The 177,429-nt window shown below is 65.7% G+C and carries 168 protein-coding genes, 1 tRNA gene and 2 pseudogenes (1 of these 171 cut by a window edge); 79 read left to right on the plus strand and 92 right to left on the minus strand.

The window, feature by feature from the left end; translation table 11 throughout:
• The 19 genes from G539_RS0110715 to parA all read right to left on the minus strand — a co-directional run.
• Window positions 1-731, minus strand: partial view of a TraB/TrbI/VirB10 family type IV secretion system protein gene (locus G539_RS0110715; protein ID WP_029075204.1) — the 5' portion only. 412 nt of this gene lie to the left of the window's left edge; only the first 731 of its 1,143 coding nucleotides appear in the window; it begins with the start codon at window positions 729-731; its stop codon lies off the left edge, out of view.
• Window positions 728-1,687 carry a P-type conjugative transfer protein TrbG gene (gene trbG / locus G539_RS0110720; protein WP_029075205.1) on the minus strand — a complete coding sequence of 320 codons (960 nt, stop codon included), beginning with the start codon at window positions 1,685-1,687 and terminating at the stop codon, window positions 728-730. The genes G539_RS0110715 and trbG overlap by 4 nt, the downstream gene beginning before the upstream one ends.
• Window positions 1,684-2,373 (minus strand): conjugal transfer protein TrbF, encoded by a 690-nt coding sequence (gene trbF, locus G539_RS0110725; RefSeq protein ID WP_029075206.1) that lies wholly within the window; start codon window positions 2,371-2,373, stop codon window positions 1,684-1,686. The genes trbG and trbF overlap by 4 nt, the downstream gene beginning before the upstream one ends.
• Window positions 2,370-3,725 (minus strand): P-type conjugative transfer protein TrbL, encoded by a 1,356-nt coding sequence (trbL, locus tag G539_RS0110730; RefSeq protein WP_029075207.1) that lies wholly within the window; start codon window positions 3,723-3,725, stop codon window positions 2,370-2,372. The genes trbF and trbL overlap by 4 nt, the downstream gene beginning before the upstream one ends.
• A gap of 3 nt (window positions 3,726-3,728) precedes the next feature.
• Window positions 3,729-4,007 carry a putative entry exclusion protein TrbK-alt gene (gene trbK-alt / locus G539_RS0110735; RefSeq protein WP_029075208.1) on the minus strand — a complete coding sequence of 93 codons (279 nt, stop codon included), beginning with the start codon at window positions 4,005-4,007 and terminating at the stop codon, window positions 3,729-3,731.
• Between the two features lie 19 nt (window positions 4,008-4,026).
• Window positions 4,027-4,794 carry a P-type conjugative transfer protein TrbJ gene (gene trbJ, locus G539_RS0110740; RefSeq protein ID WP_029075209.1) on the minus strand — a complete coding sequence of 256 codons (768 nt, stop codon included), beginning with the start codon at window positions 4,792-4,794 and terminating at the stop codon, window positions 4,027-4,029.
• Window positions 4,791-7,235: a conjugal transfer protein TrbE gene (trbE, locus tag G539_RS0110745; protein ID WP_029075210.1), complete on the minus strand. Its 2,445-nt coding sequence runs from the start codon at window positions 7,233-7,235 to the stop codon at window positions 4,791-4,793. The genes trbJ and trbE overlap by 4 nt, the downstream gene beginning before the upstream one ends.
• 13 nt (window positions 7,236-7,248) lie before the next feature.
• Window positions 7,249-7,527, minus strand: coding sequence for a VirB3 family type IV secretion system protein (locus tag G539_RS0110750; RefSeq protein ID WP_029075211.1), 279 nt, complete (start codon window positions 7,525-7,527; stop codon window positions 7,249-7,251).
• Window positions 7,527-7,793 (minus strand): TrbC/VirB2 family type IV secretion system protein, encoded by a 267-nt coding sequence (locus tag G539_RS0110755; protein ID WP_245576868.1) that lies wholly within the window; start codon window positions 7,791-7,793, stop codon window positions 7,527-7,529. The genes G539_RS0110750 and G539_RS0110755 overlap by 1 nt, the downstream gene beginning before the upstream one ends.
• A gap of 98 nt (window positions 7,794-7,891) precedes the next feature.
• Window positions 7,892-8,887: a P-type conjugative transfer ATPase TrbB gene (gene trbB, locus G539_RS0110760; RefSeq protein ID WP_029075213.1), complete on the minus strand. Its 996-nt coding sequence runs from the start codon at window positions 8,885-8,887 to the stop codon at window positions 7,892-7,894.
• A 187-nt stretch (window positions 8,888-9,074) separates the two neighbouring features.
• Window positions 9,075-9,503, minus strand: a complete 429-nt coding sequence (locus G539_RS0110765) for a CopG family transcriptional regulator (RefSeq protein ID WP_029075214.1) — start codon at window positions 9,501-9,503, stop codon at window positions 9,075-9,077.
• Window positions 9,504-9,508: 5 nt separating this feature from the next.
• Window positions 9,509-11,494: a conjugal transfer protein TraG gene (locus tag G539_RS0110770; protein WP_029075215.1), complete on the minus strand. Its 1,986-nt coding sequence runs from the start codon at window positions 11,492-11,494 to the stop codon at window positions 9,509-9,511.
• A gap of 24 nt (window positions 11,495-11,518) precedes the next feature.
• A complete protein-coding gene (locus tag G539_RS0110775; RefSeq protein ID WP_029075216.1) occupies window positions 11,519-13,258 on the minus strand; it encodes a relaxase/mobilization nuclease domain-containing protein in 1,740 nt (579 codons plus the stop codon).
• Between the two features lie 243 nt (window positions 13,259-13,501).
• Window positions 13,502-14,215, minus strand: a complete 714-nt coding sequence (locus tag G539_RS0110780) for a lytic transglycosylase domain-containing protein (RefSeq protein ID WP_029075217.1) — start codon at window positions 14,213-14,215, stop codon at window positions 13,502-13,504.
• Window positions 14,216-14,284: 69 nt separating this feature from the next.
• A complete protein-coding gene (locus G539_RS0110785) occupies window positions 14,285-14,632 on the minus strand; it encodes a DUF736 domain-containing protein (protein WP_029075218.1) in 348 nt (115 codons plus the stop codon).
• A 69-nt stretch (window positions 14,633-14,701) separates the two neighbouring features.
• The gene (locus G539_RS0110790; RefSeq protein ID WP_029075219.1) at window positions 14,702-15,247 is read right to left on the minus strand and encodes a S26 family signal peptidase; all 546 of its coding nucleotides are present in this window, start codon (window positions 15,245-15,247) and stop codon (window positions 14,702-14,704) included.
• Entirely contained in the window at window positions 15,244-15,765 is a 522-nt protein-coding gene (locus G539_RS0110795; protein ID WP_029075220.1) for a DUF2840 domain-containing protein, read from the minus strand. The genes G539_RS0110790 and G539_RS0110795 overlap by 4 nt, the downstream gene beginning before the upstream one ends.
• Window positions 15,762-16,013, minus strand: a complete 252-nt coding sequence (locus tag G539_RS0110800; RefSeq protein ID WP_029075221.1) for a ribbon-helix-helix protein — start codon at window positions 16,011-16,013, stop codon at window positions 15,762-15,764. Before G539_RS0110800 ends, G539_RS0110795 begins: the two co-directional genes overlap by 4 nt.
• Entirely contained in the window at window positions 16,010-16,666 is a 657-nt protein-coding gene (parA, locus tag G539_RS0110805) for a ParA family partition ATPase (protein WP_029075222.1), read from the minus strand. Before parA ends, G539_RS0110800 begins: the two co-directional genes overlap by 4 nt.
• A 281-nt stretch (window positions 16,667-16,947) precedes the next feature.
• Between parA and G539_RS0110810 the strand changes: the two genes are divergently transcribed.
• A complete protein-coding gene (locus G539_RS0110810; RefSeq protein WP_029075223.1) occupies window positions 16,948-17,994 on the plus strand; it encodes an IS110 family RNA-guided transposase in 1,047 nt (348 codons plus the stop codon).
• A gap of 244 nt (window positions 17,995-18,238) precedes the next feature.
• On the opposite strand, the gene G539_RS24395 is transcribed toward G539_RS0110810, so the two are convergent.
• The 14 genes from G539_RS24395 to G539_RS0110875 all read right to left on the minus strand — a co-directional run bounded on the left by G539_RS24395 (window position 18,239) and on the right by G539_RS0110875 (window position 31,969).
• Window positions 18,239-19,402, minus strand: coding sequence for a replication initiator protein A (locus tag G539_RS24395; protein ID WP_245576854.1), 1,164 nt, complete (start codon window positions 19,400-19,402; stop codon window positions 18,239-18,241).
• An 18-nt stretch (window positions 19,403-19,420) separates the two neighbouring features.
• Entirely contained in the window at window positions 19,421-19,702 is a 282-nt protein-coding gene (locus G539_RS0110820; protein WP_029075224.1) for a helix-turn-helix transcriptional regulator, read from the minus strand.
• A gap of 143 nt (window positions 19,703-19,845) precedes the next feature.
• A complete protein-coding gene (locus G539_RS0110825; RefSeq protein ID WP_245576855.1) occupies window positions 19,846-20,340 on the minus strand; it encodes a DUF2285 domain-containing protein in 495 nt (164 codons plus the stop codon).
• A complete protein-coding gene (locus G539_RS27560; RefSeq protein ID WP_245576856.1) occupies window positions 20,267-20,608 on the minus strand; it encodes a transcriptional regulator domain-containing protein in 342 nt (113 codons plus the stop codon). Before G539_RS27560 ends, G539_RS0110825 begins: the two co-directional genes overlap by 74 nt.
• 125 nt (window positions 20,609-20,733) lie before the next feature.
• Window positions 20,734-20,994, minus strand: a complete 261-nt coding sequence (locus G539_RS0110830) for a DUF2285 domain-containing protein (protein ID WP_029075226.1) — start codon at window positions 20,992-20,994, stop codon at window positions 20,734-20,736.
• 93 nt (window positions 20,995-21,087) lie between these two features.
• Window positions 21,088-21,354 carry a helix-turn-helix domain-containing protein gene (locus G539_RS0110835; RefSeq protein ID WP_029075227.1) on the minus strand — a complete coding sequence of 89 codons (267 nt, stop codon included), beginning with the start codon at window positions 21,352-21,354 and terminating at the stop codon, window positions 21,088-21,090.
• A 247-nt stretch (window positions 21,355-21,601) separates the two neighbouring features.
• Window positions 21,602-21,766, minus strand: a complete 165-nt coding sequence (locus G539_RS27310; RefSeq protein ID WP_169516635.1) for a hypothetical protein — start codon at window positions 21,764-21,766, stop codon at window positions 21,602-21,604.
• A gap of 455 nt (window positions 21,767-22,221) precedes the next feature.
• Window positions 22,222-22,626 (minus strand): single-stranded DNA-binding protein, encoded by a 405-nt coding sequence (locus G539_RS0110845; protein WP_029075228.1) that lies wholly within the window; start codon window positions 22,624-22,626, stop codon window positions 22,222-22,224.
• A gap of 826 nt (window positions 22,627-23,452) precedes the next feature.
• Window positions 23,453-23,869: a hypothetical protein gene (locus G539_RS0110850; RefSeq protein WP_029075229.1), complete on the minus strand. Its 417-nt coding sequence runs from the start codon at window positions 23,867-23,869 to the stop codon at window positions 23,453-23,455.
• Window positions 23,870-24,034: 165 nt separating this feature from the next.
• Window positions 24,035-24,964, minus strand: a complete 930-nt coding sequence (locus G539_RS0110855; protein ID WP_029075230.1) for a DUF2493 domain-containing protein — start codon at window positions 24,962-24,964, stop codon at window positions 24,035-24,037.
• Window positions 24,965-25,292: 328 nt separating this feature from the next.
• Window positions 25,293-26,354 carry a DUF7146 domain-containing protein gene (locus G539_RS0110860; RefSeq protein WP_029075231.1) on the minus strand — a complete coding sequence of 354 codons (1,062 nt, stop codon included), beginning with the start codon at window positions 26,352-26,354 and terminating at the stop codon, window positions 25,293-25,295.
• Complete coding sequence (locus tag G539_RS0110865) at window positions 26,355-30,701, minus strand: strawberry notch-like NTP hydrolase domain-containing protein (RefSeq protein WP_029075232.1); 4,347 nt, start codon at window positions 30,699-30,701, stop codon at window positions 26,355-26,357.
• 184 nt (window positions 30,702-30,885) lie between these two features.
• Window positions 30,886-31,338, minus strand: a complete 453-nt coding sequence (locus G539_RS0110870; RefSeq protein WP_029075233.1) for a cupin domain-containing protein — start codon at window positions 31,336-31,338, stop codon at window positions 30,886-30,888.
• Between the two features lie 25 nt (window positions 31,339-31,363).
• Window positions 31,364-31,969: a TetR/AcrR family transcriptional regulator gene (locus tag G539_RS0110875; protein WP_029075234.1), complete on the minus strand. Its 606-nt coding sequence runs from the start codon at window positions 31,967-31,969 to the stop codon at window positions 31,364-31,366.
• A 354-nt stretch (window positions 31,970-32,323) separates the two neighbouring features.
• On the opposite strand from G539_RS0110875, the gene G539_RS24400 reads away from it, so the two are divergent.
• Window positions 32,324-32,641, plus strand: coding sequence for a PepSY domain-containing protein (locus G539_RS24400; RefSeq protein WP_084639934.1), 318 nt, complete (start codon window positions 32,324-32,326; stop codon window positions 32,639-32,641).
• A 730-nt stretch (window positions 32,642-33,371) separates the two neighbouring features.
• Here the strand turns inward: G539_RS24400 and G539_RS27420 are convergent.
• Window positions 33,372-33,776, minus strand: a complete 405-nt coding sequence (locus G539_RS27420) for a helix-turn-helix domain-containing protein (RefSeq protein WP_210162808.1) — start codon at window positions 33,774-33,776, stop codon at window positions 33,372-33,374.
• Window positions 33,777-33,782: 6 nt separating this feature from the next.
• Window positions 33,783-34,091 carry a cyclic nucleotide-binding domain-containing protein gene (locus G539_RS27425; RefSeq protein ID WP_210162809.1) on the minus strand — a complete coding sequence of 103 codons (309 nt, stop codon included), beginning with the start codon at window positions 34,089-34,091 and terminating at the stop codon, window positions 33,783-33,785.
• Between the two features lie 251 nt (window positions 34,092-34,342).
• On the opposite strand from G539_RS27425, the gene G539_RS27665 reads away from it, so the two are divergent.
• The 8 genes from G539_RS27665 to G539_RS0110925 are packed head-to-tail and all read left to right on the plus strand — an operon-like array spanning window position 34,343 to window position 46,477.
• Window positions 34,343-37,066: a nitrate/nitrite transporter gene (locus G539_RS27665; RefSeq protein WP_029075235.1), complete on the plus strand. Its 2,724-nt coding sequence runs from the start codon at window positions 34,343-34,345 to the stop codon at window positions 37,064-37,066.
• A 10-nt stretch (window positions 37,067-37,076) separates the two neighbouring features.
• Entirely contained in the window at window positions 37,077-40,826 is a 3,750-nt protein-coding gene (locus G539_RS0110895) for a nitrate reductase subunit alpha (RefSeq protein ID WP_029075236.1), read from the plus strand.
• Complete coding sequence (gene narH / locus G539_RS0110900) at window positions 40,823-42,343, plus strand: nitrate reductase subunit beta (protein ID WP_029075237.1); 1,521 nt, start codon at window positions 40,823-40,825, stop codon at window positions 42,341-42,343. Before G539_RS0110895 ends, narH begins: the two co-directional genes overlap by 4 nt.
• Window positions 42,340-43,026, plus strand: coding sequence for a nitrate reductase molybdenum cofactor assembly chaperone (narJ, locus tag G539_RS0110905; protein WP_029075238.1), 687 nt, complete (start codon window positions 42,340-42,342; stop codon window positions 43,024-43,026). Before narH ends, narJ begins: the two co-directional genes overlap by 4 nt.
• Before the next feature lie 13 nt (window positions 43,027-43,039).
• Entirely contained in the window at window positions 43,040-43,777 is a 738-nt protein-coding gene (gene narI / locus G539_RS0110910; protein WP_029075239.1) for a respiratory nitrate reductase subunit gamma, read from the plus strand.
• Entirely contained in the window at window positions 43,774-44,610 is an 837-nt protein-coding gene (locus G539_RS24410) for a peptidylprolyl isomerase (RefSeq protein ID WP_051231289.1), read from the plus strand. The genes narI and G539_RS24410 overlap by 4 nt, the downstream gene beginning before the upstream one ends.
• Window positions 44,607-45,890 carry a molybdopterin molybdotransferase MoeA gene (locus G539_RS0110920; protein ID WP_029075240.1) on the plus strand — a complete coding sequence of 428 codons (1,284 nt, stop codon included), beginning with the start codon at window positions 44,607-44,609 and terminating at the stop codon, window positions 45,888-45,890. The genes G539_RS24410 and G539_RS0110920 overlap by 4 nt, the downstream gene beginning before the upstream one ends.
• 17 nt (window positions 45,891-45,907) lie before the next feature.
• Entirely contained in the window at window positions 45,908-46,477 is a 570-nt protein-coding gene (locus G539_RS0110925) for a DUF2478 domain-containing protein (protein ID WP_029075241.1), read from the plus strand.
• Between the two features lie 259 nt (window positions 46,478-46,736).
• Here G539_RS0110925 and G539_RS26680 read toward each other — a convergent pair whose 3' ends face one another.
• Together G539_RS26680 and G539_RS26685 are read right to left on the minus strand one after the other, a co-directional pair.
• Complete coding sequence (locus G539_RS26680; protein WP_245576857.1) at window positions 46,737-47,132, minus strand: ArsR/SmtB family transcription factor; 396 nt, start codon at window positions 47,130-47,132, stop codon at window positions 46,737-46,739.
• A complete protein-coding gene (locus tag G539_RS26685) occupies window positions 47,092-47,604 on the minus strand; it encodes an ArsR/SmtB family transcription factor (RefSeq protein ID WP_245576858.1) in 513 nt (170 codons plus the stop codon). Before G539_RS26685 ends, G539_RS26680 begins: the two co-directional genes overlap by 41 nt.
• On the opposite strand from G539_RS26685, the gene G539_RS0110940 reads away from it, so the two are divergent.
• The 16 genes from G539_RS0110940 to G539_RS0111010 all read left to right on the plus strand — a co-directional run bounded on the left by G539_RS0110940 (window position 47,596) and on the right by G539_RS0111010 (window position 64,409).
• Window positions 47,596-48,888 carry an NAD(P)/FAD-dependent oxidoreductase gene (locus G539_RS0110940; protein WP_029075243.1) on the plus strand — a complete coding sequence of 431 codons (1,293 nt, stop codon included), beginning with the start codon at window positions 47,596-47,598 and terminating at the stop codon, window positions 48,886-48,888. The two genes, G539_RS26685 and G539_RS0110940, sit on opposite strands and share 9 nt — an antisense overlap.
• Before the next feature lie 36 nt (window positions 48,889-48,924).
• Window positions 48,925-49,128 carry a YgaP family membrane protein gene (locus G539_RS0110945; protein ID WP_029075244.1) on the plus strand — a complete coding sequence of 68 codons (204 nt, stop codon included), beginning with the start codon at window positions 48,925-48,927 and terminating at the stop codon, window positions 49,126-49,128.
• Window positions 49,129-49,226: 98 nt separating this feature from the next.
• Complete coding sequence (locus tag G539_RS0110950; RefSeq protein WP_029075245.1) at window positions 49,227-50,207, plus strand: efflux RND transporter periplasmic adaptor subunit; 981 nt, start codon at window positions 49,227-49,229, stop codon at window positions 50,205-50,207.
• The gene (locus G539_RS0110955) at window positions 50,204-53,404 is read left to right on the plus strand and encodes an efflux RND transporter permease subunit (RefSeq protein ID WP_029075246.1); all 3,201 of its coding nucleotides are present in this window, start codon (window positions 50,204-50,206) and stop codon (window positions 53,402-53,404) included. Before G539_RS0110950 ends, G539_RS0110955 begins: the two co-directional genes overlap by 4 nt.
• Before the next feature lie 120 nt (window positions 53,405-53,524).
• Window positions 53,525-54,088, plus strand: a complete 564-nt coding sequence (locus G539_RS0110960; RefSeq protein ID WP_425402352.1) for a TetR/AcrR family transcriptional regulator — start codon at window positions 53,525-53,527, stop codon at window positions 54,086-54,088.
• A 118-nt stretch (window positions 54,089-54,206) separates the two neighbouring features.
• On the plus strand, window positions 54,207-55,400 hold the full coding sequence (locus G539_RS0110965) for an efflux RND transporter periplasmic adaptor subunit (protein WP_029075248.1): 1,194 nt from the start codon (window positions 54,207-54,209) through the stop codon (window positions 55,398-55,400).
• A complete protein-coding gene (locus G539_RS0110970) occupies window positions 55,397-56,599 on the plus strand; it encodes an ABC transporter permease (RefSeq protein ID WP_029075249.1) in 1,203 nt (400 codons plus the stop codon). Before G539_RS0110965 ends, G539_RS0110970 begins: the two co-directional genes overlap by 4 nt.
• Before the next feature lies 1 nt (window position 56,600).
• Window positions 56,601-57,317 (plus strand): ABC transporter ATP-binding protein, encoded by a 717-nt coding sequence (locus G539_RS0110975; RefSeq protein WP_029075250.1) that lies wholly within the window; start codon window positions 56,601-56,603, stop codon window positions 57,315-57,317.
• 139 nt (window positions 57,318-57,456) lie between these two features.
• A complete protein-coding gene (locus G539_RS24415; protein ID WP_035830969.1) occupies window positions 57,457-57,774 on the plus strand; it encodes a PepSY domain-containing protein in 318 nt (105 codons plus the stop codon).
• Between the two features lie 313 nt (window positions 57,775-58,087).
• Window positions 58,088-58,783, plus strand: a complete 696-nt coding sequence (locus tag G539_RS0110985; protein ID WP_029075251.1) for a VIT1/CCC1 transporter family protein — start codon at window positions 58,088-58,090, stop codon at window positions 58,781-58,783.
• Window positions 58,784-58,785: 2 nt separating this feature from the next.
• On the plus strand, window positions 58,786-60,765 hold the full coding sequence (locus tag G539_RS24420; protein ID WP_084639938.1) for a heavy metal translocating P-type ATPase: 1,980 nt from the start codon (window positions 58,786-58,788) through the stop codon (window positions 60,763-60,765).
• 214 nt (window positions 60,766-60,979) lie between these two features.
• Complete coding sequence (locus tag G539_RS24425) at window positions 60,980-61,576, plus strand: DUF6448 family protein (protein WP_051231290.1); 597 nt, start codon at window positions 60,980-60,982, stop codon at window positions 61,574-61,576.
• Between the two features lie 42 nt (window positions 61,577-61,618).
• On the plus strand, window positions 61,619-62,101 hold the full coding sequence (lepB, locus tag G539_RS26690; RefSeq protein WP_084639939.1) for a signal peptidase I: 483 nt from the start codon (window positions 61,619-61,621) through the stop codon (window positions 62,099-62,101).
• 187 nt (window positions 62,102-62,288) lie between these two features.
• On the plus strand, window positions 62,289-63,647 hold the full coding sequence (locus G539_RS0111000) for an MBL fold metallo-hydrolase RNA specificity domain-containing protein (RefSeq protein ID WP_029075252.1): 1,359 nt from the start codon (window positions 62,289-62,291) through the stop codon (window positions 63,645-63,647).
• A 99-nt stretch (window positions 63,648-63,746) separates the two neighbouring features.
• Window positions 63,747-64,133: a hypothetical protein gene (locus G539_RS0111005; protein ID WP_029075253.1), complete on the plus strand. Its 387-nt coding sequence runs from the start codon at window positions 63,747-63,749 to the stop codon at window positions 64,131-64,133.
• A 36-nt stretch (window positions 64,134-64,169) separates the two neighbouring features.
• Entirely contained in the window at window positions 64,170-64,409 is a 240-nt protein-coding gene (locus G539_RS0111010; RefSeq protein ID WP_023513018.1) for an HP1242/YdcH family protein, read from the plus strand.
• Between the two features lie 158 nt (window positions 64,410-64,567).
• On the opposite strand, the gene G539_RS0111015 is transcribed toward G539_RS0111010, so the two are convergent.
• Genes G539_RS0111015 through G539_RS0111025 form a run of 3 tightly spaced genes read right to left on the minus strand, consistent with a single transcriptional unit; the run spans window position 64,568 to window position 67,863 of the window.
• Window positions 64,568-65,833: an MgtC/SapB family protein gene (locus G539_RS0111015; RefSeq protein WP_029075254.1), complete on the minus strand. Its 1,266-nt coding sequence runs from the start codon at window positions 65,831-65,833 to the stop codon at window positions 64,568-64,570.
• Window positions 65,834-65,851: 18 nt separating this feature from the next.
• On the minus strand, window positions 65,852-67,207 hold the full coding sequence (locus G539_RS0111020) for an ATP-binding protein (protein ID WP_029075255.1): 1,356 nt from the start codon (window positions 67,205-67,207) through the stop codon (window positions 65,852-65,854).
• Window positions 67,204-67,863, minus strand: a complete 660-nt coding sequence (locus G539_RS0111025; protein WP_029075256.1) for a response regulator transcription factor — start codon at window positions 67,861-67,863, stop codon at window positions 67,204-67,206. The genes G539_RS0111020 and G539_RS0111025 overlap by 4 nt, the downstream gene beginning before the upstream one ends.
• 104 nt (window positions 67,864-67,967) lie before the next feature.
• Here G539_RS0111025 and G539_RS24430 point away from each other — a divergent pair, with 104 nt between their 5' ends.
• The 5 genes and pseudogenes from G539_RS24430 to G539_RS24435 form a co-directional block, all read left to right on the plus strand.
• On the plus strand, window positions 67,968-68,405 hold the full coding sequence (locus tag G539_RS24430; RefSeq protein WP_051231291.1) for a PepSY domain-containing protein: 438 nt from the start codon (window positions 67,968-67,970) through the stop codon (window positions 68,403-68,405).
• A gap of 54 nt (window positions 68,406-68,459) precedes the next feature.
• Window positions 68,460-68,975 (plus strand): cytochrome b, encoded by a 516-nt coding sequence (locus G539_RS0111035; RefSeq protein ID WP_029075257.1) that lies wholly within the window; start codon window positions 68,460-68,462, stop codon window positions 68,973-68,975.
• A 266-nt stretch (window positions 68,976-69,241) separates the two neighbouring features.
• Complete coding sequence (locus tag G539_RS0111040) at window positions 69,242-69,709, plus strand: DUF2271 domain-containing protein (RefSeq protein WP_029075258.1); 468 nt, start codon at window positions 69,242-69,244, stop codon at window positions 69,707-69,709.
• 12 nt (window positions 69,710-69,721) lie between these two features.
• Complete coding sequence (locus tag G539_RS0111045; RefSeq protein ID WP_029075259.1) at window positions 69,722-71,929, plus strand: PepSY domain-containing protein; 2,208 nt, start codon at window positions 69,722-69,724, stop codon at window positions 71,927-71,929.
• A pseudogene (locus G539_RS24435) lies at window positions 71,910-72,857 on the plus strand (FAD:protein FMN transferase); the annotation flags it as partial. The gene G539_RS0111045 and the pseudogene G539_RS24435, both read left to right, overlap by 20 nt.
• A 327-nt stretch (window positions 72,858-73,184) precedes the next feature.
• Here G539_RS24435 and G539_RS0111055 read toward each other — a convergent pair.
• The 7 genes from G539_RS0111055 to G539_RS24440 form a co-directional block, all read right to left on the minus strand.
• Complete coding sequence (locus G539_RS0111055) at window positions 73,185-73,469, minus strand: hypothetical protein (protein ID WP_425402353.1); 285 nt, start codon at window positions 73,467-73,469, stop codon at window positions 73,185-73,187.
• Window positions 73,423-73,839, minus strand: coding sequence for a hypothetical protein (locus G539_RS0111060; protein WP_029075261.1), 417 nt, complete (start codon window positions 73,837-73,839; stop codon window positions 73,423-73,425). Before G539_RS0111060 ends, G539_RS0111055 begins: the two co-directional genes overlap by 47 nt.
• A 69-nt stretch (window positions 73,840-73,908) precedes the next feature.
• A complete protein-coding gene (locus tag G539_RS0111065; RefSeq protein ID WP_245576859.1) occupies window positions 73,909-74,613 on the minus strand; it encodes a hypothetical protein in 705 nt (234 codons plus the stop codon).
• Between the two features lie 7 nt (window positions 74,614-74,620).
• Window positions 74,621-76,795: a ParB/RepB/Spo0J family partition protein gene (locus G539_RS0111070; RefSeq protein ID WP_029075263.1), complete on the minus strand. Its 2,175-nt coding sequence runs from the start codon at window positions 76,793-76,795 to the stop codon at window positions 74,621-74,623.
• Window positions 76,796-76,960: 165 nt separating this feature from the next.
• Complete coding sequence (locus tag G539_RS0111075; RefSeq protein WP_035830975.1) at window positions 76,961-77,908, minus strand: hypothetical protein; 948 nt, start codon at window positions 77,906-77,908, stop codon at window positions 76,961-76,963.
• On the minus strand, window positions 77,908-78,861 hold the full coding sequence (locus G539_RS0111080; RefSeq protein ID WP_029075265.1) for an ArdC family protein: 954 nt from the start codon (window positions 78,859-78,861) through the stop codon (window positions 77,908-77,910). Before G539_RS0111080 ends, G539_RS0111075 begins: the two co-directional genes overlap by 1 nt.
• Window positions 78,862-79,036: 175 nt before the next feature.
• Complete coding sequence (locus tag G539_RS24440; RefSeq protein WP_084639941.1) at window positions 79,037-79,414, minus strand: XRE family transcriptional regulator; 378 nt, start codon at window positions 79,412-79,414, stop codon at window positions 79,037-79,039.
• Window positions 79,415-79,941: 527 nt separating this feature from the next.
• Between G539_RS24440 and G539_RS0111090 the strand changes: the two genes are divergently transcribed.
• Genes G539_RS0111090 through G539_RS0111105 form a run of 4 tightly spaced genes read left to right on the plus strand, consistent with a single transcriptional unit; the run spans window position 79,942 to window position 84,496 of the window.
• Window positions 79,942-81,153 carry a nucleotidyltransferase domain-containing protein gene (locus G539_RS0111090; RefSeq protein ID WP_029075266.1) on the plus strand — a complete coding sequence of 404 codons (1,212 nt, stop codon included), beginning with the start codon at window positions 79,942-79,944 and terminating at the stop codon, window positions 81,151-81,153.
• Window positions 81,150-82,868, plus strand: coding sequence for a ThiF family adenylyltransferase (locus tag G539_RS0111095; RefSeq protein ID WP_029075267.1), 1,719 nt, complete (start codon window positions 81,150-81,152; stop codon window positions 82,866-82,868). The genes G539_RS0111090 and G539_RS0111095 overlap by 4 nt, the downstream gene beginning before the upstream one ends.
• Window positions 82,849-83,340, plus strand: coding sequence for a M67 family metallopeptidase (locus G539_RS0111100; RefSeq protein WP_029075268.1), 492 nt, complete (start codon window positions 82,849-82,851; stop codon window positions 83,338-83,340). The genes G539_RS0111095 and G539_RS0111100 overlap by 20 nt, the downstream gene beginning before the upstream one ends.
• A gap of 25 nt (window positions 83,341-83,365) precedes the next feature.
• Window positions 83,366-84,496, plus strand: a complete 1,131-nt coding sequence (locus G539_RS0111105) for an SAVED domain-containing protein (protein ID WP_029075269.1) — start codon at window positions 83,366-83,368, stop codon at window positions 84,494-84,496.
• A gap of 166 nt (window positions 84,497-84,662) precedes the next feature.
• Here the strand turns inward: G539_RS0111105 and G539_RS26695 are convergent.
• The 7 genes from G539_RS26695 to G539_RS0111150 form a co-directional block, all read right to left on the minus strand.
• A protein-coding gene (locus tag G539_RS26695) for an IS630 family transposase (protein ID WP_156911931.1) occupies window positions 84,663-85,729 on the minus strand; the annotation gives its coding sequence in 2 pieces (ribosomal slippage) (window positions 84,663-85,243 and window positions 85,243-85,729; 1,068 coding nt in all).
• An 83-nt stretch (window positions 85,730-85,812) separates the two neighbouring features.
• A complete protein-coding gene (locus tag G539_RS24450; RefSeq protein WP_029075272.1) occupies window positions 85,813-86,175 on the minus strand; it encodes an XRE family transcriptional regulator in 363 nt (120 codons plus the stop codon).
• 1 nt (window position 86,176) lies between these two features.
• Window positions 86,177-86,545 carry a type II toxin-antitoxin system RelE/ParE family toxin gene (locus tag G539_RS0111125; protein ID WP_029075273.1) on the minus strand — a complete coding sequence of 123 codons (369 nt, stop codon included), beginning with the start codon at window positions 86,543-86,545 and terminating at the stop codon, window positions 86,177-86,179.
• Window positions 86,546-86,557: 12 nt separating this feature from the next.
• Window positions 86,558-86,860, minus strand: a complete 303-nt coding sequence (locus G539_RS24455; protein ID WP_029075274.1) for a helix-turn-helix domain-containing protein — start codon at window positions 86,858-86,860, stop codon at window positions 86,558-86,560.
• On the minus strand, window positions 86,853-88,277 hold the full coding sequence (locus G539_RS0111135) for a tyrosine-type recombinase/integrase (RefSeq protein ID WP_029075275.1): 1,425 nt from the start codon (window positions 88,275-88,277) through the stop codon (window positions 86,853-86,855). The genes G539_RS24455 and G539_RS0111135 overlap by 8 nt, the downstream gene beginning before the upstream one ends.
• Window positions 88,278-88,785: 508 nt before the next feature.
• Complete coding sequence (locus G539_RS0111145; protein ID WP_051231292.1) at window positions 88,786-89,472, minus strand: outer membrane protein; 687 nt, start codon at window positions 89,470-89,472, stop codon at window positions 88,786-88,788.
• A gap of 395 nt (window positions 89,473-89,867) precedes the next feature.
• Window positions 89,868-90,047, minus strand: a complete 180-nt coding sequence (locus G539_RS0111150; RefSeq protein WP_029075278.1) for a hypothetical protein — start codon at window positions 90,045-90,047, stop codon at window positions 89,868-89,870.
• A 434-nt stretch (window positions 90,048-90,481) separates the two neighbouring features.
• Here G539_RS0111150 and G539_RS27670 point away from each other — a divergent pair, with 434 nt between their 5' ends.
• The 5 genes from G539_RS27670 to G539_RS0111175 all read left to right on the plus strand — a co-directional run bounded on the left by G539_RS27670 (window position 90,482) and on the right by G539_RS0111175 (window position 94,384).
• Window positions 90,482-90,616 (plus strand): hypothetical protein, encoded by a 135-nt coding sequence (locus G539_RS27670; protein WP_281173896.1) that lies wholly within the window; start codon window positions 90,482-90,484, stop codon window positions 90,614-90,616.
• Window positions 90,617-90,996: 380 nt separating this feature from the next.
• Complete coding sequence (locus tag G539_RS0111160) at window positions 90,997-91,806, plus strand: universal stress protein (protein ID WP_245576860.1); 810 nt, start codon at window positions 90,997-90,999, stop codon at window positions 91,804-91,806.
• A 151-nt stretch (window positions 91,807-91,957) separates the two neighbouring features.
• A complete protein-coding gene (locus G539_RS0111165; protein ID WP_029075280.1) occupies window positions 91,958-92,653 on the plus strand; it encodes a CBS domain-containing protein in 696 nt (231 codons plus the stop codon).
• Between the two features lie 52 nt (window positions 92,654-92,705).
• A complete protein-coding gene (locus G539_RS0111170; RefSeq protein ID WP_029075281.1) occupies window positions 92,706-93,404 on the plus strand; it encodes a CBS domain-containing protein in 699 nt (232 codons plus the stop codon).
• Entirely contained in the window at window positions 93,401-94,384 is a 984-nt protein-coding gene (locus G539_RS0111175; protein ID WP_029075282.1) for a zinc-dependent alcohol dehydrogenase family protein, read from the plus strand. Before G539_RS0111170 ends, G539_RS0111175 begins: the two co-directional genes overlap by 4 nt.
• 50 nt (window positions 94,385-94,434) lie before the next feature.
• Here the strand turns inward: G539_RS0111175 and G539_RS0111180 are convergent, their stop codons facing one another.
• The 9 genes and pseudogenes from G539_RS0111180 to G539_RS0111225 form a co-directional block, all read right to left on the minus strand.
• Window positions 94,435-94,887 carry a PTS sugar transporter subunit IIA gene (locus G539_RS0111180; protein ID WP_029075283.1) on the minus strand — a complete coding sequence of 151 codons (453 nt, stop codon included), beginning with the start codon at window positions 94,885-94,887 and terminating at the stop codon, window positions 94,435-94,437.
• Window positions 94,888-94,935: 48 nt separating this feature from the next.
• Entirely contained in the window at window positions 94,936-95,631 is a 696-nt protein-coding gene (locus G539_RS0111185) for a response regulator (protein ID WP_029075284.1), read from the minus strand.
• Window positions 95,631-98,333 carry a sensor histidine kinase gene (locus tag G539_RS0111190; RefSeq protein WP_029075285.1) on the minus strand — a complete coding sequence of 901 codons (2,703 nt, stop codon included), beginning with the start codon at window positions 98,331-98,333 and terminating at the stop codon, window positions 95,631-95,633. Before G539_RS0111190 ends, G539_RS0111185 begins: the two co-directional genes overlap by 1 nt.
• Before the next feature lie 64 nt (window positions 98,334-98,397).
• Window positions 98,398-98,961 (minus strand): potassium-transporting ATPase subunit KdpC, encoded by a 564-nt coding sequence (gene kdpC, locus G539_RS0111195; protein WP_029075286.1) that lies wholly within the window; start codon window positions 98,959-98,961, stop codon window positions 98,398-98,400.
• A gap of 11 nt (window positions 98,962-98,972) precedes the next feature.
• On the minus strand, window positions 98,973-101,033 hold the full coding sequence (kdpB, locus tag G539_RS0111200) for a potassium-transporting ATPase subunit KdpB (protein ID WP_029075287.1): 2,061 nt from the start codon (window positions 101,031-101,033) through the stop codon (window positions 98,973-98,975).
• A 72-nt stretch (window positions 101,034-101,105) separates the two neighbouring features.
• Window positions 101,106-102,809: a potassium-transporting ATPase subunit KdpA gene (gene kdpA / locus G539_RS0111205; protein WP_029075288.1), complete on the minus strand. Its 1,704-nt coding sequence runs from the start codon at window positions 102,807-102,809 to the stop codon at window positions 101,106-101,108.
• A gap of 22 nt (window positions 102,810-102,831) precedes the next feature.
• Window positions 102,832-102,921: a K(+)-transporting ATPase subunit F gene (gene kdpF, locus G539_RS24460; protein ID WP_035830982.1), complete on the minus strand. Its 90-nt coding sequence runs from the start codon at window positions 102,919-102,921 to the stop codon at window positions 102,832-102,834.
• Window positions 102,922-103,700: 779 nt separating this feature from the next.
• A pseudogene (locus G539_RS24465) lies at window positions 103,701-104,599 on the minus strand (AAA family ATPase); the annotation flags it as partial.
• A 7-nt stretch (window positions 104,600-104,606) separates the two neighbouring features.
• Window positions 104,607-105,635 (minus strand): HAD family hydrolase, encoded by a 1,029-nt coding sequence (locus G539_RS0111225; protein ID WP_035831124.1) that lies wholly within the window; start codon window positions 105,633-105,635, stop codon window positions 104,607-104,609.
• A gap of 521 nt (window positions 105,636-106,156) precedes the next feature.
• Here G539_RS0111225 and G539_RS0111230 point away from each other — a divergent pair.
• Window positions 106,157-106,834, plus strand: a complete 678-nt coding sequence (locus G539_RS0111230; protein ID WP_035830986.1) for a L,D-transpeptidase — start codon at window positions 106,157-106,159, stop codon at window positions 106,832-106,834.
• A 10-nt stretch (window positions 106,835-106,844) separates the two neighbouring features.
• Here G539_RS0111230 and G539_RS0111235 read toward each other — a convergent pair whose 3' ends face one another.
• The 7 genes from G539_RS0111235 to G539_RS24475 all read right to left on the minus strand — a co-directional run bounded on the left by G539_RS0111235 (window position 106,845) and on the right by G539_RS24475 (window position 114,326).
• Window positions 106,845-107,126: a hypothetical protein gene (locus G539_RS0111235; RefSeq protein ID WP_029075291.1), complete on the minus strand. Its 282-nt coding sequence runs from the start codon at window positions 107,124-107,126 to the stop codon at window positions 106,845-106,847.
• A gap of 99 nt (window positions 107,127-107,225) precedes the next feature.
• Window positions 107,226-109,196 (minus strand): glycoside hydrolase family 127 protein, encoded by a 1,971-nt coding sequence (locus tag G539_RS0111240; RefSeq protein WP_051231293.1) that lies wholly within the window; start codon window positions 109,194-109,196, stop codon window positions 107,226-107,228.
• Between the two features lie 42 nt (window positions 109,197-109,238).
• Window positions 109,239-110,096 carry a carbohydrate ABC transporter permease gene (locus G539_RS0111245; protein ID WP_029075293.1) on the minus strand — a complete coding sequence of 286 codons (858 nt, stop codon included), beginning with the start codon at window positions 110,094-110,096 and terminating at the stop codon, window positions 109,239-109,241.
• Entirely contained in the window at window positions 110,096-111,031 is a 936-nt protein-coding gene (locus tag G539_RS0111250; protein WP_029075294.1) for a carbohydrate ABC transporter permease, read from the minus strand. Before G539_RS0111250 ends, G539_RS0111245 begins: the two co-directional genes overlap by 1 nt.
• A gap of 66 nt (window positions 111,032-111,097) precedes the next feature.
• Window positions 111,098-112,297, minus strand: coding sequence for an ABC transporter substrate-binding protein (locus G539_RS0111255; RefSeq protein ID WP_425402354.1), 1,200 nt, complete (start codon window positions 112,295-112,297; stop codon window positions 111,098-111,100).
• A gap of 106 nt (window positions 112,298-112,403) precedes the next feature.
• Entirely contained in the window at window positions 112,404-113,456 is a 1,053-nt protein-coding gene (locus G539_RS0111260; protein ID WP_029075296.1) for a LacI family DNA-binding transcriptional regulator, read from the minus strand.
• Window positions 113,457-113,651: 195 nt separating this feature from the next.
• Entirely contained in the window at window positions 113,652-114,326 is a 675-nt protein-coding gene (locus G539_RS24475; protein ID WP_169516637.1) for an exopolysaccharide biosynthesis protein, read from the minus strand.
• Window positions 114,327-114,540: 214 nt separating this feature from the next.
• On the opposite strand from G539_RS24475, the gene G539_RS0111270 reads away from it, so the two are divergent.
• Together G539_RS0111270 and G539_RS24480 are read left to right on the plus strand one after the other, a co-directional pair.
• A complete protein-coding gene (locus G539_RS0111270) occupies window positions 114,541-116,907 on the plus strand; it encodes a DUF3772 domain-containing protein (protein WP_169516638.1) in 2,367 nt (788 codons plus the stop codon).
• Between the two features lie 74 nt (window positions 116,908-116,981).
• The gene (locus G539_RS24480) at window positions 116,982-117,587 is read left to right on the plus strand and encodes a CAP domain-containing protein (protein ID WP_029075298.1); all 606 of its coding nucleotides are present in this window, start codon (window positions 116,982-116,984) and stop codon (window positions 117,585-117,587) included.
• A gap of 44 nt (window positions 117,588-117,631) precedes the next feature.
• Here G539_RS24480 and G539_RS0111280 read toward each other — a convergent pair whose 3' ends face one another.
• Window positions 117,632-118,525: a LysR family transcriptional regulator gene (locus tag G539_RS0111280; protein WP_029075299.1), complete on the minus strand. Its 894-nt coding sequence runs from the start codon at window positions 118,523-118,525 to the stop codon at window positions 117,632-117,634.
• A gap of 83 nt (window positions 118,526-118,608) precedes the next feature.
• Between G539_RS0111280 and G539_RS0111285 the strand changes: the two genes are divergently transcribed.
• Entirely contained in the window at window positions 118,609-119,649 is a 1,041-nt protein-coding gene (locus tag G539_RS0111285) for a YeiH family protein (protein ID WP_051231295.1), read from the plus strand.
• On the opposite strand, the gene G539_RS24485 is transcribed toward G539_RS0111285, so the two are convergent.
• A complete protein-coding gene (locus G539_RS24485; protein ID WP_051231296.1) occupies window positions 119,612-120,712 on the minus strand; it encodes a GNAT family N-acetyltransferase in 1,101 nt (366 codons plus the stop codon). The two genes, G539_RS0111285 and G539_RS24485, sit on opposite strands and share 38 nt — an antisense overlap.
• The gene (locus tag G539_RS0111295; protein WP_029075301.1) at window positions 120,712-122,151 is read right to left on the minus strand and encodes a lipopolysaccharide biosynthesis protein; all 1,440 of its coding nucleotides are present in this window, start codon (window positions 122,149-122,151) and stop codon (window positions 120,712-120,714) included. The genes G539_RS24485 and G539_RS0111295 overlap by 1 nt, the downstream gene beginning before the upstream one ends.
• 143 nt (window positions 122,152-122,294) lie before the next feature.
• Between G539_RS0111295 and G539_RS0111300 the strand changes: the two genes are divergently transcribed.
• A complete protein-coding gene (locus tag G539_RS0111300) occupies window positions 122,295-122,588 on the plus strand; it encodes a sulfurtransferase TusA family protein (protein WP_051231297.1) in 294 nt (97 codons plus the stop codon).
• Here the strand turns inward: G539_RS0111300 and G539_RS0111305 are convergent.
• The 4 genes from G539_RS0111305 to G539_RS26700 form a co-directional block, all read right to left on the minus strand.
• Window positions 122,585-123,115 carry an NADPH-dependent FMN reductase gene (locus G539_RS0111305; RefSeq protein ID WP_029075303.1) on the minus strand — a complete coding sequence of 177 codons (531 nt, stop codon included), beginning with the start codon at window positions 123,113-123,115 and terminating at the stop codon, window positions 122,585-122,587. The genes G539_RS0111300 and G539_RS0111305 overlap by 4 nt on opposite strands.
• A 71-nt stretch (window positions 123,116-123,186) precedes the next feature.
• Window positions 123,187-123,453 carry a hypothetical protein gene (locus G539_RS0111310; protein ID WP_029075304.1) on the minus strand — a complete coding sequence of 89 codons (267 nt, stop codon included), beginning with the start codon at window positions 123,451-123,453 and terminating at the stop codon, window positions 123,187-123,189.
• A gap of 149 nt (window positions 123,454-123,602) precedes the next feature.
• Complete coding sequence (locus G539_RS0111315) at window positions 123,603-124,799, minus strand: CobW family GTP-binding protein (protein ID WP_029075305.1); 1,197 nt, start codon at window positions 124,797-124,799, stop codon at window positions 123,603-123,605.
• 16 nt (window positions 124,800-124,815) lie between these two features.
• The gene (locus G539_RS26700; RefSeq protein ID WP_051231298.1) at window positions 124,816-126,123 is read right to left on the minus strand and encodes a D-alanyl-D-alanine carboxypeptidase family protein; all 1,308 of its coding nucleotides are present in this window, start codon (window positions 126,121-126,123) and stop codon (window positions 124,816-124,818) included.
• Between the two features lie 378 nt (window positions 126,124-126,501).
• Between G539_RS26700 and G539_RS27040 the strand changes: the two genes are divergently transcribed.
• The gene (locus G539_RS27040; protein WP_245576861.1) at window positions 126,502-127,179 is read left to right on the plus strand and encodes an urease accessory protein UreE; all 678 of its coding nucleotides are present in this window, start codon (window positions 126,502-126,504) and stop codon (window positions 127,177-127,179) included.
• Between the two features lie 87 nt (window positions 127,180-127,266).
• On the plus strand, window positions 127,267-128,436 hold the full coding sequence (locus G539_RS0111330; RefSeq protein WP_029075306.1) for a M20 aminoacylase family protein: 1,170 nt from the start codon (window positions 127,267-127,269) through the stop codon (window positions 128,434-128,436).
• Here the strand turns inward: G539_RS0111330 and G539_RS0111335 are convergent.
• Window positions 128,394-129,413 (minus strand): TerC family protein, encoded by a 1,020-nt coding sequence (locus tag G539_RS0111335; protein WP_029075307.1) that lies wholly within the window; start codon window positions 129,411-129,413, stop codon window positions 128,394-128,396. The two genes, G539_RS0111330 and G539_RS0111335, sit on opposite strands and share 43 nt — an antisense overlap.
• A 262-nt stretch (window positions 129,414-129,675) precedes the next feature.
• Between G539_RS0111335 and ilvD the strand changes: the two genes are divergently transcribed.
• Together ilvD and G539_RS0111345 are read left to right on the plus strand one after the other, a co-directional pair.
• Window positions 129,676-131,532, plus strand: coding sequence for a dihydroxy-acid dehydratase (gene ilvD / locus G539_RS0111340; RefSeq protein ID WP_029075308.1), 1,857 nt, complete (start codon window positions 129,676-129,678; stop codon window positions 131,530-131,532).
• Window positions 131,533-131,703: 171 nt separating this feature from the next.
• Window positions 131,704-133,530 (plus strand): tetratricopeptide repeat-containing sulfotransferase family protein, encoded by a 1,827-nt coding sequence (locus G539_RS0111345; RefSeq protein WP_029075309.1) that lies wholly within the window; start codon window positions 131,704-131,706, stop codon window positions 133,528-133,530.
• A 33-nt stretch (window positions 133,531-133,563) separates the two neighbouring features.
• Here the strand turns inward: G539_RS0111345 and G539_RS0111350 are convergent, their stop codons facing one another.
• On the minus strand, window positions 133,564-135,066 hold the full coding sequence (locus G539_RS0111350; protein ID WP_051231300.1) for a M48 family metalloprotease: 1,503 nt from the start codon (window positions 135,064-135,066) through the stop codon (window positions 133,564-133,566).
• 3 nt (window positions 135,067-135,069) lie between these two features.
• Window positions 135,070-135,885 (minus strand): thermonuclease family protein, encoded by an 816-nt coding sequence (locus G539_RS0111355; protein WP_156911940.1) that lies wholly within the window; start codon window positions 135,883-135,885, stop codon window positions 135,070-135,072.
• A gap of 320 nt (window positions 135,886-136,205) precedes the next feature.
• On the opposite strand from G539_RS0111355, the gene G539_RS0111360 reads away from it, so the two are divergent.
• Window positions 136,206-136,282: transfer RNA gene (locus G539_RS0111360), tRNA-Arg, on the plus strand.
• A 336-nt stretch (window positions 136,283-136,618) separates the two neighbouring features.
• A complete protein-coding gene (locus G539_RS0111365) occupies window positions 136,619-137,305 on the plus strand; it encodes an outer membrane protein (protein WP_029075312.1) in 687 nt (228 codons plus the stop codon).
• A gap of 129 nt (window positions 137,306-137,434) precedes the next feature.
• Here G539_RS0111365 and G539_RS0111370 read toward each other — a convergent pair whose 3' ends face one another.
• Window positions 137,435-138,235 (minus strand): hypothetical protein, encoded by an 801-nt coding sequence (locus tag G539_RS0111370; RefSeq protein WP_029075313.1) that lies wholly within the window; start codon window positions 138,233-138,235, stop codon window positions 137,435-137,437.
• A gap of 253 nt (window positions 138,236-138,488) precedes the next feature.
• On the minus strand, window positions 138,489-139,193 hold the full coding sequence (locus tag G539_RS0111375; RefSeq protein ID WP_245576862.1) for a GntR family transcriptional regulator: 705 nt from the start codon (window positions 139,191-139,193) through the stop codon (window positions 138,489-138,491).
• A gap of 490 nt (window positions 139,194-139,683) precedes the next feature.
• Here G539_RS0111375 and G539_RS0111380 point away from each other — a divergent pair, with 490 nt between their 5' ends.
• The 8 genes from G539_RS0111380 to sugE all read left to right on the plus strand — a co-directional run bounded on the left by G539_RS0111380 (window position 139,684) and on the right by sugE (window position 148,695).
• On the plus strand, window positions 139,684-140,736 hold the full coding sequence (locus tag G539_RS0111380) for a sugar phosphate isomerase/epimerase family protein (protein ID WP_029075315.1): 1,053 nt from the start codon (window positions 139,684-139,686) through the stop codon (window positions 140,734-140,736).
• A gap of 21 nt (window positions 140,737-140,757) precedes the next feature.
• Complete coding sequence (locus G539_RS0111385) at window positions 140,758-141,900, plus strand: Gfo/Idh/MocA family protein (RefSeq protein WP_029075316.1); 1,143 nt, start codon at window positions 140,758-140,760, stop codon at window positions 141,898-141,900.
• 14 nt (window positions 141,901-141,914) lie between these two features.
• Window positions 141,915-143,435 (plus strand): sugar ABC transporter ATP-binding protein, encoded by a 1,521-nt coding sequence (locus tag G539_RS0111390; RefSeq protein WP_029075317.1) that lies wholly within the window; start codon window positions 141,915-141,917, stop codon window positions 143,433-143,435.
• Entirely contained in the window at window positions 143,435-144,403 is a 969-nt protein-coding gene (locus G539_RS0111395) for an ABC transporter permease (protein ID WP_051231302.1), read from the plus strand. Before G539_RS0111390 ends, G539_RS0111395 begins: the two co-directional genes overlap by 1 nt.
• Before the next feature lie 44 nt (window positions 144,404-144,447).
• Window positions 144,448-145,458: a sugar ABC transporter substrate-binding protein gene (locus tag G539_RS26200; protein WP_051231303.1), complete on the plus strand. Its 1,011-nt coding sequence runs from the start codon at window positions 144,448-144,450 to the stop codon at window positions 145,456-145,458.
• A gap of 106 nt (window positions 145,459-145,564) precedes the next feature.
• Complete coding sequence (locus tag G539_RS0111405) at window positions 145,565-146,413, plus strand: sugar phosphate isomerase/epimerase family protein (protein ID WP_029075319.1); 849 nt, start codon at window positions 145,565-145,567, stop codon at window positions 146,411-146,413.
• Between the two features lie 45 nt (window positions 146,414-146,458).
• Window positions 146,459-148,012 (plus strand): UxaA family hydrolase, encoded by a 1,554-nt coding sequence (locus G539_RS0111410; RefSeq protein ID WP_029075320.1) that lies wholly within the window; start codon window positions 146,459-146,461, stop codon window positions 148,010-148,012.
• 365 nt (window positions 148,013-148,377) lie between these two features.
• Window positions 148,378-148,695 (plus strand): quaternary ammonium compound efflux SMR transporter SugE, encoded by a 318-nt coding sequence (gene sugE / locus G539_RS0111420; protein ID WP_029075321.1) that lies wholly within the window; start codon window positions 148,378-148,380, stop codon window positions 148,693-148,695.
• A gap of 83 nt (window positions 148,696-148,778) precedes the next feature.
• Here sugE and G539_RS0111425 read toward each other — a convergent pair whose 3' ends face one another.
• Window positions 148,779-149,105, minus strand: coding sequence for an NIPSNAP family protein (locus G539_RS0111425; RefSeq protein ID WP_029075322.1), 327 nt, complete (start codon window positions 149,103-149,105; stop codon window positions 148,779-148,781).
• Window positions 149,106-149,344: 239 nt separating this feature from the next.
• On the opposite strand from G539_RS0111425, the gene G539_RS0111430 reads away from it, so the two are divergent.
• The 6 genes from G539_RS0111430 (at window position 149,345) to G539_RS0111460 (ending at window position 154,456) form a co-directional block, all read left to right on the plus strand.
• A complete protein-coding gene (locus G539_RS0111430) occupies window positions 149,345-149,734 on the plus strand; it encodes a c-type cytochrome (protein WP_029075323.1) in 390 nt (129 codons plus the stop codon).
• Window positions 149,735-149,938: 204 nt separating this feature from the next.
• Complete coding sequence (locus tag G539_RS24505) at window positions 149,939-150,781, plus strand: cytochrome c oxidase subunit II (protein WP_035830993.1); 843 nt, start codon at window positions 149,939-149,941, stop codon at window positions 150,779-150,781.
• Window positions 150,782-150,875: 94 nt separating this feature from the next.
• Window positions 150,876-152,660 carry a cytochrome c oxidase subunit I gene (ctaD, locus tag G539_RS0111445; protein ID WP_029075324.1) on the plus strand — a complete coding sequence of 595 codons (1,785 nt, stop codon included), beginning with the start codon at window positions 150,876-150,878 and terminating at the stop codon, window positions 152,658-152,660.
• Entirely contained in the window at window positions 152,657-153,361 is a 705-nt protein-coding gene (locus tag G539_RS0111450) for a cytochrome c oxidase subunit 3 (protein WP_029075325.1), read from the plus strand. Before ctaD ends, G539_RS0111450 begins: the two co-directional genes overlap by 4 nt.
• A 39-nt stretch (window positions 153,362-153,400) precedes the next feature.
• Window positions 153,401-154,108, plus strand: a complete 708-nt coding sequence (locus tag G539_RS0111455; RefSeq protein ID WP_035831140.1) for a heme-copper oxidase subunit III family protein — start codon at window positions 153,401-153,403, stop codon at window positions 154,106-154,108.
• 9 nt (window positions 154,109-154,117) lie between these two features.
• Window positions 154,118-154,456: a cytochrome C oxidase subunit IV family protein gene (locus tag G539_RS0111460; RefSeq protein WP_029075327.1), complete on the plus strand. Its 339-nt coding sequence runs from the start codon at window positions 154,118-154,120 to the stop codon at window positions 154,454-154,456.
• Window positions 154,457-154,562: 106 nt separating this feature from the next.
• Here G539_RS0111460 and G539_RS24510 read toward each other — a convergent pair whose 3' ends face one another.
• The 3 genes from G539_RS24510 to G539_RS0111475 form a co-directional block, all read right to left on the minus strand.
• Complete coding sequence (locus G539_RS24510; RefSeq protein ID WP_035830995.1) at window positions 154,563-154,856, minus strand: BrnA antitoxin family protein; 294 nt, start codon at window positions 154,854-154,856, stop codon at window positions 154,563-154,565.
• A gap of 96 nt (window positions 154,857-154,952) precedes the next feature.
• The gene (locus G539_RS0111470; RefSeq protein WP_029075328.1) at window positions 154,953-156,122 is read right to left on the minus strand and encodes a cystathionine gamma-synthase; all 1,170 of its coding nucleotides are present in this window, start codon (window positions 156,120-156,122) and stop codon (window positions 154,953-154,955) included.
• On the minus strand, window positions 156,119-157,525 hold the full coding sequence (locus G539_RS0111475) for a pyridoxal-phosphate dependent enzyme (RefSeq protein WP_029075329.1): 1,407 nt from the start codon (window positions 157,523-157,525) through the stop codon (window positions 156,119-156,121). Before G539_RS0111475 ends, G539_RS0111470 begins: the two co-directional genes overlap by 4 nt.
• A 319-nt stretch (window positions 157,526-157,844) precedes the next feature.
• Here G539_RS0111475 and G539_RS0111480 point away from each other — a divergent pair, with 319 nt between their 5' ends.
• The 14 genes from G539_RS0111480 to G539_RS24520 all read left to right on the plus strand — a co-directional run bounded on the left by G539_RS0111480 (window position 157,845) and on the right by G539_RS24520 (window position 170,062).
• Window positions 157,845-159,137, plus strand: a complete 1,293-nt coding sequence (locus tag G539_RS0111480; RefSeq protein WP_245576863.1) for an ABC transporter substrate-binding protein — start codon at window positions 157,845-157,847, stop codon at window positions 159,135-159,137.
• A 184-nt stretch (window positions 159,138-159,321) separates the two neighbouring features.
• Window positions 159,322-160,209, plus strand: a complete 888-nt coding sequence (locus G539_RS0111485) for a carbohydrate ABC transporter permease (RefSeq protein ID WP_029075331.1) — start codon at window positions 159,322-159,324, stop codon at window positions 160,207-160,209.
• Window positions 160,206-161,072 (plus strand): carbohydrate ABC transporter permease, encoded by an 867-nt coding sequence (locus G539_RS0111490; protein ID WP_029075332.1) that lies wholly within the window; start codon window positions 160,206-160,208, stop codon window positions 161,070-161,072. Before G539_RS0111485 ends, G539_RS0111490 begins: the two co-directional genes overlap by 4 nt.
• A 148-nt stretch (window positions 161,073-161,220) precedes the next feature.
• Window positions 161,221-162,471, plus strand: coding sequence for an extracellular solute-binding protein (locus G539_RS0111495; protein WP_029075333.1), 1,251 nt, complete (start codon window positions 161,221-161,223; stop codon window positions 162,469-162,471).
• A 187-nt stretch (window positions 162,472-162,658) separates the two neighbouring features.
• Window positions 162,659-163,594 (plus strand): carbohydrate ABC transporter permease, encoded by a 936-nt coding sequence (locus tag G539_RS0111500; protein ID WP_029075334.1) that lies wholly within the window; start codon window positions 162,659-162,661, stop codon window positions 163,592-163,594.
• The gene (locus G539_RS0111505; protein ID WP_051231304.1) at window positions 163,594-164,433 is read left to right on the plus strand and encodes a carbohydrate ABC transporter permease; all 840 of its coding nucleotides are present in this window, start codon (window positions 163,594-163,596) and stop codon (window positions 164,431-164,433) included. Before G539_RS0111500 ends, G539_RS0111505 begins: the two co-directional genes overlap by 1 nt.
• On the plus strand, window positions 164,430-165,185 hold the full coding sequence (locus G539_RS24515; RefSeq protein WP_051231305.1) for a PIG-L deacetylase family protein: 756 nt from the start codon (window positions 164,430-164,432) through the stop codon (window positions 165,183-165,185). Before G539_RS0111505 ends, G539_RS24515 begins: the two co-directional genes overlap by 4 nt.
• Window positions 165,182-166,075, plus strand: a complete 894-nt coding sequence (locus G539_RS0111515) for an ROK family protein (RefSeq protein ID WP_029075336.1) — start codon at window positions 165,182-165,184, stop codon at window positions 166,073-166,075. Before G539_RS24515 ends, G539_RS0111515 begins: the two co-directional genes overlap by 4 nt.
• Window positions 166,072-166,815, plus strand: coding sequence for a GntR family transcriptional regulator (locus G539_RS0111520; RefSeq protein ID WP_029075337.1), 744 nt, complete (start codon window positions 166,072-166,074; stop codon window positions 166,813-166,815). Before G539_RS0111515 ends, G539_RS0111520 begins: the two co-directional genes overlap by 4 nt.
• Window positions 166,816-166,861: 46 nt before the next feature.
• Entirely contained in the window at window positions 166,862-167,647 is a 786-nt protein-coding gene (locus G539_RS0111525; protein WP_029075338.1) for a sugar isomerase domain-containing protein, read from the plus strand.
• A 315-nt stretch (window positions 167,648-167,962) separates the two neighbouring features.
• Window positions 167,963-168,166 (plus strand): hypothetical protein, encoded by a 204-nt coding sequence (locus tag G539_RS0111530; RefSeq protein WP_029075339.1) that lies wholly within the window; start codon window positions 167,963-167,965, stop codon window positions 168,164-168,166.
• A 93-nt stretch (window positions 168,167-168,259) separates the two neighbouring features.
• Complete coding sequence (locus G539_RS0111535; RefSeq protein WP_029075340.1) at window positions 168,260-168,673, plus strand: OsmC family protein; 414 nt, start codon at window positions 168,260-168,262, stop codon at window positions 168,671-168,673.
• 94 nt (window positions 168,674-168,767) lie between these two features.
• The gene (locus G539_RS0111540; RefSeq protein WP_029075341.1) at window positions 168,768-169,277 is read left to right on the plus strand and encodes a heme-degrading domain-containing protein; all 510 of its coding nucleotides are present in this window, start codon (window positions 168,768-168,770) and stop codon (window positions 169,275-169,277) included.
• Window positions 169,278-169,369: 92 nt separating this feature from the next.
• Window positions 169,370-170,062: an SH3 domain-containing protein gene (locus G539_RS24520; RefSeq protein WP_051231306.1), complete on the plus strand. Its 693-nt coding sequence runs from the start codon at window positions 169,370-169,372 to the stop codon at window positions 170,060-170,062.
• Between the two features lie 118 nt (window positions 170,063-170,180).
• On the opposite strand, the gene G539_RS0111550 is transcribed toward G539_RS24520, so the two are convergent.
• The 6 genes from G539_RS0111550 to G539_RS0111580 all read right to left on the minus strand — a co-directional run.
• Window positions 170,181-171,047, minus strand: a complete 867-nt coding sequence (locus G539_RS0111550) for an RNA polymerase factor sigma-32 (protein WP_029075342.1) — start codon at window positions 171,045-171,047, stop codon at window positions 170,181-170,183.
• Between the two features lie 196 nt (window positions 171,048-171,243).
• On the minus strand, window positions 171,244-171,837 hold the full coding sequence (locus G539_RS0111555; RefSeq protein ID WP_029075343.1) for a CarD family transcriptional regulator: 594 nt from the start codon (window positions 171,835-171,837) through the stop codon (window positions 171,244-171,246).
• A gap of 446 nt (window positions 171,838-172,283) precedes the next feature.
• Entirely contained in the window at window positions 172,284-172,622 is a 339-nt protein-coding gene (gene fdxA, locus G539_RS0111560; RefSeq protein WP_029075344.1) for a ferredoxin FdxA, read from the minus strand.
• A gap of 118 nt (window positions 172,623-172,740) precedes the next feature.
• Complete coding sequence (locus G539_RS0111565) at window positions 172,741-173,154, minus strand: RNA-binding S4 domain-containing protein (RefSeq protein WP_029075345.1); 414 nt, start codon at window positions 173,152-173,154, stop codon at window positions 172,741-172,743.
• An 18-nt stretch (window positions 173,155-173,172) separates the two neighbouring features.
• Window positions 173,173-176,325 (minus strand): helicase-related protein, encoded by a 3,153-nt coding sequence (locus tag G539_RS0111570; RefSeq protein ID WP_051231307.1) that lies wholly within the window; start codon window positions 176,323-176,325, stop codon window positions 173,173-173,175.
• Between the two features lie 789 nt (window positions 176,326-177,114).
• Window positions 177,115-177,429 (minus strand): transposase (locus tag G539_RS0111580; RefSeq protein ID WP_029075347.1); only part of this gene is annotated, 315 nt, incomplete at its 5' end.

A 177,429-nucleotide genomic window follows, 5' to 3' on the forward strand; every position in this document is an offset into this window, starting at 1 on the left:
GTCCCCTGCGGCACGAGCAGGATGCTGCCGGTCGGGCTGTCATAGATGTTCTCCGTGACCTGCGCGGTGATCTGGCCCGGTAGATCGGAACGGATGCCGGTGATGAGCGCGGCCGAGATGACCGCGCCGGCCTGAAGCACGAAGGGCGATGCCGGTGGCGTGACGCGATCCGGCGTCACCGTGCGCCGGTCGGCCGCCGCATTGAGGAAGGCGAGCTGCTTGTCCTGCGCGGTCGGCTGTCCCGCCGCGCTGGCGGGGTCGAAGCCGGTAAAGCCGGGCATGGCACTCGGCGAAGCGGCAGTCGTCGACCCCTGCCGGGACTGGAAGAAGACGGTGCTGAGGCGGGCGGCCTCTTCCTCGGCGCGACGGCGCTGCTCGGCCTCGTCGACACCGGGTGTCGGAACAACGGGCGGCATTATGGGCTGGCCGGCATTCTGCGCGCTAAGGATCGGGCCGCCGAGATCGCCGGGCAGCGCTGGCCCGAGAACGGGGCCGGTATAGTCGCGCGGCAGACCGGCAAGACCATCGGCGGGCTGACGGTTGGCGGTGGAATAGAGTTCTTCCCCGCCATCGCCGCCGGTGCGTGTTTGGAGCGCATAGATCAGCGCGCCACCGATCCCGACCAGGGCGACAGCCGTGACTCCGGCGAGCATCTTGCGTGACAGACGCGTGACGCGGGGGGCTTCGGCGCGCAGGCGCATGGGAGCTGCATTGGATTCGGCTTCGGTCATGATTGCGGTCTCCCGTCGGTGCGGACGATCCTGACGGTCTGCTGGCGGTCGCCGCTGCCAAGGCGTAGCTCGGCCGCGCCGAACAGGCGATCGACGATTAGGATGTGTTGATAGATGCGTGTATTAGCGATCTGCGCCTCGCCCTCGGGGCCGATGACGAAGATCGGCGGCATTTCGCCCTGCACGATGCCGCGGGGGAACTCGACATAGACGCGGCGGCCGTCGTCATAGACTGCGGCGGGCTTCCATGGCGGATTGCTGCTGCCGGTCAGGCTGTAGCGATAATTACGCGCGGCGACGGCCGGGATGACCGGCGTTGCCGGGGTGGCCTGACGGCCGCCGCCTGCCGGCTGCGGATAGGCCCAGGCGACGACCGGCATATAGGGCTTCTCGCCGGAGCGCAGCTCGACCATGTAGGTGCGCCGGTCGGTGGTGATGACGAGATTGGTGGTGATGTCGGCGCGCGTCGGCTTTACCAGCACATGGACCCGGCGGGCGACGCCGGAGCCGGATTCCGTGTCGCCGATGATCCAGCGGGCGGTGTCGCCGGCCGCGATCGGTCCGGCGCCGGTCAGGCTCTCGCCCGGTTCGAGCGCGATGTTGGTGATCTGGCCGGGCGCGGCATAGACCTGATAGAGCGCGCCTTCCGACCACGGATAGACCTGGATGGCGTTGTAATAGCCCTCGCGACGCGGCTGCACGCGGGCTGCCGCATTGGCATTTTCCACGCGCGCCGTCGGTGTCGCCCCTGCCGTGCCGCCGCGCGCAACAGTCCAGGCCGGCGGGACATGGATCGGCTTCAGCCGCTCATCCGTCACGGCGGCAGGAATGGCCGGAAGCGGCGGGACGCTGTTGTCGTAGCTGATTTCCGGCGGGCGGTTGGTAGCGCACCCGGCGAGCATGGTCGCCGAAAGGAGAACGGCCGCCATTGCGGGCTTGCGGATAGCGCTGCTCATTGGCCCATCTCCCGCGACCAGTTGATGGCGTTGACATAGATGCCGAGCGGATTGGCCTTGAGGCGTTCGGCGTCGCGGGGCGGCTGAAGCGCGATGGTCAGGATGGCGGTCCAGCGCTCGGTCGTGGCGAGCTTACCGTCCTCGTAGCGCCGTTCGGTCCAGGCCACGCGGAACGAATCCGGCGAGGCACGGATGACGCTGGAGACCTCGACGGCGATCTGCTGCCTGCCGACCTTGGCGAAGGGATCGTTGGCGCGGGCATAGTCGTTGAGCGCGCCAGCGCCGCGATCGGTCGTCCACTCGTAGGCGCGAAGCCAGTTCTGCCGCACGATAACCGGATCGGCTGGAATGGAGCGGACCTGCTCGATGAAGCGGGCCAGGTGCCATGCGATCTGCGGATCGGTCGGCCGATAGTCGGCTGTCGCCGGAGCCACCGCCTGCGAGTGGCCGAGATTGTCGACCTGCACCACCCAGGGCACCACGGTCCCGCGCGCCGACTGGATGACCAGCGCGCCGGCGAAGCCGGCGGAGAGGAACAGCGAGCCGAAGGCCATATAGCGCCAGTTCTTCGCCTGCACGCGGGCCGAGCCGATCCGCTCGTCCCAGACCTGCGCGGCGCGCTGATAGGGCGTCCCGGGCTGCGGCGTCTTGCCGTAATGCGCGGCGGGTCGTCTGAAGAGGTTCATGAGCGGTCACTTTCTGAGAGGTTGACGGAGGAGCCGGAGGCGTGGCTCTCGCCGGAGCGGACGGCGTGGGCGGTCGCCTGAACGCCGTGGGTCACGCGCTGCGAACGCTGCATTCGCTTCGCCCAATCGGGCTGGCCCTTGGCGGTGTGGGTGGCGGAAGCGGCGGCGGCTGCTGCATCGGCGGAACCGCCGACCGTACCCATGGTCGAAGACCCGCCGGTCGCGCCGAAGCCGCTCTTCACGCCATCGGAGAAGCTGGATTTGACGCTGGCCGAGGCGCGGCGCAGCGGCGACATGGCGGCGGAGCCTGCCGCGCGTGCGATGCCGCCGATGCCGGAAGCGGCACCCGCTGCGCCGGACTGGCCGAGCGAACCAAGGCTGAAGGCGGCGGATGCCGCGCCAGCGGCCGTTGCCCCGCCGCGCACGGCGGCGGCTCCGCCCGACAGCATTGCGGCTCCACCGCGCGCAGCGAGCATCGCGCCACCGCCCGCGGCCATGGTTGCGCCGGCGGCAGCGAGACCCGTGCCGACGGCAGCGCCAGCGCCGAGCTGCGGGCCGCCGCTGACCAGGCCGGAAGCGATACCGGGGCCGAAGATGCCGAGGCCAAGGAGAGACAGGGCAGCGAGCACGACGGCCATGGCGTCGTCGATGCTCGGGGTTACGCCTCCGAACCCCTGCGTGAACTGGCTGAACAGGGTCGAGCCGATGCCGATGATGACGGCAAGCACCAGAACCTTGATGCCGCTGGAAATCACATTGCCGAGCACCCGTTCGGCCATGAAGGCGGTTTTTCCGAAGAGGCCAAACGGGATCAGGACAAAGCCGGCGAGCGTCGTCAGCTTGAATTCGATCAGGGTGACGAAGAGCTGGATGGCCAGAATGAAGAAGGCGAGGATCACCAGCGCCCAGGCGAAGAGCAGGCACGCGATCTGGATGAAGTTCTCGAAGAAGGCGACCCAGCCCATCAGATCGGAAATGGATTCGAGCAGCGGCCGTCCGGCATCGAGGCCGGTCTGTGCGACTTTGCCGGGGCGCATCAGGTCTGCGGCCGAAAAGCCTGTGCCGGAGCCCTTGAGGCCGAGACCCGCAAAACTCTCGAAGACGATTTTTGCGAGATTGTTCCAATTGCCGATGAGATAGGCGAAGACGCCTACGAACAGCGTCTTTTTCACGAGGCGAGCGATGATGTCGTCATCCGCGCCCCAGCTCCAGAAGAGTGCGGCTAACGTCACGTCGATCACGATCAGCGTGGTGGCGATGAACGCGACCTCGCCGGACAGGAACCCGAAACCGGAGTCGATGTAGCGGGTGAAGACCCCAAGAAACGAGTCGATGACGCTCGCGCCGCCCATGGTTTACCGTCCTTCCGGAGCGGCCGGAGCCGGCTGACGACCGAGGAAGCGGTCGCGTGTCTCGGCCCAGACGCGCAGGCAATCGGTGTCGTCCAATGCCTTTTGTCCGAGCTGTTGGCAGCGGCGTTGGCCTTCGCGCAGCGGGTCGGTGTCGGTTTTTAGAATCCGCACCGGCGAAGATGCTGGCGCATCCTCCTTGCGGTCCAGCTCGATCACCGTCGCCGTGATGGCGACGGCGACGAAGGCGATTGCGCCGAGGCGTGCCAGCATCTTGCCGTCCATGACGATGCTCCCTTCCAGCTTAGTTGCGGTTGAACATCTGCGCGTTGCCGGGCTGGTAGCCCGAGCCTGGCGTCAGGAACCGGCGACGCTGCTCGCGGCCCTGTTCGGCGGCGGCGGCGCGTTCCGCATCGGTCAGCGCGCTTGCCCGGCCATTGGCCGAGATGACCGCGACGAGATCGGAAAGCTGCTGCGATTGCAGAGCGAGAAGCTGGTTGCCGGCCTGCGTCGCCTGCAATGCGCCGGTCGCGGACTGGCTCTGGCCGACTAGCGCCGACATCTGGCCACGGTTCGCGTCGATATTGCCGACGACGCCGGCCTGCACGCGCATAGCGTCCTGCAAGCCTCCGACCGTGTTCTGCCAGCGGTCGCGGGCATTGGCGACGAGCTGCTGATCGGTCGTCGACAGCGAGACATTGCCGTATTGCTGCTGGAAGCTCTGATCGATCTGCTGGACGTCGAAGGCGATGTTCTGTGCTTGGCCGAGAAGCTGTTGGGTCTTCTGGGCGTTCTGCTGCAAGGTCTGAAGCGCCGAATACGGCAGGCTGGCGAGGTTCTTCGCCTGGTTGATGAGCATCTGTGCTTCGTTCTGAAGCGAGGTGATCTGGTGATTGATCTGCTCCAGCGTGCGCGCGGCGGTCAGCACGTTTTGCGCATAGTTGGAGGGGTCATAGACGATCTTCCACGCATGGGCGGGCGTGGTCATGATCGGCGTGAGCACGAGCGGCGCGGCGGCAAGCATGGTTGCGGCGAGCGCCACGGCGCGCGAGCGGAAACGGCGAATGGTCATGGTCGGGACTCCTTTTCGGCTTGGGGGAAGTTCGGGATGAGATCGACGGCCCAGGTCACGTCGCGGGCGGTGAGCCACGCGGCGAGGAAACCGTCGCGGCCGTGCTCGGCGACGAGGTTGGCGATCAGGGTCTGGTCGGATTTCGAGGAGGCGGCGCAGAGCGCGAGGCCGACTTCGGACAGGCCTAGCTCGAACAGGCGGTTGCCGCGCCGGGACTGGCAGTAGTAATCCCGCTTGGGCGTCGCCCGCGCCAGGATCTCGATCTGACGATCGTTGAGGCCGAAGCGGCGATAGATCGCTGTGATCTGCGGCTCGATCGCGCGCTCGTTCGGCAGGAGGAGCCGCGTCGGGCAGCTTTCGATGATGGCCGGCGCGATGCTCGAATTGTCGATGTCGGACAGGCTTTGCGTGGCGAAGATGACCGATGCGTTTTTCTTGCGCAGCGTCTTCAGCCATTCGCGAAGCTGGCCGGCGAACCCTTCGTCGTCCAGCGCAAGCCAACCTTCGTCGATGATGAGCAGCGTCGGCCGCCCGTCCAACCTGTCGCCGATGCGGTGGAACAGGTAGGACAGGACGGCCGGAGCCGCGCCCGTTCCGACAAGCCCCTCGATCTCGAACGCCTGCACGGCAGCGCGGCCGAGCTGTTCAGCTTCGGCATCGAGCAGCCGGCCATAGGCCCCACCAACGCAATACGGGCGGAGCGCCTGCTTCAAGTCGTTGGACTGGAGAAGGACACTGAGGCCGGTGATGGTCCGCTCTTCGACCGGCGCGGAAGCGAGTGAGGTCAGCGCCGTCCAGATATGCTCCTTGGCCTCAGGCGTGATCGTGATGCCTTCGCGCATCAGGATCGCCACGATCCAGTCGGCCGCCCAGGCCCGCTCGTAGGTGTCGTGAATGCGCGCGAGCGGCTGGAGCGCGACGGAGAACTCGTCGCCCTCGGTCAACCCGCCGCCGAGATCGTGCCAGTCGCCGCCCATGGCGAGCGCGGCGGCCCGGATCGATCCGCCAAAGTCGAAGGCGAAGACCTGGGCTTGCTCGTAGCGTTGGAACTGCAAGGCCATCAGCGCGAGCAGCACGGATTTGCCCGCGCCGGTCGGGCCGACGACCAGCGTATGGCCGACGTCGCCGACATGAAGAGACAACCGGAACGGGGTCGAGCCTTCGGTCTTGCCATACAGCAAGGGGGGCGCACCGAAATGCTCATCCCGTTCCGGCCCCGCCCACACGGCAGAGAGGGGGATCATGTGGGCGAGATTGAGCGTCGAGACCGGCGGCTGACGGACATTGGCGTAGGCATGTCCGGGGAGCGAGCCGAGCCAGGCATCGACGGCATTGACGGTTTCGATCATGGCCGTGAAATCGCGGCCCTGAACGACCTTCTCGACGAGGCGCAGCTTCTCGTCGGCAAGACGCGGATCGGCGTCCCACACCACGATCGTGGCCGTGACATAGGCCATGCCCGCGACGTCCTGACCGAGTTCCTGCAAGGCAAGATCGGCATCGGCCGCCTTGTTGGCCGCGTCCGTATCCACGAGGGCGGACGCCTCGTTGGTCATCACCTCCTTCAAAATGGCGGCGATCGACTTGCGCTTGGCGAACCACTGGCGGCGGATTTTGGTCAACAGCTTGGTCGCGTCGGTCTTGTCGAGCAGGATCGCGCGGGTGGACCACCGATACGGGAACGCCAAGCGGTTGAGATCGTCGAGCAGGCCGGGCGTCGTCGCGGTCGGAAAGCCGATGATGGTGAGGACGCGCAGATGCTGGTCGCCAAGGCGCGGCTCCAGCCCGCCGGTCAGCGGCTGGCCGGCGAGCAGCGCATCGAGATAGACCGGCGTTTCCGGCACACGAACGCGATGCCGGTTGGTCGAGACGGTCGAATGCAGATAGGTCAGCGTCTCGCCGTCATCGAGCCAGTCGCATTCGGGCATGAAGCCGTCGAGCAGCGCCAGCACGCGGTCGGTGCGATCGGTGAAGGCGCGCAGGATCTCATGCGGATCGACGCCGCTGCGCTCGCGGCCCTCGTAGAGCCAGGTCTCGGCGCGGGCGGCTTCCTCGGCCGGTGGCAGATAGAGGAAGGTCAGATAATAGCCCGACACGAAATGCGCGCCGGCTTCCTCGAAATCCGCTTTCCTCTCGGCATCGACCAGACCGGAGGCCGGATCGGGGAAGTGGTTGTCGGGATAGGTCGCGGCTTCGGAGCGCTGTGCTTCCACGAAGATCGACCAGCCTGAGCCGAGCCGGCGGAAGGCGTTGTTGATGCGGCTGGCGACGGCGACCAGCTCGGCGGCGACAGCAGAATCGAGATCGGGACCACGAAACGATGCGGTGCGCTGGAATGAGCCATCCTTGTTGAGCACGACGCCCGGCGCGACCAGCGCGACCCAGGGCAGATAGTCGGCAAGGCGCGAAGCCGAGCGGCGATATTCGGCGAGGTTCATCATGGTTGCGCCTCCCTCAGACCGCGAGGAAAGCCGGAATGCGCAGATGCCTGCGCCCGACCTCGACGAAGAGCGGATCACGCTTGGCGGCCCAGACCGCCGCGAAATGCCCGACGGCCCAGATGAGTAGGCCGACCAGCCAGAGACGCAGGCCGAGGCCCACGGCCCCGGCCAGCGTCCCGTTGAGGATCGCGATGGAACGCGGTGCGCCGCCGAGCAGGATGTGCTCGGTCAGCGCCCGGTGGACCGGCACGGTGAAGCCCGGCACGTCCAGTTGCTCGAACGCGCCCGCCATCAGACCAGCGCCCCGCCGCCGAACGAGAAGAACGACAGGAAGAAGCTCGACGCCGCGAAGGCGATCGACAGGCCGAACACGATCTGGATCAGGCGGCGGAAGCCGCCCGACGTGTCACCGAAGGCGAGCGCCAGGCCGGTGGCGATGATGATGATGACCGCGACGATCTTGGCGACCGGGCCTTCGATCGACTGGAGGATTTTCTGGAGCGGTTCTTCCCACGGCATGGAGGAGCCGGAGGCATAGGCGGGCGGCGTGGCCGCCATCACAATGATGGTGACAAGCGCGGTCGAGGCTGCGAGGCGATCATAGGCACCGCGCAGGACCGAGGGTTTCGACGGCTTGGACAAGTTGATCGGTGGCTTCATGCGGGGTCTCCTGTGCTGGTGGGGATGGCCAAAGGGATGGTTTGGGTGACGCGGTAGTCCCCGTCCGGGCCGAGCCCTTCGACGCGGGCGAGCTCGGCGAGCCGGCGCGCGGAGCCTCGGCCGGAGAGGACGGCAACAAGGTCGATGGTCTCGGCGATCAGGGCGCGCGGGACCGTGACGACGGCTTCCTGAATGAGCTGTTCGAGGCGGCGCAGCGCGCCGATGCTTGTTCCGGCGTGGATCGTGCCGATGCCGCCGGGATGGCCCGTGCCCCATGCTTTGAGGAGGTCGAGCGCTTCCGCGCCGCGAACCTCGCCGATGGGGATGCGGTCGGGACGCAGGCGCAGGGATGAGCGGACGAGATCGGAGAGCGTGACGACACCCTCCTTTGTCCGCATGGAGACGAGGTTGGGCGCCGCACATTGCAGCTCGCGGGTGTCCTCGATGATGACGACGCGATCCTGCATCTTCGCCACCTCGGCCAGCAGCGCATTGGTCAGCGTGGTCTTGCCGGTGCTGGTGCCGCCCGCGACGAGGATGTTGGCGCGCGCCGCCACGGCTTCGCGCAGGGTCGCGGCCTGCTCAACGCTCATGATCCCGGCGGCCACATAGTCATCGAGGCTGAACACCGCCACGGCCGGCTTCCGGATGGCGAAGGCGGGTGCGGCGACGACAGGCGGTAGCAAACCCTCGAACCGTTCACCCGACTCGGGCAATTCGGCCGAGACGCGCGGGGATCGGGCGTGAACCTCCGCGCCGACATGGTGGGCAACCAGGCGCACGATGCGCTCGCCATCGGCAGGCGACAGGATTTCGCCCGTGTCGGACAGTCCCTCGGAAAGTCGGTCAATCCAGATGCGGCCATCCGGGTTGAGCATCACTTCGACGACGGACGGCTCCTCCAGAAACCGCGAAATCGCCGGACCCAGCGCCGTGCGCAGCATCCGCGCGCCGCGTGCGATGGCTTCCGGTTTTTGATGGCTGGCAGTCATATCGGCCCCGTTTGTTCACGAGGCGCGACAGACGATCCCCGGATCGGGGTCGATTAAAAGAGCCTGAAATCGGGCCGGTTCAACAAGTATCGGTCGTAGTAGTAGCGTGGCGTGCAAATACAGGAGAACGGCGGTGGAGCCCTGATCTTGATGTCGTTACGGCCTCACCAGATGACGCGCGAGATCGTCACGCCTCGGTGTCGGAGACGTCTTCAGGGATCTCCTGTCGCAGCTTCGGCCCTTTGACGAGGCGCCGGCCGAGCGCGGTGATGAACGCCTCATACCGCTCGGCCGACTTGGCGCGCGCTGCCTGCGCAGCAGGCTCCGGCAAGGCCGGCGTGGTCGTGATCCAGAAGCGGATGAACACCGCCAGGGTCTCGACGGCGATGCCGACGTCCCGCTCCAGGCGGCTCATGCGGCGATCGATCTGGTCGAGGCGCTTGGCGACGACGGCCTCGCGCCGCTCGGCATCGTCCGGCGACAGGAAGGATGCGATGGCGGCCTCGGCGATCATGGACTGCGATTGATCCCGGCGAGCGGCGAAATCCGCCAGCGCCCGCGTCACGTCGGGGTCCAGATAGACCGTGAACTTCGACTTTTTCCGATACCTGGCCATGGCGCTTACAGTTCCATGCCGTCATCGGGGTCGAGCGACACCTGGCGCGCGACACCCTGCATCTGACTGATCATCCGCCGATTGCGCATGGCATCTTCGTCGCTCTCGTCTGGAAGCTCGATCTCGAACTCGTTGGCGATGGGTTCCTTCTTTTCCGTCGGCTTCGCGCGGCTGAGTTCGGGTTGCAGCCGGCGTTCGGAATCGGTGGTGTCTTCCTCTTCCGATCCGTCCGCGGGCCGCGCGTCCAGCGCCTCCGGCCTCGCCGGGATCGGCAGGCTGCTCCAGTCGTCGGGCCGAGGCTTGTCGGGGCGTTTCAGTTGAGGCGGCGACAGCAGGCGCTCGCGGAAACGGGCATCCTCGTAGTAGCGCGCCTTCTTCGCGCGGATCGGCGGCGTGCCGGCGACCATGACGATTTCGTCGCTCGGCGGGAGTTGCATGATCTCGCCGGGCGTCAGCAACTGGCGGGCGGTTTCCGAGCGCGAGACCATCAGATGGCCGAGCCAGGGCGAGAGCCGATGCCCGGCATAGTTCTTCATCGCCTTCATTTCGGTGGCGGTGCCGAGCGCATCGGACACGCGCTTGGCGGTGCGCTCGTCGTTCGTGGCGAAGCTGACCCTGACATGGCAGTTGTCGAGGATGGAGTTGTTCGGGCCGTATGCCTTTTCGATCTGGTTCAGCGATTGCGCGATCAGGAAGGCTTTGAGGCCGTAGCCCGCCATGAAGGCCAGCGCGCTCTCGAAGAAGTCGAGCCGCCCCAGCGCCGGAAACTCGTCGAGCATGAGGAGCAGCCGGTGACGATCGCCCTTCGCCTGCAGGTCTTCGGTCAGGCGGCGGCCGATCTGGTTGAGGATTAGACGGATCAGCGGCTTGGTGCGATTGATGTCGGATGGGGGCACGACGAGGTAGAGCGTGGTCGGGAGCTTGTCGCCCACTATGTCGGCGATCCGCCAGTCGCAGCGCCGCGTCACCTCGGCCACGACGGGATCGCGATAGAGGCCGAGAAACGACATGGCGGTGGAGAGCACGCCGGAGCGTTCATTGTCGGATTTGTTGAGCAACTCGCGCGCGGCGCTGGCGATGACGGGGTGCGGTCCCGCTTCACCGAGATGGCTGGTCGTCATCATCGCGGCAAGCGTCGACTCGATCGGGCGCTTCGGATCGGAGAGGAAAGCAGCGACGCCGGCGAGTGTCTTGTCGTTCCCGGCATAGAGGACATGCAGGATCGCGCCGACAAGAAGGGAATGGCTCGTCTTCTCCCAGTGGTTTCTTTTGTCCAGGCTCCCTTCGGGGTCGACCAATATGTCGGCGATGTTCTGCACGTCGCGCACTTCCCACTCGCCGCGGCGCACCTCGAGCAAGGGATTATAGGCCGAGGATTTCGGATTGGTCGGATCGAAGAGCAGCACGCGGCCGTGGTGGGCGCGGAAGCCGGCGGTCAGCGTCCAGTTCTCGCCCTTGATGTCGTGGACGATGGCCGAGCCCGGCCAGGTCAACAATGATGGCACGACAAGGCCAACGCCCTTGCCCGATCGCGTCGGCGCGAAGCACAGCACATGCTCCGGTCCGTCATGGCGCAGATAGTCGCGGTCGTAGCGGCCAAGAACGACACCATCGGGATCGAGCAGCCCGGCGGCCTTCACCTCTTCCTTCTCGGCCCAGCGCGCCGACCCATAGGTGGCGACGTCCTTGGCTTCGCGCGCCCGCCAGACCGACATGCCGATGGCGACGGCGATGGCGATGAAACCGCCGGACGCGGCGATGAACGCGCCCTGGGTGAATATCTCCGGCGCATAGGCATCGTAGGAGAACCACCACCAGAAGAAGGCGGGCGGATGGTAGAACGGCCAGCCGAACAGGACGAACCATGGCGGCCCGAGCTGCGCCTGAAACCCGAGCTTCCAGGCGACATACTCGGTCGCGCCCCAGGTGGTGGAGAAAACGATGAGGAAGACGATCAGAATCTGTCCCCAGAGGATTTTGGTCGCGGACATTGCGATGTTCCTTGTCTGTTGGAGCTAGAGGCCGAGCCCGCGCTTGCGGCCGAAATCCCAATCGACGCCGCCGCCGTCGCGGGCGACGCCCGAGACATGGCGGCCGAGCTGCTTGTCGAGGGATGGCGACCAGGGCACGAGCTGGAAGCCGAGGCCGTCGTCGATCATGGCGAAGCGGCCGGAGGCGAGCGTCAGGCGCTGGCGGTAGGTGCCGGCGACATATTCCCCGCTCTCGGCCGGTTTGAACGGCTGGCCGGTCTCCTTCGCGAGCCTTCCGGCCACGGCATCGACTTCACGGCGGCGGAGCGTGTCGATCAGGTTGCGGTTGAAGATGATGCGGCGGCCTTGCTGCTCGGCCAATCCTTCACCGACGAGATGCTCCGCGCGTTGCCGCATCGCGTCCCGCACTTCGGCGCCGAAGCCGCCGTCCGACATGGCGACGGGTTCTCGGGCGATGGATTGCCGGTCGAGCCAGGTCGCGCCGGTGGCGCTCACCTGATGCTGGAGATCGAGATCGGAGCGGACGGCGAGCGCGACACGGCGATCGCCTTTCGCGTCCTCGTATGCGCGCAGCTCGACGATCGATCCCGGTGGGCTGTCGCCTGTGGCGTCGAGATGCGGCAGCCGGATGTGATGGGTGCGGCCGTCCACGCCGTCGACCACGGCGTAGGCCGTTCCCTTCAGCTCGTCGTCAAGGCCGCGCTCGACCAGGCGGCCGATGACGGGGACATCGAGGCTCTCGCCGGCGAGGACATAGCTGGCCGAGCCGCGCTCGATCCCGCGTTCGGTGAGCGCCCGGTGCATCCGCTTGATGATGTCGCCGCGCTCGCCGAGTTTGCGAAGCGTGGCTTCGGCCTCGGCCTTGATGAACCATTGCTGGTGTCCGACCTGTCCGGCGAGCCCACGGATTTCGAGGGTGCGCAGCCTGCCGACCTTCAGCGCATGAAACTCGTCCGGCTGCTGGCCGGGCTGCGGCGCGAGGTCGATGATGCCCGACCTGCCGGCGTCGCGGACAAGCTGCCGGTCGAGCTGCGTCCAGCGTTCGGCCTCGACCTGCCGCTCCAGATTGCGGTTGATCTCCAGATCGCTGCGCTGACCGAGCTCCTGGGTGACGAGATCCTGCGCGCGGGCGCGCATTCCCTCCTTGATGTAGTCGCGGGAGATCACGAGATCCTGGCCGTCGTCGGTACGGCCACGCAGGATGATATGGATATGGGGATTGTCGGTGTTCCAGTGATCGACGCCGACCCAATCGAGCTTCGTGCCGAGATCCTTTTCCACCTGGCCCATCAGCTCGCGGGCGTGGTCCTTGAGGTCGGCCATATCCACGGCGTCCTCCGGCGAGACGATGAAGCGGAAGTGATGCCGGTCGTCCTCGCAGCGCGCCGCGAAATCGCGGGCATCCACGTTGTCGCTTTCAGGACCGAACAGCCGCGCCTTCTCCCCGTCTCGGGTCACGCCGTCGCGGCGCAGATATGACAGGTGTGCGCCGAGCGGCGCGGCGCGCGCGCCATGGCGCACCACGCGGGTCTTGATGACCACGATGCGCGAGCGGCCGGTGAGCAGCCGATTGGCCTGAATGCTGGCGCGCTGGCCGCGCCCGAAGCGCGAGCGGTTGCCCGTCGTGATCTTGCCGGAACGGGAGACGCGGCCCCCGGCCTTCTGCGCGGCGGCGAGCGCCTGCGCAATGAAAGGCCGCGCCTGCTGTGCGCGGGTCGATCGGATACGCCCAGGCCGGACGCGAATATCGCTGTCATCGGCCATGACGCAGCCCCGCGCGGTGCAAAAGGCACAGGGAAATCAGTAAGATGGGCGCGCGGCGCACAGTGCGCGAAAGCGCGGCACGGTGCGGAACGCGCCGAAAACCCAAGCAAAAACAACCGACCGACCGAAGCGCACCGTGCGCCTTTTTATCTCGCCATCGTCCGGTTGTTGTGCCTGCCTCTGCCCCTGACGCCCTCCATGGCACGCCGGACCACGATTGCGCGCGAATGGCGGCTCGCACGCTCATGGGCGCTCTCCTTGGGCGGAGCGTGCGACGACAAGGGGCGAATCCGATGTTGCGGCCGGGTCGGTCGGCCTCGCCGTGACGGAGGATCGGCTATCGTCCGAACGCTCACTGGCCGACCGTGACGCGGCGGGGCGAGCGTCGGCGGAACGCACGACGAAGATCGCCGCATCGCGCCAGTCGGGCGGCGGATCGCCCCGCCGGACTGACGCTTCTGATGCGGCCGCACCGCCGAGAACCGGCACGAGCGCGGCGACATAGGCCCGCGTTTCGGCAGGCAACGCGCGGCCGGTGGAACGATGATCGTCATAGCGGCCGGGGCCTGCATTGTAGGCCGCGAGCATCGCGCCGACATCGCCATAGCGGTCCCACATTTCGCGCAGATAGGCCGCGCCCGCCAGGATGTTGTCGTGCGGGTCATAGGGGTCGCGGCCGAGACGGTATCGGACGCGCAAGGCGGCCCATGTGTCGGGCATGATCTGCATCAGCCCCAACGCGCCCGCCGACGAGATCGCGCGCACGTCGCCCGCGCTCTCGGCGCGCAGCACGGCGCGAATCCAGCGTTCGGGGATGCCGAACCGCTGCGCCGCCTCGGTGATGTGGGCGGCATAGGGATCGACGGCGGCCGGACGGGACACCGGGGCCGACTGTGCAAGAGCAGCGCCGGTCGCGCTCGTGGCGAGGATCAGGCCGGAAAGGAGAAAGAGAGCCATGCGCCGGGCGGCGTGATGCCGCCCGTGCGCACTCCGATGGCTCGTCGATGGACGGCGAGCGGGCATCGGTCAGTCCTTCTCGGCGCGGTCGCGCGGACGCGACCAATGCAGTGACCAGTCATTTCCGGCATCGTCGTCGCGGAACAGGTTGGCGCGGATCGGCTGCGGAAATGTCGGATCGTCGATCAGCAACGCGACATATTCGCCTGCCTTCTCGCCGGTGCGCTTCCAGCCCGCGCCGATCTCGGCGGTGGTCTCGTTGCTCATGGCATCGAAGACGTGAACGCGATAATCGGGCGCGTTTTCGGTGTCGGACGGCTCGGCCGGAACGATGATGATGTCCTGGACGAGCAGCAGCGTCAGAAGATTGCCGATGAAGCCGGTCTCTTCGCGTCTGAATTCACCAATCTGAGGCATGATTGCTTCCTTTGCGGTGGCGTTGAAAAAGCCATCGGCGAGCACCGCTCCCGCCGATGGGGGAAGCTGTCAGCGCGTCGGCGCGCGCCACTCGAACCGGCCGTTGCCGTCTTCGTCGGTCCACAGCGGGATCGCATGGCCGATGATCTGGTCGGTGGAAGTCAGGCCGAAGTAGCGACCGTCGAGGCTGTCGCGGACCTGCCAGTTCATGAGGAAGACTTCGCCGGTCTGGATGCGGCGGCAGCCGTGCCAGACCGGCAGTTCCCGTCCGATCCGGTCGCGCTCCAGCGCCGCGCCCATTTCGATCCCGTCCACGGTGATCGTGCGGCCGGTGCGGCAAACGGTCTGGCCGGAAACGCCGAGAACGCGCTTGATGAGCGGCACGCCCCTGGGCAGATAGCCGCGCTCGGCCATGAAGGCGGCGAGCGGTTCGGGGGCATCGACCGCGACAAGATCGGTGACGTCGAACGGCCCGTCAAAGTCGATCGTGTAGAAGCCGACAGGCGCGCTGGCCGAGGCGTTCCACATCAGCTTGACCGGCATCGGCGTGAGCGCCGGATAGGCGATGCCCATCGTGGCGAGCGCCATGACGAGGACGAGGCTGGCGCGCGTCATGGCTGGACCTTCCTGCGCAGGAGGAAGGCGCGATGCTGTTCGAGCGTGTAGGCGCGCGGCTGATGGGCGGCGGCCATCCGGTTGTGGACGTGCCGCCAGTGCTCCGGCGAAACGGCGTCCGCATCGATGCCGATCGCCTCGATCGCATCGACATGGCGCAGCACGTCCTCGACCTTCGGCCAGCCCTCGATCTTGAGCAGGATTTCGCCGCCCGGCCGCACGAAAGGCAGCGTCTGATACGCTTCGCCCGGCTCGACCGCCCGCACGATGTCGATGCGCGAGATGATCGTGCCGAAGTCGTTCGCCGCCCATCGCACGAAGGCGAAGACGGTGTTCGGCCGGAAAGAGAGAATGCGCTGGCGACGGTCGACGATCTGTTCGTTGGCCGCCTGGCCGAACCTGATCCAGTATTCGATCTTCTTCTCGATCCACGTCAGCTCGACGCGGGTCATGCGATCATGGGAGAGCGCGGACGGCATTGGGCCGCCGCGCGCGCGCGGGGCCGCGGTGCCGGTCATTCGGGGTCTCCTGGGTTCGGGGGAAATTCGCGCGTGAGCAGCTCGCGCAGCATGTCGGCGACGGTGACGCCGCGCCCGAAAGCCGCGATCTTGATCCGGCCGCGCAGCTCCGGCGTCACGTCGATGGTGAGCCGCGCCGTGTAGGCGGTCGCCTCGGATGCGCGCGGCGAGCTCTCGGCCGTCTTGATCCATTGCTCGGGATCGGCGGGGCGCTTGGCGAAGCCGCGCTTCTCGACGCGGGCCGTCATGACGCGGCTCCGTTGCCGATGCGCAGCCGCCCGATCTCAGATGCGAGTGCAACGATCTCGCGGGCGGCGGGCGAACGGCTGTCGATTTCCGAGGCGAGCCGCCCGGACTGCGCGGCGTCGGCGAAGACGATGCGCTGACCGATGGTCGCGGCGAGCACCGGCGGATCGTGATCGGCCAGCGTCTCGGCGGTCTCGCGCGCGATGACGGTGCGCGCGGCGCAGCGATTGAGAACGAAGCGGGCGACGAGCTGCGGCCGGTAGATGCGCGCTTCCGACAGGAGCGAAAGCATTTCGGCTGAAGCCCAGCCGTCGAGCGGCGAAGGCTGCACCGGGATCAGCACGAGGTCGGCGGCGAGCAATGCCGACCGCATGAGGCCGGCGACGCGCGGCGGGCCGTCGATGACGATGTGATCGACATCGCGCGCCAGCTCGGGCGCTTCGCGGTGGAGCGTATCGCGCGCCAGGCCGACGACGCCGAATGCGCGCGGCAGGCCCTCCCGGCTGCGCTGCTCGGACCAGTCGAGTGCCGAACCCTGTGGGTCCGCGTCGATCAGCGTGACACGGCGGCCAGGCCCGGCGAGTTCACCGGCGAGATGGAGCGCGAGCGTCGTCTTCCCGACGCCGCCTTTCTGATTGAGAAGCGCGACGATCATCGGCGTCCCCCCGGCGGATCGAGGGGAAGCCGGGGCGCGTCGGGATCGCCGGCCTGTGCGGTCGGGAGGCGCTTTTTCGCGGCTACGCTGAGGCTTCTGGCGGCGTCGCGGATGAGGTTTTCCACATCGCGCGCGCGCTCTTCAAAGTTAGATTCTTGGTTAGCCGGGGTACTGACTGGTGCCCGCTGGTCAGCGTTTCGGCTGTGGCGATGATGCCTTCGTGAAGCGATCGTGGAAGACGGTGCGCGGTGCTCCGTCGGGATCGGCGACGGAGGTGAACCATGGAGTTCTATGCGGGACTGGACGTGTCGCTGGAAGCGACGAGTGTTTGCGTGGTGAATGGCGAGGGCAAGGTCGTCCGGGAAGGAAAACTGCCGTCCGACCCGGATGCGATCGAGCTGTTCCTGGCCGAATGGGGCATCCATCTCAAGCGGGTCGGGCTGGAAGCCTTCTCGTTCAGCGCCTGGCTGTATGCCGCCCTCGATGAAAAGGGGCTGCCGATCGTCTGCATCGAGACCCGCCACACCAAGGCGGCGCTCAACGCCATGCTGAACAAGACCGACAGGAACGATGCGCGAGGCATCGCGCAGTTGATGCGCACCGGCTGGTTCCGGCCCGTCCACGTCAAGTCGCGCGAGGCGCAGGCGCTGCGGATGCTGCTTGCCGGCCGCAAGGCGCTGCTCGGCAAGGTGCTCGACATGGAGAACATGATCCGCGGCCTGATCCGGCCGTTCGGCCTGAAGGTCGGTCCGGTCTCCATCGGCAAGTTCGACGGGCGCGTGCGCGAACTGGTCGCCGGCCTTGCCGAGCTGGAGCAGATCGTCGAGCCGCTGCTGGCCGCGCGCGCGGCGATGCGCTTGCAGTTCGCTCGCATGCACCGATTGGCGCTGGCGGCTGCGCGCCAAGACAAGGCGGTGCGCCGGATGATGACGGTGCCCGGCGTCGGCGCCATCGTGGCGCTGACCTTTCGCGCCACCGTCGACGATCCGGCCCGGTTCAGGAAATCCGTGACCATCGGCGCCCACTTCGGGCTGACGCCTCGACGCTACCAGTCCGGCGAGACCGACTGGTCGGGGCGCATCTCCAAATGCGGGGACGCGATGACGCGGGCCATGCTCTACGAGGCGGCGATCGCGATCCTCACGCGCATCCCGAAGACCTTCAAGCTCAGGCTCTGGGGGCTGAAGCTCATGAAGAAGAAGGGGCTGAAGAAGGCTGCGACCGCCGTGGCGCGGGCGTTGGCCGTGCTCCTGCACAAGATCTGGGTCGATGGTTCGACCTTCCGATATGGCGTCGGCCTGAAGGGCGGCCGGATCGCTCGCGCATGATGGCAGCGTAAGCGATCCGGCCGCGCCCTTCCGGCGCGTCACCAGGTTCCGCCACGGCGGAGCGGCGTCTCCCGGGGAGACGGGGACACGGGCGAGATCGAAACTTGAGTTGCCGGCAACCTTCGGGCGAAACCGCACGGCGCTTGTTAGCCTGACCGCCTGGTCTCCAGATCCCGGAATGTGGCGGACACCATGCCGACCACGGACGTTAGCGAGTGCTCCTCGGAGAGACATGAGCCGCACCTCAGCGTGACGATGATGGAAGGGAACGGCCGCAGCGGCGGCAGACGGCGGCGTTCGCGCGTCCTGGAGGGCGCTCGCCGATGTCGTGTTCGGTAAAAGCGGCTTTACGGATCAGTCTGTCGGTGACAGATTGAAGTGGAGAGGCGTTGTCTCCACAGCCCACTGACTCACAACAACAAGTTAGAGTCAGTACGTTAGACTCTAAGTTAAGGGCGCGAATCCGCCTGCGATTTCCAGACGTTAAGGCCGGTTTGGGTTCCTGATAGCACGAGCCTCGGGTTCCCGATGGCACGATAGTCCGGGTTCCCGATAGCACGAGCCCGTCCACAGGTTTTCCACAGGCCGGGAGCGGCTCGAAAGCGAGCAGCGTGCGCCCGCCGATCTCCACCTCCAGCGACAGGACGTAGCCGGGTAGCGGCTGGCGCCGCACGATGTCGCGCATCTCGAACGCGAAGCGTTTGAACGGCGACAGGCTGCCGGATTTGACGTGGAGATGGCGCAGATCGAAACGCCAGCCGTCGCGCTGGCGGCCGCCGTGCTTGCGCACGATGCGGTAGAGCCAGCGGTCGAGACCGCCGGTGAGATGGAAATAGGCCGGGTCGATGGTGAGGATGAGCGCGTCATCGAGGACGGCTTTGTAGAACCAGTCGGGGACGATCAGTTCGATGCCGTCCGGCCGCCCATGGCGGTCGGTGCGCTCCTGCCATTCGTTGATCCATGAAAAGCGATGGCGGCGGCCTTCGGCCGGCTGGCGGATCGATGTCGAGATGGTGGTCGATTGCAGCCGGTCCAGCGCCGCCTTGAGGCGCTGATAGTCGCGCAAGCTGGTGCCGCGTCCGACATAGGTGAGGATTTCATAGGGCGTCGCGGCCATCAGCCTGGACGTGCGAAGCCCGTTGTCGCGGGCTTCGACGATCTGGCTGGCGGCCCAGATCAGGATGTCGGCGTCCCAGATCGTGGCCATGCCATGATCGGGAACGGCCTCGACGCGGATCGTGATGTCGCCGGCCGAAAAGTCGATCGGGGCCACGCGATGGGATTTGGAGAGGGAGAAGAAGGGATAGGCCATGAGATCCTGCGCATCTCGTGGCGCGAAGTCGCCGGGGAGCGCGCGAAACAGATCGAGCTGCCCACGCTCCGAAGAGTCACGACGCCGCACCACCATGAAAGGGTCCGGCCACGATCAGCGCGCGTATCGGCCGGCGCTCTGGCCGGTCGGCAGCGTCTGGCGCTTGGCGGGCAGCACGGAGCCGCGCGGATCGGAGGTCGAGGTGACGGCGCCGCGCTCGGCCCAGGTTTCGAGATCGTCGACGGCATAGACGACGCGCCCGCCGAGTTTGCGGTAGGCCGGGCCGGTGCCGTAGGTCCGATGCTTTTCGAGGGTGCGGGCGGACAGGCTGAGAAACTCAGCGGCTTCCTTGGTCCGCAGGTAGCGTGGCGGGAGCGCGGCGGTATCGGGTCGCATGGGGCGGGCCTCCGTGGGGTTGCTGGGGGCCGCTGGCGATCAGCGGCTGACAACGACCACGGTGGCGGAGAACCGTCGGCGGGATGGATGGGGGACTTGAGGTGGCCTAAATCTCCACCCCGGAGGCCATGGCGGCGCGGCGACTAGGAGCGGCGGCGCTGGCGAAGGAGTTGCAGATAGCCCCCGTTGATGAGGGCAAGGCCACCTTCGACGAAGGCAATGACGGCATCACGTAGCGGCGAAGTCTTCCAGGGCTCGGTGTCGACGCGCGCCGCGCCGTAGATTGCGATGGCGATCTCGCGATAGGTGGCGCCGTTCATATGGCCGTCGGCGGCGCGCAGCTTCAGGCGAAAGCGCCGCCGCTGCTCGGCGGTCATGCGCGTGTCGCGCGGTGGCGGGCGGCCGAGCCAGATGCGCGCCATTCGCGTCAGGGCGTCGATCCGGTCGAGGACGTCGGCATCGAACGGAACCAGAGCCGCGAGCTGGTCGTCTGGAACCGTGCCGGAAAGGAGAAGCACCGGGATGTCGTGCTCGGAGACAGACGCATAGGCGCCTTCGGGAGCATTACGCCCTACGGCGAACGCGTCGGCGGATGCAGCGGAGGCAGGCGGCAGAAACTCGGGTCGGCGCGTCAGCATGAGAACGGCGCCATCGCATGAGGGCGACCACACGACATTCTGGTCCAGCGCGGACAGGCCCGGCCTGGCAGCGAAATCGCAGCCCCCAAAGCTGTTCTGCATCTTTCGGAAGCGGTACGGCCTCGGCGGCCGTATTCGCTAGACCGCTGTAGAGTTCCTGATAAGGAACGTATCGGCGAAGGCATTCCCAAGCGAGACCTTCGACCGGCAAGCTATCGAAATAGTCATATCGGCTGTCGTCCCGCCAGTCGCTTGTATCTGGCCTCATCGTTCAACTCCTCGCATATTACGCGCACAAGTCGAACGGCCAGTTTTCCTATTTCATCTTAGGTGGCGGAAGGTCGGGAGACGACATTGCGCGATGTCGAAAGAGCATCGCGCGAGCATCGGCGATCAGCGCTGGGACTGGCGCAGAAGGTGCCGATAACCGGTGTGCGTCATCCAGCGGGCGCGCGCGAGATGACTGTCGTGGATGCGTCGACAGCGTTCGGGCTCGTGTGCGGGATCGAGACCGAACAGGATCTGCACCGCCTCTGTCCAATCGGCGCCATCGGCATCCGCGTCAAGCAAGCGCGCGTAGAGCTTGACGTGCGCCTTGTCGTAGGCGGTCAGTTCCTGCCCTGCCGGTGCGGTATCTTCGAATGTCTCGATCATCGTGCAGGCTCGATTACTAAGCGGCTGCTGCATCTAGACCAAGTTTGATCCAAAATGGAGCGATGGCAAGCGTCGACGGGATTTGCACGCCGATCAACGCGCGCCGTTGGATGGATTGGGTTTACTTCCGCGCTCATCGACCAGCAACACTCCTTGCCCTTTATCGGTGGACAGGAGGACGATGCCGGCAGCTTCCAAGGCCCTGCGCACCTGATCGCGCGTCGTCTCGTACACATCGAGTCCGCTTTCGGATTCGAGGCGTTTGAGCGCGGTCAGCGATATGCGGGCCTTGTCAGCGAGCGTCTCCTGTGTCCAACCCAGCAACGCGCGTGCGGCCCGTGATTGTCGGGCGGTGATCATACATGATCACCTCCCATTCAGACCTACGCGTACTCCAGAACTACGGCTATTTTAGTCGTTCTGGCTTCTTTTTGCCAGCCCAAAGGCGCTGCGCGGAACCCGCGATGACTTGCTGCCGGCGCAGCGATTCGCGAGGCCGGGTGGCGTCGGGAAGCCTATGAGGCGGCCCCAGCCCCGTCCCACACCGACGACCGCATTGGGCGGGCGGCGTCTGAAATAGATGGAGGGGCGGATGATCCGCCCCGTCTCATGCGAAGGGATCGATCTCGGAGACGATGGTGTCGTCGTCGCCGTCATATTCGGTGGCGGGCATCACGCTCATGGTGCCGTCGCCGGCGCGAAAGATGATGATGGCGACCATCAGGGTGGAGGCGAGGCTGGCGGCGTAGGCGTTGGCAGTTGCGAGGGTCATTGTCCGGCTCCCGATTTTGGCGGGGACCATTCCCCGCTCGACGGGCACCCGAAGTGTTCTGGGCTCGGCCGGGGTCATCGCGCAGGCGAAGACGAAGCGACCGCACGCTTTGCGTAGCGGACCCCATGAGGGTTGACCCTGGAAGGCCGGGGCCGGAACCAAGGTTAAGCCATAAGAGCGGGGTGGTTTCCGGCTGCCGGAGCCGGTTGTCCCTGCAATGCCATTGCCGGTGCTGCTCTGGCTCGCCGCCTGACGATCGCGATCCGGCCACCGCCGTTCGTGACCTGCGTGATGCCCGCCGCCGGATATGTGCCTGACGCACGCCCGGTTGTTCCGATCCCGCGCGTGAGACTGTGCGTAGCCCCGGCGTTGTGGGGCGATGCGAGTGGGGCGGCGCTCCGGCGCGAACATGAGAAATCCCGGCGGCTTTCGCCGCCGGGTCTGCCGCCGTCCGGTTAGAACGGGATGTCGTCATCCATGTCGCCCTGGTCGTCGCCGCCGTTCTCGGTCTGCTTCGCCCGGCTGAGGAAATCGACGGTCTCGGCGATGATCTCGCAGCCGTAGCGGTCGTTGCCCTGCTGATCGGTCCATTTGGTGTAGTGGATGCGGCCGCGAACCAGAACCTTCATGCCCGTATCGCAATATTGCTGGATCGTCTTGCCGAGGCCGTTGAAGGCGGTGATCCGGTGCCATTCGGTGTCCTGCACCCGGCGGCCTTCGCTGTCGCGGACGACTTTGCCGTCCGAGTAGCGGGGGCGCGAGGTCGCGAGGGTGAAGTGGGTGATCCTGGTGCCGCCCTGGGTGGTGCGGGTTTCCGGGGTCTGGCCGATGTTGCCGGCGAGGATGACGATGTTCTGCATTGTAGGTCTCCGTTGCGTCCGGAGGGACCATTCCCTCCGACGAGACCCGACCAAGGCCGTCGGGAGACTCCTGCATCGCCGCCTTCGGCGGCGGCTTGACCCCCAAGTTCCGGGTGGAGCGGGCAGCCGCGCCCGGCGCGGCAACACGGCCGGAAACCGCGGGGGTTGCCGGAAGGAAACAGAACGGACTTAGGGGATCAGTCAGTCGGAGGGATTGGTGCTTCCGTAAGCCCGATGGAGACCGGAGCCAGAACAGCATCCTTGCTGGCGGCAGATGACGACAGGGCCAGACGCACCGCCCTGATAGCGCACCGGCCACGTTCTCCTTCGCCTGCCGACCCGCGCCGTGGCTTCGCAGGCAAGCGAGAATTTCCGCCAGAATGACGCCTGCCGGATTGCCCGCACCGATAGCCGGATCATTGTGCCGCGGGATGAAGCTCGAGCCAATTCATTGCAGGAAAGGCATGAAGGTCTTCGCAGTGCAGTCCGTAGCGCAACGCCATGGGCTGACCGGCACCGCATCGCCCGCCGCGATCGCAGATCCCGACCGATCCCGACGCACCTGGCCGAACGGAGCGGCCGACACTGCGATGGCGGTTCAACGACGGCGATGACACTCTGTTCTGATCGGACGGCGGGAGGCCCGGCGGCGAAAGCTGCCGGGATGGTCATGGGAGCGATGGATCGCCGCCGCCCCGTGTCAGCGATTGAAGCCGAATGGCGGAAACGCGCCGCAGGCGTGGTTCCGGCGCAGCCGAAAGCGCGGCCCGAAGGGCGACACCCTTCCTTTCAGGCCCATGCCGCCAACATCACCGCAGCAGCGATGTCAGCGTGAAAGCGCAACCGTTCCGACCGCATTGAGGTTCAGCACCGCCGCGATGCCGATGACGATGCCGCCGATCCCGCCGAGGATGTTGATGGCGATGGCCGAGTCGATCATGTGCTTGGTCACGCCATGGACCAGCGCGAAGCCGGCGATGACGGCCGGAATGGCGAAGATGGCGAGCGCGATCAGCCGTAGCGCGGGATTCCTGGCAAAGCCGAGCACGGCGATCACCAGCACGATGGACCCGATGGCCGCACCGACGGCAACAAGGGCGGACATCATGAAGCCCGAGCCGGTCGCATAGACGTATTGGAAGGCGGTGATGCCGGTCATCACCGGCAACGCATAGATGGCGAGATGCCAAGCGATCACGCAGAAGGTGATGGTGAGCGAGATGGCGAGAAGGATCAGCGTCATGGAAACCTCCAGATGATCGGTTGAGGATCACGACAGGCTGCCGGGAGATACGCTCCGCCTGCGACTATGCTGCTTCGCCGGTTCTGCAAGGAAGCGTCATCAAAGCCATTTGTCTGCTGTGCCGTCAAGTATTGGCGGTTGAAACAACCGCCTTGCGGCGGCGCTTTACGCGCCGCCGTGCTTCATGACCGGGATGCCAAGCTTGCGGGCCTTATCGGCGAGGTTGTCCTGAATCCCGGTTCCGGGGAAGTGGATGACCCCGATCGGCATGGTGTCGAGCATCGCGTCGTTGCGCTTGAAGGGCGCGGCCTTGGCGTGCTTCGCCCAGTCGGGCTTGAAGGCGACCTGAGTGACCTTGCGGTTGCTGGCCCATTTCGCGGCGATGAGTTCGGCGCCCTTCGGGCTTCCACCGTGCAGCAGCACCATGTCGGGGTGCTTGGCGTGAACCTGATCGAGCTTGGCCCAGATCAAGCGATGGTCGTTGTAGTCGAGACCGCCGGTGAAGGCCACTTTCGGGCCGGGCGGAAGGAGCACCTCGTTCTCGGCGTGCTTTTTCGCGGAGAGGAAGTCGCGGCTGTCGATCATCGCGGCGGTCAGGTTGCGATGGTTGACCATGGAGCCTGTGCGCGGCCGCCAGACCGAGTGGGTGTGGCGCTCGAAGTGATCGGCGGCCTGGTCGCGCATCAACTCGAAGGCGTCGCGCCGTTCGAGAAGGGTCTGCCCCTCTGCCGTCAGGCGCTCCAGCTCGACGGACTTCACCTCGGAGCCGTCCTGTTCCCGCTGAAGGCGGCGCTGCGCGACTTCGTTGTCGTCCAGCTCGCGTTCGATCTGGTCGCCTGCGCGCTGGAAGAGGTTGACCGTGCCCCAGAGCAGTTCTTCGAGGTCAGGTTCGAGGCGGGTGTCCGAGAGCGCCACCACGAGGGCGTCGAAGATGTCGGCGATGCTGCCGGCCACGACATTGCCCTCGGGGAGCGGCCGCGGGTCGGGTTCGTCCTCGAAGGGACGGTAGCCGTAGAGCGCCAGTTCCTGAAGGACGTGATCGGTCGGGGAGGAAGCGTGGTGCGGCTCGTAGTCGGTGTCGTGGTGTTCGGTCATGGTGGTCTGCCTCCGGCTCGTGGCCGCGCCCATCGCGGCCTTCGTGGCGACGAAAGGCGGCGGGCGGGACGGACCTGCACCTGACGCGAAGCGGAAGGCCGGAACGCAGAGGAGGATGACGGGGGCCGGCGATTTTGCCTCGCGATGCAAAGCGTCCGCAGGACGCGGCGGAAAATCGTCGGCAACCGGCATTGCCTGTCCGGCACGGCTGACGCCCCGATCGCCCTCTCAGAAGGCCGTGGGTGTGGCCTCTCCGCGCCGGAGGTAGATCGCCATAGCTGAACCGGCCCGCGATCGCGCGTTGCCGCCGCCACCTGACCGTGATAGATCAGGCCGCCAGCAGCATGAAGCGGGCAATGTCCTGCGAGACAATCTGGTCCCGCAGCCGTGCCGCCAATGCGTCGTGGCCGAGCAGCCTGAGATCTTCGTTGAAGTCGCCGAGGCGTGGTGTGAGCACGACCGTCTCGATCCCGACCGCGCTCGCACGCTCTGTCAGGGTCGCCATCGCACCGTCGCCAGCCGGATCGTTGTCGCGGGCGATGTAGAGCCGCCGCAGCGTCGTCGGGAACAGGATGGCGCTGAGATGGGCCGCCGAGAGCGCCGCCTGTGCCGGCATCCTGGGCAGAACCGAACGGACGGACATCACCGTTTCGATGCCTTCGCCGGCCGTCATCACGTCGCAGCCCATGCCGAACCTGACGGCGTTTCCCAGGAGATCACCCATCGCACGCCGGGGCGTCTCGATCGGCGCACGGCCAAGACGCGCCTCGCTGAAGCCGTCGGGATCGAGCCAGGTGCGGTGCGCCCCCGTGATGACGCCGGCGAGGTCGGTGACGGCAGCGATCATCGCGGGCCATGTCTCGGTCGGTGCGTTCTCGTCGGCCCGATAATAGCAGCGGGGGTGGAAGCGCAGGCTTGCGGTTTCGTGCAAAGCCGTAATGGCGCGACCCCGCAAATAGGTTTCCACGAGCGTCCGCCCGATGGGCTTTGCCATGGCAAAGAGCCGCCGAGAGGCTTCGGGCGATCCTGTCGGCGCCGATGCCGGTCGCCAGTCACGGTTCCCCGGTCCGGGTTCAGGATGCGGCAGCGCCAGGAAGGACCGGGCCTCATCGGCAACGTCCTTGAAGTCGATCAGCCCGCAGCTCTCGCGGATGACGTCGAGAAGATCGCCATGCTCGCCGGTGGCGGAATCGGTCCATTTGCCGGCTGCGCCCTTGCCGGTTTCCGGCCCGGTCAGTCGGACGAACATGGACCGGCCCGGCGTGTTGCGCACGTCGCCGACCTGCCAGTATCGCCCGGCGCGATGGCCGGACGACAGATAGTGACTGCAAACCGCCTCGGCCTTCCGGCCGAGACGGATTGCGAGCTCGCCGGCATCGAGGCGAGCCATTTACGCTGCCTCCTTTTCGCCGATGCGCTCGACCGGCCAGCGTTCGAGCAGCTTTGCGAGTACGACCGGCCCGTTGGCGTCGACCGGCACGAACATCCTGAGCTTCCACGAGATGATTTCGTGGAACAGGCCATCGGCCGAGAGCCGCTCGCGCATGGTGTCGGTGAAGCCTGAGAGTTCGATCCGGTTCGCACCCATGACGCGAGCGCGGCGAAGCTGAAGGCCCTCGGCGAGATCGAGGATGGTCCGACCGTCCATCAGCGCCATGAAGGCGTCATCCGGCGTGAGCGCGGTCGCGCCGGTCGTGGTCGCATTCGCGGCCCAGGCCGGAGAGACCTTGCGGCCGATGATGCGCTCGCCGTCATCGGTCTGGAGGCGATACACCCGCGTCGACTCGTTCGGCAGGCGTTTCCAGATCGGCAGCAGCAAACCGGTGACGACATGGATCGTGTTGTCGGCAAACTCCGGCACCTCGGCGATCTCGGCCGTCCAGGCGGCGGCGAACGCATCCTGATCCGCTTCGATCCAGTGCGTCTCGCCCATCGTCTTCAGCGGGATGTTGTGCCCCTCCATCGGGCGCAGGAGACGCACGCGGCGCTCGATCTCACCGTCGTCGAGCATGGTGCTGGTGGTCGGCACCTGCACGGCGGCGCGGCCGGAACGCTCGTTGACGAGGAGTTTCGCGCGCCAGTCATCGAGGTGGCCGAGCGCGGCGTCCAGCGAGAGCGGACGATTGCGCTCGCGCTGGGTAATTGTAAGCAACCGCGTCTCGGCGCCTGTGCCCGGATGGACATAGATGGTCTTGCGATCGGTGACGATGAACCGCTCGGCGGTCAGCGTCTCCAGCCCGGCGTCATAGGTGCCACTGGTGATGGCCCCCTCGATGCGCGCCGTCAGCAATTGCTCGAAGGCGGTGAACAGGATGCCCTGAAGCTCGATGGTCAGCGCCAGCAGCCGATTGAGGAAGGTGGTGATCGGCGGCAGATCGTCCTTGATGCCGGTCGAATCCATCAGCTTCAGGCCGGTGGCGGACTCGAAGCGGTCGAGCGAGCAGCCCTCGACCTTGCCGCGCACGAGCAGGAGATAGAGCTGGCGCAGTGCATCGCGCGCATAGGGGCTTTCCAGATTGTCCTCGGGCCGGAACAGGCCCTGACCGCCGGTCTGGCGCTGGCCGCGCGTGATCGCGCCCAGCGTGTCGAGACGGCGCGCGATCGTCGAGAGAAAGCGTTTTTCGGCCTTCACGTCGGTCGCGATCGGGCGGAACAGCGGCGGCTGCGCCTGATTGGTGCGATGCGTGCGGCCGAGGCCCTGGATGGCGGCATCGGCCTTCCATCCGGGTTCGAGGAGGTAATGGACGCGCAGCCGCGTATTCCGCGCCGATAGCTCGGCATGGTAGCTGCGCCCGGTGCCGCCGGCGTCCGAGAAGATCAGCACGCGCTTGACGTCATCCATGAACGCCTGCGTCTCGGCGAGATTGGCGGACGCGGCGCGGTTCTCGACCACGAGACGGTCGCCCATGGAGCCGGCACCCGGCTTGCGGACGATCCGGCGCGAGCGGCCCGTCACCTCGGCCACCATCTCGGTCCCGAAATGCTGGACGATCTGGTCGAGCGCGCCGGGGACGGCCGGCAAGCTCGCCAGCTTCTCGATCAGCGCGGTGCGGCGGGCGACGGCCTCCCGGCTCTCGACGGGCTGGCCGTCACGGAAGACGGGACGCGACGAGACCTTGCCGTCACTGTCGGTGAAGGGCTCGTAGAGCTGCACCGGAAAGCTGGTTTCGAGGTAGGACAGGACATATTCGCGCGGCGTGATGTCCGCCCGGATATCGTTCCATTCCTCGGTCGGGATGTCGGCCAGCCGCCGTTCGGTCAGCGCCTCGCCGGTCGAGACGATCTGGATCACGGCCGAATGGCCGGCTTCCAGATCGACGGTGATCGACCGGATCAGGGTCGGGGTTTTCATGCTGGTCAACAGGTGGCCGAAGAACCGCTGCTTGGCGGACTCGAAGGCCGAGCGCGCGGCGGACTTCGCCTGCTTGTTCAGCGTGCCGGACGATCCGGTGATGTTGGCGGCCTCCATCGCCGCGTCGAGGTTGTTATGGATGATCGCGAAGGCCCCGGCATAGGCATCGTAGATGCGGGTCTGCTCCGGCGTCAGAGCGTGCTCGACCAGCTCATATTCCACGCCGTCGAAGGAGAGCGAGCGGGCGGTGTAGAGGCCGAGCGCCCGCAGGTCGCGCGCCAGCACCTCCATCGCCGCGACGCCACCGGCTTCGATGGCCTCGACAAACTCGGCCCTAGTCGCGAATGGGAAATCCTCACCGCCCCAGAAGCCGAGCCGCTGGGCATAGGCGAGATTGTGGACGGAGGTGGCGCCAGTCGCCGAGACATAGGTGACGCGGGCATTCGGGAGCGCGTGCTGGAGGCGAAGCCCGGCGCGGCCCTGCTGCGAGGCGGCGACATCGCCGCGTTCTCCCTTGCCTCCTGCCGCATTGGCCATCGCGTGCGCCTCGTCGAAAATGATCGCTCCATCGAAATCGGAGCCCAACCATTCGACGATCTGCTTGACGCGCGATAGCTTCTCGCCGCGGTCGTCGGAGCGCAGCGTGGCGTAGGTTGTAAATAGGACGCCTTCGCCGAGCGTGATCGGCCGCCCTTGCGGGAAGCGTGACAGCGGCGTGACAAGCAGGCGCTCCATGCCGAGCGCGGACCAGTCGCGTTGGGCATCCTCCAGCAGCTTGTCGGATTTGGAGATCCAGACCGCCTTGCGCCGGCCTTGAAGCCAGTTGTCGAGGATGATCGCGGCGGACTGGCGGCCCTTGCCGACGCCGGTGCCGTCGCCGATGAAGAAGCCGCGCCGGAAGCGCACGGCCTTCTCGGCATCGTCACGCGCGGCGGAGACGAGATCGAAGGTCTCGTCCACCGTCCATGCGCCGGCGAGATAGTCGGAGTGCGCTTCGCCCGCATAGACGAGCGTTTCGAGCTGGGCATCGGACAGAAGCTCGCGGATGTTGGTGGGGAGTTGCGGGCGGTAGCTCGGCTTCGGCGGCGCGACGCTCGCCATCGCCGCCGATTGCACGAGCTTGGTCGGGTGGGCCTGAGACCCGGAAATACGGATCGCCTGCAATCCGTATTCTTCGTAGATCGCGTCCGAGATGCGGCTGTCGTCGTCGGCCCCGACCTCGGCGTCGATAATCTCATAGTCGAGCGCGACGCCATCAGGCTCGGCCATCAGCGTGGCGGGCGCGGTCCTGGCGGCGCGGTTGAGATAGCCGCGCACGCTGCGCGCGGCGGCGGGCGCCGCGGCCTGCACGATGACGGACGGATCGACCGGCAGGCGCGGCGGAAGATGCGCGCCGATCCAGTCCATGAGCGTCGCGGCGTCCGGCGCGGTGCCCGGTGACGCCGGGAAAACCGTGGGATCGTCGGCGGGCAACTTGTCGATGACGGTGAGCCGCGTGGCGAAGGCCGTGCCGTGCTTGGCATAGACCGCGCCGTCGATTCCGGCCGAGAACACGACCCGGCCGCGCTCCTGCAGGCGGGTGAATGCGGCGGTCCAGGCCGGCGCTTCCGGGCCGAAGTTCGCTCCGGTGATCGTCACGAGACGGCCGCCGGGCGCGAGCCGCGCCAGCGCGGAGGCGACATGGCGGAACGCGGCGTCGGCCATGCGGCCATCGACATGGACCATCGCCGAGAACGGCGGGTTCATGAGCACGACGGAGGGCACGGCGGTCGCATCGAGATGATCGTCGATCTGCGCCGCGTCGAAACGGGTGACGGGAATCGCTGGAAAGAGAGAGGACAGGAGCGCGGCGCGCGTGTCGGCCAGCTCGTTGAGCACGAGCGAGCCGCCCGCGAGCTCGGCCAGGATCGCCAAGAGCCCGGTCCCAGCCGAGGGCTCCAGCACGCGGTCGGCGGACGTGATGGCCGCCGCGGTCGCGGCGACCAAACCGAGCGGGATCGGCGTCGAGAATTGCTGGAGCGCCTGGCTCTCCTGCGAACGACGGGTATGGGTCGGCAGAAGACCGGCGATCTTGCCGAGCAGCGGAAGCGCGGCGACCGGAGAACCGGCTTTGCGGAAAAGCGCCTTTCCGTATTTGCGCAGGAAGAGGACGGTTGCGACCTCGCACGCCTCATAGGCTGTCTTCCAGTTCCAGAGGCCCGTGGCGTCGGACGCGCCGAACGCGGTCTCCATGGCGTCACGCAGGATCGCAGTATCGACGCGCTGACCGCGTTCGAGGTGAGGCAGAAGCGCCGTGGCGGCCGCACGGACGGAGGCGGCGGAATCGGAAGGCGCGGCAAGCGGTGCTGCCGACAGCGTATCGGCAAGAGGGAACGGAGCGTTCATCGGGGCATCCTCGGGAGAGCGGAAACGGGCAAGCCCGCCAGCGCTCTCTCTCGGACCGGACGGGCTCAAACCCGTCCCGGCCCCTCTCTATCTCTTACGGATCAGGCGCATCCGTTTCGTCCATGCCCGCCACAATTGAACGAGCGCCCCATTCGATGGAAGGAGCGCTCGTGTCAGGCACCGGTCAGGACGCCATCTGCAAAGCTTCGATACCGTGACGCTGCATGGCAGCGCCAATACGGGCGAAGTCCGGTGCGGCCTGTGGCTCCGTCGTGCCGATCTCCCGGAAGAACGCCGTCATCGAGGGCTCGACCAGTACCAGCATGCGAGCGGATCGATCGCTCTCATTGACATAGTTGTGCGGCGCATAACCGTCGATGCGAACCGAGGTTCCGGCTCTCGCCGCAACGACCTCGGGCGGCTTGCCGGCGGCGAAGTGCCGAATGGTGATCTCGCCGTCGAGTATGTAGAACAGTTCCGGCGAGGCGTGACTGTGTGGCGGCGTGCCGGAACCCGGCGGAATCTCGACCTCGACCAGTTCGAGGTTCGCGCCCGCAGGTCCGCCGAGAAAGCGGATGCGGTCGGCGACAACCCAGCGGGTCTCGCCATCCTGCGCAGATGTTACCTGTATGCTCATTGCCAATATCTCCTGGCTTTTGATGTCATGTCCGCGGTGACGAGCCCGAGGCGACCGCGGACAGGATCGTTTCGAGCGCCCAAGAGGCGGTCTCACCGGCTTGGGCGCCGTCGAGACCGCCGTAGTCCTTGAGGACCTCCCAGGCGGAGGCCGAATAGAGAAGGTGTGCCAGCGCCTCGACCTTTCGGGCTTCGGCCGGCGGAAGGTTTTCGAGAATGGTGGCAAGCGCCCCTGCAAAGCGCAGGCGCCGGGCCGGGATCATGCTCGCCCGCATGGCACGCCCTGTTGGCGAGTGAAGCGAGGCCCGGATCGCCGCCTCATGCGCATCGAAGCGGGGAAAGGCGTCCTGGGGACCGGTGACGATATCCTTGGCGTTGTCCGGGGCGATGGACGTGCCGATCAGCGCGTTGAGCCAGGGCCAGAAAGCGGTCAGCAAGTCGTCCTTCGTCGGAAAATGGCGGAAGACGGTGCGTCTCTGGATGCCAGCCTCCGCGGCGATGGCGTCCATGCTGATCTCGTCCGGAACGGCCGATGTGCTCATCAGACGATAAAGAGCATGAAGGATAGCCTCGCGCGTTTCGCGGACTTTCTCCTCTCGCAGCGGGCTGTTGTAGCTGCGCGTCTCGGCCATGGCTGCCTCCATTGAATTAATGTCACTTCAAATGACACTAATATCGCCGTGAGTCAATTGATGGCATTGATAGTGACATCAAATATGCAACATCAAGAGTGCCCGGCGCGCGCTCGGACCGGAAGGGCTTAAACCCGTCCCAGCGATCCGTTGCGCCGCGCCAAGGGGCAGAGCCCCCAAGCAGTCGGCCCGAGGCGCCCATGCCAACCCATACCGACATGTATCAGAGAAACGGAAGCTGCCCCGGTCGCGCTGACGAAACGCTGACGACACTTCGTGTTGTGCTTCAGTGGCCCGTCAGTTCATCGACGCGTGATCTCCTTCGTGAACAACCGCAACGCAGGAGTTGGAAACATGAGAACGACATTCGCAATGCTAGCGCTGCTCGCGGCATTGCCGGCAACGGCGGCATTTGCCGGTGAGACATGCAATGTCCCACCCCAGCAGAGACAATCCTTCGAGGCCTTGGGGCGGCTTGCGGGCGACTTCGGATGGACCATCGACAGGATGAAGATCGACGACGGCTGCTACGAGCTACGTGTCACCGACGCCAGCGGAAACGTCCTCAAGGTGAAGATCGATCCCGCAACGCTGGAAGTGGTCGACGGCAGCGTCAAGCGGTTCGGCGATGGCAGCAATGGCACTGCAGCACAGGAAACCGAAGTGGACTAGCCGGGGAGACGGCGGAGATGAGCTCGGGTTCAGGGCCGCGTCTCGGTTTTTACGTGCGTGCGGCGGCAACTATCGCCGTCGTTGATCGGGCGATCTCAATCTCTCGCGATGCCAGGTTCGATCGCACTAGCTGCACAATCGCGCCCTCCACGCATGGCTCGCGGCTTCATCCTGATGAGCCATGCAGTGCGAGGATTTTGTGCTGCGGAGATCGGGATGATCTTGCAGCGTCGATGCCATCATACTGGCATGTACAGAACTTCCGATGGCCTTGGGCGACGATAACTGCGCAATACCGCTGATCGACACAACCAGATTGCTTGCATGCGCCGCGTTGGAGCGAGCCCTTTCAGAGGGGTTCAGGTAGAGGGAGAAATGACCAACCTCGCGTCAGTGGGGTAGCCCAAACGTGCCCGGAAAACCTAAATCGTTCATGAGAGCGAAGGAGTTCGCCGCGTCCCGCAAACGACCCATTGTAGAGCGTGGTCAACTCATCCTGCCGGACCTTGGCGGCGTCCCATAGCTCTTGCGGCAGGATGCGCAATTCCGGCGCGTCTTCGTGAACCCATTCGCTTTACGGGTTCAAACGGCAGGCATCACGCCTGGTGTCGGGGGTCTTGAACTTCTTCAGCCGGTTCCAAATCAGCTTTCCGCACTCGCGACTGCGCGCTTCTGGCTGATGACCTCCTCCGAACTGGCCTTGGACCGACGCCTTATCCCTTGGGAACGGCTAAGTTGCGGCAATCGTGGTCTTGATCTGTGGTCCGTCGATCAGCGGATCAGGTTCTGCAACCGCGGCCAGGCGTGTCTGGTCGTTTATCGTCACGCGTGTGCCCTGGATTGCTACGCCATGACCTTTCAGGGCCTTCATAGACCGGGAGAGATTTTCGGGCGTCATGCCCAGATGGGAGGCGAGATGACGTTTCTCTACCGGCAGAATGATCGTGTCTGTATCGCCGTTGCTCTGTGATTGGTAAAGGATATAAGCAGCGAGCCGTTCTTGTGAATTGCGCAATTTCAGGTTCTTGGCATGGCGCACGAAGGTGCGATATCCATTGGCCAATTCCCGCATGCCGGCCATTGCGAAATCCGGATCGCGCCGCAGCGCTACCCGGACGTCAGCGACGGGGATCATGATGATCTACGATCGTTCAAGGGTGCGCGCCGACATCAGATAGGCCTCGTCGCAGACGCAAGCCGCCAGGATAAACGTCGAAACCGGAGAAACGACACCCATTACGGTGCTGCGTCCGTTCCACGTCGCGTACAACTCGACAGACCCTTCGACTATGACGTGAAGGAAGTCGGCATAGTCGCCCTGCCGGATCAATTCCAACTGTTCCGGAAATGTCTGCGCATAGGCGATCTCCATCAAGTTGTCGAAGGTCGGTGTCATCATCTCGCGAAACAGAGGCAGACGACGTAGGCGCGACTTCTCATCTTCATGCATGACGTTTCCCTACACGCAGAGTGCTTGATATTTATCAAGCACTAAGCTGCGGATTGTCAATCGGGGCAAGGTCCATGGCCGATTATTTGGCCGAATATGTACGAAGATCCAAGGTGTTCCCTGCGACAAAAACGCCCTACCGAGTCCAGACCCGTCTCAGTTGACGAAGATCAAAGACGCGTGCCTTCGCGCATGTTTCATTGGCAATGAAATAGTCCATCCAGCCACCGGAACCGACCGGGAGCCAAGCCATGACAGACTATATCATGCCGAGCCGTCGCGATCAGCAAAGAGCCCTCTGGCTCAGCACTATCGCCTTCACGCTATGCTTCGCGGTTTGGACAATCTTCTCCATCATCGGGTTGTCCATCAAGGGCGAGCTTGGTCTTTCCGAATTCGAATATGGCGTTCTGATCGCCACGCCGGTGCTGACCGGCTCGATAATAAGGCTGATACTCGGAGTCTGGACGGAACGCTACGGCGGACGGCTGGTATTTTCGGCCCAGATGATCTTGACCGGTGCGGCGACCTTCGCGCTGACCTTTGCCGACAGCTACCTTACTTTCCTGCTCGCAGCGCTGGGCGTTGGCTTGGCGGGGGGCTCCTTCATCATCGGTGTCGCCTATGTCACCAAATGGTATCCGCAGGCGCGACAGGGCACCGCACTCGGCGTATTCGGCATGGGCAATATCGGCGCGGCGGTGACGACGTTCCTTGCCCCATTCGTGCTGATTGCCTGGGGCTGGCAAGGCGTAGCGGAGCTGTGGGCGACGGTCATCGCCGGTATGGGCGTCGTCTTCTATCTACTGGCCAAGGACGATCCTGATTTTATCGCGCGGCGAGCCCAAGGCATCGCTGCGCCGAGCCTTGCTGAGCAGTTCGCGCCGCTGAAGAAGCTTCAGGTCTGGCGCTTCTCGCTCTATTACTTCTTCGTGTTCGGCGGGTTCGTCGCACTGGCGCTCTGGCTGCCGTATTATCTCGTACAGGTCTATGGCGTGGATGTGCGCACGGCCGGTGTCGCCGCAGCCATCTTCAGCCTGGCCGCCAGTATCTTCCGCGCCTATGGTGGGGTGCTGTCCGACCGTTTCGGCGCCCGCGCTGTCATGTACTGGACGCTGGGTTTCTCGCTGCTGTTTCTGTTCATGCTGTCCTACCCGCCGACGGAGTATGTCATCCGCGGCAAGAACGGCCCGATCGCCTTTTCGACCGAGATGGGCCTGTGGCCGTTCGTGGCAACGCTGTTCGGACTGGGCTTCTTCATGAGCCTAGGCAAGGCGGCCGTCTTTCGACACATCCCGATTTATTACCCCAAGCATGTTGGCTCGGTCGGCGGCCTCGTCGGCATGATCGGTGGTCTGGGCGGCTTCGTCCTGCCCATCGTCTTCGGCGCGCTGCTCGACGTCACCGGCATCTGGACCTCGGCCTTCGTGCTGCTGCTGCTGATCGTCGCCGTATCGCTCGGCTGGATGCATCTTTCGATCCGGGCCATGGAACGGCAGGCGCAAGGCGCAGCCCTTGATCGGCTGCCGAATTTCCCGGAGTTGGCCGAGCTCCACGATCCCGAACGCACGGTCATGCCGCATGTGATCGAGGACTGGCGACCGGAAGATCCGCAATTCTGGAATGACAAGGGAAAGCGTATCGCAAGGCGCAATCTGTGGATATCGATCCCAGCGCTGCTGTTGGCCTTCGCGGTCTGGATGGTCTGGTCTGTCGTCGTTTCGCGGCTTCCGGCCATCGGCTTCGGCTTCACCCAGGACCAGCTGTTCTGGCTGGCGGCGTTGCCGGCGCTGTCGGGGGCTACGCTGCGCATCTTCTACAGCTTCATGGTGCCGATCTTCGGCGGAAGGCTGTGGACGACATTGTCCACCGCCTCGCTGCTGATTCCCGCCATGGGCATCGGTTATGCTGTGCAGAATCCGTCCACGCCCTATCTGATCTTTGCGGTGCTGGCGTTGCTGTGCGGGTTCGGCGGCGGCAACTTCGCTTCCTCCATGGCCAATATCAGCTTCTTCTTCCCGCGGGCCGAGAAGGGCAACGCCATGGGGCTGAACGCGGGACTCGGCAATCTCGGCGTCTCCGTCATGCAGTTCCTGGTGCCGCTGGTCATCACCGCGGGCGTATTCGGCGCCGTTGGCGGCGCGCCGCAGCAATTGTCGCATGGCGGCCAGATCTGGATGCAGAATGCCGGCTTCGTCTGGGTGCCCTTCATCCTGGCCTCGACGGCGGCGGCCTGGCTGGGGATGAACGATCTGGCCGATGCGCGGGCGAGTTTCCGCGAACAGGCGGTGATCTTCACCCGCGCGCAGAACTGGGTGATGTGCCTGCTCTATGTCGGCACCTTCGGGTCCTTCATCGGCTATTCCGCCGGTTTCCCGCTCCTGTCCGGGCTGGCGTTTCCGCATGTGAACGCGCTGCAATTCGTGTTCCTCGGGCCGCTGATCGGCGCGCTCAGCCGCGCCGGCAGCGGCTGGCTCGCCGACCGGGTCGGCGGCGGCCGCGTCACCTTCTGGGTGTTCGTCGGCATGATCGCCTCGGTGCTGGTGGTGATCCGCGGGCTCGAAAGCGCATCCTTCGCCATGTTCTTCGCCGGCTTCATGGCGCTGTTCTTCTTCACCGGGATCGGCAATTCCTCGACCTTCCAGATGATCCCGGTCATCATGCGCAAGGAGATTGCGCGCCTCTATCCCGACGAGGGCGCGGTCGAGCAGCGGCGGCGCTCCGAGCGCGAGGCGGCCGCCATCGTCGCGTTTACCAGCGCCATCGGGGGCTATGGCGGCTTCTTCATCCCGAAAGCCTACGGCACCTCGATAGGGCTGACGGGGACACCGTTGGCTGCGCTCTGGGCCTTCCTCGCCTTTTACGTCCTGTGCCTCGTCGTCACCTGGGCCGTCTACACCCGCCGCGGCGGCCTCCTGCACGATATTGAGCGCCGCCGCGCTATGCCAGCCGCCCTTCCAGCCGAGATAAATTGAGGAGACAGCCATGAGCCAGTTGATGGATCGATTGAACTTCCTGACCTCGCTGCGCAAGGATACCTTCGCCAACGGCCATGGCCAGACGACGATCGAGAACCGCGATTGGGAAGACGTCTATCGCCGGCGCTGGCAGCACGACAAGATCGTGCGCTCCACCCACGGCGTGAACTGCACCGGCTCCTGCTCATGGAAGATCTATGTCAAATCCGGCATCGTGACCTGGGAGACGCAGCAGACCGACTATCCGCGCACGCGGCCGGACATGCCCAACCACGAACCGCGCGGCTGCGCGCGCGGCGCCTCCTATAGCTGGTATCTCTACAGCGCCAACCGGGTGAAGACGCCGCTCGTGCGCGGCCGGCTGATGCGGCTGTGGCGCAAGATGCGCAGGACCATGAGCCCGATCGCGGCCTGGACCGCGATCCAGGACGATCCGGTGGCGCGCGAAAGCTATACGCGCATTCGCGGCAAGGGCGGTTTCGTGCGGGCGAGCTGGGACGAGGCGGTCGAGATCGTCGCCGCCGCGAATGCCTATACGACGAAGAAATACGGCCCCGACCGGGTGTTCGGCTTCTCGCCGATCCCGGCCATGTCGATGGTGTCCTACGCGGCCGGCACCCGCTATCTGTCGCTCTTGGGCGGCACCTGCATGTCGTTCTACGACTGGTATTGCGACCTGCCGCCCGCCAGCCCTCAGACCTGGGGCGAGCAGACCGACGTGCCGGAATCGGCCGACTGGTACAATGCCGGCTACCTGATCCTATGGGGCTCGAACGTGCCGCAGACGCGCACGCCGGACGCCCATTTCTACACCGAGGCGCGCTACAAGGGCACCAAGAGCGCCGTCGTCTGCCCGGACTATTCGGAAGCCGCCAAGTTCTCCGACATCTGGCTGAACGCCAAGCAGGGCACGGACGCCGCGCTCGGCATGGCCTTCGGTCACGTCATCCTGCGCGAGTTCCATCTCGACCGGCAGGTCGCCTATTTCGAGGATTACTGCCGCAAATATTCCGACATGCCGATGCTGGTGCGCCTCGACCGCCAGGGCGGCCGGCTGGTTCCCGGCCGGCAGTTGCGGGCCGCCGATTTCGCCGGCGGGCTGGGCGAGACCAACAATCCTGACTGGAAAACCGTCGGGATCGATGAAGTTTCCGGCAAGATCGTCGTTCCGAATGGCTCCATCGGCTTCCGCTGGGGCGAGACGGGGAAATGGAACCTCGAGCAGAAGGCCGGCAAGGACGACATCCGTCTCACGCTCAGCCTGATCGGCGAAGCGGATCACGACGAGGTCGCCGGCGTCGATTTCCCCTTCTTCGGCGGCGCGGCTAGCAACGGTTTCGAGGTCGACAGCCGCGGCGAGGTGCTGACCCGCAACGTGCCGGCGAAGCGCCTCAAGCTGGCCGACGGCGAGGAGGTGCTGGTCGCCACGGTCTTCGATCTCTTTTGCGCCAATTACAGCCTCGACCGGGGCCTCGGCGGCGCGCATGTCACGGCGGATTACGATGCCGACGTGCCGTTCACGCCGGCCTGGGCCGAGCGCATCACTGGCGTGCGCCGCGACAAGATCATCCAGGTGGCGCGCGAATTCGCCGCCAATGCCGAAAAGACCAATGGCCGCTCCATGATTATCATCGGCGCCGGCATGAACCACTGGTTCAACATGGACATGAATTACCGCGCGGCCATCAACATGCTGGTGATGTGCGGCTGCGTCGGCCAGTCGGGCGGCGGCTGGTCGCATTATGTCGGCCAGGAGAAGCTGCGCCCGCAGACCGGTTGGACGGCGCTCGCCTTCGCGCTCGACTGGGCGCGCCCGCCGCGCCACATGAACGCCACCTCGGCCTGGTACGCCCATACCGACCAGTGGCGCTACGAGACGGTCGGCGCGGCCGAAATCCTGTCGCCGACGGCCCCGGCCGGCGATTGGCACAAGCTCAGCCTGATCGACTACAATATCCGCGCCGAGCGCATGGGCTGGCTGCCCTCGGCGCCGCAGTTGAAGACCAATCCGCTCGAGGTCGGCCGCGCGGCCAAGGCCGCCGGCGTCGAGGCGAAGGATTATGTCGCCGAGAGGCTGAAATCCGGCGCGTTGCAGATGTCCTGCGAGGACCCGGACGCGCCCGAGAACTGGCCGCGCAACCTGTTCGTCTGGCGCTCGAACCTGCTCGGCTCCTCCGGCAAGGGCCATGAATATTTCCTCAAGCACCTGCTCGGCACCGATCACGGCGTGCAGGGCAAGGATCTGGGCGCCGAGGGCGGCGCGAAGCCGGTCGAAGCCGTCTGGCGCGACCAGGCGCCAGAAGGAAAGCTCGACCTCCTGGTGACGATCGACTTCCGCATGTCGACCACCGCCGTCTATGCCGACATCGTGCTGCCGACGGCGAGCTGGTACGAGAAGGACGACATGAACACGTCCGACATGCACCCGTTCATCCACCCCCTGCAGGCGGCGGTGGACCCGGCCTACGAGTCGAAGACCGACTGGGAAATCTTCAAGGCGATCGCGAAGAAATTCTCGGAAGTCGCGCCAGAGATCCTTGGGCTGGAGACGGATGTGGTGCAGTTGCCGCTGCAGCACGACAGTCCCGGCGAGCTGGCGCAAGGCCTGGTGCGCGACTGGAAACAGGGCCAGTGCGACCTGATCCCCGGCCGCACGGCGCCGGCCTATATCGCGATCGAGCGCGATTATCCGAACATTTACAAGCGCTTCACTGCCATCGGGCCGCTGATGGAGAAGATCGGCAATGGCGGCAAGGGCATCGCCTGGGACACGAAGGAGGAGGTGCATCACCTCAAGGCGCTGAACGGCACCGTGACCGAGGAGGGCGCGACCAAGGGCATGGCAAGGCTCGACACGGCCATCGACGCCGCCGAGATGATCCTGATGCTCGCCCCCGAGACCAACGGCGAGGTGGCGGTGAAGGCGTGGGACGCGCTCAGCAAGGCGACCGGCCGCAGCCATCGCCATCTGGCCGAGGTCAAGGAGGACGAGAAGATCCGCTTCCGCGACATCGCCGCGCAGCCGAGGAAGATCATCTCCTCGCCGACATGGTCGGGCATCGAGAGCGAGGAGGTCTGCTACAATGCCGGCTGGACCAATGTGCACGAATTGATTCCGTGGCGCACCGTCACCGGCCGGCAGCAGCTCTATCAGGACCATGAATGGATGCGGGCCTTCGGCGAGGGCTTCGTCACCTGGCGGCCGCCCTTGGACCTGAAGACGGTGGGCGAGGCGGCGAGACGGCCGCTGGCGGCGGGCGAGCCGCATGTGGTGCTGAACTTCCTCACCCCGCACCAGAAATGGGGCATCCACTCCACCTATACCGACAACCTCCTGATGCTGACGCTCAACCGCGGCGGCCCGGTGGTGTGGATTTCCGAGGTCGACGCCAAGAAGGCCGGGCTGGTCGACAACGACTGGGTCGAGGTCTTCAACCTCAACGGCGCCATCACCGCGCGCGCGGTGGTCAGCCAGCGGATGAAGGAGGGCTCGATGTTCATGTATCACGCGCAGGAGAAGATCGTGAACACGCCCGGCAGCCAGGTGACCGGCAAGCGCGGCGGCATCCACAACTCCGTCACCCGCATCGTGCTGAAGCCCACCCACATGATCGGCGGCTATGCCCAGCTTGCGTATGGCTTCAACTATTACGGCACGGTCGGCTCCAACCGCGACGAGTTCGTGATCGTGCGCAAATTGTCCAAGGTCGATTGGCTCGACCAGCCCGCAATCCAGACGACGGAGGCCGCGGAATGAAGGTACGTGCTCAAATCGGAATGGTGCTGAACCTCGATAAATGCATCGGCTGTCACACCTGCTCCGTCACCTGCAAGAACGTCTGGACCAGCCGTGAAGGCGTGGAATACGCCTGGTTCAACAATGTCGAAACCAAGCCGGGTATCGGCTATCCCAAGGACTGGGAGAACCAGAAGCGCTGGAACGGTGGCTGGAGGCGAACAAAAAGCGGCGCTCTGCAACCGAAGCAGGGCGGAAAATGGCGCATTCTTGCCAATATCTTTGCCAATCCCGACCTGCCCGAGATCGACGATTTCTACGAGCCGTTCGATTTCGACTACGACCACTTGAAATCCGCGCCGGAAATGAAGGCGTTCCCGACCGCACGCCCGCGCTCGAAGATTTCCGGCGAGCGCATGGAAAAGATCGAGTGGGGGCCGAACTGGGAGGAAATCCTCGGCGGCGAGTTCGAGAAGCGCTCGAAGGACTATAATTTCGAAGGCATCCAGAAGGAGATCTACGGCCAGTACGAGAACACCTTCATGATGTATCTGCCCAGGCTGTGCGAGCATTGCCTCAACCCGGCCTGCGTCGCCTCCTGCCCGTCCGGCGCGATCTACAAGCGCGAGGATGACGGCGTCGTGCTGATCGACCAGGAGAAATGCCGGGGCTGGCGCATGTGCGTGTCGGGCTGCCCCTACAAGAAAATCTACTACAACTGGTCGACCGGCAAATCCGAGAAATGCACGCTGTGCTATCCGCGGCTGGAAAGCGGTCTGCCAACCGTCTGCTCGGAAACCTGCGTCGGCCGCATCCGCTATCTGGGTGTCATGCTCTACGATGCAGACCGCATCGCCGATGCCGCGAGCGTGGAGAATGAGAAGGACCTCTACGACGCGCAGCTCGGCGTCTTCCTCGATCCGAACGACCCCCAAGTGATCGCGGCAGCGCGCGCCGAGGGCATCCCCGAGGATTGGATCAAGAGCGCGCAGAACTCGCCGATCTGGAAAATGGCGATGGAGTGGAAGATCGCCTTCCCGCTGCATCCCGAATACCGCACCCTGCCGATGGTCTGGTACGTGCCACCGCTGTCGCCGATCCAGAATGCGGCCGAGGCGGGACGGATCGCCGCGCAGGACGACATGCCGGACGTGCGCTCCTTGCGCATTCCGGTGCGCTATCTCGCCAATATGCTGACGGCCGGAGACGAGGCGCCGATCGTCTCGGCACTGGAGCGAATGCTGGCCATGCGCTCCTACATGCGCTCCAAGACCGTGGACGGCGTCGTCAATCTCGGTGTCGCCAAGCGGGTCGGCATGGTGCCGCAGCAGATTGACGAGATGTACCAGTTGCTGGCGATCGCCAATTACGAGGACCGCTTCGTCATCCCGACCACGCATCGCGAGCTGGTCGAGGATGCCTACGACCTCAGGAGCGGCTGCGGTTTCACCGACGGCAACGGCTGCTCGGCGGGCCATTCGGGTCAGTCGCTGTTCGGGGCCAAGAAGTTTCGCAGCCCGCAGGAGTTCATCGCATGAAGACCTTCAAGGCGCTGTCGGCCCTGCTCAGCTATCCGAGTCACGATCTTCAGGAGGCGATTCCGGTGATCCGGGCGATCCTCGCCGAAGGTGTCGTGACGCCAGCCGCTGCCACCGCCCTGGAGCCGCTGCTCGCTTCACTGGAAAACGGCGATCTCTACGATCTGCAGGAGCGCTACGTACTGCTGTTCGACCGTTCCCGCACCCTGTCGCTCAACCTGTTCGAGCATATCCATGGCGAAAGCCGCGACCGGGGCGGGGCGATGGTCGACCTGCTGGAAACCTACCGCGCCGGCGGCTTCGATCTGGCGGGACCGGAGCTGCCCGACCACCTGCCGGTGTTGCTGGAGTTTCTCTCGATGCGGCCGCTGGCCGAGGCGCGCGAAATCTTGGCCGATGCGGGTCATATCCTGATCGCGCTCGCCGAGCGGCTGGCGCGGCGGGAGAGCGTCTATGCCGCCGTTTTCGAGGGGCTGGTCAAGCTTTCCTCCGCCGATCCAGCGGCCGAGGAGGCACAGGCCCTGCTGGCGCAACAGGACGACAACCCGGAGGATCTCGCCGCCCTCGACGCGGTCTGGGAAGAAGCGCAGGTGACCTTCGGCCCGGACCCGAACGCCGGCTGCCCGGTCAGCCGCGACATTCTTGCCCGCATGGAGCCCGCACCGGCGCGGGCCGCTCGGTGAACAGGAGACCGCCATGCATAATTTCGTCTTCGGCATCTATCCCTATATCGCCATCACGGTGATGGTGATGGCCAGCATCGCCCGCTATGAGCGCGACCCCTTCACCTGGAAGTCCAAGTCGAGCCAGCTGCTGCGCAAGCGCCAGTTCATCGCCGGTTCGGTGCTGTTCCATGTCGGCATCCTGACGATCTTCGGAGGCCATCTCGTTGGGCTGCTCACGCCGATCCAGGTGTTCGATTTTCTCGGCGTCAGCCACGAGGCCAAGCAGATTCTCGCCATCTCCGCCGGCGGCATCGCTGGAATCATGACCCTTGTCGGCGGCACGCTGCTGTTACATCGCAGGCTGTTCGATCCGCGCATCCGCGCCAATTCCACGCTCGCCGATACCGGCATCATGGTGCTTTTGATGGCCCAACTCCTGCTTGGGCTTGCCACCATCATCGTTTCGCTCGGCCATCTCGATGGCACGGAGATGGTGAAGTTCATGAACTGGGCGCAGGCGATCATCTATATGCGCGCTGGCGCTGCGAACTTTATCGTCGACGTCAATCCGCTGTTCAAGGCGCATATCGCCCTCGGGCTGACCATCTTCCTGCTGTTCCCCTTCACCCGGCTCGTTCACATGTTCTCGGCGCCGGTGCGCTATTTGTGGCGGCCGGGCTACCAGATCGTGCGCTCGCGGCGCGGCGCCAAACCCGCGCCGACCGGGCTTACGCCACTGCCGGGGCCGCGCATGGAGCCGGGCGAATGATTATCCTGGATCGCACCGCCCGGCCGGAGCCGGTCACGGTCAACGGCGTGACCATCGCCCCCGAAGCCATTGCCGCCGAGGCGCAGAACCATCCGGCGCCCAAAGGTCAGCCCGGCTTTGCCTGGCGGGCGGCGGCGCGGGCGCTGGCGCTACGCGAGACGCTCCTGCAGGAGGCGCGCGCGCACGACATCGCGCCCGAGCCGATCGAGCTGGAAGAAGGGAAGTGGGAGACCGAAGAGGAAGCACTAATCCGCCAGCTGTTCGAGCGCACGATTGCCCCGGCTCCGGTCAACGAGGCGCCGCTGCGCGCGCTCTACGATGCGGCGCCCGACCGGTTCCGCGGGCCATCGCTGTTCGAGGCCGCGCATATCCTCTTCGCCGCTGCGCCCGGCGACGCCGCCGGCAGGGCGTCGGCGCGCCAGCAAGCGGAAGCCGTGCTGGCGAACCTGCAGCGCGACCCCCGCCGCTTCGCTGAGCTGGCGGGCGAGTTCAGCGCCTGCTCTTCCCGCGCCAATGGCGGGATGCTGGGCCAACTCGCCTCAGGCGATACGGTGCCGGAATTCGAAGCAGCGCTGTGTTCCATGGAGGAACAAAGCATCTCCGACGCGCCAGTAGAAAGCCGCTATGGGTTCCACCTGATCCGGCTTGACGCGCGTGTGCGTGGCGAGGTCTTGCCGTTCACGACCGTTCTGCCACATCTGCGCCAAGCGCAGGAAAAGGCAGATTGGGTGCGGGCGAGCCGCGCCTATGTCGAGGAGCTCGCGGCACGGTACCAGGTGGCGGGCGTCGATTTTGCAGGCCACCCCGCCGGGGAGGTGAAATTTTCGAAATGAACGACGCCCCCGCCCTGTCCGATCCCTTCCTTTGCGGCTGCGAAATCAAGCCTGAGATGGGCGCGCTGATTTCCGTCGACGCAGCTCTTCGCCGGGCTTTGGCGCTGGTCAAGCCAGTCGCGCAGGTGGAACGGCTGCCGCTGGAAAGGGCGCATGGCAGGGTACTGGGCGAGGCTGTGCGGTCGGGCGTCTCGCTCCCACTGTTCGACAGTTCCGCCATGGATGGTTACGCCGTCCGGCTTGCCGACCTTGCTGGCGAGGGGCCGTGGCGGCTGCGGGTGTCAGGGCGAGTGGCGGCCGGCGATACCGACAGCGGGCCGCTTCCGGCCGGCGCGGTGTTGCGCATCTTTACCGGTGCGGCCATCCCTCCGGGATGCGATGCGGTAGTCATCCAGGAGTTAGCACGGCTGGAAGGCGATACCGTCGAGATACAAAGGCGTCCCCGACCGAACGAAAATATTCGGCGCGCCGGTGAGGACCTGGTACTCGGTTCTGAATTTCTGCCAGTCGGCTGTCGCATAGGACCGCGCGTGGCTGCACTGCTCGCAGCGGCCGGTTGCAGCGAGGTGGTCGTCAGGCGTCGTATCCGGGTCGCCTTCTTCAGCACCGGCTCGGAATTGCGCGCACCGGGAACGCCGTTGGCGCCAGGGCAGATCTGGAACGCCAACCGCTATCATCTCCAGGGTTCCCTTGATCTTCCGTGGGTAGAGACAATCGACATGGGCGCCGTTCCCGACCAGCCCGACCGGTTGCGTGAAGCGCTGGAGCAGGCTTCCCGCGATGCCGATCTGGTAGTGACCACCGGCGGAGTCTCCGTGGGGGATGAGGACCATATGCCCGCAGTGCTCAACGCCGCAGGCGGCAAGATTCACGTTATGAAAGTAGCGATGAAGCCCGGTAAGCCGCTCATCATCGGCCTCCTCGGTTCGGCGCTTTACATTGGTTTGCCGGGCAATCCGGTTTCAGCTTTCGTCGCCTGGTATGTAATCGGAGCGCGTATCGCAGAGGCGCTGGCGGGTATCCGGAAGGCAAGGCCACCACGCTGCGTCGTGCGCGCGGACTTCGATCGCATCCGGAACCCGGGCCGTTGCGAGTTCCTGCCGGCCCGTCTCGGCAGCTATGACGAAGACGGAACCAGAAACGTGGAGATTACAGCCTCAGCCGTATCGCATCGGGTGGCGCTTCTGGCACAAGCCGATGGGCTGCTGCTGATCCCCTCGGAAACCCACCACATCCAGCGTGGCGATATGCTGGAATTTCTGCCGTTTTCGGACGGCTGAACCCGAGGGAGAACGCGATGAAGCTTGGCTATGTAACCATGCGGGGTCGCGGTCGGATCGACCTTCTTCTGGCCGACGTCGTCGACCGGCTTGAAGCGCATGGCGTGGCCCTGGCGGGCACCGTACAGACCAATATCGACCGAAGTGATCGCCCTCGGTGCGACATGGATCTGCGGTTGCTACCCGACGGTCCGGTGGTGCGCATCAGCGTTGACCGCGGTGCCCACGCGCGGGGCTGCCGACTGGATGCCGGTGTGTTGGAGCAATCGGTGCTGTGGGTTTCGAACGCTCTGGACGATGCCGAGATGCTGGTGGTCAACAAATTCGGCAAGCAGGAAGCGGAGGGCAAGGGTTTGACCGGTACGATCGCGGACGCTCTCGAACGCGGTCTTCCGGTACTCGTAGGTGTAAACGGTCTGAACCTGCCAGCCTTCTTAGAATTTGCCGGGGGAATGGCGCAGGAGTTGGCACCAGATGCGGCACTGATCGTGGACTGGTGCTTCGCCATCCTGACAGGGATAGGCTCGAAGAACGAGTTCAATCAGTTGGAGAGTTCGATGCGTTCGGCGCCGATCAGCTCCCGGTAATAAAAATACGGCTGGAAAGACCAGGACACAGGGCAAAGTATAAATCTAGGCCGCCGGCTTTCCGGGCAGGTTGATGTACAGCGCGCGGCCTCCTATCCCTACGGTCTGGCGCGATAGGTTGGTGGTTGGAACCCGAGACAGGCCTGCCCGGCGTATCAGTTCACCAAAACGCGAAAGCTCCCGGGCCATGAGTTCGCGCAAGATTTCTGGTGTGGGGTCGGGCGGCGCATAGCCGAAGCCAATTCAAAAGCAGCCGTTATCAGCATTTCTGTTGCAGCAATCGATCGATGCCATTCAACGAGCGCATGATCGAGGGATGGTCCGAAATACTGTAAAGGATGTGCCGTCCATCGCGGCGCGTGCGAACAAATCCTGCGTTACGAAGTTTCGCCAGATGCTGCGAGAGCGATGGTTGCCTGATATCGAGACCTATCCCGATTTCTTCTACCGAATGCTCTCCACCGGTCAGCAAGTAGTGAAGAATGAGCAAGCGCTTGTCGTTTGCGAGTAGTTTCAAGAAAGCTGCGGCTTCGTCCTTCCTCATCAACGCAACGCAAATGCGTTGAAGCTCTGGAAAGAAGGATGGTTGATCCGGCAAACCGGAATTGCCGGGCTCAAGCTGGGTTGCCGTTCGCTTGCTTCGCTGCTCCATCATCATTTCCTCCATTCGCCGGACCGCTTCGCGGCTGTTTGCCGCTGCCTGGTGGGCAGAACGCGTCGTGCAAAGCCTGCACGACAGTCAGGATCTCCGGTCGGACAATCGAGTAATAGACAGTCGTTCCCTCGCGCCGCGCCTCGACCAGCCCGTCCGCTCTCAACCGCATAAGTTGTTGCGACATCGGCACTTGTTCGATTGCCAGTCCTTGCCGCAGTTCGGCGACCGATCGTTCACCATCGACCAGCGCACACAGAACGAGCAGCCGCTGGGGGTGCGACAGACTGCGCATCAATTCGGCGGCCTTTTCGGCGGCCGGTATCATTTCTTCTACATTCATATCCTTGAATTTAAAACCTTTGAATGTTAGATGCAAGCCATAAAGCTTGGAAGCGTCTGAATTGAATGGTCTCCGGCAACCAGAAATGGGCAGACCGATCATAGAAACAGCGGAGCGAAAGCCATGACTCATATTGTCATTCTCGGCGCAGGCCTCGGTGGAATCATCATGGCCTATGAGATGAAACGCAAGCTCCGGCGTGACGATCGTCTGACTGTCGTCAATCTCGGCTCCAGCTATTCCTTCGTTCCTTCCAATCCCTGGGTCGCGGTTGGCTGGCGGCAGCCGCAGGACATAACCGTCGATCTCGTTCCCGTTCTGAAGCAGCATGGAATCGCACTCAGGCCCGAGGGAGCACGTCGGGTCCAGCCCGCGCAAAACCGCGTCGAACTCAATGACGGCTCCCTTCTCGATTATGACTTCCTGATCATTGCTACCGGCCCCGCCCTTGCCTTCGATGAGGTGCCGGGCCTGGGCCCCGATGCTCATACCCAATCCATCTGCCAGATCGGCCATGCGACCCAAGCGAAGACCGCATTCGACGCACTGGTGAAACGGCCCGGTCCCATCGTCGTTGGAGCTGTGCAAGGCGCCTCCTGCTACGGTCCGGCCTACGAGTATGCCTTCATCCTCGACACGGCGCTGCGCAATGCGCGGGTGCGGGATCAGGTTCCGATAACCTTCGTCACGCCCGAGCCCTATATCGGCCATCTCGGGCTTGATGGCGTTGGCGACACCAAGGGGCTGCTCGAAAGCGCCTTGCGCGAACGTCACATCAAGTGGATCACCAATGCCCGGACGACGACGGTCGAGCCTGGCAAGCTGATCGCCGAAGAGGTCCACGACGATGGCACCGTCAAGACAACTCATGAGCTGCCCTTCGCCTTCTCGATGATGCTGCCGGCCTTCCGCGGTGTGCCGGCGATCGCTGGTATAGAAGGGCTGACCAATCCGCGCGGTTTCGTCCTCATAGACAAGCACCAGCGCAATCCGGCTTTCCCGAATGTCTTCGGCATCGGGGTCTGCGTTGCCATTCCGCCGGTCGGCAAGAGCCCGCTCGCGGTCGGCGTGCCGAAGACCGGCTTCATGATCGAATCCATGGTGACAGCGACGGCCGAAAATATTGCCGCGCTGCTGAAGGGGGAGGAGCCCAGGGCCGTCGCGACCTGGAACGCGGTCTGTCTCGCCGATTTTGGCGATGATGGCATTGCCTTCGTCGCGCAGCCGCAAATTCCCCCGCGCAACGTGAACTGGGCGTCACGCGGCAAATGGGTCCATGCCGCCAAGATCGGCTTTGAGAAATACTTCCTGCTCAAGGTGCGGCAGGGCAAGGCTGAGACGTTCTACGAAAATCTCGTGCTCAACATGCTTGGCGTTGGGAAGCTGAAGGACATCCGCATCGAGACTACCGAGTAATTTCCAACCTGAGTTCTCAACATAGGAGTATTCAAAATGACGATCGATCGCGCCGTGCTGATGTTCGCGGGGTTCATGGTTCTGTTGTCCCTGGCGCTCGGCTTTTATGTCTCGCCCTGGTGGTATCTGCTGAACGTCTTCGTCGGCTTCAATCTGATCCAATCGTCGATCACCGGGTTTTGCCCGGCGGCGATCCTGTTCAGGAAGCTCGGCTGCCCGGCAGGCATCGCGTTCAAATAGCAGTCAAGTATTCCTGTTTGCCACCGTCGCGTGGAGCGCCGGTCTTCTTTGGAAGCAATCCCTTCATGTATCGACCGATCCCTTACCCTCGAGCGGCAATGCTCGCCCTGATCGTGGCTTTGACGAGCCATGGCGCATACGCTGCCGACTTCATCGTGAAAACGACGACTGTTCCGAACATGAAGGCCGTGTTCGGGCAGGTTGAAAGCCGTATCGTGCTGCCGGCGCGGGTTCGCACCGGCGGCTCGGTGCGCGAACTGCGCGTCAGCCAGGGGGATGAGGTCAAGGAAGGCGACGCCATCGCCGTCATCGTCGATGACAAGCTCTCGCTCCAGCTCGACGCCGCCCAAGCCAAAATCGATGCTCTCAGTTCTCAACTCGACAATACCAAACTGCAGCTCGAGCGGGCGCAGCAATTGAGGGCAAGCGGCGCCGGTACGCAAGCCAGTCTCGATCAGGCCAGAATGCAGTTCGAGGTGGCGACCAATCAGGTCGTGGCGGCTCGGGCCGACAAGACCGTTATCGAGCAAAGCACTCGGGAAGGCACTGTTGTCGCGCCCGCCACAGGCCGTGTCCTGACCGTGCCGGTGACGCTCGGCTCGGTCGTCCTGCCGGGCGAGGAAATCGCGCGCATTGCTCCTGGCCCCTACTATCTGCGTCTTTCTCTGCCGGAGCGCCATGCGGCCGATATCGTGCAGGGAGCAAATGTCACAGTCGGCGAGCGCGGCCTGAAACGGTCGCCGGATCAATCCGAAACGAGGCTTCCGGGTCGAATCGTCAAGGTCTATCCGGAAATCGTCGATGGACGTGTCACCGCCGATGTCGAGGTCGCCGGCATCGGCGATTACTTCGTCAATGAGAGGACCCTCGTATCCATCCCGGTCGGCAAACGCTCCGTGCTTGCTGTGCCGCCGGAAGCGGTGCGGACGCTGCATGGGATCGACTATGTACGTGTCGCTGGAATAGGGGGCGCGATCGATGTGGCCGTCATCATCGGCGAGCGCTTCGAAGATGACGGCCAGCCCCGCATCGAAATCCTCACCGGCCTTCATGACGGCGATCGGATCGTGCTGCCATGACGCCGCCAAGACTTGCTCTCGGTCTGGCCGGTGGCTTGACCCGTGCCTTCATTGGCTCGCCGCTAACGCCGCTCTTCTTGCTGGCCGCCTTCGTCCTGGGGCTGGTTGCACTGGTATCGTTGCCGCGCGAGGAGGAGCCGCAGATCTCGGTGCCGATGGTCGATATCCGCGTACAGGCGAACGGCTTGAAGACCGAGGATGCGGTCAAGCTCGTAACCGAACCGCTCGAGACCATCGTCAAAGCGATCGACGGCGTCGAACACGTCTATTCCCAGACCGAGGATGATGGTGCGCTCGTCACGGCGCGGTTCAAGGTCGGCACCAATGCCGATGCCGCGATCCTGCGGGTGCATGAGAAGGTCCGGGCGAACATGGACCGCATCCCCGTCGGCATTCCCGATCCGCTGATCGTAGGACGCGGGATCGACGATGTGGCGATCGTCGTCGTTACGCTGCGGCCAACACAAGGGAGCGCCGGGCACTGGACCGCCAACGGGCTGACAAGGCTGGCGCGCGAGCTGCAGGTCGAGGTCGCCAAGCTGCCTGATATCGGCCTCACCTATATCGTTGGCGAGCAGCCCGAGCAGTTCGAAGTCGAGCCAGATCCGGAAAAGCTCTCGCTCTATGGCATCACCCTTCAGCAACTCGCCGCCAAGATCGAGGGGGCAAACCGTTCCTTCCGCGTCGGCACGGTGCGCGAAGGCGGCCAGCAGCGCGCGATTGTTGCCGGGCAGACGCTGCAGGAGCTCTCCGAAATTGGCAACATCCTTCTCACCGCGCGCGACGGCAGGCCCGTCTATGTGCGCGATGTCGCAAAAACGGTCCTTGCCACCTCGCCGGCGGAGGCCCGTGTCACTGATGTCCGTTCGACAGCAGATGGGCTGCAAAGGGTTCCGGCGGTTTCTCTTGCGATCGCCAAGAGGCCAGGCACCAATGCCGTGGTCATTGCCGACGATATCGTAAAGCGTCTGGAGCAGACCCGCGGCCAGATCTTTCCGAAGGATGTCGAGATGACGGTCACGCGCGATTACGGCGAGACCGCCAACGAGAAGGCGAACGAGCTTCTGTTCCATCTTGGGCTCGCAACCGTCTCGATCGTCCTCCTGGTCGCCATTGCCATCGGCTTGCGCGAGGCGATGGTGGTCGCGGTCGTCATTCCGATCACCATCCTGCTCACGCTCTTCGCGTCCTGGCTCATGGGCTATACGCTGAACCGTGTCAGCCTGTTCGCCCTGATCTTTTCGATCGGCATCCTGGTCGACGACGCCATCGTCGTCATCGAGAACATCGCCCGCCACTGGGCCATGCAGGACGGCCGATCGCGCAGCGCGGCCGCTGTCGACGCCGTTGCCGAGGTCGGCAACCCGACCATCGTGGCCACGCTGACCGTCGTAGCTGCGCTCCTTCCGATGTTGTTCGTGTCGGGGATGATGGGACCCTATATGAGCCCGATCCCGGCGAACGCTTCGGCAGCGATGCTGTTCTCTTTCTTCGTCGCGGTGATCCTTACGCCCTGGCTGATGATGAAGCTCGGCCGGAAGGAGGCAGTGGGCGGACACGCTCATGCGGCGGCCGATGGAGGGCGTCTCGGCAGAATCTACGCGATGGTCGCGCGGCCTGTCCTGCGGAGCCGCGCCCGGGCCTGGGCGTTCCTCCTGGTCGTCGGCATGGCCACGATCGCGTCGCTTGGCCTTCTCTACACCAAGCACGTCACGGTCAAGCTGCTGCCCTTCGACAACAAGACCAACCTTCAAGTAATCGTCGACCTGCCCAAGGGCTCTTCGGTCGAGGATACGGACCGGACATTGCAGCAAATGGTGGAGCGGCTGGGCGACATGCCGGAGATCGTATCCTTCCAGACCTATGCCGGAACAGCGTCGCCCTTCGACTTCAACGGACTGGTGCGGCACTACTACCTGCGCGCAGAACCGCAGCAGGGCGACATTGTCGTCAATCTTCTACCCAAAGGCGTGCGCGGCCGTGCGAGCCATGCGATCGCTCTTGATATTCGCAAGCGCATCGAGGGCCTTGCGTTGCCGCAGGGCACAGTAGCGAAAGTGGTGGAACCGCCGCCTGGCCCGCCTGTGCTGGGGACGCTGCTGGCTGAGATATACGGACCGGACGCCGAGACGCGTCGTGCCGTCGCCGGAAAAGTGCGCGAGGCCTTCAAGAGCGTGCCCTTCATTGTCGACGTCGACGACAGCTACCACAATCAGCCGCAGCGCATGCGCGTCGCGATCGATCAAGACAATCTCGAATATTATCGGGTCGAGCAGTCCGACGTCTATGACACGTTGCGTTATCTCCATGGCGGCACCACGGTCGGCTATTCGCATCGCGGCGGTGGCCGTCAGCCGATCCCGATCCGCATCGCCCTGCCGAAGGGTGAGAAGGTCATTGACGAACGCGCGCTCACCACGCCCGTTCCGGCCAACGCGCTGCCCGGCGGCCGGGGTGTCGTCGAACTCGGCGACGTCGTGTCGGTCTCCGAGCAGCCGGCATCGTATCCTGTGTTCCGGCACAATGGCCGAGCGGCGGAGATGGTCATGGCCGAGCTTGCCGGTGCCTACGAGGCGCCGATCTACGGCATGCTCGCCGTCAACGATGCGATTTCCAAGGCGGATTGGGGCAATGTTCCGAAGCCGGTGATCGCGCTGCACGGCCAGCCCGATGACGAAACCCGCCCGACCCTGCTGTGGGATGGAGAGTGGGAAGTGACATGGGTCACCTTCCGCGACATGGGCGCGGCGTTTATGGTGGCGATCCTCGGCATCTATATCCTTGTGGTCGCGCAGTTCGGCTCGTTCAAGCTTCCACTGGTCATCCTGACGCCGATCCCGCTCACCTTCATCGGCATCATGCTCGGGCATTGGCTGTTCGCGGCGCCGTTCACCGCGACCTCGATGATCGGGTTTATCGCGCTTGCCGGCATCATCGTGCGCAATTCGATCCTGCTGGTGGATTTCATCCGCCATTCCGGGGGGCAGGGCAGGCCAATGGTCGATGTACTGCTTGAGGCCGGCTCCGTCCGCTTCAAGCCGATCCTGCTGACCGCGCTCGCCGCGATGATCGGCGCGGGCGTGATCCTGACCGACCCGATTTTCCAGGGGCTCGCCATCGCGCTGCTGTTCGGTCTCGTCTCCTCGACGCTTCTCACGGTGCTCGTCATTCCGGCGATCTATGTGGCGCTGAAATGATCGGCGCTTGCATAGCCTCTTGAAAAATGGTCTAAATTGTAAGATAGTAATTAATTACTATCTTTGGGGTAACCGCTGATGCCGCGCTCGACCAACCTCTCAGCTCCGGAACGACGCAGGGTGACCGTCGAGACCGTCATCGATCTGGCGGCCGAACAAAACCCTGCGGACATTACGACCGGAGCGATCGCGCAGCGCATGGGTGTGACACAAGGCGCCCTGTTCAGGCACTTCCCATCGAAGGACGCCATTCTTCAGGCGGTTATGGAGTGGGTAGCGGAGCGCCTTCTGGCGCGCATCGACAAGGCCACGTCCGCGACGTCCTCTCCGATTGACGCACTGGAAGCGGCATTCTTCGCGCATATCGAGTTCATCATGGAACATCCCGGTGTGCCCAGGATGCTGTTCGGCGAACTGCAGCGCGCGGAGCAGACCCTTGCCAAGCAAATGGCGCATACTTTGATCCAACGCTACGGCGAGCGTCTCGGGCGGCTCATCGCGGACGGCAAGGAGCAGGGTGAATTCGCCGACACGCTGGATGACAAGGCCGCCGTAGCGCTCTTTATCGGGGCGATCCAGGGTCTTGTCATGCAATCCCTGCTAGTTGGCGATGTTGCGCAGATACGTGCAATCGCCCCAGGTGTTTTTGCGTTGTATCGGCGCGCTGTCGAGGTGCCGAGATGATCGATCGGCATTCCTCGGCGACGAAATCTCCCGTTCGCTCGATCAAGGCGACGTCAGCAAGGCGCGTCACCCCCATCGCAGATCATTCAATGACGCAGATTTACCTGGAGGCAGGTCGATGAAACTGCCTTCATTGCAGCGCCGCACACTGCTGCTCATTGGCGTTGGAGCTGTGACCGCGGCCTTGTTTGGCTATGTGGTCTTGCGCTCCGGCCCTCTCGCGCCGGTGTCCGTTACGACTGCCGTCGTTGAAGCCCGTTCGATTTCACCGGCGTTGTTCGGCATTGGCACTGTCGAAGCGCGTTTCTCCTACAAGATCGGCCCCACCAGCGCGGGACGTATCGGCAGGATTCTTGTTGACGTGGGTGATCAGGTTCGATCCGGCCAGACCCTGGCCGAAATGGACCCGGTAGACCTTGATGCCCGCATCGCGGCACTTGAAGCGGCGATCGGCCGAGCGGAAGCGTCGATCAAAGTCGCCGAAGCGCAGGTGGTCGATACCAGGACGCGCAAGGATTACGCACTTGCTCAGGCGAAGCGGTATGAAGAACTCTGGAAGACCCGCGCCGTGAGTGAGGTCGCAGTCGAAACGAAGCGGCAAGAGAGCGAGGTGGCGCAGGCCGCTCTCTCGGCCGCTCAGTCCAATCTTCTCGCTTCGCAGCAGGATCTCCATCGTAACCGCGCCGACCGTGACGGTCTGGTCAAGCAGCGGGAGAACCTGGTTCTGCTTGCGCCGGTAGACGGTGTCGTTTCTGCAAGAAAAGCGGAGCCGGGAACGACCGTGGTCGCGGGCCAATCGGTGGTGGAAATGATCGATCCAAAAAATCTCTGGATCAATGCCAGGTTCGATCAGATTGCCGCGACGGGCTTGCGGCGGGATTTGTCCGCCACGATCGCGTTGCGCTCACGCGCCGGCGAAGGATTACCGGGAAGCGTTGCACGGGTGGAAGTCCTTGCAGATGCGGTGACGGAAGAAAATCTTGCAAAGGTGAACTTCGACACGCTTCCCGTGCCGCTGCCCTCAATTGGCGAGTTGGCCGAAGTATCGGTCGCCCTGCCCGAGATCGCCGCCTCGCCGACCATTCCGAATGCCGCGATCCAGAACGTCGGCGGCAAATTGGGTGTCTGGAAGATCGAAGGTGGGAAGATCCGGTTTACGGCAGTCCAATTGGGCGCTGCCGACCTGGAAGGAACCGTGCAGGTTACGAAGGGTCTGAAAATTGGCGACGAGATTGTCGTCTACAGCGCCTCGAAATTGCTCAGCACGAGCCGCATTCGTGTCGCTGACAATCCGGCGGAGCTCCTCAAATGATCAGTCTTGCCGGACGCGACATTTTGCATTCCTGGGGGAAGTTTGTCTTCACGGGTGTCGGTCTGGGTCTGCTGATCGGTGTGACCTTCACCATGGCAGGCGTCTATCGGGGGATGGTCGATGACGGCAAGGTGCTGCTCGACAATAGTGGCGCCGATATGTGGGTTGTCCAGCAGAACACGCTCGGTCCGTACGCCGAGTCCTCGAGCATTAACGATGACATTTACCGCATGATCCTGGCGATCCCCGGAGTCGAGCGAGCGGCCAACGTGACTTATCTTACGATGCAGGTCCGCAAAGGTACCTCCGACGTGCGATCCATGGTGGTGGGCGTTGCGCCAGGGGACATGGCGACACCTGGCCGACCGCCCTTCCTTGTCGCCGGGCGGCACATCACGCGCAGCCACTACGAGGCGGTTGCCGATGTCGCCACTGGTTTTTCTCTGGGAGACAGGATCGTTGTCCGAAGGAACCATTTTACCGTTGTGGGTTTGACGCGACGGACGGTGTCGTCGGGCGGCGACCCGATGGTCTTCATCCCGCTGAAGGACGCGCAGGAAGCGCAATTCCTCAAGGACAACGACTCCATTGTCCGTCAGCGTCGGCGCACCAGCGAGAATCCCGAGTTCAATCGGCCGGGCGTTCCCGGCTTGCTGGACGCCATCATCGCCTCGCAAAACAGCAACCCTTATGTGAATGCCGTTCTGGTGCGCACCAAACCGGGATACGACCAGGACCGGATCGCGACAGACATCGCACGGTGGAAGCGGCTGACGGTCTATACGCGCCCGCAGATGGAGGAGATCCTGGTCGGCAAGCTGATCGCCACCTCGGCCAAGCAGATTGGCATGTTCCTGGCGATCCTTGCCGTTGTCAGCGCAGCGATCGTCGCTTTCATTATCTACACCCTGACAATGGACAAGATACGCGAGATCGCGGTGCTGAAGCTGATCGGTACCCGCAATCGCACGATCGCGTCGATGATCCTGCAGCAGGCGATCGTGCTTGGGCTGATCGGCTTCGTCGTTGGCAAGATTACAGCGACCTTTGCAGCGCCATTGTTCCCAAAGTTTGTCCTTCTTCTTTCCGCCGATACGATCGTCGGCGTTATCGCCGTCATCGCCATATGCGCGCTCGCCAGCATCGTCGCGATCCGGATGGCGTTGAAGGTCGACCCTGCCGAGGCGATCGGTGGCTGAGATGGGCGGCGGGATCCTGATCGAGAAAATCCGGAAGCGATATGGCAGCGGCTCCACCGCCGTCGATGCTCTCAAAGACGTCAATATGCGGGTCGCGCCCGGCGAGGTCGTCGGTTTGATTGGACCGTCGGGTTCTGGAAAGAGTACCTTGCTCAAAGCTCTGGGGGCGGTCATCGACCCGAGCGGTGGACGCATGACTCTCGGCGACGAGCTGATCTATGACGATGGATGGAAGATCCGCGATCTGCGCGCGTTGAGGCGCGACAAGATCGGCTTTGTCTTCCAGGCGCCTTACCTCATTCCCTTTTTGGACGTGACCGACAATGTCGCCCTGCTTCCCATGCTTGCCGGCATCCCAAATCATGAATCACGCCAGCGCGCGCGAGAGCTTCTAAAAGCACTCGATGTCGAGCACCGAGCCGATGCGATGCCATCGCAGCTCTCCGGCGGCGAGCAACAGCGCGTTGCCATCGCGCGCGGATTGGTCAACCGGCCGCCTGTCATTCTTGCCGACGAGCCGACCGCCCCACTCGACAGTGCGCGCGCGTTGACCGTGATCCGGATCCTCAACGACATGGCTGTCAAATTCGGAACGGCGATCATCGTCGTCACGCACGACGAAAAGATCATCCCCACCTTCAGGCGCATCTACCACATCCGCGACGGGGTCACCCACGAAGAAGCAGGCGAAGGGCGCGGCTTCGACGCAGGCCCGTGAGAACGATTATCTTTCCGCTGCAACGATGGCGGTGTTTGCTGACCGGAAGCTGACGACAATTCCTACCGATCTTCAGTAGCCCGTCAGTCCCTCTGTGCATGATTTCCTCCATCGACAACACAGCCCAGGAGCATAAATCATGAGAAAGACATTGGCAGTGCTTGCATTGCTCGCGACGCTTCCGGCAACGGCCGCGTTTGCTGGAGAAGTGTGCGAGGTTCCGCCTCAGAAGAGGCAATCCTTCGAAGCTCTCGGGAAGCTTGCAGGCGACTTCGGATGGACCATCGACAAGATGAAGATCGATGATGGTTGCTACGAACTTCGGGTCACTGACACCAGCGGAAACGTCCTCAAGGTGAAGATCGATCCCGCAACGCTCGAGGTCGTCGATGGCAGCGTCAAGCGCTTCGGCGATGGCAGGGCCGTCGGCACGTCGCTGGAGACGGAAACGGACTAGCGGCGGTTGCGCAGCAAGTCGGCTTGGCCTCGAAGCTCTTCATCGAGGTACATCGATGGGCGATGCCGGGTCGCCCGGCGGGCGAGCGATCTTGGTGTTGATCGCAGACCCTCCGGGCCCCGGTCATCGCTCAACGGCCGGGGGCCGTAAAAGACGAAAGGGGTTCCAATGGCCGATCGTATCTTGAATCAATCTCGAATTAGAATAATTCTAAACTGATAGCCTTCTGCATTTTCCCACCATCACGGAACGAGGTTGCGTCGACGCGGCATCGTTCCCGTTGCACACACGATCACTGCCCGGAGCACTATCCATGCGCGCCCTTCACAAGGAAAATCATCTCATCGAACGCATAGGCTGGCTTCGGGCGGCTGTACTGGGCGCCAATGACGGCCTGATCTCGACGTCGAGCCTGATCGTCGGTGTCGCCGCGGCGACCAACGCCTCGCATGAGATTCTTGTGGCCGGTGTTGCCGGACTCGTAGCCGGGGCGATGTCGATGGCGGCGGGCGAATATGTGTCCGTCAGCTCGCAGGCCGATACCGAGGAAGCCGACATGGCGCGGGAGCGTCACGAGCTGGCGACGCAGCCGGAGGCCGAACTGGCCGAGCTCGCCGCGATCTACGAGCAGCGCGGCGTGGCCCCGGATCTGGCCCGGCAGGTTGCCGAACAGATGATGGCGAAGGATGCCTTCGAAGCCCATGCGCGGGACGAACTTGGATTGGCGAGCCATGTGATGGCGAGACCGGTTCAAGCCGCGCTGACCTCGGCGGTCACGTTTGCGGCGGGTGCGGCTTTGCCGTTGATCGTCGCCCTGCTTGCGCCGGCCGGAACGGCTGCATGGACCGTATCCCTTGCTTGCCTCATCGGTCTTGCCATCCTCGGTGCGATCGGGGCTCGCGCCGGTGGCGCCAGCATCTGGAAACCGACCATCCGGGTGGTGTTCTGGGGCGCGGTCGCGATGGCCTCGACCGCATTGATCGGCTCCTTGATCGGCCGGGCGGTGTGACGATGAAACGCGTGTCGTTCGATTTCCAGACCGTCATGTCGGCAATTGCGGTCCTCGGGATGATGCTGGCCGTCGCCGGGACCTGGCCGCCGGCGGAAGGCCTTTCCATTCTAAGATCTCCCGGTCTGGCGATGGTCTATTTGGCCGGAGGGCTTCCGGCCACCTGGAGCGCCCTGACGGCGTTGTGGCGCGATCATATCCTAGACATCGATCTGCTGATGGTCGTCGCGGCCGTTGCGGCGGCCATCGTCGGGGCGCCGTTCGAAGGCGCGGTGCTGCTGACGTTGTTCAGCGTGTCGACCACGCTCGAACATCAGGCTTTGGGACGCGCACGCCGGGCTGTTGAGGCGCTCATGGCGCTCCGGCCGGAGACGGCTTTCCGCAAAAGGGACGATGGCACCGTCGTGGAGGTTCCCGCTGCGGAGCTTGCCGTCGGCGATGTGGTGGTGCTGCGTCCGGGCGCACGTGTGCCGACCGACGGTGTGATCCTGCATGGCCGCAGCGGCATCGACGAGGCCAACATCACCGGTGAATCCATGCCGGTCTCGAAGGAGCCGGGCGACCAGGTCTTCGAGGCGACAGTCAATCTTGACGGGGTCCTTGACATGACCGTCACCAGGACGGTCGGCGACAGCACGATCGCGCGCATGATCCAGCTCGTCACCGAGGCTCAGGAAGCGAAGGCGCCATCCGAGCGCTTCAGCGCGTGGTTCGGCCAGCGTTATACCGTCGGCGTCCTGCTGGGCTCCGCTCTGGCCCTTGCGGTCTTCTATTGGCTTGGCCGCGACTGGGAGCAGGCCCTCTACAAGGCCGCGACGCTGCTGGTCGCCGCCAGTCCCTGCGCGATCGTCATATCGGTCCCGGCTGCGATCCTGTCGGCGCTCTCTGCCGCGGCGCGAGGCGGCGTGCTGTTCAAGGGGGGCGGTGCGCTCGAAATGCTCGCCGCTGTCGATACCTTCGCGTTCGACAAGACCGGGACCCTGACCAATGGACGTGCAGAGGTCACGCGCATTGTCGCCCTGGATGGTGAGGATCGCCGTTTCCTTTCGCTTCTTGCCGGACTGGAAGCGCATTCCGAGCATCACATCGCTGCCGCCATCCGTCGTGAGGCCCTGGTTCATGGCGTTGAGCCGGCAGTGGTCGTGGACGTGACGTCGCATCCGAGCGCCGGCATCGTCGGCTACGATGCCTTCGGCCCGATATGGGCCGGTAACGCTCACCTCGTCGAGGACATGGGCGCCTCCGTCGATGATCCGGCGTTCCGGGAACTCGCCGACAGTTCTCAGACCGTGGTCTATCTCGGGCGCGGTGCGACCGTTCTGGGGGCGGTCAGTGTTGCGGACGAAGCAAGAGCCAGCTCAGCCCCAGCGCTGGCCGCGCTTCGCACCGGTGGCGTCAACCGCATCGTCATGATGACCGGCGACCGCAGGCCGGTGGCGTTGCGCATCGGCGCGGAGCTCGGCCTTGCTCCCGACGAGGTTCATGCCGAGATGCTGCCGCAGGACAAGGTGCTCCAGGTCGGCGACCTCGCGCGTGATGGCAAGGTCGCTTTCGTCGGCGATGGCGTCAACGATGCCGCCGCATTGGCTCGCGCCGACGTCGGCATCGCGATGGGAGCGGCGGGGTCGGACGTCGCACTGCAGGCCGCCGACGTCGCCCTGTTGTCGGAAGACATGAAGAAGCTGGCCGATGCGCACCGGCTGGCACGGCGGACGGCCGTCATCATCCAACAGAATCTCGTCGTCGCGATCGGCGCCATGCTGCTGCTTGTGACTGGCGGTCTGTTCTTCGACCTGCCGCTTCCGCTCGCGGTGATCGGACACGAAGGCGGTACCGTTCTGGTTGTGATGAACGGTTTGCGCCTTTTGTCCGACAAGATCCGCAGCGGTGATGGAAGTGCTGCCGTTCAACGCCGGCCCGATCCTCCATCTTCTGACAGCGAGGCGCTTCGAACTCGGGCCGCATCGCCCACCTCGCCATGAACAGGTCCGGCGTGGAATGCTCGACGCCAGTTCGATTGCGGCCCCCGGGCTCACCGCCAATTGAAGGAGCGGACCGAGATACACCTTCCGATTAGTGCGTCTGGCGGCGGGCGCTCGCCGCAATTGTTTTATATCCCCTTCCACATTTGATCTACGACAACGTTGCTCGAAACGAGCTTGCATAGATTTGAGAACGCAATAGGAGACCTCAACCATGTACTTGCTGATCGTCATGCTAGTGGCGTTGGCTGCTTTTGCGGCTGTTGTTTTTTATCCTCGAAGAGTCAGCGCTCATTGCGACACTATGGACGGACCGACTGTCAAGGATGGAAAGCTGGCACTGGAGCGCAATGATCTCAACTATGCACTGAAGTGGATTGCGGCCGACGATACCGAAGAGTTGCGCAAGATTTTTGCCCAGAGCATCAAGGTGCGCGCGCTTGGACCAGATGCTGAGGATTTGGCTGACCGGTTCTTCCTGGAGAGCCTAGTAAGAATCCACCGCGCCGGCGAAGGCGCTCCCTTCGAGGGCCTGAAGCCCTCCGGCACGCCTGTCGATGAGAAGATCGTCGTAGCCGATAAGTGTGTAGAGACTGGGGTCCTAGGCCCGTTGATTGAGCTAGTCGCTCCTAACGCCGTCGATGAGTTGAAGCATCGGTTTGCAAAAGTGATGAGCCTCAAAAACTACGATCCTGACGACGTGGACGGCGGGCGCGCTTATGTTCAGGCATATGTAAGTTTTTTCAAGTTCGCGGAGGGTGAGGATCATGATCATCATAGACACGATGTTCATGGGTTACATCATCATTAGGCCGGTCGGCTCGCAGGCGCACTGTTGCCATCGCTATCCGCCGTGAGCACGACGATTGTCGTTGGGTTCGCCCTCATGCTCGGCGCCATCCTTGGTGCCACAGTACATCGCTGGATCTTCTTTGTTATAAGGATCCAATCTTGGTCAATGTGTCCGACGCTGATGCCGGGTCAATTCGCGCTGGTCACCCGTGTATATAGCGAAAGGTCGATTGCGCGGGGACACATTGTTGTTGCCGCTTCAGATGAGCTCGGCTTGATGATCATCAAGAGGGTTATCGGTACACCCGGAGACGTAATCGACATTGATGGAAGCGGTCGTATCAAGGTCAATAATCTTGTTCTCGTTGAACCTTATATCGAAACGTGGGCGGGGCCGGCTGGCACCTTCATCGTTCCGCCACAGCATGTTCTCCTGTTGGGTGATAATCGATCCCAGTCCATCGATAGCCGGCAGTGGCAGCGACCATTCCTCCCCGTGACAGCAATTCGAGGGCGTCTGGTTTTCAAAACTCGCCGTTGCTGAAGTCAGAAACCACCCGCTCCGCCAGGCTCTGCTGTAGATACCTACCGGAGGAACGCCTAACGCACCAACAGCTCACTTTCTCCCGCATCCGGAGGGCATGGCTCAGTTCAAAGAGGGGGCTTTCGGGCCGCAAATTGCAGGCGAAATCTTTTATTTTGGACATGGCCGAGATTTTGAAAGGTCGCAAATGTTAACATTAACTTCACTCGGCGCAGCAGGAACCGTAACCGGGTCGAAACATCTCCTGACACACGACGGCCACCGCATCCTTATCGACTGCGGGCTGTTCCAGGGGCTCAAGAACCTGCGTGAGTTGAATTGGGAGAAGCTTCCGGTTCATCCGGGGGCGATCGACGCGGTCATCCTGACGCACGCTCATCTCGACCATTCCGGATACCTGCCCCGACTCGTCAGGGACGGTTTTCGTGGCAGCATCTACGCAACGGAGGCGACGCGGGACGTTGCCGAGTTGATTCTAATGGACAGTGCCTTTCTGCAGGAGAAAGACGCCGAGTTCCTGAACAGACATCACCTGTCGAAGCATACCCCCGCCTTGCCCCTCTATGGTGCGCAAGACGCACGGCGGGCCATTGAGCAATTTTCGATCGTGCCATTTGGCAAGACTATTTCTCTGCCCAATGGCCTGACGCTGCGCTTCCGACACGCCGGCCACATCCTAGGCGCCGCGCACGCCGAGATTCATTGGGGCGGCCGCAGCCTGGTTTTCTCAGGTGACATCGGGCGCTACGACGATGCGCTGTTTCCCGATCCCGTATCAGATGGGGAGCCCGACTATATCATGGTCGAATCAACCTATGGCGATCGGGTCCATCCGGCGGAGGATCCGGCCGAGGCGCTCGGCGCGATCGCGGAACGCACCGTGAAGCGTGGCGGCACGCTCGTGATACCGGCCTTTGCCGTCGGCCGGGCCCAACAGCTTCTCTACTATTTCTGGAGACTGAAGCGGGCAGGGCGCATCGCCTCCACGCCAATCTTCCTCGATAGCCCAATGGCTATCGACGCAACAGAGATGATGTGCCGACACCCGCGCGAACATAAACTCGACCATGCGACATGCCGGGAAGCCTTCGGTATCGCCCAGTATACCAACGATGTTGAGGCTTCGAAGGCAATCACGGCGAACCGATACCCGAAGATCGTCATCGCTGCCTCCGGCATGGCGACGGGAGGGCGCGTGTTGCACCATCTCAAGACATTTGGCCCCGATCCGAGATGCACGATCCTGCTTTCCGGTTTCCAGGCTCCCGGAACACGCGGGCGTACGCTGGAGCAAGGGGCGAAGGACCTCAAAATCCATGGCAATTGGGTGCCGATCAATGCAGAGGTCGCACAACTGGACATGCTCTCGGCTCATGCCGACAGCAATGAGCTGATGCGTTGGCTCTCTGGCTTCAAGCGCGCGCCCCGGCGTGTGTTCATTGTCCACGGCGAGCCGGAAGCTTCCGAGGCGCTCCGTGTCCGGATCGAGCGCGAACTGCGCTGGCCGAGTGTGGTGCCACGGCAGAACCAGGAGTTTCACCTGTAGCGGCCGGCGTTGGATGACGGGTGCCTCGATCTCACTTGCGCCAGATCAAGAAAGTTCCTTTGCCAATGGCGTATCAGGGGGAAAATGAAGGATCGGATCGTGGTCAAGGCACAAGAACTACCCTCGAGTTTCCGCCATGTGCGTTTGGCTCTCGCACGCGGCAAAGATCATCCGGAGGGAGATCGGGAAGAAGGCTATGATCTTCTGGTTCCGCTCAACCACGAAGGGTTCCTTGATCCGCTCGAATGGAAGAAATCTCGGGACGCCTGTCGCGTCCGACATTTCCGGGATGGTGAGACGGTCCGCATCGGGCTGTTGCGGCGCAAGCCCGGCGGGCAGTGGTATTTCGATTACGAGCCGGGTGATCGGGACGACGAGATCGGTTTCCGCCTGGCCGAGGAGTGCTTCCGTCTTGGCGAATACATCTCGGTCGGGCGGGAAGGCGCGTTTGTCACCTATCAGGTCGCGCGCGTCGAAAAGCCCTGACGCCGGGGCGAAATTGCAGAAAAAGGAGAAAGAACCTTGTCGAATACACCTCACACTCTTGGCGACGAATTCCCAGACCAGATGGACGCCATTCATGCCCTGAAGGCGAAAAGCCCGGAGTTTGCGCATGTTTTGACGGAATATGACGCGGTGAACGACAAGATTCATCGGTCCGAGACACGTCTCGACGCCATTTCCGAAGCAGCCGAGGCCGATCTGCGCCGCCAGCGGCTGATGTTAAAAGACAAGATCGTGGCATCGCTCCGCAACGCGTGAGGGGACAGCGCGGCCGCGCTTGGCTGCCCCGCTTGCATTACCCGATTTCGGGGAGATCTGCGACGCCACTCTCCCCGAAACCGTCGCTTACAGCCGACCAGACCGGCCCATTAAGGCCCAAGTGTGGCCGCATGCCCGGCCGCAATCTCCCCTTCAATTCACGAACGGCCAAGATACAGAGACGCTGCCATGCCGGCCGCAAGGCCGAGCACGCTAAGGGCGCCGACGGGCCCGCCGATCCTTGAGCCTCCGACCCATGCCGCCATCACGGCTTTGACAAGTGTATTCATGGCCACGGCGATCAGGATCGCATCTGCCGCAAGACCGGGCTCGATCGAATGCGACGCCAGGCGGGCCATGGAGATCGAAATCGCATCCACATCGGCGATGCCCGAAGCGGCGGCTGTCACCAGGACGCCGGCATTTCCGAATGACTGTTGAAGCAGATGCGACACCACCATGACCACGGTGATGAGCGTCCCCATTTTCAGGGCAGGCACCAATTCCAGCGGGTTGGTGATCGTAAGGCCCAGCTGCTCAGAAGAGTCGCGACTCTGCATTAGTAGGAGCCCGGCGCCGATGGCGAGCACGCCACCGCCGATGAGCAACGGCCATTTGAGATGCGGAATCAAGCTTGGGTTCAAGGCCGTCGCCACGACTGCAACGCGGATGATCATGGTCAAGCCGGAAAGAAGCACGCCGCAGGAAAGCAGCGTGCTGGACTCCGGGTGCCGGCGGGCAAGCCTTGCCAGGGTCAAGGTCGTCGCTGTCGAAGAGGCGAGGCCGCCAGCAATTGCCGTCATCAGGACGCCAAGGCGGTCCCCAAACACGCGGACGGCGACGTAGCCGGCGAAGGAGACCGCGGCGATCAGGATGGTCAGCAACCAGATCTCATATGGATTGACGGTGCCCCAGGGATCGACCGGCCTGTTCGGCAGGATTGGCAGCATGAGAAAGGTCATGGCCAGAAGCGTCAGGCCCGACCGGATCTCATTCCAGCTCAGCGATGCGACCCAACGATGCAACGGCTCGCGCAGGGCAAGCAGCACAGCCGTGGCAACAGCCCCGGCGATGGCGGCTGCAAGGTCGCCGACGACGGCAAGCGTTCCCAACAGGAACGTGGCTATGCCGGCGATGACGGATGTCGCGCTGTAATTTCGTTCGGCCCGCGCTTCGAGCCAGTGGTAGGAGGCGAATGCCGCGGTGAACCCGAGGAAGACAAGACCGATCACAAGGCCTGAGTCGAATTGCCGGGCCAAAGCGCCGGTAATGCCGCCAGTGAGACCGGTCAGCGCGAACGTTCGTAGACCTGCCGCGCGCTGATGGTCTTCCTCGTTGCGGGTATGCCATCCACGCTCCAGGCCGATCAGCAGACCGATCGAAAGAGATACCGCAAGGCGGCTGAGCAGGGCGTCAGTGTCCATAGTCTCCGGAGTTGCCTTTCAGCATCTGGCATCGAATGTTGATGATGATTTGTCTATGAAGAACCTTGCCTCAAACCCGTCAATTCTGCCGCTCGCGGGAGATTGGAGTTCTATCCGTCCATTTGTTCCGGCAGCGATGGTCCGGGCGATGGCGAGTCCGAGGCCGGCCCCCCGCACCAGGGCCTGACCGCGCTCGAAGGGCTCGCTCAGCCGCGCAAGCACTGCGGGAGGCACGACCGGGCCGGCGTTCGTGACGCGCAGACAGCCGTCTGCCGACAAGGTGACGGCGACTGGCTCGTCCCGCACGCCATATTTGAGGGCGTTTTCGATCAGGTTCCGGGCCAGGATGGCGAAGGCGTCGGCGTCGATGCTTGAGAATACCGGAGCGTCTGGCAGCGTCAGGTCGATGCGCCCTGCCATCTCGACCTGCCCGTCGAATTCGCTCACGACCATCCGCAGGATGGCGCCGATGTCGACAGGCACTTCAGCGAAAAGGCGTCCCCCCTCGGCTCTCGCCAGTTGCATGAGTTTCTCGGTGAGGCGAGAAAGGCGCCGCAGGGCGGTCTGCATATCCTCGGCGCGCTCGCGCGTGGCGGTGTCCGGCGCTTGCGCGATCATGCGTTGCGCCTGTGCCAGTGCTGCCGCCACCGGTGTCCGCAGCTCATGGGCCGATTTGGCCGCCAAGCTGCGCTCGGCCTGCAAGGTGCGCGTTAATCGGTCGAGGAGGTGATTGACTGCTTTGGCGACGGGGCCAATCTCGGAAGGCAGGTCCTCCGCGTCGATGGGTGTCAGATCACCGCCGCCGCGCGCCTCGATCTGCGAGCGGAAGGTTCGAACCGGGGTCATGGACAGCCGGACAATGACCCAGATGCCGATCAAGCCGAGTGGGACAATGACGGCCAGCGGCAGGCTCAGCCCGAGCAACAATCGTCCGGCGGTTATCCGGCGATGCGACAGGGGCTCCGCGATGGTGATGGTCAGGTTCTGCTGGAGGGTCGCGTCGGAGTAGAGGCGGTGCGTCGGCGTCGTGGCAAAGCCCATCCCGGAAAACGGCGGGAATGCAGCGAGGTCGGCGCTGTGCGATCGCAGCAGAACCTTGTCTGACGCATCGCGCACGACATAGGTGAAATACTCATCATGCTGGCGGAGCGTGGCAACGCGCTGTTCGGTGTCATCGGCATCGCGCCCGATGATCTCGATCGCCGCAAGCGGCAGGATGCGTTGCGCCGTCTCTTCAAGGGCGCTGTCGAACACCTCGTCCATTTCATGGCGCAGCATCTGCGCGGTCACGACTGCGGCAAGCGCCCACAACACGGTTAGCCCCAGCCCCAGCCATAGCGAGAGCCGCCATTGCAGGCTCCTGGGCCGCATCATCTTGCTATTCCAAGACGATACCCGATGCCCCGCACTGTATCGATCGCGCCGTGGCCGAGCTTCTTGCGCAGTCTGCTGACGTGAACCTCGATCGTATTGCTCTCGACCTCTGCGCCGAACGCATAGAGCCGGTCTTCGAGCTGCGCCTTGGTCATCGCGATGCCGGGCCGCTGCAGAAATGCTTCGAACAACGCCCATTCGCGCCCGGTAAGCTCGACCGGGCGCGCACCGTGCATCACGGTCCGGGCGGCGAGATCGATGCGCAGGTCGCCGATCTCAATGAGAGGATTCGGGTTGCCGCTATATCGCCGCGCCACGGCATTCAGCCGCGAGGAGAGTTCAGACAGATCGAACGGCTTGATCATGTAGTCGTCGGCACCGGCATCGAGGCCCGCGATGCGGTCGGAGATCTGGTCGAGCGCCGTCAGGATGATGACCGGTGTCACACTGCCCTCGGCTCGAAGCTTTTTGAGAAAGGCGATGCCCAGTCCGTCCGGGAGCATAAGGTCGAGCAGGATAAGATCGTATGCCGCGCTTTGGAGATGTTCGCGCGCCGCATCGAGCCGTGTCACCCAGTCCACCGAGTGGAGAGCCGCGACCTGCTCGCGCACGGCCTTTCCGAGGATTGCATCGTCTTCGATCAGTAGAACTCTCATCCCAAGGTCACCCGTCTCGCCATCCTCCTGCCTAGCGTCCGATGCTGTCGGTTTGCTGAAGACCGCCCCATCGCTGCTTCAGGCGTTCGTCAGGAGAGCGTGCCATGGTTCCCCCCGAAAGCGCGTTGATCAGGAACAATGAAACGATGAAACATTTGCTGGCCGCGATCCTCGTTCTGGCGTTTTCCGGTCCCGGTATCGCCAAGGCTGACGACGACGATTGCCATGTCTCGATGGATCGATGGAAGCCGCGGGAAGCGGTCGAAACGATGGCCTCCGGTCAAGGCTGGACCGTTGCCAGGATCAAGATCGACGACGGCTGTTACGAAATCCGGGGAACCGACCGGAACGGCCTCACCTTCAAGGCCAAGGTCGATCCGGAAACCCTCGAAATCGTCAAGTTCCGGCACAGGGATCGCGATGACGACCGTCACGGATCGAGGCGTCAGCGGCTGCCGGCCTCGGAGAACGACGCCGCAGGCGGGACATCCTCCAACACCCTGCTCGGGACGACCGTGCGGCCCAAAACCACCATCAAGTAACAATCCCATCTCGCTGTCGCTCAAGCACTGCGACCGTCGCAAGGAGATTCCGCCATGCCTCATGATCCGGCCCGTTATTCCAGAAGCATGATCGTCATCCACTGGCTGACGGCCCTGCTGATCCTCGGGGCCTGGCTGACCTCGACGGGAGGCCGTCATATGGCCGAAAACCCGCCCTTGCTGCATTTCTCGTTCGGGTTGGCCGTGCTCGTCCTGGTGCTTCCGCGCTTGATCCTGCGCCTTGTGGGCGCAACCCCGGACGCGCCGCAGTCCAATGGCCGTCTCGCCCTTGCCGCCAAAGCCGGACATGCGCTGCTGTATCTGTTCCTCATTGCCCTGCCGTTGAGCGGCTGGTACGCCGCCTCGCGCCTCGGTGTTCCCGTTTCCTTCTTCGGCTTCCAGCTTCCGGCGATCACCGAGCGGGTGCAGGGCGCACCGGGCCTGATTGCGGACATTCATGAGAATGCCGGCACGATCATCCTCTACCTCGCCGGACTGCATGCCGCGATGGCGGTCTGGCACCAGTACGTCCTGCGCGACGGGACGTTGCAGCGGATGTCCCCGCGCTAACGCGGCGGCAGAATCACGCGCCCGAGCGGAGCGTGGCTGGCTGCCGACTTGTTCAGTCCCCGGAGCTTTCGCGGCTGGCCTGCCAACAGGCCGGCCGCTGCTCTATCTGCTGTGGACCTGACCGTGTCCGATGCTTCCTGACGAAGTGCTGACGGAAAATCCCGATGACCGTCAGGCAGCTCTCAGGCGGCGTTGCCAGAGTGACGAGGACGGGTCGGCGCTCTGTGACGACCCGGATATCGTTTCCTCGCAGAAGGCAAGCCGACATGAAATCGCTTCTCGCAGCTCTCGCCATGACAACCGCCCTCACGCTGCCGGGCCTTGCCATGGCCCGGCCGGTGACATTGACCACAACGCTGACCAACTATGGCGGCGACGGCGCCTATCTCGCGCTCTATGTCACCGATCCCCAGGGCAAATATGCTGGCACGCTCTGGGTCGCTGGCGGCAAGTCCAAATATTACGAGCATCTATCGGGCTGGTATCGCGCCACTGGCGGCCGCGCCGGTATCGACGGCATTACCGGCGCCAGCGTCGGTGCGGGGCGCACGCTGGAGATCTCGCTCGACCTTGCCGATGCGCTTTTCGACGCAGGTTACACGCTGCATGTCGACGCAGCCGTGGAGGACATGCGTGACAGCCCCAACGAGGTCGCCGTTCCCCTGACCACTGCGGGCGCAAAGGCGTCTGTTCGCGGTCGACGCTACGTTTCGACCGTTGCCTACTCCTTCTAGGCGGTGGACGACATGATCCGTGCCATCCATCGCTGGCCAGGCCTTCTGGCCGCTCTTTTTCTGCTGGTCTTGAGCCTTAGCGGTGCAGCACTCTCGCTGTTTCCCGCCGCCGAACGGTTGTCCGCCCCGCAGGCCGAGGCAGGGCTTTCCGTCGGGACGCTGGCCGGACGTATCCTCGCCATCCACCCTCAAATAGAACAAATACGTCGCGCGCCCTCCGGCAAGATCACCGCCTACTGGTTCGAGGATGGGGTGCCTCAGGCCGCCATCATCGATCCCGCAACAGGGCTGGGTGTCGCCTCCAGCGATCCGAATACCGTCGAGCAGTGGCTTACCGGTCTGCACCGGTCGCTCTTTCTCGGTGACGGCGGGCGTATCGCGGCGGCAGTGGGCGCTGCCGCCATGCTGGTCCTGGCTGTGTCCGGCACCATGCTCGTCGCCCGCAGGGCCGGCGGCTGGCGGCGATGGTTCGCGCCGATACGCGGGCCGCTCGCCGGAAGATTGCATGTCGAGATCGCGCGCGTCGCCGTCGTGGGCCTCGTCTTGTCCTCGGTCACTGCATTGTGGATGACGGCGTCGACATTCGATCTCCTTCCCGACGCGGCCACGTCTCCCGTTGCCCGGATCGAGGCGAGCGGCCGGGCCGGCATGGCCGCATCGCATATGGACCTGCTGAAACGGACACCGGTCACCGAACTGCGCAGCCTGGCGTTTCCCGATCCGGCCGATGCGACGGATGTCTTCACGCTCAAGACCGATCGCGGCACGGGCTATCTGGATCAGGGCACCGGCGTGCTGCTGGCCTGGAGCGACCTGACCGGATGGCAGCGTCTCTCGGAGACCATCTATATGCTGCATACCGGTCGAGGCGCGGCCGCCTTGGGCCTCGTGCTCGGCATGATGGCGCTCGGCGTGCCGGCGATGGCGGGCACCGGCCTCATCCTGTGGCTGGCGGGTCGGCGCGGGCGGCCACGAATTCACGGCAATGTAACGGCTGGACGTGCGGAAACGATCCTGCTTGTCGGCAGCGAGAGCGGCAGCACATGGAGCTTCGCTGCGACACTGCACGCCGCGCTGACGAAGCTCGGGCAGGCGGTTCACACCGCGCCGATGTCGTCATTCGATCCTGAGCGTTACCGGCATGCCCGGCGCGTTCTCATCCTTGCGGCAACCTATGGCGATGGCGATGCGCCCGCTTCGGCGCGGGAGTTCCTCGATCGCCTGCAAGCCCTGCCGGCCGAACCGGCCATTCCAGTGGCCGTGCTCGGCTTCGGTGACCGCAGCTTCCCGGCCTACTGCGCTTTTGCCCAGGTCGTTGCGAGGGCCGCCGAGGCGCGAGGGTGGAGCACGCTCATCCCATACGAAACCGTCGACCGGCAGTCGCCGCAGGATTTTGCCCGTTGGGGACGATCGCTGGGCGAGGCGATGGGGATCGGGCTGGAGCTTGTCCATCGGCCAGCCTTGCCGGCGGCCTCCCCACTGACCCTCGTTTCGCGACGCGAATACGGCGCGGAGGTGCAAGCACCGACAGTGATCCTGCGGTTCGCGCTGCCCAAAGTCCCCTTCTGGCATCGGTTGGCCGGGCGTGGCTTCGGTCGGTTTTCGGCAGGCGATCTTCTCGGCGTGCTGCCCGAGGGCTCGTCCGTTCCCCGGTTCTACTCGCTGGCTTCGGGACGGCGCGACGGCTTCATCGAGATCGTCGTGAAGAAGCATCCGGCGGGGCTCTGTTCCGGGCAGCTCTTCAATCTGGAGCCAGGATGTGCCGTTCGCGCATTCATCCGAACCAATCCCGGCTTCCATGCCGGCAGGAGCAAGACACCGCTCATCCTGATCGGAGCTGGAACAGGAATAGGGCCGCTGGCGGGCTTCGTGCGCGCCAATGCGCGCCGCCGTCCGATCCACCTGTTCTTCGGAATGCGTCATCCTGCCAGTGATTTCCTCTACAAGGACGAACTGACGCGCTGGCATCGCGAAGGACGTCTTCGCCGGCTCGTCGGGGCCTGCTCGCGTGGGCGGATGCCGCGCTATGTCCAGCACGCCCTTCTTGAGGACGCTGCCCAGATCGCGGCCCTGATCCGCGGCGGCGCGAAGGTCATGGTCTGTGGTGGGCGGGATATGGCCGTCGGCGTTTCGACGGCGCTTGCCGAGATTCTCGCGCCGGCCGGATTGACGCCGGCCCTGCTCAAGGCGGAGGGACGCTATGTCGAAGACGTCTACTGATCCGATGAGGCATGCGCTCAACGGACCCACCATGGGAACGCGCTGGTCCGCGCTGTTCTACACAGAGGCAGGGTTCGATCCGGAGCCGGTTCGGCACGCTCTTCAGGCGGAAATGGACGAGGTGGACGCGCAGATGTCTACCTGGAAGCCCGACAGCGCCCTGATGACGTTGAACGCCGGTCCCGTCGGCGACTGGATCGAGGTGCCGGCGCGTCTGGCAGACGTGCTGCGCTTGGCGCTTGAAATCGGTCGTGCGTCCGGCGGGGCTTTCGATATCGGCGTGGGCGATGCTGTCGGCGCCTGGGGTTTTGGCCCGCAAGCGGCCGACCGGGCCCTAATCCAGAAGGCACTCGCGACATCGCGCCAACCCGCCCATGCGGCGCTCGAGCTCAATCCTGTTCACGCGACGGTGCGAAAGCGCGCGCCGATCGCCATCGACCTCAACGGCATTGCCAAGGGATATGGCGTCGACCGGCTGGCCGCGATCCTCGGGCGCTTCAGCATAACTTCTGGCCTCGCGGGAATTGACGGCGAGATGAGGGCGCTCGGTCTGCGTCCCGGCGGTGAGCCTTGGAATATCGCCATTGAAAGTCCCGACACGGCCCGTCGAGCGCCGCACTCCATCCTCGCTTTGCAGGAGGCTGCGGTCGCTACCTCTGGCGATTACCGGCATTGGACTGTCGTGAACGGTCGCCGTCTCTCGCACACCATGGATCCGCGCCGTGGTGCGCCGCTGCTGTCGTCGCCCGCTTCGGTCACGGTCGTCGCGCGAACCTGCGCTGAAGCCGACGCCTGGGCGACCGCGTTGACGGTTCTCGGCCCGACGTCCGGGACCGAGCTTGCCCAGCACCTTGGCCTAGACGTGCTGTTTCTTCTGCGCGACGCCTCGGACGGAGTCAGACCGATAGCGACAGGGCCTCTTTTCTCGGCAGGCCAGGCGCTCCAAGTGTCGGAGGGTGAGAGGCAGGTCCCGCCGATTATGAAAGCGCCCGCCTGCAGGTTTGCAGGCGGGCGCGATGATCATGGATTCGTCGGCGACGATCATCCAGACATGGCGGGGCCGTATTTCAGGCTGTGAGGCTTCATCGTCCAGCAAAAGGAGCATTTCACCTCGTTGTCGCAAAAGAGGGTTCTAGAGGGATATGGAGTAGATGTAGTTCTCCGCTTCGTCGTTCTTGGCTCTGCACTGCAAGCGTATCGGCGGCCCGTAGTGTTTCTCTGCGCACCTGCCTGCAAGGTTGGGGCGACCTCACCGTTATACAAGGAAATCCAGCTCTCCGCGCGGCTTCCATCCGGCGAGGTAGGCGATCCAGCATGAGGCGGCCGAGCCGAATTTTGAGGGAGATGCCCAGGATTTCCGCGATTCGCTGGAAATCCCCGAGACGGTTTCATACCGGTCGTGGTCGAAACAGCCTTCACGATACGAGGCCCGCGCATTGTCCTTGGCGTCATCGGAAAGCTCGTCGAGCCGATAGAGGGTCGTTTCGATGATCTCAGGAATCGGGGGCGCCTCCATCGAGAACCTGGGCAAGCCAGCCATCGGTGTAGATCCAGGCGATGGTTTCGCCGGTGGCGAGATCGAGGACATGCGCGCCGCCGCCGAAGCCGTCGAGGCGCGGCCGCGAACAGGTGTTGGCATATTGGAAGCCCCAGCGGCCGGAGAGACCGAACGCCGCCGCGCACCGCTGGACGAACTGGATGACACGCGCGGGATCGCCGGTGGCATCGTCGCGCATCCAGAGCTGCGTGCCGCCATGCTCGGACTCGATCGAAAGGAGAAAGCTTTCCGATGGCGGGTCTTCGGCGGCGTTCTCGGCGGCGAGCGTGTTGTAGATTTCGAGCGCGCGAGCGGCATTGTCGGGCGTGCCCACGTCGAGCAGGCAGGAAAAGCGGGTGAAATATTCGGCCATGACTGGCTCCTGAAACGACGAAACCCGGCGCATGGCCGGGTCGAATGGATGAAAGAGCGTGGCGGAAAGTCAGGCGGCGAGCGGCAATCGCAGAAGCGCGGCGACCGTCTCGCGCCACGGCGCATCGACCAGCCGCGCTTCGAGTTGGCTGGCGCGGTAGCGATATTCGCGAGCCGGGCCGTGCTCGCCGCGACCGGCCGCGGCGAAGGCGGCGCCACGCAGTTTGCTGGCCTCGGTCACGATCTGGCTGGCCTCGGCGTCGGATGCGACCGGCTGCTGCCAGAGGATAATCCCGGCTCGGATCGTTCCGGCGAGCACGAGCCCCTGATCGCAATCCTGAATGACCATGATGCGCGGGCGAAAGCGCAGCATGTCGTCGGTTCCGGCGCGGATGTCGCCGCCTGCGAGACGGCGGCCGGCGAGCGACATGGCCTCTTCGGGCGACGGGCATTCGCCGATGACGAGGATATGGTCGAAACCATCGGCTTCATTGCTGCCGTCGTAGCTGGCGGTGCCGATGCAGGAGATGCGCAACGGGAATTTCTGTGCGCGCTGCAGGGTCGGCAGGACGTGGCGGGCGAGAATGGCGCCGATCGAGGCGACGCGGGATTGGCGGGAAAAGATCATGGGATTCACTCCGCGACGGTCGGCGGAAGCCTCTCCTCCACCTCGTAACCCGTCACGGCCAGGCCGTCCGGCCTCTGCCTCTCTCCACTCTGGAAGGTTGGCTGTGGCCAGCATGAAAAATGCGCCCCACCGGATGATGGGGCGCATGTTTCGATCAGTCGGCCGCGACGAGCGCGACGTGCTCGTCTTCAGCCTCAGCGGCTTCATCCTCGTCACCATCGCCTGCCAGGAAGTCCGGCAAGGTCTCGCCGTCACCGGCATCGCCAGCATTCGCGGCGTCACCGTCGACGTCCACCAGGCGCAGCGGCTCGGGCAGCCAGCCGGTTTCGGCCAGCAGGCGCTCGGCTTCCTTCGCCATGTCGCCCTTCTTCAGATGGCTGATGAGCTGGGCGGCGCGCTCGCCCGCACCTTCGCGGACGGCTTCGAGGATGCGCGGCTTGGTCACGCGGCCGAGATAGTTGTCGACCGTGGGCCTCCAGCCGGCGTCGGCCACCATGTCGAAGCCGGTAGCGCGGGCGATGCGATCGGCACCGGAGAGGCGACGATCTAGTCCGAACTGCGAGACGCCGGAACCGCTGTGCGGATTGGGCCGCTCGTAGAGGGCGTTGACGCCATAGCTGACGCAATGAGCCAACAACGCCATCCGGCTGGCGTCGTCGAGCGCGGCGATCCAGTCCCAGAGCGCACCTTCGTCGGAGGGCACATCGGCCTTCCAGGCGTCGAAGCGTTCGTCGATGGCCTTGGCCGAGGGCGTGTCGCTGAGATCACCGCCCTGCACACCGAAATGCTGCTGGCGCACGGAGATCTCCATGCAGCCGGTCGGCGCCGAGTAGTGATAACGCTGCATGACCATGCGGTGCAGGAGCGCCGTCATCGCCACATGCGGGTTGTTGGCGAGCGCGTCGTGGAGCGCGAGCGTGCGATGGGCGGTGAGTTCGATCACCAGCCGTTCGGGAAGCGGCTTGATGCTGTCGTCCTCCTCGTCCTCCGCATCGACCGGCTCGCCGCCGATGGTGATGACGGCGCGCTGCACGCCGACCTGGGCCGCGACCGCGCCGCCTTCGGCATCGGACTCGCCATCGCCGGCATCCTCCTCGCCGTCGACGGTGACGAGCGCCTCGTCCTCGGGACGAACGTAGCCGCGCGCAACGACAAGCTCGCCGGCGCGGTCGATGCTGATGAAGACGCCCGCGCGGGCGATCTCGGCAGCGTCATAGATGGCCGGGCGGTTCTCGAAGGTGCTCAGCGCGGCCTCGATCTCGCCGAGGCGCGTGTCGATGTCATCGGGCAACTCGTCGTAATCGGCGTGTTCCGCCTCGAGCCGCTCATATTCCTCGCGCAGCGCCTCGCGGGTGGCGCGTTCCTCCTCGCTCAGATCGGGGAACGTGCCGGTCAGGACGCGAAGGCCGCGATCATGGCCGTAGGGCAGATCGGTATCGACCTCGATCCACTTCCAGCCTTCGGCCGCGACTTCATCGGCGATGGCTTTGAGCTTGTCGGAGACGAGCCGGTCGAGCAGCGCGGGGTTTTCCAGCCAGCCTTCGTCCTCGTCGGAGAAGAGATCGCGCAGCATCACGCCGCCGGCCTGCTCATAGGCTTCGACTCCGACGAACTGCGCGCGCTTGTCATCGGTCGGCACGGTCGTCTCGGTGAGAAGATCGCGAATATTCCAGGGCTGGCGATTGTGCGAACGCTGGATCGCCTCCCAGACCTGTTCCTGTCGGGCATGATCCGGGTTGACGGTGAACGCCTCCAGCATCGCCAGAGTCATCTCGCTGCGTGCATAGGCGTCCAGCAGGGACTGCGCGACGCGGGCGAGCCGGAGCCGCTGGGCGATATAGCGCGGCGTGGTGCGATAGGCGTCGGCGACTTCCTCCTTGGACATACCGCCATCGACCATGCGCTTGAACGCCTTGAACTGGTCGAGCGGATGCAGCGCCAGCCGGATGACGTTCTCGGCGTAGGAATCGTCGACGGCCGAGGTCTTGGCATTGGCCTTCTTGACCAGGCAGGGCACCAAGCCATCGGCGGGGAAGCGGCCTGCCGCGACCAGGCGGGCGATAGCGCGGTAGCGCCTGCCGCCGGCCGGGGTCTCGAAATCGCCGGTCTCGGCGCCGGCATCGTCGAGGACGGCACGGACATTAAGGCCCATCACGAGGTCTTCGCGGCGGTCGATGTCCTGGGTCAGCTCATCGAGGCCCTGTTCGACGTCGATCTCGCGGACATTGCTGTCCGAAAGCCTGATACGGTTGAACGGAATGTCGCGCGCGCGCGAAAATTCGATCATTGGGGCGACGGCGGGGGTCTGCTTGCGTGCGGCCTTGGCCATGGTCTTCACTCCATGACGGACTCCGTGAGGCTCTCTCTCGGATCTCAATCCGTCACGAAGCGAAGCGCCGCCCTCTCACTCTAGGAGGGCAGCGCCACGCGCCATGCTCGCGGGATTGTCGCAGACGCACGCATCCGGCTTTCCGTATTTCCGGCTTTCAGCCGATCAGATTCCGCACATCCCCTCACATTCGTTCTGCCAGAGATCGAGCTGGCCGTGGCCGGCCGCCGTCGTCAGGTCCGCTTCCTCCAGCGGCACCGCAGAGCGGTGAAGATAGACTTCGCCACGAATGCCGCGAAGGCCAGTGCGGATCATGGCGTCGAGCGACACGGCGTCGTCCCACGCCTCGGGATCATTGTCGCGCAGGCTCCGCCATGCGGCATCCGAATGAAAGGGACAGCCTATGCAGGCGCTCTTGGGTGGCCGGGGATAGTCGTGGCGCTCCAGCCAGCGCAGGCAGTCGTGCCGGGTCATGCCCCGCTCGATCAGTGGCCAGCGGTTGACCTGCCAGTCCTCGAACGACGGCTTCATGCGCAGCGCCTCATCGAGTGAAATGCCGATCCATTGCTCGGAGACCGGCGATCCAGGCGAGCGCCGTCCGGCTATGCCGAGCAGATCGCGCACCTTCCGGCGGATCGGCACGATCTTGTAGGAAGAGGTGCATTGCCGGCGGATCATGCCGACGCCGATGCGCTCGGTTTTCAGAATGCGGGAGCCGACGGGAACGAGGTCGCCGTTATCGTCCTCATCATAGACGGGCAGCTCGGAGCCGGCGGGCGTGACCGTGCGGGTGAAAGCCGGGATCGAAGCCCATCGTTCACCGCGCGAAGCCGCAATGAGGTCTGCACGCAAATTCCCGGCTGACACGATATGGACGGGGAACGGCAGGACGTTGGGCGTTCTGAGCCAGGCGAGATGCTCATAGACCGCCTTGGGCTCCCAGCCGGTGTCGGCGAAAATCGCGCAATCCGGCATGGGGCCGATTTCACCATGAGCGGCCATCAGGGCGAGCGTGGTGGACTGGACGCCCGCACCGAGACTGAGCACGCGCAACTGTATGTCGGCTGCGAGGCAGGGATCGGGCACGAAGCCGGGGAAAGCGAGCGCGTTCATCACGCGGCCCTCCGCATATCGTCGGTGTCGGGAAGATGCTCGGCATCCGGCAGGAAGGACAAGAGCCAGTCCGCCGCCTTGCTCGCCTGCGAAGCGCAGCGGACGATGGCGCGATTGTCCTCGCGCAGAACTTCCAGCCAGGAGCCGATGTAGTCGGCATGGCGCACGGTCGGGACGATGCCGAGCGAAGCGCAGCAGAATGCCGAGGTCAATTCGGCCGTGATTTCCTCGACCGAATAGAGCTTCGAGCCGAAGGAGCCGGAGAGATTCCGGTTCAGCCGGTGCGCTGCGCCGCTGGCATGACCGAGTTCGTGCAGCGCCGTCCGGTGCCAGTTGATCGGGTCGAAATAGGCGGCCGGCGGCGGCACCTGCACATAGTCGAGAGACGGCACGTAGAACGCCCTGTTGCCACCGATGCGGAAGTCGATGCCGGTCGCCTTGATCAGCGCCTCGACCTGGGGCTCGATCATGCCGGGCGGCGGCGGAGGCACGATCGCCTCGATGTCGTCGGGCAGGTCGTCGCATTGCGCCGTATTGAACACCGTGAAGCGCTTGAGGAATGGGATCGCCTGCGCTTTCTCGCCGGCCTCGAAGGCGCGGCGCTTTTCATCCTCCGGCGTGAAGCGATCGGCATAGACGACGGTGGTGCCGCGCTCGCCCTTGCGGACATGGCCGCCGAGTGACAGCGCCTGCCGAAAGGTGAGCCAGCCCTGACCGGGGAAGCCATGTTCGACGACGGCGCCCCAGAGGATCAGGACATTGATGCCGCTGTAGCTGCGCGCGGTCGCGGCGTTCTTCGGCAGGCCGAGCGGGGCTTTGGCAGCCGAGGTTCCCCAAGGCTGCACCCACGGGACGCGGCCGGCTTCCAGCTCGGCGATGATCTTGTCGGTGATTTCGTCATAGAGGTTCGCCCGGTCGACGCCGGTGCAAGGGGTGCGATCATGTCTGGACATCGCGGTTCTCCGCGACGGGCGCCGGAAGACTCTCTCCCGGTCCTCAACCCGTCACGGAAAACCCGTCCGCACTCTCACTCTACAGGGGGCGTTGCGGGGTCTCCCCGCAGAAGGGGGTGTGCCGGCGACCTCGGCGCCGGCCAGGGGGAAGGCTTTCCCCCTTCACCTCAACTGCTCACCTTGTTCCGGCCTGCTTTCGACGGCGGGCCACAGTGCGAACGCCAGCGCTTTCGCCCATGGTCATGTCACCCAGGCTATGGAGATGAAACGCCGGATGCGATGGCAGCTTCACCGTGAGTTCGAGCTTGCCGCCGATGGCTTCGACATAGCTGCGTAGCGTCGAGAGATACATATCCGCCTGCTTCTCGATCTTGGACACCGACGGCTGCTTGATGTTGAGGGCCGAGGCGATGTCTTCCTGCGCCTTGCCGGCGATCTGGCGAAGCTCGCGCAGACTCTCTACCTCCTGCCGCAATTCCTGATAGCGCGCCTCGATAGCTGCCTGTTCGTCAGCAGGAAGCCCGGCGATGATTTCATTCAGGCTCCGTGCCATCTCAACGTCCCTTCTTTGCGGATTTCAGGCTTTCCACATGCTCGGAAAACCGGAGATCCGCTTTTGCGATGAGCTGCCGGTAGAACCGAGCGCAGATCGACCTCATCTGATGATATCAGTTCGTAACAGTAGACGCGCTCTCTATAGACAGGGTCACCTCCATCCACAGGCAAATGAAAATAGATAACATCAATAACTGCCGTGGCTTCCCGAGTGACGCGGTCTAGTTCTTCCATTTTTCTCTCGACGATGTGATCGATATTCGCCATTCCTTAAGAAGCGAGCAACTCCAAAGCCGCTAATGGCAAGACATATAGCAGCGCCCCCCTTGATCGGCCTTTGGCGCCAGCCTACATGTTATTGGTAGGCGGTAATTGCCGTGGGGGCACTATCCATTCTGCTTCGTTTGTCGCGACGCACCCGGTCCGGCTTTAGGCATAGCCGATCCGAGTTGTCGAACGACATGCGCCATCTGGCGCGGGCACCGGTGGTCGTGCTCATCACTGGGTCTGCAGGATGAGGACACGATGGTTACGATTACTAAGGAAGCCGAGGGCTACCTCGAGGCGCTGGCAGACGAGCTCACGATCTCACCCGCCAGATACGAGCAGGCGGTCGCTCGGTACGAGTCTTTAGGCAAGTGGCTGCATCGTGACGCTTCGAAGGTGAAACAGTACGACCCGCAGGTCTACTCGCAGGGTTCGTTCCGGCTGGGCACAGTCATCAAGCCCGAGGACGAAAACGGCCAGTATGACATCGACTCGGTTTGCGAGTTGACCGCCCTGAAGAAGGAACAGTTGACCCAGTATGCGCTTAAGGAACTGCTTCGGGTCGAGATCGAGGCGTATCGCACGGCACAGGCGATGGTGAAGCCGCTCGGCGAAGGCCGTCGTTGCTGGACGCTCGAATATGCCGACGGTGCCCAATTCCACATGGATATCGTGCCGGCGCTGCCAAATGGCGCGTCCACAAGGTTGTTGCTGGAGTCTCGCGGCCTAGACGCGCAGTGGGCCGGCACGGCGATCGCCATCACGGACAACAAGCACCCACTGTTTTATCAGCCTACCACCGAATGGCCCCGCTCCAACCCGAAGGGCTATGCCAACTGGTTCCGTTCGCGGATGGCTGTGGCTTTCGCGCGCAAGCGCCGCAAGCTTGCCGAAGCGGCCCAAGCCAGCGTTGAGAGCATTCCCGAATACCGGGTAGTCACCCCGTTGCAACAGGCGATCATGATCCTGAAACGGCATCGCGATCAGATGTTCGCGGAACGCAAGGATGTCAAACCGATCTCTGTCATCCTCACGACCCTGTCCGCCCACGCATACGAAGGCGAGGAAACAATCGGCCAAGCCCTCGTTTCGATCCTGGCCAACATGCACCGCTTCATCGACTTCGATGGCGTCCGGTCCTACATACCTAACCCGTCTGATCCACTCGAGAACTTCGCCGACAAATGGGCCGATCATCCGGAACGCCGGGCGGCGTTCTTCGAATGGCTGGAAGCAGCCCGGCGAGACTTCTTCTATGCAGCGCAGGTGACCAGTCGTCAGATGATCACCGACTCCGTTGCTCCCCGCATCGGCCGTGGCCTTGCCGAGAGGGCCAGGGATCGTGCGGCACCAAAGCCGGCTTCATCGCTCCTGCGTCCCGCTACGGCAGCATCCGCCGCCGCGGCTGCACCAACCTTCCCTGCGGCGGCGCGCGTTCCGGGCAAACCGGCAGGGTTCGGCGGCAGATGATCTGGTGGGTTTCGGATCCGGACCGGGGCCTGTCGGAGCGGCTTGCGATCGCTCGGCTCGAGCAGTCTGCCGACTGGCTTCAGAACGCACGGTGGCGCCTCGACGGCCTGAAGTTGCTCCTGGATTTTGAGATTGTCGAAGCCGAATCCAGGTGGCGTCTCGTGATGCACTACCCAGACTTCTTCCCTTCTATCCCGCCGTTGGTATTCAACGCGGACGGCGAGCGCCTATCCGGGCATCAATATGGTCTGTCAGGCGAACTTTGCCTGGAGTATCGACCCGACAACTGGGAGCTTAGTTGGACTGGCGCGATGATGATCGAAAGCGCCCATCGACTACTCGTTGGGGAGAGCGCGGAGCTGGCGGGTCACGGGGTTCCGTCAGCTCATGCCGTATCCGAAGGCCAGCGTCTTCGCGGGAGCTATCTCAGGCTGGTCATACCCGATGAACCATTGCGACTAATCCAGGCGATGGCTGATGGCCACACGGAGCCGATCGAGGTCGAAGAACACTATTATGGCGAAGCCGCGGTTGCCCATCTGACCGCCCTGGGTGGAGACGGTGATCGGATATGGCATCGGAGCAAGCCGGTCTCGACTGCATCCAACTACAAAGGCACCGCAGTTCGTATTCCACGGGGTCTAAAATTTCCGGGACCGGCCACCGAAAAGACCCTGGAGGTTGCCCTCAAGTCTGCGGGCATCACCACTGAATATCCGGCGTGGCCGCCTGGAACCTACCTGCTGGTAGATGACACAACCGCGTGGTTGGCGATGGTCTACCGCAAGGCCGATGGTGTCGTTCAGGATTACGGCTACGCCACGTTTGTTATCGATGCCGACCAACAGCGACTGCCCACCATGAACGCGGCGCTGGCCGACAAACGGATCGCGCTGATCGGATGCGGGTCACTCGGATCGAGAACAGCAGCAATGCTTGTGCGATCGGGTGCCCGGAAGCTCGAACTGTTCGACGACGACATTCTCTCTCCCGGCAACCTGGTGAGGAACGAGTTGGATTGGCGTGGTGTCGGGGCGCACAAGGCCAAGGCACTGCGGGCACGGCTGCTCGAGATTGCCCCCGAGGCGAAGATCACGGTGCAGATAGTGAACCTTGGTGGCCAGGAGAGTTCCGAGTGGACCGCCACCGCGCTGGAGACGCTTTCCAACTGTGACCTGATCATCGACGCTACGGCGGACGCGACTGTTTTCGGCCTCGCTGCTGCTGCCGCGAGATTCAAGGGCCGTCCAATGGTATGGGGCGAGGTGTTCGGGGGAGGGATCGGCGGAATCGTTGCGCGGTCCCGACCCGGTCACGATCCGGCTCCCGACGTGGCGCGCCGCCAAATCTTGACGTGGTGTGACGGCAAGGGCGTCGAGTGGGAGATGCCCTCTCGACAGATGGAGTACGGCATCCTGCGGGCAGATCAGGCCCCGTTGATCGCAGACGATGCCGACGTTTCCGTAATTGCCAGTCACTTAGCGCGGCTCGCGATCGACACGCTTCGCGGCGGGGGGAGCCAGTTCCCCGCACCGGCGTATGCAGTCGGCCTCGGGGAAGGTTGGATATTCACTGCCCCATTCGATACGCACCCCATCACCTATACCGGCACGGAAGGCTGGGACGCGGGATCGTCGCCCGACGAAGTGAAACTGAAAGAGCTCGTGACCCTCCTCTTCCCCGAACAGGCCCAAGATGCAGATCGCCCTGCCTAGCTCTGTTCGCAAGAAGATTTGCAAGGAACTGTCCTTATCAGGGCGCCGGGAAACCGGGGGGTTGCTGCTTGCCGAGCAACTCGACGACGAAGGGCGATTTCGGGTCGTGGACGTCACTGTGGACCCGAGGGGCGGCGAGAGCGCGTACTTCGAGCGTCGTCCGGAACTGCACGCACAGGCACTGGAAGCCTTCTTCGAGAAGAATGGCAACGACTTCAGTCGTTTCAACTACTTGGGGGAATGGCATTCCCATCCACGCTTTCCGGTGAGCCCCAGCACGACCGACATCAGGACCATGCAAGCGATGGTCGAGGACGCCGGAAACATCGACTTCTCGGTCTTGATGATCGTTCGGCTGCGGATGTTCGTGATGCTGCAGGTGGGAACGTACCTGTTCATGCGCGGCCAAAGTCCGCAACGCGTCGAGATGATCGACGACCCGGTGTCACGACCGAAAAGAAGATTCATCTGAAGGCGTCGGCAATTGGAGGGGCGACATGTCTAAGACTGCTATTCCACCAAAAGTTGCAAATGCGCTTTGGGCAAAGGCTGGGGGGCGGTGTCAGTTTCGTGGATGCAACAAGCTCCTGATCGGTGACTTGATCGCCGGCAAGCGTACGGGCAAGTTCGGTTATATCGCCCACATCGTCGCCGACGAGGCTGGAGGTCCCAGGGGTGATCCCGTGAGATCGCCACTGCTTGCGCAAGACATCGACAACCTGATGCTGATGTGTCCCGTCCACCATAAGGCGATCGATGTGGACTATCTGGCCGACTACCCCGAGGATGTCCTCCTGGCCATGAAAGCGGAGCATGAGGACCGCATCGAGATCGTTACCGACATGGATGTCGACCGTGTCTCCCATGTCGTCAGGTTCGCGGCGACTATTGGCCAGCGTGACTCCTTGGTAACAACCCGTTCGATCTTCAGCGCCATGCCTCCGGATCACCATCCCGCCGAAGGCCGGACAATCGACATCGAGTTGATCGGGTCGGAGCGCAAGGATCACGAAGAAGTCTACTGGACCGAGCAGAACGAGAACCTCGAGCGCCTTTTCGCCCGCAAAATCAAGGAACGCATCGAGCAGCGGGAAATTCGCCAACTCAGCGTCTTCGCGTTGGCGCCGCAGCCGTTGCTCATCCGTCTCGGGACGCTTCTTGGCGACATAGTACCGGTCTCGGTGCATCAAAAGCACCGCGAACCGGACACCTGGAAATGGCTGCCCGACCAGCCGCGCATTGCCTACAAAGTCAACGAGTATGGCGGCAGGAAGGACGTGCCGGTCGCGTTGAAGTTGGCCCTGAGCGCCACGGTGAATGACGACCGCATTACCTCGGTATTGGGCGAAAATACTGCCATCTGGTCAATTACCTGCGACCAGCCCGGCAATGACATCATGCGACGGAAAGACGACCTCGCCGCCTACAAGCATTTGCTGCGCGACCTATTCAACCGGATTAAGGCTTATCACGGGGAAGGCGTGTTGTTGCATGTCTTCCCGGTAGTGCCGGCGTCCGTAGCGGTTGAGACGGGGCGAGTATGGATGCCGAAAGCGGATCTCGCGATGAAACTCTACGACCAGAACCGAACTGCGCAGGCTTTTGTCCCGACGATCACGGTCGGCTAGTAACCAGCGGCAGGGGGCCGGCGCCTCCCTGCTAATATGCGCCCCGAAGAGGGCTGGAATTAGTTATTTGCCACCTGATCTCACGGGGAACCGCCAGCGACGAGCCCCCTCAGTGTACAGATTGTCCCCCATTCACGCCAAGCGCAAGGTCTTATACCAACGGCCCTCAGTTTTGACCGACATGAGCCCATTTCCGGGTGCCGATGGAAGCGATGACGGAGGGCTGCGCCGTGAGCTTGTTCCAGGCCTCGCAGGTGGCATCGAGGATATCGACATAGGTGCCGAAGACGCGGTTTGAGAGCCAGTTGGCGCGCAGATACTGCCAGATGTTCTCGACCGGGTTGAGCTCCGGGGAGCGTGACGGCAGGAAGACGAGGGAGAGGTTCTTCGGCACGATGAGTTTTTCGGTGGTGTGCCACCCGGCGCGATCAAGCAGCAGGACGGCATGCGCCCCTTTGGCGACGGTCGCAGCGACCTCGTCGAGATGGGCCTGCATGGCCCATGTATCGGCGAAGGGCATGACGAGAGCTGCCCCGACGCCACGAGCCGGACAGATCGCCCCGAAGAGGTAGGCGCTCTCGTAGCGCTGATCCGCGGGCTGGCGCGGCCTGGTTCCGCGTCGCGCCCATTGCCGAACCAGGCCGTTCTTCTGGCCGATCCGGGCCTCGTCCTGGAACCAGATCTCGATCCGCTTTCGTTTCGGGACATGGGCGAGGTGGGCCTTCAGCGTCGCTGCGAAGTTTTTTTATACATCTCGACCACCCGCTCGTCCTGAGCCGGGTGATGGGGCCGCGCGCTGATATGGGAAAAGCCGATCTGCTTGAGGAGCTTGCCGATCGTGCGCTCATGATAGACCACGCCGAAGCGTTCCTCGATCACCCGCTTCAGGTCGATCCGGCGCCAGCGGACTACGCCGTCGACTATGGGGTCGGGCCCGGTTTCGACGATGGTTGCGAATGCGGCGATCTGATCCGCCGAAAGCCGCGGCGCATGGCCTTTGCCACGGACGTCCATCAGCCCGTCGGGGCCGTGCTCGTTGAAGCGGTGAACCCAGTCGCGCAGCGTCTGGCGGTCCATGCCACCGATCCGGGCGGCCGCATCCCGGCTCATACCATCCAGCACGGCCGCCAGGGAGAGAAGGCGCCGGCTCTGCCTGGCGTGACGCGAGGCTGCCGCAAGGCGTCGAAGGGCTGCAGCGGTAAAATCACTCCTCAGGGAGACGGCGGCAGGCATGGCGCGAATCCTCCTCGCGCCAACGGAATCACCACAAAAGCTCCGTGGCTACCCTCTTGAGTCAAAACCCGAGGCCGTTGGTATTATGACTTCGTAGTGCCGCGCCTGGCCGATTTTGGACCTTCCGAGAGAGCAAGGTCACCAAGGTGCTGTATTGTGACCGGCGGTCGAGACGGCAACTTGACGATAAGCTCCAACTTCCCGCCGATTGCCTCCACATAGCCGCGCAGGGTCGACAGGTACATGTCGGCTTGCTTCTCGATTTTCGAGACTGAGGGTTGCTTGATCTTGAGGGCAGTCGCGACGTCTTCCTGCGCCCTTCCTGCGATCCGCCGCAGCTCTCGAAGACCCTCTACTTCCTGCTTGAGGTCCTGATAGCGCGCTTCGATCTCCTCCTGCTCGCCCGGAGGCAGACTGGCGATTATATCGTTCAGGCTCCGCGCCATTTTACTTTCCCTTCTTTCCGGGTTTCAGTTTTTCCAGATGTTCGGAAAACCTGAAATCCGCTTTGGCGACCATACGACGATAGAAGAATTTCTGACTTCCGCCGGATTTGTCGCCGGCGACGAGCAGGATTGCCCGTCGCTGCGGGTCGAAGGCGAAGGCTGCGCGCCATTCGCCGTCGGCTGCTTCAAAGCGCAGTTCCTTCATATTTGAGTGCTTCGAACCTTTGAGCGTGTCCGCATAGGGCCGGCCAAGCTGAGGGCCGTAATCGGCCAACAGCTTGGTGACGGCGATCAAGGCGATGCGAACGTCGCGCTCGTAGGCCAAAACCTCAGCTTCGAAGGCTGCATGGAATTGGACTTCCCACATGATATAGCTTTCAGGCTATGTTGCGTCAACGGGAAGGACCCGCGGCGCATGCGGCGAGGCCGATGTCGAACGTCGGCAGCTTTCCGCCCAGGCGTCGAGGTCGGTGACTGCATAGCGGACATAACGGCCGAACTTGTAGAACGCCGGTCCGCTGTCGAGGGAGCGGTAGCACTCGAGCGTATGGGCATCGAGGGCGAGATAGCGCGCCGCAGCCTCGGTATCGACGAAGCGAACCGGACCGGCGTCGTCCACGAATGTCGCTCGCTGCAACAGCTCGGTCGAAGGCCAGCTAGATCCACGGCGCGCCTGTTTAGACATGTTTCACCTCCTTGGTGGGCACGGGTTTGGTGCCCGGAGGCGTGGCGCGATTTTCGCCGGAACGATGACGATAGGGGCGATAGTTCCCCAGGCGCGTCCTAGACGTGTAGCTACCGTCTTCGAAGCCAAGCGGTTTCCCATCCGGCGCCAGTCGGGCCGGGGGCGCTGCTTCGGCCGGAGCTGCCGCAACGACTTCCACCGGCTGCTGGATCACGAGGGCGGGTGGAGTGGTGGGTACAGGGGCGCTGGCCACCACGGATTGCCGCCGCTGAGCCACCGCCTCGGCCGCCGCCCTTACCGGATCGTCTTCCGTGTGGACGTAGCGCATGAACATCGTGACCGTCTTGTGCGCCGTGAGGGCCATGCCGACCTTCACCGGGATTCCGGAATTTGCGATGTCGGTCGCCGCGCGGTGGCGAATGCCATGCGTTCCGATGTGCTGCACTCCTGCACGCGAGAGGATGCGCCGCCAGCCATGATAGTAGGTGTGTTTTGACATTGCCGCTTCGGGGTCGAAAATCGAAGGGCAAACGAACGGCGAACTTTCTAGTCGAGGCGCGGTCTCGAAAAGGCGCAGAGCCTCGGCGCTCATGGGCTTGGACATTCCGCCGGTCTTGCTGTCTGGCCAAACAACACGGCGATTATCGAAATCAACCCACTCCCAACGCATCTCGAGGATTTCGGACATGCGAGCCGCAAACTCGAACTGAAGCCGAACGGCGAGCAAAATGAACGGGTGTTCCAAGCCCTCGGCCTCTGCACGGTCGAGGTACTCATAGAGTTTCCGCAATTCCGCGTCGGGGATAAGCCGTGTCTTTCCGCGCTCGGGGAATTTGGGAATGTGACGGCACGGATTGGACCCATCCGGTCGAAGGCCCCACACCTCGGCCATGTTGAACATCTTCCGCACGGCGGCGAGCACCCGGTTGGCGTTCGTCGGGCTTTTCGACATCTTCTTCATCAGATGCGCGATGTCCGCGCGCGTCACGTCGGGCACCTTGAGCTGCCCCAGGATCGGAAGAATGTAGCGCTTCCCGTATCCACGGTTCGACTTCACCGTCGAAGGTTTATTCCGGCCCTCCGAATACTCCGTGATGAAGCGATCAAACAGCTCCTTCACCGTAAGCGCTTTGCGCGCAGCCTCGCGCTCCGCGCTCGGATCGACACCGCGTCGGACCTCGGCCAACCAATCCTGAGCGATATTTCGAGCCTGCTCGACGGTCACTTCGCCGTAGCGTCCGATGGCGGGCTTTCGGCGTTGACCGTTGTTCGCAACGTAGGCCAGCATGAAGGTCTTGCGACCTGTCGGCGTAACCTTTACCAGAAACCCAGGGACTATCGTGTCCCTGAGTTCGTAATCGCGCCCCTGCGCACTCGCGGCGTCGACAGCGGTCTTTGTGAGCTTGATTTTGGGCATTCCCTAACCTCCGTTGAGGCTGGAAATCAGGTGCAAAATAGGAGCACCTAGAAATCCAACCGTGGCGTAAATCCGGTTAGGTATGGATGATGCGATATCCGAGAAAAGCTAGTGCTTGCAATCGGTTATCGGGAAATCGGATACCCCCGGATAGATAAAGGATAGGGGATATTCGGTCTCTCAAAATCCGGTTCCGAAAGGAGTGTCGGTTCGATTCCGACCGCCCGCACCACCTTCTCTTTTTACGCCACGGCGTAACATCTTGTAATCGTTATTCCATTTTCGATGGTTGCCCTGTCGGCGCGGATCGCGCTTCCGCATGCGCCGATGCGGCCGGGCGCGCCGCTGTTCGCGACCGGCCGCCGCATCACGCACTGGTCGAGAGTCGGCCTGGGTGCGGCCTGTTTCATCGGCGGCTATGCCGTCTTCGCCAAGGGGCGCGACCTATCGCATCAAAAAAGAAAGAGGGCGCCGATGGCGCCCTCCTGACTGGACAGCCGGCGGCCGTTCAGAACTTGTAGCCGATTGTCGCGGTGACCGTGCTGAACTTGGTATCCACGTCGTGATTGGTGAAGCCGCCAGCGTTGCCGCCGCCAAAATTCGTGTTGTCTTGGTTGATGTTGTAGCTGCCGAGATCGACGTAATTGTACTCGATGCCGAGCAGGACATGGTCGGTCACTGCGTATTCGGCGCCGGCTCCCACCGTCCAGCCGGTGCGGGTGTTCTTGGCTTCGACGAAGTCGGAGTCGTCGTGAACATAGTTCGAGACGCGGCCGAACGCCAAGCCGCCCTTGGCGAAGATCTGGGCGCGGTCAAAGGCGTAGCCGATGCGCGGGGTGACCGTGCCGAACCAGTCGACCTTGGTCTCCCAGATGTCGTCTTCATCATAGGGGCTGACGAAGCCGCTCTTGCCGATGTCCGACCAGCTCAGCGAGGCGGCGATGCCGAGTACGACGTTGTTGATCTGGTAGTTGTAGCCAATCTGACCGCCGAACACGCCTCCGTCGATGCTATGGCCCAGTACGTCGCCAGCATTGTCGTTGTAGTGGCCGTCATCGTGGAAGCTGTAATCAACGTCACCCCAGCCATAGCCGCCATGCACGCCGGCGTAGAAGCCGGTCCAGCTGAAGGCTTGCGGAGCGGCGACCGGCGCCGGTTCGTAGGTCAGGTCGGCGGCGAAGGCCGACGATGCCATGAGAACGCTGAGTGCAGCAATTGAGAGAGCCCGCATAAGTACCCCTTGTGTCTCCGTCGTTACGGTTGCGAGATCAGCCTACCTGACGTTAAGGGGAGCTGCTGTAGCGTCAATGCAACAACCATACATAACCGACGGTTGTGGGTGTTGACGGCGCGAGGCGCGGCCGCGTTGCGCGGGGCGGAGGGCCGTGGTTCCGGGGCGATCGCGAACCGGACCGATTGCCGGTTGCAGTTCGGTGTTCCGAAGAAATCGCATTGGCTTCAGCCGCGGCGGCCGGGTTGGCGCGCCGCTCGCGCGATCCTCGCCGGATCGGTGCATGGCAGGCGAATGGCATTCTTCGCGCCGTAGGTCATTTGGCGCGGGCTCCGGGCGATCCCGGTTTTGGTGGCTGTCTAGCCGTGATCGTCGGAGGGCGCCTGCGGCGCGGGGGGCGCCGGGGGCGTCTCGACCATGGTCTGCGCTTCCTGGGATGCCAGCTTGAGCAGATAGGCGAGGTCCCGCATTCCGTCCTGACTGGCCAATTGGCTAAGTTGGTCCGTCAGTTCCTGAATGTAGCGGGCTGTTGATGGCATGGCTCTTCCCAATCCTGAGGAGCGATCGTCCAACCTGGCCGGATCGCTCGAACCTCGCCCCCTGTTCGCAATTGCACGCGAACTCTGATCGTTCCACTGATCGATCAGTCGGTTGACAGAGGCGCGACCGGGTCGGCGATCTCGAAAATGGCGGAGGAGGAGGGCTGCGGCGCCGGTTGCGGGCCGCGCCTTCCGGATGCGCGGCCCGCAGGGGGCCGGATCGGCTCATCGCCTATGCCAAGCGGCTGATATTCCTATGAAAATCATATCCTTCGGTCGGGTTCGCCCCCTCGAAAACCCCATGTCGCCATCGCTAGCCTGTGCGTGCAGCGCGGCGCCGCGAAGATCCGGTGTGCCGCGCGAAAAGGGGACCGAGCACGATGTTTGGCCGTTTCGGCATGCACCATAGCTTTCTCGAGAGCCGTGATCCACGAATGCAGCAGGGGCCGCGCCGAAGCGTGGCGCGGGCGCAAGCCCGCTCGGACGAAGGCGCGGTCCTGATGCGCCTGGCGATCGTCCTGCTGCTGGCCGTCGCGGCCTTTGCCTTCATGCGATGGCTCGCCGCCTGATCCCTTGCTTGGCCACGTTTTCTTCGAGCGAGCCGGATGACGGTTCGCTCAAGGCGAATCGGGGGCAGGGGCCAAAGGCGGAGGGAATGACGCTCGCGGCCATTGCGGGGCGAGGGGACGGCTCGGGTGCATCGCCGCACTGGCCGCTTCGCCGAATGCCGGCGTCCTTGTAGCCGGCGCCGCCGCCGATATACTCGGCTTTATTGCCGTTCTCGCGCTGGCTGAACAATCGATCGCCAGCGAGCGTTGCCTGACCTTGGCGGGAACTGGTTCAAGTTCGTTTCATCTGCCTCGCGATGGCGAGGAGAGCCCTGTCCCCGCGTCGAACCAGAGATGTGAAAAGGCGAAGCATGCCAAACCCTCTTCTCGCTTACCTGCCGATGATCACCTATCCGGACATCGTTCCGGATGAATCCGTCACGGCCGCCGTCGATGTCGCGGCGTCCCTGGGCCTCTCGCTTCAATCCACCGCCTTTTCGGTGGAGATCCCGCGGATGTCTTCGCTGGCGGATGGGTTTCTCATCAATATTTCCGAGCTGGTCCGGGCCACCGAGGCGAACAGCCAGGCCGACTGCCTCCGCCTCCGGGAGCTGGTCCTGCGCCAGGCCGGCGGGCGAATAGAGGCGAACTGCACCGACCGGAAGGTCGCGCTCGGCCTGACGGGGGAAGCGGCGGCCGTCGAGGCTCGGTATTTCGACCTCTCGATCCTGCCCTGGGCCAAGGATAAGCCGGTCATCCAGGAGACGGCGCAAGCGGTTGTCTTCGAAAGCGGACGGCCGGGCATTCTGGTTCCCCCCGCCGCTTCCTCCATGCCCGTCAAGCATGTCGCCATTGCCTGGGACGGAGGGCGGGCCGCGGCCCGGGCGCTCGGGGACGCGATGCCCATCCTCGCTCAGGGCGCCAGCGCTACCGTGCTGACGGTCCAGGACGAGAAGCCGCTGGAGGGACATGGCATCGCGGAGGCGCTGGCGGTTTCCCTGAAACGGCGCGGTATTCGCGCCGAAGCCCGCGGCGTCACGCTCAACGGCAGGCGCATCGCCGAGGCGTTGCAGGAAGCGGCCCTCGATGCCGGCGCTGGCCTGCTGGTCATGGGCGGTTTCGGTCATTCGCGCATGCGCGATTTCATTCTCGGCGGTGCCACCAAGGGGGTGTTCGCGGATCTGCGCCTTCCCGTCCTCCTTTCGCATTGACCCGCTTCGGCCCGGCCCGGCGTCGGTGGAAGGAAGGATCGGCGCCGGGAGGGCTCACGCGCGTTCAATTTCGCGAATGCGATCTTCCGCGCGTCCCGAGCCACCCTATCCTTCGAGGCGTGGAAGAACGGGCCGTTTCGGGGAGCCGCGCATGCTGGTCGAATCGATCATGACTACCCCCGTCATCGCGATCCTGCCGTCGATGACGGTCCGCGAGGCGGCGCGCCTCATGGTGGCGGCGAGATTTGGCGGATTGCCCGTCGTGTCGAAGGACGGCACGCTGGTCGGAATGGTGAGCGAGAGGGACCTGCTGCGGCGCGGCCGGGTGGCGGGGGAGCGGAAGTCGCCCTGGTGGCTCGAATGGTTCGCCAGCGTCGGCAAGACGGCGGAAGACTATGTGGAGATCTACGAGCGGCCGGTCGAGGAAGTGATGTCGCGCAACGTGGTGACGATCGAAAGACAGGCGAATGTCGACGATGTCGCCGACGTGATGGTCCAGCACCAGATCAAGCGCGTGCCCGTGGTTCACCAGGGCAAGGTCATCGGCATCGTGGCGCGCACGGATCTGCTTCGGGGCCTTGCTAGCCGGATGCCGCCGGATGAGGGGCCTCATCCCGATGATGAGAGGATCCAGGCCGAGGTCGAGGCGGCCCTGACCAGGGAACTGGGCGGCAGCTTCGTCCGCCCCCGGGTCAGGGACGGCAATGTCGAACTGCGGGGCATCATTTTCGACGAGGGCACGCGCGCGGCGGCGCGCGCCGCCGTTCAGGGCGTCGCGGGCCTGAAGACGGTCACGGATGAGCTGGTCTGGGTGGAGCCCATGGCGGGGCGGGTCGTCCTGTGTTGATGATGGCGGGAAAGACCGACCTTTCGGGGCGCATGCGATGCGGAGGACGGAAATGCAGGTGAATGCGATCATGACGGCGCCGGTCATCAGCGTCGATCCCTCGATGCCGATCCGGGACGCGGCGCGCCTGATGCTGGCGCATGGGATCAGCGGGTTGCCGGTGGTGTCGAAGCAGGGCGGCGGCCTGGTCGGCATGGTGAGCGAGGGCGACTTCCTGCGCCGGCCGGAGCTCGGTACCGAGCCGACGCGGTCCTGGTGGCTGGAATGGCTGTCGACAGAGGGGTCCGCCGCCGATGACTATGTGCATGTTCATGGCAGGACGGTCGACGATGTCATGACGCGCGATGTCGTGACCGTGCGCGCCGATGCGACCCTGGATGATGTCGTCGGGCTCATGATCAAGCATCGCGTCAAGCGGCTTCCTGTCGTCGAGGATGGCAGGCTCGTGGGAATCATCGCCCGGTCCGATCTTCTCAGGGCCCTGCTGAGCAGCCTGTCCTCGGAGCCGGGCGAAGTCAGCGATGACGACCGCATTCGGGCCGATCTCGAGGCGGAGCTCGCCAAGCAGACCTGGGGCGGGCTGGTGCGCGTGAGCGTGAGTGGTGGCGTCGTCGAACTGCGCGGGGCCATCTTCGACGACCGGGTGCGGGCGGCGACGCGCGTCGCCGCCGAGAACATCGCCGGCGTGAAGTCGGTCAAGGACGAACTGGTCTATGTCGAGCCGCTCTCCGGGCTGGTGATCATGCCGTGAAGGCGATGGTGCTGCAGGCGATCGGACAGCCGCTCGTGATGGAAACGCGGCCCGATTCCGTTCCCGGGCCTGGCCAGATCCGCGTGCGCGTCGAGGCCTGCGCCGTCTGCCGCACCGATCTTCATGTCGTCGACGGGGATCTTCCCGACCCAAGACTGCCGCTTGTTCCCGGCCACGAGATCGTCGGCATTGTCGACGCGCTGGGTGCCGGCGTCGCGTCGCCGGCGCTGGGCGTCCGCGTCGGCATCCCGTGGCTCGCCCATGCCTGCGGTCACTGCCCCTACTGCGCCTCCGGCCGGGAAAACCTCTGCGACGAGCCGGCCTTCACCGGCTATACGCGCGATGGCGGCTTTGCCACCCACGCGGTGGCGGAAGCGGATTTCGCGTTTCCGCTCGAGGGGTTCGAGGACCCCGTCGCGGCGGCGCCGCTGATGTGCGCCGGCGTGATCGGCTGGCGCTCGCTGGTCCTTGCCGGCGAGGCCGCCAGGCTCGGGCTCTACGGCTTCGGTGCCGCCGCCCATATCCTGGCCCAGGTCTGCCGGTGGCAGGGTCGCGAGGTCTATGCCTTTACCCGCCCCGGCGACGAGGCGGCCCAGGCCATGGCCCGTTCGCTCGGCGCGACGTGGGTGGGCGGTTCGGATGAGATGCCGCCGGTGGCCCTGGATGCCGCGATCCTGTTCGCCCCGGTGGGCGCGCTGGTGCCGCTCGCGCTGCGCGCCGTCCGGAAAGGGGGACGGGTCGTCTGTGGCGGCATCCACATGAGCGATATTCCGCGCTTTCCGTATCGCCTTCTCTGGGAGGAGCGGCAGCTGGTTTCGGTCGCCAACCTGACGCGACGGGACGCGGTCGATTTCCTCGCGATCGCGCCCAGGGTTGGCATTCGCCCCGTGACGACCGTCTATCCGCTCGCAGCCGCGAACGAGGCCCTCGGCGACCTGCGCTCGGGCGGCCTGGTGGGGGCCGCCGTCCTCGTGCCCTGAGCCGCATCCGGCCGCGACGCGGCGTTCTTCCGGGGAGGGGGCCGCGCGCTCTATCCCGGCGCTTCCGTCAGCACGCTATAGGCGGCCTCTGGGCTCGCCGAGCCGCGCAGCCTGGCGCGGAATTCGCGGATCCGCGCCCGCCTGGCGAAACAGGCGAGGACGTTCAGATGTGCGGTCGTCCGACCCTCGGGCGCGAGGATCAGGAAAACGATGTCGACCGGCTCGTCGTCGACCGCCTCGAAATCGACGGGCTTCCGGAGGATGGCGAGTAGGCCGAACGGCGCCGTGATGCCGTCGACGCCGGCATGCGGGATCGCCACGCCGGTTCCGATGCCCGTCGAGCCGAGCTTCTCGCGATTGACGAGGGCTCGGTGGATCGATTCCTCCGGAATATCGAGCCGCGCGGCGGCGTGGGCCGCCAGCCTGCGGATCAGCGCCGCCTTGCTCGGCACGGACAGGTCAACGAGGACATCTTCCGACTGGACGATGCTGGATAACTGCATGGAATAGCTCACGTCAGGCGATTTTGGAGGCGTGGAATCGCGGATGGATCACGGATCGGCCTCGCGCAGCCGGTAGCCGACGCCGGTTTCGGTCAGGATGTATTGCGGCTGGTCGGGCTGCTGCTCGATCTTCTGGCGCAGCTGCCGGACATAGACGCGCAGATACTGGACGTCGGTCGACCCGCCCCAGACCTCGGCGAGCAGGGCGCGGTGCGTCAGCACCTTGCCTGCGTGCTGAACCAGCAGGCGGAGGATGTCGTATTCCTTCGGCGACAGCTTCACTTCCCGCCCGCTGACGCGGACGATCCGTTTCACCAGATCGACGGAGAGATCGCCGGTCTGGAAGACGGCCTTCTCGCCCTGCTGCTGCAGCCGGTGGCGCAGCGCGACGCGCAGCCGCGCCGCGAGCTCGCGCATGCCGAAAGGCTTGGTCACGTAGTCGTCGGCGCCCGCCTCCAGCGCCTTGACGATTCCCGCCTCGTCGGTGCGGCTCGACAGGATGACGATCGGCAGGTCGATCTGCGCGGCGCGCCAGCGCGCCAGCAGGTCATGGCCGGGCAGATCCGGCAAACCGAGATCGAGGATGACGAGGTCCGGCCTTTCGGCCGTGACCATCGCCGTCGCCTCGGCCGCGTTCTCGGCCTCGAGGATCGCATAGCCCTCCGTTGTCAGGCCGACCCGCAACAGACGCCGGATCGCCGGCTCGTCGTCGACGACGAGGATTCTCACGCTCGATGTGCTCATTACCTGTCGTCCAGTCTGGCGGGCTCGCTCGTCGCGGGAAAGCTGATGGTGAAGACGGCGCCCGTCCGGTCGGTGCGATTGCTGGCTGCGATCGTGCCGCCCATCGCCTCGACGAACCCCTTGCAGATGGCAAGGCCGAGCCCGGTCCCTGCCTGCACATGGTCCTGCTTCCTGACCCGGTAGAAGCTGTCGAACACGCGCGTGAGATCGCTGGTCGGAATGCCGGGGCCTTCGTCGATGACCTGCAGCCTGACCTGCGCCGCGTCCGTCCAGGCCCGCAGGCGGATGGTGGAGCCGGCGGGGGCGTATTTGCGGGCATTGTCGAGCAGGTTGAACAGCACCTGTTCGAACAGGACGGGATCGAGCTTGACCATCGGCAGGTCGGCCGGCACGGCGAGCTCGATGCGGTGCCCGTCGAGGATCTTGGCGGCGCGGCGAAGCGCACTGCCGACGATGTCGCCGATGAAGTGCGGCGAGGCGGAGGCGTCGGTCGCGCCGGATTCGAGCCGCGTCATGTCGAGCAGATTGGCGATGAAGCGGTTGAGGCGTTCGGACTCGTCGATCACGGTCGAAAGCAGCTCGACGCGGTCCGCCTCCGGCAGGTCGGCCGAATAGTCCTTGAGCGTGCCGGCGGCGCCGAGGATGGAGGCGAGCGGCGTCTTCAGGTCGTGCGAGATCGAGGTCAAGAGCGCCGAGCGCAGCCGGTCGGCCTCGGCGGCGAGCCGAGCCCTGTCGACGTCGGCGACGAGCTGGATCCGCTCGATCGCCAGCGCCGCCTGGTCGGCGAGCGAGTCGAGCAGGCGTTGCTGCTCGGGCGTCAGCACGGGCCCCTGCTTGTCATTGTCCAGCCCGAGGACGCCGACGCGGGTCCGGCCGGTCTTCAGCGGCAGGTAGAGCCGTTTCGCGCCGGGCAGGGTGTCGGCGCCGCGCCCGGCGGGGCGGTCGTGCTCCCAGGCCCAGTGCGCGGCGGCGATGTCGGCCTCGTCCAGCGTATCGTCCGGCGGATAGCCGGCGCGAACGGCGATCACGCCGTCCTCCGGCAGCAGCACGACGACGCGGACGCCGAGCATCGCCGCGATCTGGTAGGCGGAGGCCCACAGCACGTCCTCCAGCGTGCCGGCCCCGGCGAGCTTGCGGCTGAACTGGTAGAGGCCCTCGGTGGTGCGGGCGCGCTGCCGCGCGGCCGCCGCCTGCCCCTGCACGCGCCCGGCGAGATTGCTCGCGATCACGGCGACGCCGAGGAAGAAGGCGAAGGCGACGGCGCTCTCGGGGTCGCTGATGTTGAGCGTGTAGAGCGGCGCGAGGAAGAAGAAGTTGAAGGCGAGCGCCGCCAGCGCCGAGGCGAAGAGCGCCGGCCACAGGCCGCTGCTGACGGCGATCGCCAGCACCGCCATCAGGAAGACGAGCGCGATGTTGCGCACGTCCAGGAACCGCGACAGGGCGTGGCCGATGCCGACCGCGACCGCCACATAGGCGACGCTCCAGAGATAGGGCTTGAGGTCGAGGCGTTGCGCCTGGGCCGGCGCGACCGGGCGCCGGGCCGGCGCGCCGAGCGCGGCATCGGGCGAGATGACGTGGATGCTGATGCCGCCGGCGTGGCGGATCAGGTCGTGCGACACCGACCCTACCAGCATCTCGCGCCAGCGCGGCTTGTCGGACTTGCCGACGATGATGTGGGTGTAGTTGTTGGCCGTGGCGTAGCGCAGGATTTCCTGTGCCACATGCTGGCCGGGAAGCGTCACGGCTTCCGCGCCGAGCTGCTCGGCCAGGCGCAGAGTCGCCGCGACGCGGTCCTTCTCGGCGTCGCCGAAGCGGCTCGCCCTGGCGCTCTCGATGAAGAGCGCCGCCCAGGGCGCGCGCAGCCGGTCGGCGTGGCGGCGGGCGTAGCGGACGAGGGACGGTCCGTCCGTCCGCGCGTCGACGCAGACGAGCACGCGCTCGCCGGCCGCCCAGGGGCCGGGAATGGCGTGCGCCTGCATGTGGGTGACGAGCTGCTCGTCGACGCGCTGCGCCGTGCGCCGAAGCGCCAGCTCGCGCAGCGCCGTCAGGTTGCTGGGCGAGAAATAGTTCTCGATCGCCCGCCTGGCCGTCTTCGGCAGATAGACCTTGCCCTCGTGCAGGCGCTTGATCAGGTCGTCCGGCGTGATGTCGATGATCTCGATGTCGTCGGCGCGGTCGATGATGGAATCCGGCACCGTCTCGCGCACGCGGATGCGCGTGATCTGGGCGACGACGTCGTTCAGGCTCTCGACATGCTGGATGTTGAGCGTGGTGTAGACGTCGATGCCGCGCGCCAGCAGCTCCTCGACGTCGAGATAGCGCTTGGGGTGGCGGCTGCCCTCGGCATTGGTATGCGCCAGCTCGTCGACCAGAACCAGCTTCGGTCGCCTGGCGAGGATGGCGTCGAGGTCCATCTCCTCCAGCACGCGGCCGCGATAGTCGACGACCGTGCGCGGGATGGTCTCGAGCCCCTCGGTCAGGGCCGCCGTCTCGGCGCGGCCATGCGTCTCGACGATGCCGATCACCACGTCGACGCCGTCGGCGGCGCGCGCCCGGCCGGACATCAGCATCTCGTAGGTCTTGCCGACGCCCGGCGCGGCGCCGAGGAAGATCTTCAGACGGCCGCGTCCCTCCCGCTCGGCGCTGTCGAGCAGCGCCTCGGGCGAGGGACGGCCTTCACGTGAAACACTGTCGTCGGACACCTGGATCCTCACGGTGCGGCGGGAACGCCATAATTAGGCATTCCCGCCGGACTTGTTCAGTCGTTCATTGCGCGTCGAGCGCGAGGTTCAGCTTCAGCACGTTGACGACCGGCTCGCCGAGCAGGCCGAGCGCGCGCGGCTCGATGGCGGCGGTCACCAGCGCGCGGACCTCGGCCTCGTCCATGCCGCGCGCCTTGGCGACGCGCGGCGTCTGGAAATAGGCGGCGTCCGGCGTGATGTGCGGGTCGAGGCCGCTGGCCGAGCTGGTCACGAGCTCGATCGGCACCGCCGCGTCGGGGTTCTCGGCGCGAAGCGCCTCGGTCCGTTCCTTCACCTTCTCGATCAGCGCCTTGCTGGTCGGGCCCAGGTTCGAGCCGCTCGAGGCGACCGCGTCGTAGCCGTTCGCGCCGGCCGCCGAGGGGCGGCCATGGAAATAGCGCGGATCGTCGAACAGCTGGCCGATCAGCTCCGAGCCGACGATCTTGCCGTCGCGCTCGATCAGGCTGCCATTGGCCTGGTGCGGGAACAGCGCCTGCGCGATGCCGGTGATCCCCAGCGGATAGGCGAGACCGGTCAGGAGGGTGAAGGCGACGATCATGATGATCGCGGGCCGAATCTGTTTCAGCATGATGGTTCTCCTCAGGCGAGGCCGATGGCGGCAAGCGCCATGTCGATGAGCTTGATGCCGGCGAACGGGACGAGGATGCCGCCGAGGCCGTAGATCAGCAGGTTGCGGGACAGCACGGATGCCGCGCCGGTCGCGCGGTAGCGGACGCCCTTCAGCGAGAGCGGAATGAGGGCGACGATGATCAGCGCGTTGAAGATGATCGCCGACAGGATGGCGCTCTGCGGCGTCGCGAGGCCCATGATGTTGAGCGCGCCGAGCTGCGGGTAGAAGGCCAGGAACATCGCCGGGATGATGGCGAAATACTTGGCGATGTCGTTGGCGATCGAGAAGGTCGTCAGCGCGCCGCGGGTCATCAGCAATTGCTTGCCGATCTCCACGATCTCGATGAGCTTGGTCGGATCGCTGTCGAGATCGACCATGTTGCCGGCCTCGCGAGCCGCCACCGTTCCGGTGTTCATGGCGACGCCGACATCGGCCTGCGCCAGCGCCGGCGCGTCGTTGGTGCCGTCGCCGCACATGGCGACCAGCTTGCCCTTGGCCTGCTCCTCGCGGATCAGGGCGAGCTTGTTCTCTGGTGTCGCCTGGGCGAGGAAATCGTCGACGCCCGCCTCCGCCGCGATGGCGGCCGCCGTCATCGGATTGTCGCCGGTGATCATCACCGTGCGGATGCCCATGCGACGCAGTTCGGCGAAGCGCTCGCGGATGCCGCCCTTCACGATGTCTTTCAGGTAGACGATGCCGAGAAGGCGTCCGTCCCTGGCCACGGCGAGCGGTGTGCCACCGGTCTTGGCGATGGCGTCGGCGATCGCCTGGATCTCGCGGATCGTGTCGGCCTTCGGGCGCGACGCGTCGGGCATTCCCCCGAGATGCTTCAGCACGGCGTCGACGGCGCCCTTGCGGATCGAGGTGCCGTCGACATCGACGCCGCTCATCCGGCTCTGCGCCGTGAACGGCACGAAGGTGGCGTGCAGGCTCTGCATGTCGCGCGCCCGGATGCCGTATTTCTCCTTCGCCAGCACGACGATCGAGCGACCCTCCGGCGTCTCGTCCGAGAGCGAGGCGAGCTGCGCCGCGTCGGCGAGCTCTTGCTCGCTGACACCCTGGACCGGGCGGAACTCGCTGGCCTGGCGGTTGCCGAGCGTGATCGTGCCGGTCTTGTCGAGCAGCAGCGTGTCGACGTCGCCGGCCGCCTCGACGGCGCGGCCCGACATGGCGAGCACGTTGAAGCGCACCAGCCGGTCCATGCCGGCGATGCCGATCGCCGAGAGCAGAGCGCCGATGGTGGTCGGGATCAGCGTCACGAACAGCGCGACGAGGACGATCACCGGGATGGCGCCGCCGGCATAGGTCGTGAAGCTCGGGATGGTCACCGTCGCCAGCACGAAGATCAGCGTCATGCCGGCGAGCAGCACGTTGAGCGCGATCTCGTTCGGCGTCTTCTGGCGTTCGGCGCCCTCGACCAGCGCGATCATCCGGTCGATGAAGGTGGAGCCGGCCGCGGCGGTGATGCGCACGCGGATCCAGTCCGAGAGCACCTGCGTGCCGCCGGTGACGGCGGAACGATCGCCACCGGATTCGCGGATCACCGGCGCCGATTCACCGGTGATCGCGGCCTCGTTGACCGAGGCGACGCCCTCGATCACCTCGCCGTCGGACGGGATGGTGTCGCCGGCCTCGACCAGCACGACGTCGCCGACGCGCAGGCTGTTGCCCGGCACGGTCGTGTAGTCGGGGCCATCGTCCTTGAGCAGCTTGGCCTGGGTCTCGCTGCGGGTGCGGCGAAGCGAATCCGCCTGCGCCTTGCCGCGTCCTTCCGCTACTGCCTCGGCGAAGTTCGCGAACAGCACGGTGAACCAGAGCCACAGCACGATCTGCAGCGAGAAGCCGATATTGGCGCCGCCGGTCGCGACGTCGCGCAGCAGCAGGATGGTGGTCAGCGCCGAGACGACGGCGACGACGAACATCACGGGGTTTCGCGCGAGGCTCCGCGGATTGAGTTTGCGGAAGGCGTCGCCGAGGGCGGGGACGAGGATGCGAGCATCCAGAAGGCTCGCGGATTTGGACTGGCTCATGGAAAGCTCCAGCATGTGGGGTCGCGGCGCACCGGCGCGGATTGGGCCCGCGCCGGCGGGGGCGATGTCCGGTCAGAAACTCTGGCCGGCGAGCATGGCGAGATGCTCGACGATCGGGCCGAGGGCGAGGGCCGGGAAGAAGGTCAGGCCGCCGACCACGAGGATGACGCCGACCAGCAGGCCGACGAAGAGCGGCCCGTGCGTCGGGAAGGTTCCCGCCGATTCCGGCACGATCTTCTTGCCGACCAGCGAGCCGGCGATCGCCATGGCCGGAATGATGACCAGGAAGCGGCCCATCAGCATCGCGAGCCCGAGGGTGATGTTGTACCAGGGCGTGTTGCCTGAGAGCCCGCCGAAGGCCGAGCCGTTGTTGGCGGTGGCCGAGGTGTAGGCGTAGAGAACCTCGGAGAAGCCGTGCGGGCCGGCATTGGCGATCGAGGCGACGCCGGTCGGCAGGACGATGGCGATCGCCGTGAAGCCGAGCATCGCCAAGGGCAGGCAGAGCACGGCCAGCATCGCCATCTTGACTTCCTTGGCCTCGATCTTCTTGCCGAGATATTCCGGCGTGCGGCCGACCATCAGGCCGGCGACGAAGATCGCCACCACGACGAAGAGCAGGATGCCGTAGAAGCCGGCGCCGACGCCGCCGATGATGATCTCGCCGAGCATCATGTTGATCATCGGGACCATGCCGCCGAGCGCCATGAAGCTGTCATGCATGGCGTTGACCGCGCCGCAGGAGGCCGCCGTGGTGACGACGGCGAACAGCGCAGACAGCGTCACGCCGAAGCGGGTTTCCTTGCCTTCCATGTTGCCGCCGTCGAGGCCGATCGCGTGCAGCAGCGGATTGCCCGAGGCCTCGGCCCAGTAGCAGAGCGTCACGCCCGCCAGGAATAGGATGCCCATCGCGGCGAAGATCGCCCAGCCCTGCTTCTGGTTGCCGACCATGCGGCCGAAGACGTTGGTCAGCGCCGCGCCGATCGCGAAGATCGCCACCATGTGGATCAGGTTGGTGAGCGCCGTCGGGTTCTCGAAGGGATGGGCGGCGTTGACGTTGAAGAAGCCGCCGCCATTGGTGCCGAGATGCTTGATCATCATCTGCGAGGCGACGGGGCCCTGCGCGATCGTCTGCTGCACGCCTTCGAGCGTCGTCGCGATCGTGTAGGGGCCGAGATTCTGCGGCACGCCCTGCCAGACCAGCACCAGCGCGCCGGCCACGCAGATCGGCAGCAGCAGGTAGAGGATGCTGCGGGTCAGGTCGACCCAGAAATTGCCCAGCGTCCGCGCCGAGCGCCGTGCGAAGGCGCGGATCAGGGCCACGGCGATGGCGATGCCGGTCGCGGCCGAGACGAAGTTCTGCACGTTCAGGCCTGCCATCTGCGACAGGTAGGACATCGTCGTCTCGCCGCCGTAGTTCTGCCAGTTGGTGTTGGTGACGAAGCTGGCGGCGGTGTTGAAGGCGAGCTCGGGCGGCAGGCCGGCCATGCCGGCAGGGTTGAGCGGCAGCGCGCCCTGGAACCGCAGCAGCAGATAGAGCGCCAGCAGGCCGGCGAGGTTGAAGAACAGCATCGCCGCCGCATAGGTGGTCCAGTGCTGCTCCTCGGTCTCGCTGGTTCCGGCGAGGCGATAGAGGCCGCGCTCGACCGGGCGGAAGAGGGGCGTCAGCAAGGTGCGCTCGCCCGTGAAGACGCGCGTCATGTAGCCGCCGAGCGGCCTGACGAGCAGGATCACGATCCCGCAGAAGATCAGGATCTGGATCCATCCGTTGAAAGTCATGATTGCCGCTTTCTGCGTCGGGTCAGAACCGCTCGGGGCGGAGGAGGGCGTAGGTCAGGTAGACGGAGATGAACACCGCCACGGCCCCGCCGAGGATGTAATCGATCATCATCGGTCCGTTCTCCGGGTCATGTATTCTCGCAAATCCTGATGTAACCGAACATCAGGACAAAGAATCCGAGCGCAATCGCGAGGATTATGGCGTCCATGGGATCAGCTTTCTGCGCCGTTTCGCGCGCTTCTATGCAAGTCGACGGACTGGCGTCGCTGCGTCGTGAGGCTCCGATGCTGCCGCGTTGCCAGATGGCGATCGCCATCGGATCTCTGCGGCAGATATGGCGCGGGACCGCATAGTCTTTCGAGACGGGAAGCCCCGGCGGACCATAAAAATCTCATAGGAATCGCAGCCCCGCATGGGGCGTGGCGCGCCGTCCGGCCGCAGGCGGCCTGGCCGGATTGAGCGGAGGCAGCGGCGCCGGCGAGGCGGGGCGCGACGGGGCCATGACCTCTCGCCGGAACTCCTGCAACAGGACGAGAAGCGCGCGGGCCTTTTCGCGCGACCACACCGTCGTCGTGCCGTCCGGCGCGAACAGCGCGGCGTCGAGTGATTCCGCTGCCGGCGGCGGCGGCCAGCTTTCCGGTAGTCGGGATCGCCAGTCGGCGAGTGCCCGATAGGTCGCGCCGGCGTCGTCGCCCCGGCAGGCCTTGGTGAGCGCCGCGAAGGCCGCTTCCTCCGATCTCGTCCACGCGGCCCGGTGGCGGGCTCGTCGCGCCCGCAGCCTCTGCCATGCCGTCGCGACGAGCAGGACCGCCAGGATGGCGGTCGCTGTAACCGTCACCCACACGGCCGGCCGGACCGGATGCGGCGCGGCGCCCGTTTCCGTGCCTGGCGTCGGCACGGACGCCGTCGGCGCTTGCCTCGTAGGTCAGCGACAGGCGGTGGCGCAGGCAGTCATGCGCGACGGCCTGCACATCCTCCGGCGTGACGTAGTCGCGGCCCTCGTGCCAGGCGCGGACGCGCGACGCCTTGTCGAGCGCCAGCGAGCCGCGCGGGCTGGCGCCGATGGCGATCCAGCCCTTCAGCTTGTCTCCGAATTCGGCCGGTCGCCGGCTCGCCGCGATCAGGCCGACGATGTAGGTCTCGACCGCTTCGGCCGACTGGACCGCGTCGATCTCCTTGCGCGCGTCGAAGATCACCTGCTGCGCCGATCTCTCTCGGAGCGGACGAGCTGCAGCACCTTCACCTCGTCGCGATCGCTCGGATAGTCGATCCGCACATGCATCAGGAAGCGGTCCATCTGCGCCTCGGGCAGCGGATAGGTGCCCTCCTGCTCGATCGGGTTCTGCGTCGCCAGCACCATGAAGAGGTCCGGCAGCGCGTAGCGCTTGCCGGATACGGTCACCTGCCGCTCCTCCATGGCTTCCAGCAGCGACGACTGCACCTTGGCCGGCGCCCGGTTGATTTCGTCGGCGAGGATGAGATTGCCGAAGATCGGTCCCTTGCGGAACTCGAAGGTGCCGGCGCCGCCCGCGTCGGCGCGGTAGATCTCGCCCCCGGTCACGTCGGACGGCAGCAGGTCCGGCGTGAACTGGATCCGGCTGAATTCCGACTCCAGCGCCTTGGACAGGCTCTTGATCGCGCGGGTCTTGGCGAGGCCCGGCAGGCCTTCGACCAGCACGTTGCCATTGGCCGGCAACGCGATGACGAGCCGCTCCACGACCCTCTCCTGGCCGATGACGGAGGCGTTGACATGCTTCTGGATCTCGAGAACGGAGGCACGGGCGGTCATCGGCGGCTCATTTCTCGAAGGGGTAGATCTTCGTCCAGTCGTTCTTCATGTCGACGACGAGCCAGCCGCGCTTCGGCGCTTCGTCGAGCGCCTTGTCGAGCCTGCCGATATGGGAATCGCGGTCATAGGCCCATTCGCGGACTGCATCGGTATGGTGCACGATCAGGCCGAAGCGCGGGCCGCTGTTCAGCGTCGTCCATTGCAGCATTTCGAGGTCGCCGTCGGAATTGCCGGCGGCGAAGACCGGTCGCTTGCCGATGAAGCGGTTGATGCCGACCGGCTTGCCGGGGCCGTCATCGACGAACTCGACCGCCGGCAGCTTGAAGATCCTGGGCGTGTCGCCGTCGAGCTTGAATTCCGTCTTGTCGGAGGAGCCGACGACCTGCTGCGGCGGGATGCCGTAGACGCCCTCTGCCCAGGCGCGCATGAACTCGACGCCGCCGCCCGAGACGATGAAGGTCTGGTAGCCGTTGGCGCGCAGATAGGCGAGGAGCTCCAGCATCGGCTGGAAGACCAGTTCCGTATAGGGCCTGTCGAAGCGCGGATGCCTGGCCGTCTTGGTCCATTCGGTCACGGCGGCGGAAAAGTCCTCGACCGACATGCCGGTGGAACTGGCGGCGAGGAGCTCGCCAAGCCCCTTGTTGCCGGAGGCCATCACGGCATCCATGTCGCCTTCCAGCACGGCCTTGAACGGTTGCTTGTCCTTCCATTCGGGATGGTCCTTCGCCATCGCCTTGATGCGGTCGAGCACGAAGATGCCCTGGAAGTAGACCGGCCGCTCGGACCAGAGCGTGCCGTCATTGTCGAAGGTGGCGATGCGGTCGCCGACCGCGACGAAGTCGGGCCCGCCGGCCGTCGTGGTGCGCGTCACGAAGTCGAGGATGGCCGCCTTGGCCTTGCCGTCGTTCCAGGAGGGTAGCGGATCGGCGAAGGCGCCGAGGGGCAGCAGCGCGGCGGCGACGAAGAATGACGCCAGCGCCGTCATGAGGGCGCGGCGCGTCCAGGCGCCTGTCCATGCGTGGGACCAGTTTCGCATCAACATCTCCTCTCGTCGGTCGCATCGCGCCGGGGCAAGACCCGGCGGCCCGGGCCTGTGGTCCCTTGGATCGAGGCTGGAGCGCCAGCGCGCCGGAGGTCAGCGCCACGCGCCTTCAGCGCGGGAAATCACGGCCGGGGCCAGAATGAAGGGGAACGCCGTCAGAATAGCTTCTTGATCGATGCGGGTCATCGACGTCCTCTCACGAGAGTTCAAGCAGTCTGATCTGTCCGCCATCATGGCGGTTCTTCAAATCGACTTCAAGCACCGTATGACGTGGCGGCATATGTACTGGTTTGCCGTGGAGGCGACCTGTGTCGGGACGGCAACAACCAGAAGTTCTCGGCATCTGCATGCCTGCCATGCGGATGGTTGTGTCGTGTTAACCATATCGCTGCCGCATTCCGTGCGGTAGGAGACGCCCAAGCCCTGCGCACCGCGCGTGCCAGCCCACCGTTTCTCCCTCCCAAGGTTCTCGTTCCGTGTCTCTGCTTCTTTCGCGTCGGTCGCTCCTGGCCGGCATGTCCGTCCTCGCCGCGTCGGCGCTCGCCGGCTGCGTCCAGGTTCCGAAGGAACTCGGCGAAGGCAGTGGGGCCGGCGCCCTGGCCCCGACGCCGCCGCCTGTGGTGCCGGCGCCCGCCATCGAGGCGGCGCCCGTCGACGAAAACGCGGCGCGTTATGCCGCCGTGACGGACGGCGACTACCGCCTGCCGGCGATCCGCCACGCCGATGTCGATCCGAAATATCTGCGCCAGCTGGTCGACGATCCGACGGGCGAGGCGCCGGGCACGCTGGTCGTCAACACCAAGGAGAAGCATCTCTATCTGGTGCTGAAGGATGGCAAGGCGATGCGCTACGGCGTCGGCCTCGGCCGCCAGGGCTATTCCTGGAAGGGCCGCGCCGTCGTGCAGTGGAAGCGCAAATGGCCGACCTGGACGCCGCCTTCCGCCATGATCCGACGCAAGCCCGAGCTGGAGAAATGGCGCAAGGGCATGCCGCCCGGCCTGCACAATCCGCTCGGCGCCCGCGCGCTCTACATCTACAAGGACGGCGTCGACACGCTCTATCGCATCCACGGCTCGCCGGATTGGCGGAGCATCGGCAAGTCGGCCTCCGCCGGCTGCGTGCGGATGTTCAACCAGGACGTCATCGATCTCTACGACCGGGTGCCGTCGAAGACGACGCTGGTGGTGATCTGAAGCGGGCGCGTCAGCGCTTGCAGTCGGTCGCGAACAGGAAGTTCTTCACCGAGACGTCGCCCGTGAACACGAAGTCGACGGCGCGTGGGCCCCAGAACACGACATCCTTCAGGACGCGCGACGTGTAGGCGCTGTCGTGGCCGAGGCGGCCGAACTCGATCGGCCCCTTCAGCGACGACACGCCGTCGTCAAGCACGAGCGGACGTTCGCAGGGCGTGGAGCTCAGCTGGATGAAGAGGATGCCGGCGCCGATCACGCAGTAGAAGAAGGCCAGCCGGATCAGGAAGAACACTGCGGAACCTCTAGGCTCGGGAATCGCTGCGGCGAGCATAGAGAAGATTGGCCGTCGCGCCAGAGACCTGTCCCCGGCGCGACGGTGATGTTTAGGGGCCTAGCCGCCGCGCAGCCAGACCAGCATCTCGCCCGGCTCGCGATTGTCCCAGGCGTAATAGGGCACGGCCTTGATCGGCGCCGTCTCGGTCTGGGGCGGCGCCGTGCGATAGAGGTCGCCGTTCCAGTCGCCGGTGGCGTCCACCGCCGCCTCGGCCGCCAGCGTCACGACGCCTTCGAGCAGGCCCGGCTCGAAATTGGCGGTGAAGCTCGACGCCGCCGGTACGCGGATTCGGTTGAGCGAGACCGGGTTGTCGATTCCCTCGAGGCAATAGACCAGCGGCCCGCGCTTCAACGTCACGCGGCCGACGTCCTGGCGAACTTCCGGATGCGCGTAGAGCTGCTCGACGGCGAGGTCGAGGTCGAGCCGCACGACGTCGCCGGCCTTCCACTCGCGCTCGATGCGGGCATAGCCGTCCGCAGTCGCCGCTTTCAGGTCGACGGGCGAACCGTTGACCTGAAGCGTCGCCTTGCGGCACCAGGACGGGATGCGCAGGTTGAGCGCGAAGCGGGTCGGCTTTGCCACGTCGACTGCGATGCCGACCGCGCCGTCCCAGGGATAGCGGGTATCCTGGGTCAGCTTCACCTCGGCGCTGCCGATGTCGAGCGTCGCGGTCGAGTCGCAATAGAGGTGGACGGCGACTTCGCCCTCGGCCTGGCCGTACATGTAGGTGCCGATCGACGCCACCATGCGGCCGATGTTCGGCGGGCAGCACGGGCAGCGGTGCCACTTCCAGCGATTGTGGCCGCCGCGGCTCTCGAGCGGGTTCTCGTAGAAGAACAGCGAACCGTCGAGCGACAGGCCGGAGATCGAGCCGTTGTAAAGCGCGAGTTCCATCGTGTCGGCGTAGCGCGTGTTCGGGCCCATGCCGAGCATGCGGTTGGCCCAGAATGCGAGGGCAACCGAGGCGCAGGTCTCGGCATAGGCGGTCTCGTTCGGCAGGTCATAATCGGCCGTGAAGCCCTCGTTCTTGTCCGACGGTCCGAGGCCGCCCGTCACGTAGAGGTTCTTGGAGTTGAGGTCGTCCCAGAGCCGGTCGAGCGCCACGCGCAGCGTGTTGTCGTGGTACTCGGTGGCGACATCGGCCATGCCGGCATAGAGATACATCGCGCGGACGGCATGGCCGACCACCTTGTCCTGATCCCGCACCGGCTTGTGTGACTGGTTGTACTCGTAGGTCCCGAAGTGGTAGCTGGCCGGATCGGAGCCTCGGGCCACAGCCTCCTCGTCGTAGTAATGGGGCTGCTGGCCGCGCTGGTCGATGAAGTACTTGGCCAGCTTCATGTAGCGCTGGTTGCCGGTGACGCGGGCGAGCTTGACCAGCGCGAGCTCGATCTCCTCGTGGCCGCAATAGCCCTTCTTCTTGCCGGGCTCGGGGCCGAACACGGAATCGATGTGGTCGACGTAGCGGCACAGGATGTCGAGCAGCTTGCGCTTGCCCGTCGCCTGGTAATAGGCGACCGCGCCCTCGATCAGGTGGCCGGCGCAATAGAGCTCGTGGCAGTCGCGCAGATTGGTCCAGCGCTTGCCCGGCTCCATGCGCTGGTACCAGCTCGACAGGTAGCCGTCTTCCTGCTGCAGCTTGCCATACATGTCGATGACGGCGTCGATCTTGGCTTCCAGCTCCGGATTCGGCTTGCGGTAGAGGCTGTAGGCCGCCGTCTCGATCGTCTTGCCGAGGTCGGAATCCCAGAACATCTGCATCGTCACCGTGCCGGTCGTGGTGGTCGGCTTGCCGACGGCGGCCGGTGACATCGACATGAACGGGATGCGCAGCGCCGGCACTGGGCGGTCGGGGTCGATCTGGTCGAGCATGCCGGCCTCGACGCAGCGCTGGTAGAGGATGTCGGCCGTCTTGTCGGCGACGGCGTCGACGCGGGCGCCCCAGAAGCCGCGGACTTCGACCTGGGGGACGGCGGGGGGACGGAAGCGGGCGCGCGGGGCCTCGCCGATGGATGGCATGGCACTCATGGATAGACTCCTATTCGTCGGAAGCGGGTTGGGTGAGGGGCGCTACTTCACCGCGCCGGCCGTCAGGCCGCGGATGTAGAAGCGCTGCAGGAGCAGGAAAAGGATCAGGCAGGGGATCATCATCACGGTGACGCCGGCCTGCACGGCGCCCCAGTCGATGGCGCCGAAGCGCCCCGACTGCACGGCCGTCATCATGATCGGCAGCGTGAACTTCGCCTGGTCGGTCATCAGCACGAGCGCCGCGAGGAACTCGTTCCAGGTGTTGAGGAAGGCGAAGAGCGCCACGGTGACGACGCCGGGCCAGACCAGCGGCAGCATGACCTTGGTCAGAAGCGCGAAGCTGCTGGCGCCGTCGATCCGCGCCGCTTCCTCGATCTCCTTCGGCACCGCGTCGAAGGCGTTGCGCATCATGAAGATCGAGAAGGGCAGCTGCAGCGTCACATAGACGAGGACGAGTCCGCTCAGCGTGTTCTGCAGTCCGAGCCAGGACAGGATCAGGAAGATCGGCGTCAGGATCGACTGGAACGGGATCATGATCGTCGACAGGATCAGCACGAAGAACAGGTTCTTGAACGGGAAGCGGAAGCGCGAGAAGCCGTAGCCGGCGAGCAGGCTGATCACGACGGTCAGCACCACGCTCGAGACCGCGACGAAGATGCTGTTCTGGGCGGAGTGCCAGAGGCCGGCGCCGAAGCTGTCGAGCGTGATGTAGTTCTGGATCGAGAAGCCGGTCGTCGGCCAGGGCGGGATCGGTGGCTGGCGCGCCTCGAGCGGCGGCTTGAAGGTCGAGAGGATCGTCCAGGCGATCGGCGCCAGGAAGAGGATCGACAGGAACAGGCCGGTGCCGTGCTCGCCGACGAGCCGGCCGATGCCGGCGCCGTTCCGGGATGCCTTGGCCATCACGTGCCCTCCGGATTGCGCAGCAGGCGGAGCTGGATCAGGCTCAGCGTGACGAGGATGACCAGCAGCACCATGGAGAGCGCGGCGCCGTAGCCGAGCTTGAAGGACACGAAGGACTGGTTGAAGATCCAGTAGACCGCCGTGATCGTGGAGTTGCGCGGGCCGCCGCGCAGCAGGATGTAGAACTGGTCGAAGGCGAGGATCGAGCCGGCGACCGAGAGGATCAGCGCCAGCGCCAGCGTGCGGCGCATCAAGGGCAGCGTGATCTGGCGGAAGCGCTGCCAGGCATTGGCGCCGTCGATCTTGGCAGCCTCCTGCAACTCGGTCGGGATCGACTGTAGCCCGGTCATCAGGATGATCATGGTGAAGCCCGCCACCTTCCAGACCACCATGACGATGATCGACCAGAAGGCGGGGTTGAAGGTCGCGAGCAGGTTGAACTTCTTCTCCGTCAGGCCGAGCTGCTGCGCCGCCGGGCTGAACAGGCCGCTGTCGACATTGAGCAGCCAGGCCCAGAGCAGGCTCGCCGAGGCGAAGCCGACCACGACCGGCATGAAGAAGGCGGTGCGGTAGACGCCGGTCATCGGCCGCGGCTTCTCGACGAACAGCGCCAGCGGGAAGGCGACCGCGAAGATCGCGATGGTGACGATCACCGTGTAGTAGAGCGTGAACTTCAGGGCGTTCCAGAAACGGACGTCCTTGGTGATGGCGATGTAGTTGTCGAGGCCGATGAAGCGGTGCTGACCCATCAGCGGCCAGTTGTGCAGCGACATCCAGACCGTCATGCCGAGCGGGATCACGAAGAACACCGTCACCAGGACGATGGCCGGGGCGATGTAGAGGAGGCCGACCCAATGGCCGCGGTCGATCTTCGACCGTCGTCTGGCGGGCGCGGCGGGCGTGACGACGCCCGCTTTGGCCGTGATCGATGACATGGCGTTCCCTCGCATGCGATGCGGTATGAGGGCGGGGGCGCTGGGCCCCCGCCGACCGAAGCGGCCTTATTGGCCGGTGCCCGCGTCGATGATCGACTGCATCGTCTCCTGCGCGTTGGCGATCGCGCCGTCGACGTCGTCGCCGTAGAACGCCTCGGAGACCAGCTGCGCCCAGGGGCCATTGGCCGAGTTGATGATGTCGTTGAACACCACCGAATAGGGCGTCCGGCCCTTGGCCATTGCCTCGGCCGCGATCTGGTAGCGCGGATCGAGATCCTTCAGCGCTTCCTTGGCGATGTCGCCGCGGACCGGCAGGCTACCGCGGCTGGCGAGCAGCGTCTGGCCCTCGAGCGAATAGGCGAAGTCGAGGAACTCCTTCAGCACGGCGAGCTTCGGCGTACCCTTGGTGACGACGAAATTGTCGCCGCCGGCGAAGGACGACCAGCCGCCATCCTTGCCCGGCAGGAAGGTGACGCCGTAGTCGATGTCCTTGTACTGGGTGTTAAGCGCGCCGATGGCGAAGGCGCCGGACGGGGCGATGCCGATCTTGCCGCCGGCGAAGGCGGCGAAGAAGTTGGCGCCGCTGTCGGTCTGCGCGCCCTCGGGCACGAGGCCCTTGGCGACCATGTCGCGATAGAAGTCGATCGCCTCGCGCAGCTTCGGATCGTTCAGCGTCGCCTTGGTGCCGTCCTCGGAGAGGACGTTGCCGCCCGACGCCCAGACCAGCGGCGTGAAGGTGAAGATGTTGCAGCCCGGGCAGGCGCCCGAGAAGTAGAAGCCCCTGATGTCGCCGCCGAGCGCGTTGACCTTCTCGGCCGCCGCCTCGATCTCGGCCCAGTTGGTCGGCCCCTTCTCGGGGTCGAGGCCGGCTTCCTTGAACAGCTTCTTGTTCCAGATCAGCACGGAGCTGTCGGCGGAGAAGGGCAGGCCGTAGATCCGGTCCTTGTAGGTGCCGGTGGTGACATGCGCCGGTGACAGATCCTTGAAGTAGGGCAGCGACTTGGCCCAGTCGGTGATGTCCTCGAGCTGGCCGGCGGCCGCGAAGGCGGGCGTGTAGATCAGGTCGAGCGACAGGCCGTCCGGCGCCGAGCCGCCGGCGGCGGAGGTCGCGTATTTCTGCACCAGCTCGGCGTTGGGGATGATGTCGAGCTTGATCTGGTTCTCGTGGCTCTTGTTGAAGGCTTCCACGATCTGCGGCATGAAGTTCGAGCCGTCGGCCCGGACCCAGATATTGGCGGTTTCGGCCGCGGAGGCGAGCGTCGTCATCGACACGAGCGCCGCCGTCGCGGCCAGAAGGCTAGTCAGCTTCTTCATGGTCTTCCTCCCTGCTTGTCCCCGATCCAGGCTCCTCCCGGGACCGTGACAGGTGGTCCTAGTCGCCCGGCGGACGACCGCATGACTGACGCACCACCAGGCGGCACGGCAGTTTCCGTATGCCCGGCTCGACGGGCTTGCCGTCGACGAGCGAAAGCAGCGTCAGCCCGGCCTCGCGGCCGAGCGCGGTCAGGTTCATGTCGACGGTGGTGAGGGGCGGGCGCGTGGCGGCGGCGACGATCTCCCAATTGTCGAAGCCGATGACGCCGACATCCTCCGGCACCCGCAGGCCGCGCTCGCGCAGCCCGTCGACGACGCCGCGGGCGATCTGGTCGTTACCGCAGAAGACGGCGTCCGGCGCTTCCTCCGCGTCGTCGTCGAACAATCGTGCCACGGCCTCGTGGCCCCAGGCCTCCGACCACGCGCCGGTCAGGACGCGCGCCCCGGCGAGGCCGTGTTCGGCCAGGACGGCGCGATAGGCGCCGGCGCGCTGGTGCACGACCGCGAAGGTCTCGGGCCCGGTGACGTGGACGATGCGGCGCCGGCCGAGCGCGATCAGGTGCTCGACGGCGAGGCGCGCGCCGCCCTCGTCGTCGGAAACGAAGGCGATCGAGTTCGGGTCGGGCTCGGTGAAGGCGTAGATGACGGGAATGCCGAGATCGGCGAGATCGACCGGCAGGTGGCGGTCGAGCCGCTTGCCGGAGGCGATGATGCCGTCGACGCGCTTCTCCAGCATGGCGTCGACATGCAGCTGGCCGAGGCGCGGGTCGTCCTCGACATTGCACAGGAAGACGGAGACGCCGTTGTCGAGCAGGGCCTCGGAGACACCGGCCATCACCGGCAGCGAGAAGCGGCCATAGGTGTCGTTGGTGAGCAGGCCGACGGTGAAGCTGCGCTGGCGCAGCAGGCTCTGCGCCAGGCTGTTCGGCCGGAAGCCGAGCTCGCGGGCGATGGCGCGGACGCGGGTGCGGGTCTCCTGCGTCATGCGGCCCTGGTCGTTCAGCGCCTTGGAGGCGGTGGCGACGCTGACGCCGGCGGCCACGGCGACGTCACGCAGCGTCACCGGCCGCTTGCGGGCGGTCTGGATCGGTCGGTCGCTGGCGTCGGTCATGCGTGGCTTCCTCGCAGTGCCGGCCGTTTGGACGGCCGATCTGAGAAAAGGTTTTCTCAATCCTCGAACAAAAAGGGCGGAAGGAACGGACCTACCGCCCGGCGGAGCTGAGAAAAGCTTTTCTCAGGGGAGGCTAGCACAGCTGGATCGAGGCGCAAGCGGCTTGTGCCGGGCGTGGCGAAAAAATCTGCGCCGTCAGATCTGGAGCTGGGTCCAGGCGTCGGACGTCCAGCGGTAGAGGAACATGGAGAGTTCTGCGCCGAAGAACACGATGGCCGAGTTCCAGGCGATCGCGACCGCCGACAGCAGCCATCCGATCAGCACGACGAGGCCGTCGCGCTCGATCAGGCCGAAGGCGAAGGCGATAACGGCGAGCGCCGGCAGCTGGTTGCCGAGCGGGATCGGCAGCAGGATCATCACCGCGTGCACGAAGATCGGAACGGCGAGGACGACATGCGCCAGCCGGCCGGAAAGAAGGCGCAGGCGCGGCCTCAGCATCCATTCGACGCGGCGGAACCACGGCGCCACCCACAGGCCGCCGGTGACGACGGGACCACGCGGCAGGCTGCGTTCCCGCAGCCAGCGCGGCAGCAGCAGCCGGTCCGCCCCGGTCAGGATCTGCAGGGCGAGGATGGCGAGCGCCGTGCCGAAGACGACACCGGTCGGCAGGCCCGGCACGGGAATGAAGGAGGGCAGCGCCAGCATCAGTACAGTCAGGCCGATGCCGGCTTCGCCCATCGCGTCCACCGTGTCGCCGAGCTTCACCCGCTCGCCCGTCAGCAGCGCATCCAGATTGGCCAGGATGTCCGATGCCGAACGCGCGCGCGGAGAATGGGCCGTTTCGGCATCGGGTGGGGCGTCATGGGGCAAGCGTCGGTCCTCGCGCGGCATATTGCGTCCCATATGGGATGCGTTGCCCGGCCTGCCAGCCGCGATCATTCGTCCGCCCTGTCATGGAGCGGCGGTCCGGCCTCGCTGCCGCGACGACAAAATTGGCCCGGAACTCCCTATTCTCGTCATCATTCATACTATAGCTGCAAGGTGCGATCCTCCCGGTAATGCGTCTGCCCAGCAGGAGATCTTCTTGTTTCACAAGTCCGCCCCCAACCGCCGTCGGGCTTCGCAGCCATGGCTGCGTCAAGGCCTTGGTGCGCTCCTGGTCGGTTTCATCTTCCTGGCTGTCATGGTGGGGGGGGCGGCTGCGCAGCTGGAGGATCCGCAGAAGCAGATCGACGTCTGGAATCTGGCGCTGGAAAAGATCGATGTCGCGATCGAGCAGGAAGGCACCACCGACGCGGACTTCAAGAACCTGAAGCAGCAGACGACCGAGATCATTGCCGCGGCGAATGTCATGGCCGAGGCGCTGACGCCGAAGGTGGCGGCGGCGACGACCCAGGTCGAACAGCTGAAGCCGACGGCGACCGATGCGCCGGAATCCGAGGCTGCCAAGCAGACCCGGGAGCAGGCCCAGCAGGAACTCGCCGATCTCGCCGGTTTCCAGAAGCAGGCCCTGGCCGTCGCAAGCCATGGCTCCTATGCGCTGTCGCAGATCAGCGAACGCCGGCGTACCCGCTTCACCGCGGCCCTGCTCGAGCGCAACACCAGCCTGATCGATCCCAGCCTCTGGGGCGACGCGGCGGGCGACGTGCCCGCGATCGCCAGCCGGACCGGCTCGGTCATCAGCGAATGGGCGAGCGTCGTCGGGAAGCAGGCCAATCGCTCCGTGGTGGCGATCTTCGTCGCCCTGCTCGCCGCCATCATCGTGGTGCTGGTGCCGGGGCGCCGCTTCCTGCTCTCCAAGCTGCGCCGGCCCGGCCTCGATCTCCAACCCAACACGCGCTCGAAGATCGTCTCGGCGGCGGCGATCGTCGCGGTGAATGTCTTCCTGCCGCTGGTCGTGCTGACCGGCGGGCACTCCATCCTGAAGGCGCTCGACCTGATGCCGTACCGGATCAGCCTGCTCTGGCTGGGTGCGACGGCGGCGGTCGTGTTCTTCTCGCTCGCCTTCGGCGTGGCGCGCGCGCTGCTCGCGCCGACGCGCGCCGCCTGGCGACTGATCTCGCTCGAAGACGCCGTCGCCACCCGCGCCTTCCGGCTGGCCGTGGCGATCGCCGCGCTGCAGGCGCTGGTCGTCGTGCACCAGAGCGTCGCGAAGGTGACGCTGGCCTCGCTGCCCTTCGTGATCGCGCTCGACGGCGCGGCGTCGATCGTCATCGCCGGCCTCGTGATCGCCATGGTTCGTGTGCTGACGCGGCGCCCCGATCCGTCGGAGGAGGAGCCCGACGATACCGACGCCGAGGAGTACGGCCTCGGCCGCCTCGCGCTGATGGCGGCCGGACTGGCCGCCGGCATCGCCATCCTGGCCTGCCTGATGGGCTATGTCGCGCTCGGGCGCTTCATCACCACGCAGATCGTCTGGATCACGGCGGTCCTGGCGCTGCTCTATCTGCTGCTGAAGCTCACCGACGAGCTGACGGCCGCATCGTTCAATCGCGACGGCTTGGTCGGCAGCCGGCTGATTTCGTCCGTCGGCTTCGCGCCGCGTTCCGTGACCCAGGTCGGCGTGCTGACCAATGGCGCCATCCATCTGGTGCTGATCGGCCTCGCCTTCCTCGCCATCGTGGCGCAGTGGGGCGTCGATTCCTCCGGCTTGTTCGGGACGATCCAGCAGCTGTTCCTCGGCTTCAAGATCGGCTCGCTCACCATCTCGCTGTCGACGCTCTTGACCGGCGTCGCGGTGTTCCTGATCGGTCTCCTGATCACGCGCAGCCTGCAGAACTGGCTCGACACGCGCTTCCTGCCGACGACGCGACTCGATTCCGGACTGCGCAACTCGATCCGCACTTCCTTCGGCTATGTCGGCATGATCATCGCGGCGACGCTGGCCTTCGGCTATGCCGGCCTCGACCTCTCCAACATCGCCATCGTCGCCGGCGCGCTCTCCGTCGGTATCGGTCTCGGCCTGCAGGCGATCGTGAACAATTTCGTCTCCGGCCTGATCCTTTTGGCCGAGCGGCCGATCCGGGCCGGCGACTGGATCACGGTAGGCGCCGAGGAGGGCACGGTGAAGCGCATCAATGTGCGCGCGACCGAGATCGAGACCTTCGACCGCGCCACGGTCATCGTGCCGAACTCGAGCCTGATCACCGGCATCGTCAAGAACATGGTGCTGCGCGACCGATCGGGCCGCATCACCGTGCCAGTGACGGTCAGCAAGCTCGCCGACGCCGAGCAGGTGAAGGCCATCCTGATCGAGTGCGCCAAGGCGCACACCCTCGTCCTGCGCTATCCGGAGCCGGTCGTGCTGTTCCTGAATTTCGGCGAGAAGGCGCTCGATTTCGAGCTGCGCTGCTATCTCGCCGACATCTCCGGCGGCGGGACGGTCAAGTCCGACCTTCGTTTTGCCATCCTGAGCCGGCTGAAGGAGGCGGAAATCGCCTTGCCCGGCTGACGCAGCGTTCGCAGTTCGTTTGCCATTTTCGTCTATGTCCTTCGTCGACGTTTCCTGACCCCCGAGGCCGTTCCATGATCACCTTCTCCCGGCGCATGCCCATGCTCCTTTCGGTGCTCGCCGCCGCCGCCGTGCTGGCCGGCTGCTCCGAGACCGTCGACACGCCGAAATCGCCCGTCTTCTACGACCGGATCGATGCCGCCGGCGCGACCGTCGATCCGCAGGCGGCGGCGAACCTGATTTCGGGTTATCGCGCCAATAAGGGCCTCGGCCCGGTCACCGTCGACCCGCTGCTGAACAAGATGGCGGCGGAGCAGGCCCGCGCCATGGCCAGGGCCGACAAGGTCAATCACGACGTCGGCGGCAGCTTCAAGCGTCGCCTCGCCGCGTCCGGTTTCGATGCGGGCCTGGCGGCGGAGAATGTCGGCGCCGGCTACCGCACGCTGGCGGAAGCCTTCTCCGGCTGGCGCGATTCCAAGCATCACAACGCCAACATGCTGAAGCCCGGCGTCACCCGGATCGGCATCGGCACGGCCTATGCGCCGAACAGCAAGTACAAGGTCTACTGGTCGCTGGTGCTGGCCAAGCCCTATGAGCGCCCACCGGTGGCCGGCGCCCAGCCGCTGCCGGCCGACGGCAGCACGGTCGTTTCGTTCGGTGGCGCCGTCGCCAACCGCTAGCCAGCGAACGCAGCGGGTCGCGCGAGGATGCGCGACCCGGGCTGCTAGCCGGCCTCCCGGCCATCCGGCAGCAGCGGATCGAGCGCCCGCGCCGCGCGGGAGCGGTAGCGCTCCTTGTGCCAGATCATGCTGAAGGCGCGCGGCGTCATGGTGAAGGCGGCGCGCGCCAGCGTGCCGGCGGCGATGTGCGGCGCGGCGGCGCGCTCGGAGATGACGGTCGCATGGCCGCCCATCTCGACGGCGGCGCGCACGGATTCATTGCTCGGCAGTTCCAGGTCGACGGTCAGGATATCCGGCGCGATGCCGCGCGCGGCCAGCGCCGCCTCGAACACCGAGCGCGTGCCGGAACCGCGTTCCCGCAGGATCCAGCGCGTCGCGGCCAGTTCCTGGGCGCCGACGTCGCGCGATGCCGCCAGAGGGTGGCCCGGCGCGGTGACGATGATCAGCCGGTCCTCGCCGACCTGCCGGCTGGCCAGCATCGGGTCGTCGATCAGGCCCTCGATGAAACCGATCTCCGCCGCGCCGTCATGCACGGCCCGCCGCACCGTCTCCGTGTTGCCGGCTCCAAGGCGGACATGGACAAGCGGATGCTCGGCGCGGAAACGGATCAGCGCCGGCGGCAGCCAGTAGCTGGCGATGGTCTGGCTGGCCTCGATCGTCAGCGTGCCGCGCATCGTGCCGCCGAGCTCCGACAGCGCCAGTTCCGCCGCCTCGGCCCGGGCCAGCGTCGCCCGGGCCTCGTCGAGGAAGATCCGGCCCGCCTCGGTCAGTTCGATCCTTCGTCCGACGCGATCGAACAGGCGCGCGTCATAGCGGTTCTCGAGGACATGGATGGCCGAACTGACGGCGGATGGCGTCAAGTGCAGGGCTTCGGCGGCGCGGGTGAGGTGCTCGCGCTCGGCGACGGCGACGAAAATCCGCAGTTGGTCGAGCGTCATGGCGTCTATCGTTCGATTGGATCGAATGAATGGTAATATATTTCGAGATGGATTGCATGTCGGGGCAATCGCATCTTGCCGATATGACCCAATTGGCACGTTCATTCTCCGCGCGCCTGCAATCGCTCGCTCCCGGCCTCGCCCTGACCGCTGCTGTCTCGGTGGCGGCGCTGGGGCTTCAGGCGCTCGAAGTCACCCTGTTCGGGCGCGCCTGGCTCGACGGCGTCGTGCTGGCGATCCTGATCGGCGTCGCGGTGCGCTCGCTCTGGGAACCGCACGCCGCCTTCCTGCCCGGCGTCAATTTCAGCGCCAAGACCCTGCTCGAGGTCGCGGTGATGCTGCTCGGCGCCTCGATCAGCGCGGCCGCGGTGGCGGCGCAGGGCATCAGCCTGCTGGTCGGCGTCGCCCTGGTGGTCGCCGCTGCCATCCTGGTCAGCTACGGCATCGGCAGGTTGCTGGGGCTGGAACGGCAGATGGCGATCCTGATCGCCTGCGGCAACTCGATCTGCGGCAACTCGGCCATCGCCGCCGCCGCGCCGGTCATCCGCGCCGATGGCGAGGACGTCGTCTCGGCGATCGCCTTCACGGCCGTGCTCGGCGTCGTCGTCGTGCTCGTCCTGCCGCTGCTGGCGCCGGTGTTCGGCCTCTCCGCGACGCAGTATGGCGCCTTCGCCGGCCTCACCGTCTATGCCGTGCCGCAAGTGCTGGCGGCGACCGCGCCGGTCTCGGCCGTCAGCCTGCAGATGGGGACGCTGGTCAAGCTGCTGCGCGTGCTGATGCTGGGCCCCGTCGTGCTCGTCCTTTCCCTGCTGGAAAGTCGTGCGGGCAAGGGGGCGGCCGGGGCCGGGCGGCTGCCGCTGCGCCACATGCTGCCCTGGTTCATTCTCGGCTTCGTCGCGCTCGGCATGCTCCGCTCGGCGGGCCTGTTGCCGGCCGAACTGGCCGCCCACGCCAGCACGGCGGCGAGCTTCCTGACCGTGCTCGCCATGGCGGCGCTCGGCCTCGGCGTCGATGTCCGCGCGGTGGCGCGGGCCGGTGTGCGGGTCACCGCGACCGTGATCCTGTCGCTGCTGACGCTCGGCGCGATCAGCCTGCTGGCGTTGCGGCTGCTGCAGATCGCCTGAGCTTCTTGCGCAGGGCGTGGACGGCGCGCCGGGCGAGAGGGCGAAGGCGCAGCTCCAGCCGCGCCAGCGCGATGCCGAGCCGATAGGCCGCGCTTCCGCCCCTGGGGCCGATCACCAGCATGCCGATCGCGAGCCGGTCGGGCCAGAGATGGTCGACCATCGGATGGTCGGCGATCGCGAGAGAATCCACCACGGCGATGGCGGGGTCGGCCTGCAGCCATTCCGAGGCGGCGAGCATCACGTGCACGCCGGGCGAGTAGCGGCCGAGCGCCTCGTCATAGGCGATCTTCCAGGTGACGGCCGTATCGCCGGACCGGAAGCTGACCAGCATGGCGATCGCCTTGCCGTCGAGCCGGATCGCATGGATGGCGACGTCGCCCCGCGCTCCCGCCTCGGCGACCGCCGCTTCCGCGAAGGCCTTTTCCGCCGGACGGAGGGCGAGGGCGGTGCCGCGCCGGCCCTTCCAGCCGCTCGCCTCCAGCGCGAAGAAATCCGCCAGCGCGCCGGGAAGCGCGTCGGCCGCCGTGACGTGCTCGATCGTGAGCGCGCCCATTTCCCCGAGCCGCCGCCTCTGCCGCGCCAGTTCCTTGCGCTTCTTGGCGGTCATCCCGCCCGCGACGTCCGTCGAGGCGCGCCGCAGCACGGCGCGGCGATGCGCGTCGAGGATCGTCACCGGCCGGCCCTGCCGCTCGGCCTCCTTGCGGAGGGCGGAAGCGACGGCGCCGTCGAGCGGCAGATAGGGGAATTCGAGGATACGGCGCCCGGGCCTGTCGCCGTCCATGGCGGCGATCAGCTCGGTCGCGGCGGCAGCGGGATCGCCGGCGTCGAAGCGCGGCGTGCCGAGCGGGCCCAGTCGATGCACCCAGGTCGCGATCGCCGGGACGAGGTGGCCGAGGCGCGTCGGGCGGATAGGCACCAATATGTTCGGCAGTCGAACCACGCGCACCCTGTCGTCGCCGAGGTGGTCGCGCGCGGCGTTCAGGATCGCATCCGAATAGAACGGGTTCTCCTCCGCCAGGCGCGGGGCGGCCGGCACGCCATTCGTAGGCGCCGCGCCGTCCATCAGGCCTGCTCGCCCTGTCGCGCGGCGAGCGTGATCGTGCCGCGCGAGCCAAGCACGTGGAAGATCGAACAGCGCAGCTTCAGCCGCCAGCGGACGGCGAGGTAGACGGCGAGCGTCTCCAGCCCCAGCGCGAGCGAGGTGGCGACGGCCGCGCCCATCAGGCCGAAATGCGGGATCAGCGAATAGTTCAGGATCAGGTTGACCAGGAAGGTGCCGGCATAGACGGCGGCGCAGACGCGCTGTTCGCCCGCCATGGTCAGGATGCTCTCCGCCGGGCCGATCGAGGCGCGGACGAGCAGGCCGATCGAGAACACGAAGATGAGCGGGAAGCCGGAAACGAAGCTTTCGCCGAACAGGGACAGCAGGAAGCGGCCGCAGACCAGCAGCACCAGCACGGCGGCGATCGACGGCCAGAAGGTCCAGTGCAGGGAATCGCGCACCGTCGCCTCGAAGCGGGCGCGGTCGCCGGAGGCGTAATATTGCGAGAAGCGCTGCATCGTGCCGGCGCGGACGGCGAAATAGACGAAATGCACCAGGGCGAGCGTCTTCACCGCGGCGAAATAGACGGCGACCTCTTCCGGCGCGCGCAGCTGGCCGACGATCAGGATGTCGACATTGGTCAGCAGGTTGAAGAAGCCCTCGACCAGGAAGATCGGGAACGCCACCGCCAGCCAGGTCAGCGAGCTGTAGCGGCGGAGGCCGGGCGGCACGACCCTGCGCGTCCGATAGGCGAGGGCCGCCATCTGCAGCAGGCTGGTCAGGTAGGTCGCGACGATCGCCGCTCCCATCGCCGTCGTCGCGTCCGGCAGGGCGCCCATTTCGAACGCCAGGAAGGTGAAGGCGATGATCAGCAGCGGGCGGATGATGAAGGTCGGCCCGAGCGCGAGATCCGCCCAGTTGAAGCCGCGCGCGAGGCCGTCCTGGATCTCGCCGATCGCCAGCATCGGCACGCAGATGGCGGCGAGATAGAGCGGCATCACGTAGTAGCTGGCGATCTGGTCGCGGAAGAGGGCGATGCCGGCGAGCCCGATCGCGGCGATCAGCGTCGCGGTGGCGAGCCCGTGCGCGCGACTGCCGATGACGATGCCGCGCAGGAGCGCCATGTCGTTGCGGGCGGCATATTCGGGGACGAAGCGGACCACCGCCGTCTGGATGCCGAGGCAGGCCAGGCCGCCGATGATCACGGCGCCGACCCAGACGACGACATAGACGCCATATTCGAAATCGCCCATCCAGCGCGCCAGCACGACCTGGCTCAGATAGGCGATGACGGCGCTGACGATGCGGATGGCGAAGGCTATCAGCGCCATGCGCTGCGCCACGGCGCGGTCGTCCCGGCCGGTCAGGATGCTGTCCCCGATTGCCGCGAAACGGGCGAGGCGCGGGCGCAGCGATGCGGGCGCCCAGCGTTCGACCAGTCCGATGAAGGATAGACGCACCGGTTGCCCCCTGAGCGGAATTGCGCCAAGCCGTCGCATCGGCCGGCCGGTCGGCGGAGCGTGTTATCTAGGGCGTCCTGCTTTAAGAAAGCGTTCGCCGCCACCTCTGGCGGGCCCACGCAATCTGGAGATCGCCTGAACCGATGACCGAGCCTGTCGAGATGGGGACCGAGACCGCCTGGCGCAGCGACCGAGTACTCGACGCGCGCGGGCTGGCCTGTCCGCTTCCGGTGCTGAAGGCGCGCAAGCTGATGGCGGGCATGGCCGAGGGCAAGCGGCTGCTGGTCGAGGCGACCGATCCGATGGCGGCGATTGACATCCCGCATCTCTGCCAGCAGGACGGCCATCGTCTGGTGCGCCAGGACCGAAGCGGCGCGGGCGATGCCGCGCTGCTGCGCTTCCTGATCGAGCGCGGGCCGGCCGTGTCGGAGGCCTAGGCTTCGCCGATCGCCGCGAGCAGGCGGTCGACACCGGCGACGATCTGGGGCCACAGGGCGCTGTCGGCCGCGATGGCCTCGGCGGTCAGACCCTTGGCCAGCAGCGCGACGGTAATGCCCGCCTCGTCGATCACCCGGCCCGACATCGTCGTCAGCACGAGGCGGAGTGCCGCCTGCGCGTCGGAGGCGCGTGGCGACGCGTTGAAGAGCGCGATCGGCTTGCCGGGAAACTCCGGGCCGCCGACCAGCCAGTCGAGCGCATTCTTGAAGGCGCCGGGAATGCCGCGCGCATATTCCGGGCAGGAGATCAGGATGGCGTCGGCGGCGCCGACGCGGCGGCGCAGATCGGCGACCTCTTCCGGCAGCCCGGCCTGCTCGACGTCCGGATTGAAGTGCGGCAGGCGGTCGATGGCCGTGAAGTGCTCGAAGCGCACGCCTTCCGGCGCCACCCGCTCCGCGGCGTCCAGCAGCGACCGGTTCGAGGATTGCGCGCGCAGGCTGCCGCAGAGTGTCAGGACGAGGGGCATGCCGGCTCCGAATCGGTTGGTTCCGAGGGGCCGGCATCATGGGCGCGAAGGGCGGGCGTGGCGAGGGCGCCTCACTGCAGATACTGGATCTTGCCGCTCTTGGTGACGATGCAGTTCAGTTCGCGGCCGTCGACGACGAGGCCGAATTCATAGCCGGCCTTGTGCGGCTTGGCGCGGCGGATCTGGATGTTGCCGCGCAGCGCGTTGTTGCTGGTGGCGGCCGCGTTGATGCAGATCGTCTGGGCCTGGCTCTTCGTGACCGCCAGCGCCTCGAGCGGCGCGAATGGCAAAACAAGGGCTGTCGCCGTGGCGGCGACCAAGAGCATCCTGATCGACATCTCCGTCTCCTTCCGGTTGCATCCTGGGCGTCAACGACCCCGGCCGGTTTCGGTTCCGTGCATTTTTCCGGCTCCGCGCGCGTCGATTGCCCTCGCCGGCGCGGCCATGCCGGGTCGATCCCGGGCGGTAGCGGCGGGGCGGCCGGGCCTCAGGGCTTGAAGGTGCCGGAGAAGCCGGAGATGGCGAGCGGATTGTCGGCGATCGTCGCGGCGTCGGCGGTGTCGCTCTGCGGCAGGTCGGAGAAGGCGCCGACGATGGCGCGCTCCGCCGCCTCGGAGAGGTCGCGCACGATCAGAACCAGACGAGACCGGTGATCCGGGCTGGGCCAGGCCGGCAGGCGGACGGGCGGATGGAAGACGGTCTGGGCCGCCTGGACGACGAGCGGCCAATCCGGCGCATCGGCGGTGGCGACCAGGCCCTTCAGCCGCAGCAGGCTGGCGCCATGCTCGCGCACCAGGCGGTCGAGAAAGTCCTCGAGCGCGGGGCGGGCGATCGGCGTCGTCCGCGTCGCGGTGAAGGAGCGGATGCGGTCGTCGTGCCGGTTGGCGTCGTGCGCGTGCTGGTGCCGGTGCGACGCATCGTGGTGATGGTGATCGGGATGGTCGTGACCATGGTGATGATGATGATGGTGGTGGTCATCATCATCATGGGCCTCGGCGGCCAGCCATTCGGCCACGTCGGCGATCTTGCCTTCCGTCGAGAAGGGCTGAGTGTCGAACAGGAAACGCGGCTCCGCCTCGCCGCCAGCGGCGTCGAGGATGCGCGCGCCGGGGTTCAGCGCGTGGATCCGTGCCACGATGTCCGGGTCGGCGCCGGCGAGGTCGGTCTTGGTCAGCACGATGCGGTCGGCGACGGCGATCTGCTTCACCGCTTCCTCGGACATGTCGAGGGTCTTCGCGCCGTTCACGGCGTCGACGACGGTGACGACGCCGTCGAGCCGGTAGCGCAGCGAGAGATAGGGGTGCAGCAGCACACTCTGCAGGACGGGCGCCGGATCGGCGAGACCCGTCGTCTCGATCACGACGCGGTCGAGCCGGTCGATGCGATGGTTGTCGCGGGCGCGGAGCAGGTTCTCGAGCGTCGTCACCAGCTCGCCGCGAATGGTGCAGCAGAGGCAGCCCGAGGAGAGCTCGATGATGCCGTCCTCGGATTCGCCGACCAGCAGATGATCGAGCCCGATCTCGCCGAACTCGTTGACGATGACCGCCGTGCCGGCCAGCGCCGGATCCTTCAGCAGCCGGTTGAGCAGCGTCGTCTTGCCGGCGCCGAGGAAGCCGGTCAGCACGGTGAGAGGGATCGGCTTTGGGCGCTGGCGCGCCGGCTGGGGGAGGGCGGAATCGCTCATCATGTTGCCGCCGGGGCTATTGGGTGATCGCGAGCGTCGATTCCGGCAGGGGCGCGACATCGGTCGAATCGAACGGCACGCCGACCTCGATCTTCGGCTTGGCCGCCGGCTTGGCGGGCACCTTCTCCGTCGCCTTCGCCTTGACCGGCTTCGTGCGCGGCGTCGGCTTGGCGGCGGATTTCTTGTCGCCATCCTTCTTGCTCGCCGCCTTGCCGCCCTTCTTCTTGGCGGCCTTGGCCGCGGCGGCGGCCTCGGCGGCCGCGATCTCCTCGGCCTCGGCCTCCTGCGGCGTCAGGAACGTGCCATCCGGCTTGCGGACGCCGAGGATCGAGACGACGATCGGCTCCATCAGCTGGACGCGCGGCTGCAGCGCGCTCGGCAGGGCGGCGTTCTGGCCGCCCTCGGCCTCGTGCTCGCCGCGATCCTTCCGGCCGCAGATGTCCTGGCGCATGTTGATTGCCTCGGGCACGGGCGAATTGCCCTTGTAGCTCGCCAGCGATGGCCGCGCGCCGGTCAGGGCGAGGCTGCCGAAGCTCTGGTTCATCAGGCGCGCCGCCAGCTCGGCGCGGTCCTTGCCGTTGGGCGCGCCGAGCACGACGGCGGCGAGCGTCTTGTTGCCGCGCGAGGCGGTCGCCACGACGTTGAAGCCGGAGGCGCAGATGAAGCCGGTCTTCATGCCGCTGGAGCCGGGATAGCGCTCGAGCAGCGTGTTGGCGGATTTGAGCACGCGGTTGCCGGAGCGGATCGCGGTGATGCCGTAGAGCTCGCGGCGCTCGGGAAACTCGGTCCAGAGCGCGCGGGCGAGCACGGCGAGATCGCGGGCGGTGGTGTACTGGCCTTCGCCGGGCAGGCCGTTCGGATTGACGAAGCGGGTCGAGGTCATGCCGAGCCGGGCCGCCTCGGCGTTCATCATCGCGACGAAGCCTTCCTCGCTGCCGCCGACGGTCTCGGCGATGGCCATGGCGATGTCGTTCGCCGAATGGACCATCATCATCTTCAGCGCATTGTCGAGATCGATGATGGTGCCGACGCGGTAGCCCATCTTGCTCGGCGCCTCGTTCAGCGCGTGGCGCGAGACGACGACCTGGCTCGACATCTTGAGGCGGCCGTCGCGCAGCGCCTTGAACACGACATAGGCGTTCATCAGCTTGGTGATCGAGGCCGGGTACCACATCTGGTGCGGGTTGCGCTCCGCCAGCACCTTGCCGTTGTCGAGGTCGACGACGATGTAGGGCGTTTCGACCGCCGTGGCGGCGCTCGTGCCGATGCCGATCATCAGGAACAGGGCGAATAGCCGGGCGATCGATCGGGTCACGAAATGCATATCAGGCTTGTCCGTATCGGGGGATCGCGAGGGCCGGCAGCACCGGCGCGTCGGTTTTGAATAACCGATCTCGGCGGCGCTTGGCAAAGCGACGGATTGTCGGGTCGCGCGCGGCTTCGCGAAGCCCTTGGAATATGGGCCGAAATGGCGATATCGCGAGCGCACCGCCGTCCGGTGGCGCGGCGCCCGGCGGTCCGGTTTTTGGCCGAGACTCAGCGCGGCGCCGGGAGGCGCGGCCGATCGAACGTGGAATTCCGCTGCGGAATGTTCTAGAACACGGGCGGGTCTTGGGTTCGCGAACGTGCTTCGCTGCGCTTGCCGTGCCGGCGTGCCTGTCGCGCCTCCGGAAGGCGTGGCTCTTTTCGAAGAGGCGCCGAAATGATCCGCGCAACCGCCGTACTTCCAGCTGGCTCCTGGAGCGGGGCTCCTGCCGACAGCGTCTTGCTCGACTTCGAGGCGCGGCATCGCCGGCGCGTCGTCATGTCGGCGAAGGGTGGCGTCTCCTTCCTGCTCGACCTGCCCGTCGCCGTCGGCCTGAGGGAGGGCGACGGCTTGCTGCTGGAGGACGGTCGCATCATTGCCGTCGAGGCCGCCGCCGAGCCGCTCGCCGAAATCACCGCGCCCGACCCCGCGACGCTTGCCCAGATCGCCTGGTATCTCGGCAGCCAGCAGGTTCCGGTCCAGTTCATGGCCGCGCATCTGCGCATTCGGCGCGACGCCCTCATCGAGGCGGCGCTGGCCGAGCGCGGCATGCGGATCATGGCCGTGATGGCGCCTTTCGATCCGGATGGGGGCGCGCCGGGCCCGAACTGGCGCCGGGGCGGCTTCGCGCAGTCGCAGGGTTTCGTCTACAGCCATGGCTTTCACCGGCAATCCGGCTCGCAGCAGCAGGGCGGGCACGGCTTCGCCGAGGCGTTCGGCGATGCCCATGCGACGAGCCGGTCGCCGACGCATTCCTATTCCGCCGCGGCCAGCCACACAGAGAGCCCCTCGGACGACCCCGAGCGGCGCAAGGCCGGCGACGGACCGGAAGGCGGCGATCGTCGGCCGGACTGAACTGTTGGGCGAGCGCGATCCGGCTCGTGATTTTTTGCTGCAGCGCCGTTAAGCTGGGACTTCGCGTTGTAACCTGCGGAGTTCCGAATGCCGATCATCAACCGTCTGGCCGAGTATCAGGACGAAGTCGCTGCCTGGCGCCATGATCTGCATCGTCATCCGGAGATCCTCTACGAGGTGCATCGCACGGCGGAGAAGGTCGCGGAGCGCCTGGCCGAGTTCGGCGTCGACGAGGTGGTGACGGGGCTCGGCCGAACCGGCGTCGTCGGCGTGATCCGCGGCAAGCGCGGCGCCGGCGGTCGCACCATCGGCCTGCGCGCCGACATGGACGCGCTGCCGCTGACCGAGGTGACCGGCAAGCCCTATGCCTCAACCGTGCCCGGCAAGATGCACGCCTGCGGCCATGACGGCCATACGGCGATGCTGCTCGGGGCGGCGAAATATCTGGCCGAGACGCGCAATTTCGACGGCACGGCGGTCGTGATCTTCCAGCCGGCTGAGGAGGGCGGCGGTGGCGGCAAGGCCATGATCGACGACGGGCTGATGGAGCGCTTCGGCATCGACGAGGTCTATGGCATGCACAACATGCCCGGCCTCGACATCGGCCAGTTCGCGATCCGCCCGGGCCCGATCATGGCGGCGACCGACGAGTTCAACCTCGTCATCACCGGGCATGGCGCACATGCCGCCAAGCCGCATGCGAGCATCGATCCGATCGTCGTCGGCACGCAACTCGTGCAGGCCCTGCAGACGATCGTCTCGCGCTCCGTGGATCCGCTTGAATCCGTGGTCGTGTCGGTGACCAAGTTCCATGCCGGCGAGGCGCACAACATCATTCCGGAGACCGCCTGCCTCGGCGGCACCGTGCGCACGCTGACTGGCGAGATGAGGGACCTGGCGGAAAAGCGCATCCGCGAGGTCGCGGCCGGCATCGGTGCCGTCTATGGCGCCGACATCGCGGTCGACTACGACCGCAACTATCCGGTGACGGTGAACCACGCCGACAACGCCCGCTTTGCCGCCGACGTCGCCGCCGGGATCGTCGGCGCCGAGCGCGTCGATCGCGACGTGGCGCCGATGATGGGCGGCGAGGACTTCTCCTACATGCTGGAGAAGCGTCCCGGCGCCTTCATCTTCATCGGCAATGGCGACTCGGCCGGGTTGCACAACCCGGCCTATGATTTCAACGACGAGGCGCTGCCGATCGGCGCATCCTACTGGGTGCGGCTGGTCGAGACGTCGCTGTCGCCGGACTGATCGGCGATCTCGACCTCGTTGCGCGTCTTCCAGAGCGACAGGAGGACGCCGGCGGCGAGGATGCCGATGGTCGAGCCGAGCGACACGAAGGTGTTCACCGGACCGACCAGGTGCGTCCAGAAGATCTTGCCGCCGACGATCACCAGCACGAGCGCGAGCGCGTATTTCAGGTAGTCGAAGCGGTGCACCATCGCGGCGAGCGCGAAATAGAGCGCGCGCAGGCCGAGGATGGCGAAGATGTTCGAGGTGTAGACGATGTAGGGGTCGGTCGTGATCGCGAACACGGCCGGCACGCTGTCGACCGCGAACACGATGTCGGCGATCTCGATCGAGACCAGCGCCAGGAACAGCGGCGTCGCCACCCGGTGCACCTTGCCGTCGGGCTTGGTGACGTGGGTGAAGAAGTTGTGGCCGTCCAGCTTCGGCGAAACCGGGATCACCCGCCGCACCAGCTTCAGGATGCGGTTGTCCTCGATGTTGATCGGCTCGTGGCCGGAGAACATCATCTTGATGCCGGTGATGATCAGGAAGGCGCCGAAGAAGTAGAGGATCCAGCCGAAGGAGGAGATCAGCGCGGCGCCGAGGCCGATCATGATGGCGCGCAGCACCAGCACGCCGAGAATGCCCCAGAACAGCACGCGATGCTGATAGGCGCGCGGAATCGCGAAGGCGCCGAAGATCAGCGAAATCACGAAGATGTTGTCGAGCGCCAGGCTCTTCTCGACCACGAAGCCGGTCAGGAACAGCATGCCGGATTCGGCGCCGAGATCCCACCAGACCCAGGCGCCGAAAAGCAGGGCGACGCTGATGTAGAAGGTGGAAAGGATCAGGCTGCGGCGAATGCCGATCTCGTGGTCGCCGCGGTTGAGGACTCCGAGGTCCAGCACCAGCAGCACGACGACGACGCCCATGAAGAGCGTCCAGGCGGCAACGGAATGGCCGAGAAAATCGGCGGCGAAGAGCGAAGCTATATCCATGAATCACGAGCAGATGCCGCCGGGGCCAACAGGCGTTAATGGGTCCGACATCACGGTGGGCGACGCACCGCCAGAGGGGCCCGGACCCCGCTCGTACGGTTGAAATGGCACCGGAGCGCCGGGTGCGCAAGCCCGGAAGCTCGAAATTATCTCGACATCCCGGTATCTTTGGTGCAACCAACCTAACGACTTCCACCCTCGGAGGCGCCATTCGCTCGGCGGCGCCCAAAGGAGGGAAACCGCTGCAGATCGAGGGTTCACAATGCCTGCCTATCGTTCCCGTACCTCCACCCATGGCCGCAACATGGCCGGCGCGCGCGGCCTCTGGCGCGCCACCGGCATGAAGGATGGCGATTTCGGCAAGCCGATCATCGCGGTGGTGAACTCGTTCACGCAGTTCGTTCCCGGCCACGTCCACCTGAAGGACCTCGGCCAGCTGGTGGCGCGCGAGATCGAGAAGGCAGGCGGCATCGCCAAGGAATTCAACACCATCGCCATCGACGACGGCATCGCGATGGGCCATGATGGCATGCTCTACTCGCTGCCCAGCCGCGAGGTCATCGCGGACTCGGTCGAGTACATGGTCAACGGCCACTGCGCCGACGCCATGGTCTGCATCTCCAACTGCGACAAGATCACCCCCGGCATGCTGATGGCGTCGCTGCGCCTCAACATCCCGACGATCTTCGTCTCCGGCGGCCCGATGGAGGCCGGCAAGGTCGTGCTGTCCGACGGCAAGCTGCATGCGCTCGACCTGGTCGACGCCATGGTCGCCGCCGCCGACGAGACGGTCTCCGACGCCGACGTCAAGCTGATCGAGCAGAACGCCTGCCCGACCTGCGGCTCCTGCTCGGGCATGTTCACCGCCAACTCGATGAACTGCCTGACCGAGGCGCTCGGCCTGTCGCTGCCCGGCAACGGCTCGACGCTGGCGACGCATGCCGACCGCAAGCGCCTGTTCGTCGAGGCTGGCCACCAGATCGTCGACATCACCCGTCGCTACTACGAGCAGGACGACGAGAGCGTGCTGCCGCGCAACGTCGCCTCGTTCGGCGCGTTCGAGAACGCGATGACGCTCGACATCGCCATGGGCGGCTCGACCAACACCGTGCTGCACATCCTCGCCGCCGCGCATGAGGGCGAGATCGATTTCGACCTCGACGACATCGACCGCCTGTCGCGCCATGTTCCCGTGCTCTGCAAGGTCGCGCCGGCCAAGCAGGATGTCCACATGGAGGACGTGCACCGCGCCGGCGGCATCATGGCGATCCTCGGCGAACTGGCCCGCGGCGACCTGCTGAATCTCGACCTGCCGACCGTCCATTCCTCGACCATGGCCGAGGCGATCGCCCGCTGGGACATCCGCCAGACCAACAGCGAGAGCGTGCGCGAGTTCTACCGCGCCGCGCCGGGCGGCGTGCCGACGCAGGTCGCCTTCAGCCAGGACAAGCGCTGGAGCGAGCTCGATCTCGACCGCGAGAAGGGCGCCATCCGCGACGTGCCGAACGCCTTCTCGAAGGATGGCGGCCTCGCCGTCCTGAAGGGCAACATCGCGCTGAACGGCTCGGTGGTGAAGACCGCCGGCGTCGACGAGTCGATCCTGAAGTTCACCGGCCCTGCCGTCATCTTCGAGAGCCAGGACGACGCCGTGCTCGGCATCCTGAACAAGAAGGTCAAGGCCGGCGACGTCGTCATCATCCGCTACGAAGGCCCGCGCGGCGGCCCCGGCATGCAGGAGATGCTGTATCCGACCAGCTACCTGAAGTCGCGCGGCCTCGGCAAGGCGTGCGCGCTGGTTACCGACGGCCGCTTCTCCGGCGGCACCTCGGGCCTCTCGATCGGTCACGTCGCTCCAGAGGCTGCGGCCGGCGGCGCCATCGGCCTGGTCGAGGAAGGCGATACGATCGAGATCGACATCCCGAACCGCGTGCTGCGCATCGTCATCTCCGACGAGGAACTCGCGGCGCGCCGCGCCGCCATGGACGCCCGCGGCAAGGATGGCTGGAAGCCGGTCAAGCCGCGCAAGCGCAACGTCACGACCGCGCTCAAGGCCTATGCCGCGATGGCGACCAGTGCCGACAAGGGCGCGGTCCGCGACGTCAGCCGCTTCGACGTCTGAGCGAAGCAACGACCATGAAAAAGGGCGCCTCGGGCGCCCTTTTTTGTTGCAGCTGGTCGAGGCTGCGTTGAACCGGATCCCGCCGCCGTCCACGTGCCCGCTGGCCGATCGGCGCGCAGCTGCTAGAGTGCCGGGACCGGGTCTCGACGTCGAGACCGGTTTGGCCATGGCATGAAGACCCCGACCCGCTTCCCGACGGTGACGTCGCCCATTCTCGCCGCCGCGCCGCAGAGCCGGCCCGGGTCGCTGCCGCACATGTTCCGGCAGGCGGCAAGCCTCGCCGCAAGGCGCCAGTTCACCGAGGCGGACGCCCTCTATCGCGGCATCGTCGCGCAGGCCCTTGCCGATCCGCGATTGCTCGCCGGCGCCGGTATGGAGATGATCCGGCATCGGCGCTTCGACGACGCGGTATCGCTGCTCGAACCGGCGCTGCGTCAGAACGGCGGCTCCGCCGAGTTGCACAACGGGCTCGGCTTCGCGCTGACCGGCATGGGCCGCCTGGACGCGGCGATCCGGCACTACAAGCTGGCCGTCAGGCAGAAGCCCGTCCTCGCCGACGCGCACAACAATCTCGCCTATGTCCTGCAGCAAGTGCAGCGCTACCCGGAGGCGCTGGCCGCCTGCGACCAGGCGATCGCGCTGCGGCCGGCCTATCCGGAGGCGCACAACAATCGGGGCAACGCCCTGCGCGCGCTGGGACGGCGGGGCGAGGCGGTTCTGGCCTATGGCGAGGCGCTTTCGGCCGATCCCGCCTTCGCCGACGCGCGTCGCAACCTGGCGACCGGACTGGTCGGGCTCGGCTATGCCGGCGAGGCCATGACGGAGCCCGCGCTGCCAGCCTCCCTGCTGGAGGATGTCGAAACGCTCGTCCTGATCGGGCAGCTCTATCTCGGCTCGGACAATGGTCACGCGGCTCTGCGCATCTATGAGCGCGCGCAGCTTTTGGATCCGGACAACGAGCGGGTGGTCTACGGTCTCGGGCGGGCTCATGCCCAGCTGCACCGGTTCGAGGCGGCCGCGCGCCTGTTCGAGGGGCTGCTGGCGCGCGGGATCCGGTCCGGCGAGATCCTGGCGCAGCTTGCCGACCTGCCTCCGGAGGTCGTGCGGATCGATCTGCTGGCGGCGTTCGCCGGGATGCGCGGCCAGAATGACGAAGCGCAGGGCCTCCTCGATTTCGGTCGCGCCGTCGTGCTCGACCGCGCGGGGCGCCATGCGGAGGCATGGGCGATCATCGAGAAGGCGAACGCCGTCTTGTGGCCGTCGAAGCGGACGGCGCGACAGCGGGAGGAGACGCGGGAAGCCGAAGCTCTGGCGCGGCTCCGGTCGTCGTCGGTCCGGGGCGGCCTGGACGCCGCGGGCCCATGCTCCACCCTCGTCATCCTCGGTGCGTCGCGCGCGGGCAAGACGACGGCCGAGACGCTGGCCGCCGAGCTGCCGGGGGTCGAGCGCGGCTACGAGAATTCCCTCATCGGCGATTGCTGGCGGCTGACGCTGAACCGGCACGCCCTGCCGGATGACGGCGAGGCGGACGACCTGCCGGAGCCGCTCCGACAGACATTTCGCGACAGCTATCGCGCCGCGACGGAACGGGCGGGCAGGCCGGGGACGACGTTCACCACGACCAATCCCGGCCTGATCCATCGCGTCGCCTTCCTGGCCGAGACGCTGCCGGGCGCGCGCTTTGTCCTGGTCCGGCGCGATGTCGACGACACGGTCCTGCGCATGCTCATGAAGAGCTATCGGAGCGGCAACGCCTACGCCTATGCCGTCGAAGCGGCGCGCGCCCATGTTGCCTGGTATCTCCGGATGATCGAGGAAGTGGCGCGGATCTACCCGGATATCAGCCTGGTCCTGTCCTATGAGGCGATGCTCGCCGCGCCGGACAAGGCGCTCGACGCGATCGCCGCCCTCTGCGGGTTGCCGAGGCACGACGGCGCGATCGCGCGGCTTCCCGACGATCGCGGCTGCGCCAGGCCCTATTCGGCCTGCATGGGATAGGTCCGATCCGGTGCGGGCGGGCCGCGCCGAAGCTCAGTCCGAGACGATCTTGACCTTCTCGCCCGGCTTCAGCGCCGCGCCCGGCTTGATGTCGTTCAGCGCGCGGAAGAGATCGGCCGGCCGGTCGACGCCCTGCATTCTGCGGGCGAGGCTGTCGACCGTGTCGCCGGGCCGGACGGAGACGACCTGGATCCGGAGCGGCTTCAGCGCGGCCGCTTCCTGCGGCGACAGCTTGCGGAAGCTCTGCACCGTTTCGGTGGCGGCCTGGCCGAGGCCCGGCGTGTCGCTCTCATTGGCGAAGATGAAGCGATAGGTGGCGTTGGCGCCGACGCGGATGACGGCGATGCGGAACACCCAGCCCTTCGCCTCGGCGCGGGCGGAGGCCGCCTCGAGGCCGTTGACGGTGAAGCTCTGGATCGAGTTGCGGTCGAGCCCGTTCACCCAGCCAGACGCGATATAGTCGGCGAGCGGCGTGCCGGCCGGCAGGTTGGCGCCGTCGAAGCGCAGCGCCGTGCCGTCGGGGGCGGTCGCCAGCACCGCATCGGCGGTGTTGTCGAGCACGAAGCCGCTCGGCACGGTGAAGGCGACGCCGAGGGTGGGATGGTAGAAATTCTTGCCGCGGACGAAGCCCTGCGAGCGATCGTCGCCATAGAGCATGCCGTCGATGCCCTGCAGGTAGCGGTCGCGGTCGACCTCGCCGATGCCGGGGGCGCCGAACTGGCGGGCGGCGCGGACGGCGAAATCGACGCGCTGCGGCGTCGCCGGATGCGAGGCGAGGAAGTCCGGCCGCTTGTCCTGCACGCTGCCGGCCGACTTGTAGCCGGCGAAGCGGCCCATCAGGTCGAGGAAGCGCGAGGCGGCGAAGGGGTCGTAGCCCGCCTTGCCGATGGTGCGGACGCCGATCGCATCGGCTTCCAGCTCCTGCTGCTGCGAGAAGGCGGCGAGGTTGCGCTGGCTCGAGGCGAGCGCCAGTTGGCCGGCATTGCCGTCCTGCAGCACGTCGGTGACGACCCGGCTGACGATCATCGCCGCGCGCGCCTTGTCCTGGCGCTGCATGGCGTGGTTGGAGGTGACGTGGCCCATCTCGTGCGCGATGACGGCGGCGACCTCGGAGGAATCATTGGCGAGCGCGAGCAGGCCGCGCGTCACGTAGAGATAGCCGCCAGGCAGTGCGAAGGCGTTGACCGAGGGCGTGTTCAGGATGGTGATGCGGTAGGACTGCGACGGGTCGTCCGAGGCCGCGACGATGCGGCCGACGATGCGGGCGAGCGTCTTCTCGAGCTTGTCGTCGTGATAGATGCCGCCGAAGCTCGCGACGATGCGGGGATGCTCCTGCGCGCCGATCCGCGCCTGCTCGGGATCGACAGGCGGCGGCACGGCGGCGCCTGCCGTGGTCTGGGGCGGGCCATAGGTCTGTTCGAGCACGGTCGTGCAGCCGGCGAGCAGGAGTGCCGCCGTGACGATCGTCGCCTTGCCGAGAAGCGCGCCGCGGGAGCGCGGACGCTCCTTATCCAACTGGGCAGTGAATGCCGTCATTCGTCACCATTGGTCCAGCAGCTCGAGCTGTTCCGGGTGCGTCACCCGCATGCTCGGTCCGCCGTGCCTTTCGATCCAGCCCCTCAATCTGACTCGTTGCCCCGTCAGCGTTTCCACGCCGATGCCGCCCTCCGCGAAGGCGGTGATCGCCTCCGTGGTCAACACGGCCGTGAAATCCGTCGACCAGTCCCGCCCGAAATCGAGATAGGCGATCGGGCCGCGCTCGCCGACTGAAACCACGCGTCCTTCAACCAGATCATATACATCGTGCCGGCTTGCAAGGGCCGGATCGGTTGCAGGGCGGATGGCGTAATATGGATCGCTCCAGACGCCAAGCCCCGATTTGCGCGCCTCCCGTTCGACCTTCATCAACGCGCCGACGCACTGGCGATTGTCGGCGAAGGAATAGACGCGGGCCAGCCCCTGCGACAGCATGGCGCTCTGCGCCCAGACCGGGTCTCCCTGCTCGGGCAGGATCGTCACATGCGCCAGCGCCCGGTTGTATCGGTCGCGTCGCGTGCCGCCATAGCGAAGCTGCGCCGCCTTGCCGAGCGCGATCGTCTCGAGCGCCGCCTTGGCTTCGGTCGCGAGCGGCCAGGCGATGAAGCCGGGCCGGCCGAGCGGCAGCTTCGGCGCCTGCATGCCGACGAGGCGCACCTCGAGCTGGTTGTCGAGCACCAGCGTGTCGCCATCAATGACATGGGTGACGACGCCCGCCTCGCCATCGACCAGGCTGCATTGCTCCAGCCCGGCCAGGCGTTCGCCATGCCGGCCGGTTGCCGCGGCCTGCGCCTCGGGCCTCCCCGTCGATGCCGTCATCATCGCTCCGATCATCGCCACAACCCCGAGCAGGCTGCGCGTCACGGCGCCCCGCCGGCGTGCCCGTCGCGGGACGGCCGGGGCGGGAGCGGGGTGGGCGGAACGGGGCTCGGCGGTCCACATGCCGGCATGGTTGCATCACGGAAGCGTGTTGGAAACAGGGCGCCGTCGGCGCCATGCACAGGCCGTCCGCGGTTCCGCGGCCCGTCCGGGGGGTTCGCGAGATTCCTGACGAACACACTTGAAACCCGAGCGACAATCGGACCATAAGCGTGTCGCCCATGGCGCGCTCCGCGGGCGCATGGCATGGTCTGGCGCATGTCCCGGTAGCTCAGCAGGATAGAGCAACGGTTTCCTAAACCGTAGGTCAGGGGTTCGAATCCCTTCCGGGACGCCATCCTTTTCTAAAATTCTGAATTGATTGAGCTATTCGCTCTGGTTCCCGTGCCGGAAATCGAGGCGGGGGCGAGCGGTTGCTGCGCGCGCGTGCAGATGCTCGACAGGCAATCATCGTCGGATGGAGCGGACTTTCATCCGCCGCAGCAGAGCGCATCGGGGACGGGCTGGAACCTTCTGCTGGCGTGGGTCCGCGGTCGCCTGAGCAATACTTCTGGATATCCGAAAACAAGCTTGTACGCGAACAGGCCGCTCCACATAGTCGGCGTCGGAACAGGAGCGGCTCCCAGCGACAGGGGGGCCTGAACGCATGCGGCGCGGCGGTAGGAGTTTTGACTTGAGTCTTCGTGCGTTCAGGGCCGTCTCGACGGCATTCGGCGTTCTGGTCTCGACAGCCGCACTGGCCGATGACGTCGCCCCTCAGTGGACCGGCTTCTATGTCGGAATCGGCGCGACCGGCAGCCATCTGCAGACGGAGCAGTATTCGCCGGCCCAACTGGGATATGCCGGGTATCCAGCAGCGAATTACGGCGGCTGGCATCTCTACGGTCTTCTGCAGGCCGGCGCCGATCTGCAGTGGGGCGATGCCGTGCTCGGCCTGAGGCTGCGGCACGAGATGACCGGATCCGATGGCGACCACTTCCTGAAGGTCGATGAGGTCGTGTCGTCGAACGCCGTGGCCATCACCACGCTCACGGCCCGCATGGGCTATCTGGTCCAGCCCCGGATGCTGGTCTACGCGAATGCCGGCCCGGCATTCGGCCAATTCAATTACGCAAGCGTCGATGAACGCTGGAACCTGGTTGACGCCAGCCTCGACGCCACGCGTGTCGGCGTCGCCGTCGGAGTGGGTACCGAGTATCGCTTCACCGAACACCTGTCGGTGTTCGCCGAATACAATCACACGAAATTCTCCAAGGACCGCTCGACCTTCAGCTATGGCGATGTTTACCCGCCAAACTGGACCTACGAGTTCAAGCATCGGCTGGACTCGGTCCAGATGGGCATGAACATCCGCTTCTGAGCCCCCGGCGTCGGCGTGCGTCCGCGCCGCGCGGCCTTCAGCCCAGCTCGAGGCGCGTTCGCCACGCCGGAAATGCCTGGCGCCGTTCGGCCGTGGCGGCGCGCTGCGCTTGCAGGGTTCCGCAGGTCCCTATTTCAGCGTCTCGAGGATCGCGTCGACGTCCCGGCAATCCTGTTCGGACGGCGTCGATCCAGCCCGCGCGTCGATCGCCATCGCCGCGTCATGCGCTGTCTTGACCCGGGCGATCCTCGTCGGGGACGGGTCCTTCATCAGCAGGTTGGAGCTCCGCTCGACAACCGCGCCGGTGCGGCGGTTGAGCGCCAGCTCGGTGCAAGCTCCGGCTTCCGAAGCGGTGTCCTGTTCCTCGGCGCCCGTGGCTGAAGCTGCGCCGGTCGCCAGCAGGCTCACGGTCGAAATGGCGAGATCGCAGGCGGGAGCGAATTGCTCCGCCTTGTCTTCCCGATAGATGCATTCGAAATTGTAGGCCTTGCCATCGTGCACGGTGAAGACATAGCGATTGATCGCGACGTTCCCGAACCGCTTGTTGGTGAACACCATGTCGACGGCTGGCTGGCCGAGCATGGTGGTCATGGCCGAGGATCGGAACTTGATCGAAGGCAGGACGGCTATGGCCTTCGTGAATTCGTCGACGATTGCTTGGCGATTCGCCTCGGTCGCGTCCGCGATGTCGCCGGGATCGCGCGGCCCGAGGAAGGTGACGCGCACATCGCCATTGTCCATGCTGGAGGCGGTGACGCCGGTGGCGTCGCCGGTCCCGTCCGCGAACATCGAGTCCAGTGCGAAGCCCTGCGGATAGTGGAAACGGTAAGACCCATCGGCGGCTTCGAAGGTCTCGGGGGACTGCGCGAAGCTCCAGGTCGGCGTGACGAGGACGAGCGCCAGCAGCGCGATGCGAACGACGAAAGACATGGGTTTCCTTGATGTGCGGCCTGCGTGGATGAACCCGCCTCCTTCCGGCCGGGTTCATTGGCGGAGCGAGGGGCTGCTCCGAAGGTCGGGCGGTCAAATCCCGTTCTCGCTCGTCGCGGGCAGATCGCAACGCCGTCTCCGCTTGCCGAAACATCGGATGGGCGCGGTTCGACCGGTCGCGACGGGATGTCGCCGGGAGTCTCGCAGGCGACGTCGCGGGGGAGCAATGCTGCATCGCGCACGGGGCGAGGGCTCAGTCTGCGGTCGGCTCCAGGATGTCGCCGATGAGGCTCAGCGTGTTGCGCAGCGAGGTGTCGAGATGCACGCGCATCGCCTCCATCGCCCGCTCTTCGTCATGGGCGGCGAGCGCCGTCAGGATCGCCTGGTGCTGGGCGATCGTCGTCTCGCCGGAGCCGGGGCGGGGCAGTGCGAGGTAGCGGCCGCGATCCATCTGCGCCTTGGAGATGTCGACCGCCCGCCACAGCATCGAGAAATCGTTGATCTCGGCGATCGAGCGGTGGAAGTCGTCGTCGAGGCGGATGGCGTCGGCATAGCGCTTGCGAGCGATCGCGGTCTGATGCTGGCCGATGATGTCCTCGAGTGTCTCCACGTGCAGCCTGGTGATCTTGGCCGCGGCGCGGCGCACGCTTTCGACCTCGAGCGCGTTGCGGATGACATAGGCCTCTTCCAGCGCGGCGCGCGAGATCTTGGCGACGAACGTCCCCGTCTGGGCATAGACGTTGATCAGGCCTTCGTCGCTCAGCCGCTTGACCGCCTCCCGGACGGGGGTGCGGGAGACGCCGAGCTGCTCGGCGATCTCGACCTCGTTGACGGATTGTCCGGGGCGCAGTTGCCCGATGATGATCAGCGTGCGGACGAGCTGATAGATCTGGTCGCGCAGCGGCGACTTGCGATCGAGATTGACCAGTTGCAGCTGCAGCAAAGCCGGTTCCACCACCCGTTCAAATCCTCCCAAATCATGCGCGCTACGCCTTCGCGGAACCAGGGTTCCGGGCCGCGTTCCGGCCGGCGTCGCGCTTCACTGTTATATTAGTATCGTCCCTGCCCGCAAGCCGGTCTCCACGAGCGATTGCTCGCCGCCTGCCGTCGGGGATTCCGGGCAGAATGCCCGAGACGCAGTCATTATCAACGATATCGTCGATAAAACCAGAGTGCGATAGTCAAGAATTGTGCATTTGACCGTGGTGCCAACTCTGCGTTGAATGCGACTTGACACGTTACACTAATATAACAGACAGTGACGCTGCGTTCCGGCCCATGGAGGTTGTGGTCGAAGCGCGGGGGAGGCATTCGCGCACGGCGATACGCTGAACGGAGCCCGCGAGGGCGACCGGCGGAGGCGTGTGCCCGTGCGGCGGCCCTAAGACCTTCTCCGGCCTGCAGGAGGGGCCCGCTTGGCGGCGCGGTCCGAGAGGGAGGAAGAGTACGTGGCGGATCAGAACAACTTTCCGAAGCTGCACAACGCGGCATGGCCCGGCGTCGTCGGCAAGGGCGGCGAAGGTGGCGAGCCCATCATTCCGCTGGACACCCTGTTGGAGCTGACCGCCAAGGCCGAAGTCGACGGCCAGAAATTCGACGGCATCGATCTCTGGCTGGCCGATCCGCATCTCTCGATCGACAGCGACAAGGACCAGGTCAAGCGCATGGTCGACCACATCGCGAGTTACGGCCTGAAGGTCGGCTCGTTCGTGGCGCCGATCTGGGCGGGCGCCGGCGGCGGCTCCGCCATGGGCTCGGCCGACGATCGCAAGCGCTTCGTCTCGCAGGTTCGCAAGGCGGCGGCAATCGGCCAGCAGATGCGCGAGCTCGGCATTCGCCCGACCGGCGGCATCCGCATCGATTCCTCGACCGGCGTCGGCGACTGGGACAAGGACCCCGTCGGCAACACCAAGATCATCGCCGAGACGTTCCGCGAGGCCGGCAAGGCGGCGCAGGACCATGGCGAGTTCGTCGTCGCCGAGGGCGAGATCTGCTGGGGCGGCATGCAGTCCTGGCGCGAGAATGTCCGCCTGCTCGAGGAAGTCGGCATGCCGGGCGTCGTCGGCTACCAGGCCGACATGGCGCATTCGATGCTGTTCACCCTCGGCTACAACGCCGAGAAGGATCGCCTGCTCCCCGAGGGCTATGACTGGAAGGACCGCTCGGTCCTTGACGCGGCCTACAAGAAGGTCGCCGACGCGCTCCGTCCCTGGACCTATGATTTCCACGTCGCCCAGAACGACGCCACCGTGTTCGGCTCCGGCGATCACGAGAAGACCGGCCGCCACGTCCAGGTCACCGATCCGAACGGCAAGCTCGATGTCACCAAGCACGCCGGCTACTGGCTGCGCGACGGTGAGGGCAACCTGACCAGGAAGATGCGCCACATCGCCTGGGACGGCTGCATGTTCCCGAATTCCGTGATGACGGCGCAGCAGACCTGGAACGACGTTCTGGGCGCGATGATCAAGGTGCGCGACGCCCATGGCTGGCGCGAATAACGGTTCCGGGGAAATTTGGAAATGACCAAGAAAAAGCTCAATATCGGCCTGGTCGGCGCCGGCTTCATGGGCCGCACCCATTCCAATGCCTTCCGCCAGGTCGGCCAGTTCTTCAGCAACGAATACGAGCCCGTCCTCAAGGCGATCGCCACGCGTAACGCCAAGGGCGCCGCCGATTTCGCCGCGAACTGGGGCTATGAGAGCTCCGAGAGCGACTGGCGCAAGCTGATCGAGCGCAAGGATATCGACCTGATCGATATCGCCAGCCCGAACGACACCCATGCCGAGATCGCCATCGCGGCGGCTGAGGCCGGCAAGATGGTGATGTGCGAGAAGCCGCTCGGCCGCAACGCCGCCGAGGCGGAGAAGATGGTCGCCGCCGTCGAGGCGGCCGGCGTCGCCAACATGGTCTGGTACAATTATCGCCGCGTGCCGGCGGTGACGCTCGCCAAGCAGATGATCGACGAGGGCCGGCTCGGTCGCATCTTCCACTATCGCGCCAAGTTCCTGCAGGACTGGACGATCTCCGCCGACGTGCCGCAGGGCGGCATGGGCACCTGGCGCCTCGACGCCAGCGTCGCCGGCAGCGGTGTCACCGGCGACCTGCTGGCGCATTGCATCGACACCGCGCTCTGGCTGAACGGCGGCATCGACAGCGTCACGGCCGCGACCGAGACCTTCGTCAAGCAGCGCTCGCATGCGGTCAGCGGCAAGGTCGAAGAGGTCAAGATCGACGACGCCAGCGCCTTCCTCGCCCGCTTCGAGAACGGCTCGCTCGCAACCTTCGAGGCGACCCGCTACGCCCGCGGCCACAAGGCGCTCTATACGCTGGAGATCAATGGCGAGAAGGGCTCGATCGCCTGGGACCTGCACGATTTGCACCGGCTGCAGTTCTTCGATCATGGCGACGACGGCCATCTGCGCGGCTGGCGCTCGATCCACATCACCGACGGTGACCATCCCTATATGGGCCATTGGTGGGTGCCGGGGCTGCAGATCGGCTACGAGCACAGCTTCATCCACCAGGCGGCGGATTTCCTCGACGGTCTCGCCTCCGGCACGCCGGCCGCGCCGACCTTCCGCGACGCGCTCAAGACCGACTACGTCACCGACGCGGTGCTCGCCTCGGCCAAGTCCGGCCGCTGGGAAGCGGTCAAGAGCTGAGCGGCGGAACAGCGATGCAGTCGGAAACCCCACTCGCGATCCAGGTCCAGGGCGTGACCAAGAGCTTTCTTGGCCAGCGCGCCCTCGACGACATCCATTTCGAGGTCGCGCGTGGCGAAGTGCACGGGCTGGTCGGCAAGAACGGCGCCGGCAAGTCCACCTTCATGAAGATCCTGTCGGGCGCGCAGCCGCCCGACAGCGGCGACATCATCGTCGGCGGGCAGGCGTTCAAGGCGCTCAATCCGGCCGAGGGCCGGGCCGCCGGCATCGCCATCGTCTACCAGAATCCGGAACTGCATCTCGACCTCTCCGTCGCGGCCAACATCTTCCTCGGCGCCGAGCCCCGCATGGCGCTCGGCATCATCGACGAGAAGGCGATGGCCCGGCAGGCGAGCGAGCTGCTCGCCCGGCTCGGCCTTAACCTGCCGGTCGGCAGGCGTCTCGGCGATCTCGACATCGCCGACCGCCAGCAGGTCGCGATCGCCAAGGCGGTGCGCGAGAAGGCACATGTGCTGCTGCTCGACGAGCCGACCGCGGCGCTCAACAAGGCGCAGGCGGAATTCCTGTTCAACCTGATCCGCGACCTCGCCCGCCAGGGCATGGCGATCGTCTATGTCTCGCATCACCTCGACGAGGTGCTGGCGATCTCTGACCGCATCACTGTGCTGCGCAACGGCCGCAAGGTGGCGCTGGTCGACGGCAAGGGCGCCGACAAGGAAGGCCTGATCGCGATGATCGTCGGCCGCACGCTGGACGCGGTCGAGCCGCGCCGGCTGGACAAGCCGCGCGCCGAGGCGTTCCTCGTCATGGATGGCGTTTCCAGCGAAGGTGGTCTCGACCGTGTTTCGCTGGAAGTCGCCAAGGGCGAGATCGTCGGCCTGACTGGCCTGATCGGCGGCGGCGCCAACGCGCTGGCCGCCGTGATCGGCGGTCTCGATCACCGCCATGTCTCGGGCGCCATGACGCTCGGTGGCCGGCCCTACGCGCCGCGCGCCGTCCGCGAGGCGATCGCCCGTGGCGTGCTCTTCATCCCCGAGGACATGCGCGGCCGCGGCCTGGTGATGAGCCTGTCGATCGCCAAGAACATCTCGCTCGCGGCGCTGCGATCGTTGTCGAAACTGGGCTGGCTGAAGCTCGCCAAGGAGACCGGCGTCGCGACGGCCATGTCCGAGCAACTCGATCTCAATCCGCGCGCGCCGAGCCGAGAGGTCCGCTTCCTGAGCGGCGGCAACCAGCGCAAGGCGCTGCTCGGGCGCGCCATCTTCGCCGATGGCCAATTGTTCGTGCTCGAGGAGCCGACCCAGGGCGTCGACGTCGAATCGCAACGCCAGATCCACGACCATCTGCGCCATCTCGCGGCCAAGGGCGCGACCATCGTCTTCGTCTCGACCGACCTCGAGGAACTGATCGCGCTCGCCGACCGGATCCTCGTCCTGCGCGGCGGCCGGATCGAACAGTCGCTGTCGCCCGAAGGCCTCGATCCCCAGCAGCTGCTGGCCGCCATCCAGACTCAAAGCACCCGGAGCCTGAACTGATGTCTTCTCCCGCCGCCACCGTCGCGCAGGCAATCCGCAAGCCCGGCGGTCTCCGGACGCTCGACATCGGCCGCTACACCCTGCTGATCGTCCTGCTGCTGATCGTCGTGGTCACGGCCATCGGCAATCCGCGCTTCCTGTCCGTCAACAACCTGATGAACATCCTGTTCCAGGTCTCGGCGCTCGGCATCGTGGCGTCAGGCCAGACGATCCTGCTGATCGCTGGCGGCCTCGATCTCTCGGTCGGCGCGGCGCTTTCGGTCGCCGGCCTCGCCACGGCGCTCACCATCATGTCGACCGGCTCGGTCACGCTCGGCATTCTGGCCGGCGTCGCGGCCGGCGTCGTGGTCGGCACGATCAACGGCATGCTGGTCGCCACCAACCGCGCCACGCCGTTCATCATCACGCTCGGCACGATGACCTTCCTGCAGGGCGTCGCCATCCTGATGTCCGGCGGCAGCCCGATCAACGGAACGGGCAAGCTGTTCGACGTCTTCGGGCTCGGCGATTTCCTCGGTGTGCCCTGGCCCGTCTATGCGATGATCGTCTCGATCCTCGCCATGTTCCTGATCCTGCGCTTCACCACGCTCGGCCGCTATGCCTTCGCCATCGGCGGCAACGAGGAAGCGGCGCGGCTTTCCGGCATCCCGGTCCGGCGCATCAAGATCGCGCTCTATGCGCTGAGCGGCCTGTTCGTCGGCGCCGCGGGCGTGATCCTCACCGGCATCCTCGATTCCGGCCTGCCCAGCATGGGCACCGGCTACGAACTCCGCGCTATCGCGGCCGTGGTCATCGGCGGCACGCCGCTGATCGGCGGGCGCGGCACGGTCATCGGCACGCTCGGCGGCGTCCTGCTGCTGGGCCTGGTGAGCAACAGCATGAACCTTCTCGGAGTCGGCGCGAACTTCCAGAGCGCCGTGCTGGGATTGATCATAACGGCGGCAGTCCTTCTGCAGAAAAAGACCTAACCGGAACGCCGCTTCAGAGCCTTGGTCAACGGAGGAGACGAGCAATGATGATTACGAGGAGAGCCCTTGCGCTGCTGGCGCTCGGAACCGCGCTGGTGGCGCCCGGCCTGGCGCAGGCGGCGGAGAAGACCATCGCCTTCATGCGCGGCGGTCCGGATCCGTACTACCAGTACGGCATGAACGCGGCCCAGGCCGCGGCCGACAAGCTCGGCGTCAAGCTGATCACCTATTCGGCCAACAACGACCCGACCCAGGAACTCGCCAACGTCCAGGACGCGATCACCAAGGGCGTCGACGGCATCTTGATCTACGCCGTGTCGCTGTCGTCGGAAAAGGCCGCCATCGCGCAGGCCAAGAAGGCCGGCGTGCCGATCTTCTTCCAGTACGGCTATGACGAGTCGATCCTGGCGGATTCGGCCGGCATCATGCAGATCGACCTCTTCCGGTTCGGCGAGCCCGTCGGCGAGGCGATCGGCAAGCTGCTGCCGGAGGGCGAATACGCCACCATCACCGGCAAGCTCGGCCGCGGCGACGCGGAAGCCTTCGCCCAGTCGTTCAAGAACGGCATGGCGAAGTCGGGCTCGAAGGCTGTCTCCGTGGCCGATGTCGCGGCCGATTGGGACCGCCAGAAGGCGATGGACGCCGCCTCGCAGATCCTGACGGCTCATCCGAACGTCAAGGCGATCTACGCCGCCAATGACGACATGGCCGTCGGCGTCGCCATCGCCATCGACCGCGCCGGCAAGACCGGCGAGATCCTGATCGGCGGCAACAACGGCGCGCCCTATGGCGTCGAGCTGATCGAGAAGGGCCAGATGACCCTGACCGGCAGCAACCCGCCGTCGATCGCCTCGGTCCATGCGCTGCGCCTGCTGCTCGGCGTCATCGACGGTACGGTCAAGCCGGGCCAGTTCTACTACGCTCCGACCCAGGTGATCACCAAGGACAATCTGGCCGATGCCGCTCCCTGGGATGCAAAGCCTGAAATGGTGACCAAGTGGCTGGAAGAGCCGCTGCCGCAGGGTGCAGCCCCTCCGGTTCCGCCCTCCGAGTGATGTGCCGGGCCGGCGGACCATCGGGTTCGCCGGCTCGTTCCAGCGGAGCCGGACCGCGAGGCCCGGCCCGCGAGGCTTCCATCGCGATGCTGAGAAGAGACGTGCCATGAAGATCGGTTTCAATCTCCTGCTCTGGACCGCCCATGTCGAACCCCGGCACTGGCCGATCCTCGAGGACCTGAAGCGCTGCGGCTATGACGGCGTCGAGATCCCGATCTTCGAGGGCACGCCGGAGCACTATGCGGAGCTCGGACGCGAGCTCGACCGGCTCGGCCTCGACCGCACCGTGATCGCGCTGTTCCCCGGCACCGAAATGAACCCGATCGGCGAAGACGCCGCCCAGCAGGATGCGGCTCGCCGCCACATGCAGTGGATCCTCGATTGCTCCGCCGCCCTCGGCGCGAACGTCGTCGGTGGCCCCCTGCATTCGACGCTCGGCCATTTCTCCGGCGATGCGCCGACCGCCGTCGAACGCGAGCGCGGCATCACCTTCCACCGCGAGGCGGGCGACATGGCCAAGGCACGCGGCATCACGCTGGTGCTGGAGGCGGTCAACCGCTTCGAATGCTATTTCGTCAACACGATGCACGATCTCGCCGGCTACCTGGCCGAGGTCGACCATCCCAATGTCGCCGGCATGTACGACACCTTCCACGCCAATATCGAGGAGAAGGATCCGCTGGCCGCCGTCACCGCCATCGCGCCGCATCTGGCGCATGTGCATGTTTCCGAGAACGATCGCGGCACGCCCGGCAAGGGCCACATCGATTTCGCCAGCACGTTCAAGGCGCTGAAGGCGGTCGACTATGACGGCTGGATCACCATCGAGGCGTTCGGTCGCTCGATGCCGCTGCTCGCCGCGGCGACGCGCGTCTGGCGCGACCTCTTCCCCACCACGACCGAAGTCTACAGCGACGGCTACACGCTGATCCGTGACGGCTGGCGTGCCGCCTGAACTTGAACTTGAGAGCGGCCATCGACGCGCCGCGAGGGTATCTACATGAACGAGGCAGCCCCCATCTCTGCCCAGCCGCGGACGCTCGTCCTCAATGGCTCCGACAACATCGCCGTGGCGCTCGGCAATCTCGAGGCCGGCACGACGACGGCGCAGGGCGTCCAGATCACCCGCCGCGTGCCGCGCGGCCATAAATTCGCGCTCCGGCCGATCGCCGCCGGCGAGCCGGTCGTCAAGTTCGGCCAGATCATCGGCTTCGCGAAAACCGACATCGCGCCCGGTGACTGGGTGCACGAGCATAATTGCGGCATCGGCGAGGAGCACGGCGCCTTCGCGCGTGACTACGCCTTCGGCGAGGGCGTGGTGCCGACGCACTATGTGCCGGCGGCCGAGCAGGCGACCTTCCAGGGCTTCCGCCGCGCCAACGGCAAGGTGGGCACGCGCAACTATGTCGGCATCCTCACCTCGGTGAACTGCTCGACGACGGTCGCCGGCTTCATCGCCGCCGAGATCGAGCGCTCCGGCATCCTGAACGACTATCCGAACATCGACGGCATCGTCGCGCTGAAGCAGGCGAATGGCTGCGTCATCGACTATCGCGGCGTCATCTTCGACACGCTGAAGCGCACCACCTGGGGCTATGCCACCAACCCGAACATGGGCGGCGTCGTCATGGTCGGCCTCGGCTGCGAGGGCTTCCAGATCCCGCGCTTCAAGGACGCCTACGGGATCGAGGAGAGCGAGACCTTCCGCACCATGACGATCCAGGAGGTCGGCGGCACGCGGAAGACGGTCGACGCCGGCGTCGAGGCGGTGAAGGCGATGCTGCCGATCGTCAACAGCGTCCAGCGCGAGACCGTGCCGGCGAGCGAGCTGATGCTCGCCCTGCAATGCGGCGGATCCGACGGCTATTCCGGCATCACCGCCAATCCGGCGCTCGGCGTCGCCGCCGATATCCTGGTCCGCAATGGCGGCACCGCGATCCTGTCCGAGACGCCCGAGATCTACGGCGCGGAGCATCTGCTCACTCGCCGCGCCGTCTCGCGCGAGATCGGCGAGAAGCTGGTCGACATCATCCATTGGTGGGAGGACTACGCGCAGCGTAACCTCATGGAGATGAACAACAATCCGTCGCCCGGCAACAAGCAGGGCGGGTTGACGACCATTCTCGAGAAGTCGCTCGGGGCCGCTGCCAAGGGCGGCACCTCGCCGCTGACCGCCGTCTATGGCTATGCCGAGCCGGTGACCGAGAAGGGCTTCGTGTTCATGGACACGCCCGGCTACGACCCGGTCTCGGCGACGGGCCAGGTCGCCGGCGGCGCCAACATCCTCTGCTTCACCACGGGGCGCGGCTCCGCCTATGGCTGCAAGCCGACGCCATCGATCAAGATCGCCACCAATTCCGAGATCTACGCCAAGATGATCGAGGACATGGATATCAATGGCGGCGACGTGCTCGACGGCAAGTCGCTCGAGGCGAAGGGGCAGGAGATCTTCGACGAGATCCTCGCGGTCGCCTCCGGCAAGCGCAGCAAGTCCGAGCTTCTCGGCTATGGCGACAACGAATTCGTGCCCTGGCAGATCGGCGCGACATTCTGAGGATCTTCGAACAGCGCGCGCGATGTAGACGCGGCGCGCCGGCGCGGAAGGCCTGCCGGGTTTGAGCCCGGTGTCGCACGCGCTCGGCCTCGCCGGCCGCGTCGGCCTCGCCGGCGCACTGCTGCCGCTCGTCCGGATCGTGGCGCTGGCCGGCTTGGAGCTGAAGAGGACCGGGATTCAGGCCTCAGTCCTCACCATGCTGACCTGGATGTATCCGAACGACGCGTGCATCCCGGTCCCCGAGCGCGGCGAGGGGATGCCTTGCCCGGCATGCCGGGCATCGCTATCTAGGAGCGATCGAGGAACGACCTCCCCATATCGGGAAAGCATGTCCGGGACGGCCCGGCCCATCGAAGGAGGGCCGCATGGCCTGGGTTTATCTTGTTCTCGCCGGTATCTTCGAGGTCGTCTGGGCGTCGGCGATGAAGCAGTCGGACGGCTTCACCAAGCTCTGGCCGAGCGTCGTCACCATCGTCACGATGATCATCAGCTTCGCGCTGCTGTCGATCTCGATGAAGTCGCTGCCGCTCGGCACGGCCTATGCGATCTGGACCGGCATCGGCGCCGTCGGCGCCTTCTGCGTCGGCATCTTCTGGCTCGGCGAGGCCGCCTCGCTGTTCCGGATCGTCAGCGTCGCGCTGATCCTGTCCGGCCTGATCGGCCTCAAGCTCTCGACCCACTGATCGCGCGGGGCGCGGGGCCCTCGCCCCGCGTCTCCATTCTCCGATAGGCGCGCGCCGACGATCCGGCGCCGCTGCCGGCTCCGTCAGCGGACGGAGGAATAGGCCGTCGGCTGCAGGAACGAAGCCGCGACATTGGCGACGATCAGGCCGTCCTTCTCGCTCTCGGCGCGGGCGGCCTGCCATTCGGGATCGGCCATGAAGGCGCCCCACTTCTGTTCGCGCTCGGCCAGGCTTTCCCAGGCGATCAGATAGGTCAGGTCGTTGTTGGCCGGGCCGATCAGCGTCGTCCAGAAGCCGGCCTGGCGGATGCCGTGCTTGTCCCAGAGCCGCAGCGTGTCCTTCTGGAAGCGGTTCTGCAGCGCGGGCAGGCGGCCGGGCAGGCAGGAATAGACGCGCAATTCGTAGATCATTCGCTTCTCCGGCAGGTTCTGGCTCTGGAATTCTGTTTCGGCGGGACGACTTGCGGTCGAGACAAGCCCAATCGACACCCCGATGCAAGGTTCTTCGGGCGCCGCCTTGCCGTGTCGTGAACCTGATCATAATCGTTCTAAACTGACATGACGTTGCGGGATGTGTTAGCTTGCCGGCGGAGCGCTCCGTCCGGGGCAGTGAGCCCGGAGCGACGGATGCAAGCTCCTGGGAGGCGGCAATGATCTTGCGGAGCTTGGGCGTGATGCTGGCCCTGGTCGCGATTCCGGCGGCGGCGGCCGCGGATGGCGACGCGGCGCTCGGCCAGAAGGTGTTTCTGAAGTGCAAGGCCTGTCACCAGATCGGCGAGAACGCCAAGAACGCCGTCGGGCCGGAGCTGAACGGCCTGTTCGGCCGTCATTCGGGCTCGGTGGCGGGCTACAAGTATTCGGACGCCAACAAGAATTCCGGCATCGTCTGGGACGAGACGGTGTTCCGCGAATACATCCATAATCCGAAGGCGAAGGTTCCCGGCACCAAGATGGCCTTCCCGGGCATCAAGGACGACAAGGACATCGACAACCTCATCGCCTACATCAAGCAGTTCGGTCCGGACGGAAAGCAGATGTGAGGCGCTTCGCCCGGCGCGGCCGGGTGCGGCAGCCGGGCCCGGTCCGCTTGGATCGGGTCCGGATCGGGATTAAGGTAGAAGAAGCAGAAAAAGGATGGTCGCCGGCGCCAAACGGCGCATCGACGACAGGAAGCGTATCCACTTCATTCTGATCATGGCGGGGCCGACCTTCGACAGGGGCTCCTCGGCTGGGATGAAAAAGGAATGCTGATCGCGATAATCCTTGCTCTGGTGGTCGCCGGCTCGATTCTGTTCCATGTCCTGAGCCCGTGGTGGTTCACGCCGATCGCGTCGAACTGGGGCTATATCGACGACACCATCAACCTGACCTTCTGGATCACCGGCGCCGTCTTCGCCGCGGTCGTGCTGTTCATGGCCTATTGCGTCTGGCGCTTCCGCCACCGGCCGGGCCATCGCGCCGCCTATGAGCCGGAGAACAAGCGGCTCGAGACCTGGCTCGCCGTCGTCACCGGCGTCGGCGTCGCCGCCATGCTGGCGCCGGGCCTCGTCGTCTGGGGCCAGTACATCACGGTGCCGGCGGGCGCCGCCTCGGTCGAGGTCGTCGGCCAGCAATGGCAGTGGGCCTACCGGCTGCCGGGCAAGGACGGGCGCCTCGGCGTCGCCGACACCCGCGCCGTCAGCGCCGAGAACCCGATCGGCATCGATCCCAACGATCCGGCCGGCCAGGACGATATCGTCGTGCAGGGTGGCGAGATCCATCTGCCGGTCGGCAAGCCGGTAGCGTTGCTGCTGCGCTCGGTCGACGCGGTGCATAATTTCTTCGTGCCCGAGTTCCGCGCCAAGATGGACATGATCCCGGGCTCGGTCACCTATTACTGGGTGACGCCGACCCGCACCGGCACCTTCGAGGTGCTGTGCGCCGAGCTCTGCGGCGTCGGCCATCCCTACATGCGCGGCACGGTCGTGGTCGAGGCGGAGGCGGACTACCAGGCCTGGCTCGACCAGCAGCAGACCTTCAAGCAACTGACGACGCCGGCCACGACGAGCGCGCTTGAGACGCGCGCCGGCGCGCGCCCGCCGCTCTAGCGCGGGCGAGGGGAATTCGCTGGCGCGGTCCGTTCGCGCCGGCGGCAAGAGGCGGGGGCAAGGCCGCCCTCGGAACCGAGCGAGGTGACGCCTGATGGTGGATCTGACGCATGGCGGTGACGGACATGCCGCGGGGCATGCCGGGGAACTGGAGCTCTACCACCCGACCAGCTGGGTGACGAAATACGTCTTCTCGCAGGACGCCAAGGTGATCGCCATCCAGTACGGCACGACGGCGATGGCGATCGGCCTGGTGGCGCTGGTGCTCTCGTGGCTGATGCGCATCCAGCTCGCCTATCCGGGCGCGCTGCCCTTCATCGACGCCGACCGCTACTACCAGTTCATCACCATGCACGGCATGATCATGGTGGTGTATCTGCTCACCGCCGTCTTCCTCGGCGGCTTCGGCAACTACCTGATCCCGCTGATGCTCGGCGCGCGGGACATGATGTTCCCGTATCTGAACATGCTCTCCTATTGGATCTACCTGCTCGCCGTTCTCGTGCTCGCGGCCGGATTCTTCGTGCCCGGCGGGCCGACCGGGGCGGGCTGGACGCTCTATCCGCCGCAGGCGATCCTCGCCAACACGCCCGGCCAGCAATGGGGCATCATCATCATGCTGGTGTCGCTGATGCTGTTCATCATCGGCTTCACCATGGGCGGCCTCAACTATGTCGTCACGGTGCTGCAGGGCCGCACCAAGGGCATGACGCTGATGCGCATGCCGCTCACCGTCTGGGGCATCTTCACCGCCACCGTGATGGCGCTGCTCGCCTTCCCGGCGCTGTTCGTCGGCGCCGTCATGATGCTGTTCGACCGGCTGTTCGGCACCAGCTTCTTCATGCCGTCGATCATCGCCATGGGCGAGCCGCTCGACACCGCCGGCGGCAGCCCGATCCTGTTCCAGCACCTGTTCTGGTTCTTCGGCCATCCCGAGGTCTACATCGTCGCGTTGCCCGCCTTCGGCATCGTCTCCGACCTGATCAGCACCCATGCCCGCAAGAACATCTTCGGCTACCGGATGATGGTATGGGCGATCGTCATCATCGGCGCGCTCTCCTTCGTCGTCTGGGCCCACCACATGTATGTGAGCGGCATGAATCCGGGCTTCGGCTTCTTCTTCGCCACGACGACGCTGATCATCGCCGTGCCGACGGCGCTCAAGGTCTACAACTGGGTGCTGACGCTGTGGCGCGGCGACATCCACTTCACCGTGCCGATGCTGTTCGCGCTCGGCTTCATCGTCACCTTCGTCAATGGCGGCCTGACCGGGCTGTTCCTCGGCAATGTCGTCGTCGACGTGCCGCTCTCCGACACCATGTTCGTGGTGGCGCATTTCCACATGGTGATGGGCGTCGCGCCGATCCTCGTGATCTTCGGCGCGATCTATCACTGGTACCCGAAGATGACAGGCCGCATGCTGAACGACGCGATGGGCAAGATCCACTTCTGGGTGACGTTCCTCGGCGCCTATGCCGTGTTCTTCCCGATGCACTATCTCGGCCTGCTCGGCGTGCCGCGGCGCTATTTCGAATCCGGCGACATCAGCTTCGTGCCGCCCTCGGCGCACACGCTGAACGAGTTCATGACCATCGCGGCGCTGATCGTCGGCGCGGCGCAGATGCTGTTCCTGTTCAATCTCGTCTGGAGCCTGCGGCACGGCAAGCCGTCCGGCGGCAATCCGTGGGGCGCCACCACGCTCGAATGGCAGACGCCCGAGACGCCGCCGCCGCACGGCAACTGGGGCGCCGAGCGGCCGGTCGTCTACCGCTGGGCCTATGACTACAGCGTGCCCGGCATGGCCAAGGATTTCCTGGCGCAGAACGATCCCGGTCCCGGCGCAGCCGCCGCGGCCCCGGTCGGGGAGGGCGCGCGGTGAGCGTCATCCTCGTCTTCCTGCTGGCGGTCGTCATCGTCGTCTTTGCCTGGCTGGTCCGCCAGGGCCTGTTCTCGAAACCCTGGCTCGAGGTCGGCGTCGCCGGCGGCGTGCCGATCGTCGAGCCGTCGGCGCCGAAAGCGGCGCGGGTCGGGCTGGCGGTGTTCCTGGTCGTCGTCGGGTCGCTCTTCGCGCTCACCGTCAGCGCCTATCTGATGCGCGCCGGCTTGGGCGACTGGCGGCCCGTGCGCCTGCCCGGCATCCTCTATGTCAACACCTTCACGCTCCTCGTTAGCAGCCTGGCGCTGGAGACGGCGCGGACGGGCGCGCGGCGCGGCGACTTCGACAGCGTGCGCACCGGGCTCATCGCCGGCGGCTTCACGGCGCTCCTGTTCCTGGTCGGCCAGCTCGTCGCCTGGCGGCAGCTGAACGAGGAGGGCTATTACCTCGCCAGCAATCCGGCCAACGCCTTCTTCTATCTCGTCACCGCGCTGCACGGCGTGCATGTCGCGGGCGGGCTGGTGGCGCTCGGCCGGGTGACGGGGCGGATGCTCAGGGGGGCCGGTGTCGCCGCGCTGCGGACCGGCGTCGGGCTCTGCGCCACCTACTGGCACGCGCTTCTCCTGATCTGGCTGGTGCTGCTCGGGCTGCTGACGAGCTGGATCGGCGATTTCATCCTGATCTGCCGTCAGCTGCTTTCATAGGAGGCGGGCATGGTGGAACATCTGGCGGACGACCGCATCATGCAGGACGGCCCCGCCGCCGCCGGCGGCAAGCCGGGGTGGCGCGGCTTCGTCGCCGACTGGGCCTCGGACCAGAGCTCGTTCAAGGGCGTGTCCTGGGGCAAGGCGATGATGTGGGTGTTCCTGCTCTCCGACACCTTCGTCTTCGGCTGCTTCCTCGTCGCCTACATGACGGCGCGGATGTCGACGGTCGTGCCCTGGCCCAATCCGAGCGAGGTGTTCGCGCTCGAGATCGCCGGCACCTCCGTGCCGCTGATCCTGATCGCGATCATGACCTTCGTGCTGATCTCGAGCAGCGGCACCATGGCGCTCGCCGTGCACTACGGCTATCTGCGCGACCGCCGCAAGGCGGGGATGCTGATGCTCGCGACGGCCTTTCTCGGGGCCTGCTTCGTCGGCATGCAGGCGTTCGAATGGACGAAGCTGATCCATGAGGGCGTGCGGCCGTGGGGAAACCCGTGGGGCGCGGCGCAGTTCGGCTCCACCTTCTTCATGATCACCGGCTTTCACGGCACGCATGTCACCTTCGGCGTGATCTTCCTGCTGATCCTGGCGCGCAAGGTGCTGCGCGGCGATTTCGAGACGGGCCGGCGCGGCTTCTTCACCAGCCGGCGCGGCCAGTACGAATCCGTCGAGATCATGGGTCTCTACTGGCACTTCGTCGATCTGGTCTGGGTCTTCATCTTCGCCTTTTTCTACCTCTGGTAGGAGATTCGCATGACCGACGCGACCGCGCATGCCGACACGCAGCAGCACCATCCGGTGAAGCTCTACCTGACGGTCTGGGTCTGGCTGTTCATCCTCAGCGCCTGCTCCTATTTCGTCGACTATGTCGGCGTGCAGGGCCTGCTGCGCTGGTCGCTGATCATCCTGTTCATGCTGCTGAAGGCCGGCCTGATCGTCGCCATCTTCATGCACATGGCCTGGGAGCGGCTGACGCTGATCTACGCGATCCTGCTGCCGCCGCTGCTGATCCTGGTCTTCGTCGCCATCATGGTGGCCGAGTCCAACTACACGCTGCTGACGCGAGTGATGAACTTCGCCAGCGGCACGTAGGGATCCGCGCTGCTCCGGGCAGCCCCGCCGCCGTTTCACGTGAACCGCTCCAAGGCGGTTTGCGCGCGGCGGAGCCTGCGCGACAAGCGTGCGAGGCGGGAGGGGTCTAGCCGCCGGAGGGCGGCAGGCGGCGGCGGACGGCACTGCGGGCCCGGAGCCGCGCGCGCTTCTTCGCCTCGCGCGCATGGGTGCGGTTGACGATGATGTTGAGCGCCTCGTTGAGGCGCGACTGCCAGTCCTCGCCCGAGGCCTTGAAGTGTTCGATGACCCGCGTGCTCAACGTCAGCGACGTGGTGACGAGGTCGTCGCCGGCGGCTTTCCGTCCGCGACGCGTCGTCGGCGTGGCGTCGTCCGCGATGACGTCGATGGTGTCGTCGTCCGAAATCTCCGAAGCAGGCATCCGCTCCCTTTCTCGTATGGCATTCCTATTATCATGCCGAGCCTGCCCTTACGGTAGGTTTTGTACAGTGACCGAGGTCACACCTCGCGCGTTGCCTCAGAGAAGCGCCTGTCCGATGTCGGCGATCAGGTCCTCCGCCGCCTCGATGCCCGCCGAGAGGCGCACCAGCCCCTCCGAGATGCCGATCGATTCGCGCTGGGCGGCTGGGATCGAGGCATGGGTCATGGTGGCGGGGTGCTCGATCAGGCTCTCGACGCCGCCGAGGCTCTCGGCCAGCGTGAAGAGGCGCACGCGTTCGAGGAAGCGCCTGGTGCCGGCGAGGTCGCGGTCGAACTCGACGCTGATCATGCCGCCATAGGCGTGCATCTGCCGCCGGGCGATCGCGTGCTGCGGATGGCTCTCGAGCCCCGGATAGATCACGCGCTTCACGTCGGGTCGCGCCTCCAGCCAGCGCGCGATGGCGAGGCCGTTCTCCGAATGGCGCTGCATGCGGAGCGCCAGCGTCTTCAGCCCGCGCAGCGCCAGGAAGCTGTCGAACGGCCCGGAAATGGCGCCGACGGCGTTCTGCAGGAAGCGGATCTGCTTGGCGATCTCTGGGTTCGATCCGACGACGACCGTGCCGCCGATCATGTCGGAATGGCCGTTCAGGTACTTGGTCGTCGAGTGCACGACGATGTCGATGCCGAATTCCAGCGGCCGCTGGATGTAGGGGCTGGCGAAGGTGTTGTCGGCGACGGTGATCAGGCCGCGCCGCTTCGCCAGCGCCGCGATCGCCTCGAGGTCGACGATCCGGAGCAGCGGATTGGTCGGCGTCTCGATCCAGAGCAGCTTGGTCTCTGGCCGGATCGCCGCCTCGACGGCGGCGAGATCGGTGAAGTCGGCGAAGGAGACCTCGAGCCCGGCGGTGCGCCTGCGCACCTTGTCGAGCAGGCGGAACGTGCCGCCATAGAGATCGTCGGTGGCGACGATGTGGTCGCCGACGGAGAGCAGCTCCAGCGTCGTGGCGATTGCGGCGAGGCCGGAGGCGAAGGCGAAGCCGGCCGTGCCGCTTTCGAGATCGGCGATGGCACGCTCGAAGGCGAAGCGGGTCGGGTTCTGCGAGCGGCCATACTCGAAGCCCTTGTGAACGCCGGGGCTTTCCTGCGCATAGGTCGAGGTGGCGTAGATCGGCACCATGACCGCGCCGGTCAGCGGGTCATGGCTCTGGCCGCCATGGATGGTGCGGGTGTCGAAGGCCAGTCGGTTCGTCTTTTCCGGCTTGTTCAAGGCGCCAACCTCTCGTGATTGATCAGGTCCATGCGGGTGATCAGGCCGACGAACTCGTCGCCGTCCATGACGATGGCGACCTCGTCGCGCTCGAATACCGGCAGCAATGCGTCGATCGGCTCGCCGGCCTGCAGAGTGTGCAGCGCCGTCACCATGGTGTCGCGTACCGAGGCGCCGAAATCGCGCCGGCCCGCATGGCCGACGCGGCGCAGGCCGTTCAGCACGTCGCTCTCGTCGAGCAGGCCGATCAGGCTGCCATGCTCGATGACGGGCAGCTGCGACACGTCGGCCGAACGCATGCGGGCATAGGCGGTCGACAGCGTGTCGTCGGGCGCGACGGTGACGGTGGTGCCGTCGGCATAGGTGCGGGCCACCAGGTCGCGCAGATTGTTGTGGCGGATCTTCTCGATCAGGCCCTGCTCGGCGACCCAGACGTCGTTGAACACCTTGGAGAGATATTTGTTGCCGCTGTCGCAGACGAGGGTGACGACGCGTTGCGGCGTCGTCTGTTCGCGGCAATAGCGCAAGGCGGCCGCCAGCAGCGTGCCGGAGGAGGAGCCGGCGAGGATGCCCTCCTGCGCCAGCAGGGCGCGCGCCGCGGCGATGCTCTCGCGGTCGGAGATGGTGTAGGCGGCGGAGACCAGCGACAGGTCGCAGTTCGACGGCACGAAATCCTCGCCGATGCCCTCGACCGCCCAACTGCCCGGCTCGATCGTCTCGCCGGTGTTGACCAGCGGCGCCAGGATCGAGCCCTTCGGGTCGGCCAGCACCATTCTTGTCTTGGGCGAGGCGCGCTTCAGGTAGCGGCCGATGCCGGTCAGCGTGCCGCCCGAGCCGACGCCGACGACGACCGCGTCGACGTCGCCGTCCATCTGTTCGAGGATCTCCGGCCCGGTCGTCGTCTCGTGCGCCAGCGGATTGGCGGGATTGGCGAACTGGTTGACGAAGAAGCCGCCGGTCTCCGCGGCGATCCGCGCGCCCATGTCCTGGTAATAGTCCGGGTGGCCCTTGCCGACGTCGGAGCGGGTCGTGCGCACGTCGGCGCCGATGGCGCGCAGATGCTGCACCTTCTCGCGCGACATCTTGTCGGGCACGACGAGGATCAGGTGATAGCCCCTCGGCAGCGCCACCTGGGCGAGGCCGAGGCCGGTATTGCCGGCCGTCGCCTCGACGAGCGTGCCGCCCGGCTTCAGCCTGCCGTCCGCCTCCGCCGCGCGGATCATCGACAGGGCGATGCGGTCCTTGATCGAGCCGCCGGGGTTCTGGCTCTCCAGCTTGACGAAGAGACGGCACGGGCCGGTGTCGAAAGTCGTCAGCTCGACCACCGGCGTGCGGCCGATCAGGTCGAGGCTGGAACGGACGGGGCGGGGAAGCGGAGATTCGGGGACGGCGCGGTCTGTCATGATGCCCTCCACATGACGCGATTGACGGCGATCAGCTTCTCAGCATGTGGCGTCGACGCCTCGAACGGCAAGCCCGACGGTTCCGCCGCCGCCGCCCTCGGCGCAAATTCATGCCTTCCAAACAGTAGTGGAATCGGCCTGTCGAAGGCGCTGGCGCGGCGCGTCGTTGCGGATATGCTGGACGTACGGGAAGGCTGTGCACCGCCAGCTGCATTTGGCGGCTTGCCGATCTGCTGGAGTCATTATAACGTCCTTACGTCATAACAGAATGATGGCCGGTTACACCGCCGGACCGTCGACATGCGAACGGAGGGGTACCGTGACGATCAGACCGCTGATGGGCTTGTTTCTGGGTTCCGCCATGGCCGCGTTTTCCAGCGTGGCCTGGGCCGAGGACGTAACCGTATCGTTCCTGACGCATTGGCCGCCGGAGACGGTCGCCAAGCTCGAGGCCGCCGCCGCCACCTATGCCAAGGACCATCCGGGCGTGAAGGTGGAAGTGCGCGCCGTGCCGTTCGGCGACCTTCTGACGACGCTGCGCTCGCAGGCCGGCCAGGCCGGCGGTCCGACGATCGCGGGCATCTATGACCTCTGGCTGCCGGAGCTGGCGCGCGACAAGCTCGTCAACGCCGCGCCGGACGCGAACGCCACCGACGTCAAGACCAACTGGCCGAACGGCGTGGCGACCGCCGCCAGCGTCGGCGGCACGGTCTATGGCTATCCGAACGAGATCGACGTCTACGCGCTGAACTACAACAAGAAGCTGTTCGAGGAAGCCGGCATCAAGGAAGCGCCGAAGACCTGGGACGAGTTCGTCGCCGCCGCGGAGAAGCTGACCAACAAGGACAAGGGCCAGCAGGGCTTCGGCATGATCAACTCGTGGGCGGCCGGCGTCGTCCATCCCTTCGCCTCGCTGCTCGCCTCGAATGGCGGCGCGCTGGTGGTCGACGGCAAGCCGCAGCTCGACAGCGAAAACGCCAAGGAGACCTTCGCGCTCTACGAGAAGCTGATCCAGTCGGGCGCCTCGGTCGCCACCATGGGCACGGCCGACGCCAATACGACCGGCCCGTTCCTCGACAATTTCGTCTCCGGCAAGACCGGCATGATCATCATGGCGAACTGGTGGGAATCGGCGCTGAAGGCCGGTATGGGCGACCGCTTCGCCGATGTCGCGACCGCGCCGATCCCGGTTGGCCCGAAGGGCGACGGCCCGCACTCGATCTCCTATTCCTGGATGACCGTCGTCTCGGACGGCGCCTCGGACGCCGAGAAGAAGGCGGCCTGGGACTTCCTCGCCTGGTTCAACGGCCCGACCTCGGGCGAGAACGGCGCCTCGGCCATGGGCGACCTGCTGCAGTCCATGGGCATCCTGCCGTCGCGCACCTCCGACGTCGCCGCCTTCGCCGACCGGCTGAAGACGCCGTTCCTTTCCGGCTATGTCGACGTGCTGTCGGAAGCCCGTCCGTTCCCGACCGTGCTCGGCGGCCAGGAATTCACGGAATCGCTGCAGGCCCAGATCGAGGCGCTGCAGTTCGGCAAGACGACCGCCGCCGAGGCCGCCGCCGCGGCCCAGGCCGACGCCGTCTCGATCCTCGAGAAAGCCGCGCAGTAAAGGCGTCTCCATCGTCATCCCGGGCTCGGCCCGGAATCCCTTCGGCCGACCGCCCGGCCGAAGGGATTCCCCTCGCGGGAATGACGACTGATTTGGACACCTTGACCCCTCGCCCGCGTCCGTGGGCGAGGGACCAGGAAGTGCGTGCCTGCCGGGCGCGCCTCAACAGAGCATTCCGTTCCGCATGATTGGCCTTCGAAAATCAATCTTCGCCATGCTGGCGCCGGGGCTGGGGCTGATCGCCGTCTTCATCCTCGTGCCGATCGCGCTGACCGTCTGGCTCGCCTTCACCAAATGGTCGGTGCAGACGCCGTTCTCGAGCGCCACCTTCATCGGCCTCGACAATTTCCGCGAGATCTTCGGCTCGACCTCCGTCGGGCGCGACTTCAAGGGCGCGATGATCAACACGGCGCTCTATTCGGTGCTGTCGATCGTGCTGATCCTGCCGCTTTCCGTCGTCTTCGGCATGCTGATCCACCAGGCCGAGCTCAAGGGCGCCAACCTGCTCCGCACCATCCTGTTCGCCACCTACATGGTGCCGATGATCGCGGTGGCGCTGGTGTTTTCAAAACTCTATTCGCCGACCGAGGGGCCGTTCAACCAGATCCTGTCCTGGGTCGGCATCGGCCCGCAGCCCTGGCTGTCCTCGCCCGATACGGCGCTGGTCTCGATCGTGCTTCTGAACGTCTGGCAGCAGGTCGGCTATTTCACCATCCTGATCATCGCCGGGCTGACCCAGATCCCGACCTCGATCTACGAGGCGGCGCGGATGGACGGCGCGCGCGGGCCGGCGCTGTTCGGCTACATGACGCTGCCGCTCCTGAGGCGGACGCTGCTGTTCTCCGCCGTGATCGCGCTGATCAACGCCGTGCAGGTGTTCGAGCCGGTGGCACTGATCACCCAGGGTGGCCCGGTCGGCTCGACCAACGTCATGACCTACCACATCCGCCGCGTCGGCATCGAGCGCGCCCAGGGCGGGCTCGGCTCCGCCATGTCGGTGACGCTGCTGCTCGCGCTCGTCATCACGGTCACCGCCGTCTTCGCCTTCGCGCGCCGGGAGGATCGGCGATGAACGCGCAGGGACGTCTTCCCGCCACCGGCGCCGGCGCCACCGGCTGGCGCGCCTTCCTCTATCTCTTGATGATCGCGATCGCCGTCGCCTCGGCCTTCCCGCTCGTCTGGATGGTTCTCTCCAGCCTGAAGACGCCGGCCGAGGCGATGCAGACCCCGCCGGTCTGGATCCCGCAGACGCCGTCGCTCGACAGCTACCAGAAGGTGGCGGACCTGATCAGCGTCGGCCGGTCCTTCATGAATTCGGCCGTGATCGCCGGCATCACCACCGCCGGCATCCTTCTGACCTCGCTGATGGCGGGCTTCGCCTTCGCCAAATACCGCTTCCGCTATCGCGAGGCCTTGTTCGCGATCACCATCGCGACGATGTTCCTGCCGCCGATCGTGACGCTCATTCCGCTCTACCGGCTGGTCGGCTCGATCGGGCTCAACGCCAGCCTCGCCGGCGTCATCATCCCGAACCTCGCCAATGCCTTCGGCATCTTCCTGATGCGCCAGTTCATCGCCGGCGTGCCGGACGAACTGCTGGAGGCGGCGCGGCTCGACGGCGCCTCGGAGTTCCGCATCCTGTTCCGCATCGTGGCGCCCGCCGTCGCTCCGGCGCTGGCGGCGCTCGCGCTGTTCGCCTTCGTCTATCACTGGAACAGCTATCTCTGGCCGCTCACCGTGCTGCAGGGCAATGCCGACAACTACCCGATCGTCATCAGTCTCTCGCGGCTGCTCTCCTACAACCGCTCCGCCGTCAATACGGGCCTGGTGATGGCGGGGGCGACGCTCGCCGTGCTGCCGCCGCTGATCCTGTTCGTGTTCCTGCAGCGCTTCTTCGTCCGCACCATCACCGCTTCCGGCATGACCGGACAGTGAGGCCGACACCGACGACGACCTCCCGCTGCGCCGGCCTGAAAAATCCGGCGCAGCATCCCAGAATCCCACTTGTCACCCTGCGGCATCCGGCTAGAGTGATTACGACGTTATAACGACATAAGCACTGTCAAAGAGGGGAAGACCGGTTATGTTGAACGTTCGCAGACATCTGAAATCCGCCGCCATCGGCGCGCTCGCGCTCGCCGCCACCGCGCTCTCGGCCACGGCCGGCGAGGTGACGCTCTGGAGCTGGCGCACCGAGGACCAGGCGGCGATGGAGAAGATCTTCGCCGCCTTCACCGCGAAGAACCCTGACGTCACCGTCAAGCTGCAGTTCACGCCCGACGCCGACTACCAGAACCGGCTGTCGACGGCGCTGCGCGGCGGCAAGGGCCCTGATATCGCCCAGCTCAAGGCCTATGGCGAGCTGCAGCCGCTGGTCGACGGCGGCTATCTCGACGTGCTCGACGAGAGCGTGCCGGCGCTGAAGGAGTTCACGCCGGCGGCGCTGAGCGGCTCGGTCGGAATCGCCGACGGCAAGATCTACGGCGTGCCCTATTCGACGCCGGTGATGGGCGTCTTCTACAACACCGAGATCTTCGAGAAGAACGGCATCGCCATCCCGAAGACCTATGACGAGTTCGTCGCCGCCTGCGAGAAGCTGAAGGCGGCCGGCGTGCTGCCGATCGCGGCGGGCGGCGCCAACGGTTCCGGCTGGGCGCTCGAGATCAATGTCGGCGTCGTCGGCCCGTCCGTCTACGGCACCGGCTTCTACGACGAGATGATGAGCGGCAAGGCGAAGTTCACCGATCCGCGCTTCGTCAAGACGCTCGAGAAGGTCAAGGCGCTGCAGCCCTACTATTCGGACGGCTTCGCCGGCGTCGATTACACCACCGCCACGCAGCAGTTCATCTCCGGCAAGGCGGCGATGTTCTTCGGCGGCGCCTGGGAGAACGGCAGCTTCAAGGCCCAGAACCCGAACCTGAAGTTCTCGATCTTCCCGTTCCCGGCCGACAAGGCCGAGGGCCAGGTCGCCGTCTCGGCCTTCTCCGACGGTTCCTATGGGCTTGTCTCGGACAGCGAGAACAAGGAAGACGCGACCAAGGTGCTCGCCTTCATCGCCTCGCCCGAATTCGCCCAGCTCTTCGCCGACGAGCTCGGCTGGCCGCCGGCCCGCTCCGGCGCTACGGCGAACGATCCCGTCCTGAAGTCGATGCTGGAAATGCAGACCAACGCCACGCCCTACCTGACGCTGGTCGGCTTCCGCTGGCAGACGCCGACGGCTTCCTCCGTCGTGCAGGCCGAGATCATCGACATGATCGAGGGCAAGATCGCGCCGGAGAAGCTCGCGGCAAACGTCGACGCGGCCGTGTCGACCTGGTTCAAGCCGAAGGAGTAGGCGTCCCGCACGACCTCGGCCCCTCCCCCTTGTGGGGAGGGGTTGGGGAGGGGGTGCCAACTCCCTCCCGCCGATTTCGATCCATCCGGAACAGCCGGCGCCGGTACCCCCACCCTGGCCCTCCCCGCAAGGGGGAGGGGAAAGGCGGGACTGCCGCCCCAAACCCATCAGCCCGAAAGGAGGGCGCATGTCGACAAGTCGCCCTCGGGCCGCGCCCGTCGAATGGCAGAAGCATCGCTCCGCCGCGCTGTTCGTGCTGCCGGCGCTGGTGATCTACTGCCTGTTCGTCATCTATCCGCTGGCGAGCTCGCTCTGGGGCTCGCTGTTCGAATGGCGCGGGTTCCGCATGCGCGGCTTCGTCGGGTTGGACAATTTCGCCCGCCTGTTCGTCGAGCCGAGCTGGACCAAGCTCTCCGGCGCCTTCACGCACAATGTGTTCTGGTTCCTAGGCATCATGGTGCTGCAGAACGGGCTCGGGCTGATCTTCGCCTATCTGCTGTTCCTGCGCCGTCGCGGCACGGCCTTCCTGCAGTCGGTGTTCTTCTTCCCGGCCGTGCTCTCGCCGGTTATCGTCGGCGCGCTGTGGCGGCTGCTGCTGACGCCCGATGGCGCGGTCGAATCCCTGCTGCACAGCCTCGGCCTGCTCGAGGGGCGGCTGACCATCCTCGGCGATTCCACCTGGGCGCTCTGGGTTCTGATCGCGGTCGACGCGTGGAACTGGATGGGCCTGCCCGTGCTGATCTTCACCGCCGGCCTGCGCCAGATCCAGCCCGAGGTGTTCGAGGCGGCGCGGCTCGACGGCGCCGGTAATGGCCGCATCCTGTGGTCGATCGCGCTGCCGCAGCTCGTGCCCTCGATCTCGTCGCTGACGACGCTGACCTTCATCAACACGTTCAACCAGTTCGACCTCGTCTATGTGATGCAGGGCGTGCAGGGGAACCCGAACTTCGCCACCGACACGCTGGTGACCTACTTCTTCCGCCTCGCCTTCGGCGCGGAAGGGGCGGTCGGCATCACCGACATCGGCCTGGCGCTGGCGCTCGGCACGCTGCTCTTCCTGCTCCTGACCGTGGTGACGATCGGGCTGCTGCGCTTCTTCGAGCGCCGGACGGTGAGGTTCTGATGACCAATCTCGACGTCGCGCAGCGGATCCGGCAATTGCCGGGCTGGATCGTCCTGGCGCTCTGGGCGCTGGTCGTCGCGGTGCCGCTCTACATCCTGATCGTCTCCTGCTTCAAGACGACGGCGGAAATCTATGGCGACAAGTTCGGCCTGCCGACGAACTGGACGCTCGACAATTTCGCCAATGCGTGGACGCAGGCGCAGTTCGCCCGCTACATGTGGAACTCCTTCGCCGTCACCGGCGGCGCCGTGATCCTGACCCTCGTCGTCTCCGCGATGGCGGCGTTCCCGCTCTCCCGCTACCAGCTCGGCTGGTCGTCGCCGGTGCTCGCCTTCTTCCTCGCCGGCGTCATGCTGCCGATCCGCCTGGCCTCGGTCGAGCTGTTCACGCTGATGAAGACGCTCGACCTGCTCGACAGCCGGCTCGGCCTGATCTTCGTCTATTCGGCGATCCGCATTCCCTTCGCCGTCTTCATCCTGGCGAACTTCATGCGCGTGCTGCCGAAGGAGCTGGAGGAGGCGGCGCGACTCGACGGTGCCAAGGAATGGCGCATCCTGTTCCGCATCATCCTGCCGACGATCAAGCCGGCGGTGGCGATCGTCGCCATCTTCACCGCGATCGCCGTCTGGAACGATTTCTTCTTCCCGTTGATCTTCATCTTCGACGACGACTACAAGACCGTGCCGCTCGCCATCACCACCTTCATCGGACAGTTCCGCACGGATTGGGGCATGGTCTTCGCCGCGCTGGCGATCTCGATGATGCCCGTGCTGGTCATGTATCTCCTGCTGGCACGCCAGATCCGTGAAGGCGTCGGCGCCACCGGAGGACTGAAATGATCGACGACCGCATCTATGGCGGAAAGAGCCTGCTCGTGGTGGGGGCGCATGCCTTCGACGCCGAGGTGATCGCCGGCCCGCTCGCTGCCGCCGCCGCGAAACGGGGCCTCGATGTCACCCTGCTGCACCTCACCATGGGCGAGCAGGGCCACACCTCGCTGTCGCCGAAGGCCTATGCGGAGCAGAAGCGCGCCGAGGCGGATCGCTTTTGCGAGAAGCTCGGCATTTCCTGGCGCGAGCTCGGCTATCCCGATGCTTTCCTGCCCGACGATGACGAGGTGGCACTGAAGATCGCCGACGTCATCCGCGAGCTCCGGCCGGACACGATCATCACCCATTGGCAGGGCAGCTGGCACAAGGACCACCGCGCCGCCGCCAATGCGACGAAGACCGCCGTGCTCTACGCCGCGCTGCCGACGCTGGAACGCGCCCATCCGGCTTTCAGCCCGGGCCTGCTGCTGTTCGGCGAGAACTGGGAGGACGACGAGGGCTTCGTCGCCGCCGAGCTGGTCGATGTCAGCGACGGTTTTGACACCTGGCGCAGCGCCATCACGGAGTACGAGCTGGCGCGCGGCCTCTCGTCCTTCCCCTATGTCGATTATTATTCGGCGCTCTACCGCATGCGCGGCTGCCTGAACGGGACGCAATACGCGCAGGCCTTCGCCACCACCTCGCATTCCTTCAACGCCGGTGGCGGTATGTTCAACGGCCGCAAGCGGCCCGCGGGCTGCGGCTGCGGAGGTCACGAATGAGCGCCGCCTCGCACGTCCTCGCGCTCGATCTCGGCGGCACCAGCCTGCGCGCCGGCTTTGCTCCCGCCGATGCGCCGGCCGAACTGGCCTCCGTCGAACGCTGGCCGGCTCCTGCAAGCGCCGAGGCGCTGCGCGACAAGGTACTGGCGCTGATCGCCGAGCGCGGATCGGTATCCGGCATCGGCATCACCATTCCCGGCCTTGTCGAGGGCACGGTGGCGCGCTGGGTGCCCAACCTGCCGCATCTCGACGGCGTCGATCTCGCCGTTCTGCTCGCCGAAGCGGGCGCGCCGGTCGCGGCCGGCAATGACGCGCAGATGGCGATGCTGGCCGAGGCCAGGCTTGGCGCCGCGAACGGGCTCGACGACGCCATCCTGCTCGCGATCGGCACCGGCATCGGTTCGTCGGTGCTCGCTGGCGGCCAGATCGTACGGGGCGTGCGCGGCGGCGCCTGCTCGTTCGGCTGGGCGGCGGCCGATGTCGCCGATCCCGGCGAGGATCGCTCGGGCTGGCTCGAACGCCAGGCGGCGGGCAGGGCGCTCGACGCGCGCGCCCGCGAGATCGGCCTTGCCGATGGCGCAGCGCTGATCGCGGCGGCGCGGCAGGGCGATCGCCCGGCGAGCCTCGCCATCCATGCCTCCGGCACCGCGCTCGGCACCGCGCTTGCCGGTGCCGTGGCGCTGCTCGATCCGGCCGCCGTGCTGCTCGCCGGCGGTGTCTCGGAGGCGATCGACGTGTTGCAGCCGTCGCTGCGCGCCGCGCTCGACCGGCATCTGCCGCCGCATCTGCGCGGCATCGAAATCAGGCCCGGCCGCTTCGGCCCGCAAGCCGGCCTTGTCGGCGCGGCGGTCGCGGCGGCGCGCGGGGCCGAATGGTGGAGGGTCCGATGACCGATGGACTGATCACATCCCTCGACCGGCGCCGGCCGGAGCCGCTCTGGCACCAGGCCGAGCGCGCCATCCGCGCCCGCATCGAGGACGGCGAATGGCCGGCCGGGTCGCAGATTCCGGCCGAGGACCGGTTGTGCGAACTGCTCGGCGTGAGCCGCATCACCGTGCGCCACGCCCTGCGCAATCTGGAAGCGCTCGGCCTGCTCCGGCGCGAGCATGGCCGCGGCACCTTCGTGCGCAGCGCCACCGTCGTCGCCGGCGCGCGTGGTCTCACCAGCTTCACCGACGAGATGGCGGCGCTCGGCCTCACCGTCGGCTCGCGCATGCTGGCGCAGGAGATCGTGCCGGCGAGCGTCCGCGTCGCCGCCGCGCTGGAGATCGAGGAGGGCGAGCCGGTCGCCATGGTCCGCCGCCTCCGCCTCGGCAATGGCTCGCCGATCGGCGTGCAGACGGCGCATCTGCGGCTCGACCGCGTGCCCGGCCTGCTCGACGAGGACCTGTCCGGCAGCTCGCTCTATGCCCAGATCGAACGCCGCTACGGCATCAAGCCGTTCGAGGCGACCGAGACCTATCGCGTCGGCGCCGTCGGGCCGGAGGATGCCGTGCTGCTCGAGATCGAGGCCGGCAGCCCGGCCTTCATCGTCGAGCGCCTCGCCGTCGACCCGCGCGGGCCCTTCGAATTCACCCTCTCGATCATGCGGGGCGACCGCTACGAGATCCGCTCGACGCTTCGGATCTGACGCCTCGATCGACCTTTCCCCCTCACGGATCACCAAGGAGACCATGATGTCCGATTTCTACCTGCACCGCCTGATCAAGCTGATCGAGAAGGCCGGCTCCGCCAATGACGCGGCGCTGACCGAGGCGGCCCAGCGCTTTTCCGAGTCGCTCGCCAAGGGTGGCCTGATCCACCTGTTCGGCTCGGGCCATTCCGTCCTGCCGACCCAGGAGGCGTTCCCGCGCTACGGCTCGTTCGTCGGCTTCAACCCGCTGACCGACCCGCGCGTCATGTGGCACAACGTGCTCGGCGCCGGCGGCGTGCGCGAGCTGCTCTGGCTGGAGCGCACCGAGAACTACATCGACAAGTTCCTCGACCACCAGCCGCTCAACCCCGGCGACTCGATCATCATCTACTCGCATTCCGGCACCAACTCGGCCGGCATCGAGACGGCGCTCTACGCCAAGGCGCGCGGCCTGTTCGTCGTCGCCGTCACCTCGAAGGCGAACGACAAGCCGGCCAAGCACTCTTCGGGCAAGCGCCTGAAGGACGTCGCCGACGTCGTCATCGACACCAACTCGCCGGTCGAGGACGCGATCGTCCCGATCGAGGGCTGGAGCCGTCCGGTCTCGGGTTCGTCGACCGTGCTCGCCATGATCCTGACCCACGAGCTGATCGCGCGCACCGCCGACCAGATGTCGAAGAAGGGCATCGAGCTTCCGGTCTTCGCCTCGCCGACCATCGAGGGCGTGACCCTGCACGACACCGACGTGATCTACGGCATCTACCGCGAGAAGATGATCGAGGCGCAGCAGAAGCACCTCAAGACCTTCCAGGACAAGATGAAGGGCTGATCGCGCCCTGCCATCGGCTGTTTGAGCGCCGCGAACCCCCGGGTTCGCGGCGTTTTCTTTTTCCGCGCCATCAAGGCGACGTTGTGCCTCTCGCGACGGCGCGACGACGCGTGCGCGTTCGGCGGCGCGAATTCCGGCGCCAAATCCTTCCCGGCAAGGGGATCGGGATACCCGATCGAACGAGTCGGGATTGTTGACAGGCGCCCCGCATTCCCCCAACCTCGTCATCGGCCGGCATGAAAAGAGCCGGCCCGCCGAGCGGATGGAGACGAAACGGCGACCGCGAGAGCGGCGCGAATGACCGGGAGACCCTGCATGTCCTACGCCTTCGACTGGCCCCGCGATGTCGCGGTGGCGCCGACCGCCGACAAGAATGCACTGCCATCGACGATGGTGCCCGGCCTCTCCGACGATGCCGATACCGGGGTGGCGGAAGGCCTGCCGCTCGGCAAGCCCGACAAGGACGAGGATGCGACCTCCGACATCGTCTGGACGCTGGCCTACTGGCCCTGGCTCTAGGCCAAAATCCTCGTTTCCAGGAAGCAAGTAATTCTCTAGCACTCGAAGCCTGCCGGCGATCGGGACCGGCGAGCTGGCTTCGAGGATGACGGCATGAATGCGACGATCCGGACCCGCGTCTTCGGCGCGACGGCTTCGGCGGGCCGCGACGGCCTGCCGGAAGTGACGAGCGAGACGGGCGGGCGGCTCTCCGTCGTGACCCGGCCTTCGGCCGAGGGGTTCAGTCCCGTCGATCTCCTGGCGGCGTCGCTCGCCTCCTGCATCGCGATCAGCGTCCAGTCCGCGGCGCGCGCCGAGGGGCTGCTTGCCGCGATCGACCGGGTGACCGTGCGGGTGATCCCGGAAAAGGCGGAGGACGCGCCGTCGCGCATCGCCCGCTTCGTCACCACGGTGACGATCGACGGCCCGCTCGACGCCGACAGCAAGGCGCGGCTGATCGCGGCCGCCGAGACGATCTGCACCGTCAGCAACACGCTCCGCTCCGGCGCGACGATGGACGAGCCGTGAGCGGCCTCGATCGTCGCGCGGTGATTGACGCCTCCGCGCTTTCGGTGCGATTCCATCTCAGGGACGCGCGCGGCGCGACGGAGGAGGGGATTGCATGAGTGAAGACCAGAACCTGCTGCAGGAACTGCTCGATCAGGAGCGGCGGCTTGTCTTCGACCGGTTCGACAACGACACCGCGATCGAGCTCGGCACACGCATCATCGAGCGGGCGCGGCGGGATGGGCTCTCGATCGTCGTCGAGATCGCGCGCGGCGAGCAGCGGCTCTACTACTGCGCGCTGGCCGGCACCTCGGCCGACAACGAGTTCTGGGTCGCCGGCAAGACGGCCGTCGTCCGCCGCTTCGGCCATTCGTCCTATTACATGGGCGAGCGCGCCCGCCAGCGCGGCGTCGACTTTGCCACGGCGCAGGCGGTCGACCCGAAGAAGTATCTGCCGCATGGCGGCGCCTTCCCGATCCTCGTCGCGAATGTCGGCATGGTCGGCACGGCGACCGTCTCCGGCCTGCCGCAGGCCGAGGATCACAAGCTGGTGGTGACGGTGATCGAGGAACTGCTGGCCGAGCGTGGCCTCGGTGAGAGCCGGGCCGAGGTCTGGACGGCCTGATCCGCGCCCAAGAGGCCGTCACATTGCCGGCAGGCTGTCCGTGCTAGCTTGCGCCGGCAGCGTATGCCCTGTTCATGCCATTGGAGCTTTCCATGCGGTCCCTGTTCGGTATCGTCTTCGCGCTCGGTTTCGTGTTTCTCGGCCTGACGGCGCCGGTGTCCGCCCAGGACACGCGCACGGAGGTCGTTAAGTTCGCGAAGGGAGCTTCGTCCAGGACCATCCGGGACACGATCGTCGGCCGGCAGTCGGCCCGCTATCTGCTCTCCGTCGCGGCCGGGCAGCGCGTGCGCGTGCAGCTTGCCTCGAGCAATCGCTTCAACTTCTTCAACGTCACCGCCCCCGGCGCCGACACCGCGCTGTTCGTCGGTTCGCAGGCCGGCAACAGCGCCTCGTTCGTCGCGCCGTCGAGCGGCAGATACGTCATCGACGTCTACCTGATGCGCAATGCCGCCCGTCGCAACGAGACGGCGAACTATGCGCTGACCGTGTCCGTGGCAGGAAAGCAAGCCGCGTCGCGGCCGTCGCCCGGGAACGAGGACTTTGCCGATGGCCTGTCCGGCGGCCCGGATTTCTGGGAAGTCACCGGGGTTCCGCCGGGCGACCGGCTGAACCTCCGGGCCGCCGCCTCGGCGAATGCTGCGGTGCTGGGAACGGCGAGGAATGGCGCCGTCCTGCGCAATCTCGGTTGCCGGATGAACGGCGGCACGCGCTGGTGCCGGGTGGAGAGCCGCGACGGGACCCGCGGCTGGGCCGCCGGCCGCTTCCTGCGGGAAGCCGCGGGCTAGGAGGCGCCGATCTACGCCGGTCCCTTCGCCTCTCCCACGGCGAGAGGCAAGACCGCGCGAGCGCCGATTGCGGCCCCTCTCCCGCGCGGGGGAGAGGGAGAGGGATCCGGCCGGAGCGTCAGACGAAGCTGGCGCGGTCGGGGTGATCGCGCAGCAGCGCCGCCTTCAGCTTCTCGATGGCGCGGCTCTCGATCTGGCGCACGCGCTCCTTCGAGATGCCGAGCGTCTCGCCGAGCGATTCCAGCGTCGCGCCTTCCTCGCACAGCCGCCTTTCGCGCAGGATCCGCACCTCGCGGTCCGAGAGCGAGTTCATCGCCTCGTGGAGCCAGGTGACGCGCCGTTCCGTGTCGATCACTTCGCCGACCATCTGGTCCGGCAGCGGCGTGTCGTCGACCAGGAAATCCTGCCGGTCGGAGGTGGAGGATTCGGTGTCGTGGATCGGCGCGTTGAGCGAGGTGTCGGAGCCCGACAGCCGCGCGTCCATCAGCGCGACATCGCTGGTCGAGACACCGACCGCGACCGCGATCTGCTGGTAGATCTGCTGGTTGGGGACCGCCACCGATCCCTGCGACAACTTGGCGCGGAGGCGGCGCAGGTTGAAGAACAGCGCCTTCTGGGTGGAACTGGTGCCGCCGCGCACGATCGACCAGTTGCGCAGGATGTAGTCCTGGATCGAGGCGCGGATCCACCAGGTGGCATAGGTGGAGAAGCGAACCTCGCGCTCCGGCTCGAACCGGGCGGCCGCTTCCAGCAGGCCGACATGGCCTTCCTGGATCAGGTCGCTCATCGGCAGGCCGAAATGGCGGAATCGGGCGGCGAGCGCGATGACCAGCCGCATATGCGACGCGGTGAGGCGATGCAGGGCGGCCTGGTCCTTGACCTCCCGCCAGCGCACCGCCAGCGCGTGCTCCTCGTCCCGCTCCAGATAGGGCGCCTGCATCGCCGCCTTGACGAATTGGCGCCCGGAGATTGTCGACGTGCCCATCCGACCGCTCCCTTTTGCGAGCCCTGCCCACAGCTAACCCGGAGAATACGATCCGGTTCCGAAAACGGGCGACACACATTGGTGTGATGGGTTGCGCAGCCGCCGTGATCGGGCGGCGGCGCGGGGGAGGGCGCGCAAACGAAAACGCCCGGCCGGAGCCGGGCGTTCGATCCTGTCGTGGCGACGGGGAGGGCGCTTACGCGGCCTCGTCGTGCTTCTCGTCGTCGCCGTCGACCTCGGCAACCGGCTCCTCGTCGGCCTTGCTGCCGCGCTTCGGGCTCTTGGCGAGGTTCTGCTCGATCTGGCGGACGGCCTCCGTCTCGGAGATCTCGCTCACCGCCGCGATTTCGCGCGACATGCGGTCGAGGGCCGCCTCATAGAGCTGGCGCTCGCTGTAGGACTGCTCGGGCTGGGTGTCGGAGCGGTAGAGATCGCGAACGACTTCGGAAATCTGGATCAGGTCGCCCGAATTGATCTTCGCCTCGTATTCCTGGGCGCGGCGGCTCCACATCGTGCGCTTGACGCGGGCGCGGCCGCGGATGGTCTCGAGCGCCTTCTTGACGATGGTCGTGTCGGAAAGCTTGCGCATGCCGACCGACGTCGCCTTGGCGACGGGGACGCGCAGCTTCATCTTGTCCTTTTCGAACGCGATGACGAAGAGTTCGAGCTTGATGCCGGCCACTTCCTGCTCTTCGATGCCGACGATCTCGCCGACGCCGTGCGCCGGATAGACGATGTGTTCGCCGGTCTTGAAATCGGAACGCAGAGTGGTCTTCTTGATGGTGGCCATACGCGTATCAACTCCGTTAAATTGGCGGGCCCGGCTCGCCAAGCCAAAGCCGGATTTTGACGAACCCCGTCTCATCCATGGCAACGTGACCCGACCCGGTTCCGGGGCGTGGCACACCCCGGAGGCGGACCGGTCGGGTCCGCTCATTCCGATATCAGCCGATCAGGAAGACGCGCTTCACCCCGGTGTCTGCATGCGCGAACAACATCGTCAACGATCTTCCGCCGGCGCGCGCACGTCGCGTCAGGACGGTTGATCGCTTCAATGTGGAGGGTTGTTCACGAACAAAACACCAAAAGGTGCGGTCACGCCATTAGGTGGTTACCGACTGTGGAGGTATATATATCACAAAATACCCAAAAATCAAAGCATTGCGGGCGCCGCGCCGGAATCGGCGCTGCGCGTCGGAATCTTCGATGCTGTCGGGGCGCCGGGCGCCCCTCGCCTCAGTCGCCTTCGCCGGGTGCCGCCGAGAACTGCGTCTCGAGCTTGTTCTCGACGCCGTCGAACTCCGCCGCCTCGGGCAGCGGATCCTTGCGGACGGTGATGTTGGGCCATTTCTCGGCATATTCGGCGTTGAGCTTCAGCCACTTCTCGAGGCCTGGCTCGGTGTCCGGCTTGATCGCCTCGGCCGGGCATTCCGGCTCGCACACGCCGCAATCGATGCATTCATCCGGATGGATGACGAGCATGTTTTCGCCCTCGTAGAAGCAGTCCACCGGACACACTTCGACGCAATCCGTATATTTGCAGCGGATACAATTGTCGGTCACGACATAGGGCACGATCGTCTCCTCGGGCGCGCACGCTCGAAGCGCGCTCCGCCGGATGGGTAAACGCTTTGGCGAGACGGTGCAAGGATCGCGGATGCCGCAGTCGCCCCGTCAGGCCGAACCGGTTTTGCTAATCCTCGTCGTCGCTTGGAAAATTCTCTCCGCCGTCGCCGGATGTCCCGGAATGGAACGCGTCGAGGACGCGGCGATCGCGTTTTGTCGGTCGCGGCCCGCCGCGCTGGAGCGGCTGGGCGGGCGGCGAAAGTTCCGCCGGCGGCGTGATGTCCTCATAGAGGCGCTGCGCCTCGGGAGCGGGGCCCCGGCGCGTGCCGGGGTCGAGGATGCGGAGCACCCGCACCTGGCGCTCGAAGGCGATGGTGAGGACGTCGCCGGGCCGCACGAGGCGGCTCGACGCGTCGATCTTGTCGCGGTTGACGCGGACCTTGCCGCCGGTCACCAGCTTCTGGGCGATGGAGCGGCTCTTGGCGAGGCGCGCGAACCACAGCCACTTGTCGATGCGCTGGCGTCCGACGTCCTCGCTCATCGCCGCTCCGTGCCGATGTCAGCTGCGCTTCTTCGCCTCGAGATCCGCCTTCAGCGCCAAGAGCGCCGCGAAGGGCGAGTTCGGGTCGACCGGGCGGTCGCGCCGGGGCTCCTCGCGACGCGGCTGCGCCGACTGGTTCTGGCGGAACTCGCCGCCCTTGCCACGATGCTCCGGATTGCGACGGCCGTCGCGCTCGCCCTGCGGACGGTCGCCCCGCTCGGGACGCGGCCCGCGCTGTTGCGGCCGGCCCTGGCGGCGCTCGTCGCGCTCGCCGTCCTGGCGACGGCCGCGGCCCTCGCCACGGCCTTCCTGGCGCTCGCCGGCCGGCGCATCGGCCTGGCCGCCCTGCGGACGGCGGTCGCGGCGATGGTCGCGCTGCTGCGGACGACGGTCGAAGCGACCCGGCCGCCAGACGTCGATCATCTCCGGCTCGGCGGAGGCTGCCTCGGGCGCCACGACGGCGGCGATCTCGGCCGCCGTCTCGGCCGCCGGCTCGACGGTCTCCGTGGCCGCTTCCTCGGCCGGCGTCTCGGCGACTTCGGCTTCCGGCGCGACGGCTTCCGCGATCTCGGCCGGCTCCTCGGCGGTTGGCGCCGGGACGGGCTCGTCGGTCGCGCCAGCCTCGGCGATGTCGGCGGCGATCTCGGTGGCGACCGTCTCGGCCGCGGCCGTCTCCGTCGCCTCGACGGCCGGGGCCGCCTTGGGCGGCGCCGGACGGCGGTCCAGGCGGTAACCCAGCGATTTCAGCACGCCGGCGAAATCCTCGCCCGAGCAGCCGAGCAGCGAGGTCATCGCCACGGTGATGGTGAAGCCGTTGCCGTCGACGGCGCCTTCCGGCGGCACCAGATTGTCGGAGGTCGGCTTCCAGGCGATCAGCGGCCGGATGATGTCGGCCAGCCGCTCGAGGATGTCGATGCGGACGGCGCGATTGCCGGCGATGCGGTAGCCGACGACGCGATAGAGCGGGCGGGCGAAGCTCGGATCGACCGGCACCGTGGTGCGGCCGGTGGCGGAGAGCTGCGGCAGCTCGGCCAGGCCGGGCGCGTCGAGGCCCTGGTTCTTCAGCGCCCAGAGCATGGCGTTGAGCGCGCTCGGGGCGGGCTTCAGCAGGGCCGGGACGTAGATGTGGTAGGCGCCGAAGCGGACGCCGAGCTTGCGCAGGCTCGAGCGGGCCTCCTGGTCGAGCGCCTTGATCTCCTCGGCGATCTCCGAGCGCTCCAGCACGCCCTGACCCTCGACGAGGCGGAAAGCGATGCCGCGCGCCGGGCCGGAAAGCTCGATGCCGGCGAGCAGCTCGAACAGCGGCTTCAAGAGCGTCTCGACATGGCTCTTCAGCCAGATGTCGACGCGATCCTGCACGCGCTCACGCGCCGGGCCGGTCAGGCCCTCGTCGGCGAGCAGCACCAGGCGCGGCCGGAGCGCGTCGTCGGTCGCCACGATGCGGGCGACGGGCGCGCCGAGCCAGCGCAGCGTGCCGTCGGCGGACAGCACGAATTCGGGATTGGGAGCGTTGCCGATCTTCTCGGCGCGGCGTTCGATCTCGCCGGCGAGTGCCTTTTGCGCCACGGCGCTGATCGCCTTGGCGTCCGGTCCGTCAGCCTGGGGATCGGGCGTGAAGCGGAAACCCTGCAGGCTTCCGACATGCTGTCCCTCGACCAGCACATCGCCGGAGGTCGTGATTTCTGCTTCGAGCATGGCGTTTTCTCTGAGCCGCTTCATCAGTACACTTGTGCGCCGATCGACGAAACGCTGGGTGAGCCTTTCGTGAAGCGCATCGGAAAGACGATCCTCTATAGCGCGCGTGCGCTCCTGCCAATGGCGAGGATCGCTTAGCCAGTTAGGCCGGTTTGCCGCAAAGGTCCATGTCCGAATGTGCGCAATGCGGTTTGCGAGCGTATCGATATCGCCATCCGTGCGATCTGCAAAGGCGACCTGACGCTGAAACCAGTCGTCCGGCACCGCGCCGTCGCGGGCGACAAAGGTGAAAATGTCGCCGACGATCTCGGCATGGTTGGCCGGCGCGATGCGCCGATAGTCCGGCGTCTGGCAGATGTCCCAGAGCAGTTCGATGCGTTCGCGCCGGTTGGCCAGCGCCCGGATCCCGGGATCGCGGCCGACGATTTCGAGCACCGTGACGTCCTCGGCCGGCGGCGCCTTCGACAGGCCTTCATGGCCCGGCGGGCGCTCCAGACTGGCGCGAAGGCTGTCGATCGTGCGGAAATCCAGCGCGCGATTGCGCCATTGCAGCGTGCGGACGGGGGCGAACTGGTGGCTCTCCAGCGACTCGATCAGCTCGTCCTCGAACGGATCGACCTGACCGGTGACGCCGAAGGTGCCGTCGCGGGTGTGGCGTCCGGCCCGGCCGGCGATCTGGCCCAGCTCGGCCGCCGTCAGGCGCCGGTACTGGAAGCCGTCGAATTTCCGTTCCTGCGCGAAGGCGACATGGTCGACGTCGAGATTGAGGCCCATGCCGATCGCGTCGGTGGCGACGAGAAAATCGACGTCGCCCGACTGATAAAGTTCGACCTGGGCGTTTCGCGTGCGCGGCGAAAGCGAGCCGAGCACCACCGCGGCGCCACCGCGCTGCCGCCGAATCAGTTCGGCGATCGCGTAGACCTCGTCGGCCGAGAAGGCGACGACGGCGGTGCGGCGCGGCAGGCGGGTGATCTTCTTCGAGCCGGCATAGGTCAGCATCGACATGCGCGGCCGGGTGATCACGTTGATCCCCGGCAGCAGCTTTTCCAGGATGCCGCGCATGGTGCCGGCGCCGAGCAGCAGCGTCTCGTCGCGGCCGCGCAGGTTCAGCAGCCGGTCGGTGAAGACATGGCCGCGGTCGAGATCGGCGGCCAGCTGGATCTCGTCGATCGCCAGGAACGCCGCGTCGGTATGGGCGGGCAGGGCCTCGACCGTGCAGACGCGGTAGCGCGGATGCGGCGGGATGATCTTCTCTTCGCCGGTGATCAGCGCGACGGCGCCTTCGCCGACGCGGGCGGCGACGCGGCCATAGACCTCGCGCGCCAGCAGGCGGAGCGGCAGGCCGATGACGCCGGAGGAGTGGGCGAGCATGCGCTCGATCGCCAGATGCGTCTTGCCGGTGTTGGTCGGACCCAAAACGGCGGTGACGTTGCGCCCGCCCGCACCGGCGCCAACTGGTTTCGTCCGTTCATTCATCTCGCGGGCAGTCTCACTTCCAACACTCCGGACGCTGCCCTCGTTTCATGTCGAAACAATGAAGCGTCCGGTTCCTCGGCGGCGAAAGGTCCCCGGTTAAGATCTGGAACCTTTCTGGAACAAACGATGTCCGAATCACTGACTCGCGGACAATCGCGTTCTGTTCACCCCCATATATGTGCGCCTTGGCGGGAACCGCCACGAAATAGTGCCGCACGCCCTCCGCCGGGGCTGCGAAATCCGGCCGCGACGTTAACGTTTCGCCGCGCTCCGTCGTCGCGCATGGTTAGCGAATGATGAAGGCGGTCAAGGACTTGATCGGCACCCTCGTTAACGCTTCGACCGAATCCGGAACGGAGCATGGACGAATCGCTGGCGAATCGCGGTTCTCGATTCGTGCCCTCTAGCGCTTGTGCCTCGAGCCGCCGGAGCCACGATACAGGCGCCGATGCCCGGGCCGGCTTCGTTCCGCCGCGCCGCTCCGGGCCGCATGTCGCGCGCTCCGCGTTAACCAATGCGGGCGAGGCTGTCCCAGTGTGGGACGGGGCGGCAGTCGGCGGTCCTGTCGCTACGTATCTAGCTGGTGCATCGTCTCTGGAGACCAGGTTCCAAGCTGCATTTCCAAGCTCGACCATCATCCTGAGGTGCCCGGCGCAGCCGGGCCTCGAAGGAGGGTCCAGGGAATGCGGCCTGAGGCGGATCGTGGGCGTCGCCTGCAAAGTGCGGTGCCTACTGGATCCTCCTTCGAGGCTTCGCTCACGCGAAGCACCTCAGAATCCGGCCCATAATTCAACATCGGGCTTGGCTGAGGCGCCTGACGAGGAGTTTGATGCAGGCGATCATCAGCCAAGCGTGGGCGCTGGCGATGGTCGCCTCATAGTCTTTCGCCAGCCTGCGGTTGCGTCCCAGCCAGGCGAAGGTGCGCTCCACGACCCAGCGTCGTGGCAGCAGTTGAAAGCCTTTCGTGCCGGCCGGCCGCTGCACGATCTCGATGTTCCAGGGGCCGCAATCGGCGACCGCGCCGAGCAGCTTCGGGCCCCGATAGACCCGGTCCGCCAAGATGTGTCGCAGCGGGCTTTCGGCGGCCAGCGCCTGCAGCAGCGA

The organism is Kaistia adipata DSM 17808 (assembly GCF_000423225.1).
In the GTDB taxonomy this organism is placed as follows: domain Bacteria; phylum Pseudomonadota; class Alphaproteobacteria; order Rhizobiales; family Kaistiaceae; genus Kaistia; species Kaistia adipata.

What these genes read in the sequence shown, in the direction of transcription:
- parA (WP_029075222.1), bottom strand. Translation starts at nt 16,666, where the DNA reads ATGATCGTCGCGCTTCTCAATCAGAAAGGCGGCGTCGGGAAGACGACG.
- kdpC (WP_029075286.1), bottom strand. Translation starts at nt 98,961, where the DNA reads ATGCTGAAACAGATTCGGCCCGCGATCATCATGATCGTCGCCTTCACC.
- trbL (WP_029075207.1), bottom strand. Translation starts at nt 3,725, where the DNA reads ATGGGCGGCGCGAGCGTCATCGACTCGTTTCTTGGGGTCTTCACCCGC.
- G539_RS0110825 (WP_245576855.1), bottom strand. Translation starts at nt 20,340, where the DNA reads ATGCTGACGCGCCGACCCGAGTTTCTGCCGCCTGCCTCCGCTGCATCC.
- trbF (WP_029075206.1), bottom strand. Translation starts at nt 2,373, where the DNA reads ATGAACCTCTTCAGACGACCCGCCGCGCATTACGGCAAGACGCCGCAG.
- G539_RS0110810 (WP_029075223.1), top strand. Translation starts at nt 16,948, where the DNA reads ATGGAGTTCTATGCGGGACTGGACGTGTCGCTGGAAGCGACGAGTGTT.
- G539_RS24510 (WP_035830995.1), bottom strand. Translation starts at nt 154,856, where the DNA reads ATGCCTGCTTCGGAGATTTCGGACGACGACACCATCGACGTCATCGCG.
- G539_RS0110955 (WP_029075246.1), top strand. Translation starts at nt 50,204, where the DNA reads ATGACGCCGCCAAGACTTGCTCTCGGTCTGGCCGGTGGCTTGACCCGT.
- G539_RS0111395 (WP_051231302.1), top strand. Translation starts at nt 143,435, where the DNA reads ATGTCTTCTCCCGCCGCCACCGTCGCGCAGGCAATCCGCAAGCCCGGC.
- G539_RS0111300 (WP_051231297.1), top strand. Translation starts at nt 122,295, where the DNA reads ATGACCGAGCCTGTCGAGATGGGGACCGAGACCGCCTGGCGCAGCGAC.
- G539_RS0111040 (WP_029075258.1), top strand. Translation starts at nt 69,242, where the DNA reads ATGAAATCGCTTCTCGCAGCTCTCGCCATGACAACCGCCCTCACGCTG.
- G539_RS0110750 (WP_029075211.1), bottom strand. Translation starts at nt 7,527, where the DNA reads ATGGCGGGCGCGTTCGAGCAACTGGACGTGCCGGGCTTCACCGTGCCG.
- kdpF (WP_035830982.1), bottom strand. Translation starts at nt 102,921, where the DNA reads ATGATGATCGATTACATCCTCGGCGGGGCCGTGGCGGTGTTCATCTCC.
- sugE (WP_029075321.1), top strand. Translation starts at nt 148,378, where the DNA reads ATGGCCTGGGTTTATCTTGTTCTCGCCGGTATCTTCGAGGTCGTCTGG.
- narH (WP_029075237.1), top strand. Translation starts at nt 40,823, where the DNA reads ATGAAGGTACGTGCTCAAATCGGAATGGTGCTGAACCTCGATAAATGC.
- G539_RS0111430 (WP_029075323.1), top strand. Translation starts at nt 149,345, where the DNA reads ATGATCTTGCGGAGCTTGGGCGTGATGCTGGCCCTGGTCGCGATTCCG.
- G539_RS0111405 (WP_029075319.1), top strand. Translation starts at nt 145,565, where the DNA reads ATGAAGATCGGTTTCAATCTCCTGCTCTGGACCGCCCATGTCGAACCC.
- G539_RS0111540 (WP_029075341.1), top strand. Translation starts at nt 168,768, where the DNA reads ATGAGTGAAGACCAGAACCTGCTGCAGGAACTGCTCGATCAGGAGCGG.
- G539_RS27310 (WP_169516635.1), bottom strand. Translation starts at nt 21,766, where the DNA reads ATGACCCTCGCAACTGCCAACGCCTACGCCGCCAGCCTCGCCTCCACC.
- kdpA (WP_029075288.1), bottom strand. Translation starts at nt 102,809, where the DNA reads ATGACTTTCAACGGATGGATCCAGATCCTGATCTTCTGCGGGATCGTG.
- G539_RS0111515 (WP_029075336.1), top strand. Translation starts at nt 165,182, where the DNA reads ATGAGCGCCGCCTCGCACGTCCTCGCGCTCGATCTCGGCGGCACCAGC.
- G539_RS0111000 (WP_029075252.1), top strand. Translation starts at nt 62,289, where the DNA reads ATGTTAACATTAACTTCACTCGGCGCAGCAGGAACCGTAACCGGGTCG.
- G539_RS24415 (WP_035830969.1), top strand. Translation starts at nt 57,457, where the DNA reads ATGAGAAAGACATTGGCAGTGCTTGCATTGCTCGCGACGCTTCCGGCA.
- G539_RS0111165 (WP_029075280.1), top strand. Translation starts at nt 91,958, where the DNA reads ATGCTGGTCGAATCGATCATGACTACCCCCGTCATCGCGATCCTGCCG.
- G539_RS24480 (WP_029075298.1), top strand. Translation starts at nt 116,982, where the DNA reads ATGATCACCTTCTCCCGGCGCATGCCCATGCTCCTTTCGGTGCTCGCC.
- G539_RS0110940 (WP_029075243.1), top strand. Translation starts at nt 47,596, where the DNA reads ATGACTCATATTGTCATTCTCGGCGCAGGCCTCGGTGGAATCATCATG.
- G539_RS0111240 (WP_051231293.1), bottom strand. Translation starts at nt 109,196, where the DNA reads ATGAGTGCCATGCCATCCATCGGCGAGGCCCCGCGCGCCCGCTTCCGT.
- trbK-alt (WP_029075208.1), bottom strand. Translation starts at nt 4,007, where the DNA reads ATGGACGGCAAGATGCTGGCACGCCTCGGCGCAATCGCCTTCGTCGCC.
- G539_RS24395 (WP_245576854.1), bottom strand. Translation starts at nt 19,402, where the DNA reads ATGGTGGTGCGGCGTCGTGACTCTTCGGAGCGTGGGCAGCTCGATCTG.
- G539_RS0110800 (WP_029075221.1), bottom strand. Translation starts at nt 16,013, where the DNA reads ATGACGGCCCGCGTCGAGAAGCGCGGCTTCGCCAAGCGCCCCGCCGAT.
- G539_RS27670 (WP_281173896.1), top strand. Translation starts at nt 90,482, where the DNA reads ATGCAGCAGGGGCCGCGCCGAAGCGTGGCGCGGGCGCAAGCCCGCTCG.
- G539_RS26680 (WP_245576857.1), bottom strand. Translation starts at nt 47,132, where the DNA reads ATGATGGAGCAGCGAAGCAAGCGAACGGCAACCCAGCTTGAGCCCGGC.
- kdpB (WP_029075287.1), bottom strand. Translation starts at nt 101,033, where the DNA reads ATGAGCCAGTCCAAATCCGCGAGCCTTCTGGATGCTCGCATCCTCGTC.
- G539_RS0110950 (WP_029075245.1), top strand. Translation starts at nt 49,227, where the DNA reads ATGCTCGCCCTGATCGTGGCTTTGACGAGCCATGGCGCATACGCTGCC.
- G539_RS0111330 (WP_029075306.1), top strand. Translation starts at nt 127,267, where the DNA reads ATGCCGATCATCAACCGTCTGGCCGAGTATCAGGACGAAGTCGCTGCC.
- ctaD (WP_029075324.1), top strand. Translation starts at nt 150,876, where the DNA reads ATGGTGGATCTGACGCATGGCGGTGACGGACATGCCGCGGGGCATGCC.
- G539_RS0111525 (WP_029075338.1), top strand. Translation starts at nt 166,862, where the DNA reads ATGTCCGATTTCTACCTGCACCGCCTGATCAAGCTGATCGAGAAGGCC.
- G539_RS24410 (WP_051231289.1), top strand. Translation starts at nt 43,774, where the DNA reads ATGATTATCCTGGATCGCACCGCCCGGCCGGAGCCGGTCACGGTCAAC.
- G539_RS0110975 (WP_029075250.1), top strand. Translation starts at nt 56,601, where the DNA reads ATGGGCGGCGGGATCCTGATCGAGAAAATCCGGAAGCGATATGGCAGC.
- G539_RS0110835 (WP_029075227.1), bottom strand. Translation starts at nt 21,354, where the DNA reads ATGATCACCGCCCGACAATCACGGGCCGCACGCGCGTTGCTGGGTTGG.
- G539_RS0111095 (WP_029075267.1), top strand. Translation starts at nt 81,150, where the DNA reads ATGATCTGGTGGGTTTCGGATCCGGACCGGGGCCTGTCGGAGCGGCTT.
- G539_RS0110785 (WP_029075218.1), bottom strand. Translation starts at nt 14,632, where the DNA reads ATGCCTCAGATTGGTGAATTCAGACGCGAAGAGACCGGCTTCATCGGC.
- G539_RS24515 (WP_051231305.1), top strand. Translation starts at nt 164,430, where the DNA reads ATGATCGACGACCGCATCTATGGCGGAAAGAGCCTGCTCGTGGTGGGG.
- G539_RS0111075 (WP_035830975.1), bottom strand. Translation starts at nt 77,908, where the DNA reads ATGAACGCGCTCGCTTTCCCCGGCTTCGTGCCCGATCCCTGCCTCGCA.
- G539_RS0111065 (WP_245576859.1), bottom strand. Translation starts at nt 74,613, where the DNA reads ATGCGCCCCATCATCCGGTGGGGCGCATTTTTCATGCTGGCCACAGCC.
- ilvD (WP_029075308.1), top strand. Translation starts at nt 129,676, where the DNA reads ATGCCTGCCTATCGTTCCCGTACCTCCACCCATGGCCGCAACATGGCC.
- G539_RS27425 (WP_210162809.1), bottom strand. Translation starts at nt 34,091, where the DNA reads ATGCATGAAGATGAGAAGTCGCGCCTACGTCGTCTGCCTCTGTTTCGC.
- G539_RS0111390 (WP_029075317.1), top strand. Translation starts at nt 141,915, where the DNA reads ATGCAGTCGGAAACCCCACTCGCGATCCAGGTCCAGGGCGTGACCAAG.
- G539_RS26685 (WP_245576858.1), bottom strand. Translation starts at nt 47,604, where the DNA reads ATGAGTCATGGCTTTCGCTCCGCTGTTTCTATGATCGGTCTGCCCATT.
- G539_RS0111565 (WP_029075345.1), bottom strand. Translation starts at nt 173,154, where the DNA reads ATGAGCGAGGACGTCGGACGCCAGCGCATCGACAAGTGGCTGTGGTTC.
- G539_RS24425 (WP_051231290.1), top strand. Translation starts at nt 60,980, where the DNA reads ATGTACTTGCTGATCGTCATGCTAGTGGCGTTGGCTGCTTTTGCGGCT.
- G539_RS27420 (WP_210162808.1), bottom strand. Translation starts at nt 33,776, where the DNA reads ATGATCCCCGTCGCTGACGTCCGGGTAGCGCTGCGGCGCGATCCGGAT.
- G539_RS0110755 (WP_245576868.1), bottom strand. Translation starts at nt 7,793, where the DNA reads ATGGCGGCCACGCCGCCCGCCTATGCCTCCGGCTCCTCCATGCCGTGG.
- G539_RS0111145 (WP_051231292.1), bottom strand. Translation starts at nt 89,472, where the DNA reads ATGGCATCGTCGGCCTTCGCCGCCGACCTGACCTACGAACCGGCGCCG.
- G539_RS26700 (WP_051231298.1), bottom strand. Translation starts at nt 126,123, where the DNA reads ATGCATTTCGTGACCCGATCGATCGCCCGGCTATTCGCCCTGTTCCTG.
- trbB (WP_029075213.1), bottom strand. Translation starts at nt 8,887, where the DNA reads ATGACTGCCAGCCATCAAAAACCGGAAGCCATCGCACGCGGCGCGCGG.
- G539_RS0110820 (WP_029075224.1), bottom strand. Translation starts at nt 19,702, where the DNA reads ATGCGACCCGATACCGCCGCGCTCCCGCCACGCTACCTGCGGACCAAG.
- narI (WP_029075239.1), top strand. Translation starts at nt 43,040, where the DNA reads ATGCATAATTTCGTCTTCGGCATCTATCCCTATATCGCCATCACGGTG.
- G539_RS0110780 (WP_029075217.1), bottom strand. Translation starts at nt 14,215, where the DNA reads ATGGCTCTCTTTCTCCTTTCCGGCCTGATCCTCGCCACGAGCGCGACC.
- G539_RS0111460 (WP_029075327.1), top strand. Translation starts at nt 154,118, where the DNA reads ATGACCGACGCGACCGCGCATGCCGACACGCAGCAGCACCATCCGGTG.
- G539_RS0111570 (WP_051231307.1), bottom strand. Translation starts at nt 176,325, where the DNA reads ATGAATGAACGGACGAAACCAGTTGGCGCCGGTGCGGGCGGGCGCAAC.
- G539_RS0111245 (WP_029075293.1), bottom strand. Translation starts at nt 110,096, where the DNA reads ATGGCCAAGGCATCCCGGAACGGCGCCGGCATCGGCCGGCTCGTCGGC.
- G539_RS0110895 (WP_029075236.1), top strand. Translation starts at nt 37,077, where the DNA reads ATGAGCCAGTTGATGGATCGATTGAACTTCCTGACCTCGCTGCGCAAG.
- G539_RS0111080 (WP_029075265.1), bottom strand. Translation starts at nt 78,861, where the DNA reads ATGTCCAGACATGATCGCACCCCTTGCACCGGCGTCGACCGGGCGAAC.
- G539_RS0111425 (WP_029075322.1), bottom strand. Translation starts at nt 149,105, where the DNA reads ATGATCTACGAATTGCGCGTCTATTCCTGCCTGCCCGGCCGCCTGCCC.
- G539_RS0111315 (WP_029075305.1), bottom strand. Translation starts at nt 124,799, where the DNA reads ATGAGCGATTCCGCCCTCCCCCAGCCGGCGCGCCAGCGCCCAAAGCCG.
- G539_RS24420 (WP_084639938.1), top strand. Translation starts at nt 58,786, where the DNA reads ATGAAACGCGTGTCGTTCGATTTCCAGACCGTCATGTCGGCAATTGCG.
- G539_RS0111055 (WP_425402353.1), bottom strand. Translation starts at nt 73,469, where the DNA reads ATGGCTGGCTTGCCCAGGTTCTCGATGGAGGCGCCCCCGATTCCTGAG.
- trbG (WP_029075205.1), bottom strand. Translation starts at nt 1,687, where the DNA reads ATGAGCAGCGCTATCCGCAAGCCCGCAATGGCGGCCGTTCTCCTTTCG.
- G539_RS0111520 (WP_029075337.1), top strand. Translation starts at nt 166,072, where the DNA reads ATGACCGATGGACTGATCACATCCCTCGACCGGCGCCGGCCGGAGCCG.
- G539_RS0110965 (WP_029075248.1), top strand. Translation starts at nt 54,207, where the DNA reads ATGAAACTGCCTTCATTGCAGCGCCGCACACTGCTGCTCATTGGCGTT.
- G539_RS0110770 (WP_029075215.1), bottom strand. Translation starts at nt 11,494, where the DNA reads ATGTCCGCGACCAAAATCCTCTGGGGACAGATTCTGATCGTCTTCCTC.
- G539_RS0111185 (WP_029075284.1), bottom strand. Translation starts at nt 95,631, where the DNA reads ATGAGCACATCGAGCGTGAGAATCCTCGTCGTCGACGACGAGCCGGCG.
- G539_RS0111535 (WP_029075340.1), top strand. Translation starts at nt 168,260, where the DNA reads ATGAATGCGACGATCCGGACCCGCGTCTTCGGCGCGACGGCTTCGGCG.
- G539_RS24450 (WP_029075272.1), bottom strand. Translation starts at nt 86,175, where the DNA reads ATGGCGCGGAGCCTGAACGATATAATCGCCAGTCTGCCTCCGGGCGAG.
- G539_RS0111285 (WP_051231295.1), top strand. Translation starts at nt 118,609, where the DNA reads ATGACCCAATTGGCACGTTCATTCTCCGCGCGCCTGCAATCGCTCGCT.
- G539_RS0111070 (WP_029075263.1), bottom strand. Translation starts at nt 76,795, where the DNA reads ATGGCCAAGGCCGCACGCAAGCAGACCCCCGCCGTCGCCCCAATGATC.
- G539_RS0111160 (WP_245576860.1), top strand. Translation starts at nt 90,997, where the DNA reads ATGATCACCTATCCGGACATCGTTCCGGATGAATCCGTCACGGCCGCC.
- G539_RS0111280 (WP_029075299.1), bottom strand. Translation starts at nt 118,525, where the DNA reads ATGACGCTCGACCAACTGCGGATTTTCGTCGCCGTCGCCGAGCGCGAG.
- G539_RS0110855 (WP_029075230.1), bottom strand. Translation starts at nt 24,964, where the DNA reads ATGACCGAACACCACGACACCGACTACGAGCCGCACCACGCTTCCTCC.
- G539_RS24440 (WP_084639941.1), bottom strand. Translation starts at nt 79,414, where the DNA reads ATGGCACGGAGCCTGAATGAAATCATCGCCGGGCTTCCTGCTGACGAA.
- G539_RS0111550 (WP_029075342.1), bottom strand. Translation starts at nt 171,047, where the DNA reads ATGGGCACGTCGACAATCTCCGGGCGCCAATTCGTCAAGGCGGCGATG.
- G539_RS0111385 (WP_029075316.1), top strand. Translation starts at nt 140,758, where the DNA reads ATGACCAAGAAAAAGCTCAATATCGGCCTGGTCGGCGCCGGCTTCATG.
- G539_RS0111495 (WP_029075333.1), top strand. Translation starts at nt 161,221, where the DNA reads ATGTTGAACGTTCGCAGACATCTGAAATCCGCCGCCATCGGCGCGCTC.
- G539_RS0111475 (WP_029075329.1), bottom strand. Translation starts at nt 157,525, where the DNA reads ATGACAGACCGCGCCGTCCCCGAATCTCCGCTTCCCCGCCCCGTCCGT.
- G539_RS0111310 (WP_029075304.1), bottom strand. Translation starts at nt 123,453, where the DNA reads ATGTCGATCAGGATGCTCTTGGTCGCCGCCACGGCGACAGCCCTTGTT.
- G539_RS0111020 (WP_029075255.1), bottom strand. Translation starts at nt 67,207, where the DNA reads ATGATGCGGCCCAGGAGCCTGCAATGGCGGCTCTCGCTATGGCTGGGG.
- G539_RS0111035 (WP_029075257.1), top strand. Translation starts at nt 68,460, where the DNA reads ATGCCTCATGATCCGGCCCGTTATTCCAGAAGCATGATCGTCATCCAC.
- G539_RS0110970 (WP_029075249.1), top strand. Translation starts at nt 55,397, where the DNA reads ATGATCAGTCTTGCCGGACGCGACATTTTGCATTCCTGGGGGAAGTTT.
- G539_RS24430 (WP_051231291.1), top strand. Translation starts at nt 67,968, where the DNA reads ATGGTTCCCCCCGAAAGCGCGTTGATCAGGAACAATGAAACGATGAAA.
- G539_RS0111025 (WP_029075256.1), bottom strand. Translation starts at nt 67,863, where the DNA reads ATGAGAGTTCTACTGATCGAAGACGATGCAATCCTCGGAAAGGCCGTG.
- trbJ (WP_029075209.1), bottom strand. Translation starts at nt 4,794, where the DNA reads ATGACCATTCGCCGTTTCCGCTCGCGCGCCGTGGCGCTCGCCGCAACC.
- G539_RS27560 (WP_245576856.1), bottom strand. Translation starts at nt 20,608, where the DNA reads ATGAGGCCAGATACAAGCGACTGGCGGGACGACAGCCGATATGACTAT.
- G539_RS0110845 (WP_029075228.1), bottom strand. Translation starts at nt 22,626, where the DNA reads ATGCAGAACATCGTCATCCTCGCCGGCAACATCGGCCAGACCCCGGAA.
- G539_RS0111555 (WP_029075343.1), bottom strand. Translation starts at nt 171,837, where the DNA reads ATGGCCACCATCAAGAAGACCACTCTGCGTTCCGATTTCAAGACCGGC.
- G539_RS0111350 (WP_051231300.1), bottom strand. Translation starts at nt 135,066, where the DNA reads ATGACGGCATTCACTGCCCAGTTGGATAAGGAGCGTCCGCGCTCCCGC.
- G539_RS24505 (WP_035830993.1), top strand. Translation starts at nt 149,939, where the DNA reads ATGCTGATCGCGATAATCCTTGCTCTGGTGGTCGCCGGCTCGATTCTG.
- G539_RS0111150 (WP_029075278.1), bottom strand. Translation starts at nt 90,047, where the DNA reads ATGCCATCAACAGCCCGCTACATTCAGGAACTGACGGACCAACTTAGC.
- G539_RS0111015 (WP_029075254.1), bottom strand. Translation starts at nt 65,833, where the DNA reads ATGGACACTGACGCCCTGCTCAGCCGCCTTGCGGTATCTCTTTCGATC.
- G539_RS24520 (WP_051231306.1), top strand. Translation starts at nt 169,370, where the DNA reads ATGCGGTCCCTGTTCGGTATCGTCTTCGCGCTCGGTTTCGTGTTTCTC.
- G539_RS0111230 (WP_035830986.1), top strand. Translation starts at nt 106,157, where the DNA reads ATGTCCGTCCTCGCCGCGTCGGCGCTCGCCGGCTGCGTCCAGGTTCCG.
- G539_RS0111530 (WP_029075339.1), top strand. Translation starts at nt 167,963, where the DNA reads ATGTCCTACGCCTTCGACTGGCCCCGCGATGTCGCGGTGGCGCCGACC.
- G539_RS0110775 (WP_029075216.1), bottom strand. Translation starts at nt 13,258, where the DNA reads ATGGCCGATGACAGCGATATTCGCGTCCGGCCTGGGCGTATCCGATCG.
- G539_RS0111410 (WP_029075320.1), top strand. Translation starts at nt 146,459, where the DNA reads ATGAACGAGGCAGCCCCCATCTCTGCCCAGCCGCGGACGCTCGTCCTC.
- G539_RS0110920 (WP_029075240.1), top strand. Translation starts at nt 44,607, where the DNA reads ATGAACGACGCCCCCGCCCTGTCCGATCCCTTCCTTTGCGGCTGCGAA.
- G539_RS0111250 (WP_029075294.1), bottom strand. Translation starts at nt 111,031, where the DNA reads ATGTCATCGATCACGGCCAAAGCGGGCGTCGTCACGCCCGCCGCGCCC.
- G539_RS0110985 (WP_029075251.1), top strand. Translation starts at nt 58,088, where the DNA reads ATGCGCGCCCTTCACAAGGAAAATCATCTCATCGAACGCATAGGCTGG.
- G539_RS27040 (WP_245576861.1), top strand. Translation starts at nt 126,502, where the DNA reads ATGATCCGCGCAACCGCCGTACTTCCAGCTGGCTCCTGGAGCGGGGCT.
- G539_RS0110865 (WP_029075232.1), bottom strand. Translation starts at nt 30,701, where the DNA reads ATGAACGCTCCGTTCCCTCTTGCCGATACGCTGTCGGCAGCACCGCTT.
- G539_RS0110790 (WP_029075219.1), bottom strand. Translation starts at nt 15,247, where the DNA reads ATGACGCGCGCCAGCCTCGTCCTCGTCATGGCGCTCGCCACGATGGGC.
- G539_RS0110875 (WP_029075234.1), bottom strand. Translation starts at nt 31,969, where the DNA reads ATGGCCGAGACGCGCAGCTACAACAGCCCGCTGCGAGAGGAGAAAGTC.
- G539_RS26200 (WP_051231303.1), top strand. Translation starts at nt 144,448, where the DNA reads ATGATGATTACGAGGAGAGCCCTTGCGCTGCTGGCGCTCGGAACCGCG.
- G539_RS0111355 (WP_156911940.1), bottom strand. Translation starts at nt 135,885, where the DNA reads ATGACGGCATCGACGGGGAGGCCCGAGGCGCAGGCCGCGGCAACCGGC.
- G539_RS0111345 (WP_029075309.1), top strand. Translation starts at nt 131,704, where the DNA reads ATGAAGACCCCGACCCGCTTCCCGACGGTGACGTCGCCCATTCTCGCC.
- G539_RS0111060 (WP_029075261.1), bottom strand. Translation starts at nt 73,839, where the DNA reads ATGGCCGAATATTTCACCCGCTTTTCCTGCCTGCTCGACGTGGGCACG.
- G539_RS0111260 (WP_029075296.1), bottom strand. Translation starts at nt 113,456, where the DNA reads ATGACCGACGCCAGCGACCGACCGATCCAGACCGCCCGCAAGCGGCCG.
- G539_RS0110870 (WP_029075233.1), bottom strand. Translation starts at nt 31,338, where the DNA reads ATGAGCATACAGGTAACATCTGCGCAGGATGGCGAGACCCGCTGGGTT.
- G539_RS0111490 (WP_029075332.1), top strand. Translation starts at nt 160,206, where the DNA reads ATGAACGCGCAGGGACGTCTTCCCGCCACCGGCGCCGGCGCCACCGGC.
- G539_RS27665 (WP_029075235.1), top strand. Translation starts at nt 34,343, where the DNA reads ATGACAGACTATATCATGCCGAGCCGTCGCGATCAGCAAAGAGCCCTC.
- G539_RS0111255 (WP_425402354.1), bottom strand. Translation starts at nt 112,297, where the DNA reads ATGACGACGCTCGCCTCCGCGGCCGAAACCGCCAATATCTGGGTCCGG.
- G539_RS0111305 (WP_029075303.1), bottom strand. Translation starts at nt 123,115, where the DNA reads ATGCCCCTCGTCCTGACACTCTGCGGCAGCCTGCGCGCGCAATCCTCG.
- G539_RS0110830 (WP_029075226.1), bottom strand. Translation starts at nt 20,994, where the DNA reads ATGATCGAGACATTCGAAGATACCGCACCGGCAGGGCAGGAACTGACC.
- G539_RS0111335 (WP_029075307.1), bottom strand. Translation starts at nt 129,413, where the DNA reads ATGGATATAGCTTCGCTCTTCGCCGCCGATTTTCTCGGCCATTCCGTT.
- G539_RS0111500 (WP_029075334.1), top strand. Translation starts at nt 162,659, where the DNA reads ATGTCGACAAGTCGCCCTCGGGCCGCGCCCGTCGAATGGCAGAAGCAT.
- G539_RS0111455 (WP_035831140.1), top strand. Translation starts at nt 153,401, where the DNA reads ATGCAGGACGGCCCCGCCGCCGCCGGCGGCAAGCCGGGGTGGCGCGGC.
- G539_RS0111170 (WP_029075281.1), top strand. Translation starts at nt 92,706, where the DNA reads ATGCAGGTGAATGCGATCATGACGGCGCCGGTCATCAGCGTCGATCCC.
- G539_RS24400 (WP_084639934.1), top strand. Translation starts at nt 32,324, where the DNA reads ATGAGAACGACATTCGCAATGCTAGCGCTGCTCGCGGCATTGCCGGCA.
- G539_RS0110945 (WP_029075244.1), top strand. Translation starts at nt 48,925, where the DNA reads ATGACGATCGATCGCGCCGTGCTGATGTTCGCGGGGTTCATGGTTCTG.
- narJ (WP_029075238.1), top strand. Translation starts at nt 42,340, where the DNA reads ATGAAGACCTTCAAGGCGCTGTCGGCCCTGCTCAGCTATCCGAGTCAC.
- G539_RS0110860 (WP_029075231.1), bottom strand. Translation starts at nt 26,354, where the DNA reads ATGGCTCGCCTCGATGCCGGCGAGCTCGCAATCCGTCTCGGCCGGAAG.
- G539_RS0111370 (WP_029075313.1), bottom strand. Translation starts at nt 138,235, where the DNA reads ATGTCTTTCGTCGTTCGCATCGCGCTGCTGGCGCTCGTCCTCGTCACG.
- G539_RS24485 (WP_051231296.1), bottom strand. Translation starts at nt 120,712, where the DNA reads ATGGACGGCGCGGCGCCTACGAATGGCGTGCCGGCCGCCCCGCGCCTG.
- G539_RS0111485 (WP_029075331.1), top strand. Translation starts at nt 159,322, where the DNA reads ATGATTGGCCTTCGAAAATCAATCTTCGCCATGCTGGCGCCGGGGCTG.
- G539_RS0110765 (WP_029075214.1), bottom strand. Translation starts at nt 9,503, where the DNA reads ATGGCCAGGTATCGGAAAAAGTCGAAGTTCACGGTCTATCTGGACCCC.
- G539_RS0111180 (WP_029075283.1), bottom strand. Translation starts at nt 94,887, where the DNA reads ATGCAGTTATCCAGCATCGTCCAGTCGGAAGATGTCCTCGTTGACCTG.
- G539_RS0111225 (WP_035831124.1), bottom strand. Translation starts at nt 105,635, where the DNA reads ATGCGAAACTGGTCCCACGCATGGACAGGCGCCTGGACGCGCCGCGCC.
- G539_RS0111045 (WP_029075259.1), top strand. Translation starts at nt 69,722, where the DNA reads ATGATCCGTGCCATCCATCGCTGGCCAGGCCTTCTGGCCGCTCTTTTT.
- G539_RS0111090 (WP_029075266.1), top strand. Translation starts at nt 79,942, where the DNA reads ATGGTTACGATTACTAAGGAAGCCGAGGGCTACCTCGAGGCGCTGGCA.
- G539_RS24455 (WP_029075274.1), bottom strand. Translation starts at nt 86,860, where the DNA reads ATGTCTAAACAGGCGCGCCGTGGATCTAGCTGGCCTTCGACCGAGCTG.
- G539_RS0110925 (WP_029075241.1), top strand. Translation starts at nt 45,908, where the DNA reads ATGAAGCTTGGCTATGTAACCATGCGGGGTCGCGGTCGGATCGACCTT.
- G539_RS0111105 (WP_029075269.1), top strand. Translation starts at nt 83,366, where the DNA reads ATGTCTAAGACTGCTATTCCACCAAAAGTTGCAAATGCGCTTTGGGCA.
- G539_RS0111135 (WP_029075275.1), bottom strand. Translation starts at nt 88,277, where the DNA reads ATGCCCAAAATCAAGCTCACAAAGACCGCTGTCGACGCCGCGAGTGCG.
- G539_RS0110850 (WP_029075229.1), bottom strand. Translation starts at nt 23,869, where the DNA reads ATGACGCTGATCCTTCTCGCCATCTCGCTCACCATCACCTTCTGCGTG.
- G539_RS0111100 (WP_029075268.1), top strand. Translation starts at nt 82,849, where the DNA reads ATGCAGATCGCCCTGCCTAGCTCTGTTCGCAAGAAGATTTGCAAGGAA.
- trbE (WP_029075210.1), bottom strand. Translation starts at nt 7,235, where the DNA reads ATGATGAACCTCGCCGAATATCGCCGCTCGGCTTCGCGCCTTGCCGAC.
- G539_RS0110795 (WP_029075220.1), bottom strand. Translation starts at nt 15,765, where the DNA reads ATGACCGGCACCGCGGCCCCGCGCGCGCGCGGCGGCCCAATGCCGTCC.
- G539_RS0111505 (WP_051231304.1), top strand. Translation starts at nt 163,594, where the DNA reads ATGACCAATCTCGACGTCGCGCAGCGGATCCGGCAATTGCCGGGCTGG.